Genomic DNA, 230,686 nt, shown 5'->3' with positions numbered 1-230,686 from the left:
TTAACTGTCCTGTTTCGCAGTCTGGTTTGCAGCCACTGATACAAACAATGCACGTGAAAAAGGTGTTTACATGGCGTTTTCATTATACTTGCCGTGTGTGACCCATAACAGACTGAACAATTCTCGTCAGTAACTTGCGCTTGTTCCAGTTTGAATGCACTGTCGCTGAAAGCACTAATGTTGATTAAAGCATTCAATGCTGTTTTTTCAGTGACATCGGAGGTTCTACCCTCACTAACAGAAGATGATACACTTCCCCGGCGAGCTCGCTTTGGTGGTGGCGAGTATGAACCTGAAATGCTGGAGTTATTATTAATTCCGTCCATGTCTGGCTCCTCCAAAGTTAGCGTTTATTTCCGGTTAGCAAAGACAGTAAACATTGATTCTGTAAATCAGAATGGGTTTTAGCATGAAAGTTCATAACATCTTGTTTAGCGCAACGGATAAAGTTTCTTTCAGCACCTACAGGGTGATGTTATCCAGTGACAGCAGACAAAAAATGATGTCTCCGCAGTTCAGTGATTTTTACCATGCCATACTCGCTGGAGGTGATCACCTGGCTGCCATCAGCGCTAAAGGTGGCCGATGAGAGCCAGTCATCATGAACAATGGTGGCTTTTTCTGACCAGGACCCATCATCTTGCTGACCAATGATTTTTGCCGTTTTATCAAGGCTGGCAGTCACCAGATGGCGGCCATCAGGGCTGAAGTTGGCTGATATGACGTGACTCTTATGGGAAAAGGTGGTTTTTACTTTCCACGAGCCATTGGCTTTTCTGCGGTAAATTTTTACTCTGTGATCGTAGCCGACAGTCACCAGATGGTGGTTATCGGTGCTGAATCTGGCGGATTTGACCCAGTGTTGAATGGTGGTATTTTTTTTCCATGATCCATCGGCCTCCTTGCCATAGATTTTCGCCTTCCGATCAGGAGTGTTGGCGATCACATTGCCAGTGTCGGCTCTGAAGATGGCTGACAAGACGTTACTAACATGGGTAATGGTATCTTTTTCTTCCCATGATCCATCGTACTTCTGGCTATGGATTGTCACCGTGTTATCAGAGGCGGTTAATACATGGCAGCCATCGATGCTGAAAATGGCATCATAGAAAAAAGTCTCATTGGGAAGGGTGGCCGTTAGCTCCCATGATCCATCGTTCTTTCGACTATGGATTTTCGCTGTATAATCCCAACTGGCGGTCAGGATATTTCGACCATTGCTGCTAAAGCTGGCTGATTTGACGATACCATTATGGTGAATGAGGGTGTTTGGCTCCCATGATTCATCACAACTCAGATCATATATCTTCGCCGTACCATCCGAACTGGCGGTGACTGCATGATGACCATCGGGGCTGAAAATCGCTGATCTGACCCGTCCTTCATGGGCAATGGTGGTATTTTTTTCCCATGTTCCATCAGGCTTATGGCCGTAGATTTTTGCCGTATTGTCTCCATTGGCGGTCACCAGATAGCGGCCATCGGCACTGAGTGCGGCCGAGTAGACTACATTGATGCTTCCCATTCGGATGAGATCGTCAATGTTGGCTTTAGTAACCAATTCAAAGGTATCACATTCAGACATCAGCTTAGCCTTGGTGAAAAATAACAGACCAGGTAAATAAACACTCGTCGGTCGGCGATCTGCGAGTGAATCGGCTAACGCTTTATTATTCGAAAATGACTCAAACCATGCACGGAGTTGATCCTTGTTTTTTGTACTGAGGGTCATCCTTAGTTGCTGCTGATGTGCTGAAGTAAACTGGCGATACCAGGCTTTTGCCAGAGCGTTATCTTGCTTGATAACGTCGCGAAGACGGGTAGATACCTTTTGTAAACTGCGAATATCCCGAAGTTTCAAATGGCAAAAAATCATGGAAAGTGTATCTGAGGCCAAATCCTGTAATGAAAGTTTTTGCTTTTCTTTCTTGTCAGCTACTGTGATGGACCTACCCTGATGGTCAGCCGTTAGTGCCAGCGCTCTGGCTCTGGCTCGCGTCAGTGGAGGTTCAAAACCGGAATTATTGATTCCATGCATGTCTGGATCCTACAAAGTGGGTGTTTAATCTCGATCATCAGGGAGGTTTAAAAATTATTTAGTTAGTCAGAGACATTTCCAGAATGAAAGTTCATAACAGGTTGGTTAGTGAAACTGACAAAATGACTTTCGGCCCATGCAGAATAGTGTCACCCACTGACTGCAGACAATAAATGATTCCTGCGTAGTTCAGTGATTTTTACTATGCCATCCTCACTGGAGCTGATCACCTGACTGCCATCGGCATTAAAGGAGGCCGATGAGAGCCAGTCATGATGAACAATGGTGGCTTTTTCTGACCATGAGCCATCGTCCTGCTGACCAATGATTTTCGCCGTTTTGTCCCGGCTGGCAGTCACCAGATGGCGGCCATCAGGGCTGAAGGTGGCTGAAATGACGGTACTCGTATGGGAAAAGGTGGCTTTTTCTTGCCACAAGCCATTGGCTTTTCTGCCGTAAATTTTTACTTTGTAATCGTTGCCGGCAGTCACCAGATGTCGGCTGTCGGGGCTGAAGGTGATCGAGCTGACAGCTTCCCCTTGATTGAAGGCACTTTCTTCCCATGACCCATCGGCCCTCTTGCCATAGATTTTCGCCTTGCCATCCAAACCGGCAGTGGCCGCAAAGCCATTATCGGCACTGAAGGTGGCTGACATGACAAAACCATTATGGGGAATGATATCTTTTTCTTCCCATGATCCATCGTACTTCTGGCTATGGATTTTCACCGTTTTATCAGAGGTGGTTAATACATGGCAGCCATCGATGCTGAAAATGGCTGAATGCACAAAAGACCGATTGGGAAGGGTGGCCGCTAACTCCCATGATCCATCGTTCTTGCGGCTATGGATTTTCGCTGTGCCATCCCAGCTGGCGGTCAAGACATGTCGACCATTGGTGCTGAAGCTAGCTGAGTTCACGATACCATGATGGTGAATGAGGGTGTTTGGCTCCCATGATTCATCACAACTCAGACCATATATCTTCGCCACATGATCCGAACTGGCGGTGACTAAATGATGACCATTGGGACTGAAAATCGCTGATTTGACCCGTCCGTCATGGGGAATGGAGGTTTTTTTTTCCCATGTTCCATCAGGCTTGTGGTCATATATTTTTGCCGTTCGGTCGCCATTGGCGGTGACCAAATAGCGGCCATCGGCACTGAGTGCGGCCGAGTGGACTGTATTGATGCGTCTAATTCGGGTGAGATCGTCAATACTAGTGGCTGAGTTGTCTTTATAATTTTTGTCAATGATGGCTTTAGTGACTAATTCAAAGGTGTCACATTCAGACATCAGCTTTGCTCTGGTGAAAAATACCAGACCAGGTAAATAAAGACTCATCGACCGGCGATCTGCAAGTGAATCGGTTAACGCTTTATTATTCGAAAATGACTCAAACCATGCACGGAGTTGATTCTTGTTTTTTGTACTGATGGTCATTCTTAATTGATGCTGATGTGCTGAAGTAAACTGGCGATACCAGGCTTTAGCCAAAGCGTTATCCTGTTTGATAACGTCACGAAGGCGGGTAGATACCTTTTGTAAACTGCGAATATCCCGAAGTTTCAAATGGCAAAAAATCATGGAGAGTGTACCTGAGGCTAAATCTTGCAATGAAAGCTTTTGCTTTTCTTGCTTCTCAGCAACAGAGACGGACCTGCCCGCATTGTTACCCGTTAGTGCCAGTGCTCTGGTCTGGGCTCGCTTCAGTGGTGGTTCAAAACCGGAATTATTGATTCCATGCATGTCAGGATCCTGCAAAGCGGGTGTTTGTTCTTGATCACCGGCGAGGGTTAAAAATTGTTTAGTTAGTCAGAGGCATTTCCAGAATGAAAGTTCATAACAGGCTGGTTAGTAAAACTAACAAAATGACGTTCAGTGCCTGCAAGATGGTGTCACTCAGTGACAGCAGACCATGAATGATTCCTTTGCAGTTCAGTGATTTTTACTATGCCATCCGAACAAGAGGTGATCACCTGACTGCCATCAGCGCTAAAGGTGGCCGATGTGACGAAGTCATCATGGGCAATGGTGGCTTTTTCTAACCATGTCCCATCATCCTGCTGACCAATAATTTTCACAGTTTTCTCATAGTAGGCAGTAGTCAGCAGATGGCGACCTTCAGGACTGAAGGTGACTGATGAGACCGCCCTGCCATGGGAAAAGGTGGCTTTTATTTCCCAAAAGCCATCAGCTTTTCGGCCGTAGATTTTCGTGCCATCGCTGCTGCCAGTGGCTAGATGTCGGCCATCAGGACTGAAGTTAGCCGATTTGACCAGATTCCTGTGTTGAATGATTTTATTTTCTTCCCATGATCCATTGGCCTTCTTGCTGAAGATTCTCGCCTTGCAATCCTTACTGGTGGTGACCACATAGCCACCATCGGCGCTGAAGGCGGCTGACATGACAGAACTATCATGGGGAATGGCATCCTTTTCTTCCCATGATTCATCAGCCCTCTGACTATAGATTTTTGCGGTATTATCCCAACAGGTGGTTATCAGATGGCAGCCATCGTTGCTGAGGGCTGCTGATTCGAGACGAAATCCTAGGGAAAGTATGGCTGTTAATTTCCATGATCCATCGCGCTTGTGGCTATGGATCTTCACCTCTCCGTCGAGACTGCCGGTCAATACATGTCGGCCATCGGTGCTGAAGGCGGCTGAATGGATCTGATAATAATGGAGAATGATGATTTTTCGTTTCCATGATTCATCGCACCCCAGATCATATATCTCTGCCGTGCAGCCCGCACTGGTGGTGACTAAATGATGACCATTGGGACTGAAAATCGCTGATTCGACCAGTCCGCTATGGGGCAGGGAGGTTTTTTTTTCCCATGTTCCATCAGCCTTTTGGCCGTAGATTTTTGCCGTTTTGTCGCCATTGGCGGTGACCAGATAGCGGCCATCGGCACTGAGGGCCGCCGTGCTAACTCGATTGCGGTTTAATATACGAAGGTATTCAGCAATGCAGTTCGCTGAGTTGGTATCATAAGTTTTGTCAATGGTGGCTTTAGTGACTGATTCAAATGTTTCACATTGAGACATCAGTTTAGCCCTGGTGAAAAATAATACCGGTGAATAAACACTCGTCGGCTGGCGATCAGTGAGTGACTCGAGTAACGCCTGATCATTGGAAAACGGCTCAAACCATGCACGGAGTTGATTCTCGGTTTTTGTAGTGAGGGTCATCGTGAGTTGATTCTGGTGTGCTGAAGAAAACTGGCAATACCAGGCTTTTGCCAGAGTGTTATCTTCCTTGATAACGTCGCGAAGGCGGGTACATACCTTTTGTAAACTGCGAATATCCCGAAGTTTCAAATGACAAAAAATCATGGAAAGTGTATCTGAGGCTAAATCTTGCAATGAAAGTTTTTGCTTTTCTTTCTTGTCAGCTTCAGTGATGGACCTACCCTCGAGGTTACCTGTTGGTGTTAGTGATAGAGCTTGAGCTTGTTTTAGTGGTGGTTCAATAACGGAATTATTATTTATTCCATGCATGTCTGAATCCTGCAAAGTTGGTGTTTATTTTCGATCACCAGGGAGCTTTAAAAATTATTCAGTCAGATAAAGTTCCAGAATGAAAGTTCATAACAAGTTGGTAAGTACAACTAACAAAATTTCTTTCGGCACACTCAAGATGGTGTTACTCACTGACAGCAGACCATGAATGATTCCTTCGCAGTTCAGTGATTTTCACTATACCGTCCCGACTGGAGGTGACTACCTGACTGCCATCAGCGTTAAAGGTGGCCGATGAGATCCAGGCATCATGGGCGATGGTGGCTTTTTCTGACCATGAGCCATCATGCTGCTGACCAATGATTTTCACCGTTTTTTTGTGGCTGGCAGTAGTCACTATATGAAGACCATCAGGACTGAAGGTGGCTGATGTGTCCCAACCAGTATGGGGAAAGGTGGTTTTTTCTGCCCATGAGCCATTGGCTTTCAGGCCGTAGATTTTTAATGTGCCATCATTGCTGGCAGTGACTACGTGGCGGCCATCGAGGCTGAAGGTGGCAGAGTTGACTCTTATCCTGTGTTCAATGATGGTATTTTCTTCCCAGGATCCATCGGCGCTCTTGCCATAGATTTTCGCCTTGCCATCCAGACTGGCAGTGACCACATAGCTACCATCGGCGTTGAAGGTGGCTGAAATGACACCTCTATCATGGGGAATGACACCTTTTTCTTGCCATGATCCATCGCCCCTCTGGCTATGGATTTTCGCCGTCTTATCCCAACAGACGGTCACCACATGGCAGCCATCGGTGCTGAAAGTGGCTGACTCGACAAGATCATTATGGGGAAGGGTGGCCGTTAATTCCCATGATCCATTATCTTTCTGGCTATGGATTTTCGCTGTTTGATCCCAACTGGCAGTCACCAGATGTCGACCATCGGTGCTGAAGTTGGCTGATCTGATGAATCCATCATGAATAATGGTGGTTTTTGGTTCCCATGGTTCATCACACTCCAGATCATATACCTTCGCTCTGTTATGACTGGCGGTGACCAGGTAGTGACTATCGAGGCTGAAAATCGCTGATTTGACCCATCCTTCATGAGGAATGGTTGTTTTTATTTCCCATGATCCATCAGGCTTGTGGCCATATATTTTTGCCGTCTTGTCCGCATTGGCGGTAACCAGATAGCGGCCATCAGCACTGAGGGCCGCTGAGTCGACTTCATTTTCATGCACCATACGGATGCGATCATTTAATGAGGTGGCTGAGTTGGCTTTGTAAGTTTTGTCAATGGTGGCTTTGGTGACTAATTCAAAGGTTTCACATTTAGACATCAGCTCAGCCCTGGTGAAAAATAACAAAGCAGGTGAATAAACACTCATCGGCTGGCGCTCTGTGAGTGACTCGACTAACGCTCTATTATTCGTAAATGACTCAAACCAGGCACGGAGTTGATCCTTGTTTTTTGTACTGAGGGCCATCCTGAGTTGCTGCTGGTGTGCTGAAGTAAACTGGCGATACCAGGCTTTTGCCAGAGTGTTATCTTGCTTGATAACGTCGCGAAGGCGGGTAGATACCTTTTGTAAACTGCGAATATCCCGAAGTTTCAAATGGCAAAAAATCATGGAAAGTGTATCTGAGGCTAAATCCTGCAATGAAAGTTTTTGCTTTTCTTTCGTGTCAGCCAGAGTGATGGACCTGCCCGCATGGTTACCCGCCTGTGCCAGCGCTCTGGCTCGGGCTCGCGTCAGTGGTGGTTCAAAACCGGAATTATTGATTCCATGCATGTCTGGATCCTGCAAAGCGGGTGTTTATTCTCGATCACCGGGGAGGGTTAAAAATTGTTTAGTTAGTCAGAGATATTTCCGGAATGAAAGTTCATAACAGGTTGGTTAGTAAAACTAACAAAATGACTTTCAGTACCTGCAAGATAGTGTCACTCAGTGACAGCAGACCATGAATGCTTCCTTCGCAGTTCAGTGATTTTTACGATGCCGTCCCGACTGGAGGTGACCACCTGACTGCCATCAGCGCTAAAGGTGGCCGATGAGATCCAGTCATCATGGGCGATGGTGGCTTTTTCTGACCATGTCCCATCATGCTGCTGACCAATGATTTTCACCGTTTTCCTGTAGCTGGCAGTAGTCACTATGTGGAGACCATCAGGACTGAAGGTGGCCGATGTGACCAAACCAGTGTGGAGAAAGGTGGTTTTTTCTGCCCATGAGCCATTGGCTTTCAGGCCGTAGATTTTTAATGTGCCATCATCGCTGGCAGTGACTACGTGGCGGCCATCGAGGCTGAAGCTGGCCGAGTTGACTATTAGCCTGTGTTCAATGATGGTATTTTCTTCCCAGGATCCATCGGCGCTCTTGCCATAGATTTTCGCCTTGCCATCCAGACTGGCGGTGACCACATAGCTACCATCGGCGTTGAAGGTGGCTGACATGACAGCTCTATCATGGGGAATGACACCTTTTTTTTCCCATGATCCATCGCCCTTCTGGCTAAGGATTTTCGCCTTCTTATGCTGACAGACGGTCACCACATGGCAGACATCGGTGCTGAAAGTGACTGAATGGACAGAATCGTTATAGGGAAGGGTAAGGGTGGCCGTTAATTCCCATGATTCATCCTCTTTCTGGCTATGGATTTTCGTTGTGCCATCACGACTGGCGGTCACCACATGTCGACTATCGGAACTGAAAGCGGCTGATATGACGAAATTACCATGGGAAATGGTGGTGTTTGGTTCCCATGATTCATTGCACCCCCGATCATAGATTTTCGCAGTGTGATCTCCACTGGCGGTGACTACGTGGTGACTATCGGGGCTGAAAATCGCTGATTTGACACATCCTTCATGAGGAATGGTTGTTTTTATTTCCCATGATCCATCAGGCTTGTGGCCATAGATTTTTGCCGTCTTGTCTGCATTGGCGGTAACCAGATAGCGGCCATCAGCACTGAGGGCCGCTGAGTTGACTTCATTTTCATACATCATACGGATGCGATCATTTAATGAGGTGGCTGAGTTGGCTTTATAAGTTTTGTCAATGATGGCTTTGGTGACTAATTCAAAGGTTTCACATTTAGACATCAGCTCAGCCCTGGTGAAAAATAACAAAGCAGGTGAATAAACACTCATCGGCTGGCGATCTGTGAGTGACTCGACTAACGCTCTATTATTCGAAAATGACTCAAACCAGGCACGGAGTTGATCCTTGTTTTTTGTACTGAGAGCCATCCTGAGTTGCTGCTGATGTGCTGAAGTAAACTGGCGATACCAGGCTTTTGCCAGAGCGTTATCTTGCTTGATAACGTCGCGAAGGCGGGTAGATAGCTTTTGTAAACTGCGAATATCCCGAAGTTTCAAATGGCAAAAAATCATGGAAAGTGTATCTGAGGCTAAATCTTGTAATGAAAGTTTTTGCTTTTCTTTCTTGTCAGCAAGAGTGATGGTCCTGCCAGCATGGTTACCCGCCACTGCCAGCACTCTGGCTCGGGCTCGCGTCAGTGGTGGTTCATAACCGGAACTATTGATTCCATGCATGTCTGGATCCTGCAAAGCTGGTGTTTATTCTCGATCATCAGGGAGGGTTAAAAATTGTTTAGTTAGTCAGAGACATTTCCGGAATGAAAGTTCATAACAGGTTGGTTAGTAAAACTAACAAAATGACTTTCAGTACCTGCAAGATAGTGTCACTCAGTGACAGCAGACCATGAATGCTTCCTTCGCAGTTCAGTGATTTTTACGATGCCGTCCCGACTGGAGGTGACCACCTGACTGCCATCAGCGTTAAAGGTGGCCGATGAGATCCAGTCATCATGGGTGATGGTGGCTTTTTCTATCCATGTCCCATCATCTTGCTGACCAATAATTTTCACAGTGTTGTCATAGCAGGCAGTAGTCAGCATATGGCGGCCCTCAGGGCTAAAGGTGGCTGATAAGGTCCAATCCCCATAGGACTCATAGAAAAAGGTGGCTTTTTTTTTCCACAAGCCGTTGGCTTTTCTGCCGTAAATTTTCACTTTGTTATCGTTGTCGGTAATCAACAGGTGGCGGCCATCGTTGCTGAACCTGGCTGATCTGACAATTCCCCAGTGTTGAATGGTGGTATTTTTTTTCCATGATCCATCGGCCTTCTGACCATAGATTTTCGCCTTCCATTCCAGACCAGTGGCAACCAAATAGTGGCCCTCGGCGCTAAAGGTGGCTGACAGGACATCACCAACATGAGGAATGGCATCTTTTTCTTCCCATGATCCATCGTCCTTCTGGCTATGGATTTTCACCGTATTATCAGAGGTGGTTAACACATGGCAGCCATCGATGCTGAAAATGGCTGAAGCGCCAGCAGTTTTATGGGGCAGGGTGGCCGTTAGCTCCCATGATCCATCGTCCTTCCGGCTATGGATTTTCGCTGTGCCATTCCAACTGGTGGTCACGACATGTCGACTATTGGCGCTGAAGTTGGCTGATTTGATGTCACCATTATGGGAAATGATGGTGTTTGGCTCCCATGTTTCGTCGCACCTCAGATTGTATATCGTCACCGTGCCACCCGAACTGGCAGTTACCAGATGGTGACCATCAGAGCTGAAAATCGCTGATTTGATCTCTCTGACATGGGGAATGATGGTTTTTTTTTCCCATGTTCCATCAGGCTTATGGCTGTAGATTTTTACCGTATTGTCGCCATTGGTGGTCACCAGAAAGCGGCCATCGACACTGAGTGCGGCCGAGTGGACTCTATTGTTTCGTCTAATTCGGATGGGATCGATAATGCTGTTGGATGAGTGGGTTTTATAAGTTTTGTCAAGGGTGGCTTTAGTGACTAATTCAAAGGTATCACATACGGACATCAGCTTAGCCTTGGTGAAAAATAACAGACCAGGTGAATAAAGTCTCATCGACCGACGGTCTGTGAGAGATTCGACTAACGCTCTATTATTCGTAAATGACTCAAACCAGGCACGGAGTTGATCCTTGTTTTTTGTACTGAGGGCCATCCTGAGTTGCTGCTGGTGTGCTGAAGTAAACTGGCGATACCAGGCTTTTGCCAGAGCGTTATCTTGCTCAATAACGTCGCGAAGGCGGGTAGATACCTTTTGTAAACTGCGAATATCCCGAAGTTTCAAATGGCAAAAAATCATGGAAAGTGTATCTGAGGCTAAATCCTGCAATGAAAGTTTTTGCTTTTCTTTCGTGTCAGCCAGAGTGATGGACCTGCCCGCATGGTTACCCGCCTGTGCCAGCGCTCTGGCTCGGGCTCGCGTCAGTGGTGGTTCAAAACCGGAATTATTGATTCCATGCATGTCTGGATCCTGCAAAGCGGGTGTTTATTATCGATCACCTGGAAGATTTGAAAATTATTTAGTTAGTCAGAGACAGTTCCGGAATGAAAGTTCATACCAGGTTGGTAAGTACAGCTAACAAAATGACTTTCGTCGCGTGCCGGATGGTGTCACTCAGTGACAGCAGACCATGAATGATTCCTCCGTAGTTCAGTGATTTTTACTATGCCATCCTCGCTGGATGTGATCACCTGGCTACCGTCGGCGCTAAAGGTGGCCGATGTGAGCCAGCCTTCATGGACAATGGTGGCCTTTTCTAACCATGAGCCATCATCCTGCTGACCAATGATTTTCGCCGTATTGTCCATGCTGGCAGTCACCAGATGACGGCCATCAGGGCTGAAGGTGGCCGAGAAGACCCGACCCTTATGGAAAAAGGTGCCTTTTTCTTTCCAAAAGCCATTGGCTGTTTTACCGTAAATTTTCACTTTACAATCATTGCTGGCAGTGACTAAATGGCGGCCATCGGGGCTGAAGCTGGTCGAGTTGATAAAATCACCGTGTTGAATGATGCCGCTTTTTGCCCATGATCCGTCGGCCTTTTTCTCATAGATTACCGCTTTGCGATCCGGACTGACGATGACCACAGAGCCGCCATTGGCACTAAAGGTGGCTGAAATGATACTACCGTCATGAGGAATGGCATCTTTTTCTTCCCATGATTCAGCGTCCTTCTGGCCAATGATTTTCAACGTCTTATCCTTACCGGCGGCTACCACATAACAACCATCGGTGCTGAAATTGGCTGAATAGATAGCATTCTTATAAAAAAAGCTGGCTGATAACTTCCATGATCCCTCACCTTTCTTACTAAGGATTTTCACTTTACCATCCAGACTGGAGGTGACCAGATGTTGGCTATCGGTGCTGAAGGTGGCTGACCTGATGTACCCATTATGAACAATGGTGGTTTTTGGTTCCCATGATTGATCACATCCCAGATTATATATCTTCGCTGCACAATGACGATTGACGGTGACTAAATGGTGACTATTGGGGCTGAAAATGGCTGGTTGGAAATTGCTTTCATGAGGAAAAGAGGTTTCTAGTTCCCATGTTTTATCAGGATTTTGGCGGTAGATTTTTGCCCTATGGTCGCCATTGGTGGTTGCCAGATAGCAGCCATCGGCACTGAGGGCCGCTGATTTGACCTTGTTGAGACTTGCGTTAGCGTTGGGGTTTTGTAGGCTGATGGCTGGGTTGATTTCATGAGTTTTGTCAATGGTGGCTTTAGTAACTAATTCAAAGGTTTTACATTTAGACATCAGCTCAGTCCGGGCGAAAAATAATAGTGCAGGTAAATAAATATTCGTCGGCTGGAGATCCAGGAGTGACTCGACTAACGCCTTATTATTTGAAAACGACTCAAGCCACTCACGGCGTTGATTCTTATCTTTTGCGCTGATGGTCATCCTCAGTTGATTCTGTTGTGCTGAAGAAAACTGGCGATACCAGGCTTTTTCCAGAGCGTTATTTTCCTTGATTGTGTCGCGAAGACGAGTACATACCTTTTGTAAACTGCGAATATCCCGAAGTTTCAAATGGCAAAAAATCATGGAAAGTGTATCTGAGTCTAAATCTTGCAATGAAAGTTTTTGCTTTTCTTGCTCGTCAGCTTCAGTGATGGACCTGCCCTCGTGGTTACCCGTTGGTGTTAGCGATAGAGCTTGCACTGATGGTGGTTCAATAACGGAATTATTATTTATTTCATGCATATCTTGATCCTGTAAAGCGGGTGTTTATTCTCGATCGCCAGGGCGGTTAAAAAGTTATTTAGTTAGAGACAGTTCCAGAATGAAAGTTCAAGACGGGCTGGTCAGTGAAACTAACAAAATGACTTTTGGTGGATGCAGGATGGTGTTACTGAGATAGCGTCACTCAGTGACAGCAGACAATAAATGATTCCTTTGCAGTTCAGTGATTCTCACCGTGCCGTCCTCACTGGATGTGATTACCTGGCTGCCGTCGGCGCTAAAGTTGGCCGATGAGAGCCAGTCATCATGGACAATGGCGGCTTTTTCTGACCATGACCCATCATCCTGCTGACCAATGATTTTCGCCGTTTTGTCATAGCTGGCAGTCACCAGATGGCGGCCATCAGGGCTGAAGGTGGCTGATATGACCAGACTCCTATGGGAAAAGGTAGCTTTTTCTTCCCATAAGCCATTGGCTTTTCTGTCGTAAATTTTTACTGTGTGATCATAGCTGGCAGTCACCAGATGTCGGCCATCGGGGCTGAAGTTGGCCGACTTGACAGGTCCCCTGTGTCGAATGACGGCATTTTCTGCCCATGATCCATCAGTCTTCTTGCTGTAAATGATCGCCTTGCAATCGACAATACTGGCAGTGGCTACACAGTCACCATCGGCGCTGAAGGTGGCTGAGATGACACTGCCACCATGTTGAATGACATCTTTTACTTCCCATGATGGATTGTCCTTCTGGCGATGGATTTTCACTGTCCTATCCTGACAGGCGATTAACGCGTAGCAGCCATCGGTGCTGAAAGTGGCTGAATAGATATCACAATGATGGGAAAAGATGACTGATAACACCCATGATCCATCATCTTTTTGGCTACTGATTTTAACTGTGTTATCCAAACTGGTGGTCACGATATGTCGACCATCGTTGCTGAAGGTGGCTGATCTGATGAGATCATAATGAGTAATGGTGGCTTTTGGTTCCCATGATTCATTGCATCCCAGAGCATAAATCTTCGCTGTGCCATCACCACTGAAGCTCACTGCATGGTGACTATCGGGGCTGAAATTCGCTGATTTGACCCATCCTTCATGAGGAATGGTTGTTTTTATTTCCCATGATCCATCAGGCTTGTGGCCGTAGATTTTTGCCGTATTGTCGCCATTGGCCGTGACCAGGTAGCGGCCATCACTACTGAGGGCGGCTGAATTGACTCTATTGAGGTGTTCCAGGTGGATACGATCGACTAATTGAAGGTCTGGGTTGGGTTTATATATTTTGTCAATGGTGGCATTAGTGACTAATTCAAATCTTTCACATTTGGACATCAGCTCAGCCCTGCTGAAAAATAACAGAGCTGCTAGATAAACGCTCGTCGGCTGCCGATCTGAGAGTGACTCGAGTAACGCCTGATCATTCGAAAACGACTTAAACCAGGCTCGGAGTTGATTCTTATCTTTTCCAGCGATGGTCATCCTTAGTTGAGACTGGTGTTCTGAAGAAAACTGGCAAAACCAGGCTTTTGCCAGAGCGTTATCTTCTTTGATAGTGTCGCGAAGGCGGGTAGATACCTTTTGTAAACTGCGAATATCCCGAAGTTTCAAATGGCAAAAAATTAAGGACAGTGTCTCTGAGGGTAAATCCTGTAATGAAAGTTTTTGCTTTTCTTTCGTGTCAGCTATAGAGGTGGACCTGCCCGCGTAGTTACCCGTTAGTGCCGGGGCTTTGGTTGGAGCTGGCGTCGGTGGTGGTTCAAAACCGGAATTATTGATTCCATTCATGTCTGGATCCTGCAAAGCTGTTGTTTATTCTCGATCGTCAGGGCGGTTTAAAAATTATTTAGTGAGCAGAGACATTTCCAGAATGAAAGTTCAAAACAGGCTGGTCAGTGAAACTAACAAAATGACTTTCGGTGCATGCGCAATGGTGTTGATGAGATAGCGTCACTCAGTGACAGCAGACAATAGATGATTCCTTCGCAGTTCAGTGATTCTCACTATGCCGTCCTCACTGGATGTGATCACCTGACTGCCATCGGCGTTAAAGGTGGCCGATAAGATAGGGCCATCATGAACAATCCTGGCCTTTTCTAACCATGTGCCATCATCCTGCTGACCAATGATTTTCGCCGTCTTGTCCCTGCTCGCAGTCACCAGATGACGGCCATCTGGGCTGAAGGTGGCTGATAAGGCACAATGCTTATGGGAAAAGGTGGCTTTTTCTTCCCATAAACCATTGGCTTTTCTGCTGCAAATTTTCACTGTGCCATCCTGGCAGGCAATCACCAAGTGATGGCCATCGGGGCTGAAGGTGGCTGATCTGAGAGGTTTCTCGTGTCGAATGATGGTGTTTTTTTCCCATGATACATCGGACTTCTTCTCATAGATTTTCGCAGTGTGATCCACACTGGCAGTCACCAAATAGTGGCCATTGGGACTGAAGGTGGCTGAGCAGACAAGCTCATTATGGGGAATGACATCTATTTCTTCCCACAGTTCATCGACCACCTGTTTATGGATTTTCGCAGTATTATCATAACTGGCGGTTACCACATAGCGGCCATCGGTGCTGAAACTGGCTGACCAGACAGCTCTTTTATGGCGAAGGGTAGCGGTTAATTTCCATGAACCATCGCGTTTTTGGCTATGGATTTTCGCTGTTCGGTCGCCACTGGCGGTCACTACATGTTGGCAATCGGTGCTGAAGGCAGCTGACAGGATGGGACTACCATGGGCAATGGTGGTGTTTGGTTCCCATGATTCATTGCGCACCAGATCATATATCTTGGCCCTGCCATCCAGACTGGCTGTCACTAGATGTTGGCTGTCGTTGCTGAAGGTCGCTAATTGGACCCAGAAGTCATAGGGAATGCTGGTTTCTTTGTCCCATGTTTCATCAGCCTTTTGGCCGTAGATTTTTGCCGTATGGTCTTCATTGGCGGTGACCAGGTATCGGCCATCAGCACTGAGTTTTGCTGAGTACACATCACACTTTATGTCAATGGAGGCCTTAGTGACTAATTCAAAGGTTTCACATTGAGACATCAGCTTAGCCCTGGTGAAAAATAATAAAGCAGGTGAATAAACACTCGTCAGCTGGCGATCTGTGAGTGACTTGATTAACGCCTGATCATTGGAAAACGACTCAAACCAGGCTCGGAGTTGATTTTTATCTTTGCTGGTGATGGTCATCCCCAGTTGATTCTGGTGTGGTGATGAAAACTGGCGATACCAGGCTTTTGCCAGTGTGTTATCTTCTTTGATAACTTCCCGAAGGCGGGTACATACCTTTTGTAAACTGCGAATATCCCGAAGTTTCAAATGGCAAAAAATCATGGAAAGTGTATCTGAGTCTAAATCTTGCAATGAAAGATTTTGCTTTTCTTGCTTGTCAGCTTCAGTGATGGACCTGGCCGCGTGGTGACCCGCTGATCTTAGCGATAGAGCTTGAACTTGCGTCAGTGGTTGCTCAAAACCGGAATTATTGATTCCATCCATGTCTGTATCCTGCAAAGCTGGTGTTTATTCTCGATTATTAGGGGATTTTGAAAATTATTTAGTTAGTCAGAGACAGTTCCGGGATGAAAGTTCATAACAGGTTGGTAAGTAAAACTGACAAAATGACTTTTTGTGCATGCTGAATGGTGTCACTCAGTGACAGCAGGCGATAAATAATTCCTCCGTAGTTCAGTAATTTTCACTATGCCATCTTCACTGGATGTGATCACCTGACTGGCATCGGCGCTAAAGGTGGCCGATGAGATCCAGTCATTATGGGCAATGTTGGCTTTTTCTAACCATGAGCCATCATCCTGTTGACCAATGATTTTCGCCGTTTTACAAAACACGACAGTAGTCACTAGATGGCGGCTATCAGGACTGAAGTTGGCTGACAAGAGCCAAAGCTTATGGGGAAAGGAGGCTTTTTCTTCCCATAAGCCATCGACTTTTCGGCCGTAAATTTTCACTGTGCGATCTCTGCTGGTAGTCGCCAGATGGCGGCTATCGGGGCTGAAAGTGCCCGAGTTGACAGTATCTTTGTGTTGTATAGTGGTATTTTTTATCCATGATCCATCGGACTTCTTCTCATAGATTTTCGCTTTGTAATCCATACTGGCGGTGACCAGATAGCGACCATCGGCGCTGAAGGCGGCTGACAGGACAGTCGCCTCATGGGGAAAAACCTTTTTTTCTGTCCATGATCCATCGGTCTGCTGACTATGGATTTTCGCAGTGTTATCGTAACTGGCGGTAACCACATGGCAGCCATCGGTGCTGAAACTGGCCGAATAGAGCGATTTCTCATGAGGAAGGATGGCTGTTAACTGCCAGGAACCATCGCGCTTTTGGCTATGGATCTTCGCCGTTCCGTCCATACTGGCGGTCAACACATGTTGGCTATCGGTGCTGAAGGAAGCTGATCTGATGTGATTTTCATGGGAAATGGTGGTGTTTGGTTCCCATGATTCATTGCATCCCAGGTCACATATCTTTGCCATGTCATTACTAATGACGGTGACTAAATGATGACTATCGGGGCTGAAAATTGCTGATTTGACATGGCCTTCATGAGGAATGGTGGTTTTAATTTCCCATGTTCCATCAGGGTTTTGACTGTAGATTTTTGCCGTATTGTCTCCATTGGCGGTGACCAGATAACGGCCATCGCTGCTGAGGGCGGCTGAATTGACTTTACTGAGCTGTCCCAGGCGGATGCGATTAATAATGCCGGTGGCTGAGTTGGTTTTGTAAGTTTTATCAATGGTAGCTTTAGTGACTAATTCAAAGGTTTTACAGTTCGACATCAGCTCTGCCTTGGTGAAAAATAACAGAGCAGGTAAATAAACACTCGTTGGTCGGCGATTCGTAAGCGACTCGATGAACGCCTGATCATTGGAAAACGATTCAAACCAGGCACGCAGTTGATTCTTATTTTTTACAGTGATGGTCATCCTTAGTTGAGACTGATGTTGAGGAGAAAACTGGCGATACCAGGCTTTTGCCAGTGTCTTATCTTCTCTGATAACGTCGCGAAGACGGGTACAGACCTTCTGTAAACTGCGAATATCCCGAAGTTTCAAATGGCAAAAGATCAGGGACAGTGTATCTGAGGCCAAATCCTGCAATGAATGTTTTTGCTTTTCTTTCTTGTCAGCTACAGCGATGGATCTGCCTGCATGGATACCCGTTGGTGTTAGCGATAGAGCCTGCGTCAGTGGTGGTTCAATACCGGGCTTATTATTTATTCCATGCATGCCTGGTTCCTGAAAAGTTGTTATTTATCTACGATCAGCAAGGACGTTTAAAAATTATTTAGTCAGTCAGAGACAGTTTCAGAGTGAAAGTTCATAACAGGCTGGTCAGTGAAATTAACAAAATGACTTTCGGTACATTCAAAAGGGTGTCACTCAGTGACAGCAGACAATAAATGATTTCTCCGTAATTCAGTGATTTTCACTATGCCATCTTTACTGGATGTGATCACCTGACTGCCATCGGCGCTGAAGCTGGCCGATGTGATAAAGTCATCATGGACAATGTTGGCTTTTTCTAACCATGAGCCATTATCCTGCTGACCAATGATTTTTGCCGTTTTACAACGCTTGTAAATTGACACCAGGTGGCGGCCATCAGGGCTGAAGCTGGCTGACAATACTTCATCATCATGGAAAAAAATGGCTTTTACTTTCCATACACCATTGGCGTTTCGACCGTAGATATTTACTGTGCCAAAGTTGCTGCCGGTCACTAAATGGCGGCTATCGGGGCTGAAGGTGGCCGATTTGTTAACGTTGTTGTATAGAGTGAGGGTATTTTCTTTCCATGATCCATCGGGCTTCTTCTCAAAGAGTTTCGTCCTGCAATCCATACTGGCGGTGACCAAATAGCAACCATTGGGGCTGAAATTGGCTGAAATGACTTTACCACTATGGGGAATGGAATCTGTTTCTTCCCATGATCCATCCGCCTTCTGGCTATGAATTTCCACCGTTTTATTAAAAGAGGTGGTGACCACATGGCAGCCATCATCGCTGAAGTTGGCTGAGTTGTAGGCTTTCCTGAGGGTGGCCGTTAATTGCCACGATCCATCATCCTTCCGGCTAAGGATTTTCCCTGTCTCATCACAACCGGTGATCACCGCATGACGACTATCAGTGCTGAAGGTGGCTGAATTGATGAGAGCACCATGGCGAAAGGTGGTGTTTGGTTCCCATGATTCATCCCATGCCAGATCATATATCTTCGCCGCATTAAAACTTACGATTAATAGATGGTGACTATCGGGGCTGAAAATGGCTGATACAACCGGTTTGTCATGGGGAATAGTGGTTTTTATTTCCCATATTCCATCAGCCTTGAGGCCGTAGATTTTTGCCGTACGGTCTCCATTAGCTGTGACCAGATAGCGGCTATCAGCACTGAGAGCGGCTGAGTTAACCCTATTGAGCTCTGGCCTATTCAAGGGACCGGCAATGGGGGGGGATGAGTTCGCTTTATAAGTTTTGTCAATGGTGGCTCTGGTGACTAATTCATAGGTTTTACATTGAGACATCAGCTCAGCCCTGGTGAAAAATAATAGAGCGGGTGAATAAACACTCGTCGGCTCGCGCTCTGTGAGTGACTGGAGTAACGCCTGATCATCGGAAAAGGACTCAAACCAGGCTCGGAGTTGATTCTTATCTTTAATGGTGAGGGGCATTCTCAGTTGATTCTGGTGTGATGAAGAAAACTGGCGAAACCAGGCTTTTGCCAGAGCCTTGTCTTCTTTGATCAGGTCGCGAAGGCGGGTACATACCTTTTGTAAACTGCGAATATCCCGAAGTTTCAAATGGCGAAAAATCAGGGACAGTGTATCTGAGGTTAAATCCTGAAATGAATATTTTATTTCCTTGTCAGATACAGTAACGGACCTGCCCGCACTGTTATCCGTTGTTGTTAGCGATAGAGCTTGTGTTAGTGGTGATTCAGTAACGCGATTTTTATTTATTCCATTCATGACTGGCTCTTGCAAAGTTGCTTTTTATCGTTGATCAACAAGGGCAGTTAAAAAATATTCAGTCAGTTAGAGAAAATTTCAGAATGAACGTTCATAACAGGCTGATCAGTGGAACTAACAAAATGCCTTTCGGTGCATGCAGAAAGATGTCACTCAGTGACAGCAGACAATGAATGATTTCTCCGTAATTCAGTGATTTTCACTATGCCATCCATACTGGATGTGATCACCTGGCTGCCATCGGCGCTGAAGCTGGCCGATGAAACAGAGTCATCATGGAAAATGTTGGCTTTTTCTAACCATGAGCCATCATCCTGCTGACCAATGATTTTCGCCGTTCCGTCCTTGCTTGCAGTCACCACATGACGGCCGTCAGGGCTGAAGGTGGCTGAAAAGACCCAATCATCATGGAAAAAAGAGGCTTTTTCTTCCCATAAGCCATCGGCTTTTCGGCCGTAAATTTTCACGGTTTGATCTCTTCTGGCCGTCACTAAATGACGGCCATCGGGGCTGAAGGTGGCGGATTTGACATATTTAGTGTGTTGAATGAAGGTATTTTCTTCCCATGATCCATCGGATTTCTTCTCATAGATTCTTGCCTTGCAATCATTCATACCGACGGTAACCACATAGCGATCATCGGCGCTGAAGGCGGCTGACAGGATAGCCTCCTCATGGGGAAAAACTTCTTTTTCTTCCCATAATCTGCCGTTCTGGCTGTAGATTTTCGCGGTTTTATCCCTGCAGGCAATTAGCAAATGGCGGCCATCGGTGCTGAAAATGGCTGAATGGATAGCATCGTAATGGGCAAGGATGGCAGTTGAATTCCATGATCCATCATCCTTCTGACTGTAGATTTTTGCTGTGTGATCCAAACTGGCGGTTACTACATGTCGACTATCGGTGCTGAAAGTGGCAGAAGAGATTGGATTATCATGGCGAATGGTGGCCTTTGGTTGCCATGTTTCATTAGATCCCAGGTCAAATACCTTCACCATGCCATAGCCATACGAACTGACGATCACCAGATGGTGACCATCGGGACTGAAAATTGCTGATACGACCTGTCTATCAAGAGGAATGGTGGTTTTAATTTCCCATGTTCCATCCGTCTTGTGGCCGTAGATTTTTGCTGTATTGTCGCCATTGGCGGTTACCAGATAGCGGCCATCAGCACTGAGGTCGGCTGAGTGGACTCTATTGTCAGCTTCCATAATCATGAGCTCGTCAGAGCTGGTGTCTGAGTTGGCTTTATAAATTTTGTCAATGGTGGCTTTTCTGACTAATTCAAAGGTTTTACATTGAGACATCAGCTTAGCCCTGGTGAAAAATAATAGAGCAGGTGAATAAACACTCGTCGGCTCGCGCTCTGTAAGTGACCGGAGTAACGCCTTATCATTGGAAAACAACTCAAACCAGGCTCGGAGTTGATTCTTGTCTTTTATGGAGAGGGTCATCTTCAGTTGATTCTGGTGTGCCGAAGAAAACTGGCGATACCAGGCTTTTGCCAGAGCGCTATCTTCTTTGATCACGTCGCGAAGGCGGGTACAAACCTTTTGTAAACTGCGAATATCCCGAAGTTTCAAATGGCGAAAAATCAGGGACAGCGTATCTGAGGTTAAATCCTGAAATGAAGATTTTTTTTCCTCGTCAGATACAGTAATGGACCAGCCTGCACTGTTACCCGTTGGTGTTAGCGATAGAACTTGAGTTTGCGTTATTGGCGGTTCAATAACGGGTTTATTATCTATTCCATGCATGAAGGGCTCCTGCAAAGTTGTTATTTGTCTTTGATCAACAAGGACGTTTAGAAATTTTTAGTCAGTCAGAGACAGTTTTAGAATGAAAGTTCAAAACAGGTTGGTAAGTACAACTAACAAAATGATTTTTGGTGCATGCAGGATAGTGCTACTGAGATAGTGTCACTCAGTGACAACAGACAATAAATGATTCCTCCGTAATTCAGTGATTTTCACTTTTATTGCTCACTGTTGAAGGCTGCCCGATGGTTGGGCTCCATAGTCTTCAAGAAGTTTCTTGCAGTCTGTGCAGATAAGCTGCATAGCATAGTCGAGAGCCGTCCTGCCATATTTATCCTTCTCTTTGGCTACTAAGCGGTCAAAGTCCAGCAATTTCTGGATGACCTCTGGATGGCCACAATTAGCAGCTGTGTGGAGAGCCGTTTTGCCATTGTTGTCCTTCTCTTTGGTCAGTGAGCGGTCAAATTCCAGCAATGTCTGGATGGCCACTGTGTTGCCACGAAAAGCAGCATTGTGGAGAGCCGTTTTGCCATCGTTGTCCCTCTCTTTGGCCAGTGAGGGGGCAATTTTCAGCAATTTGTGGATGGTCTCTGAGGGGCCTTCATAAGCAGCTTTGTGGAGAGCCGTTTCGCCAAAGATATTCTTCTCTTTGACCAGGGAGGGGTCAAAGTTCAGCAATGTCTGGATGACCTCTGTCTGGCCTTCCGAAGCAGCCAGGTGAAGAGCCGTTTCGCGATCAATCTTCTCTTTGGCCAGGGAGGGGTAAAAGTCCAGCATTCTCTTGATGAATTTTGTGTTGCCATTGCGAACAGCAGTATGCAAATCCCGAAGGTGCTTGATTCGGTCACTGTCCGACAATACCTTGGCCTTGACGGCCTCTGTGTGGCCTTGACCGGTAGCAAAGTGGGGTGATTTTGCTCCATCAGACGACGAGCTTTTTTCTTCTGGCTTCAATTCAGGTCGAACATCAAACACTTTCGTCACAACAATCTCAGGCAATCGGATGGTTGTTAACTGATTGGCTGAAATACTCTTGCGACAGAGAGAACACTCTTTTTTGTCTTCTACCCAACGGGTAATGCAATCTTTATGGAAGAGTTGGCCGCAACAGGGAGTGGCCGCAACATGTTCGACCATTGCCTCCATGCAAATTGGACACTCCATGTGAGCCACTGCGTCTGAAAGCTCCTGAGTTGATGGCGATGAAGCAATTTCAGATGACGTGGGTTTTTGATTGAATATCGGCTCAAGCAGCCCCAGAACCTGTTTGAGTTTCAGGTCTTTTTCAAGGTAAGGAGATACACGAGCATAATCGTATAAAGGCCGCCAGCTAAGTTCGCCTACGAGATTTTTATCAAGCAGCTCATTGGCCACAGCATCTGATAAACCATGCAAAAGCCAGGAAAAAATAGTACCGGCGCCGATACCTCGATCAACCAATATATGAAAAGGCGTACAACCAGCAATATTGGCTTCTGATAGCATGGCTGGCGTAATGGTTTCAGCATTGCGTTCAAAGAATGCTGCAATCTCTTCAGGTGAGCTGTTTCTTGCTATTTCGTGTAACTGGTTTTTACCACTGGCGACAGTGACTATGGATTTTTCTGTGATGCTTTTTTCTCGCTCTTCCTTCAACCAGTCAAGTCGATGTGACCTGACTTGAAACAGCCTGGCCTGTTGAAACAGCTCGTCCCAGCTGAGTTCAGGGTTAGTCTCCAAAAGTGTTTTTAGAAGCTGGTCATGCTTATGCTCAAGGTCAGCCCGCAACCAAGACGATGCAGCTGCAGGAGAAGTATGCTGTAAAAACATCTGAGATACAGAGACACCGGCATGGTTGGTTGTTAATCCTATGAGATAATCAAAGTAAACCCTGCCCAGAAATGCTTTGGTCAGTGAGATATTACCTCTGGCAAAGAGAAGATGCAGCGGGGTATAGCCATCAATGGCTCGTTTTTTGCGTAACACCTTAGAGTCAAGGTAAATGCGACAGCCTTCAATAAGCCGTTGAATGGTAGATGGATAAGCCTGACCAAACAGTATGTGCAGTGGCGTTTCGCCATTATGGGCTTCAGCCTCCAGCATAGCACCGGTCATCAGGGAATAATTCTGGTCAATAAAATTATAAATCAGCGTGTTACTGCAACTGGCAAAAAGAATATGCAGCAGGTTTGCGCCACTGAAATTCTGCATTGCCAGATCCTGGCGAACAGGTCTGCCTGTCTGATTTTGTAATCTTTGAAACACTCCCTCCACTGCCCGGAAGAAATTCCGGTGATAAAGAATATGAAGCGGAGTTGAACCTCGGCGGTTCTGCCGGGCCTGCAATTCCCAGGTAATCATCTTGCCATTAGATTGAATGGTTTCCATGATGTCCTGTTCCGACTGATATTGAAACAGGTAGTGTGCTGATGTCCAGCCGTCATTGTCTGGAAGCTGTATCAGTTCAGCGGTTACCCAATGCTTGAAACGCTGCAGAAACGACCGGATGACTGCCGGTGAAGTATATTGAGCCAGATCGTGAAGCACGGTTCTGTGGTTACGATCTGTCTGATTTATATCCTCAGCGACTATCGGTAAATCGAATTGTTGTAACAGGTCGAGCAGGGTTTCTTCGGTTCCGAAACGAATCATGAAACGGAACAGAGTCAGAGTATTGTCCATTGAAGGTGTTCCCGGTACTTGCCCTCTGTACCGAGTGCACTGACTTTGGGTATGGCTTTTTAGCATTACTTGGCGTGCGTCAAGGGTACCTGCAATGGGTCTGAATTGTTGACACTGATCGCATGTTATCCGGTGCCTTTCTGCGTGAGGCAGTACTTCCTGAAGCAGAAACCCGCTTTGTTCGCAATCCACACAAGATAGCCTTAAACCGGCTTCTGACGCAGGCCTGTCCAGATTCGCTAACACCTGTCGTTTGCTGACGTGATATTCGGTTTGATGCAGTATGACGGTGTAATACTCATCATCCCCGGACAATGCATTATGAGTGTAATCGGTACGTTTGTTATCAGGTTCTGGATAATTCTGCTCTGGCTGGTTTTGTTGTTTTTCATTGTTGTGTGTCTGGCGGCCTGAATAGCGCTGTTTGTTGCCTTTATTCACTGCGGGATTTTGTGAACTTGTGCTTTCGGAGTTTCCCAGCTGTATGGTTCCGGGGGGTGTCTGAGTCTTGGTCTGTCTTCTAAAGGTGCGTTCCAGTTCCGAGTATTCAAACTCAAGACTGAACTCAGTATCTGGAAGTTCCAACACGATAGCCAGTTGCTTTCGGAGGGATTTAAGGATTTCTTCAGATAATGGGTTGGGTAGTTCATCTGAGTCTGCTGTCAGCTCCAGAAGCTGTTGTATCAGATGCTCCCTGCCACTGAGTTTGGGTGCGAGCCAGTGTAAAAGCGCCCGTGTATTAAGCAGCTTATCCGCCAGTTCCCGGGATTCAGCCAGGCTGATTTGGAAGGTAAGCGGCGGCGAATCGCCGAACCGCACAACCATCGTTACTCCTTCGGGCTGAGTATTGGTAAGCCAGTGGTACACCCCGACAAAGGGCAGATAATCACGCCAGTTAGCAGGCAGGCTCAGAGTGGGCAGGAGAATCAGGTCGACCATCATTTTGTCAGGTACGGGCATAAAGGGCGGTCGTTTGAAATCGTTGTCATCGTCAGTGTCGTAGCCACCACCTGAAGGGCTTTGAAACAACACAGGCTTGATTGGCATATCGGCGGGAGGAATTGCCCCGGCATTTTGAGTATTGAGCGTTTTTTCTACTCGTCCATCTACCACTAAAAAAGGCCTTTTTGAACGCAGATATTGCCCTGATGTGAATGGATACGGGTGATTAAAAGACTCCGGGCAAGGCTGGCTTTCTTTAATCGTCATTCTGCCCGTTCGCTCACTCAACGTAAGCACATAAAGGTGGGTTGATTTATCATTATCAGAAAAGGGGAAAGGTACAACAGCACTGGCTTGATAAGTAAAGCCCTGAGCGTTTAAGCCTTGTGCACAGACAATGAATGGCTGGTCGATCTGCCCGAAAATAGTAACTTCGCCAGTAAAAGACTGTGTTCGTGTGCTCTGAGTTTTTGTAGCAACACTTACCGACCTGGCTCGAACGGATATAGAGGCATCACTTTGTTGGTTTACAGGCAACTGCCATTCCAAATATTCACCAGTGGCCACTTCAGGATTTGTGAAAAAGGAAATTACTGTTGCTACAAATGATACAGTCGACAGCTGTAGAAAGGTGTAAAAGATGTACATTGCCAAAGAGTTTAGGTTGCTGAGTTTATACAGGGTAGTCTGTTTTGTTGATACTGAGAATTGGAATAAGCCTTGTGAGGCTGTCGCAAAACTCCAACAACTCGTTCCCATGCTCCGAGGTTGTCGAAAAACCCTGGTTCCCCTCCCGTCATTCCCGGCTAGACTCCCGTCATTCCCGGCTAGACTCCCGTCATTCCCGGCTAGACTCCCGTCATTCCCGGCTAGACTCACGTCATTCCCGGCTAGACTCCCGTCATTCCCGGCTAGACTCACGTCATTCCCGCGAAGGCGGGAATCCACACTGAATCACCACCAGAACCATACTGCCCGGTGCCCCTGGCCTTTTCATCCGCGAGAAGGCAGAGGCCCACTGTTGGCGCTGGATTCCCGCCTTCGCGGGAATGACGACCTCAGAGCTTGGGAACGAGGGCTGTATGGATATCAAGGCTTAGCTGCACTAGTCTCTTCCAAAATTGATGCAGTTATTTTTCGGCGTGCTACCTGAAGACTAAAGTCGAGAAACGTTGGTGAAAAGGCGTTTATTAAGGATGGGGAGGTCAAAGGTACTGCGACGGGTTTGGCGCAGTATGAGGGCGAGGTTTGAAATAATCAAGAATCGGTTCTCCGCGCAATTTTATTGCTCACTGTTGAAGGCTGCCCGATGGTTGGGCTCCATAGTCTTCAAGAAGTTTCTTGCACTTTCTGTGGCCACACTTGATAGCAAAGTCGAGAGCCGTTTTGCCATCGTTGTCCTTTTCTTTGGCCAGGGAGCGGTCAAAGTTCAGCAATGTCCGAATGTCCGCTGTGCATCCCTCACGAGCAGCTTTGTGGAGAGCGGTTTCGCCGTAGTTATCCTTCTCTTTAGCCAGCGAGCGGTCAAACTTCAGCAATGTCTGGATAACCACTGTATGGCCCCAAAAATTAGAAACAGCTTTGTGAAGAGCCGTATTGCCATAATAATCCTTCTCTTTGGCCAGAGAACGGTCAAACTTCAGCAATGTCCGGGTGGCCTTTAAGTGGCCACATTCAGAAGCGAAGTGGAGAGCCGTACAGCCATAGTTATCCTTCTCTTTGGCCAGTGAGGGGTCAAAGTTCAGCAATGTCTGGATGGCCTCTGTGTGGCCGTTATAAGCAGCTAAGTGGAGAGCCGTACAGCCATAGTTATCCTTCTTTTTGGCCAGTGAGGGGTCAAAGTTCAGCAATGTCTGGATGGTTTCTAGTTGGCCATTACGAGCAGCTGAGTGGAGAGCCGTCGAGCCATCGTTAGCCTTCTCTTTGGCCAGGGAGGGATCAACCTTCAGCGATTCCCTGATCAACCATGTGTTGCCATTGCGGGCAGCAACGTTAAAATCCCAAAAGCGGATGAATCGGTCAATGTCCGACAATACCTTGGCTTCGACGGTGTCTGTTTGGCCTTGACCAGTAGCCAAGTGGGGTAATGGTGTATCGCCCATCTTATCTGTCGTTTCTAATTGCATACCGGCTTTAAAGTCAGGTTCAACACCAAAGGCAAAACCTTTTGCTCCATCAGGCGACGAGCTTTTTTCTTCTGGCTTCACTTTAGGCTGAGCATCAAACCCTTTCGGAACAACAATATTAGGCAGTCGGATGGTTGTTAATTGATTGGCTGAAATACTCTCGCGACAGAGAGAACACTCTTTTTTGTCTTCTACCCAACGGGTAATGCAATCTTTATGGAAGAGTTGACCGCAACAGGGAGTGGCCGCAACATTTTCGACCATTGCCTCCATACAAATTGGACACTCCATATGAGCCTCTGCGTCTGAAAACTCCTGAGTTGATGGCGATGAAGCAATTTCAGATGATGTGGGTTTTTGATTGAATATCGGCTTAAGCAGGCCCAGAACCTGTTTGAGTTTCAGGTCTTTTTCAAGATAAGGAGATACACGAGCGTAATCGTATAAGTGCCGCCAGCTAAGTTCGGCAAAGAGATTTTTATCAAGCAGCTCAACGGTCACAGCATCTGATAAACCATGCGAAAGCCAAGACAAAATAGTACCGGCGCTGATACCTCGAACAACCAATATATGAAAAGGCGTAATACCAGCAGTATTGGCTTTTGATAGCATGGCTGGCGTGATGGTTTCAGCATTGCGTTCGAAGATTGCTGCAATCTCTTCAGGTGAGCTGTTTCTTGCTATTACGTGTAACTGGTTTTCACCACTGGCGACAGTGACTATGGATTTTTCTGTGATGCTTAAAACCTCTGAAGATTTTTCAGCACTTGCAATGGAGACTTCCGAAGTCGTTGCTTTCTCCGGTACAAGCAGCGGCGGAGCGGATGGCCCATGAGCAAGCCTTGTCGAACCCAAAGGTTCTGAAAGCGGTGCCGAAAATCCAACAAATGATGGTTCAAGTTTTTCTCGCTCTACCTTCAACCAGTCAAGTCGATGTGACCTGACCTGAAGCTGCCCGGCCCGTTGAAACAGCTCGTCCCAGCTGAGTTCAGGGTTAGTCTCCAAAAGTGTTTTTAGAAGCTGCTTATGCACATGCACAAGGGTAGCCCGCAACCAGGTCGATGCAGCTGCAGGAGAAGCATGCTGCAACAACATCTGAAGTACAGAGACACCGGCATGGTTGGTTGTTAGTCCTGTGAGATAATTAAAGTCAAAGCTGTCCAGAAATGCTTTAGTCAGTGAGATATCACCTCTGGCAAAGAGAAGATGCAGCAGGGTATAGCCATCAATGGCTCGTTTTCTGCTTAACACCTGAGAGTCAAGGTAATTTTTATAGAGGTCAATAAGCCGTTGAATGGCAGATGAAGAACCCTGCTCAAACAGTATGTGCAGAGGCGTTTCGCCATTATGGGCTACATCCCCCAGCATAAAACCGGTCTTCAGGTAATTCCGGTCAATAAAATGATAAATCAGCGGGGTACTGCCACTGGCAAAAAGAATATGCAGCAGGTTCACGCCACTGAAATCCTTCACTGCCAGATCCTGGCTAACAGGTCTGCCTGTCTGATTTTGTAATCTTTGAAACACTTCCGCCACTGCCCGGAAGAAATGCCGGTGATAAAGAATATGAAGCAGGGTTGAACCTTGGTGGTTTCGCCGGGACTGCAATTCCCAGGTAATCATCTTGCCATTAGATTGAATGGTTTCAGTGATGGCTTGTTCTGACTGATATTGAAACAGGTAGTGTGCTGAAGTCCAGCCGTAATTGTCTGGAAGCTGTATTAGTTCTGCTGTTACCCAATGTTTGAAACGCTGAAGAAACGATCGGATGACTGCCGGTGAAGTATATTGAGCCAGATCGTGAAGCACGGTTCTGTGGTTACGATCGGTCTGATTTAAATCCTCAGCGACTATCGGTAAATCGAATTGTTGTAACAGGTCGAGCAGGGTTTTTTCCGTTCCGAAACGAATCATGAAACGGAACAGAGTCAGAGTATTGTCCATTAAAGGTGCTCCCAGTACCTGCCCTCTGTAGCGAGTACACTGACTTTGGGTATGGTTTTGTAGCATTATTTGGCGCGCATCAAGGGTACCTGCAATGGGTCTGAATTGTTGACACCGATCGCATGTTATCCGGTGCCTTTCTGCGTGAGGCAGTACTTCCTGAAGCAGAAACCCGCTTTGTTCGCAATCCACACAAGATAGCCTTAAACCGGCTTCTGACGCAGGCCTGTCCAGATTCGCTAACACCTGTCGTTTGCTGACGTGATATTCGGTTTGATGCAGTATGACGGTGTAATAGTCAACAGCCCCGGACAATGCATTATGAGTGTAATCGGTACCTTTGTTATCAGGTTCTGGATAATTCTGCTCTGGCTGGTTTTGTTGTTTTTCATTGTTGTGTGTCTGGCGGCCTGAATAACGCTGTTTGTTGCCTTTATTCACTGCGGGATTTTGTGAACTTGTGCTTTCGGAGTTTCCCAGCTGTATGGTTCCGGGGGGTGTCTGAGTCTTGGTCTGTCTTCTAAAGGTGCGTTCCAGTTCCGAGTATTCAAACTCAAGACTGAACTCAGTATCGGGTAGTTCCAACACGATAGCCAGTTGCTTTCGGAGGGATTTAAGAATTGCTTCAGATAATGGGTTGGGTAGTTCATCTGAGTCTGCTGTCAGCTCCAGAAGTTGTTGTATCAGATGCTCCCTGCCACTGAGTTTGGGTGCGAGCCAGTGTAAAAGTGCCCGTGTATTAAGCAGCTTATCCGCCAGTTCCCGGGATTCAGCCAGGCTGATTTGGAAGGTAAGCGGCGGCGAATCGCCGAACCGCACAACCATCGTTACTCCTTCGGGCTGTGTATTGGTAAGCCAGTGGTACACCCCGACAAAGGGCAGATAATCACGCCAGTTAGCAGGCAGGCTGAGAGTGGGCAGGAGAAGCAGGTCGACCATCATTTTGTCAGGCACGGGCATAAAGGGCGGACGTTTGAAATCGTTGAAATCGTCAGTGTCGTAGCCACCACCTGAAGGGCTTAGAAACAACACAGGCTTGATTGGCATATCGGCGGGAGGAATTGCCCCGGCATTTTGAGTATTGAGCGTTTTTTCTACTCGTCCACCTACCACTAAAAAAGGCCTTTTTGAACGCAGATATTTCCCTGATGTGAATGGATACGGGTGATTAAAAGACTCCGGGCAAGGCTGGCTTTCTTTAATCGTCATTCTGCCCGTTTGCTCACTCAACCTGAGCACATAAAGATGGGTTGATTTATCACTATCAGAAAAGGGGAAAGGTACAACAGCACTGGCTTCATAAGTAAAGCCCTGAGCGTTTAAGCCTTGTGCACAGACGATAAATGGCTGGTCGATCTGCCCGAAAACAGTGACTTCGCCAGTAAAAGGCTGCGTTCGTGTGCCCTGAGTTTTTTTAGCAACACTTACCGACCTGGCTCGAACGGATATAGAGGCATCACTTTGTTGGTTTACAGGCAACTGCCATTCCAAATATTCACCAGTGGCCACTTCAGGATTTGTGAAAAAGGAAATTACTGTTGCTACAAATGCTACATTGGACAACTGTAGAAAGGTGTAAAAGCTGTACATTGCCTGATCGGTTAGGTTGCTGAATTTATTCAAGGTAGTCTGTTTTGCTGAGACTGAGAATTGGAATAAGCCTTGTGAGGCTGTCGCAAAACTCTAACAACTCGTCCCCTCGCTTCGTGGGTGTCGCAAAACTCCAACAGCTCTTTCCCATGCTCTGAGGTCGTCATTCCCGCGAAGGCGGGAATCCAGCGCCAACGGTGGATCTCTGACTTCTCGGGGATGACAAGGCCAGGGGGGCACCGGGCAGTATGGTTCTGGTGGTGAGTCAGTGTGGATTCCCGCCTTCGCGGGAATGACGGGAATGACGGGAATGACGGGAATGACGGGAATGACGGGAATGAAGTCGGGAATGACGGGAGTCAACTCGTTCCCTCACTCTGTGGGTGTCGCAAAACTCCAACAGCTCGTTCCCATGCTCTGAGGTCGTCATTCCCGCGAAGGCGGGAATCCAGCGCCAACGGTGGATCTCTGACTTCTCGGGGATGACAAGGCCAGGGGGGCTCCGGGCAGTATGGTTCTGGTGGTGAGTCAGTGTGGATTCCCGCCTTCGCGGGAATGACGGGAATGAGGCCGGGAATGACGGGAATGAGGCCGGGAATGACGGGAATGAAGCCGGGAATGACGGGAGTCAACTCGTTCCCTCACTCTGTGGGTGTCGCAAAACTCCATCGCAAAACTCCAACATGGGTCTCGCAAAACTCCAACATCAACTCTTTCCCATGCTCTGAGGTCGTCATTCCCGCGAAGGCGGGAATCCAGCGCCAACGGTGGATCTCTGACTTCTCGGGGATGACAAGGCCAGGGGGGCTCCGGGCAGTATGGTTCTGGTGGTGAGTCAGTGTGGATTCCCGCCTTCGCGGGAATGACGGGAATGAGGCCGGGAATGACGGGAATGAAGCCGGGAATGACGGGAGTCAACTCGTTCCCTCACTCTGTGGGTGTCGCAAAACTCCATCGCAAAACTCCAACATGGGTGTCGCAAAACTCCAACATCAACTCTTTCCCATGCTCTGAGGTCGTCATTCCCACGAAGGCGGGAATCCAGCGCCAACGGTGGATCTCTGACTTCTCGGGGATGACAAGGCCAGGGGGGCACCGGGCAGTATGGTTCTGGTGGTGGGTCAGTGTGGATTCCCGCCTTCGCGGGAATGACGGGAATGAAGGCGGGAATGACGGGAATGAAATCGGGAATGACGGGAATGACGGGAATGACGGGAATGACGGGAATGACGGGAATGACGGGAATGACGGGAATGAAGCCGGGAATGACGGGAGTCAACTCGTTCCCTTGCTCCGTGGGTGTCGTAAAACTCTAAAACTCAATGCAGGATGGTGTCACTCAGTGACAGCAGACAATAAATGATGCCTCCGTAATTCAGTGATTTTCACTATGCCATCCTCACTGGATGTGATCACCTGACTGCCATCGGCGCTAAAGGCGGCCGATGAGATAGTGTCACTATGGACAATGTTGGCTTTTTCTAACCATGTCCCATCATTCTGCTGACCAATGATTTTCGCCGTTTTGTCATAGCTGGCAGTCACCAAATGGCGGCCATCAGGGCTGAAGGTGGCTGAGAAGACCGAACTCTTATGAGAAAAGGTGGCTTTTTCTTCCCACAAGCCATCGGCTTTTCGGACGTAAATTTTCACTGTGTTATCTGCTCTGGTCGTCACTAGATGACGGCCATCGGGGCTGAAGGAGGCCGATTTGACAGCGTTAATGGGTTGAATGAAGACATTCTCTTCCCATGATCCATCGGACTTTTTCTCATAGATTTTCGCCTTGCCATCATACATAGTGACGGTGACCACACAACGATCATCGGCGCTGAAGGCAGCTGACAGGACTGTCTCCTCATGGGGAAAAACCTCTTTTTCTTCCCATAATTCATCGGCGCTCTGGCTATAGATTTTCGCCGTTTTATCGCCGCAGCCGATTAGCAAATGGCGGCCATCGGTGCTGAAAATGGCTGAAAGGACAGAACCGTGATGGGGAAGGGTGGTTGTTAACTTCCATGTTCCATCATCCTTCTGACTGTATATTTTTGCTGTTTTATCAAAACTGGCGGTCACGACATGTCGACTATCGGTGCTGAAGGTGACTGAACAGAGTGGACTTTCATTGCAAATGGTGGCGCTTAGTTTCCATGATTCATCAGATCCCAGGTCACATAGCCACACGGTGCCATGCATACTGCCGAGGACCAGATGGTGACTATCGGGACTGAAAGTGGCTGATTTGACCGGTCTGTGTAGAGGAATGGTGGTTTTAATTTCCCATGTTCCATCTGACTTGTAGTCGTAGATTTTTACTGTGTTGTCGCCATTGGCGGTGGCCAGATAGCGGCCATCAGCACTGAGATCAGCAGAGTGGACTTTATTGTGAACTTCCATAGACATGAGCTCGTCAAAGCTGGTGGCTGAGTTGGTTTTATAAATTTTGTCAATGGTGGCTTTTGTGACTAATTCAAAGGTTTTACATTGAGACATCAGCTCAGCCTTTGAGAAAAATAATAGAGCAGGTGAATAAACACTCGTTGGCTCGCGCTCTCTGAGGGACTGGAGTAACGCCTTATCATTGGAAAACGACTCAAACCAGGCTCGGAGTTGATTCTTGTCTTTTCTGTTGATCGTCATCCTCAGTTGATTCTGGTGTGCTGGAGAAAACTGGCGATACCAGGCTTTTGCCAGTGCGTTATCTTCTTTGATCTCGTCGCGAAGGCGGGTACATACCTTTTGTAAACTGCGAATATCCCGAAGTTTCAAATGGCGAAAAATCACGGACAGTGTATTTGAGGTTAAATCCAGAAATGAAGATTTTTTTTCCTTGTCAGATACGGTAATGGACCAGCCCGCACTGTTACCCGTTGGTGTTAGCGATAGAGCTTGAGTTATTGGTGCTTCAATAGCGGATTTATTATTTATTCCATGCATGACGGGTTCCTGCTTATCTTTGATCAACAAGGACGGTTAAAACTATTTAGTCAGTCAGAGACAATTTCAGAATGAAAGTTCAAAACAGGTTGGTCAGTGAAACTAACAAAATGAATTTCGGCACATGCAGGATAGTGCTGTTGAGACAGTGTTATTGAGACAGTGTCACTCAGTGACAGCAGACAATAAATGATTCCCCCGTAGTTCACTGATTTTCACTATGCCATCGAAACCGGATGTGATCACCTGGCTGCCATCGTCGCTAAAGGTGGCCGATGTGACCTCGTCATCATGGACAATGGTGGCTTTTTCTAACCATGTACCATCATCCTGCTGACCAATGACTTTCGCCGTTTTGTCCTCGCTGGCAGTCACCACATGGCGGCTATCAGGGCTGAAGGTGGCAGATATGACGAAATCCTTATGGGAAAAGATGGCTCTTTTTTCCCATAAGCCATCGGCTTTTCGGCTGTATATTCTCACTGTGCCATCGTTGCTGGCAGTGACAAGATGGCGGCCATCGGGGCTGAAGTTAGCTGAGTTGACAATTTTCCTATGTTCAATGATGGTATTTATTTTCCATGATCCATCGGCCTTCTTGCTAAAGATTTTCGCCATGCAATAATCCACACCGGCGGTGGCCACATAGCGACCATCAGGGCTGATGGTGGCGGTGGGTGACATGTCACCATCATTAATGGGAATAACATCTTTTTTTTCCCATGACCCATCGTCCTTCCGGCTGAAGATTTTCACCGTTCCATCGCAACAGGCGGTTACCAGATAGCAGCCATCATTGCTGAAAGAGGCTGATGAGACAGTATTTTCATGGGAAAGGGTGGTGGTTAACTGCCATGATCCATCGCGTTTTTTGCTATGGATTTTCGCCGCCTGGCGGCTACCGGCGGTCACCACGTGCTGGCTATCGGGGCTGAAGGTGGCTGAGTTGACGTAAAGATCATCGAGAGTGGTGATCTTTGGTTCCCATGATTCATCGCCCAGATCATATATTTCCGCCGTGTTCATCGAACTGGAGGTCAGTACATGGTGACTATCGGGGCTGAAAACCACTGATTCGACCCTTTCATCATAATGGGGAATGGTGATTTTTATTTCCCATGTTCCATCAGCCTTGTGTTCGTAGATTTTTGCTGTGTTGTCGCCATTGGCGGTGGCCAGGTAGCGGCCGTCAGCACTGAGTGCGGCTGAAATGACTCGATTGTGAAATGCCATATCTGAAATATTGGCAGAGAGATCATAGGAGTCGGCTTTATAAGTTTTGTCAATGGTGGCGATAGTGACCAATTCAAAGGTTTCACATTGAGACATCAGCTCAGCCCTGATGAAAAATAGTAGAGCAGACGAATAAAGGCCTGTGGGCTGGCGTTCTGTAAGTGAATTGAGTAACGCCTGATCATTGGTAAACGACTCAAACCAGGCTCGGAGTTGATTCTTGTCTTTTCGGGTGAGGATCACCCTCAGCTGATTCAGGTGTGCTGGAGATAGCTGTCGATACCAGGCTTTTGCCAGAGCGTTGTCTTCTTTGATAACGTCGCGAAGGCGGGTACATACCTGTTGTAAACTGCGAATATCCCGAACTTTCAAATGGCGAAAAATCAGGGACAGTGTATCTGAGGTTAAACCCTGAAATGAAGATTTTTGTTCCTTGTCAGATACAGTAATGGACCAGACCGCACTTTTTCCCATTGGTGTTAGCGATAGAGCTTGAGTTTGCGCTATTGGCGGTTCAATAAAGGAATTATTTATTTCATACATGACTGCTTCCTGTAAAGTTGTTATTTATCTTTGATCAACAAAGGCGTTTAAAAATCATCAACAATAATCAGAGAGAATTTCTGAACGAAAGTTCAAAACAGCTTGGTCAGTGAAATTAACAAAAGTTCTTTCGGCACGTGCAGGATAGTTCTATTAAGATAGCGTCACGCAGTGACAGCAGACAATGAATGATTCCTCCGTAGTTCAGTGATTTTCACCACGCCATCCAGGCTGGATGTGATCACCTGGCTGCCATCGGCGCTAAAGGTGGCCGATGTGATAATGTCACTGTGGACAATGTTGGCTTTTTCTGACCATGACCCGTCGTCCTGCTGACCCATGATTTTCGCCGTTTTGTCATAGCTTTTAGTCACCACATGGCGGCCATCAGGGCTGAACTTGGCTGATGTGACCCAACCCTCATGGGAAAAGGTGGCTTTTTCTTCCCAAAAGCCATCGGCTTTTCTGTCGTAAATTTTCACTGTGCAATCTTTGCTGGCGGTCACTACATGACGGCTATCGGGGCTGAAAACGGCGGATTGGACAGTTTTCCTGTGTTCAATTATGGTATTTTCTTTCCATGATCCATCGGCTTTCTTCTCACAGATTTTCGCATTGCAATCATCACTGGCGGTAACCAAATAGCAACCATCGGCGCTGAAGGTGGCTGACATGACAGAAGAATTATGAGTAATGACACCTTTTCCTTCCCATAATCTATCGTCTCTCTGGCTAAGGATTATTGCCACTTTATCGTGACAGCCCAATACCAGATGGCGGGCATCGGTGCTGAAAAAGGCTGAATAGACAGGTCTGTAATGGGGAAGGGTGGCTCTTAACTGCCATGATCTGTCATCGTCGTTTCGGCTGTGGATTTTCGTTACGCCATCATAACTGGCGGTCAAGATATGTCGACTGTCGGTGCTGAAGCTGGCTGAAGTGATGCCACCACCATGGGAAATGGTAGTGTTTGGTTGCCATGATTCATCGCACTCCCGAACATATATCTGTACCGTGCCATTATCACTGGCAGTAAGTAGATGGTGACTATCGGGGCTGAAAATCGCTGACTTGACCCATTCGTTATGGGGAGTGGAGGTTTTTTTTTCCCAGGTTCCATCAGACTTTTGGCAGTAGATTATTGCCGTATAGTCTCCATTGACGGTAACCAGATAGTGTTCATCAGCACTGAGGGCGGTAGAGTAGACTTTACTGAGTTGTCTCATATAGAGGCGGTCGCCCCTGTCGGCAGCCGGGTTGGGTTTATTCGTTTTGTCAATGGTGGCTTTTGTGACTAATTCAAAGGTTTTACATTGAGACATCAGCTCAGCCCTGATGAAAAATAATAGAGCAGGTGAATAAACACTCGTGGTCTGGCGATCTGAGAGTGACTCGAGAAACGCCCTATCATTCGTAAACGACTCAAACCAGGCTCGGAGTTGATTCTTGTCTTTTCTGGTGATGGCCATCTTCAGTTGATTCTGGTGTGCTGAAGAAAACTGTCGAAACCAGGCTTTTGCCAGTGTGTTATCTTCTTTGATCAGGTCTCGAAGTCGGGTACATACCTTTTGTAAACTGCGAATATCCCGAAGTTTCAAATGACGAAAAATCAGGGACAGCGTATTTGAGTTTAAATTCTGAAATGAAGATTGTTTTTCCTTGTCAGATTCAGTAATGGACCAGCCCGCATGGTTACCCATTGGTGTGAGAGATGGAGCTTGAACTTGCTTTAGTGGTGGTTCAGTAACAGCATTATTATCTATTCCATGCATGACGGGTTCCTCCGTAGTTCAGTGATTTTCACCACGCCATCCACACTGGATGTGATTACCTGGCTGCCATCGGCGCTAAAGGTGGCCGATGAGATAGCGGCATCATGGACAATGTTGGCTTTTTCTAACCAGGTACCATCATCCTGCTGACCAATGATTGTCGCCGCTTTACAATGCAAGGTAGTTGTCACCAGGTGGCGGCCATCAGGGCTGAAGGTGGCTGACATGGCCAAAAAATTATTGTCAAAGGAGGCTTTTTCTTCCCATAAGCCTTTGGCTTTTCTGCCGTAGATTCTCACTGTGCCATCGAAGATGGTAGTCACGACATGACGGCCATCGGGGCTGAAGGTAGCTGAGTTGACACCATTTCTGTGTTGACTGATGGTGTTTATTTTCCATGATCCATCGGACTTCTTCCTATAGATGTTCACTGTGCCATCGAGGCTGGCTGTGACCACAGAGTTACCAGCGGGGCTGAAGTCGGCTGACATGACAGCACCTTCATGGGGAAAAACCTTTTTTTTTTCCCATAATCTATCGTCTCTCTGGCTATAGATTCTTGCCGTTTTACTCCCGCAGGCGGTTACCACATGGCGGCCATCGCTGCTGAAAGTGGCTGAATAGACAGAATAATTATGGGAAAAGGTAACTGTTAACTCCCATGATCCATCATCTTTCCGGCTATGAATTTTCACTGTTTTATCATAACTGGCAGTCACGACATGACGACTATCGGTGCTGAAGGTGGCTGAACTGATCTGATGATCATGGAGAATGTTGATGTTTGGTTTCCATAACTCATTGCATCCCAGGCCACATATCTTCGCCCTGTGATTCGAGACGGTTACCAGATGGTGACTATCGGGGCTGAAAATCGCTGATCTGACTGAACTGCCATGGGGGATGGAGGTTGTTCTTTCCCATATTCCATCAGCCTTTTGGCGGTAGATATGTGCCGCATTGTCGCCATTGGTGGTGATCAGGTAGCGGCCATCGGCACTGAGAGCGGCAGATTCGACTTTATTGAGTTTTCTTAAATAGTCGGTGTCGTCAATGCCGGTGGCTGAGTCGACTTTACAAATTTTGTCAATCGTGGCTTTTGTGACTAATTCAAAGGTTTCACATTGAGACATCAGCTCAGCCCTGGTGAAAAATAATAGGGCAGGTGAATAAACGCTCGTGGGCTGGCGATCTGAGAGTGACTCGAGAAACGCCTGATCATTGGAAAACGACTCAAACCAGGCTCGGAGTTGATTATTATCTTTTCCGGTGATGGCCATCTTCAGTTGATTCTGGTGTGCTGAAGAAAACTGTCGAAACCAGGCTTTTGCCAGAGCGTTATCTTCCTTGATTAGGTCACGAAGGCGGGTACATACCTTTTGTAAACTGCGAATATCCCGAAGTTTCAAATGACGAAAAATCCGGGACAGCGTATCTGAGGTTAAATCCTGAAATGAAGATTTCTTTTCCTCATCAGTTACAGTGATGGACCTGCCAGCATGGTTACCCGTTAGCGATAGAGTTTGAGTTTGCGTTATTGGTGGTTTAATAACGGAATCGTTATTTATTTGATGCATGACTGGTTCCTGCAAAGTTGTTATTTATCCTTGATCAACAGGGGCGTTAAAAATTGTTTAGTCAGTCAGAGACAATTACAGAATGAAAGTTCAGAACAGGTTGGTAAGTGCAACTAACAAAATGCCTTTCGGCACATGCATGAAGGTGTTACTCAGCGACAGCAGGCAATAAATGATTCTTGCGTAGTTCAGTGATTTTCACTATGCCATCGAAACCGGATGTGATCACCTGGCTGCCATCGGCGCTAAAGGTGGCCGATGTGACGAAGTCATCATGGACGATGTTGGCTTTTTCTAACCATGAGCCATCATCCTGCTGACCAATGATTTTCGCCGTTTTACCGAAGAAGGTATTAGTCACCACATGGCAGCCATCGGGGCTGAAGGTGGCTGATTCGACAAGCCCGCTATAGGAAAAAGTGGCTTTTTCTTCCCAGAAGTCATTGGCTTTTCTGCCATAAATTTTAACTGTGCGATCGTTGCTGGCAGTCACTACGTGGCGGCCATCAGGGCTGAAGGTGGCCGAGCTGAGATGACCACCGTGTTGAATGACGGTATTTTCTACCCATGATCCATCGCACTTCTTGCCATAGATTTTCGCCTTGCAATCGGTACTGGCGATGATCACATAGCAACCATCGGCGCTGAAGGTCGCTAACTCGACAACACTATCATGGGAAATGATATCTTTTTGTTCCCAGGATCCATCGGCCTTCTGGCTATGGATTTTCACCGTCTTATCCTGACAGGCAGTTATCAGACAGCCATCAACGCTGAAAGTGGCTGAAAGGACGGCGTTCTGACGGGGAAGTTTAGTTGTTAACTCCCATGATCCATGATCCTTCAGGCTATGAATTTGTGCTGTGTAATCAAAACTGACAGTCGCGACATGTCGACTATCGGTACTGAAGGTGGCTGATTTGATCTTATGACCATGGAGAATGGTGGTGTTTTGTTCCCATGATTCATTGCATCCCAGATCATATATCATTGCCTTGGCATCACTGGTGATGACAACATGGCGACTATCGGGGCTGAAAATCGCTGATCTGGTGTCTCCGTAGTGGTGAATGATGGTTTTTATTTCCCATGTTCCATCAGCCTTGCAGCCGTAGATTTTTGCCGAACAGTCTCTATTGGCGGTGAGCAGATAGCGGCCATCAGCACTGAGGGCGGCTGAGTCGACTCTGCTGAGGTGTGCCATATGAAGGCGCTCAATTTCGCTGCTGGCTGAGTTGGGTTTATAAGTTTTGTCAATGGTGGATTGAGTGACCAATTCAAATGTTTTACATTGACACATCATCTCAACCCTGTTGAAAAATAACAGGCTAGCTGAATAAACACTCGTCGTCTGGCGATCTGTGAGTGACTCGAGTAATACCTGATCATTGGAAAACGACTCAAACCAGGCTCGGAGTTGATTCTTGTCTTTTCTGTTGATGGACATCCTCAGTTGATTCTGGTGTGCTGAAGAAAACTGGCGAAACCAGGCTTTTGCCAGAGCGTTATCTTCTTTGATCAGGTCGCGAAAGCGGGTACATACCTTTTGTAAACTGCGAATATCCCGAAGTTTCAAATGGCGAAAAATCAGGGACAGTGTCTCTGAGGCTAAATGCTGCAATGAAGGTTTCTTTTCCTCATCAGTTACAGTAATGGACCTGCCCGCATGGTTACCCGTTGGTGTTAGCGATAGAGCTTCGATTTGCGGTAGTGGTGGTTCATTAACGGAATCATTATTTATTCCATGCATGACGGGTTCCAGCAAAGTTGTTATTTATCTTTGATCAACAAGGACGGTTCAAAATTATTTAGTCAGTCAGAGACAATTTCAGAATGAAAGTTCATAACAGGTTGGTCAGTGAAACTAACAAAATTTCTTTCGGCGCATGTAGGAAGTTGTTACTCAGCAACAGCAGACAATAAATGATTCCTCCGAAGTTCAGTGATTTTCACTGTGCCATCGAAACCGGATGTGATCACCTGGCTGCCATCGGCGCTAAAGGTGGCCGATGTGACCCAGTCATCATGGACAATGTTGGCTTTTTCTGACCATGTGCCATCATCCTGTTGACCAATGATTTTCGCCGTTTTACTGGAGAAGATAGTAGTCACCACATGGCAGCCATCGGGGCTGAAGGTGGCTGATAAGACAAACCCGCTATAGGAAAAGGTGGCTTTTTCTTCCCAGACGTCATTGGCTTTTCTGCCATAAATTTTAACTGTGCGATCGTCGCTGGCAGTCACTACGTGGCGGCCATCGGGGCTGAAGGTGGCCGAGTTGAGATAATCACCGTGTTGAATGACGGTATTTTCTACCCATGATCCATCGTACTTCTTGCCATAGATTTTCGCCTTGCAATCGGTACTGGCAATGATCACATAGCAACCATCGGCGCTGAAGGTCGCTAACTCGACAACACTATCATGGGAAATGATATCTTTTTGTTCCCAGGATCCATCGCCCTTCTGGCTATAGATTATCACCGTCTTATCCTGACAGGCAGTTACCAAATGACAGCCATCAATGCTGAAAATGGCTGAAAGGAAGGCATTGTGACGGGGAAGGGTGGCTGTTAACTGCCATGATCCATCATCTTTCTGGCTATGGATTTTCGCTGTGTTAGCCAAACTGGTGATCAAGACATGTCGACTATCGGTGCTGAAGGTGGCTGATTTGATCTTACGATCATGGAAAATGGTGGTGTTTTGTTCCCATGATTCATTGCATCCCAGATCATATATCATTGCCTTGGCATCACTGGTGATAACAGCATGGCGACTATCGGGGCTGAAAATCGCTGATCTGGTGTGTCCGTAGTGGCGAATGATGGTTTTTATTTCCCATGTTCCATCAGCCTTGCAGCCGTAGATTTTTGCCGAACAGTCTTTATTGGCGGTGAGCAGATAGCGGCCATCAGCACTGAGAGCGGCTGAGTCGACTCCGCTGAGGTGTACCATACGGAGGCGATCAACTTCGCTGGTGGCTGAGTTGGGTTTATAAGTTTTGTCAATGGTGGATTGAGTGACCAATTCAAATGTTTTACATTGACACATCATCTCAACCCTGTTGAAAAATAACAGGCTAGCTGAATAAACACTCGTCGTCTGGCGATCTGTGAGTGACTCGAGTAATACCTGATCATTGGAAAACGACTCAAACCAGGCTCGGAGTTGATTCTTGTCTTTTCTGTTGATGGACATCCTCAGTTGATTCTGGTGTGCTGAAGAAAACTGGCGAAACCAGGCTTTTGCCAGAGCGTTATCTTCTTTGATCAGGTCGCGAAAGCGGGTACATACCTTTTGTAAACTGCGAATATCCCGAAGTTTCAAATGGCGAAAAATCAGGGGCAGTGTCTCTGAGGCTAAATGCTGCAATGAAGGTTTCTTTTCCTCATCAGTTACAGTAATGGACCTGCCCGCATGGTTACCCGTTGGTGTTAGCGATAGAGCTTCGACTTGCGGTAGTGGTGGTTCATTAACGGAATCATTATTTATTCCATGCATGACGGGTTCCAGCAAAGTTGTTATTTATCTTTGATCAACAAGGACGGTTCAAAATTATTTAGTCAGTCAGAGACAATTTCAGAATGAAAGTTCATAACAGGTTGGTCAGTGAAACTAACAAAATTTCTTTCGGCGCATGTAGGAAGTTGTTACTCAGCAACAGCAGACAATAAATGATTCCTCCGTAATTCAGTGATTTTTACTACGCCATCCAGGCTGGTTGTGATCACCTGGCTGCCATCGGCGCTAAAGGTGGCCGATGAGATAGTGTCGTCATGGACAATGTTGGCTTTTTCTGACCATGAACCATCATCCTGCTGACCAATGATTTTTGCCGTTTTACAATACGAGGGCGTTGTCACAAGGTGGCGGCCATCAGGGCTGAAGTAGGCTGATTCGACCGAATGCTTATGGGAAAAGGTGGCTTTTTCTTCCCAAAAGCCATCGGCTTTTCTGTCGTAAATTTTCACTGTACGATCTTTACTGGCGGTCACTACATGACGGCTATCGGGGCTGAAAACGGCCGAGTTGACAGTTTTCCTGTGTTGAATGATGCTATTTTCTTCCCATGATCCATCGGCTTTCTTCTCACAGATTTTCGCATTGCCATCAGCACTGGCTGTAACCAAATAGCAACCATCGACACTGAAGGTGGCTGACATGACAGGAGCATTATGAGTAATGACACCTTCTACTTCCCATAATCTATCGTCTCTCTGGCTAAGGATTTTTGCCATTTTATCGTCGCAGGCGGTCACAACATGGCGGGCATCGGTGCTGAAAAAGGCTGAATAGACAGGTATGTAATCGGGAAGGGGAAGAGTGGCTGTTAACTGCCATGATCTATCATCGTCGTTCCGGCTATGGATTTGCGTTGTGCCATCATAACAGGCGGTCAAGACATGTCGACTGTCGGTGCTGAAGCTGGCTGACTGGATGCCTGCATCATGGGAAATGGTAGTGTTTGGTTGCCATGATTCATCGTACTCCCGATTAACTATCTTTACTGTGTAATCAGCACCGGCAGTCAGTAGATGGTGACTATCGGGGCTAAAAATCGCTGATTTGACCCATCTGTTATGGGTAATGGAGGTTATTTTTCCCCAGGTTCCATCAGCCTTTTGGCGGTAGATTTTTGCCGTATGGTCGCCATTGGCGGTGACCAGATAGCGGCCATCGGCACTGAGGTCTGCTGAGTAGACTTTACACTTTAGACTAATGGTGGCTTTAGAGACTAATTCAAAGGTTTTACATTGAGACATCAGCTCAGCCCTGGTGAAAAATAATAGAGCAGGTGAATAGACGCTCGTCGGCTGACGATCTGTGAGAGACTTGAGTAACGCCTGATCATTCGTAAACGACTCAAACCAGGCTCGGAGTTGATTATTATCTTTTCCGGTGATGGCCATCCTCAGTTGATTCTGGTGTGCTGAAGAAAACTGGCGAAACCAGGCTTTTGCCAGTGTGTTATCTTCTTTGATCAGGTCACGAAGGCGAGTGCATACCTTTTGTAAACTGCGAATATCCCGAAGTTTCAGATGGCGAAAAATCAGGGACAGCGTATCTGAGCTTAAATCCTGAAATGAAGATTTTTTTTCCTTGTCAGGGACAGTAATAGACCTGCCCGCACTATTACCGGTTGGTGTTAGCGATAGAGCTTCGATTTGCGGTAGTGGTGGTTCATTAACGGAATCATTATTTATTCCATGCATGACGGGTTCCTGCAAAGTTGTTATTTATCTTTGATCAACAAGGAGGTTTCAAAATTATTTAGTAGTCAGAGACAATTTCAGAATGAAAGTTCATAACAGGTTGGTCAGTGAAACTAACAAAATTTCTTTCGGTACATTCAGGATGGTGCCACTCAGTGACATCAAACAATATATGATTCCTCCGAAGTTCAGTGATTTTCACTATGCCATCCAGACTGGCTGTGATCACCAGGCTACCATCGGCGCTGAAGGTGGCCGATATGATCCTTTCATCATGGGTAATGGAGGCTTTTTCTGACCATGACCCATCATCCCGCTGACCAACGATGATCGCCGTTTTGTGATAAAACACCATATGTCGGCCATCAGGGCTGAAGGTGGCTGATAAGCCCAGGAACTGACAGAGTGTCGCAAAACCTTTGGTTCCCACGCTCTGGCGTGGAAACCCATACCTTATCTTACCAGGGCGAAAGGTGGTTTCTCTTTCCCAGGTGCCACTGGCTGTTCTGTCGTAAATTCTCACTGTGCCATCGTCGCTGGCAGTCACTAAATGGCGGCTATCGGGGCTGAAGGTGGCCGAGTGGACAGTTTCCCTGTGTTCAATGATGAAATTTTCTTCCCATGATCCATCTTCCTTCTTGGTATAGATTTTCGCCTTGCCATCCTGACTGGCGGTGACCACATAGTTACCATCGGCGCTGAAGGTGGCTGACAGGACAGCCTCTCTATGGGGAATGGCTTTTTTTACTTTCCATGATCCGTTCTTCTGGCTGTAGATTCTCGCCGAGTGATCCCAGCAGGCAGTGACCAGATGACTGCCATCGGTGCTGAAACTGGCTGAAAAGACTGCATCGTTATGGGGAAGGGTGGCCGTTAACTGCCATGATCCATCATCTTTCTGGCTATGGATTTTCACTGTTTTATCGCAACTGGCGGTCACCAGCTGTCGGCTATCGGTGCTGAAGGTGGCTGATCTGACGGAAGCATAATGGCGAATGGTGGTGTTTGGTTCCCATGATTCATCGCACCTCAGATCATATATCTTCGCCTTGCCACTCCCGCCGGCAGTAACCAGATGTTGAGTATTGGGGCTGAAAGTTACTGATCCGACCCCTCCACCATGAGGAATGATGGTTTTTATTTCCCATGTTCCATCAGGCTTGTGGCCGTAGATTTTTGCTGTACAGTCTCCATTGCCGGTGACCAGATAGCGGCCATCAGCACTGAGGCAGGCTGAGTAGATTTTATTCTTGTGTGGTATATCGTCGCGTTCTTCATCGCTGGTGGCTGAGTTTGCTTTATACGTTTTGTCAATGGTGGCTTTAGTGACTGGTTCAAAGGTTTCACATTGAGACATCAGCTCTGCTCTGGTGAAAAATAATAGAGCAGGTGAATAAACACTTGTGGGCTGGCGATCTGTGAGAGACTTGAGTAACGCCTGATCATTAGAAAATAATTCAAACCAGGCCCGGAGTTGATTCTTGTCTTTTGTGTTGATGGACATCCTCAGTTGATTCTGGTGTGCTGAAGAAAACTGTCGAAACCAGGCTTTTGCCAGTGTGTTATCTTCTTTGATAACGTCGCGAAGGCGGGTACATACCTTTTGTAAACTGCGAATATCCCGAAGTTTCAAATGGCGAAAAATCAGGGACAGCGTATCTGAGGCTAAATCCTGAAATGAAGATTTTTTTTCCTTGTCAGTTACAGCAACAGACCTGCCCGCACTATTACCGGTTGGTGTTAGCGATAGAGTTTGGGTTTGCGTTATTGGTGGTTTAATAACGGAATCATTATTTATTACATGCATGACTGTTCCTGCAAAGTTGTTATTTATCCTTAATTAACAGGGGTGTTTAAAAATTATCTAGTCAGTCAGACACAGTTTCAGAATGAAAGTTCAGAACAGGTTGGTAAGTGCAACTAACAAAATGACTTTCGGTGCATGCAGGATAGTGTGATTGAGATAGTGTGATTGAGATAGTGTCACTCAGTGACAGCAGACAATAAATTATTCCTGCGCAGTTCAGTGATTTTCACTATGCCATTCCAACTGGCGGTGACCACATGGCTGCCATCGGCGCTAAAGGTGGCCGATAAGACCCAGTCGTCATGGGCAATGGTGGCTTTTTCTGACCAGGAACCATCATCCTGCTGACCAATGATTTTCGCCGTTTTGTCATGACTGGCAGTCACCAGATGGCGGCCATCAGGGCTGAAGGTGGCTGATAAGACCGAATTCTTATGGGAAAAGGTGGCTTTTTCTTCCCAAAAACCATCGGTTTTTCGGCCATATATTTTCACTGTGCCGTCGTTGCTGGCAGTCACCAGATGGCGGCCATCGGGACTGAAGCTGGCCGAGTTGACAGTTTGCGTGTGTTGAATAATGGTATTTTCCTGCCATGATTCATCGGTTTTCTTCTCATAGATTTTCGCCTTGTAATCCATACTGGCGCTGACCACATAGCAACCATCGCTACTGAAGCTGGCTGACAGGACGGCACGATCATGGGGAATGGCATCTTTTTCCTCCCAGGGTCGATCAGCCCTCTGGCTATAGATCTTCGTCGTCTTATCGTTACAGGCGGTTACCAAATGGCTGCCATCGGTGCTGAAAGTGGCTGAACGGACTGAAGAGTTATGGGGAAGGGTGGCTGTTAACTGCCATGATCCATCGTCCTTCCGGCTATGGATTTTCGTTGTGTTATCCGAACCGGCGGTCACCAGATGACGGCAATCGCTGCTGAAGCTGGCTGAATTGATGAGACCATCATGGCGAATGATGGTGTTTGGTTGCCATGATTGATCGCACCCCAGATCATATATCCTCGCCTTTCCATTCAAACTGACGGTGACTAAATGCTGACTATCGGGGCTGAAAAGGGCTAACTCGACCCATGCGTCATGGGCAAGGGTGGTTGTTTTTTCCCAGGTTCCATCAGGCTTTTGGCCGTATATTTTCGCCGTTTTGTCGCCATTGGCGGTGACCAGATACTGGCCATCGGCACTGAGGTCGATTGAGTTGACTTGATTGAGGCCTGCTAAACGGTTGCATTCCTCAGTGCTGCTGGCTGAGTTGGCTTTATACGTTTTATCAATGGTGGCTTTAGTCAATAATTTAAACGTTTCACATTCAGACATCAGCTTAGCCCTGGTGAAAAATAACAGACCGGCTGAATAAACACTCTTCGGCCGGCAATTTGTGAGTGACTTGACTAATGCCCTGTCATTCGAAAACGACCTGAGCCACGCACGGAGTTGATGCTTGTTTTTTGTCCTGATGCTCATCCTTAGTTGTTGCTGGTGTGGTAAAGAAAACTGGCGATACCAGGCTTTTACCAGAGCCTTATCTTCTTTAATGACGTCGCGAAGGCGGGTACATACCTTTTGTAAACTGCGAATATCCCGAAGTTTTAAATGGCGAAAAATCAGGGAAAGTGTATCTGAGGCTAAATCCTGCAATGAAACTGTTTTTTTTTTCTTATCAGTTACAGTGATGGGCCTGTACCCATGGTTACCCGTTAGTGCGAGCGATTGATCTTGCGTTAGTGGTGGTTTAATACCGGGATTGTTATTTATTCTTTGCATCTCTGGTTCCTGCAAGTGCTATTTATCTCCGATCAACAAGAACGTTTAAAAAATTAATAAGTACCTGGTTAGGTACTTACGTCAGTTGGAGACATTTTCAGAATGAAAGTTCATAACAGGTTGTTAAGTGCAACTAACAAAATTTCTTTCGACACATGCAAGAGGCTGTCACTCAGTGACAGCAGGCAATGAACGATTCTTTCGTAGTTCAGTGATAATCACTGTGCCATCCTCACTGGCTGTGATCACCTGGCTGCAATCGGTGCTAAAGGCGGCCGATGAGATCTTGCCATCATGGGTAATGGTGGCTTTTTCTAACCATGACCCGTCATCCTGCTGAGCGATGATTTTCACTGTTTTGTCTCTGCTGGCAGTCACCAGATGGCGACCGTCAGGACTGAAGGTCGCTGATAAGGCCCAATTCTTATGGGAAAAGGTGGCTTTCTCTTCCCAAAGGCCATTGGCTTTTCGACCGTAGATTTTCACCGTGCCATCGTTGCTGGCAGTGGCTAGATGGCGGCCATCGGGGCTAAAAGTGGCTGTGTTGACGACTCTGGTGTGTTCAATGGTGGTAATTTTTTTCCATGATCCGTCGGCCTTCTTGATAAAGATTCTTGCCTTGCAATCCCTACTGGCGGTGACCAGATAGCGGCCATTGGGGCTGAACCTGGCTGATATGACAATACCTTTATGGGGAATGGAGTCTTTTTCTTGCCATGATAATCCATCAGCACTCAGGCTATGAATTTTCACCGTTTTATTGTGACAGCCTGTTACCAGATGGCAGTCATCAGTGCTGAAAGTGGCTGAATAGACACTGGACCAATGGGGAAGGATGGCTTTATATTTCCATGATCCATCATCCTTCAGGCTATAGATTTTCGCAGTGCAATCCCAACTGGCGGTCACCACATGTCGACTATTGGTACTGAAGGCGGCTGATTTGATGACTCCACTATGGAGAATGGTGGTTTTTGGTTCCCATGACCCATCGCACCCCAGAGCACATATCTTCGCCGTGTAATTCAAACAGATCGTTAATAAATGTTGACTATCGGGGCTGAAAATGACTGAAACGACCCGGTTTTCATGGGGAATAGTGGTGTTTATTTCCCATATTCCATCCGCATTGCGGGCGTAGATTTTTACCCTATAGTCTCCATTGGTGGTAACCAGATAGCGGCCATCAGCACTGAGGGCGGCTGAATACACTTTAGTGAGGATTTCTATCGGCAGGTGATCAGGGGTGTCGATGGCTGAGTTGGCATGATAAGTTTTATCAAAGGTGGCTTTAGTGACCAGTTCATAGCTTTCACATTTAGACATCAGCTCAGCCCTGGTGAAAAATAACAGAGCAGATAAATAAACACTTTCTGGTCGGCAATCTGCGAGCGAATTGAGTAACGCCTGATCATTAGAAAACGACTCAAGCCAGGCACGGAGTTGATCCTTGTCTTTTGCATTAATGATCATCCTCAGTTGATTCTGGTGTGGTGATGAAAACTCGCTAAACCAGGCTTTTGCCAGAGTGTTATCTGCTTTAATAAGGTCGCGAAGGCGGACGCATACCTTTTGTAAACTGCGAATATCCCGAAGTTCCAAATGGCAAAAAATCATGGATAGTGTATCTGAGGATAAAGCCAGCAATGAAGATTGTTGTCTTATTTTCTTATCGGCTACAGAGACGGACCTACCCGCATTCCTGCCCACTGGTGCTAACAATCGATCTCGGGCTCGCTTTAGTCGAGGTTTAATACCGGGATTATTATTTATTCCATGCATGACTGTTTCCCACAAGGTTGATATTTATCCTTGATTAACAAGAACGGTTAAAAATCATTTATTTAGTTGGAGACAGTTTCGGAACGAAAGTTCATAACAGGTTGTTAAGTGCAACTGACAAAGTTTCTTTCGGTGCATGCAGGAGGGTGTCTTTTGGTGACAGCAGACAACGAATGATACCAAAGCAGTTCGGTGATTCTCACGCTGGCATCCCAACCTGCGGTGATCACACGATGGCCATCGTCGTTAAAAGTCGCTGATGATATCCAGTTAAAATGGGCAATGCTGGCTATTTCTGACCATGAGCCATCGGCCTTCTGAGCAATGATTTTGGCCGTTGAGTCACTGCTGGCAGTCACAATATGGCGGCCATCAGGGCTGAAGATGGCTGATATGACCCAGGCCCTATGATAAAAGATGGCTTTTATTTCCCATGAGCCATCGGACTTTCTGCCGTAAATTTTCACTGTGTCATCTTTGCTGGCAGTGACTACATGACGGCTGTCCGGGCTGAAGTTGGCTATCTTGACATGATCCTTGTGGTCAATGATGGCCTTTAGTTCCCATAAACCTTTGTCGTTCTTACCGCAGATTTTCGCGGTGTGATCCCTGCTGGCAGTGACCACATAGCGGTTATCGAGACTGAAGCTGGCTGAATTGACTATGTCATTATGGTGAATGATGGCTTCTAATTTCCATGGTCCATTGTCCTTCCGGGAATGGATTTTCGCTGTTTTATCCCAACTGGCGGTGACCACATGGCGGCCATCGCTGCTGAAGGTAGCTGATTGGACAAAATCATCATGGCAAAAGGTGGCTGTTAATTGCCATGATCCATCGTCCTTCTGGCTATGGATTTTCGCTGTCTTGTCCCAACTGGCGGTCAACACGTGGCGGCTATCGGCACTGAAGGTGGCTGATTGCACCGAATACTCATGGGTAATGATGGCTTTTTGTGTCCATGATTTATCGCACCCCAGACCATATATTTTTGTCGTACCATCATAACAGGCAGTCACCAGATGCTGACTATCGGGACTGAAACTGACTGAGTTGAGCTCACGGTTGTGTGAAATGAGGCCTTTTTGTGTCCATGATCCATTGGCCTCCTTGCCGTAGATTCTCACTATATTACTGGCGCTGGCCAGATGGCGGCCATCGGCACTGAGGGCGGCTGAGTTGATAGTTCTCTCTTCCTCGATGATGGAATTTGTTACCAGTTTAAACCTTTCATCATGAGACATCAGCTTAGCCCTGGTGAAATACAAGAGAGCAGGAAAATAAACACTTTCCCGTCGCCCCACCAGTGAATTGACTAACTCTTTGTCATTCGAAAACGACTGCAACCAATCACGGAGCTGATAGTCATTTTTTCTGCTGATGGTCATGCTCAGTTGATGCTGATGGGGTGAAGGAAACCGGCGATACCAGGCTTTTGCCAGAGCGTTATCCTGTTCGACAAGATCGCGAAGGTAGATACATACCTGTTGTAAACTGCGAATATCCCTAAGCTTCAAATAACGAAAAACCCTGGAAAGAGATAATAAGGATAAATGCTGCAGTGAAGGTTTTTCATTTTTTTCTGTGTCAGTCAGACTGATGGTTCTGCCCGCACGGGTAGCCGCATCTGTTCTTGATTGAGCTTGCACAGGTGGTGAATAAAAGCCTTCAATGCTGGAGTTATTACCTATCCCATTCATGGTTTGTTCCCAGAGACTGAGTATTTATCCTTGATTAACAATTACCATTGAGCTGGTTAATTGCCGAATGGCGTCTCTCAGTGAACAGCATTCAATTATTTCTCTGAAGTTCATTGATTTGCACTGTTCCATCCCAACTGGCGGTTACCACATAGCGATTATCGGCGCTAAAGTTGGCTGTCGTAATCCTGTCATAATCGCTGATGCTGGCTCTTTCTGACCATGACCCATCGATCGCCTGAGCAATAATTTTTACTATACCGTTATCGCAAGCCGTCGCTATAAGTTGGCCATCAAGGCTGAAGGTGGCAGAACACACAGCGTCAGAATGTTCAATCACGGCTTTTATTTGCCATGATTCATTAGCGTCCAGGTAGTAAATTTTCACTGTACCATCATGACTGGCAGTCACTATATGGCGGCTATCGGGGCTGAAGGCAGCTGAGTTGACAGAATCCTCGTGGTCAATGGTGGCTATTTGTACCCATAATCCATTGCTATCCCTGGTAAAGATTTTCGCCTCTTTGTCTCTGCTGGCAGTCACTACATAGCGGTCATCGGGGCTGAAGCTGACTGAATTGATCGTTTTTTTATGGGAAATGATACCTTCTAAGTCCCAGGATCCATCGGTCTTCCGGCTATGGATGTTCGCTGTGTGATTCCCCCAGGTGATTACCAAATGGTTGCCATCGGTGCTGAAGGTGGCAGATATCTCATTGGCGTCATCGGCCCTCATGAATTTACATGATTCGATAGGATCCCGGGAAAGGCTGGCTGTTACTGCCCATGATCCATCGTCCATCCGGCTATGGATTTTCGCTGTGTGATCCCGAAAGACGGTTATCACATGGCAGCCATCGCTGCTGAAAGCGGCTGATTGGACAATACCATCATTGCGCAGGGTGAGGGTGGTTGATAATGCCCATGATTCATCGGACCCCAGGCTATATATTTTCGCCGTGCAATCGCTGCTGATTGTTAGCAAATGCAGACCATCAGGGCTGAACATGGGTGGTTTGACCCTGCAGTTATGGGGAATGCTGGTTTTTTTTACCCATGATCCAACACTCTTATGGTCATAGATAGTTGCCTCATGGTTATCATTGGCAGTCACAAGATGACGGCCATCGACGCTGAGGGCGGCTGAGTTGATCAAACTATTTTCGTGAATAGTGGCTTCTGTATTCAGATTAAATGTTTCACATTGAGACATTAGCCGGGTTCTGGTGAAATATAACAGCGCAGGCGAATAATCGCTCTCCAGCGAGAGATTTGCCATTGACTCGGCTAACGCCTTATCTTCCATAAAGGGCTTCAACCAATCACGAATTTGATTCCTGTCTTTTGCATTGATGGCCGTATTCAGTTGCTGCTGGTGTGCTGAAGAAAACTGGCTATACCAGGCTTTTGCCAGAGCATTCTGTTCTTTGAAAGCCGTTCCAAGGCGCTCGCGTGTCAGTGTTGTATTGTCAATATCTCTAAGCTGCAAACAGCGAAAAATCATGGAAGGTGAGAATAAAGACAGTAGTGATGGTCTTTGCTTTTTTTCCTCACCAGCAACAGTGACGCTCCTGCCCGCGCTGTCATTCGCTGGTGTTGCCAGTCGAGCTAGCTTTGGTGGTGAGACCGGACCTTCAACGAAGGGATTATTATCTATTCCGTGCATGTCTGACTCCTGAAAAATTTGGAATTATCTTCGTCCAATAGAGACGTTCGAAAGTTAATCATTCAGGTTAGAAACTGTTTCGGAATGATAAGTTCAAAACATTGTGTTAAGTGCAACTAACAAAGTTTCTGTCTTTTCGCCTGCGCAGAAAGATGTCAGACAATGACAGCAGGTAATGAATCATTCATCCGTAGTTCAGTGATTTGCACCTCACAGTCCCTGCCGGCAGTAATCACTTGGCTGCCATCGGCGCTGAAGGTAGCATATAAGACGTTGCCTTTGTGGTAAATTCTGGCTTTTTCTGACCATGATCCATCGTCGTTCTGGCCGATGATTTTCGCCGTTCCGTCCCAGCTGGCAGTGACCAGGTGGCGGCTATCAGGGCTGAAGCTGGCTGAATTGACCCCATCGTCATGGTTAAAGGTGGCTTTTTTTATCCATTTTTCATCAGCGTTCAGGTAATAGATTTTCACCGTGCAGTCGTTACTGGCAGTGAGCACGTAATGGCCATCGGGACTGAAGTTGGCTGACTTGACAGCACAATCGTGTTCAATGGTGATTTCTGGCAGCCATGACCCATCGGCCTGCCTGCCATAGATTTTCGCTGTGAAATCACGGCTGGCGGTCACGATATAGTGACTGTCCGGGCTGAAGTTGCCCGTGTAGACGAGACTTTTATGGGGAATGATACCTTTCACTTCCCATGATCCATCGGTCTTCTGACTGTGTATTTTTGCTGTGTAATCAAAACCCGCTGTGACCAGATGGCAGCCATCGGCGCTGAGGGCGGCTGATTCGATACGTGCATTATGGGAAAGGGTGGTTGGTAATTCCCATGATCCATCGTCTTTCAGGCCATGGATCATCGTCGTTCCGTCCCTGCTGGTAGTCAAGACATGGCGCTCATCGGCAATGAAGCTTAATGAATGACGATTATTTGCAAGGGTCGCTTTATGTTTCCATGACCCATCAGCCTCCTTGTCATAGATTTTCACTGTGCCATCGCTACAGGCGGTCAACACACGGTCACCATCGAGGCTAAAAATAACTGAGTTGACCCAGTCCTCATGGGGAATGGTGGTTATATTTTCCCATGATCCGTCAGTCTTATAAACGTAGATTTGCGGCGTTCTTTCTCTTGGGTCTTCAGCGACGGTTACCATATGGCGGCCGTCAACACTGAGGAGAGCTGTTCTGATAGCCCTGTCTTCCTTGATGGTGGCTTTATTAACCAATTTAAAGGTTTTACACTCGGACATCAGCCTGGTCTTGGTGAAATATAACCGTGCAGGTAAATAAACACTCTCAGGTTTGCAATCTTTGAACGACGTCAGTACCGCCTCATCATTAGTAAATGACTGCAACCAGGCACGGAGTTGATTCCCATTTTTTGTATTGATGGTTTTCCTGAGTTGATACTGGTGTGGTGAAGAAAACTGTCGATACCAGGCTTTTGCCAGAGCGTTATCTTCGTTGATAAGGTCGCGAAAGCGGGTACATACTTTTGTTAAGCTGCTAACATCCCGAAACTTCAAATGAGAAAAAATCATGGAAAGTGATAATGAAGATAAAACCTGCAATGAAGGTTTATTCTCGATTTCCTTGTCGGGTTCAGTGACGATCCTGCCCGCGCAGATAACCTTTGGTGTTTCCAAACGAACTTGCCCGGGTGGTGGTGAGTGTGAACCTTCAGGGCTCGATTTATTATCTATTCCATGCATATTTTGTTTCCCTGAAAGTGAATACTTATCCCTGATTGGCAAAGACGTCCAATATTGATTCAGGTAGTTAGAATCGGATTTAGAGGGAAAGTTCATGACATGTTGTTTAGTTCAACTAACAAAAACAGGACTCTGATTCCGGACAATGGTTAATAATTTCTATCTTTCAACACAGGCAGAATGGCGTCACTCAGTGACGCTAAACAATGAATGATTCTTCCGCAGTTCAGTGATTTTGACCGAGCGGTTGCTGGCGACGCTTACCACATATTGGCCATCGGTGCTGAAGCTGGCTGAGTTGATCCAGCAGCCATCCTTGTGGGAAATGCAGGCTTTTTCTAACCATGTCCCATCGTCCTTTTTGCCAATGATTTTCGCTGTTCCGTCATTGCCTGCGGTCACTACATTCCGGCCATCAGGGCTGAAAATGCCTGAGAAGACTCCCTGTTCATGGACAATGTTGGCTTCTGGCTGCCATGATCCATCGGCTCTCTGGCTATGGATTTTTACCGTGCCTTCCAAACTGGCAGTTACCACATAGCGGCTATCGGGGCTGAAGTTGGCTGTGAGCACACGGCTAATATGGTGAATGGTGTCTTCTGGTTCCCATGACCCATCGGCCTTTTGGCCATTGATTTTTGCCGTTTTATCCATACTGGCGGTCACCACATGGCGGCCATCGGGACTGAAGGCGGCTGAGATGACCATATCAAAATGGGGAATGGTAGTTTTTTCTCGCCATGATCCATCGGTCTGCTGAGTATGGATTTTCGCCGTGTCAACTAAACACGCGGTTATTAGGTGGTAGCCATCGGGGCTGAAAGTAGCAAATATGATCGGACTGTTCGTGAGTATAGTGGCTTCACTTTCCCAGGACCCATCGTCCTTGAGGCCATAGATTTTCGCCGACATATCGGAACTGGCGGTCACCACACGGCGGCCATCGGTGCTGAAGGTGGCTGATTGGACTTTTTTGGTATGGGAAATGCGGCCCACTGGTTCCCAGGACCTGTCGGCCTTAAGGCCGTAAATTATAGCCGTGCCATCTTTACTGGCAGTCACCACATGGTCACCAGAGGGGCTGAAGCTGGCAGAAGTGACCGCTTTGGCATGAGGAAAGATGGCCTCTGGTTGCCATGATCCGTCAGGCTTATTGACGAAGATTTTTGCTGAGTCATTAATACAGGTGGTGATCATATGGCGGCCATCAACACTGAGGCTGGCTGAAGTTACCTGTTCATTTTTCTTAATCTTTGATGCTGTAACTAATTTAAACGTTTTACATTCAGACATCAGTTTACTCTTGGTGAAAAAAAACAGAGCCGGTACATAAACTTCCTCCGGGTTGCGGTCTGCCAGTGATTTCACCAGTGCCTGATCACTGGTAAACGACTCAAACCAATCATAAAGTTGATTCTTGTTTTTTGCAGTCATAGACATCTTCAGTTGGTACTGGTGTGACGAAGAAAACCGACGATACCAGGCTTTTGCCAGAGCATTATCTTCTTTGACAACCTTGTGAAGGAAGTTACATACCTGTTCTAAACTGCGGATATCCCGGAGCTGCAGATAACGAAAAATCCTGGAAAATGCTAATGAGGGTAATTTCCGCAATGAAGGTTGATCCTCCATTTTCTCGTCAGGTACCCTGATACTCCTGCCCGCATAGGTACCCCTTGGTGTTTCCATACGAACTTGCTCAGGTGGTAAGAGCGAAACTTGAGTTCTGGCGTTATTATCTGTTCCATTCATATTTTTTTCTCTGAAAGCAGGTAGCTATCCTCGATGAGCAACGATGTTCAATATTCATCCAGCTGCTTAGAGTTGGTTTTAGAATGAAAGTTCATGACATCTGGTGAAGTTTCTCGTCATTCCCGCGAAAGCGGGAATCCACACTGACTCACCACCAGAACCATACTGCCCGGTGCCCCCCGGCCTTGTCATCCCCGAGAAGGCAGAGACCCACTGTTGGCGCTGGATTCCCGCCTTCGCGGGAATGACGACTTCAGAGCGTGAGAACGAGCTGTTGAAGTTTTGCGACACCCTCTTGAGTAAGAAAAATCACAAGATGGTACAGATACGCTGAAGAAGGGGTGGGGCAGCAGGCAATAAATCACTCCACTGTAGTTCAGTGATTATCACCTTGTTGCCACCAGCGGTCACCACATGACTGCCACCGTCGCTAAAACTGGCTGACATAACCCGGTATCCATGGGAAATGCGGGCTTTTTCTAACCATGACCCATCGCGCTGCAGACCAATGATTTTCGCTGTGCCATCATTACTGGCGGTCACCAAATGGCGGCCATCAGGGCTGAAGGCCGCTGAGCTGACAGGATCATTATGTTTAAAGGTGGCTTTTATTACCCATGATCCATTGTTTTTCTGGCGATGGATTTTCACTGTATTATCCCAACTGGTGGTGACCACATGGTGGTTATCGGGGCTGAAGGTGGCTGATAGAACCGTGTGATCATGGGAAATACAGGCTATTTCTAACCATGAGCCATCGGGCTGCTGACTAATGATTTTCGCCGTGCCATCTTCGCTGGCAGTCACCAGGTGGCGGCCATCAGGGCTGAAGGTGGCTGAACTGACACGATTCTGATGGTTAAAAGTGAAGGCTGCTTCTTCCCATGATCCATCGGTTTTCTGGCGATGTATTTTCACTGTCTTGTCCCAACTGGCGGTGGCTACATGGTGGCCATCGGGGCTCAAGTTGCCTGAGTAAACAGCTTCATTATGGAAAAATGTGGCTGTCAATTGCCATGATCCATCGTCCTTCCGGCTATGGATTTGCGCCGTTCTGTCCGAACTGTTGGTTATCACATGGCGGCCATTGCTGCTAAAGCTGGCTGCCAGAACCGAGTCATTATGGAAAATGCAGGCTTTTTCTGACCATGATCCATCGCACCCCAGACGGTATATTTTCGCTGTGCCATCCCAACTGGCGGTTAACACTTGCTCCCCATCGGGGCTGAAAATAGCTGAGACGACCCTTCTTCCATGGGGAATGGTGGTGTTTGTTTCCCATGATCCATCAGCCATGCGGCGGTAGATTTTTGCTGTATAATCGAAACTGGCGATTAACAGATGGCGGCCATCGACACTGAGGGCGGCTGAGTCGACACATTCATTTGCGTGAATGGTATCTTTTCTCACCAAATTAAATATTTTATATTCGGACATCAGCCTGGCTCTGGTGAAATATAACTGAGCAGGCACAGAAGCCCCCACCGGGTTGAGGTCTGTGAGTGACTTCAACAACGCCTGATTATTTGTGAACGACTCTAACCAATCACGGAGTTGAGTACCATCTTTTGTTTTGATGGCTGCCCTTAGTTGATACTGCTGTGCTGAAGGAAACCGACGGTACCAGGCTTTTGCCAGAGCCTTATCCTCTTTGACAGCCTCGTGAAGAAAGGTACAGGTACGTTCTATGCTGCGGATATCCCTAAGCTCCAAATAGGAAAAAATCATGGAAAGTGATAATGGGGATAAAAACTGCAATGAAGGTTTATCCTTTCTTTTCTGGTCAGGTACCCTGACCCTCCTGTCTGCATGGTTACCCTCTGGTGTTTGCAATTGAGCTCGCTTGGGAGGCGAGTGTGAAACTTCAATTCTGGGGTTATTGTCTATTCCATTCATATTTTTTTCTCTGAAAGCAGGTACGTATCCTCAATGAGCAGCGACGTTTAATATTGATCCAGCGGTTTAGAATCGGTTTTAGAATGAAAGTTCATGACATGTTGTTAAGTGCAGCTAACAAAATTTATTTTTTTCAACACAGGCCGTATGGTGTCACTCATTGACCACCCGTGTTGAGTAAGAAAAATCACAAGATTGTACAGATACGCTGAAGAAGGGGTGGGGCAGCAGGCAATAAATCACTCCACTGTAGTTCAGTGATTATCGCCGTGTTGTCACCAGCGGTCACCACATGACTGCCATCGTCGCTAAAACAGGCTGATATAACCCAGTATCCATGGGAAATGCAGGCTTTTTCTAACCATGAGCCATCGAGCTGCAGACCAATGATTTTCGCTGTGCCATCATCACTGGCGGTCACCAAATGGCGGCCATCAGGGCTGAAGGTCGCTGAGGTGACAGGATCCTCATGTTTAAAGATGGCTTTTTCTACCCATTTTCCATTATTTTTCTGGCCGTAGATTTTCACTTTGCAATCACTGCAGGTCACCAAATGACGGCAGTCGGGGCTGAAGCTGGCTGATAGAACCTTCTTATCATGGGAAAAGCAGGCTATTTCTAACCATGAGCCATCGGGCTGCTGGCTGATGATTTTTGCTGTGCCATCGTCGCTGGCGGTCACCAGATGGTGGCCATCAGGGCTGAAGGCGGCTGAACTGACTCGATCCTGATGGTAAAAAGTGAAGACTGCTTCTTCCCATGATCCATCGGTCTTCTGGCGATGGATTTTCGCTGTCTTGTCCCAACTGGCGGTGACCAGATGGTGGCCATCGGGGCTCAGGTTACCTGAGTAAACAGCATTATCATGGAAAAATGTGGCTGTCAATTGCCATGATCCATCGTCCTTCCGGCTATGGATTTGCGCCGTTTTATCCGAGCTGTTGGTTATCACATGGCGGCCATTGGCGCTAAAGCTGGCTTTTATAACCGAGCCATTATGGAAAATGCAGGCTTTTTCTGACCATGACCCATCGCACCCCAGACGGTATATTTTTGCTGTGTCATCCCAACTGGCGGTTAAAACTTGCTCCCCATCGGGGCTGAAAATAGCTGTGCGGATCCTTCTTCCATGGGGAATGATGGTGTTTGTTTCCCATGATCCATCAGCCATGCGGCGGTAGATTTTTGCTGCATAATCGCAGTTGGCGATTAACAGATGGCGGCCATCGACACTGAGGACGGCTGAGTCGACTGATTCATTTTCGTAAATGGTGTCTTTTCTCACCAAATTAAATATTTTATATTCGGACATCAGCCTGGCTCTGGTGAAATATAACTGAGCAGGCACAGAAACCCCCACCGGGTTGAGGCCTGTGAGTGACTTCAACAACGCCTGATTATTCGTGAACGACTTTAACCAATCACGGAGTTGAGTAGCATCTTTTGTTTTGATGGCTGTTCTTAGTTGATACTGCTGTGGTGAAGGAAACCGACGATACCAGGCTTTTGCCAGAGCGTTATCCTTTTTGACAGCCGTGCGAAGGATGGTACAGGTAAGTTCCAGGCTGCGGATATCTCTAAACTCCAAATAGGAAAAAATCATGGAAAGTGGTAATGGGGTTAAAGCCTGCAATGAAGGTTTATCTTCTATTTTCTGGTCAGGTACCCTGACGCTCCTGTCTGCATGGTTACCCTCTGGTGTTTGCAAATGAGCTCGTTTAGGAGGCGAGTGTGAAACTTCAATTCTGGGGTTATTGTCTATTCCATTCATATTTTTTTCTCTGAAAGCAGGTACGTATCCTCAATGAGCAGCGACGTTTAATATTGATCCAGCTAGAATCCAACCATTGACCACCCTGTTGAGTAAGAAAAATCACAAGATTGTACAGGTACGCTGTAAAAGGGGTGGGGCAGGCAATAAATCACTCCGCTTTAGTTCAGTGATTTTCACCATGTGGCCACCAGCGGTCAGCACATGACTGCCATCGTCGCTAAAGCTGGCTGATAGAACCCAGCCATCATGGGAAATGCAGGCTTTTTCTACCCATGACCCATCGGGCAGCTGACCAATGATTTTCGCCGTGCCGTCGTCACTGGCGGTCACGAAATGGAGGCCATCAAGGCTGAAGGCGGCTGACCTGACGCGACCCTTATGGTGAATGATGGCTTTTACTAGCCATGATCCATTGTCTTTCCGGGCGTAGATTTTCACTGTGCCATCATAGCCGACAGTCACCAAATGACGGCAGTCGGGACTGAAGGTGGCTGATTCGACAATAGCATTATGGAGAAATATGGCGGTTAATTCCCATGAACCATTGTCTCTGCGGCTATGGATTTTTACAGTGCAATCACTACTGGTGGTCACGAGATGGCGGTTATCAGGGCTGAAGGTGGCTGATAAGACACTACTCTCATGGTCAATGATGGCTTCTTCTTCCCATGATCCATCGGTCTTCCGGGCAAGGATTTTCGCCGTACTATCCCAACTGGCGGTGACTGCATAGCGGCTATCAGGGCTGAAGCTGGCCGATTCGACACCATCATTATGGGAAAATGTGGCTGTCAATTGCCATGATCCATCGTCTATCTGGCTATGGATTTGCACCTTTCCATCCGAACTGTGGGTTATCACATGTTGGCTATCGGCGCTAAAGTTGGCTGATAGAACCATGGTATCATGGGAAATGATGGCTTTTGGTTGCCATGATTCATCCAGTTTCCATGCTTCTTCGTACCCCAAACTATATATTTTTGCTGTGCCATCGCGGCTGGCGGTCAACACATGCTTCCCGTCGAGGCTGAAAATAGCTGAGTAGACAAAGCTTTTATGGGAAATGGTGGTTACTTTTTCCCATGATCCATCAGTCATGTGGCGATAGATTTTTGCCTTGTTTTGGTAATTGACGGCTACCAGATAGCGGCCGTCGGAACTGAGTGCGGCTGAGGCGATACGTTTTTTTCCGTGAATGGTGGCTTTTGTCAGCAAATTAAATGTTTTACATTCGGACATCAGCCTGATTTTGGTGGAATATAACCGGGCAGGGAAACAACTATCCTCGCGATCGAGATTTATGAGTGACTCCACCAACGCCCGGTCATTCGAGAACGACTCTAACCAATCACGAAGTTGATTATCATCTTTTGTTTTGATGGCAGTGCCTAGTCGACACTGCTGTGCTGAAGAAAACCGACGATACCAGTCTTTTGCCAGAGCCTTATCAGCTATGACAGTCTCGCGAAGGGGGGGACAAACCCGTTCTGAACTGCGGATATCCCGAGGCTCCAAATCGTGAAGAATCATGGCAGATGATGACGGGGATATAACTGATAATGAAGGTTTTTCTTTTTCTTCCCAGTCAGATACCGTGATGCTCCTTCCTGCCCTTGTAATCGCTGATGTTTCCAATCGAGCTCGTTTGGGTGGTGGCGAGTGAGGGCCTTGAACGATGGAGCTATTGTCTATTTTATTCATGTTTTGTTCCTTGAAAGTGAGTATTTCATCCTTGATAAGCAAGGGGCGCTATAGTTGATACTTGAATTTAGATTCGATTTTTGCAGGGAAGTTCATAACAGGTTGATAAGTAAAACCAACAAAATTTTATTATCTGACACTGGCAGAATGGCTGATTTCCAGGATGGTGCGTAACTTGAGTTATTTAAATCAGCTCATTTTTTGTATTTTCGGAGGTGTGGCTCCGTCAGTCGAGGTGTTAGTGAACGGACGCTTAGATGATTTCATTGTATTCCCACTATTTGTTGGGAAAGCACCGGCTGTTGAAACAACATCGGACAGAAATTCGACAATTGTATGAGCACCTTTTTTTCTTGCATAATCTAATGGACTATCACCTTCAGTTGTTAACTGGTCAAGAGTGAAGTCAGATCGTTTTAATAGTAATTGGATGAAACTTAGTGAATCAGACTCAATAGCTGCCATCAGTACAGTTTTTTTGCAGCCTTTTTTCTGAAGAAGTGTTTTTCTATTGCTGATCGCCTCTTCAACTTTTTCACGTGCTTTATCATTATTGTGAGAAGTTTTATTGTACTCGCCAATTAATGCCACAATGTCATCTCCGTGAAATTCAACTCCCACTCTTGTATCTTTCAGATTATCTGCCAATGTCTCTATGTCACAAAATTGCTTCTCGTTTAGCCTCCTCTTTATAAAGCTACGTACTGTTATATCGCGTTTAATGGGCTGATCAATATTGGCACCCAGATTGATTAGTTTGTTAATAATCTCATAGCTTGTTGAATCAATTCTTCTCTGACGGGCAATATGGCATAATGCGGTCTTGCCCCGAAAGTCTTTAGCATCAACGCAGAGTTTATGACAATCTAATAGGGACTTAATTATCTCAGTAAAATCACTATTGGTATTCTTGTCTTTGCTTTTCTTGAAACAGTCAATAGCTACTTGGAGCGCTGTTTTTCCTTTGAGGCCGGGAGCATTGATATCTTGTTTTTCTATTAATATCCTGACAACCTTCACGGCAGTATTCTGGATAGCATAAATAAGTGGTGTTTCATTGTTGGCTTTTAAATTATTAATACCTAGGCGATTTATCATTATTTTCATCAGATCTGGTGTGTCGGTTTGGATAATCGACGTTAATAATCTTTCTTTGTAGTTATCTTTCAGATCACTAGCCTTGAGTGACAGCATCTCTTTTCTTATTATTTCATAAGCTTCGAACCGATCCATGTTGGGAAGTCTGTTTAGTTTGGCAATCGATGGTATTAATGGAAATCGGCCATTTCTAAAGTCTTCCAGATTATCTGCCAATGCCTCTATATCATAAAATTGCTCCTTATTTAGCCTCCCCTTTATAAAGTTACGTACTGTTATATCGCGTATAATGGGCTGATCAATATTGGCACCCAGATTGATTAGTTTGTTAATAATCTCAAGGCTTGTTGAATCAATTATTTTCTGAAGGGCAGTATGACATAATGCGGTCATACCCTCAGAGTCCTTAGCATCAACGCAGAGTTTATGACAATCTAATATGAACTGAATTATCCTAGTAAAATCACTAATAGAATTACGATCGGTAATCATATCTTTCCTTTTCTTGTAACAGTAAATAGCTACTTGGAGTGGTGTTTTTCCTTCGAGGCCGGGAGCATTGATATCTTGTATTTCTATTAATATCCTGACAACGTCCACGGCAGCATTCTGGATAGCATAAATAAGCGGTGTTTCATTGTTGACTTTTAAATTATTAATACCCAGGCGATTTATCATTATTTTCAGCATATCTGATGAGTCGGTTTGGATAATCGACATTAATAATCTTTCTTTGTGGTTATCTTTCAGGTCACTAGCCTTGAGTGCCAGCATCTCTTTACTTATTTTTTCACGAGCTTTGAGTTCATACCAGTTGGGAATTTTGTTTATGTTGGCGATCGATTCTATTAAAGAGTCAATAGTTAATTCATGGCTAATACCCTTTTGACTTCTGGAGTTCTCTGTTTTCTCGACATCCCATAAGTTTTTTATGTGATCGATAATACGGAGTCCATTGCTTAAAATGCAGGAATATAAATCGCTATTCTTACCAGAACATCTATCAGGATGAAAATATTTTGTTAACGTTTTAATAATGTACTCTACATTTAAATTGTCTGCATTTTGATCAATCTTCAATATGTTGGCTAACAGAAACTTGAATATTTTTTTTTCGTTATAAGTTATTGTAACTTCGTTCTCAATTTTATTTAAAATTGATTCTATGAAGTTTTCGACACCTTTAAGTTCTCTTAAAGATTCTTTTAAATTGATCCTCTTTGATCTATGTTCCTTGTTGAGTTCTTCTAAAGCGTCTTGTATTTCTATTGAATCAGCAATATTACTCTCTATCGTTCTGCAGAAATTTTCGGCATGCTTGTTTAATCCATCAAAAAAATCAGAGGTTTGAGCAAGGGTGGGTAATATATGAATGAATTCGATAGTTCTTTTATTGATAGGTGGGTCATTCGGAAGTTTATTGGAAAATTTAAGGCTCTGCTGACTATAAACTTCCATAAGTCTAATTTTTAAAAAGCGTCCCACAGATCTGCTGTTGCCTGAATGAATCAGGCAGCCACCTGTGTTATGTTCGTCAAACAGAACCTTTGAAATCAAACCAAGCGCTTCCATGTTCATAGTTATGTACTTCCTTTCATTAATTTTTTGTAAATGGTTTTTAGACTTTATTATTGATTAGGTCATCCGTTAGACTTTTACTTCTACTAAAAGTTCAATTAAGAGAATTTTGACTCGTGCCCACGGACCAGAGAGGCTGTCGCAAAACACTGGTTCCCATGCTTTTAGACCCTGTGGGTCCCAGCGTGGGAACCCATACCCAGCTCGCGCTGCAGAGTCCGCTTTTCATGGCAGGTATGCATTCCCACGCAGGGCGAGGGTGTTGCAAAACTTCAACAGCTCGTTCTCGCGCTCTGAAGTCGTCATTCCCGCGAAGGCGGGAATCCAGCGCCAACGGTGGATCTCTGCCTTCTCCGGGATCAAGGCCAGGGGTACACCGGGCAGTATGGTTCTGGTGGTGAGTCAGTGTGGATTCCCGCCTTCGCGGGAATGACGAGAATGAAGCCGGGAATGACGAGAATGAAGCCGGGAATGACGGGAGTCAACTCGTTCCCAGGCTGGAGAGAGTTTTGCGACACCCTCTCCAGCGTGGGAACGAGCCATGTCACCTATAGTGACTGATTTTCAGGATGTGGCGTAACTTGAGTTATTTAAATCAGCTCATTTTTTGTATTTTCGGAGTTGTGGCTCCGTCAGTCGAGGTGTTATTGAACGGACTATTTGATGATTGCATTGTATTCCCACCATTTGTTGGGAAAGCACCGGTTGTTAAAACAACATCGGACAGAAATTCGACAATTGTGTGAGCACCTTTTTTTCTTGCATAATCTAATGGACTATCACCTTCAGTTGTTAACTGGTCAAGAGTGAAATCAGATCGTTTTAATAGTAATTGGATGAAACTTAGTGCGTCAGACTCAATAGCTGCCATCAGTACAGTCTTTTTGCAGCCTTTTTTCTGTAGAAGTGTTTTTCTATTGCTGATCGCCTCTTCAACTTTTTCACGTGCTTTATCATTATTGTGATAAGTTTTATTGTACTCGCCAATTAATGCCACAATGTCATCTCCGTGAAATTCAACTCCCACTCTTATATCTTTCAGATTATCTGCCAATGTCTCTATATCATAAAATTTCGTCTTATTTATCTTCCCTTTTAAAAAACTACGTACTGTTATATCGTGTTTAATGGGCTGATCAATATTGGCACCCAGATTGATTAGTTTGTTAATAATCTCAAGGCTTGTTAAATCAATCTTTATCTGCAAGGCAATATGGCCTAATGCGGTCTTACCCTCAGAGTCCTGAGCATCAACGCAGAGTTTATGAGAATCTAATATGGACTTAATTATCTCAGTAAAATCACTATTGGCATTCCTATCTTTGCTTTTCTTGTAACAGCCAATAGCTACTTGGAGTGGTGTTTTTCCTTCGAGGCCGAGAGCATTGACATCTTCTTTTTCTATTAATATCTTGATAACCTTCACGGCTGCATTCTGGATAGCATAAATAAGCGGTGTTTCATTGTTGACTTTTAAATTATTAATACCTAGGCGATTTATCATTATTTTCATCAGATCTGATGAGTCGGCTTGGATAATCGACATTAATAATCTTTCTTTGTAGTTATCTTTCAGATCACTAGCCTTGAGTGCCAGCATCTCTTTTCTTATTATTTCAGAAGCTTCGAATCGATCTATACTGGAAAGTTTTTTTAGGTTGGCAATCGATGGTATCAATGGAAACCGGCCATTTCTGAAGTCTTCCAGATTATCTACCAATGTTTCTATGTCACAAAATTGCTTCTCGTTTAGCCTCCTCTTTATAAAGCTACGTACTGTTATATCGCGTATAATGCACTGATCTATATTGGCACCCAGATTGATTAGTTTGTTAATAATCTCAAGGCTTGTTGAATCAATTTCTTTCTGAAGGGCAATATGGCATAATGCGGTCTTGCCCTCAAAGTCTTTAGCATCAACGCAGAGTTTATGACAATCTAATAGGGACTGAATTATCTCAGTAAAATCACTATTGGCATTCTTATCTTTGCTTTTCTTGTAACAGTGAATAGCTACTTGGAGTGGTGTTATTCTTTCGAGGCCGGGAGCATTGATATCTTCTTTTTCTATTAATATCTTGATAGCCTCCACGGCAGTATTCTGGATAGCATAAATAAGCGGTGTTTCATTGTTGACTTTTAAATTATTAATACTCAAGCGATTTATCATTATTTCCATCAAATCTGATGAGTCGGCTTGGATAATCGACATAAATAATCTTTCTTTGTCGTTATCTTTCAGATCACTAGCCTTGATTTCCAGTATCTCTTTTCTTATTTTTTCATAAGCTTCGAATCGATGCATACTGGAAAGTTTTTTTAGGTTGGCAATCGATTCTATCAAAGAGTCAATAGTTAATTCATGGCTAATACCCTTCTGACTTCTGGAATTCTCTGTTTTTTCGACATCCCATAAAATTTTTATGTGATCGATAATACGGAGTCCATTGCTTAAAATGCAGGAATATAAATCACTATTCTTACCAGAACATCTATCAGGATGAAAATATTTTGTTAACGTTTTAATAATGTAATTTACATTTGAATTGTCTGTATTTTGATCAATCTTCAGTATATTGGCTAACAAAAACTTGAATATTTCTTTTTCGTTATCAGTTATTGTAAATCCGTTCTCAACTTTATTTAGAATTGATTTCATAAAGTTTCCAACACCTTTAAGTTCCCTTAAAGATTCTTTTAAATTGATCCTCTTCGATCTATGTTCCTTGTTGAGCTCTTCTAGAGCGTCTTGTATTTCTATTGAATCAGCAATATTACTCTCTATCGTTCTGCAGAAATTTTCGGCATGCCTGTTTAATCCATCAAAAAAATCAGAGGTTTGAGCAAGGGTGGGTAATATATGAATGAATTCGATAGTTCTTTCATTGATAGGTGTGTCATTCGGAAGTTTATTGGAAAATTTAAGGCTCTGCTGACTATAAACTTCCATAAGTCTAATTTTTAAAAAGCGTCCCACAGATCTGCTGTTGCCTGAATGAATCAGGCAGCCACCTGTGTTATGTTCGTCAAACAGAACCTTTGAAATCAAACCAAGCGCTTCCATGTTCATAGTTATGTACTTCCTTTCATTAATTTTTTGTAAATGGTTTTTAGACTTTATTATTGATTAGGTCATCCGTTAGACTTTTACTTCTACTAAAAGTTCAATTAAGAGAATTTTGACTCGTGCCCACGGACCAGAGAGGCTGTCGCAAAACACTGGTTCCCACGCTTTTAGACCCTGTGGGTCCCAGCGTGGGAACCCATACCCAGCTCGCGCTGCAGAGTCCGTTTCTCATGGCAGGTATGCATTCCCACGTAGGGCGAGTGTGTTGCAAAACTTCAACAGCTCGTTCTCACGCTCTGAAGTCGTCATTCCCGCGAAGGCGGGAATCCAGCGCCAACGGTGGATCTCTGCCTTCTCCGGGATGACAAGGCCAGGGGTACACCGGGCAGTACGGTTCTGGTGGTGAGTCAGTGTGGATTCCCGCCTTCGCGGGAATGACGAGAATGAAGCCGGGAATGACGAGAATGAAGCCGGGAATGACGGGAGTCAACTCGTTCCCAGGCTGGAGAGAGTTTTGCGACACCCTCTCCAGCGTGGGAACGAGCCATGTCACCTATAGTGACTGATTTTCAGGATGATGCGTACTTGAGTTAGTTAAATCAGCTCATTTTTTGTATTTTCGGAGGTGTGGCTCCGTCAGTGGAGGTGTTAGTGAATGGACTATTTGATGACTGCTTTGTATTCCCACTATTTGTTGGGAAAGCACCGGTTGTTGAAACAACATCGGACAGAAATTCGACAATTGTATGAGCACCTTTTTTTCTTGCATAATCTAATGGACTATCACCTTCAGTTGTTAGCTGGTCAAGACTGAAATCAGATCGTTTTAATAGTAATTGAATGAAACTTAGTGCGTTAGACTCAATAGCTGCCATCAGTACAGTTTTTTTGCAGTCTTTTTTCTGAAGAAGTGTTTTTCTATTGCTGATCGCCTCTTCAACTTTTTTACGTGCTTTATCATTATTGTGAGAAGTTTTATTGTACTCGTCAATTAATGCCACAATCTCATCTCCGTGAAATTCAACTCCCACTCTTAAATCTTACAGATTATCTGCCAATGTCTCAATATCATAAAATTTATTCTTATTTATCTTCCCTTTTAAAAAGCTACGTACTGTTATATCGGGCATAATGGGCTGATCAATATTGGCACCCAGACTGATTAGTTTTTTTATAATCAGAAGGCTATTTGGATCAATTTTTTCCTGAAAAGCAATATGGCATAATGCGGTTTTACCATCAGAGTCCTTAGCATCAACAGAGAGTTTATGATAATCTGATATGAACAGAATTATCGCAGGTAAACAACTAGTGAAAATCTGATCTTTCTTTTTCTTGTAACAGTCAATGGCTATTTGGAGCGGTGTTTTTCCTTCGAGGCTGAGAGCATTGATATCTTCTTTTTCTATTAATATCTTGACAATCTCCACGGCAGAATTCTGGATGGCATAAATAAGCGGTGTTTCATTGTTTATTTTTAAATTATTAATACCTAGGAGATTTATCATTATTTTCAGCAGCGACGATGAATCGGTTTGGATGATCGTCATTAATAATTCTTCTTTGTGGTTATCTTTCAGATCACTAGCTTTGAGTGCCAGCATCTCTTTTTTTATTTTTTCATAAGTTTTGAGTCGATAGCAGTTGTCAATTTTGTTTAGGTTGGCAATCGATTCTATCAAAGAGTCAATAGTTAATTCATGGCTAATACCCTTCTGACTTCTGGAATTCTCTGTTTTGTCGACATTCCATAAATTATTTATCTGTTTGATAATATCGAATCCATTGCTTAAAATGCAGGAATATAAATCACTATTCTTACCAAGACATTTGTCAGGATGTAAATATCTTATCAACGTTCTAATAATGTACTCTACATCTGAATTATCTGTATTTTGGTCAATCTTTAATATGTTGGATAACAGAAACTTGTATATTTTTTTTTCATTATCAGTTATTGTAACTCTGTCATAAATTTTATTTATAATTGATTTTATGAAATTTCCGACACCTTTAAGTTCCTTTAAAGATTCTTTTAAATTGATCCTCTTCGATCTATGTTGCTTGTTGAGTTCTTCTAGAGCGTCTTGTATTTCTATTGAATCAGCAATATTACTCTCTATCGTTCTGCAGAAATTTTCGGCATGCCTGTTTAATCTATCAAAAAAATCGGAGGTTTGAGCAAGGGTGGGCAATATATGAATGAATTCAACAGTTCTTTCATTGATAGGTGTGTCATTCGGAAATTTATTGGAAGATTTAAGGCTCTGCTGATTATAAACTTCCATAAGTTTGATTTTTAAATCGGGTCCCACAGATGTGCCATTGCCTGAATGCATCAAGTAGCCACCTCTGTCATGTACGTCAAACAGGACCTTTGAAATGTAACCAATCGCTTCCATGTTCATAGTTATGTACTCCCTTGTATTAATTTTTTGCAAATAGCTTTTAGACTTTATTATTGATTAGGTTATTAAGTTAGACTTTTGCTTGTACTAAAAGTTCAATTAAGAGCATTTTGATTCCTTCCCACGCTCCAGAGGCTGTCGCAATGACCTGCATATGCTCTCCACATATGCTCTGGTAGGATTTAGCTCAGTAGAACTCTTAATATGAGCTAAAATATTGGATGTCCCACACATGTTATATGCACATACGCTAAGTACTCAGCCATACGGAATCGAATATTTCTGGCTTATTGGGTAGGTGCTCTGCAAGGCGCAACGACGGGAACATAGCAAGTATGTGACCAGAGTTGCAACGCATCACGACTGCATGGATGCAGGAGCTAGAGCAACGCAGGAGCAGTTGCCGCGAGTGCCTGAACAGTAAGTCAGAAAATATGATTTCGTATGGTTGAGTACTTATGCTTCGGGCGAGGTCGCGTTTGACTTAGACAGAGCCGTATCGTCATATGGCAGTGTGGTAAGTAATAGCGAGGGTGAAATCATGAAATTAATTATCTCCTTTTTAACTTCTCTGCTGCTATTTTTTCCGTTTTCTTTGTTTGCTGATTCTTTTGCATTGCACAATCCAGATGAATACACCATAGAAGTATTTGATGGGGATTCAGTCGTATACGACAGGCATGACAGAAGCGTCTATTTTGGGGTAAACCCTAAAACCAATTACTACACAGTAAAAGTAGATAAGTTCCCAACTCCTATAAATGTAAAATTAAACAGTTCTTTAAATCAAAAGTACTATGAAGGAGGTTGTAATTATACCTTTACACTTAGCAAAGAACTTGGTTGGGAATTTACAGGCTCTGCTTTCCCTTGCACAGAAGGTCAGCATCATTTTTACCCTGTATTTACCGTCCGAAACGATTCGAATGTCCCAGGTGATCCAACTAAAAAAGGAATCAATGTCTACCCAGCGATTGCTGCAACTAAAGACGATTTTGCCACTGATCACCTACGGGGGGTTCTCGAACCAGGAGACTCCAGACTGATTACTGAAGACAATATTATATTAGTGAACTTAGGTATAAAAATTGGTTCAAATATACAAATAGGATTTTTTGATCCTGAAATTCCTGGCTATATAGCTTGTGGGGATGATGTAATGACTTATAAGGGTCGATATACATTCACACTGACGAAAGCTAAAAAGTGTGTTATTACAAAAAGTATTGACCAGGCAAAAGCTGACTGATTATTGGAATGCGTTTGACTCCTTCCCACGCAGAGCGTGGGAAGGAGTTGTTGGGCTTTTGCGACAACCTCTCCAGCATGGGAAGGAGCCATAGCTAAATAACCAGAAGCACCCTGTTTTATTGCATCGAACTCAGTTTTGAGCAGTCAGGAACTTCTGCCTCCAAGCCAACAATCATTTCAAGTCAGAGCAGTAAGTTGCCTCGTTCCATCCTCACTGGTGGTCTCCAGGATGCGGCCATCGTAGTAGAAGATTAATGATTCGATCGGCCCATCGTGGTCAATGGTGATTTGTTTTGACCATGATCCGTTGGCCACCTCGCAATAGACTTTGGCCGTGTGATCGTCACTGGCGGTCACCACATGTTTGTCATCAGCGCTGAAGGTGGCTATTCCGATTTTGGCACTGTGGTAAATAGTGGCTTTTACTGCCCATGATCCGTCGACAGTCAACCCAAAAATATTTGCTGTGTGATCGTCACTGGTGGTCAGCAGATGCCTGTCATCAGAGCTAAAGGTGACTGATCTGATGTTGTCATCATGGTAAATGCAGGCTTTTTCTATCCATGATCCATCTGCCTGCAGGTCAAAAATTTTTGCCGTGTAATCGTCACTGATGGTCACCAGATGCTTGTTATCATTGCTAAAGGTGGCTGATCTGATCTTGTCACCATGGCAAATACCGGTTTTTTCTGTCCATGATCCGTCTGCCTGCAGGTCAAAAATTTTTGCCGTGTAATCGTTACTGATGGTTACCAGATGGAGACCATTGAGGCTTAAGGTGGCTGAGCTGACAGGACCTGTAGTGGGAACGGTGGACTCTGCTAGTGATCCATCGGCCTGCCGATTATAGATCTTCGCGCAGCCATCGGCACTGACGGCCACCGAACGGTGGAGACCAATGCTTCCTTCGCCTTGAGTATGGTAGCTTTGCTGTTGCAAACTCTCATAACGCTCCATACAAAATTGTCTCAGTTCAACTGCAGTAACAACCTTTCCGAAACCAACACCTGTTGATGCGCTCTGCGGCTGAGCAGGTTTTGTTGAGTGTAAGTCCGGAAGTCCGTTAGCACCGGGAGCGCTATTTAAGTTATTCATATCATGTTCCTTTTTATTAAGTTGGATTTATCCTTCATTGCATAGATATTGTATTGAAGGTCATCCAATATTGATTTTCTCCATTTATTGGGAGTTCCTTTCAGGATAAAAGTTCATAACATTGTCGTAAGTGCAGTTAACAAGAAAACAGGACTCTGATTCGAAAAATGATCAATAAGTACTCAGTCATACGAAATCGAATATTTCTGGCTTATTGGGCAGGTGCTCTGCAAGGCGCAACGACGGGAACATAGCAAGCTATGTGACCAGAGTTGCAACGCAGCACGACTGCATGGATGCTGGAGCTAGAGCAACGCAGGAGCAGTTGCCGCGAGTGCCTGAACAATAAGTCAGAAAATATGATTTCGTATGGTTGAGTACTTAAGACTGAGTTTTTAAATGTCTTTTTAAAGTGAAGAGTTTAAGGCCCTGGCATGAAAAGCGATATGATCGCTGATAAAACTGGCTATATAGAAATAGCTATGGTCATAGCCTTCATCCATCGATAGCTGGATGGGGTAATTCACCTTATCACACGCCGACTTGAAATGATTTGTCAGTAATTGCTGCTGCAAGAAATTGTCCGACAGACCCTGATTAATCATAATAGGCAAAACACGATCGTATGCCTGATTCGCAATTAATACAGTGGCGTCGTAGGCAAGCCATGCGTCCTGGTTGTGCCCTAAATAATAAGTAAATGCCTTTTGTCCCCATGGGCACTGACTGGGGTTTACGATCGGCGCAAAAGCCGAAATTGACTCATAATGATTGGCATTGTTCAGACCAATCACCAAGGCGCCGTGGCCACCCATAGAATGCCCTGAGATTGATTTTTTACCAGTAACGGGAAAGTTAGCCTCGATCAGGGCTGGAAGTTCGTGCACCACATAATCGTACATCTGATAGTGCTCAGCCCATGGCTGCTCTGTTGCATTGACATAGAAACCGGCCCCTGAACCCAAATCCCAGGCGCCTTCGGAATCGTCTGCCACAGCCTCTCCACGAGGGCTGGTATCTGGACAAACAATAGCAACACCATGTTCTTGCGCAAACTGTTGGGCGCCCGCTTTTGTCACAAAGTTCTGATCCGTACAGGTAAGACCTGACAGCCAATACAGAACCGGAACCTTTTCGGATTCGGCTTTACTGGGTAAATAAATCGAGAACTGCATAGTGCAGCGGGTAGTGTCAGCTTCATGCTCATACTGCAGTTGAACGCCACCAAAGCATTTAACACGAGATAATTCTTTCATAGCTGGTTTTGTCTGTTGATTCACTTAAAAAGTTACCTGGCGAGTGAGTAGAATTCACGAGCCTCATTCACTCATTTGTCAATATTCGATGACAGTGCGAATCGATTTACCTTCATGCATCAGCTCAAAGGCTATATTAATGTCTTCTAACGGCATTGTATGGGTGACCATTTCGTCGACTTTAATTTCACCTGCCATATATTTTTCAACATACTCTGGCAGTTGCGTCCGCCCTTTAACCCCGCCAAAGGCGCTGCCGCGCCAGACACGGCCTGTGACTAATTGAAAGGGACGGGTACTGATTTCCTGACCAGCGCCAGCGACACCAATAATCGTCGACTCACCCCAACCTTTATGACAGCACTCCAGGGCGCTTCTCATGGTTTCAGTTCGACCGATGCACTCGAATGAGTAATCTACTCCGCCCCCGGTGAGTTCCACAATCACATCCTGAATCGGTTTATCGTAATCTTTTGGATTGATGCAATCGGTGGCACCAAGGTCTTTGGCCATTTGAAATTTATCGGGATTAATATCCACCACTAAAATGCGTGCGGCTTTGGCCATCACAGCGCCCTGAACTGCCGACAGGCCAACACCGCCCAAACCAAATATAGCCACCGTAGCTCCCTCTTCCACCTTAGCTGTATTCAGAACAGCACCAATACCGGTAGACACTCCACAAGCTAACAAACAGACTTTATCCAATGGTGCGGCCTGATTGATTTTTGCCACGGCAATTTCAGGTAATACCGTATGCTCTGCAAAGGTTGATGTACCCATAAAGTGATAAATGGGCTGCCCATCTTTTGAAAAACGCGAGGTTCCATCCGGCATCAGGCCTTTGCCCTGAGTTTCACGAATGGCCTGACAGAGATTGGTTTTACCAGAGGTACAAAATTTACATTCGCCGCATTCCGGAGTGTATAGCGGGATAACGTGATCACCCACCGCGACGGATGTAACTCCTTCTCCTACGGCTTCTACAACACCTGCACCCTCATGACCCAATATACAGGGAAAGATACCCTCAGGGTCCTCGCCACTCAGGGTAAAGGCATCGGTGTGACATACGCCGGATGCTGTTAATTTTACCAGGACTTCGCCAGCCTGGGGTTCTTGAAGGTCAACTTCCTCAATAGTGAGAGGCTTGCCTGGCCCCCAGGCGACAGCTGCACGTGTTTTCATGGTTATACCTTTTTAAGTTGGACAATAAGTACTCAACCATACGAAATCATATTTTCTGACTTATTGTTCAGGTACTCTGACTGCGTTGCAACTCTGGTCACATAGCTTGCTATGTTCCCGTCGTTGCGCCTTGCAGAGCACCTGCCCAATAAGCCAGAAATATTCGATTCCGTATGGCTGAGTACTTAACTGAAACTACCTGGCTTTTCTCAAACTGCTGCCGAGCTCAGCAAAATTGTAATGAGAATGAATCCTGAAATGAAGGTTTTTCCTTTTTTTCTTGTAGAGTGATGGGTCCACTCTCACTGGTTTGCTGTATTCAGTCAGAATTACTTCGGGAACACGACTTATATTTGGAAATCGTATACTTCGAAAAACATCTCATATTTTGGATCAATGCCTAAGTATCTTCTTGAAGCTGAGAATATTCTAAAGTAAGGACGATCATCCGAATTGCCTAAGGTTGAAAACAATGTAGGCAAAATCTTCTGGTTAAAAATAGCTTTAGAGCAGGATTTGTTTTTTCTTGTTTTTATTATTTTATTAAATGATGGTTCGATTTTATTTAAATCTTCTGTCATTTTTTTTATTTCATCTTCCCTTTCTTTAGAAAAAAGTGATGGCAAATTATTCTCCTGATAAAACAAAATCATATCATTGGTTTTTTTTAAGCTTTTTTTATTTTTGACTATTGTTGAAGAGTCACCATTCAGCCATTGATCAAGACTAAACGCGTCTACCATCGACTGTAAGATATGGAATCTGTTGTTTTTCCTCAGAATAACAAATTCATGAGAATATACTTTCACATTATCGTTTATGTAACTGATTCTGTGTGAAAAAGCATAATTATTTTCTGGATTGCCATTGATGTATTCCTTGTATAATTGTTGTTCGCCAAACATGAAGGTATGAGTTACTGAATACTTTTCTTTAGAGAGATGTTTTTCAAGAACTGATACCGTTGTGTGGCATATATTTTTATCTTTTAGTTCATTAATACTCAACTCTAATGGAGATAAGGTGGCAGCTCTTGCTTCTGCCTGAGGTTTTTCAGATAAACATTGTGTGTCTGCAGTCGATGTTTCAGAAGTAGCATGAGATAACAATCTACTGTCTTCCTTTACCTCATTATGAAGTGAGACACATCTTGAAAAGACAGAGGTGGCTTCATTTAAAGCTTCCTTAACAAGCTGTGATTTTTTCTCCGGAGCAATTGATTGGGCTGCACCTTCTGAGGGAGGAATATTGACTGACAAAAGTTCACTCTTGTTATGTACACTGATGTCTCTACCCATACTGACAACAGTTGGTGTTTCTGATGGCGGTTGATTAGATGTTAATGGGGTGGAGCTGTCAATACTGGATTTGTTATTTATTCCGTTCATGCTTTCATCTCTTTAAGTAAGTATTTGTCCTCAATTAGGGGCTAAATCCTTTCCACCTGTCACAGCTAAATCGGCATAGAGAGGCAACCAAAAGGATCAGTAATTTACTCTAAACGGTATTTGTTTTGAATAATATTCAGGCGCTAATCTAACGATCCTTATTGATTCTGAAGGGTATGTCTCCAGAGCAGCAGGTAAAGATTGGAAAAATATATCAATCGGACCATGCTTACTTATACATCTTCCACCTCCGATATAAAACAGACTATGAATCAATTTTTCATTTGAAAATAATTGCAGAATATCTCCGATGCATAGTTTTGTTTTGTCATCTGTATGAATGGAAGCAAAAGGAAGTTTTTCATACCACCCATTGAATTTTATATCCTTTTGTTTATCCATACCAAATGCCAAATAATTTACAAGCTGGTGACAGAAACCGTGAGAATCAATTTCTTTATTTTCAAGAGGAAAAACCGTTTTGCAAACATTCTCAAAGCCCTTTGTAAAGAGACAGGACAGCCTGCTTTTTATTTGATTCAAATAACATGAATCAATATTTGCTTCCTCAGTTAAAGGCAAAGAAACCAAACATTCTTCCTTTAAAATAGGGGTATTAGCTGGCACTTTATAATGTTTGACTCCATTCAAAGTAAAAGGTAAAAGTTTAAGCTTCCAATACACAAGAGTTTCTTCAGCGTAGAGTTCTGGATTGTCAATTTGTTCAAAAAAGATTGTTCCATCGCATTTTTGGTTAGCATATAATATTTCCGTGTGGTGCTCTTCATCAAGGAACAAAAGTTTATTGGTGGAGTCAATCTTTCTTTCTGATAATGATTTCCCTTCAACCTGCGATGGCTGGCTTTGATCAGCTTTTAAGTGATGAGTTGCTAATTCTTTTGGTGCTGACTCTCTAGTGTCTGAAATGCCTATTTGCGCTAAAGCAGGGGCAAGTTGTAAGTTTGTTTCTGTCACTGGGTTCATTGTCATACAGTCCGTGATATTTTTGTAAGTTCCCGATCAGCTGGCTTCGCCTTCCTGGAAGGCGGCTTTTTCATCCTACTGCATTTCAGGCTTGGTTGTATTGACAGATAAAACGAACAGTAATTCATTATTTTGTTAATTAATACTAACCATAAAGTAAGCCAGAATAACAAAGAGTGGCATAGAAAGGATGACAGTTGCGCCGTTACTGATGACCCAGAGCATAAGCAACCTGTTTGCCATATAATGGGCACAAGTACGATCGCAATGGATTACTCACGGTATGTTTGAAACCATAGATGCTCTCAAAGCCCAATTGGATGCCCTCAGGCCCCTGCCAAAAAACAGTGTCCAGTCGCTCCATGAAGCAATGATGCTTGAGTGGACTTATCATTCCAATGCGATAGAGGGTAATACCTTGACTCTCAAGGAAACCAAGGTGGTTCTTGAGGGTATTACTGTTGGCGGCAAGTCAATCAGGGAGCATTTTGAAGCCATTAATCACCGGGAGGCCATTGAGTGGGTAGAGTCTGTAATCGCAAGAGATGAGCCATTCAGTGAACGACTGATTAAGTCTATTCATCAGTTGCTATTAAAAAATATTGATAACACTAATGCGGGTTGCTATCGACAGGAAAATGTAATGATTGCAGGTGCTCAACACATACCTCCTGAACACCTGCACTTGCAGTCGTTAATGACGGAACTGGTGGATGGCTATGAAAATCACTATGAAAATCAGGATTACCATCCTGTTGAGAGGGCAGCGAGGCTGCATGTTGATTTTGTAGGAATTCATCCTTTTGTCGATGGCAATGGCCGTACAGCCCGCTTGCTGATGAACTTTGACTTAATGAGCAGTGGTTACCCCGTCATTATCAGAGCGGAAAATCGTCTTGCTTATTATGAAGCTTTGGATAAAGCTCATACCAGCCTGTGCTATCAAGACTTCATAGCAATGGTCGTTGAAGCAGAGGAGGACGCTTTTAAACGTTATCTGAGCATTGTTAGTTGAATTTGCCACAGCCAAAGCTCCCGGACATAAATGATGGAGCATAACCATAAAACCAGGCTCCATCATTCTTCTGAAACACCCGGAAATCTGAATCCCTTCAGTCTTCGTAGTTCTGGAATACCAGACAAGCGTTGGTGCCACCAAAACCGAAGCTGTTAGACATGATGCGGTTCAGTTTCTGCTCGCGAGCTTTACCGACCAGAATGGGCAGATCTCTGGCTTCCTCGTCCAGGGTCTCTATGTTGGCTGAAGCCGCGATGAAGTTGTGTTTCATCATCAGCAGACAGTAGATCGCTTCCTGGACACCAGCCGCTCCCAGAGAGTGACCGGAGAGGGACTTGGTGGAGCTGATGGCAGGCATTGTGTCACCAAAGACTTCTTTCAGTGCTTTCAGTTCTGCTACATCACCAACGGGAGTAGATGTACCGTGGGTATTGATGTAATCGACAGGACCGGCAACCGTTTCCAGAGCCAGACGCATGCAACGGGAAGCCCCTTCACCGGAAGGAGCAACCATGTCATAACCGTCAGAAGTAGCACCGTAACCCACGACTTCTGCATAAATTTTGGCACCACGGGCTTTGGCGTGCTCCAGTTCTTCCAGAACCACCATGCCACCACCGCCGGCAATGACAAATCCGTCCCGGTCAGCATCGTAAGCTCGGGAAGCTTTGTCCGGGCTGTCGTTGTACTTGCAACTCAGTGCGCCCATAGCGTCGAACAGGCCGGTCTGTGACCAGTGCTCTTCTTCACCACCGCCAGCAAAGACAACATTCTGTTTGCCCAGCTGGATCTGTTCAACCGCACTACCGATGCAGTGAGCACTGGTAGCACAGGCAGAAGTAATGGAGTAATTGACGCCTTTGATCTTGAATGGGGTCGCCAGACAGGCAGATACTGTGCTGCCCATCGTTCGGGTGACACGGTATGGGCCTACACGCTTGACACCTTTTTCACGCATGATGTCAGCGGCCTCGACAATGTTTTCGGATGAGGCGCCACCGGATGCAGCAATCAGGCCAGTTCTTGGGTTGGAAACCTGTTCTTCTGACAGGCCAGAATCTTCAATTGCCTGCTTCATGGCGATGTAGGCGTAAGAAGCCGCCATACCCATAAAACGCTGGGTTTTACGATCAATATGCTCGCTAAGGTCAATGTCGACAGTGCCGGAAACCTGGCTGCGAAAGCCTTTTTCAGCGTAGCTTTCGTTAAAGCTGATACCGGATTTTCCCTGTTTGAGACTGTCGGCCACGTCACTCTGGGTGTTTCCCAGGCAGGAGGTAATGCCGATCCCTGTAACTACAACACGTTTCATTAATCTAAACCTGAATTATCCGAATGAATCAGAATGCGTCGGTGCTCTGGAAAAGGCCTACCCGGAGCCCATCGGCAGTATAAATCTCACGTCCATCGACACTGACAGTTCCATCAGCAATACCCAGCGCCAGTTTGCGACTGATAATACGCTTGATATTGATCTGGTAGGTCACTTTCTTATTAGTTGGCAGAATCTGGCCGGTGAATTTGACTTCACCGCTGCCCAGCGCCCTGCCACGACCGGGATTACCCATCCAGCCCAGATAGAAACCGACCAGCTGCCACATAGCGTCCAGACCCAGGCAACCAGGCATAACCGGGTCGCCCGGAAAGTGACAGTCGAAGAACCAAAGGTCTGGAGTGATATCCAGCTCGGCAACGATTTCGCCCTTACCGTATTTACCGCCTTCCTCAGAGATCCGAACGATACGGTCCAGCATCAGCATGTTGGGTGCTGGCAGTTGGGCATTGCCTGGCCCGAAAAGCTCACCCTGTGAACAGCGGAGCAGGTCGTCTTTATCGAAGGATTGTTGCTTCATTCGTTCATTATTCCTGGAAAATGACATGGTCGCCCGATAAGGCAGGGGTGACACGGGTACATCGACTCCCTTTCTGGCTGATCACTGATCACGGGAATTCATTACTATCGTTCCGGCGTGCACTATACCACCGGTCTCAGACTGTCATCATCGAATTCTGTTGAAATTAACAAAAAAACAACAGATGTGGCAGCTCTCGTGACATTTAATCAAGATCTGACCTTAATGGTCAGGGTTTTTTGTGCCTTGAAAAACGCAATACCGACTTATGCACTAACTTATGTACTTAGCCCATGCTATAAACGTTTCAGGTATTGTATTATTTGTTCGAATCATTTTTCCCCGGCTTGAGGCTGAAAAGATGATTCTTGACTCATGGCCTGCCCAATAGGCTGATTTGCACCAGATCAAGAGAAATAAAGCCGAAATTATAATGATGACGCCGAATAACGATAGCAAGCAGTATACCATAGCCATCCTGGGTGGAGGCAGCTTTGGTACGGCACTGTCTGATATATCAGCTCACAACGGCCATCAGGTTAAACTCTGGATGCGCAGTGATGAGCAGGTAAAGGGGATTAACCGGGATCATATTAATCATCGCTATCTGCCGGATTTTACTATTCATCCTTCGGTTCAGGCTTGTACTGATATCAAGGCTGCAGTCTCATCTGCAGATCTTGTCCTGATTGCCATTCCCAGCAAATCCTTCCGTTCAGTGGTTCAGATGGCGGGCGATGCACTGGAAGGCAAAATGGTAATAAGTACCACCAAGGGGATCGAACCGGTCACCTTTGACCTGATGAGTGAAATTCTGAATGAGGAACTTGACTCAGCCAGAGTGGGTGTTCTCAGTGGCCCCAACCTGGCCAGGGAAATTATCGCCAAAGCAGTGACGGCGACCGTGATTGCCAGTGAAGATAACGAGTTGTGTGAGATAGTACAAAAGGTGCTGCATTCGGATTACTTCAGAGTCTATTCCAATCGGGATGTCTATGGCGTTGAACTGGCCGGTGCCCTGAAAAATATTTATGCCATTGTCTCGGGTATCGGGGCGGCCATGGGTATGGGTGAAAATACCAAGAGTATGCTTATAACCCGCAGTTTGGCAGAAATGAGTCGTTTTGCTGTCAAGCTTGGTGCGGACCCTATGACTTTTCTCGGACTGTCCGGGGTAGGGGATCTGGTCGCCACCTGTACTTCCAGTCTCAGCCGTAATTTCAGGGTTGGTTATGCTCTGGGTCAGGGGAAAACCCTGGAAGAAGCTGAAGCTGAACTGGGTCAGGTCGCAGAGGGGGTTAATACCTTACAGCAGGTCAGGCAAAAAGCGGTTGAGCTGGAAGTCTATATGCCGATTGTTGAAGCATTGCATATGGTCATCTTCAAAGAGTTTGATGTCAATCAGCTGGTGCGCGGTATGATGCTTCGAGAACAGAAAACTGATGTCGAATTTATGGTCAGATGAAGGGCTGGAGGGCTTTCCTTCCTTAATATTGTCAATTAATGACGCATATCCATTAACAAAAACGGCGAGGGTTTTTTTATGGATGAGAAAGTGTTAGATAATCTGAAATCAGAGTCCCGATGGCTCAGGCTGTTGTTCATGGTGTTGTTTTACATGCTGGCCCATATTGTCGGGTTGCTGATTCTATTGATTGCCATTATTCAGGTGATTCACGGGTTTATTAAATCTGAACCGAATTCACGGTTGCTGGATTTCTCAGCCGGGCTGAATCAATATTTTTATCAGATTATCCAGTTTGTTACTTATAACGCCGACACCAAGCCTTACCCATTCAGTGACTGGCCCGGAGAGAAAGAGCCTGTCAGTGATGAGAAAGATGCCTGAATTCGTGTTGAGATGTTGTCGAAGGAGCCAGAAATCCGGACTTTCACAGGGTGTCAGGATGTAGCTGTTTTTGTATCCAAAATTGTATATATTCAGTCGTATATCAGCTCATTTAAACAAACAGGTATCTAATCATGAAACTGATCATAATGCGTCATGGGCAAGCCAGTTGGTCAGCGCCAAATGATCAGGAAAGACCTTTAACGGGCATGGGTCAGCAAGAAGTGCTCAGCACAGCTTCGAAGCTGACCCATCTTGGCATTAACAGGATACTGGCCAGTCCTTATCTCAGGGCTCAGCAGTCCGGCAGGATTCTGGCAGAAACGCTGGGCTGCTCCCTGGAAACAATGGATTGCATTACTCCAGACGACGATCCGATGGCTGTTATCTCAGAACTGCCTGCTCAGGGAAATATCGTTCTTGCCAGTCATATGCCTCTTGTCGGCGCTTTAACCGGACTGCTCTGCGAAGGATCAATTCATCAGGGACCCGGCTTTATGACTGGCAATGCAGCTGTACTGGAAATGGAGCTTCCCGGTCCGGGATTGGCAACATTGGTTGAGATGGTCGTGCCCTGAAAACATTCCATTCTTCGCCACTTTGGCTAATCTTTCTCCAGGCCGCTTTGGTTAAACCGCTTTGTTCGAAACAATGGCAAAGAACAGCCGACCGCAAAACAAATATAGCCTTATCGTGAACTGTGGATTTTTGCCTGGATTTTTTGGCTCGAAACACTTAAGCAGGTATGCTTGGTGGCACTTTTAATCCTGTGTTATCGCAGTTGCAGGACGTTGAAAAGGACAGGTTAACTCGAGAATGCCATTACTAAGATTTGACAATATAAACCTTGCCTATGGCGATCATCCCCTGATGGATGGCGCTGAGTTTCAGATACGTAAAGGTGAACGGGTCTGTTTGCTGGGACGTAATGGTGCTGGCAAGTCCACCATGATGAAATTGGTATCCGGCAAAATCGATGCAGATGATGGCAGCATCTGGCGAAAGCCGGGTATGCGTATTGGCGTTCTGAACCAGGATCTTCCTGAGCAGGATGAGAAAAAAGTTTACGATGTCGTGGCTTCCGGCCTTGAACAAGTGGGCGATTGGATCAGTCAGTTTCACGAATTGTCCCAGAATATTCAGTCGGATGAAGATATAAAAGCTCTGGAAAAAGTTCAGCAAAAGCTGGAAACTGCCGATGGCTGGAGTCTACAGCAGAAGGTAGACACAGTGATTCAGAAACTGGGTCTGCCGGAAGAGAAGAAAATGAAGGAACTCTCCGGTGGCTGGCGCAGAAGGGTAGAGTTGGCAAGGGCACTGGTGTGTGAACCTGATCTGTTATTGCTGGACGAACCCACTAACCATCTTGATGTTGTTGCCATTGACTGGCTTGAGAAGCAGCTGCTTGATTTTCAGGGCGCTCTTCTGTTTATCACCCACGATCGTTCATTCCTGCAGTCTCTCGCTACCCGGATTGTCGAGCTCGATCGGGGTATCCTGACCAGTTGGGACTGTGATTATAAAACTTACCTGGACAGAAAAGCCCATGCACTGGAAGTGGAAGCGGAACAGAATGCGCTTTTCGATAAAAAGCTGGCTCAGGAAGAAGCCTGGATTCGCCAGGGTATCAAAGCACGAAGAACCCGTAATGAAGGCCGTGTCAGAGCGTTGAAAGTGCTTCGAAATGAAAGAATGGAGCGCCGGGTAGTTCAAGGTAAGGCAAGCTTCTCTCTGGAGCAGGGCGGTAGTTCCGGTAAGCTGGTGATGGAAGCCAGGGGTATTTCAAAGTCCTGGGAAGGTCGGCACATTATTAAAGATTTTGATCTCAGGGTGATCCGGGGCGACAAGATCGGATTGATTGGCGCCAACGGTGCTGGCAAATCAACATTATTAAGTATTTTGCTGGGGCAACTTCAACCTGAATCCGGTTCTATCAAGGAAGGCACCAAGCTGGAAGTAGCCTACTTTGACCAGTTGAGAAATCAACTGGATCTTGAAAAAACGGTCATAGATAACGTGGCTGAAGGCCGTGAGAGCATCATGATTAACGGAGCCAGCCGGCACGTGATCAGCTATCTCGGAGATTTCCTGTTCCCCGCTAACCGTTGTCGTGTTCCTGTAAAGGCTTTGTCTGGCGGAGAGCGAAATCGTTTGCTGCTGGCAAGGTTGTTCAGTAAGCCCGCTAACCTGCTGGTCATGGATGAGCCAACCAACGATCTGGACGTCGAAACGCTTGAGCTCCTTGAGTCATTACTGGTGGACTTTGAGGGTACGGTGCTGCTGGTCAGCCATGATCGTGAATTTCTCGATAATGTGGTTTCCAGTACCCTCGTATTCCAGCCTGACGGCAGGATTAAAGAGTATGTGGGTGGTTTTGAAGATTGGCTCAGACAGGGAGGCGAGGTCAGTCAACTGGTTGCGCAAGCGCAAACCAGCAAGCCAGAAAAGAAGGCTGAACCTGAACCCGGCATTCAATCCCGGTCGGAACCGAAAAAGAAAAAACTCAGTTACAAGCTTCAGCGTGAACTGGATGCTTTGCCGGGAGAGCTTGAAACGTTAGAAGAAGAGTTGATTCAGCTGGAAGAAACTGTCGCCGATCCTGTCTTTTATCAGAGTGATCAGGAAATTGTTCAAACCACTCTCGCACGTTTGGAAGCCGTCAATCAGGATATTGAAGAGAAGATGCAGCGTTGGGAAGAACTCGAAAATATGAGTTGAAAACCTTCGGTATTAAGTGGGGAGTTAGCAGTCGTTAATGTGCAGTCCTATATCTGCCAGCATTTCACTCACAGCTTCTGTTCTTATTTATGTGGCCGGTGCAGAACATCGGCTATGGTTCTGCCCAGGCTGGTTTTTTCTGCAATGATCAAACGCATCAGGTTAACAAAAGTTACTTTAGATCAATGGCTGACTATGATTACTTGCGAAGCGTTTGAAAATATTGCTGCCCTTTCTTAAGGATTTGAACCAGCTCATTCACACTGTAAGCATCGAATTTATTAATATCATCAATTATGGTGGGTGAAAAACCTTCTCGCAGAAGGAGTCCGTTCAGCAGAATACAGCCGATGGTTCTGGCATTCCCATCTCTGAAAGGGTGGGTATGCTGAAGATTCCGACATAGTTCAACAATGGCATGAATAATTGCATCCTGTCGCCGTTGGCTGTCAGTTTCAGTTATTTCTTGCAACTTTTTCTCAAAGGTTTGGCAATAATTTTTTGATAACTCCATACCTTTGTGATCTTTATAATCAAAATCAACAAGATATGTATCAGAATTCAGCCTTTCTATTTTTGGAAAATTGTTCACACTAGCCAGTCTCGTTATTTCTTCTAAACCATCCTCTGTCAAGTTTATGCCTCTTTTATAGAAAACGCTGCCTTCGTTCCAGGAGATGTCTTTAATGGCCACATCTTCATTGCTTGACAAAACCCCGGATGTTGTCAAAGTATGAATGGCTTCAATTTTACTGTAATCCAGGGGTTTATTAGCCAATATATTACCAACTTCTTTAAAGGCTCTTAGCATAGCGGCTGCGTACCCGGGCTCATCCTCATAACAAAACAGCCCTAAACCGTACTCTTTCGAGTGATCCTCATCAATAAAAAGCCGGTACAGCTCTTCCACAGGAAAGCCTTTGCACTGTTCTGTGTGATCCAGCATGGTCTGCACTTCTTCAGTCTCCTCAGAAGCACGGCAAATACCCTTTAAAAGGTGATATAACCGCAAAGAGAAGCGCTTTTCACCTTTTTCGTGTTCAATAAGAGATTGTCGAATTTCTTCAATACTCATTTCTGAAAGAAGAAGGGCGCAAGCCTTACGTGTAAAAGCCCCAACCTTCTTATAATAATTAAAATAATTAGGCAGTTGGTCTATAGCGCTGACCAAGTCTTCACATTTACTCAGAGTGCTGTTTTCATTCCACTGAAACATGGGTACTGATTCAAAATGGCTGAGCCAGCCGTCCAGTCTCGCAAGAAAGTATGCATAATAAGTATGCCTCCGCCCTTGAACAACCGTTGCTACTCTTCCCAGATTAAATGCAGCTTTACAGTCGTTCACTATTTTTTCAAAACTGCGATCATTCTGTTTAAAATTATCGTGAGATAATCTGGTTATTTTTCTGGCATGTAACAGGGTATCAGGAGTTTGTGATGGATCCGGGTACAAGTGTCTCTTTTCGGTAGAAGGACATCTGCCAAAAACAAATCGTGACTGTTCTTTCGAGCCAAACAGATAGCGGTCTTTATCGCTCAAATCGTCTAATGGATGAATCATATTCCTGAGTGCAGTAGCAAAATAAGAAGGTATCATTGGGTAGTTCGTTGTTATTTTCTGAAGTACTTGTCTATCAATTTATTGATTTTTCTGTGATTCTGTCAAGAAAACTTAAGAAGTTACAGCCCGTCAACCAGACAGCTCAAGGTCTCCGGTCAGGGCAGATACTTATGATTCAATATACGTTCAGCAATGATAGCAGGTACTCCATAAGCCTCGAGCTATCAATTAACTTGAACAATTCACCAAACCGTTATTTAAGAAAGCACGATGGGTAAGAGCTGAGGTTACAGACGACAATATACCGGTGAGTGTCAGTTCAGATATTGGTGACTAAAGCTTAAAATTGAGCATTGCTGTGATCCTTGGACTACTTTATGAGGGGCGTTTAAAGACTAAGGGAAGCAGAATGATCAGTAACTCGCTGTCTCAGTTAACGAAAACAACAAGGTCCTCGAAATATCCCCATCGAAGTAAGACTAATCAGCTATTCGCAGCCTCCCTTGGTCTCGTTATCATGGCTTGCCCTTACTCAAAACTGCTGGCAGCAAACCCTTTGTTTACGCCGTTCGATGAAAGATTTGTTGAAGAAAAGGGGGCCAAGGCGTCTGACTACTTATCCGCTTTAATTAACCATAATGCCCTTACGGGTAGGTTTCCTTTCATCACCCCTAATGATACTGATTTTATCTTTGCCATGAACTCCGGGAATGAGCATGGCATAAATAAGAGAAAGGGCCGGAAAAAACCGCAGGGAGCTGGAGCACCGCAGATGCAGCCATTAATGAACTTTCCACTCCGGCCAATGTCCCGTGCACAGATCGCTGAAATTATCCGGAAATTGAATTCAGGCCTCTCAGAAGACACCATAACCACTCTGTTGAACAATATTCCGGAAATGCCTCCCGGTGATAACCTGACCATTGCAGGCTTGATTGAGCAAGTGAAGATGAGTCTTCAAATTAACATTGACCAAAATCATAATGCAATCCTGGAAACTCTATCTTATATTCAGGGGACCCAGTCCCCTGTTAATCCGAGCAATTCAGAACATCAACAGCGCCTTGCCTGTTTTTTGCTGGCTTACTATGCAGCCATAAATTCAAGCAGTGCTTCCCCTCAAAGTGCCCATGCTTTTTTTACTTCATTTCTGCTTCATGCCGCTGATATGGCTGGAATGTCTGGATTCCTCCACCATCTGCACATAGCTCAACTGTTAGGTAGAAATAAACCGATAAAAGATAAAGCTTCTTTAAAAGAAAATGTTGCAATATCATCTTTGGTATTCTCTGGTCTGAAAGTCTTGGAAACAGAACGCATCAAGTTTTTTCAACAAGTGCTGGATCCCTCAGAGTCTGAGCAATCCAGTATATCAGTCGATGCATTACTAAGAGACTCAGCCAAACTGCTGAACGATGGCATCGACAGGAACGGAATGTCGAGTCATAAGCGACAGCTAAAATCATCCGAACGAATGTTGGAACTAATAGAAGAATATGGTGAAGATAGACCTGAATTAATAGCCTGGAACTATCATTTCCTGAATTTGGTTGATGTCGTATGTCTGGTTCTTAACCCTTTCGCGCCACAATGTGAATATCCGAATGTAAATATTGAAGATATAGAGGATTATTTTAGAAAATCAGGTAAGGATACGACCTTTTATTCCGGTAGAGACAAAAGAAGGGATTTGTTTGAAGAATTCAAAAAAGTATCAATGGAAGTGATGCATGATCAAAACAATCAAGATGTTAAAGCATTTAAGAAATTGTTTTTATACATAAAAATATATGTAGCGCAACAATTGCACTTAACTTTTACTGATGAAAATGATTGCGACACCATAGAGGAAACCCTTGCTATTGGATTCAGGGCTCTATTGGAACAATCATATGATTTATTGGCACTGCTTCCTGATAAAGCTATTGGTTCCAATGATACTGTGCAGGTTGATGAAGTCATGCATGATGAGGCAGCTAAGGAACATGAAGGAACAGAGCTTAGTGAAGAAGAGAAGAGAAAAAGAAACCAGAAAAAACGAATAAAGTACTTAAAAGAACTCGTCGAATGGCTTGAATATTACTTTGGTACTAGTCAAATGGTTCCTGATCCTGCTGACAGTAGTGAATCTGAAAAAAATGATACTGACAGTAGTGATCTTGACAGTAGTGATTTTGACAGTAACCCTGACTGGACTGATTCAGACGGGAGCGATATTGATACACCGAAGCTGTAACTCAGTAAGTCAAATGTTCGCAAGTACGAAAAAAAGATAACAGGCTGTCAGCGGTCTGCGCAATGCAGGAGCTGTTACCGTGAAGGACTGGCTTAAAACAAGCTCCTGAAACATAAATCTGAGTGTAGTTGTGATCCCTGGTCTACTTTTCTAGGAGGCTGACCGAGAATAGACTGCCCTACTGCGGCGGCAGCAAATTGGTCTGAAAATCCGCTTTTGTTCGTCAAATAGCTCGCTATTCTCCTCACAAAACCGAATTTTCATCCTCAATTTTCTGCCGTCCTCGCTACGGGCGCTATTCTCGGTCAGCCTCCTAGCAGCCTGTCGGACTTAAGCGTCCGTAGCGAGGATTGCAAGAAATTGAGGATAAAAATCTCTGTTTCTGAGGAGAATAGCGAGCTATTTGACGAAGAAACAGAGATTTTTAGACCAATTAGTAGTGATTCGAGGAGTTGCTCTGACGGGAGCGATTCTGAACTTGCTACGGGGTCGCCTAGATGGGGTCGCCTAGATGGGGTCGCCGAGACGGGGTCGCCGAGACGGGGTCGCCGAGACGGGGTCGCCGAGACGGACGCTTAAGCCCGACAGTCTCCCAGAGACGACAATGAACCGATGAGTGTCAGATCTGATATTCGTGATCAGAATTGAGCATTATTACCATCCCTGGTCTACTTTATATGGGGTCCTTAAACCTTTAAGTAACTAGAATGATCAGCTACTCCATTTTTGAATTCTCAAAAACAACAAGGCTATCAATCACCCATCGTACCAGGGCTAATCAGCTAGTCGCAGGCTCCTTTGGTATTATTATGGCTTGCCACTGCTCAATATTGCTGGCAACAAACCCTATATTAACGCCGGTTGATGAAAGATTTTTTTTAGAAAAGGGAACAAAAGAGTCTGACTTTCTATCTGATTTGATTAACCATAATTCACTTACAGGGAGGTTTCCTTTAGTCACCCCAAATGATACCAATCTTATCTTTGCCATCAACATCGGGAATGAGCCAGACGTCAATGAAAGTGAGGTTCAGGAACAACCGCAGGGAGCTGTAGCACTGTATATGCAGCCTTTGATGAACTTTTCGCTCCCGCCAATGTCCCGTGAACAAATTGCTGAAATTATCCGAAAATTGAATGTAGGACTTTCAGAAGACACAGTAACTACACTGTTGAACAATATTCCGGAAATGCCCCCCGGTGATAACCCGACCATTGCCAGCATGATTGAGCAAGTGAAGGCTAGTCTTAACGTTGACGTTAACCAAAATCAGAATGCAATCATAATAGCCCTGTCTTATACCCAGGGTGCCGGGTCTCCTGTCAATCCTTTTAATCCGCATGACATGGAGAACCTCGCCTATTTGCTGATGGCTTACTATGCAGCCATAAATTCAAGTAGTGTTTCCCCTCAAAGGGCTCGTACTTTTTTTACTTCATTCCTGCTTCACGCTGCTGAAATGGCTGGAATATCAAGACTCCACTGGCATAAAGATCTACTGTTAGGTAATGGTAAACCGATAAAAGATAAAAATGTTTTAAAAGAAAATGTTGCAAAATCATCTTCAGTCTTTTCTGGTATCAGATCTTTAGAAGCAGAGCGCATTAAGCTATTGGAACAATTGAAGGATCCCTTAGAATCTGAGCAACCCAATGTACCAGTCGAGGCATTACTGAGAGACACTGCTAAATTACTCAACCATAATATTGATAGTTACAGAATACCGATGTATAAGCGACAGCAAACATCAGCTGAGCACATGCTGGAGCTAATACAAGAATATGGTGGCGAAGAACCTGAATTAGTGGTTTGGGGAAATCAGTACCTGAATCTGATTGATGTCATTAGCCCAATGCTTGACCCTTTCGATCCAGAAGAGAGAGGCGTGATTACAAATATTTTTAACATGGAGGAATATTTCAAAAAAACAGGTAAAAAGACAACCTTTTATAATTATAAGAGTAAAAAAAGGAAATTACTTAAAGAAATCAAACAAGCAATGGCAGTTGAATTTTTTGGCCAGGAAAATCCAGGCTCTAAATCATTTCTAAAAGTGTTGGTACAGATGAAGTTTTATATATGCCAACAATTACAAGTGGCTTTTCCAGATGAAAATGAATTTCAAGTCATACAGGAAACCATCACTAAAGGATTTAAGGCCCTGCAGTTGCAATCATATGATTTAGTGGAAGCGCTTGACAGGTCTATCAGGTCTGATGTCGCTGAGCCAGCTGACGATACCATGCAAGACCAGGCAGTAAGCGGACAAGAAGACAAAGAGCTTAGCAAAGAAGAGACTAAGAGGAAAAGGAAACGCCTGAAAAAACGGTTAAATCACTTGGATGAATTCGTGCAATGGCTCGATTATTTCTATGGTAGAAGTCTCTCTGTTCCTTATCATTGTTGGAGTAGTGATTCTGATAGTGAGGATTCCAGAAATTATCCTGACAGCAGTGGTTCTGACAAGGATGATGTTGACAAGCCACAAGGTGTAATTCGGTAAGTAAAATGTTCTCAAGTAAGAAAAAATTTCCTTTTTCCAGTAAACATTTGTCGTGTTCCTGTTAAGGCATTGACCGCTGGAGAACTCAGCCGCTTGCTGGCTGGCAAGACTGTTCGGGAGGTCAGTCAATCTGTTGGCCATAAACGAGGCTGCAACGAACTGGATGTTGAAATGCTTGAGCTGCCCGGGCCACTGCTGAAATTCTGGAATCAGGTAAAGTACGCTCTATGGAGAGCAGGTCGTTAGAATCAGACCACGACAATGAACCGGTGAGTGTCAGGTCTGATATTCGTGACCAGAATCGGGCATTATTGCGATCGTTGGTCTACTTTACGAGGGTTCTTCAAACCTTTAGGAAGTAGAATGATCAGCCAGTCCATTTCTCAATTATCAAAAACAACAAGGCTATCAATATTTACCCATCGTACCAGGGCGAGTCAGCTAGTCGCAGGTTCACTCGGTATTATTATGGCTTGCCACTGCTCAACATTGCTGGCAGCAAACCCTTTATTAACGCCGGTGGATGAAAGATTTTTTGCAGGAAAGGGAACAAAAGAGTCTGACTTTCTATCCGATTTGATTAATCATAATGCTCTTACAGGGAGGTTTCCCTTAGCCACCCCGAATGATACCAATCTTATCTTTGCCATGAATACCGGGTATGAACAAGACGTCAATGAGAGTGAGGTTCAAGAGCAACCGCAGGGAGCTGAAGCACCGCAGATGCAGCCTTTGATGAACCTTTCGCTGCCGCCAATGTCCCGCGAACAAATTGCAGAAATTATCCGTAAATTGAATTCAGGCCTCTCAGAAGACACTCTAACCACGCTGTTGAACAACATTCCGGAAATGCCTCCGGGTAATAATCTAACCATTGCAACTATGATTGAGCAAGTAAAGGCCAGTCTTCACGTTGACCTTGATGAAAATCAGAATGCAATTATGAAAACTCTATCTTATATCCTGGGTACCCTGTCTCCTGTCGATCTTAACAATTCACAACAACAAGAGAGCTTTGCGTATTTGCTGGTGGCTTACTATGCAGCCATAAATTCAAGTGGAGCTTCCTCTCAAAGAGCCCATGTTTTTTTTACTTCATTCCTGCTTCACGCTGCTGAAATAGCTGGACTATCCAGACTCCACTGGCATAAAGAGGTACTGTTAGGTAAACGTAAACCGATAGAAGATAAAAATGTTTTAAAAGAAAATGTTGCGAAATCATTTTCAGTCTTTTCTGGTCTGAAATTTTTTGAAACAGAACGCATTAAGCTTTTGCAACAATTGGAGAATCCCTTAGAGTCTGGACAACCCGATAATGTATCAGTCGTTGGATTATTAAGCGGCGCTTTTAAACTGCTTAACCATGACATTGACAAGCACGGAATGCCGAAATATGTACGACAGCGAAGATCAGCTGAGCATATGCTGGATCTAATACGAGCATATGGTGGCGTAAGACCTGAATTAGTGGCTTGGGGCAATCAGTACTTGAATCTGATTGATATCATAAGCCTGATGGTTGACCCTTTCGATCATCCGGAGTGTTGGGACGTGATTGCAGACATTGCTAACATAGAGAAATATTTCAAAGCATCAGGTAAAAAGACAACCTTTTATAACAGTGAGCGCAAAAAAAAGAAATTGTTTAAAGAAATAAAAAAAGGAATAGCAGAGAAAATCATTGACTTGGGAAGTCTGGAACCTAGAACATTTTTAAAGCTGTTGGTACATATCAAATATTATATATGCCAACAATTACATGTAGATTTTCCTGATGAAAATGATTCTTTCGTCATACTGGCAACCCTCACTACAGGATTTAAGGCTCTGGTGGTGCAATCACTGAATTTATCGGAACTGCCTCCTGATACAACTATTGGTGCTGATGACGCTGAACAGGCTAACGAAGCCATGGATGACGAGGCAGCAAAGTTAGAGAAAAAAGACCTGATGAAACGTCTGGAGTTATTGAATGAATTCTCGAAATGGCTCGACTATTTAATTGGTTGGAGTACGGAGGTTTCTGAATTCAATTACGAGAGTGAATCTGAAAGAAGTGATACTGATAGTAGTGATTACAAAAGTTATTCTGACGGGAGTGATTCTGAACAGGATTATTGACACAGCAGAAGGTGTAAATCCCACGCAGCAACTGCTCCTGCGTTGCTCTGGCTCCTGCATTCATGCATCGGTTCGGTTGCGATAATTGGTCTGAAAATTTCTCGTAATCCTCGCTGCGGGGGGCCCAGACGGGGTCGCCCAGACGGGGTCGCCCAGACGGGGTCGCCCAGACGGGGTCGCCCAGACGGGGTCGCCCAGACGGATGCTGAAGTCCGACAGGCTCCCAAAGACGACAATGAACCGGTGAGTGTCAGATCTGATATTCGTGACCAGAATCGGGCATTATTGCGATCTCTGGTCTACTTTACGAGGGTTCCTCAAACCTTTAGGAAGTAGAATGGTCAGCCAGTCCATTTCTCAATTATCAAAAACAACAAGGCTATCAATATTGACCCATTGTACCAGGGCGAGTCAGCTAGTCGCCGGTTCCCTTGGTATTATCATGGCTTGCCCCTGTATGGCATTGCTGGCGGCAAATCCTTTATTAACACCGGTGGATGAAATATTTTTTGAAGGAAAGGGAACAAAAGAGTCCGACTTTCTACCCGACTTGATTAACCATAATGCTCTTACGGGGAGGTTTACCTTAATCAACCCAAATGATACCCATCTTATCTTTGCCATGAACACCGGGAATGAACAAGACGTCAATGAGATTGAGGTTCAGGGAGAACCGCAGGGAGCTGAAGCACCGCAGATGCAACCTTTGATGAACCTTTCGCTGCCGCCAATGTCCCGTGAACAAATTGCAGAAATTATCCGCAAATTAAATTCAGGCCTCTCAGAAGACACTTTAACCACGCTGTTGAACAAGATTCCGGAAATGCCCCCGGGTAATAATCTCACCATTGCAAGCATGATTGAGCAAGTCAAGGCTAGTCTTCACGTCGACCTTGATCAAAATCAGAATGCAATCATGGAGGCTCTATCTTATCTCCAAGTTACCCTGTCGCCTGTCGATCTTAACAATTCGCAACAACAAGAGAGCCTCGCGTATTTGCTGTTGGCTTACTATGCAGCCATAAATTCAAGCGGAGCTTCCTCTCAAAGGGCCCATGTTTTTTTACTTCATTCCTGCTTCACGCTGCTGAAATAGCTGGAATATCCAGACTTCACTGGCATAAAGATGAGCTGTTAGGTAAAAGTAAACCGATAAAAGATAAAAATGTTTTAAAAGAAAATGTTACAAAATCGTCTTCAGTCTTTTCTGGTCTGAAATCTTTTGATACAGAACGCATGAAACTTTTGCAGCAATTGGAGGTTCCCTTAGAGTCTGGGCAATCCAATATTGTATCAGTCGATTTATTATTAATAGACGCTGCCAAACTGCTCAACAATAACATTAATAGTCATAGAATAGCGATCTATAAGCGACAGCAAAGATCAGCTGATCATATGCTGGAGCTAATACAAGAGCATGGTAATGAAGAACCTGAATTAGTGGCTTGGGGTAATCAGTTCTTGAAACTGATTGATGTCATAAGTCTGATGCTCGACCCTTTCGATCAATCAAGGTATTCACACGTAGAAACAGATATTGTTAATATAAAGAAATATTTCAGAGCATCAGGAAAAACGACAACCTTTTATAACTATGAGCGCAAAGAAAAGGCATTATTTAAAAAAATCGAGATTTGGATAACTCTAACATTCACTTCTTTGGGAAATCTGGAACCTGAATTATTTCGAAAACTATTGGTACACATCAAATATTATATAAACCAACAATTACACAGAGCTTTTCCTGATCAAAATGATTATTGCGTCATACTGGAAATCCTCATCGTCGGATTTAAGGATCTGGTGTTTCAATCATTTGAATTATGGGAACTGCTTCCTGGCACAACTATTGGCTTGCTTCCAACTTTTGTCTCTCATGACTCTGAACAAGTTAATGAAACCATGGACGAGGCAGCAAAGTTACAGAGAAAAGAACTGAGAAAACGTCTACGTGACAAGACAGCAAAGTTACAGAAAAGAGATCTGATAAAACGTGTATATTATTTGATGAAATTCACGGAGTGGCTCGATTATTTAAAGAAGATGCGAACAAGTCCTCAACCATGAGATAGTATTTTTATTAAGTCGGGAGTCAACAGTCAGCAGCGTGCAGTCTTAAGAACAGATATCTGCTAAATGTTAACTCACCACTTCTGTTCTTACTTATGGTTGTTATTTTTACCCACTCTCACCGCCAGAACGTCACAGCCCGCACCATGCAGAATGCTGGTTGATGTTGAGCCGAGGATCAGGGCCAGACCGTGTCTGCCGTGGCTTCCAACAACGATCAGGTCAACGTCTGATTCGTCAGCGATGCGATGTACTTCTCTTTCCGGGCGGCCATAAACGACATGCTGTTCGCCCTTGTCCAGATTAATACTCTCTGCCAAACGCGAAATACGCTCTCTGGCCTGCTGGGTGATTTCATCCTGAAGGGTTGTGAGGTCCAGTGGGATATCACTGCCATAAGCCACACTCAGTGGTTCAACCACATGCACCAGTGTCAGTCTTGCCTGGTAGGTTTCTGCAAGAGACTTTGCTTTATCCAGAACATCGTCTGCCTCGTCAGACAGGTCAATAGCAACGAGTATATGGTTATATTGACTCATAGACCGTCTCTCTCTTCCCGGTGTTTTTCAGAGAAATGCAGCTCAATCCAGTTTCGTAGCCATTTTTATCATCTGAGCCGGTGAGCTGCATTTCCGGATCATGGCTATGCACTATAACCACTACAGCTACAATACCGCTGCATAAAGTTGCGATATGAGGTTGTGACATAAAGTGGCGATTTACTGCAGGCATCATAGACCAAACGCCTATATTGTATGGCTGTAAATGGAGTTGTCCAAGTAAATTTGCAATGGGTATTTGTTATGAATCAGTATTTTTGCGGATATATTGGTGTTCATTTCCTTGACATTGATAAAAAATTCAAAGAAGGTAGGCTCAAAAATTCAAACGGTTGTATGAATTTCTGGCGAACACAGTCTGAGATGTATTCATCAGGAGTCTTACTGAGAATAATCTGCCATTTTCGTTAAAGGCACTATTTTCAGTCAGACTTCTGGCGCCATTTGTTCAGACGTCAGTTATCAGGACAACCTTTTTCAATCCGTCCGGAGAGAGATAAATGATATATCAGGGGAAAGCGTTCAAGGTTCTGGCACTTGAAAGCGGCATCGCTGAGTTGAGATTTGACCTGGATGGGGAGTCGGTGAACAAGTTCAACCGGCTTGCCATTGAAGATCTTAATGCTGCAGTCCAGGCCATCAAGTCGGACGGCACCATTAAGGGTGTCGTTCTTACCAGTGGCAAGGAAGGCGTTTTCATTGTTGGTGCTGATATCAAGGAGTTCACTTCCAACTTCCGTCAGGAAGAGAGTGAACTGATGGAGATGGTCATGGGCGTAAACCAGACCTTCAGCAGTTTTGAAGATCTGGATATGCCGACCGTTGCCGCCATCAATGGCAGCGCTCTGGGTGGTGGTTTTGAGATCTGCCTGTGTGCTGACTATCGTGTTCTGTCCAACAAAGGCGGTGTCGGCCTGCCTGAAGTTAAACTCGGTATCTACCCGGGATGGGGTGGGACTGTCCGTTTGCCACGTTTGATCGGTGTTGATAACGCGATCGAGTGGATTGCTGCCGGTCGTGAACAGAAGCCTGATGCAGCTCTGAAAGTGGGTGCTGTAGACGCAGTCGTTGAAACCGAAAAGCTGGTGGACTCAGCGGTAGCTATCATCAAACGCTGCCTGGCAGGTGAGCTGGATTACAATGCCCGTAAGGATGAAAAGCGTTCACCTCTCAAGCTGCCTTTGCTGGAATCGCTGATGGCTTTTGAAACAGCTACGGCGGTTGTCAAGCAGCAAGCGGGCCCTCACATGCCAGCACCTGTGGCTTCTGTCAAAGCGATCAAAAAGCATGCCGAGCTGCCAAGAGACGAAGCCCTGAAAGTGGAAGCTGAAGGTTTCGTCAAGTTGGCCAAGACGCCTGTGTCTGACGTCCTGGTGGGTCTGTTTCTGAACGACCAGATGCTCAAGAAGAAGACCAAGGAGCTGACCAAAAAGGCAGGTAAAGTTGAGAAAGCCGCTGTTCTGGGCGCCGGCATCATGGGTGGTGGTATTGCATACCAATCTGCTTATAAAGGCACTCCCATCCTGATGAAAGACATCGCTCAGGAAGGTCTGAATCTGGGGTTGAGCGAGGCCAGCAAGCTGCTGTCCAAGCGAGTGGCCCGTGGTCGTATGGACCCTCTGAAAATGGGAGAGGTTCTTAATCACATTGTTCCAACTCTGTCGTACAGTGAGTTTGGTGATGTTGATGTCGTTGTCGAAGCCGTTGTCGAAAACGTCAATGTTAAGAGGGCAGTCCTGGGCGAAGTAGAAAATCACGTCAGTGAGGACGCTGTTCTGGCCTCCAATACTTCAACCATTTCAATAACAGAGCTGGCTAAGGATCTGAAAAGACCCGAAAAATTCTGTGGCATGCACTTCTTCAACCCGGTTCACGCAATGCCTCTGGTGGAAGTGATTCGTGGTGAGAAGACCAGCGAAGAAACGGTGGCAACGGTTGTTGCTTATGCCAAGAAGATGGGTAAGGTTCCTATCGTTGTTAATGACTGCCCCGGGTTCCTGGTTAACCGGGTGCTGTTCCCGTACTTTGGTGGTTTCGCCGCGCTGGTGAAAGACGGTGCCGACTTCCAGCAAGTCGATAAAGTCATGGAGAAGTTTGGCTGGCCAATGGGTCCGGCTTACCTGCTTGACGTAGTGGGTATCGATACTGGCTCTCATGCGGAAAAAGTGATGGCTGAAGGTTTCCCCGACCGTATGTCCCGTGACTGGAAGAGTGCCATTGACGTGATGTTCGAGAATGGGCGTTACGGACAAAAAAACAATGTCGGCTTCTACAAGTACGAGCAGGACAAGAAAGGTAAGCCCAAAAAGGTGGTCGACGAAGCGGCTTATGAGCTTCTCTCTGAAGTGGCTGGTGAAAGTCGTGAGTTTGAGACTCAGGAAATTATTGATCGCATGATGATTCCACTGTGTATGGAAACCGTTCGTACACTGGAAGACGGCATTGTTGATACAGCTGCTGAGGCTGACCTGGCTCTGCTCAACGGCATCGGCTTTCCGGTTTTCCGAGGCGGCGCCCTGAAGTACATCGATAGCATGGGTGTCGACAAATTCGTTGAACTGGCTGATCAGTACGCTCACATCAGTCCTCTGTATCAGCCTACTGAAAAGCTGCGGGAAATGGCCCGTGAAGGCAAGACGTTTTACGGCGCGTAAACAGCCTTGAGCGACAAAAAAATGGTTAATCACGAGCAACAGATTTAAGAGAGAATTGACTATGAGCCTTAATCCGAGAGACGCCGTAATTGTTGACTTTGGGCGGACCCCTATGGGTCGCTCAAAGGGTGGCATGTACCGAAATGTCCGTGCCGATGACCTGTCTGCCAACCTTATCACCGGAGTATTGAACCGTAATCCCGGTGTTAACCCTGAAGAAGTTGAAGACGTGATCTGGGGCTGTGTCAACCAGACTCTGGAGCAGGGTTGGAACGTCGCCCGTATGGCGTCTTTGATGACTCCCATTCCTCATACTTCATCAGCCCAGACTGTCAGCCGTCTTTGTGGTTCTTCCATGAGCGCACTGCACACCGCTGCTCAGGCTATTCAAACCGGTAACGGTGATGTCTTTGTTGTAGGTGGTGTTGAGCACATGGGCCATGTGGGTATGATGCACGGAGTGGATCCTAACCCGCGCTTGTCCAAGTACGCTGCCAAAGCTGCTGGTATGATGGGTCTGACTGCAGAAATGCTGGGGTTGATGCACGGCATTACTCGTGAAGCCCAGGATGAATTTGGTGTGAGGTCTCACATGAGAGCCTGGGAAGCGACCAAAGCCGGTCAGTTTAAAGATGAGATCATCCCTATGCAGGGACATGATGATGATGGCAATCTGGCCGTTTTCACCGAAGATCAGACGATTCGTCCTGAAACCACACTCGAAGGACTGGCGCAGTTGAAGCCTGCCTTTAACCCGAAAGGGACAGTGACAGCCGGAACGTCTTCCCAGATTACCGATGGTGCTTCCTGCATGATTGTTATGTCTGCACAGCGTGCACAGGACCTGGGTCTTCAGCCAATGGCTGTGATTCGTTCCATGGCAGTTGCCGGTGTTGATCCGTCCATCATGGGCTATGGTCCTGTGCCCAGCACCAAGAAAGCTCTCGAGCGTGCAGGACTGACTATCGATGACATTGATCATGTTGAGTTGAATGAAGCCTTTGCTGCTCAGGCTCTGCCTGTCCTGAAAGACCTGAATCTGCTCGACAAGATGGATGAGAAGGTGAATCTGCACGGTGGCGCTATTGCCCTGGGTCACCCCTTCGGATGCTCTGGTGCCCGCATCTCCGGTACTCTGCTGAATGTAATGAAGCAGAACAATGGTACGCTCGGTGTAGCAACCATGTGTGTAGGTCTGGGTCAGGGTATTACTACGGTATTTGAACGTCTGTAAGGCGTCGGCCTTTGCCAGACGGGTTCCTGTCTGGCTTATCCTGCCTGAAAGTACTCGCCCCGGAATTCTATTCCGGGGTATTCCTTTTTGATGCATTTTTATGCAGAGATTCTGCTTCGAAAATGAGTATATTTTTCAGTGTCTGCATAAGTTATTTTGTCGGTAAAACCCGACATTTTTTCCCGTCAATGATCATCATGAAATCTGTCAGGCTTCACAGTAATTAAATAATCTTTTGATATTCAAGGATATTATTGCTTATAACTGGCTGGATTAATCATTGAGGCTGTGAAACGATAAATAAGAGGGTCGTTCGAGAAAAATTCAGGATCATTGCAGGGTTTTCCTTGACCGATGTTTTTCTTGACCTTATATATTGAAACAATTTTCAATTCCCGACCTTTCTTGTTTTGGTCGCAGACAGCACTGAGTGTTTTATGATCTTTTTTCCAGGCTGGTCAGCATAACCGGAACAATGGAGCTGATTACAGGACGTGTAAGGTAGCATGGGTAAATCTTTAGTTATCGTCGAGTCGCCGGCCAAGGCGAAGACAATAAACAAATATCTGGGCAAGGACTTTGTTGTTAAGTCCAGTGTTGGTCACATTCGTGATTTGCCCACCGCAGGTGGCTCCAGGAAGCCTGTGGACCCCAAAGCTCGGGCAAAGGCTGCTGCTGAGACACGTAAGCTATCTCCTGAGCAGAAAATCATCCATAAGAAGCGCAAAGCCAAAGAACAGCTGATTGAAAGAATGGGCATCGACCCTGAAAAAGGCTGGCAGGCACGTTACGAGATACTGCCCGGCAAAGAGAAGGTGGTTGACGAGCTGCGTCGACTTGCAGCATCGGCTGACACAATTTACCTCGCAACCGATTTGGATCGTGAGGGAGAGGCCATCGCATGGCATCTTCAGGAAGCCATTGGGGGGGAGCCTGGTCGTTATAGGCGGGTAGTCTTCAACGAAATTACCAGGAATGCCATCCAGGAAGCCTTCAAAGAGCCCGGCTCTCTCAATATTGACCGGGTCAATGCCCAGCAGGCAAGGCGATTCCTCGATCGTGTAGTAGGTTATATGGTTTCTCCTCTGCTCTGGGCTAAAATTGCCCGTGGCCTGTCAGCAGGGCGGGTGCAGTCAGTAGCGGTTAAGTTGATTGTTGAGCGCGAGCGTGAAGTCAGAAGCTTTATCCCGGAAGAGTACTGGGAAGTTTACGCTGACCTGGCTACGGAAAATGGAGAAGTTATCCGTTTTCAGGTGGCCAAAGAAGCTGGCGATGCCTTCAGACCTGTCAGTGAGGCTGCCACCGGAGTTGTTCTTGAAAAGCTGAGACAGGCTGATTACAAGCTGACCGTGCGTGAAGACAAACCGACCCGAAGTCGTCCTTCTGCACCCTTCATTACCTCAACCCTGCAGCAGGCGGCCAGTACGCGTCTGGGATTCAGTGTCAAGAAGACCATGATGATGGCCCAACGTCTTTATGAAGCGGGTCACATCACCTACATGCGTACTGACTCGACCAATCTGAGTCAGGAAGCGGTGGAGAGTGCCCGGGAATTTATCGATGGTACGTTCGGCTCAAGGTATCTGCCTGAAAATCCGAACCGGTATTCCAGTAAAGAAGGCGCTCAGGAGGCTCACGAAGCAATACGTCCTTCCTCTGTGACTGCTGAGCCAGGCTCTATTTCCGGTCTTGAGAAGGATGCAGAGCGGCTCTATGAACTGATCTGGAGACAGTTTGTTGCCTGTCAGATGACGCCTGCGGAGTACCTGAGTACGTCCCTGACAGTTCGGGTGGACGACTTTGATCTCAAGGCGAGGGGCAGAACCCTCAAGTTTGATGGTTACACCCGGGTTATGGCAGCCATAGCCAAAAAGGGTGAAGACATCATTCTGCCGGCTCTGGAAAAAGGTGATCCGCTGGATCTGAAAAAACTGGACCCGAAACAGCTGTTTACAAAACCGCCGGCCCGTTTCAGTGAAGCGGCTCTGGTAAAAGAGCTTGAGAAGCGTGGCATTGGCAGGCCCTCGACTTACGCTTCCATCATTTCGACGATTCAGGATCGCGGTTATGTTTCCCTGAAAAATCGTCGTTTCTATGCCGAGAAAATGGGCGATATTGTCACAGACCGGCTGGTTGAGAACTTCCATGATCTCATGGATTACAACTTTACCGCCAAGATGGAGTCCAATCTCGATGTAGTGGCTGAAGGTGGTGAGAACTGGAAAGATCTGCTGGACAGTTTCTACAGTGATTTCAGCAGCAAGCTGGAGCAGGCTGAAGACGACAGCGACGGTATGCGATCCAATGACCCTTCTCCTACCGATATCAAATGTCCTGATTGTGGCAGGGATATGATGATTCGCACGGCCAGTACGGGAGTATTTCTGGGGTGCTCCGGCTACTCGCTCCCGCCCAGGGAGCGTTGTAAATGTACCATTAATCTGGTGCCCGGCGAAGAAGTTGAAGATGCTGACGACGAGAATGCAGAAGTCAACGCCTTGCGGGCTATGCATCGTTGTCCCAAGTGTTCTACGGCAATGGAAAGCTACCTGATTGATGAGCAGCGTAAGCTTCATGTCTGTGGTAATAACCCGGACTGCTCTGGCTATGAAGTGGAAAAAGGTCAGTTCAAACTCAAGGGTTATGATGGTCCCGTGCTTGAATGTGACAAGTGCGGTTCTGAGATGCAGCTCAAATCCGGACGCTTTGGTAAATACTTTGGTTGTACCAACAGCGAGTGTAAAAACACCCGTAAGCTCTTGAAAAGCGGGGAAGCGGCTCCCCCCAAAATGGATCCGGTACCCATGCCTGAGCTCAAATGTCTGAAAGTGGATGATCATTATATTCTCAGAGATGGTGCCTCAGGTCTTTTTCTGGCGGCCAGTCAGTTCCCAAAGAACCGTGAGACCCGTGCTCCTCTGGTCAGTGAACTGATCCCGCATCAGGCGGCTATTGATCCAAAGTATCATTATCTTCTGGATGCACCGAGACAGGATGCTGATGGTAATCCCGCAATCATTCGCTACAGTCGCAAAACCAGGACTCAGTATGTTATGACTGAGTCTGAAGGTAAGGCGACAGGGTGGAGTGCTACCTTCCAGGACGGCAGGTGGGAAGAAAAAGTCACCAGGAAGCGTAAAAAATCCTGACCTGGCCTCGTCACAAACAAGACCTTCACAGAGATCCGTGGAGGTCTTTTTATTTTTGAGAAAGATTATGTCTGAGCAGTGGCGTTCCCATACCAACAAAAAATTACACTATGCCCGTTTACAGCTGGATGCCTGGGAAAGAGCAGAAGCTTTTGAGCAGGAGGCTTTTCGAGAGGCATTTCTGATGCATGCCAGTCAAGCCTATTCCTCGATGCTGGCGGAGATATTGTCTCCCTACGGTGAGCAGCTGACCCGGTTGCTGTCTCTGGAAGATGCTTGCAGATTGATGGATGAGCAACCTGCAGAAGTGTCTGAACTCGAGCAGTTAAAGCAGCTGGAGTCATCGGACAGTTGGCTGGCAGATTTACTTAAAGCTTATGACGATATTTTTAATGCTAATGGTAATATACAATCATATTCAAGTAATAGCAGTATGATTATGATTGCTTCGGATACCAGTGAAGTCACCAAAGGTATTAAGACGCCAGAAAGTGCCAAGAGTATTCTTGCCTCCCTCAAGGAGTTGGTAGGGCACTTTAGAAATTTCAATCTTGAATGGTGATTAGATTTTTTAGATCTGATTCATGACTCATAATAGTGTGCCTGGATTGATTCAAACCGTGCATGATTGTGGGAATGTTTAGAACTCTGTTGTTTATGGCTGTTGTTCAATTTGATCAGAGGTATCTTATGACTAAGATCATGCTGTGCTGTTCGGCAGGTATGTCTACCAGCATGTTGGTGGAGAAAATGCGCGAAGCAGCTGAAAGTCGGAGTGAAGAAGTCGAGGTTGAAGCCTTCGGCGCTAGTCATTTCGATGAACAGGTAGCCTGTTTCGATGTTGTTCTGCTGGGTCCTCAGGTTAAATATATGTTGAATGATCTCAAGCTGCGTGCTGCCGAATATGCTGTTCCGGTTGAGGCGATCAGCCCTGTTGATTATGGCACGATGAATGGTGCGAAAGTATTGGGCTTTGCTCTGTCGCTAACAGCCTGATTAATTCCAGTTTATCGTGTGTATGCTGCAATACGGGGGCAAAAGCTGCAGCTCTTTTAAGGGTTTTTACTTTCCAGTCTGCAATAACACTTTGCATTACTCTCTACTGACCTATTGCATCATAAGTCACAATGCTGCATGATTTCTCCCTCTTATACGCTATTTATGGAACGAAATATGGCTGCATCGTTTTTGGAAATTGTGGAACTTCCAACAGGAGAGATTGTTCTGCGAAGCAGTGACGACGAGGGTGAGCCCCTGCTGACTATGAAATTTTCAGAGGAAGCCAAACAGTATCTTGAAGGGGACCATTTGCAAGTGGCAAAGGTCATGTTTGATGCTGGCATGCGTGAAGTTGCTGAACTCACTCGTCCGCAATCCTCTGAAGAAGAGATTCCTGAGAACAGAGTACTGCACTGACTCTATTTTCATGGAAATGACAGGCATCATGCAACCTGTCTACTGCGAATAGCCAGCCCCTGACACTGTCCATTCCTGGCTGCGCTTTCAAGCCTACTTAGCCACCCTTTATCCAAATGCCCCAGCCAGCTGATGACAGTGTGGCTGGTTCCGGATGCCAGCGCTTTCCTGGTGAGTTCCAATGTCTGATTAATATTGTTGGAGCTAAAGATTTGCACCTTGTCATGATTTAAGTCGCAATTCTTTAACCAGTGCAGGGTTCTGGTGTCATCTGCCAGAATCAGGGTCAACCAACGTTCACTGTCAGTGGACAGCTGACTGAGCATGGGCGTCAGGAGTTGTTCTGCCTGCCAGGGTTGACCTGAAAGAATGAGTTCATTAATACTGGGCTTCAGAGACTTTTCAGTTTTTCCTGATAAAGTCTTTTCTAGGCACGAGGGGTTAATGCAGACTGTATTGGTCTGGTAGCTTGGGGCTGAAAAATTGTGCCTTTCACTGCTGGTTCGGTACAGCATAAATTCTTCCTTCTGGCATAGCCCGGACGCTGTTTGTTATTCGCACTTCAGCGTAGTGGGCCTTTAACAACAGCTGCCTGTTGTGAGTACTGTCTCTGGTAATGGTCAGGCTCATCTTATTCCGTCTCAGGACTGATTTCTGATGACTCCGACGCTTAAACCTTCGATGGCAAAGGCATCCTGAGTGAGATCAACGACTATGGTTTCGAACTCGTCGTTTTCCGGATGCAGCAATACTTTGTTTTTCTGTTTCTCGAATCTTTTTACGGTGACATCATCTTCAATCCGGGCGACGACAACCTGACCGTTTCGAACATCTGTTGTCTTGTGAACGGCCAGCAGGTCACCATCAAGAATCCCGATGTCCTTCATGCTCATTCCTTTTACCCTTAACAGGAAGTCTGCCGATGGGGTGAAGAAAGCGGGATTGAGCATCAGGTGGTCTTCGATATGTTCCTGGGCGAGGATCGGGTTCCCGGCAGCAACTTGTCCGATAATCGGAAGGCCTTCAGGCTGGCTGTCCGGAATACGGATACCGCGGGAGGCGCCGGGGGTAATCTCGATAGCGCCTTTACGGGCCAGTGCCCTGAGATGTTCTTCGGCAGCATTGGGTGAGCGAAAGCCGAAGGTCTTGGCGATTTCGGCTCTGGTGGGTGGGAAACCTGTCTCGTCAATATGAGATTTGATCAGGTCCAGTATCTCGGATTGCCGTTTAGTCAGTTTGATCATGGTCTCTCAATCTGTTTTTTTATACAGTATCTGTGATTATATACAGTATTCTTGTGGTGGCAAGTTATTATCCAGGCTGCGACGATAAGCAAAAAATGACAAGAGGGTCGTCAATGGTGCAGGTGAGGCATGCTTTGCCACCATAGTGATGAGTTGTTGGCTGAAATTCGCAAGCTGAGTCCCTGAAGCTTTTTTTAATAAAAAATCCGGAGGTGGTTAATCTCCGGATTTGGCATTTTATTTATGATTGTGTAGAAGTTAATTTCTTCCGCAGTGCATCCCAGGCATCATTTGAAACTTCTACTTCAAAGCCATCAAAACCATGCCAAACTTTAACAAAATCTACATGTTTGTAATCAAGCCATTCTAATATTCTTTCTCTGATATCAAGGGCATTATCCTTACTACCAGTATGGATAGCTAATCTGGATTTAACTGCTTTGGCACTTTTGATATTAAAATCCTCTTTCGGATCAAACTTATGGTATATTAGTTTACTCACATCAATAGATTCATCATCTGGTAACATATATTTTATAGAGTTAATAGTTTCTTCAATAATTTTTTCGTCTTTTTTGGGTTCATCTATTTTTCTGTAATTTTTATAATTTTCGATAGGAGTCATTTTGCTATCAGCTGTCAAGTCATTTGGTTTCAAACTTTTATCAGATTTCAAATCATTAGATTTCAAGCTTTCAGCTGAGTCATTCCCGGCCGCATAAAATTCTAAAAAGCTGCCATCCTTAATCAGCATCTCCACCAACCGATTGCCTTGTCCATCTACAATGGCAATGTAACCAGGGGAGACAAAATGAAAGTGTGGTGGTTTTTTTGTACCGAAGCCTCTGAGTGTTCTTGTTGCGGCAGTGGCAACTTGACCATAAGCTCCCTCTTCATTAATGGATACTCTGGTCTTCTGAAGAATTTCCAGATCACAATTTGAGGGATGGCCTAATCTTGTTAAATCTTCAGACCTTATGACATCGGCTCCAAATGTCTGAGAAATTTTGTCGAGTAAATTAGTGTCACAACTGCCGTCTATTTTTATCCTGGGTAGCATTAGATCCATCTCTTTTTTACGGCCATTTAATCCGTCAATCAGGTGATTGATTGTATCAGAATCAAGGTTGTTAATCCCTGTCGGACTGTCACCAGGGGTTATTATTGCGACTAATTTAAGATCTTCACCATTCACTGATCGGAAATTTTTGCCAATGGCGCCAAATTTTCCATTATCAAAAAATTGCACGTTTTCAGTTGACTTCATCATCTTGACGTTTTCAATCATACTTCCGTCTGCGCAGATAAATTTGCCCGAGGCCGTTTTTTCTTTAGAAAATGGCCTCTCCCAGATACCCTCGAATTCCATCACATTGCCAATTACCGTTGTAATCAGTTCTCGTCGAGTTTTACAATGACCATGAAACAACTTATTGATTTTTCCATGAGTCTTCTCTTTCACGAAGTCTTCTGCGATGTCGGCCAGGCACCTGTCCTGGTCAGGACGGTCCAGCTTTTCGGTTCGATAACATACAGACAGTATCTGATCAAGATGCTCGTTTATGACGGCAGAGTCAGAACCTATAAAGTTAGCGCAAGAGAGTGCCTTCTGTATCTGATACGGATCCTTGGCGTAAGCATGGTTAATGCTGAATTCGCCTAGTTTTTTATGGATCTCAATCTCCATCTCATCAGTTAACTCTTCTTTAGAGATACCCAGGATCGATGCCTTTCTGGCTTTATCATCCATACTCGCCAGAAGCATACCCAGAACCGGAGCCAGGCTGGTAGAAGACACTACCTTGCTTTTATTGTCCCTGTCGTCTAAGGCGTTCAGAATTCCTAATGACACTTTATCAATCAATTTTTTTACAAGATATGAAGCCTGTGAGGTGGCTTTGAAGGATGTGTTTCGCAGATTTAGCGGTTGCGATGACAATGAAAATTGTCTGAATGAATGTCCAATAGGGTGCATAATATTTTCTCCTAACTCTGATAATAATTAATTTTTTATTCAGGACAAACATACTGCTTCCATGTTTGCGGACAGCGCATGCTTTTCAAATAGCCGTAAATTCTGTGTTATGTAGTATTACTATGAGTTAAGTATTTGCTTTCGCATTAATCACTAACTGGTTAGTTAGTTACGATAACATCTTGTTTCCTGCCATAAAGGCTCGTTACCATGGTGGATTTATCTCTGTCCAAAGTACCGCCATAAAACTTAACTTGTCTATCTGTCCATATTATGGGGGCTACGATACTTTTAGGCTTTTGTTAAAAAAATCCGGAGGTGATTAAACTCCGGATTTGGCCTTTTGTTTATGATTGTCCAGAAGTTATTTTAGCAATCATTTTATGCCAGGTATTATTATTAACTATTATTTCAACAGGATTATCTCTTTCATAAATCTTAACAGCAGATCTATATTCTTCTCCTATGGATTCTAATATTCTTTCTTTAAGATCTTTAGCGTCATCCGAAGAAAAGAATTCGAGTGTTAAAATTTTATCATCTGCCATAGCGCTTTTAATTTCAAGTTTCCCATCCGGATCATAATAGTCTTTTATAAAATTACTCACATTTACAGTTTCAAAAAAGTCAAAAGATAACCGTTTTATTGCAGATAAGTCTTCTTGTACCAGCCTTATTTTTGTGGGCAAATCGATTTTAGGCTCTGTATTATAGTCACTATCAGGCATATCATCTTCACTATCAGACATGTCAAAATCGTAATAACCTGACTGGTTGTCAGAGCTCTGTTTTCCAGCGGGTGTGATTTCAGGTGTACCGCCAAGCTCAAAAAAGCTGCCATCCTTAATCACCATCTCAAGCAACCGATTACCTTGTCCATCGACAATGGCAATGTATCCAGGGTAATTAAACTCAAAGCTGGGACGAGAGGATGGGTCCCTGAGAGTAGTTGTTGCGGCAGTGGCCACTGTACCATAAGCTCCCTTTTCACCAATGGATACTTTGGTCTTCTGTAGTATCTCCAGATCACCGTCTGATGAATCGCCTAATCTTGTTAAATCAGCGGCCTTTATTATGTTGGTTCCAAATACCTCAGAAATTTTGTCGAGTAACCTGGTATCACAACTATTCTCTATTTTTATTTTCGGAAGTCTTAGATCCATCTTCACTTTACGATCATTTAATCTTTCAATCAGATGATTAATGGTTTCAGAGTCAAGTTTATTAATCACTTCAGGATCTTCAAAGTGTGGTTGTATTGCAACTAATTTAAGGTCTTCTCCATTCAAGGATTGGAATTCTTTACCAATGGCATCAAATTCACTGGTCTCAACAAATTGAAGCTCTTCAGTTGAAGACATCATCTTGACGTTTCTAATAAAACTTCCATTTGCGCAATTAAATGGGCGGTGGACCGTTTTGTCTTCAGAGAATTCATCTTTCCAAATACCGTCGAATTCCATCACATGACCTATCACCGCTTTAATTAGTTCTCGTCGAGCTTTAGAATGACCATGAAACAACTTTTCGATTTTTCCATTGGTCTTCTCTTTCACGTAATTTTCTGCGACATCGGCCAGGCACCTGTCATGGTCATGACATTCCAGTTTTTCGGTGTGATAACATTCAGACAGTGTCTGATTAAGCTTCTCATTCCCGAGGGCAGAGGTAGAACCTATGAAGTTACTGCAAGAGAGTGCCTGTTTCTGATCCGGATCCTTGGCGTAAGGATGGTTAACGCTGAATTCACCTAGTTTTTTATGGATCTCAGTTTCCATTTTATCAGTTAAGTCTTCTTTAGAGATACCCAAAACCGATGCCTTTCTGGCTTTATCATCCATACTCGCCAGAAGCATACCCAGAACCGGAGCCAGGCTGGTAGAAGACACTACCTTGCTTTTATCGTCCCTGGCGTCTGCAGCGTTCAGAATTCCTAATGACACTTTATCAATCAGTTTTTTAACAAGATATGAAGCCTGTGAGGTGGTTTTGAAGGATGTGTTTCGAACATTTAGTAGTTGCGATGACAATGATAATTGTCTTAATGAATGTCTAATAGGTCCCATTATATTTTCTCCTAACTCTGATAAAAATTTATTTTTATTCAGGACAAACATACTGCTTCCATGTTTGCGGACAGCGCATGCTTTTCAAATAGCCGTAAATTCTGTGTTATGTAGCATTACTATGAGTTAAGTATTTGCTTTCGCATTAATCACTAACTGGTTAGTTAGTTACGATAACATCTTGTTTCCTGCCATAGAGGCCGTTACCACGGTGGATTTATCTCTGTCCAAAGTACTGCTATAAAACTTAACTTGTCTATCTGTCCATATTATGGGGGCTACGATACTTTTAGGCTTTTTTTAATAAAAAAGTCCGGAGGTGATTATACTCCGGATTTGCCTTTTTGTTTATGATTGCCCAGAAGTTATTCTATGAATCATTTTTTCCCAAGCATCAGTTGAAATATGTACTTGAAGAGGATAAGCGTTGATAGAAGATTCATATTCTTTTCCAATGGATTCTAATATTCTTTCTTTAAGATCTTTAGCGTCACGCAGAGAAGAGATTTTGATAGTTAAACGTTCATTATCTGCCTTAGCGCTTTGAATATCAAGCTTCCCATTCGGATTATAATAGTTATTTATAAAAGTACTCACATCTACACTTTCAGTAAGATCAAAAGATAACTGTGTTATCACAGATAAGTCTTTTTGTACCATCTTTGTTTTTGTGGGTAAATCGATTTGACTGCTTTGATCATCGTCACTATCAGACATATCATCATCACTATCAGATATACCAAAGCTCTGTTTTTCAGCGGGTATGATTACAGGTGTACCGTCAAGTTCTAAAAAGCTGCCATCCTTAATCACCATCTCAAGCAACCGATTACCTTGACTATCTACAATGGCAATGTAGCCAGGGCAATCAAAATCAAAGCTGGGATGCTCAGAGGATTTGTCCCTAAGAGTAGTTGTTGCGACAGTGGCGACTGTACCATAAGCTCCCTCTTCACCAATAGATACTTTGGTCTTCTGAAGTATTTCCAGATCACAGTATGATGAATCGCCTAATCTTGTTAAATCACCAGCCGTTATTATGTTGGTTCCAAATACCTCAGAAATTTTTTCGAGTAACCTGGTATCACAACAATTATCTAATTTTATTTTCGGAAGTCTTAGATCCATCTTTACTTTATGATCATTTAATCTTTCAATCAGATGATTAATGGTTTCAGAGTCAAGTTTGTTAATCGCTTTAGGATCTTTAAAGCGTGGTTTAATTGCAACTAATTTAAGGTCTTCTCCATTCACGGATTGGAATTCTTTGCCTATGGCATCAAAGGCACGGGTATTAGCAAATTGAAGCTCTTCAGTCGACCTCATCGTCTTGACGTTTGTAATAAAACTTCCATCTGCGCAATAAAATGGCCGGTTGACCGTTTTGTCTTTAGAAAATTTGTCTTTCCAGATACCCTCGAATTCCATCACATTACCTATTACCGCTGTAATTAGTTCTCGTCGATCTTTAGAGTGACCATGAAACAACTTTTCGATTTTTCCATTGGTCTTCCATTTCACGAAGGCTTCTGCGACGTCAGCCAGGAACTTGTTATGGCCATCACATTTCAGCTTTTCGGTTTGATAACATGCAGACAGTATCTGATTAAGCTTCTCATTAATGACGGCAGAGGCAGAACCTATAAAGTTAGTGCTAGAGAGTGCTTGTTTCTCATTACTATAAGGGTGGTTTACACTGAATTCACCGAGTTTTTTATGGATCTGAGACTCTAGCTCATCAGTTAATTCTTCTTCAGGGATACCCAGAACTGCTGCTTTCCTGGCTTTATCATCTATACACGCCAGAAGCATTCCCAAAACCGGAGCCAGGCTGGTAGAAGACACTACCTTGCTTTCGTCGTCCCTGACACCTTTGGCGCTGAGGATGCCTAATGACACTTTGTCCAGCAGTTTTTTAACAATATCAGAAGCTTGTGAGGTAGTCTGTAAGGATGTGTCTGGCAGATTAAATGGCTGCCACTGCGCCGTATTCATAGAAGTTCTCATTGATTCCATAGCCTTCTCTCCTTTACTTTATACAAATTAATTAGCGAGAATAAACTCACTGCTTCCATGCTGAGGTAATAGCCATAAATGCCAAGCTTCAGCCTTGCCCTTAATACTTGATATTTAAGTATTTTCTTTCTCAGAAATCACTGACCGGTTAGTTAGTTACGATAACACCTTGTTCCCTGCAATAGAGCCTGGTTGCCATAGTGGAGGTATCTCTGCCCGAAAAACTTTAATTGTCCGTCTGTCCATCCTATGGGGCCACTATAGTTTAAGCTTTTGTTAATAAAAAATCCGGAGGTGGTTAATCTCCGGATTTGGCATTGTATTGATTCATGATTGATTAGAAGTTAACTTATTGCGCAGTGCTTCCCAAGCTTCAAAAGAAACCTCTAATTCAAAAGGAGAATTTTGACCGAGTATCCTAACAAATTTGCTATGTTCATCTCCAATTGATTTTAATATTCTTTCTCTAAGCTCTATAACTTCATCCTTAGAAGACATATTGAGTGTTAGCTGCATATGATCTGCCACATCGATCCGAACATCAAACTCGCTATTCGGATTATAGTGGTGTTGTATTAAAGTACTAATCCTATCCATCGAAGTTAGATCGGTTACATCTTTCTCAATTGTGAATTGATTATCAGATGTATAAACTTTGCTATCAGGCATATCATAATCGTTAAGAGTTTCCAGATTATCAGAGCTCTGTTTTTCAGCAGTTGTAATTATAGGATTATCTTTGCTATCAGAAATATAAGAATCGGTAGGTCCTGAAGTTATTTTATCAATCATTTTTTTCCAGGGATTAGTTAGAACATCTACTTGAATAGGTTTAGCTCTTTCATAAATCTTAACAGAATCAATATATTCTTTTCCAATGGATTCTAATATTCTTTCCCTGATATCTTTAGCGTTATCAAAAGAAGATGTTGTTATTTTTAACCTGCGATTATCTGCCTTAGCGCTTTTAATATCAAGCTTTCCATCCGGATTATAATAGTCTTTTATGAAAGTGCTCACATCTACAGTTTCAAGAGGGTCAAAAGATAAGCGTGTTATTGCAGATAAGTCTTTTTTCACCAGTTTTGTTTTTTTGGATAAATCTATTTCACTGCGATCCACTGGTTCTGGATCATCTTTGCTATAAGAACTATCATCTTCGCTATCAGAAATATAAGAACTGATAAATCCAGAAGTTATTTGATCAATCATTTTTTTCCAAGGATTAATTAAAACACTTACTTCAATAGGAGTAGCTCTTTCGTGAATATTAACATAGCAACTATAGCCTTCTCCAATGCATTTTAATATTCTTTTCTTGATATCTTTAGCGTCATCGAAAGAAGATGTTGTCATATTTAGCCTGTGATTATCTGCCTTAGCGCTTTTAATATCAAGCTTTCCATCCGGATTATAACAGTCTTTTATAAAAGCACTCACATCTATAGTTTCAAGAGGGTCAAAAGATAAGCGTGTTATTGCAGATAAGTCTTTTTCTACCAGCTTTATTTTTGTGGGTAAATCTATTTTACTGCGATGCACTGGTTCTTGATCATCTTCGCTATAAAAACTATCATCTTCGCTATAAAAACTATCATCTTCGCTATCAGATATATAAAAACTGTTAAAACTTGCCAGATTATTAGAGCCTGATTCTCCATCGGTGGAGATTATAGGGTCACCAACACACTCCAAAAAGCTGCCATCCTTAATGACCAGCTCAATCAACCGATTACCTTTTTTGTCTAAAATGGCAATGTAGCCAGGGCAGTCAAAATCAAAGCGAGGTTTTTCGCACCTTGTTTGAATTTGTGCAACAGTCGCCATCGCACAGCTGGCACCTTTTTCATCAACAGAAAATATGATTTTCTGAAGCATCTCCAGATTATCATCTGCCGAAATGCCTAATTTTGTTAGATCTCCCGCTACTATGTCAGTTCCAAATACCTTACATATTTTCTTGAGTAACTGAGTGTCACAACTGTCCATGTTTATTTTGGGTAGCGTTAGCGTATATTCCGCTTGTCTATGATTTAATTGTTCAGTTAACTCGTTAATCGTGTCAGAATCAAGTTTATCAATCGCTGTGGCACTTTTATTATGCGGCTTTATTGCGACCAGTTTAAGATCTTCTCCATTCACAGATTGGAATTCCTTTGCGATGGCACGAAATCTCCTGTTAGAAGCACATTGAACCGTTTCAGTTTTAGACATCATCTTGACGTTATCAATACAAGTTCCATTTGCACATAGAAAACGTCCAGCAGCCGTTTCATCTGGAGAAAAACTATCCTCCCAGACAGCCCGGCAATCTATTACATTACCAATTACTGCTTTAACTTCGTTCAACCCATCAAACAACTTTTCTATTTTTCCTTTGGTTTTATCCTTAACAAAAGCTTCTGTGACATCAGCTACGTCCCAGAAAGCACCTTCCAGCTTTTGGGTTAGATAACATTCAGAGAGTATTTTTTCAAACTGCTCAAATCTGACGCAAAAGGCAGAAGCAATAAAGTTAGCGCAAGAGATCAACTGATCAGGATGGCTTCCGTAAGGGTGGTCTTTGCTGAATTCACCGAGTTTTTTATGGATTTCAGTCTCCAGCTCATCAGTTAAGGATTCTTCGGGGATTTCCAGAATCAATGCCTTTTTGGCTTTATCATCCATACACAACAGAAGCATACCCAGTACTGGAGCCAGGCTGACAGAAGAGATCACCTTGCTTTTGTGGTCCTTGGCATCCTGAGTACATAAGATCCCGATTGACACTTTATTTATCAGTTTTTTAACAATATCTGAAGCCTGTGAGGTGATCTCAAAGGATGTTGCTGGCATATCAGATGGCTGCCATTGCATTGCCTGGCTTGAAGTTCTAATTGTTCCGGTTGGGGTAAATGAGTGCATAGTATTCTCTCCTTTGGTTGATACAAAGTAGTGAGAATAAACTCACTGCTTCCATGCTATTGCAAATAGTCATAAATGATGAATTACAGCATTGCCATTAGTACTTGATATTTAAGTATTTCCTTTCTCAGAAAACACTGACGGGTTAGTTATTTACGATAACACCTTATTCCCTGCAATAGAGCCCGGTTGTCATAGTGGAGGTATCTCTGCCCGAAAACTTTAATTGTCCGTTTGTCTAACCTGTGGGGGCAACTACAGGTTAAGCTTTTGTTAAAAAAAACCGGAGATGGTTAATCTCCGGATTTGGCATTTTATTTATGAATGTGTAGATTTTAACTTCTTAAACAGTGCATCCCATGCGTCAAATGAAACTTCTACATGAGAGCCATCAGAGATCTCGAAAACTTTAACAAAACATTCATGTTTGTAATCCAGCCATTCTGATATTTTATCTTTGATTTTAATAGCGTCTTCCTTGGTACGAGTTTTGATAGATAAATCAGATCTACCTGAATAGGCACTTTCGATATTAAACTCCCCATTCGGATCAAAGCTATGACGTATTAGAGGACTCGCATCAATACTTTTGATTTTTGTTTTATCAGATAAGTGCTCTATTATAGAGTCAATAGTAGCTTTACCGCTTTTTCCGCGTTTTTTGGAAGCAAGCTTTTTCTTACCATTTGTATTGGTTTCGATTTTAGCTCTTTTGCTTTCAGCTTTACAGTCATCAGTGTTCAAACTTTCAGAAGAAATGGTCTCGGCCGGAGCAAATTCAAAAAAGCGACCATCTTTAATGATCAACTCAACCAACCGATTTTCATTTTCGTCTACAATGGCAATGTAACCAGGACAGACAAAGTCAAAGCTACCTACTTTGGGTAAGCACCTTACAGAAATTTTTTCATCACTCAAAAGCTTGTTCTGAGCACCTTCTTCATCAATGGATAGTACAGTCTTCTGAAGAATACTCAGATTACTATTTTCCGGTTTGCCTAATTTTGATAAGTCTTGTGCGACTATTACGTCGGTTCCAAATGCCTCGCAAATTATCTTGAGTAATTGAATATCACAACTTTCTACTACGTTTATTTTAGGTAGCGTTATATTAAATATCGCTTTATTATGTCTTGTATCGCTAATCAGATCAGTGATTATTTTGGAACTAAGGTAGTTAATTGCTGTTGCACTTTCTTCGCGGGGTGATATCGCAACAAATCTAAGGTTTTCTCCATTCACAGATCGGAAATTTTTGGCTATGGCGCCAAATGTTCTGTTATAGGAATAGTGGCAATTTTCCCACATCTGCATCATCTTTACGTCATTAATATGAGTTCCATCTGCGCAAAGAAAATTGCCCGGGACTGTATCATTTGGAGAAAATGCTTTCTCCCAGTTACAATCGAATTGTATCACGCTACCAATGGCCGCTTTAATGTTATCCCGCTCAGTTTCAGGATAACAATCAAACAAGTTTTTAATTTTTCCATTGGTTTTCTCATTAATGTAACTTCCTGCGACGCGTGCTACGGAGCTGTCATGACAGTCGAGCTTTTCAGTTTGATAACATTCAGACAGCCTCTGATCAAGCTGCTCATCCCTGGTGGCATCTTCAGTAGCCATAAAGCCAGCGCAAGAGACTGCCTGTTTCTGATCAGGATCCTTACTATAAGCGTGTTTTACGCTGAATTCACCGAGTTTATTATGGATTGCATTCTCCAGGTCATCAGTTAAGGTATCTACGGGAATGTCCAGAATCAATGCCTTCCTTTTTTTATCATCCATACTCGCCAGAAGCATGCCCAGAACCGGTGCCAGGCTGGTAGCAGACACTACCTTGCTTTTGTCGTCATTGACGGCCTTAGGCAGGATTTTGAGTGACAGCTTTCTGATCAGTTTTGTAACAATATTAGAAGCCTTTTCGGAGACCTCCAGGGAGTTAACTGGCGGTTGTGATGTCTGCCATTGCATTGGTTCGGTTGATTGTCTGATAGGTTGCATAGTCTACTCTCCCTTTCTTGATAAAAATTAATTAGTGAGAATAAACTCACTGCTTCCATGCTGAGCAAATAGCCATAAATCCCGGGTTACAGTATTACCCTTGGTACTTGATATTTAATTATTTCTTTTCTCAGAAATCACTGACCGGTTAGTTACGATAACACTTTGTTTCCTGCAATAGAGGCTCGTTATCGTGGCAGATGTTTCTCTTTCCGAAGTTCTGCCATAAAATTTAACTTATCTATTTTCCAAATTATGGAGTCTGGTTTGCTTTCAGGCTTATGTTAATAAAAATATCCGGAGGTGATTAAAAACCGGATTTGGCTCTTTGTTTATGATTGTCCAGAGGTTATTTTAGCCACTTAATTAGCATTATATTTATTCACGATTTGCTAGCAGTTAACTTTTTCAGCAGAGCATCCCATGCATTAGATTGAACTTCAACTCTAAAATATTCGATAAAATCTTCAAGCCTAAGTAAATCCTCATATTCTTCTCCAATTAATTCTAATATTCTTTTTTTAAGCTTTTTGGCGTCATCCAAAGAAACGACATCGATATCTATTTCGGGTAAGCACTTTACCCGAGCGTTAATAATTTCAAGCTCTTCATCCTGGTTAAATCTATGTTGTATTAAAATAGTCATATCACCATAGCGAAGAGGGTTGGAAAGAAACTCATTGATTCTGGTTTCAATAGCGTCTTCAATATTTTTTATATTATTTGCGCTTTTTTGAACTGCGTACCATCTGGCATCAAATGTATAGTTTCTTTTGGGAGTTAGATCATCATCGCTATCAGAGTCATCAAAGCTATCAAACATCAGGTCGTCAGAGTCCGGGTTTTCCACTGTTTCCAAAAATCTGTCATCCTTAATGACCAAATCAAGCAACCGATTACCTTCTGAGTCTACAATGCCAATGTAGCCAGGGCAGAGAAATTCAAAGTCAGGGGTTTCAGGATCGTCTTTTACGGTGGTTTTTTCGGTATTGGTAACTGGGTTGCAAGCATCTTGTTCATCAACGGTTACTGTAATCTTCTGAATCATATTTAAATTTTGGTCTGCCTGTTCGCCTAATTTTGATAAATCTCCTGCTACTAATGTGTTGATTTCACATGCCTGATGAATTCTTTTGAATAATTGGTTTTCACAAGTTTCCATGTTTATTTTTGGTAGCTTTACGTTTAATGTCATTTTATTATCATTTAATCTTTTAATCAGGTGATCAATTGTTTCAGAATCAAGGAATGTAATTGCGGACGTAGATTCAACACGCGGTTTTATTGCGACCAATCTAAGGTTTTCTCCATTTATAGATTTTAACTCTTTGGCAATGGCAATGAATTGTCCGTTGTCAGCAATTGGAAAATTATCAGTTGTACTCATCATCTTAACTTTCTTTAAATCAATTTCAGTTGTACATATAAAATTGCCCGTGGTGATTTTATCTGAAGATGCACTTGTCTCCCAGATGCCCTGGAAATCGAAACTCATCGCATTGACTATGGCTGCTGTAATTTCATGCCGTTGAGCTTCAGAATAACCATCAAACAAGCTGTTAATTTTGCCATTGGATTTCTCATTAATGTAAGTTTCTGTAACGTCCGCTACGCAACTGACAGGACTGACATGACACTCCAGTTTTTCGGTTTGATAACATTCAGACAGCCTCTTTTCAAACTGCTTATCCCTGGTGGCATCTTTAGTCGCTATAAAGTTAGTGCAAGAGATTGCCTGTTTTTGATCAGGATGCTTAACGTAAGCGTGGTTTACACTGAGCTGGCCGAGTTTTTTGTGGATTTCAGTCTCCAGCTCATCCGTTAAGGCTTCTACGGGGATTCCCAGAATCATTGCCTTCTTGTCTTTATCATCCATGCTCGCCAGAAGCATGCCAAGACTGGCAGCCAGGCCAACAGAAGACAGCGCTATACTTGATTTGCCGGTAAAGTCCAGAATCGAGATTTTTACTCTATCCAGCAGATTTTTAACGACGTCGGAAGCCACTACGGTGATCTTGGAGGATGTGTCTGGCAGGTTTAATGGCTGCGCTGGCAGTGAGGTTTGTTCTATTGAATATCCGAGAGGTTGCATAGGCTAAACTCCTTTCCTGATGACTAAATAGTGAGTGAACTCAATGCGTCCACGCTTTGATATAGCTGTAAATCGTGAGTCAGGATGCAGCCATTCACATCTAATAGTTAACAATTTGTTTTCACAAATCACTAACCGGTTAGTCAGTTACGATAACGCCTTGCTCCCTGCAATAAAGTGGTGCGTTTGAATGCAGAAGACCTTCTATATCTTTTTAAAAATAATTTTTATATGTTTTTTTTCTCTATCCATTCCTGCGGCTTTTGTGGTATCTCCTGCTTTTAACCACAGTCCAGTAAGCAGCAGCTCATTCGTATACAGTCGCAATATAATTAGTGCCCGTCCGAAAACCCTCAAATACTTGAAAATAGCGGCTTATAGCCTAATTTAAGGAACGAAGGTTTTCCACAACAGGACGTTCCCGAACTTATGCGCCAGACCATTAATCCACAAATGCAGCTTGACGAGGTTGATATCTCTGCCATTACATTCAATCTCAGGTCAAGGGATGACACTCCCCGCTTGCTCCTGGCATTGCAATATATCTGGACAAATATCGAGTTGAGGAATCAGGTTTTTCACGTGCTTCAGGGTATGATAGCTGCCGACCAAGGTAACGGGCGTCCCGGAATGGATCCCTGGAGGGTGTTGGTTTTTGGCGCCTTGCGGCTGGTCATTAACTGCGACTACGACCGGCTTCTTGAGCTGGCTAACGAGCATGGAACTCACCGAAAGATTCCAGGCCATGGGTCTTAGTGAACACCAGTACAAACTGCAAACCCTGCAAGACAACATCTCATTGTTCACACCGGAAATTCTGGACCAGAACAATCAGGTCGTCGTCAATGCTGGCCGTGAATTGGTAAAAAAAAGAAGAGAGGCCACGCGCCCGCGCTGACTCGATCGTCGTAAAAACCAATGTTCACTTTCCGACGGATATCAACCTGCTCAGAGATGCTATTTGCAAGTTGATAGAGTGGGCAACCACTTTGTTTTCGGAGCAGCATGAAAGCCTGTGGCGACAGAGCCGCTGAACAGAAATAAACCAAAAAGTAGCACCCACAGATGAGTAGGCTGAATTTTAAACAAAAATTTTTGCTGCTGCCTACTGAATCGAATCATTTGTGGGTTTTCGGGCAGGCACTACATGGAGTCTGAAAAGGTAATTGTTATGAACAACCTCTTTTTAAAAAATATTTTTATATGTATTTTTTCTCTATCTGTTTCAGCGGTTTTTGCAGATCTTCCTGTTTTTAACCGCATTCCAGTAAGCAGCAGCAATATGGGTGACCTTCCCGGTAGGCGACTTTATTTGAAAATTTATGGACCAGAAATGGCTAAAGGAAAGACATTACTACACAACTTCGGTAATACGCAGTATTACGGCGAGATAAAAATTGGATCTGACGATCAGGTATTTAAAGTTCTTTTAGATACCGGATCAAGTTATATCTGGGTTCCTGGTACAACATGTGGTTCTAACAGCTGCTCTGACAAAAAACGTTTTGATCCACAAAGCAGCAGCTCGTTTGTACGCACTAGCCACAGACTGAACCTAAGTTACGCCAGAGGTAAAATATCTGGTATCTTCGGTTATGATGATATTACTCTCGGTGGCATAAAGGTAGTATCTCAGGGATTTGCTGTAGCCGACGTTATTTCAGATGATATCGAGGACCATCCGTTCGATGGCGTTTTAGGCTTGGGCTTTAAGAGCAATAGTATCATCCCATCATGGTTAGACAATGCCCTAAAACAGGGTTTGATCGATAAAGCTGTCTTTTCGTTCTACCTGTCCCAAAAAACCAACAAGGGCGGTAGTGTTATGATTATCGGTGAGCCCGACCCTTTCTATTATCAGGGGCCTATATACTGGCACTCCCTGATAGCTATCGATGGTGAACATCCTTATTACGATATTTCTTTTGACGGCATCTCAGTCGGAGCAAAAAATATTCTCCTAAGCTGTCAAGAAAGACAATGCAAAGCCCATATTGATACAGGGGCACTTTATATTTATGGGCCAGAAAAAGACGTCGAATCCATTCTTGAATCTCTTGATGTGAAATCAGATTGCTCAAACGTCAGCCAACTTCCACCTCTGAAGGTCTCCATTGGTGGCCATATCTATGAGGTTCCCCCACAAATTTATGTAGTCAAAGAGCAAAACTGCTTTGGAATGGTTGAATGTCATGCTGGAATTGACGAAATGCCCGGAATTAATAATGAATCTTGGATCCTTGGAAATCCATTCATGAGAGCGTTTTACACCGTTTTCGATAAAACAGATGATCGGATTGGTTTTGCCAAGTTACATGACAGGCTCAATGAACCAAAAACACTCAGGGCATTATACTGATTAATCAGATAGTTTTCGTACAAAAACATTACCCAATGAAAATCATGGTCATGAATCCATTAATTTATTATCTGGTTCGAGCTGAACCTCAAATGACCGTCTAAAATCAAGGAGGTTTTTTTTATCTACATAGAGTCTGAAAAGGTAATCGCTATGAGAATCATCTTTTTAAATAACATTCGTATATGCGTTTTTTTTCTATCTATTTCAGCGGCTTTTGCAGAACTTCCTGTTTTCAACCATTATCCAGTGACCAACAACAGTATGGATGATCTTGCGGGCAAGCGATTCTACTGTAACCGCTCATTTGAGGACGTCTTCAAAAATCACAACCTGACTGCCAGCCTTTCCCCTGCAAACAACGCAGGAGATACCTAACGTGAAGCAACTGACAAAACCCTTTACCCGTCTCAACCCTGAGCAGTGGCAACAGATCATTGATCAGCAAATAGCCAGTGGCTTGAGCCAGAAAGCTTTTTGCCAAACTCAAAACATAAGCCTGGCAACATTCACAAACTGGAAGCGCAAACTCAGGGATAACGACAACACTGACTCCTTTGATATCGCTCAGGCTTCTGCCCCGGAATGGGTTGAAGTCCCAAACGGGCTGACTGAACCTCCAGCCAGCTTAAACTGGCAGTTGGAACTTGAGCTGCCCGGTGGTGTTATTCTTCGTATGCGTCGCTGATCATGTTTTTTCCAGAATCTCAGGTTCGGATCTGGCTCTACAACCGGCCCACCGACATGCGTAAATCCTACGACGGCCTGTCTGCCCTGGTGAGAAACAAACTTGAAGAAGACCCACTCAGCGGCCAGCTGTTTGTCTTCATCAACCGCAAACAAACCCAGTGCAAGGTGCTGTATTTTGATCGCAGTGGATACTGTATCTGGAGCAAACGACTGGAACAGGGTCAGTTTCATACTCATGCAGGCAAATCCATCAAGCAAACAATGGCGTGGACAGATCTGAAGCTCATCCTTGAAGGCATTGATACCCGCTGCGTTCAGCAATATAAACGCTACAAACATCAACCGTCCCGTTACACAAAAGGAGAGTCAAAGGTCTATCTTTAACCGCCATGAAATTACCTGTTTCGACCCCCGGCACCACTGACCAGGACCTGCTCCAGCAGATCCTGGTCTTGCTGTCGGAGCGTGATCAGGAAATAGCTTCTCTTAAACATCAGCTGGCCTGGTTTAAACATCAGCTATTTGGTGAAAAATCCGAAAAGCGCCTGATTGAGAATCCGGACCAGCTGGCGCTGGGAGAAATCCTTCAGGACAAGCCTGAAGAGCAGGAAACTCCCACAGAAACCATCACTTACGAACGGCGGAAAAAGAATCGCCCTGAAGACTGTGTGACCGATCAGGGGCTGCGCTTTACTGAAGATGTACCGGTTGAACTCATCCCGATGCCTGCTGCAGAAATGAAGGGTGAAGACGCAGACCAGTACGAAATCATTGACTACAAGTACACCTATCGGCTGGCGCAGCGCCCTGCCAGCTATGTCATCCTGAAATATCAGCGCGAAGTCGTTCGCCATAAGCCCAGCCAGACGCTAACAACGGTAGCCGCACCATCAGGATTATTTGATCGCAGCTTTGCCGATGTCAGCTTTATCGCAGGTCTGCTGGTAGAGAAGTACCGCTTTCACGCACCGCTTTACCGCCAGCATCAGAAACTTGAGTCCAGTGGTATTACTATCAGCCGTGGAACCCTGACACATCTTGAGCAGCGTGCCGGGCACTTACTCAAACCCATCGCTGACGAAGTGCTCAACAGCTGTCTGGAAAGTCGTGTCCTCACTCTGGATGAAACGCCCGGAAAAGCGGGCCGTAAAAGCAAGGGCAAGATGCAAAGAGGCTACTTCTGGTGTTTTTACGGAGACCAGAATGAGATAGCTTTTACTTTCTCCACCACTCGTTCTGGCAGGGTCGTAGAACCTTATCTGAAAGAGTATAAGGGGGTCTTGCTGACCGATGGTTATTCGGAATACGACCGCCTGTGCATGAAATACCCCAAAATCATCCATGCCCAGTGCTGGACACATAGCAGGAGATACTTCGTTAAGTCACAAGAGGTCGAGCCAGAAGCCGCAAAAGAGGCGCTGGACTGCATAGGTGCGATCTATCAAGTCGAAGACGAAATCCGCAAAGCTGAGCTGCAAGGCGAAGCAAAGCGGGAATACCGCCAACAGAATGGCAAGCCACTGGTTGATCAGTTCTTTAACTGGCATGAAGAACAACTTCGTCGCCTGAATCTGGTGAAAAGCAACCCATTGAGCAAGGCTCTTGGCTACGTGAACAAACGGGAAAAAGAGCTACGGCTTTATCTGGATAATCCGGATGTCGCCATTGATACGAATCACCTGGAGCGAAGTCTCAGGTGTATCCCGATGGGGAGAAAAAACTGGCTTTTTTGCTGGACAGAAGAAGGAGCAGACAATGTTGCCGTGTTCCAGACGTTAATCGTCAGTTGTCTTCTTGCAGGCATTGATCCATACAAGTACTTCGTCGATGTGCTTCAGCGCATCAGTTACCATCCGGCTCGAGATATCCGGGAGCTAATCCCACGAATCTGGAAAGAGAAATTCGGGGCCAATCCGTTAAAATCCGATCTCGATAAGTAGGGGGAGTCTATACCCTGCTTGAACGCTTACATTCTACTTAGGGTAGACATTAAGCCCCACCCACGGCACAAAGACCTAATCTTGTAGCCCTGAACAACCATCTCGTGCAGGGTGTTCACGTTTCGCATTATCTGTCCAGAAGTTGAGCAGCTTCCTTGTATGTGAAAGCAGAGACTTTCCTGCCGCCTTTCACCACCCCTATCAGGAATACATGGACTCGTAAAAAATGCCCAAAATTTGAATCCGACATTCACCACCCCCATTAGGAATAAATCGATTGGTAAATAGACCCTAAAATAAAAATGATTGTCGACTGGCTTTCCGTGATGCCTACCACATATTTCTCCGTCCCGTTGATAGCCCAAACATGAATGCCCTCAAAGCAAGAGCTTTCCCGTATTCCTTGCTATGCAGGACTTGACTTAAATTATTGATTTATTTTCTTGACATTAGCTCCACCATAGGGTCGTGTTGTAGAGGGTAAGCTAAAGGGTATGCAAGGTCGTCCAGAGCATTGGCTTGAAGTGTTGACTTGAAGTCGACTCAAGCTGCAGCAGCCTTGACAGTTCGGGGCCAGATACGTAGGTTCTACACAGTCGTTTAATAAACTTATAAAATTCTTTGTACCATGGCACAACTTTCAACTGTCGAAAGAATTCTGGATTCAGCCGAACTGCTCTTCGCTGAACATGGCTTCTCAGAGACTTCCTTAAGAACCATTACAAAACAGGCAGGGGTTAATCTGGCTGCAGTGAACTATCACTTTGGTTCCAAAAAAGCGCTGATACAGGCGGTTTTTGCCCGTTTTCTGGACCCCTTTATGAAAGGGCTGGATACCACTCTGGATGAGTGGTCCGATCAGAGTGAGCCACCTGATCTTGAGGCTGTGCTTGAGATACTTGTTGACCATATTCTTGCTGTAAAACCCAGAAGGCCCGATGACATCTCTATTTTTATGAAACTCATGGGGCTGGCTTTCACACAGAACCAGGGGCATTTGAAGCGTTATCTGACGGAAACTTATGGAACCGTCTTCAGCCGATACTTTGAGTTGTTGTTCAGGGCCTGTCCTGACCTTCCGATAGCCGATAAATTCTGGCGTACCTATTTCAGTCTTGGCTCTGCTGTCTTTTCCGTATCTGGCGCCGATGCACTTCTCTCCATTGCCCAGAGAGATTATGACATTGATGACAATCTTGAGAACATTATGAGAAGAATGGTGCCATTTATGGCAGCTGGTCTGCGTGCTCATGCCACCTATAAGAATGGTCGATAATGTTTATTCGAGTTGCTGGCTCTCGAGCCTGAGCCAAAGCGAAACCAGTCAATACGAGATTCATCTGTGCACATTAATGTTAGAATTGCCTCGCAGACTCTGGAGCTGCTGCAAAAGGGTGCAGAAACGATTTGTTACTCTGTATCCACCGCCAGTAAAGGAACAGGGCAGCAGGAAGGTAGCTGGCAGACTCCACTGGGGCGTCATATTATTCGTGCGAAAATCGGTAAGGGCCTCCCTCTCCATGCGGTTTTTGTGGGAAGGCGATACACGGGTGAGATCTATTCACCCGAACTATTACAACAATACTCTGAACGTCGGGACTGGATTTTAAGCAGAATTCTCTGGTTAAGCGGTCTTGAACCCGGCTACAACCGTCTGGGAAAGGTCGATACCATGCGACGCTACATCTATATCCACGGATCACCCGATACCGCTGTGATGGGCGAGCCGGGTTCAAGAGGCTGTATCAGGATGCATGGTCGTGACATGATTGATTTATTTGACCGGGTTCTTCCGGGAACTACTATTGATATTCTGCCAAAGTAGTTTTATCGCATTCAGACGGGTCAGGAGAGCAAGAAAAGTATGTACAGGCATGATCATAACAATGCGAAAAATAATGGCGTTCTGATAATCGACCTTGAAGGTCAGACCCTCCAGCCTGAAGAGCGGGAATTACTCCTGCATCCCGGTGTTGTCGGCGTGTTGTTTTTTGCCCGGAATTTTCACGATCGTAAACAGTTGTGTGATCTGGTCAGAGACATAAGAAGCATCAGACAAAACCTGATTCTGATGGTGGATCAGGAAGGTGGCAGGGTTCAGCGTTTCAGAAACGATTTTACCCGTTTGCCGCCTGCAGAGCGTTATGCCAGCTATTTCAAATGTGATCCCCAGAAAGCCCTGGAGTTGGTTGAGGATTGTGGCTGGCTTATGGCTGAAGAAATACTCTCCTGCGACCTTGACATGAGTCTGGCTCCGGTCCTGGATCTTAATCTGGGTCTTACAGATATAGTGGGCGACCGTGCCTTCGGCTGTGAGCCAGAAACCGTCATTAAACTGGCCGGTGCATGGTTCAGTGGTGTCCGTGAATCAGGAATGCCCTGTATAGGTAAACATTTTCCCGGTCATGGCAGTGTTAACGAAGATTCTCACCTGACCCTGCCCAGGGATAGTCGTGCGCTGGATGCCATCCAGCAGCAAGATATGGTGCCATTCAAAGCTCTGATAGAGCAGGGCATAGAAGCGATTATGCCCGCTCACATTGTTTTTCCTGAAGTAGATGATCAGCCTTGTGGTTTTTCATCAATCTGGTTGAAAGACATCCTTAGAGAACAGATCGGCTTTAATGGCTTAGTGATCAGTGACTGTCTGACCATGGAGGGTGCAGCTTCAGCCGGAAGTTACACTGTCCGGGTCGAAAAAGCCTTGAATGCGGGTTGTGATTTATTGTTATTAAGCAGCAGGGAGGGTGTCCGGGAAGTTCTGCCCTGGCTTGAACGGTCTTCTTTCTCTACGCCTGATCTTTCATCTCTTCAGGCCCGTGGCGGTCGAGCTCTGGAAGAGCTGGTGACCATGGATCGCTATCTTAGTTGCAAGGACAGACTGGATTATCTTTCTGAACGATTTAACTGATCTGCCATAAAACGTCCATAGAATGATTTCAACCTTGTGGGAATGAAATCATTCTCAGTGTTAAGTGTCCCGTTTTCTATCCGGAAGTCTGATAATGTCTCTTTCTCACCCTTTTTTTCATGAACTGGATATTCCTCAATGGGTTATTCAGGCCGTTATTGTCCTGTTGATTTCAGGCGTTATCCATCTGATCTTGTCCAGAGTGTTTGCTCATCTTTCCAGAGATGGTCGTGCAGCCCTTACCCCTTGGAATGATGCCGTTATCAGGGGACTGAGAACCCCTGTGATCCTGCTGATCTGGGTTATTGGTTTCTGCTGGGTTGTTGGTGTAGCTGCCAAGGCTACGGATTCTGAGTTAATTGATGGTCTGAATAATCTCAGGGATGTCATTATCCTGACTCTGGCGGGTTGGAGCATTATCCGTTTCATTCGTCAGCTGGAGCGAAACTTTCTGAATCCTGAACTGGCAGGCGATCGGTCTAATGATCCAACGACTGTAGTAGCGATTGGCAGATTAAGCAGAATTGTGGTCATCATCATCTGTTTTCTGACTGTATTACAGTCACTTGGCTACAGTATCTCAGGTCTTTTGGCATTTGGTGGTGTGGGAGGTTTGGCAGTCGGTTTTGCCGCTAAGGATATGCTGGCCAATTTCTTTGGTGGTCTGATGATTTACCTGAATAAACCCTTCCGGGTTGGTGACTGGATTCGTTCGCCGGATAGAAACATTGAAGGCACTGTGGAATACATTGGCTGGAGAGAAACCCGCATCAAGACATTTGATAAGCGACCACTCTACGTTCCCAACGCCACTTTCAACAGCATTTCTGTTGAGAATCCATCGCGAATGGAAAATAGAAGGATCAAGGAAACTGTTGGCCTGAGGTATCAGGATGGCCAGAAGGTGGAGGTGATCGTCGAGGAAATACGGCAGTATCTGAACGACAACGATGAAATCGCCAGCGATAAGACTCTTCTCGTATCGCTCAATGCCTTTGGACCCTCCAGCCTCGATATTTTAGTCTATTGCTTTACATGTACCAGAGACTGGGCAGAGTACCTCAGGGTTAAACAGGATGTCCTGGTCAGGATAATGGCTATTATCCATTCTCATGGTGCTGATATTGCCTTCCCGACCCGGACGCTTGATGTCCCGCAAGAGTGGCTCGGCAAGTTGAAACAGACACCGGCAAAAACGGCTGAACGAGCTATGATAGATTGATTTCAACCCTTCAGTGTTGAAATCAAAGTATGTTCGTCCAGCTTTTATCCCTTGAGGATAATTTCAATGGTCTGAATATAACCGGGAAGGCGATGGCCGATATCTCCTTTACCGTGGGGTTTTCTTGTGCGAGGAGCAGGCAATGTTTTGGGAGGGTCTTCTTAAAGGGGAGAATGTCGATTTAGTGACAGCGCTTGTGGCTGCTGTTATCGTTTCCTGGTTCAGCCACTTCCTTCTCAGTCGGTGGGCTCAATCTGAGAATCAATCGGTGAGAGCCTGTCTGGCCTCAGCTTTTCGTCCTCCGTTGTTGCTTCTTCCGTGGTTGTTATGTTTTTTTTACCTCGCTCACTGGTTTGTTGATCATAGTGAAGAAGAAGGCCATGACTGGCTGGCCACATCAGAAGCTGTCTGCTCAGTATTACTTCCACTCTGGCTTCTGCTGAGACTCATCAGGCAGTTACCGAACATTGCCGAGATCTCGGGCGTTCAAGATAAAGATCTCGACCTGGCCAGAACCCTGTCACGGTTTTTTCATATCGTTCTGATTGTTCTGGCGGTGATGATTCTGGCGCAAAAGTTGGGCTATTCGCTCTCCGCGCTGCTGACTTTTGGTGGCGTAGGCGGCTTGATTGTGGGTATGGCTGCCAGGGAATGGTTGGCCAACTTCTTTGGTGGTTTGATGTTAATGCTGGATAAACCCTTTAAAGAAGGCGATTGGGTTCGTTCTCCGGACCGACAGATAGAAGGCCATGTAGAACATATTGGCTGGCGCTTGACCCAGATAAGAAATTTTGATCGCAGACCCGTGTTTGTCCCGAACTCGGTCTTCACCAGTATCGTTTTGGAAAATCCATCCAGAATGCGTAACCGCCGGGTTGTTGAAAACTTTGGTATTCGCTACGAGGATCTGGACAAGATCCCCGCCGTCATGAATCAGATCACGACAGAATTTCTTCAGCATCCCGAGCTGGATTGTTCGGAGCCCCACTATGCAAGGTTTCTTAAATATGGGGATTCATCACTGGAGTGTCAGGTCCGGGTGCATGTCATTCCCAAGGGCAGAGTGGACTTTGTCAGGGTCCAGGAAAGCATCATGTTGATCATTGCTTCTGCAGTGCAAAAAGCAGGAGCGGAGTTCGCCTATCCGGTGATGAAAGTGATTCATAAAGCGAATGCTGAACCAGAGTCAGGTAACTCACCCGATAATGATAGCCACTGATTAAGATGAAATAAGGCCCGGCCGATAAAGGCTGAATGAATATTCTTATCGTTGAAGATGCTCGTGACCAGCGTTTGATGCTCTCCGTGGTATTGAAAAAGCAGGGGCACCAGGTACTCGAGGCCGAGAATGGTAGACAGGCTCTGGAGATTCTGCGGGAACATCAGGATGTCAGAATTATCATCAGCGATTGGATGATGCCTGAGATGGATGGTCTGGAACTGCTCAGGCAGACCCGAAAAACAGATCTTGGACGTTATATTTATTTTATCCTGCTCACCGGTAATGCAGATCATAAGGCAGTTGTTGAAGGCATGAATGACGGGGCGGATGATTTTCTTGCCAAGCCGGTTAATTTTGATGAATTGGCTGCCCGCCTGAAAGCAGGGATTCGTATCATCGAACTTGAGAGGCAGCTCGAGCTGCAAAATACACGCCTGGTTGAAGCGATTCAGACCGTTGAAAAAGATCTTGAATCGGCGGCCAAAGCCCAGGAAGTTTTGCTGGCTCAACCGGCGACCATACAACATGTTTCTTTTGACTGGTTTTTCCAGCCCAGCAAAATACTGGGCGGGGACATGTTTGGTTATCAGGCTATTGATGGTGAAACCTTAGGGTTCTATCAACTGGACGTGGCCGGGCATGGTATTCCCTCAGCGCTCTTTTCATTTACTCTGAATAATATTCTCTCAGAAACATCGGGCAGAGGCTCCATCGTCAGGGAAACATTGGATTATGAGCCATTCAATAAGGTGCGTGCGCCCGAACAAGTTCTGGCCTCACTGAACAGGCGGTTTCAGCTGACACCGGAATCGATGCTTTATTTCACCATTGCCTATGGACTTATCAATAGTCGCACAGGTCAAGTCACATTATCCCAGGCGGGTCATCCGCAACCCTTATGGATTCATCGTGATAAAGCCATTGTAGAGCCCGTTGCGGGTGGAGGCGTGCCCATCGGTATGATGCCGGATATGGAATACACCTCCTGCACTTTGCAGTTTCAGCCGGGTGACCGTCTGTTTCTCTATTCTGACGGCGTCACAGAATGCGAAAACACTGAAGGTCAACAGTTTGGTGAGGCCCGTTTGCTGCAATGCCTGCAAGATACTTTAGATGACGATTTAAAATCAGTTGTTGACCAGGTAGAGAAAAATGTCAGAGACTGGAGTGAGCTGGACCGTTTCGATGACGATGTGACCTACCTGTTACTGGAATGGAAACCCTGAAAGCCAGGAGGATGGCATGGCGTTTGAACACTACGAGGAAGGCCAGATTACAGTGGTCCGGATTGATGAGTCCCGTCTCGATGCTTCCGTTGCCGAAGCGTTTAAAACCTATGTGTTTGATCTGATTGAAGAGGGCAAATCCGAGCTGATTGTCGATCTTGCCGAAGTGCGTTTTATGGACAGCACAGGCTTGAGCGTGCTGGTAGCGGGTCTTAAGAAATTGTCGGGTAACGGGTCACTCGGTCTGGCTTCTGCACAGCCTGCGGTACAAGATCTGTTTGATCTAACGTCCATGGATAAATTGTTCAAACTCCATGGTTCAGTGGCTGAGGCTGTTAAAGGGAGCTGACATGTCACAGGTGCTGAAGCTGGAAATCGACAGCCAGTTATCCAATACAACGCTGGTGGCTATGGCGGTCAGAGGTGTCTGTGCCATGACCACTCTCTCTCCTGTTGAAATTAATCGGCTAGAGCTTTGTCTGGTAGAGATTGTCAACAATGCCATTGAGCATGCTTACGAAAATGAAGCGGGCCATCCGGTGGAAGTGTGTATCAATCTGGACAAGACCATGATGAATATTTCTGTTAGCGACTGGGGACACAGTATTCCGGACGATGTCATGCAGAATAAGACTGAAATGGTCGTTGATCCTGAGCATCCTGAAGCCTGGTTGTGCAGTGGCCGTGGTCTACACATTGTGAACAAGCTGATGGATCAGGTGACCTATGAGTCAAACCAGGACAAGAACAGCTTTATCATGAAAAAAGAGCTGCGCCACTGACAGCTCTTTTTATACCAATCGAACTTTCCACGCCGCCTTGTCTCGGGTTAGAAAGCACGATGGGTATTACTCCGAATCAGCTGCCTTCCTGATCGACAATTCCGGGTAGTATCCCTGGCTCCGGGCTTTTTTCCTGGTCAGCTTCCATTTCAGGTAGCAAAGGTTTATCCGGCTTTTTATAGGGCGTCAGTTTGAACAGAACACCGATGACCGGGCTGTCCAGGTACTGAACCTCATCACTGTTTTTGATTCTGCGACTTTCCTGCAAATGAAAATTACGGGAAATCTTCATGGGCTGACCGTCAGGTGCCCTGACCAGTTGCAGATTTTTATCCAGGGTTGGTTTCTTTTGAGACTCCGGGTGCGGCTGAACATTCTCCATGTTTTTTGCCAGTGCTTCCCATGCCAGTTCGCTGTACCAGAGATTAACTTTTACATGCAGATAACGACTGGAGCTGATCGTAACGGTACCTTCCAACATACTGGGTTTTTTACTTTGTGTGTTGTAGTTGCCTATCCTGATTGGCCTCGAACTTTTGCCTTCCCTGAGCGGCATCAGCCAGGCTTTTTGATCGAGAATCCGGTAGCCACCATTTTTGGACAGGGCACTGCTTTCACTTTGCAACAAGTGTGATGGGTAGGGCAGGGACACAAAGGCATCCCGCTCCAGATCTGTTGCAGGCTTTTTGTCAGGACGATCCAGAAAGTCAGTGAGATCAGAAGAGGTTCCTTTTGCGTCTGTCCCGGAGTTGTAGGATTTTAGCTTAATGGCGTCAGCGGGAAGAGGGTGAGCGGTAATACCAGGCCATTTCTCATTGTCACTCGTACTCTGCTCGTTCAAAAATACAATCATGTCAGCCTGGTACCACTGAGTATCCTCACTGGCAATGGCCGTTATGGAGACTGTGCCCAGAAGTAGGGTACCGATCGCTTTTTGAATCATGCCGAAGGTGACATTGTGATTAACAGTCGTTTTTTTCAGCTCAAGGCGTTTCATAAAATCCCTGCTTAATCCTGAAACTCTTTGACCTTCAGTCTGGTGTGCAGCGGTGCGCCAGTGCTGAGGTATCTGAACAGTGGGCTTCAAAAGTGTGGTCATGCCGTTTCGTAAACAGTTTTAGAGGACTCAGAGCCATATGAAGCAGACATTGATCGAAAAGACGCATGACTGCTTCTCACTCTTATGGGGCCAGTCGATCCAGTAGTTGCTCAAGCAGCTTGAATCGTGCTTCGCCTTTTTCCATGGAGCCACTGTACTTCAACACGCTGCTACCTTCCAGTTTGTATAGGTGCGGCTCAGATTGAATCAGCTGAATGATCGCAATGGGGTCAATGTCCGGTTGACTGTTAAATTCGATTCGGGCACTGCTGGCACCGGCATCAATTTTAATGATACCCATTTTCTCGGCTCTTAACCTGAGACGGGTCTGCCGAAAGAGGTTCTTGGTCTGTTCCGGCAACAGGCCGAATCGGTCAATCAGTTCAACCTGAAGGTTTTTCAGATCTTCGTCGTTTTTCGCTGCAGCAATTCGTTTATAGAGAATCAGTCGGTTATGAACATCATGAATATAGTCCTCCGGAAGCAGTGCGGGTAACCGCAGGTTCACATCGCTGCCTTGCTGTAAAGGTTTGTCCAGGTCCGGTGTTTCACCTTTTCGGATCGCTTCCACTGCTTTCTCAAGCATTTCGGTATAGAGTGTAAAGCCAACATTCTGAATCTGCCCACTCTGATCTTCACCCAGCAACTCACCCGCTCCCCGTATTTCCAGGTCATTGGATGCCAGCATAAAGCCAGCTCCCAGGTCCTGGGCTTCGGCAATGGCTTCCAGTCTTTTCAGAGCATCCCTGGTCATGGATTTTGGTGAAGGTGTCAAGAGATAAGCATAGGCTTGATGATGAGATCGACCGACCCGACCTCTCAACTGGTGCAATTGTGCCAAGCCAAACTTGTCCGATCGGTGGATGATAATGGTATTGGCATTCGGTATATCAATACCTGTCTCAATGATGGTAGTACAGACCAGGATATTATGTCGTTTGTGATAGAAGTCGGACATGACCTGCTCCAGCTCTCTTTCACGCATCTGACCGTGACCGACGGCAATACGTGCCTCAGGAATAAGCTCCCGCAAATCAGCAGCCGCTTTCTCGATACTGGAAACTTCGTTGTGCAGGTAATAGACCTGACCGCCGCGCAATAGCTCACGCAGAATGGCTTCTTTGACCAGTAATTGATCGTTTTGTCGAACAAAGGTTTTAACTGACAGCCGTCGTGCAGGTGGCGTGGCTATGATTGACAGGTCGCGAATACCCGACATTGCCATATTAAGTGTCCGTGGGATCGGGGTAGCCGTCAGAGTCAGAATATCAACTTCGGAACGCAGGGATTTCAGCATTTCCTTGTGCCTGACTCCGAAGCGGTGCTCCTCATCAATAATCAACAGGCCCAGATTTTTGAACTTGAAATCACCCTGAATCAGTTTGTGGGTACCAATAATGATATCCAGTTTGCCTTCTGCGACTTTCTCCCTGAGTCCTTGAATTTGCTTTGCCGATTTGAAACGTGAGGCTACGTCGATTTCAACGGGCCAGTCGGCAAAACGGTCACGAAAGCTTTCGTAATGCTGCTGAGCCAGCAGGGTGGTCGGGACCAGGATCGCTATTTGCTTGCCACTTTGGACTGCCAGAAAGGCTGCTCTCATAGCCACTTCTGTCTTGCCAAAACCGACATCACCACAGACCAGTCGGTCCATGGGTTTACCCTCAGACATGTCTTTTATGACATTGATAATTGCCTGCTGTTGGTCCGGTGTTTCCTCAAACGGAAAGCCGGCCGTGAATGCATGATACTGTTGATCCGGTGCCGAAAAGGCAAAGCCCATTCTGGCTTCTCGTCGGGCGTAGATATCCAGTAGCTCCGCTGCAGCATCTCTGGCCTTCTCAGCCGCTTTGCGACGAGCCCTGGACCATTGTTCGCTGCCAAGACGGTGCAGAGGAGCAAGCTCATCATCCGTGCCGGTGTAACGGGCAATAAGATGCAGAGAAGCGACAGGAATGTAGAGTTTAGCTTCGCTGGCGTATTCCAGGGTCAGGAATTCGGTTTCCTGATCATCAACGGACAGGGTTTGAAGACCACGATAGCGTCCTACGCCATGATCAATATGGACCACTGGAGCACCTTCTCTCAGCTCGGTCAGGTTACGGATGGTTTGATCGGTATCGGTCTGGGTATCGCCTTTTCGCCTGCGGCGCTGCATAACTCTCTGGCCCAGAAGCAGGGATTCCGGAATTAGGGCAATATTCAGATCTTTGAGAAAGAATCCTGATGCTAAAGTACCCAGGGTAATCCCCAGCGTCTCTTTTCTGCTCAGGAAGGTATCCCAGCTGTTGAATGTATCGGGGCGAATATCGGACTGGGCCAGCATTTCCAGCAGGACTTCCCTGCGACCCGCGCTCTCGGTCACCAGAAGAACCCTTGGTCCTGACTCGATCAGGTCTTCAAGAGGCTTTAAAGGGTGGTCGGCTCGGGCATTCAGGGTCAGCTCAGGTAATGACTGGTGATCAAGGTTGAAGCTGTCCGGGGCATCAACATGCTCAGCTGACAGGATAATACGCGGGTATTGTTTCAGAGCCCGGTTGATTTCTTCTGAAGGCATTAAAACCTTTGCGGGAGGCAGAAGCGGGTGGTGTTTATCGACTTTCCGGTTTTCGTAGCGATCCGTCAGATCCTGCCAGAAGTGTTCAATCGCTTCCTGCACGCCCTGATATTGAATGATCGTTGTGTCAGTGGACAAATGATCAAACAGCGTGGCTGTCTTTTCGAAAAACAGGGGCAGGTAGTATTCAATACCCGGGCTTGCCATTCCCTGTCCTATGTCCTGATACACGGGACACTCACGGTGATCCACATCAAACGCTTCTCTGAACAGACTGCGGAAGCGATCTCTGGAGGTCTTGTCCATTGGGAATTCATGACCTGGAAGCAGTTCTATATGATCAACCTGTTCTATGGAGCGCTGGCTTTCCGGATCAAAAATTCGCAGGGTATCGATTTCATCATCAAACAGGTCAATCCGGTAGGGGGTATCGGAACCCATGGGGAAGATATCCATGAGCGACCCCCGAATTGCGAACTCACCATGCTCGTAGACTGTTTCAACACAACGATAACCCGCCTGTTCCAGTTGTTGCCTTTTCTCGGCAAGTACAAAGGTTTCACCCCGCTTCAAAACCAGACAGTTGGATTCCAGATAATCCCGGGGACAGAGTCGGTGCAGCAGGGTGGAAACCGAGATGATCAGCAGGGTCTTTTCGCTGCGAGGCAGTCGATACAGGGTTTTCAGCCGCTGGGAAATGATGTCCTGATGGGGAGAAAAAGCATCGTAGGGCAGTATCTCCCAGTCGGGAAAGTGCAGAATCCGGGTGGACCGATCACCTTTTAGGAAGAAACTCAGTTCTTCTTCAAGGGCATTGGCCTGAGCGGAATCCGGGGTAATAACCAGAAGCGGCCTGCGGGTTGACCGGGCGGCACTGGCTATGGCGTATGAGCTTGTTGACTGGCTTAAATGACCCCAGAAGGTTTTATGCCCCGGAGTCTCTGGAAGCTGGAAAGAAGATGATTTCAAGTTGGCCTGCGACATGAAAGGTGGTTTGTTCTTTATACGCTAGACCCGCAATTGTAGCTGCTCGGGGCGCCAGATACCATGCACTGGCGCAGCAACAGTCTTTTATGTATCGAAAGAATGATTAAACGCAGTGTTAAAGTTTGTTGTACTTTGTTGCCAAGTGGAGGTGAACTCTGGATAATAGCCCCAGAGCCGAAAGGCCAAAAAACGCAGACCAATGTTGTTTGAAGTAATCTGTCGGTTGCTTTCGGGTAACAGTCTGCCAGAAGTAAACAGCCTTGAGCTGATTGACAGCCTTGAGTGCATAAAAATTACAGGATTGGAACCGTGGGAAAAGACCATTTTCAGGACTGGAGAGAACGTGAAGCCTTAGCCGAATCCATGATTCCATTGATCGGCCGCTTGTATCGCGAAAACAACGTTGTGACCTCAATCTATGGCCGCTCAATCATCAACCGTTCTGTGATTGACATCCTTAAATCTCACAAATACGTCCGCCAGGTAGAAGGTTCTGCCCTCTGTGTCCGTCAGACATTCCCTGTCATTGAATTGCTGAGCAAGCTGAACCTGGCTCCGGGCAGAATTGATATTGGTAAGCTGGCATCCGGCTACGAAAAAAGTGAAGGCAAGCAAACCCTGGAAGCGTACGTTCGCAGTCAGGTCTCCGGGCTCGTGGATGGCAAGAATGGCAATGGCCATGACGATAAAGATGTCGTTCTCTACGGCTTTGGTCGTATTGGTCGACTCATGGCTCGAATTCTTGTTGAACGAGCAGGTGGTTCCGGCCTGAATTTGAGAGCGGTTGTCGTTCGCAAGGGCAAAGCGGAAAACGATCTGCAAAAGCGTGCCAGTCTGCTGAGACGTGACTCGGTCCACGGTTCATTCAATGGCACCATCAGTGTGGATGAAGAGAACAATATCATCTACGCCAACGGTGTGGCGATCCGGTTTATCTATGCCAACTCTCCGGATTCCATCGACTACACAAGCTACGGTATTAACAACGCCATCATCGTAGACAATACCGGTGTATGGCGTGATCAGGAAGGTCTGAGTCAACACCTTCAGTCTAACGGAGCTTCCAGGGTTCTGCTGACTGCCCCGGGCAAGGGCGATCTGAAAAATGTTGTGTTTGGTGTCAACCACAACATCATCAATGATGAAGATCAGATTATTTCTGCTGCGTCCTGTACCACCAATGCGATCACACCCGTACTGAAAGCGATCTGCGACAAATTTGGTGTTGAGAATGGCCATGTGGAAACCGTTCACTCCTACACCAATGACCAGAACCTGATTGATAACTACCATAAAGGTTCCCGCCGTGGTCGCAGTGCTGCCCTGAACATGGTGATCACTGAAACCGGAGCTGCAAAGGCCGTCTCAAAGGCGCTGCCTCAGTTGCAGGGTAAGTTGACCGGTAATGCCATTCGGGTTCCGACTCCCAACGTATCCATGGCTATCCTGAACCTGAATCTGTCCAAAGACACTACCGTTGAAGAGCTTAACAGCTATCTCCGCGAGATGGCGCTGTTCTCTGATCTCAAGAAGCAGATCGATTACGTGACCTCTTTTGAAGCGGTATCCAGTGACTTTGTCGGTAACCGTAATGCGGGTATTGTTGACAGTCAGGCCACCATTGTTGATGGCAACCGCTGCGTACTCTACGTTTGGTATGACAACGAATTTGGTTACAGCTGCCAGGTCAATCGTATTCTGCAACACATGACCGGTAATCACCACAAGACCCTGCCTCTTCAATAACAGGCATTAGTCTATCGTCCTGAAAAAGCTCATCTGATGAGTTTTTTCAGGGGGTGCAGTGTATTTCCGAGGTACAGTAACTGTGCTGTACCACACCTTTAGCGTCCACGGAATTCAACCGTACGTCAAACCCCCATAGCAGGTGCAGGTGTTTGAGAATTTCCATAGCAGTTCCTGCGTGAAGGTTCTGACCTAGGTGCATGGAATGAATCAGGGTCAGCGAGCGGTCTCCTCTTACATCAACATCATAAACCTGGATATTAGGCTCCTGATTACCCAGATTGTATTGATTGGACAATGCCTCCCTGAGTGCTTTGTAACCTGACTCATCGTGTATGGCGCTGACTTCCAGGAAGGCTTTTTTGTGGTCGTCATCAATGCAAAATAACTTCATATCCCGCATCACTTTGGGTGAAAGGAACTGGAGTATAAAACTCTCGTCCTTGTATTGAACCATGGCGTGATGGATAGCTTTCAGCCAGTCACTGCCCGCCAGGTCAGGAAACCAGAGCCGGTCCTCTTCAGTAGGGTGCTCGCATATCCGGCGAATGTCCCGGTAGATATTAAAGCCCAGGGTATAAGGATTAATGCCGGAATAGCGTGGATCATCAAAATCCGGCTGAAACACGACATTACTGTGGGAATGCAGAAACTCGAGTATGTAGCCTTCGTTTATCAGACCTTCCCGGAAGAGCTGATGCATCAGTGTGTAATGCCAGAAGCTGGCCCAGCCTTCATTCATGACCTGGGTCTGTCGCTGAGGATAAAAATACTGGGCTATCTTACGGACAATTCGAATCAGTTCCCGCTGCCAGGTTTTTAACAGTGGGGCGTTTTTTTCAATAAAGTAGAGAATGTTTTCTTCCGGCTCCGGAGGGAAACGTCTTCTCAATTTGGCAGGGTCTTCCTTTTTGGTCGGGACCGTACGCCAGAGGTCATTGATATTTCTCTGGATATATTCTTCTCTTTCCCGTGCCTGATTTTTTTCCATTTCTGCAGAAATAGCAGAAGGGCGCATATATCGATTGACCCCCTGGTTCATCAGCGCATGACAGGCATCAAGCATCTCTTCAACGGCATCCACACTGTATTTCTCTTCGCACTGATAAATGTAGTTCCTGGCAAACAATAAATAATCGACAATCGAGTCTGCATTGGTCCACTGGCGAAAGAGGTAGTTGCCTTTGAAAAAAGAGTTGTGACCATAACAGGCATGGGCAATCACCAGCGCCTGCATGGCCATGGAATTTTCTTCCATCAGGTAGGCAATGCAGGGGTTAGAGTTTATGACGATTTCATAGGCCAGGCCCATGTGGCCGCGCTGATAGTTTTGAAGGTTGGTGAGAAATTTTTTGCCAAAACTCCAGTGATGGTACATCAGGGGCATGCCTACTGAAGCGTAGGCATCAATCATCTGTTCCGAATTAATGACTTCGATCTGGTTCGGGTAAGTATCAAGCTTAAATTTTTCTGCCAGCTGACCAATGGCCCTGTCATAAGCATGAAGCAATTCGAAGGTCCATTCGGAACCGGTTGAAAGGTACTGGCGAGTCATGGCTATTCCACTTTCTTTTCGAAAAGACGTCGGAAGACCGGATAGATATTGCTCTGGTCACGAATCTGCTGCTGGGCAAACTGTTCACTGAAGTTTTTTTCGATGTCTTTGTAGGTATGCCAGAGGTTCTGATGCCGGTTGGCGATTTCTACGTAGGCGAAATACTGGACCAGAGGCAGAAGCTTCCGGGTAATGGCGTCATGACAGAGTGGGTTATCGCTGTCCCAGTTATCGCCATCTGAGGCCTGAGCAACATAAATATTCCATTTTGCCGATGGATAACGATCATCAATGATCTGCCTGGCTAGCACCAGTGCTGAAGAGACAATGGTACCTCCCGTTTCTCTGGCGTAAAAAAAATCCTGTTCGTTACATTCTCGTGCTTGGGAATGATGTCTTATAAAAACCACTTCAGTGGCTTCATAATTTCTTTCCAGAAACAGGTAAAGCAAAAGAAAAAACCGCTTGGCGATATCCTTGATCTCCCGGGTCATGGAACCCGAGACATCCATGATACAGATCATAACGGCTTTGCTGGAAGGTTGTGGCACCCTCACCAGATTGTTAAAGCGCAGATCAAAGTCGTCAATAAACGGCAACCGACGCAGCTTTTTGTTCAATTCAGTGATTTGATGGCGAAGCGCCTCTTCCTTCTCCCTGTCACGACCACCTGGTTGTACCTCAAGCTCCCTGAGTTGACGCTTCAACTCCCTGATCAATTTGCGTTCCTTGCCAAAAAGGGCAATTCTGCGGGCATTAGCGGCCCTGAGTGAACGCACGACATTCAACCGGTCAGGAGAGCCAAACAAGGTGAATCCGGCACGCCTGAGAGAGTATTCGGTGGTGTCCATCAGGTTTTTCCTGATCAGGTTGGGCAGCTTCAGATCTTCAAAGAGATACTGAAGAAATTCATCCCGGTTGATCTGGAAGACAAAGTCATCAATGCCCGAACCCTGATGACTGGCTTCGCCTTCACCTGCCCCCTGACCCTGACTACCCTCTGGGCGCTTGAACCTGTCACCTGAGTGGAACTCTTTGTTGCCGGGATGAACATGTTGTCTGCGACCATTATCGCCATGATGAAAGACCGGTTCTGATACATCCTTCCTGGGAATAGTGACATCCGTACCACGCTCCATATCGGTAATCGAGCGTTGGTTGATTTGCTTCTTTACAGACTCTTTGATGGTGTTTTTGTACCGTCGCAGAAAGCGTTGACGGTTAACGGTACTTTTTTTGCCGCTGTTCAGGCGTCGATCAATGATGATACTCATGACGGTCACTTGCCGGGCTACTGGGACTTTCTGACCCTGATGTACCATTCAGACAGCAGCCTGACCTGCTTTTCGGTGTAGCCATGTTGGACCATGCGGTCTACAAAGTCGGCATGTTTCTTCTGGTCGTCATGAGAAGCCTTGGCGTTGAAAGAGATGACCGGCAGCAGATCTTCTGTGTTGGAGAACATCTTTTTCTCAATCACGGCTCTCATCTTCTCATAACTGAGCCAGATAGGATTCTTGCCCTGCATGTCAGCTCTGGCCCTGAGCACAAAATTCACCACCTCGTTGCGAAAGTCTTTCGGGTTGGCTATGCCCGCTGGCTTCTCAATTTTTTCCAGCTCATCATTCAGTGCCTTACGGTCAAGAATCTGCCCGGTATCCGGGTCCCTGAACTCCTGATCCTGAATCCAGAAATCCGCGTAGGTAATGTAGCGATCAAATATGTTCTGGCCATACTCAGAATAGGACTCCAGATAAGCCGTCTGTATTTCCTTACCCAGAAACTCAACGTATCTTGGCGTCAGATACTCCTTGAGAAAGCCGATGTAACGCTCTTCCAACGCTTCAGGGAACTGTTGTTGTTCAATCTGCTGTTCAAGAACGTACAACAGGTGAACCGGGTTAGCTGCTATTTCGGTAGGGTCAAAATTAAAGACCTTTGAGAGAATCTTGAAAGCAAAACGAGTTGATAATCCTTCCATGCCCTCGTCAACGCCAGCGGCATCCTTGTATTCCTGGAGCGATTTGGCGTTGGGATCCGTGTCTTTGAGATTCTCGCCGTCATAAACCCGCATCTTCGAGTAAATGGAAGAATTCTCCGGATCAACAATTCGCGACAAAACGCTGAATTGAGCAAGCATCCGCAATGTGTCCGGGGCACAGGGGGCCTTGTTCAGAGAGCTGTGCTCAAGTAACTTCTGATAAATTTTTATCTCTTCACTCATACGGGTGCAGTAGGGCACTTTGATTATATTGACGCGATCAATAAAAGCTTCATTGGTTTTGTTGTTTCTGAATGCCTGCCACTCCGATTCGTTCGAGTGAGCAAGAATAATGCCTTCGTAAGGAATGGAGCCAAGACCTTCTGTGCTGTTGTAATTCCCTTCCTGGGTGGCTGTCAGTAAAGGGTGGAGTACCTTGATGGGCGCCTTGAACATTTCGACAAATTCCATAACGCCCTGGTTGGCTCTGCAGAGCGCCCCCGAGAAGCTATAGGCATCCGGATCATCCTGGGAATACTCTTCCAGTTGTCGTATATCTACCTTGCCTACCAGACTGGAAATATCCTGATTGTTTTCATCGCCGGGTTCGGTTTTGGCAACGGCAATCTGCTTCAGTCGGTCAGGGTAGAGTTTGACGACTCTGAATCGGGTAATATCACCCTTGTATTCCTCAAGGCGCTTAACAGCCCATGGGGACATAATGTAGCGCAGACAGCGACCGGGTATACCGAATTCTTTCGCCAGCAGCTCTCCGTCCTGCTCCGGGTTGAAAAGACCCAGCGGTGATTCGAACACCGGTGACCCCTTGATGGCATAGAAGGGCACTTTTTCTATCAGTTCTTTCAGTTTTTCTGCCAGAGACGACTTACCACCGCCCACCGGGCCAAGCAGGTAGAGAATCTGCTTTTTCTCTTCCAGTCCCTGGGCGGCGTACTGGAAGTAAGAAACAATCTGTTCAATGGCTTCTTCCATACCAAAGAAGCCATCAAACGCCGGATATCGTTTGATCAGCTTATTGGAGAAAATTCTGCTGAGCCTCGGGTTTCTGGAAGTATCGATAAGCTCCGGCTCACCAATGGCCTCAAGAATACGCTCGGCGGCGCTGGCGTAGGTTCCGGGTTCATTCTTGCACAGTTCCAGGAAAGCCTGAAGGCTCATCTCTTCTTCCTGGGTCAGGTCATATCTTTGCTGGTAATGTTCAAACAGGGACATGCTGCTTACTCCGACGGGATTCGTCTGCAGGTGAAGTGAAGATAGTTGAAAAGCCAGTGATGACAATGAATCAGGGAGTGAAGTATTTCATCTTCTTCATAAAAGAACGATGAAATACTCTCAGAATGCAGACTGTTTTTCCTGTCAGGAATCAGCGCCGCTGATGACTTTCGAAGGCGGCTTCAAGCAGCTCGCGGGTGTATCCTGTTTGCGGATGGTGAAAGATCTGTTCAGTTGATCCCTGTTCAATAATCTCACCGTCTTTCATCACCAGAATCCTGTGGCTCATAGCTTTCACTACAGCAAGGTCATGGCTGATAAAAATATAGCTCAGGTTGTATTTTTTCTGCAGGTCTCTCAACAGCTCAATCACCTGAGACTGGACAGTCCTGTCCAGCGCCGAAGTGGGCTCATCAAGAATAATCAGCCCGGGTTTCAGAACCAGGGCCCTGGCTATGGCAATACGCTGTCTCTGTCCGCCAGAAAACTCATGGGGATAACGGTGCCGCCATTGAGGGTTAAGACCGACTTCTGTCATGGCTTTTATGATCAGATGGTCCCGTTCACTGTTGCTGGCCAGCTGGTGGATATCGAGTCCTTCGCCAATGATATCGGCTATGGTCATTCTCGGACTCAGACTGCCATAGGGGTCCTGAAAAACAACCTGCATCTGTCGTCGGTATGGACGACACTGTTTCTGGTTCAGGAGGTGGAGGGCTTCACCTTCAAAGTAGATCTGACCCTGACTTTCCTGCAACTTCAGCAGGGCCATGCCCAATGTGGTTTTTCCAGAACCGGATTCACCGACAATACCCAGTGTTTCACCTTTTGCAACTGAGATGGAAAGATCGGTGACGGCTTTGATATGGTCAACCGTTCTTCGAAAGAATCCGGCTTTGACTGGAAACCAGACCCTGATGTCCTGTCCTTCGATAACCTTATGTTGCTCATCAGAGACAGGAGCAGGAGCCCCTGAAGGCTCAGCATTGAGCAGCTCTCTCGTATAAGGATGTTTTGGCTGATTAAAAACCGCTTCTGTGGCACCGGTTTCCACCAGTTCTCCATCTTTCATGACGCAAATTCGATGGGAAACATGATGGATCAGGTTGAGGTCATGGCTGATAAATAAAATAGCCATACCCATTTTCTGCTGCAACTCTGCCAACAGTGTCAGGATTTGCCTCTGGACGGTGACATCCAGTGCCGTGGTGGGCTCATCAGCGATAAGGACCTTTGGCTCGCAGGCCAGTGCCATGGCAATCATGGCTCTTTGGCGCTGGCCACCGGACAATTCGTGAGGATAGGCTGAAAGCTTTTTGGCGGGCTCCTGAATGCCCACCAGTTCAAGCAGCTCCAAAGCCCGCTGACTGGCAGATTGAGGGCGCATTCCCAGATGCAGACTGAGAACTTCGCAGATCTGCTTCTCTATGGTATGCAGTGGATTGAGAGCGGTCATGGGCTCCTGGAAAATCATACCAATCTGATGACCCCGAACGCCTCGCATTTCTCTTTCTGACAGAGCCAACAGGTTTTTGCCAGCAAACACTATCTCGCCCTGGTGACTGGCATTTTCAGGAAGCAGTTGCAGTATGCTCAGAGCTGTAATGGATTTACCTGAGCCGGACTCACCCACCAGACCCAGCGTCTCTCCGGGAAACAGTTCAAAACTGACGTTTTTTACCGCATCGCTGCTGCCACCGCTCTGGTTGAAGCGGACTTTCAGGTCTTTGATTTGGAGCAGGGAACTTGTCATCGCTTAGTGACCTGTAACGTATTTGCGTGGATCCAGAGCGTCGCGGGTGGCTTCCCCGATAAACACCAGCAGGGTCAGCATCACTGACATTACCATGAAGGCTGTAATGCCCAGCCATGGCGCTTGAAGATTGTTCTTACCCTGGGCGATCAGCTCACCCAGTGAAGGTGATCCGGCTGGCAGACCAAAACCCAGGAAGTCCAGAGAAGTCAGGGTGGTAATGGCTCCGGTCAGAATAAAGGGCATAAAGGTGACTGTTGCAATCATGGCGTTGGGCAGAATGTGACGAAACATTAACCGGCTATCGGTCATCCCCAGGGCTCTGGCTGCACGGACATATTCAAGGTTTCGACCACGCAGAAATTCGGCACGGACCACATCCACCAGTGCCATCCATGAAAACAGCAGCATAATACCCAGCAGCCACCAGAAGCCGGGCTCGACAAAGCTGGAAAGAATGATCAGCAGATACAGGCTGGGCATACCTGACCAGACTTCAATAAATCGTTGTCCTATAAGATCAGTTCGTCCGCCGTAAAATCCCTGTATGGCGCCTACGGCAACCCCTATGACGGAGCTGAAAAGCGTCAGAATCAGACCAAAAAGTACGGATATTCTGAAACCATAAATAACCCTTGCCAATACATCTCTGCCCTGGTCATCGGTGCCCAGAATATTGTCAAACGTGGGAGGTGCCGGAGCAACTCGGGCATAGTTGATAGTATCGTAGCTGTAATGAATCGGTGGCCACAACATCCATCCATGGGGTTCAATCAACTCTTTTGCGTAGTCCTGGCGGTAATCCATTTCCAGTTCAAACTCGCCACCAAAGGTTGTCTCAGGGTAGATATGTAAAATGGGGGTATAGATTTCACCCTTGAAATAAACCAGAAGGGGCTTGTCGTTGGCGATAAATTCGGCAAATAACGTAGTGAAAAACAGGAAACCGAAAATCCAGAGTGAGTAATAGCCCCGCCGATTACTTTTGAAACTTTGCCAGCGTCGCCGGTTGAGCGGGCTTATACGGGAAGGCTTTATGCTTTGAGACGATGCCATATTAGTCCCTCGCCTCGAAGTCAATTCTTGGGTCGACCAGCATGTAGGTCAGATCTCCCAGCAGTTTTACCACCATGCCTATGAGAGTGAAGATAAAGAGAGATCCGAAGACCACAGGGTAATCGCGATTAATGGCGGCTTCGTAGCCGAGCAGGCCCAGTCCATCCAGTGAAAAAATAATTTCAATCAGCAATGAGCTGGTGAACAGTATGCCAATCAGGGCCGCAGGAAATCCGGATATCACCAGCAGCATGGCGTTTCTGAAAACATGTCCGTACAGCACCTGGTTATCATCCAGACCCTTGGCGCGGGCTGTCTGCACATACTGGCGATGAATTTCATCGAGAAAAGAGTTTTTGGTCAGCATCGTTAATGTTGCAAAACCACCAATAACAATGCAAAAAACCGGGAGAACCATATGCCAGGCGTAGTCTGCCAGTTTGCCGATCAGACTGAGCTGATCAAAGTTTTCCGAAGTTAACCCACGCAGTGGGAAGAAGTTCCAGTAACTGCCACCGGCAAACAGAACAATAAGCAGGATGGCCAGCAGAAAGCTGGGAATGGCATAGCCTGTGGTAATAACAGCGCTGGTCCAGACATCGAAGTGGCTACCGTGCTTTATTGCTTTTCGAATGCCCATGGGAATGGAGATCAGATAGATCAGCAGTGTGCTCCATAAACCCAGAGAGATTGAGACAGGTAACTTTTCCTTGATGAGGTCAATGACTTTCGCATCCCTGAAAAAGGAGTCGCCAAACTCAAATTGAGCGTAGTTGACAACCATTTGTAAAAAGCGCTCGTAGGCGGGTTTGTCAAAACCGTAAAGCTTTTCGATGTCTTTGATGAGTTCCGGGTCCAGTCCCCGCCGTCCCCGATACTCACCGGATTCGTCCACACTCAATTGTTGAATCTCGGCACTGCTGGAGCCTCCGATACGACTGGTGGCATTGATTTCAAAACCTTCCAGTTTGGCAATCATTTGCTCAACAGGGCCACCCGGTGCAGCCTGAATGATGACAAAGTTCAGAAGCAGGATGCCAAACAGTGTCGGAATCATTAACGCCAGACGGCGTAGAATATAGCTTTTCATAATTCAGTTGCGACGTTTTGAACGACGGATGACCCATCCCAGAAACAGGATGACCAGTAGAATGCCGACAGGCCAAAGTGGTATGCCTTTATTTTCTTCATTTTTTTCTTCGCCATCGGCGGTCGCGTCTGAAGAAGCCCTGATGGTTGTCGGTTCTATCCACCAGGAGTCCAGGTCCAACTGATAAAGAGGTTCCTGATCAGGACGGCTGAGAGGGTGTTTAAGGGGCTTCCAGTAGGCAACCCGGTTACTGGCCAGATACCATTGGGGGATCATGTATTGATTCCAGAGCAGCACCCGATCCAGAGCCTTAACGGCGGCGACCAGATCCTCTCTGGAGTCGGCATTGATTAATTCCCTGATCAGGCCATCAACCACCGGGTTTTTAATCCCTATCAGGTTTCGACTGCCTGGCAGATCCGCTGATTCGCTGCCCCAGAAGTCCCGTTGCTCGTTTCCGGGCGAACTGGATTGGGGAATGCGACTGACCAGCATATCGAAGTCGAAGCTTCTGAGGCGGTTTATGTATTGTGAAATATCCACGATTCGCAGGTTGGCATCGATGCCCATGGCTTCAAGGTTTTTCTTCATTGGCAGGGCCACTTTCTCCATGCTTGAATCATACAGAAGAATTTCGAATTCAAAGGGCTTGCCGTTTTTCCGGAGCGAGCCATTTTCCAGATTCCAGCCCGCCTGTTCCATCAGGGACAGAGCTTCGCTCAGCTGATTGCGGATTCTGCCACTGCCATCGGTGACGGGCAGTTTGAAGGGTTGGGTAAATAACTCGGCGGGGAGTTGATCTCGCCAGGGCTCAAGGTAGGCCAATTCTTTACCTTCAGGAATGCCGGTTGCTTCCATATCAGAGTTGGCAAAATAACTCTGTGTCCGGGTGTAACTGTTATAGAACAGATTCTTGTTAAGCCATTGGAAGTCCATGGCGTAATTCAACGCTTTTCGAACTCTGACGTCCTTGAAAATATCTCTGCGCAGGTTAAAGACAAACCCCTGCATACCCTGAGGGGCTTTGGTTGGGATGGATTCCTGAATCAGGTCACCTTTTTTAACTGCCGAAGTGTCATAGGCGGTGGCCCAGTTTCTGGCAATATTTTCAAAGCGGAGATCGTACTCCCCGGCTTTCAATGCTTGCAGTGATACGTTGGCATCCCGGTAATAGTCATAACGACGCTCATCAACGTTATAGCGACCTTTGTTGACCGGCAAATCCTTACCCCAGTAATCAACAACTCTCTCGTAAACAATACTGCGACCCGGCTCGGCAGAATGGATTTTGTATGGGCCGCTGCCCAGAGGGTGAGTCAGGTTGCCCTCTTCGAAGTTATTCGACTCTTTTTCCCAGAAGTGTTTTGGAAGAACCGGGAGTTGGGAAATGATCAGGGGAAGTTCAGGATTACGGTTGTGTTTGAAAACGAAGCGCACACTGCGTTTGGACAGGGCTTCAGCCTTGGCAATATCGCCGTAATATGCCCGGTAAAACGGTGAGCCTTTGTCCCTGAGCAGTTCAAAACTGTAAACCACATCTTCGGCAGTTACAGGCTGTCCGTCGTGAAACCGGGCTTTTGCATTCAAGTGGAAAGTGATGCCGCTGTTATCAACGGCGGGCTCTGCATATTCAGCTACCAGGGCGTACATGGAGAAAGGTTCATCGGCACTGCTGGTCATCAGAGTATCGTAAATCAAGCCTAATCCCGCAGCCGGAGTTCCTTTTTCTATATAGGGGTTCAGGCTGTCAAAAGTCCCCATGCTGGCCATTCGCAAGGTTCCACCCTTGGGTGCATCGGGGTTCACGTAGTCAAAATGTTTGAAATCTTTTGAGTATTTGCTGTCACCGTAAAGGGAGAGGGAAGGGAGTTTATTAACTGCGTCCTCTGCTTTTACCGTTACAGGCATCACAGACAGGGAAAGCAAGAGGGTCGCAATGGGGAGGGACTGGAAAATCGTTGTCTTCAACGATCTTTTTATCATCACTGTATGATTCATGGTTAGCCTGGATCGCATTGTTATAACTTTTGCCTCAAAACTATAGTCGGCTCCCTGACTACAGGTATTGCTTCTTGCGGAGTTGTTCCGATTTCTGACAATATTGTAAACACCTATCAAACCTGACAGGCAAGGTCTAATTCATCATAAAAAGGTCATTAATACTTTTAGATGACGGTAAAAGTTGATCTGAAGCAATTAAAATACCTGTGTTGCTTCAGAATCAACACCTACAAACATGTAACCAGAGAGTTCCTGATTGTTAGTATCGCAATGTACCCTGTCTCCCAAGCGGTTAATCTACTTTCTTCAGTATTGAACCAGCATTAGCTCTGGCTGATGGTGGTTTATTCGTTTGATACCACCATGTACTCAGGTCAAGAGCATAAAGCGGCGTCGTCTCAGGATGCTTCAGAGTATCCCGGTACAGAACGTTCCAGGAAGGTGAGTACCAGAGAGGCAGTGAGTAGTGTCCCCACAGCAGAACTCTGTCCAGGGCATGAACCATTGAAAGCAGTTCTTTACGGCTGGTGGCTGATGGAATCAATTGAGCTATGTGATCGACCACCGGTGAATGAACACCCGACAGGTTTCTGGTTCCTGGTTGATCAACGGTTTCCGATCCCCAGAAGGATACCTGTTCGGTGCCTGGTGATGCAGTATGTCGATAGACATGCAGTACCAGTTCAAAATCCAGTTCACGGAGTCTGGCTACCATCTGGAGTGGGTCTATACGATGAACATTTAAGGTAATACCAAGACGACTCAGACCGTCCTTGATGGAAAGCAGAACTTTTTCATGTTCTTCAGTGGCTACCAGTGCGTTCAGGACCAGTGGTTCCCCCATGGCATTAACTTGTTGATTATCTTTTATTTCCCAGCCTGCCTGTTTTAATAACCTGAGTGCGCTTGCCATACTCAATCGGTCGCCCGATGCCAGTCGGCTATCAGGTACTTTGAAGGGTTCATGGAAGAGGGCTTCAGGCAGTTGTTGCTGAAAGGGGTTCAGCCATTTCAGTTCTTCAGGTGAGGGAATTCCACTGGCTGCTAGTTCAGAGCCTGCAAAAAAGCTTTCAGCAGGTCGATACATTCCAAAGAAAAGGTGGTCGTTGATCTGCCTGAAATCAAAAGCATATCCCAGACTTTCCCTGACTCTGGCATCTTTTAGAAAAGGTCGCCGGGTATTGTAGGCTAACGTCAGGGTTTGGGGGTTATGGTTCTTTATGACTTCTTGTACCAGACGATATTTTTTAATTCGGTTCTCGCTCAGCTGGGTATTCCAGATGGTTGGGTCTGTAATCAGTCTGAAGTCATATTGATTGCTGAACATCGCTTCTAACAGCACAGATTCGTTTCCGTAATATTCGAACAGCATGCGGTCAAAATTATACCGACCCCGGTTTACAGCCAGGTCTTGTGCCCAGTAATCTTCGTCTCTTTTATAACTGATGGATCGTCCGGGATTGATTTTATCGACTTGGTAAGGACCGCTGGTGACGGGGACTTCAAATCCGGAGGGCGGAAAATGTCTGTCTTTCCAGTAGTGTTCTGGAAGTATAGGCATTTGCCCCAGGATTAGAGGCAGCTCCCGGTTTTTGTTGTTTTTAAAGGTAAATAGTACCCTCATAGGCGCTGTGACTTCAGCTTTCTCGATATCATCATAGAAGTGGCGGTAGAAGGTTGAGCCTTTCTCCCTCAGAAGATCAAACGAGAATTTCACATCACTGGCTGACACCTTATGGCCATCATTAAAGCGAGCTTTGGGATTAATATGATAGGCAACCCAGCGGTTATCAGGGTCCAATTCTATGAACTGGGCAATCAAACCGTATTTACTTAAAGGCTCGTCCCAGGATCTTTGCAGCAGGCTGTCGTAGAGCAAGTCGCTGCCAGCCGCAGCCGAACCGCGATCTACAAAAGGTGTAAGACTGTCAAACTGGCCGGTCACGGCCTGTCTGAATTCACCGCCTTTTGGTGCGTCCGGGTTGGCATAGTCAAAGTGTTCAAAACCCTTATGGTACTTTGGTTCACCATAGAGACTTATGGCATGCTTCAGAGGAATGTTTTCTGCTCCCCATACCAAAGAGGACGTTACTATCAAAAATATTCCCGCAACAAGGCGTTTCATTTTGGTTCTTTCTCCCACCAGATGCTGAGGTCCACAGAGCCGTAAAGACCTCCGTTGTCAGGATAGTTGTAGTGGCTTCTGTATGCTACCCGCCAGTAACGATGGTAGAGCTGGGGAATGGTGTAATTTTCCCAGAGCAGGATGCGATCCATAGCTCTGGTGGCGGCCTGCAACTGGTTGATGGATTCAGCCTTGATAATAGACTCAATCATGGCGTCAACCGCAGGGTGATTGACACCTGCGAGGTTCTGCGTGCCCTGTTGATTGGCAGTACTGCTGCTCCAGTATTCTCTTTGTTCGTTGCCAGGCACATCAGGCTGGTGGAAGGTTCTGAGCAGCATATCATAATCCTGATTGCGCACTCTTCGAATGTACTGAGAGACATCCAGCGAGGTGATCTGCATTTCAATGCCGAGCATTTCCAGATTACTTTTGAACGGTATAGCAACACGTTCCTGTTCTGGCACCGCCAGCATCAATTCGAACCTGAGTGGCTCACCGGTTTCCTTGTTGACCCTTTTGCCGTTTTTGAGTTCCCAGCCAGCCTGTTTCAGAAGTCTATTAGCATAACTGAGCTGTTTTCGGATATTGCCAGTGCCATCTGTTTGTACACCAGTCCAGGGTTGTTTAAACAGCTTCTCAGGAAGTATGTCCCGATAAGGTTCAAGCAGTTGGGCTTCAGCTCTATCGGGTATGCCTGAGTGGGCAAAATCCGAGTTGGCAAACAGGCTTTCGGGTGCTGAATAAATGCCATAAAGAAGATTGGCGTTGGTCCAGGCTACATCGTAACCCTGACTGATGGCTTCTCTGACCCGTTGATCGTTAAAAGGGTATTTTCGACTGTTAAAGATAAAGGACTGAACCTGAAAGCTCTTGCGAGGGTAATTTTTCTTGATGATTTTCCCGCTCTCCAGGTCCTTACCCTTATAGGCATAAGTCCAGTTTTTGGCCAGATTCTCTATCCGGATATCGTAGTGTCCACTGAGAAAAGCCTCGAGAGAGAGCGTGGAGTTCCTGAAATACTCCAGTCTGATCTGCTTAAAGTTATTCCGGCCAATATTCACAGGCAGCTTCTGAGCCCAGTAATCCTCATTTCGCTCAAGAAAAACGGTCTGGCCAAGCTCATAGTGTTTGATGCTGTAAGCCCCTGAGCTGACAGGAATGTGGATCTTAGTGTCAACATCTTCAGACTTTGTCCAGTAATTACTGTGAATTATGGGTAGCTGGGCCAGTCGAAAAGGCAGCTTTTTGTCTTCGGGGACATTCAGGGTCAGTTTTACCCGGTTTCCGGGTTCAACTTCTATTTGATTAACATCCTTCAACAGGAGCTTGAAGTTGGAGAAGTCGCCATTTTTATATTGAAAAAATGTATCCCTCACAGTTTCGGCAGTAATCGGGTTGCCGTCGGAAAAACGGGCTTTCGGGTTAATAACGAAACGTACCCAGCGATTATCATCCGGGTATTCGATACGTTCGGCAATCATTGGATAAAGACTGCCGGGCTCATCCCGGCTGGCAAACATCAGGCTGTCGTAAATGTAGCCACCAACGGCAGCAGGCACACCTTTGGAACTTAAGAGATCAAAGGTATCGTAAGTGCCTAGAACCGCCAGTCTGACCTTACCCTGACGGGGAGCATCAGGATTGACATAGGAAAAGTGTTGAAAGTCGGCAGGATATTTGGGAGTGCCGATCAGGCTGATGGCATGACCTGTGCGATAGGATTCCTGAACACTGGCCAGTACAGAAGGATAAAACCAGGAAATGTTCAGCGCCATAAGAGTTCTTGCCCATCGTTTGATCGTCATTTTTTTCCTTGTTGTTGAAGGGCTTTAGAGGCTGGTTTCATCCACCATGAAGTGAGACGAATACCAAAGGGTGGAAAAGTGTCAGGAGGTTGCACATGCTGCCAATGAGCGATTCTTATAAAACGCCCCTGCCAATTGGGAATGAAGTAATATTCCCAGAGCAAGAGACGATTCAGAGCCTGCATAGCAGTATAAAGAGCCTCTGCGTTGTTGGCTGACAGCGCATGATCAATTAAGCCATCGACGGCCGGGTTATGAATCCCGGCCAGATTGCGGCTGCCTTCAGTGTCCGCAGACTCCGAGTGAAATAACCCTTTAAGGTCTTCGCCGGGAAGAAAAGGCACCGTCAGGGTTGTTTGAACCATATCAAAATCCCTTTGACGCAGTCTTCGCTGATATTGGCTCAGGTCTATGGCTCGAAAATCCATTTTGATTCCCACGCTGGCGAGGTTGACCGCAAAAGGAAGTATGTAACGATCAGCCAGTTTTGAGTAGTGAAGAAATGTAAAGTGAAAGGGTTCATTCCGGGCGCTTAATAATCGCCCCTGATGATAATGCCAGCCAGCCTCTTTCAGGAGTTTCAGGGCCTGTCTTCGCTGGCTTGTGATATTCCCATCGCCGTTTGTTTTTGGGAGTTCAAAAGGGTGGGAATAGAGCCCCGGTGGCACTATCGACTGAAAAGCTTCAAACAGTTCCAGCTCTTTCTCTGACGGGACCGCAGATGTATTATTCTCATGAGCGCCAAAGAAACCGGTGGTGCGGACATAGGCGTTATGGAAGAGGTTTGTTGAAGACCATTCCCAGTCGAATAACAGGCTGATAGCCTGCCTGACTCTTCGATCCTGAAACAGTGGGGATCTGAGATTAAAGACAAAGAACCTTCTGCCATAATGCATCTTGTCAGGAATGTTCAGTCTGGTCGCTTTACCTTGTTGCATGGCTGGAAAGACATAAGCTGTTTCCCAGTTTTTCGCCTCGCCTTCATAGTGGACATCGGTCTCCCCGTTCTTAAAAGCCTGAAAGCTGACATGACGGTCACGGTAGAAATTCAGAGTAACTTTATCAAAATTATAAAGCCCCTTATTAACGGGAAGATCTTCCCCCCAGTAGTCTGGCACTCGTTCAAAGACGATCGTTGACCCCGGATTGACCCTGGAAATCTTATAAGGACCACTGAGTAAGGGTGGGACCAGTGTGGTTTTTTCAAAATCACGATTCTGCCAGTAATGCTTTGGTAAGACAGGCAGCTCGCTGAGTTTAATTGGGAGCGCTTTAGAAGATGAGGGTTTCAGATAGAAGTGGATAATGTAGTGATCTTCGATTTGGATGCGTTCAACTTGCTCTAGTGTCAGTTTGAAGTTTGGGTGCCCGTGTTCCAGCAGTATTTGATAGGAAAACTCTACATCTTCCGTGGTAATGGGATGCTGGTCATGAAAACGGGCATTTGTTCTCAGCTTGAATGAGAGCTTATGTTTTTCCGTATCATAAGCTACCGCTTCGGCGATTAAACCATAGGCTGTATTTTTATGTTCCATGGAGGGGGCGTAAGGACCAGTGCCCACCATCAGGGGTTCGTTCAGCTCCAGAAAGCCAAACCTGAAAGTATTATTCGCCTGCGAGGGGGCTATTCCTCTGGCACTGTATGGATTCAGAGTATTAAAGGTTCCAAGGGCTGCTAATCGCAGATGACCACCTTTGGGCGCTGCGGGATTGACGTACCGGAAGTGTTTGAAATCTTTCTTATACAGAGGCTTGTCCATGATGGACAGATAATGTTGCCATTGCTCACCCGCAGCTATTGCGTGCATACCCTGCCAATAGAGCAGAAGAGAGAGCGTCAGTCGTTTCAATGATGCTTCCTGGTATTGTTAATCCGAATGAATATAGCATCGACAGGATAGGGGAGTGGTTTATAGAGAAAAATATCAGACCCGTTCAAAACCGGGTCTGAGCATTATGAATTTATCATTCGTAAGCGCGGGTCACATCAACATAGAGAGTCAATTGTTGACCAGGCTGCAGGTATTTGCTGTCAAAGGTATTCCAGGTTCTGATCTGGGCTACGGCGACATTGAACTTGTCAGCGATTCTGGACAGGGAGTCACCATTGCGAACCTTGTAATTGACCCTGCGAACAACACCGTCCTGGGGCGCATTGGTTTTGGTCCACACCACCAGTGTCTGTCCGATCCTGAGATTGTCTCTGGGTGACATACTGTTCCAGCGAGCCAGTTCCTGGACACCGGTATTGTACTTTTTGGCTATGCTCCAGAAGCTGTCTCCGGATTTAACAGAGTGATTCAGTTTGTGTCGTCCGGCACGCTGAGTGTTTTGCTTGGCAATACGGCGCTGCGGCGCTGTCAGGGCATACTCTTCCTTCTCTTTGACAGCGACGGGAATTAAAAGACTTTGACCAACCCGGATCAAGTCTGTTTCCATTTTGTTCGCTTCCTTGATGAGCCCGGGCTTGGTATTAAAAGTATTGGCAATCCTGATCAGGCTATCACCAGACTTCACTGAGTAGCGCTGCCATTGCATACGTTTTTCCGCCGGCAATTGAGCCAGTTCAGTCCGGAAGGATTCGGCTTTGGCAACAGGCACCAGAAGGTGGTGTGGACCAGAAGGAGGGGTGGACCAGCGATTAATCCCGGGATTCAGGCGATATAACTCATTCAGAGTAACGCCAGCCAAATTGGCCGCTTTGGCCATATCCAGCTGGCCACCGGTTTCAACCTTGGCAAAATGAGGTTTGTTAGGAATTGACTTTAGCTTGATACCGTATTTGGCCGGATCACGAACGATCTTGCCCAGGGCGATCAGCTTTGGAACATAGGCAGTGGTTTCTCTTGGCAGGTCAAGATGCCAGAAGCGGGTGGATTTACCCCGCCTTTCGTTCTTGTTGACCGCATTCATGACTCGCCCTGGCCCAGAGTTGAAAGCAGCCAGTGCTAATTCCCAGTCGTCAAACATTTCGTGCAGACTGACCATATAGTCCAGAGCTGCACGGGTGGCCTCAACCACATCACGACGACCGTCATACCACCAGTTCTGCTCCAGTCCGTAATGTTCTCCGGTAGCTGGCATGAATTGCCATAAGCCGGATGCCCCTGCATGGGAATAAGCAAATGGATCGAAGGCACTCTCTACTATGGGCATTAATGCCAGCTCCAGGGGGACGCCACGTTTCTCAGCTTCTATCAGGATGAAATAGAAATAGGGACTGGCGCGATCAGAAACGCGGTCAAAGTAGCCCTGGTTTTTCTTGTACCAGCGTAATTCTGCCAATACCCGGGGATGATTATTATCCAGGTCCATAGCGAGACCCCGACGAGTTCTATCCCACAGGTCGGTCAATGGTTTTTTGGCCAGTTGATCCTTAAGTGTTTTTTTGGCCGTTTTCCCTTTGGCAACTTTTTGCTCAACTTTGACTGGTGGAGTACCTGCCTGCTCTGGAGAATGACTCTGACAGCTTGTTAGAGTCATTATGAGTGTGGCGGCACTCAAGACTCGAATCAGGGGTTTAACTTCAGGTCCGGTATAGCGACCAGACGTTTGCTCTGTAATCAAAGGTTCAGACATAAAAACTATATTTATCTTGAAGGAACACAGGGGTTATCGTCATCAAAAGTGATCCTTCCAATGACGCAATGCTCCAAATACCTCTGAATCGTTTGACAGAGGGGCATTTGGGGCGTGCTCCTTAACAGCAGTAATGACACTATTCTGGTCAGTACGCATGAATGGATTAATGGTAAATTCCAGCTTGAGGCTAGAGGGCAGGCTTGGCCTGTTCTGCTCGCGAAGCCGGATGACTTTGTTGCGATACTCCTTAATAGAGTGGTTGTCGGGTTCAACGGTCTGGGCAAAGGCAAGATTTGCCAGAGTGTATTCGTGTGCACAATATACCCGGGTGTTTTCGGGTAGAGCGCGGAGTTTATTGAATGAGCTCTGCATTTGTTCAGCAGTCCCTTCAAACAGTCGGCCACAGCCGGCTGAAAAGAGGGTGTCGCCACAGAATAGAATGGGATCATCCTGATCAGGATTAGCGAAATAGGCAATATGATCGAGCGTGTGTCCCGGTGTTTTCAAAATACTGAATTCAGTACCGAGCACTGCCAGTGTCTCTGTGCCATCCAGGGTGTGGGTAATGCCGGAAATTGCCGAATTATCAGGGCCATAGACTGGAACGCTACGGTTTTTTGTTAACGTTTCTATGCCGTTTGTATGATCCCAGTGATGATGGGTAATCAAAATGCCCGACAATTCCAGATCAAGTCTATCCAGTGCTTTCTCGACCACGCTAGCGTCACCCGGATCAACGACCAGACTTTGTTGACTGCAATCTTCAGAGAGCAGCCAGATGTAGTTATCTTGAAAAGCCGGGATAGCTTGAATGTGGATCATAGGACATTCTGTCGGATAATGGTCAATAACATTCTAATGCCTGTAATGGACAAAAAACCATTTTTACAAATTTTGCGTGTAAAGTCTGTACTATTTTCTTTACGATTGTCATAGGGGATGACACCGATGCTGGTTGAATCCTGCCGTGCCCGATAAGATGTGTATTTGAGCAGGACAACAATCTGGCTCGAGGTTTTTGCTGATTTCACTGCAGCATACACGGAAAAAGCCTGATGCAATGGTTTAAAAAAACGACCAGACCTGAAATGCCTCAAAAGTTGCAGGCCCTGCAGGGTTGGATGCAATCCGGTGCAGGAGAGTTTGTCCTTGAGACAGAACGCTGTCACATAGAACATGAGTTAAAGTATATCTTTGGTTATCATGCTGTTGAATTATCGGTATCTCCGACTGCGGCTCTGTTGTCAGAGTCCCAGGTAAGTCGAAACTTTCAGTTTCACCCCTTAAACTCTGAGCCGACGTCTTCGTTGTTGCTTGATCCTTATCACTGGCCGATAGCTCCGGGCAGCCTTGACCTGGTCCTGCTGCATCATATGGTAGAAGTGTCTGATCGCCCGCACCGACTTCTCAGCGAAGCGGGGCATACCATCATCCCCGGAGGGAAGATGATGGTAGTAGGTTTTAACCCTCTGAGTCTCTGCAACATCAAGCGTATGATACTTCCGGGTTATCGAAGGTTGTTCAGTGGTGTCCAGTTCATTAGTCCAAGTCGGATGAAGGACTGGTTAACCTTGCTGGGGTTCAGTGTTGAGAAAGTGATTCATGGTGCTTACCTGTTCCCTTCTACCCACTCAGCCATGGGCTTGAAGTCGGAATTGATTGAACAACGCTGTCGTAGTTGGATGCTGCCTTTTGGCAGTTTTTACATCATAGTTGCCACCCGGGAAGTGGCAGGCATGACACCCATCAAGCCTGTCTGGTCCTCCGTGGGGCAATCCCTGGTCGGAAAACCGATTACAGGGTCCAGTCGATTGGGAGATAATCGTTGAGCAAGCTCGTTGAGCTTTTTACAGATGGTGCCTGTAAAGGAAACCCCGGCCCCGGTGGTTGGGGTGTCATTCTGCGTTACGGTACTGCTGAAAAAGGATTGTATGGTGGCGAGAAAGAAACCACCAATAACCGCATGGAATTGATGGCCGCCATTGTCGGATTGGAAACATTAACCCGGGCCTGCGAGGTGCGTGTCACAACCGATTCCCAATATGTACGCAAGGGTATAACAGAGTGGTTGTCCGGCTGGAAACGCAAAGGCTGGAAAACAGCGGCGGGTAAACCTGTAAAAAACCAAGATTTATGGGAACGGCTTGATGCCCAGAATACTCATCATAAGATTGAGTGGTGCTGGGTAAAAGGGCATGCCGGACACCGGGAAAATGAAATGGCGGATGAACTCGCCTGTCGTGGTGCTCAAGAGATTATTGAAGGTAAGAAGCAATGAACCGCCAGATCATAATGGATACGGAAACCACCGGGATAGACCCTTCGCAGGGCCACAGGATTGTCGAAATCGGTTGTGTGGAGATGATTGACCGTAAGCTGACGGGTAATACTTATCATGTCTACATCAATCCTGAGCGGCATATGGATGATGAGGTTATCCAGGTGCATGGTATTACCAACGAATTTGTTCAGGACAAACCACTCTTTGCTGCAGTGGCCAAAGATTTTCTGGATTTTATCAAAGATGCTGAGCTGATTGCGCATAATGCCCCCTTTGATATTAACTTTCTCAACCATGAGCTAAAGTGGCTGGATCCCGCCTTTGGGCAGGTTGAGGACTACAGTAAAATTACCGACTCTCTGGCTATAGCCAGAAAGAAGCACCCTGGTCAGAAAAATAACCTGGATGCACTTTGCAAACGTTATTTTATCGATAACTCGGCTCGTACCTTCCATGGTGCGCTCCTTGACTCTGAGATATTGGCTGAAGTCTACCTTGCCATGACGGGTGGTCAGACTTCTCTGCTTCTGGGAGGAACCGGAGAGGGGACTGATGATGTAACGGTTATCAGACGTCTATCTTTGGACAGACCCGCCTTGAAAATCATCAAACCGACCGATGCTGAATTACAGTTGCATCAGGAAAAACTGGAAAAGATAGGCCAGCAGAATTGGTAATTGCTACCAGTTTGCAATGACCGACTGACCATTAACTCATCATCGAAAGCAGTGACATACATGCACCAATACCAACCTGCAAACGGCTGGACCCCGGAAGGGGGTAATGCTGATCGTTATCTAATTCTGTCTGGTCATGACATCCTGATGAATTCCGAGGGGGAGTTCCTCTGGGAGAAACACCCCTGGATGGATAACCACGAATCAATCAGAACTGGAAATCTGGACGAATATTCGGTGTCGGTTATAAAAACAGACCGAATTCCTGAAGAGGGGAGTGCTGTTAATGCCCGACAATATATGGCGATGCAACCTGAATCAATGGTGGCGTTATACAGTCACGCCGCTCAAATCCTGAGATCCAGAAAAGACCACCAATTCTGTGGCCGCTGTGGTAGTCCATGCATGTCAAGCGAAGGGGATTGGTCAATGGTTTGTTCAGCCTGCGAAATGACTTACTATCCAAGGATATCTCCGTGCATCATAGTTCTTGTTCATAAAGGGGATGAAGTACTGCTTGTTCAACATCAGCGACATTTGCGTGATACAACAATGCATACGGTCATCGCGGGCTTTGTCGAGCCGGGCGAGAGTGCTGAGGAAGCTGTAATAAGAGAGATCAGGGAGGAAGTGGGTCTGGAGGTCGGTGAAATAAAGTACCAACTCAGTCAGAGCTGGCCCTTTCCCCATGCCTTGATGCTGGGCTATCACGCTGAATATAAATCAGGTGAGATTAAGCTTGAAGAGGCAGAGCTGGTGAGTGCCGAATGGTTCCTTAGAGATGATCTGCCGGACATTCCACCGAAATTCACAATATCCAGGATGTTGATAGATATTTAATATTATACAATCATATGTTTTGTTGTGTTTAAAAATTTGGCTCCGTGCAAATTCTACCACTCAAAAAATACGGAACACATGGTCATCAAAACGACTGTCTCTGCCTTTGTGTGACCAGTCAAATGACCTACGGCAGAGCCGGAGGCCATCAGCTGATGTTCTCAAAAACTGGTCGCTGGAGATCACTCAAGCCGCAGGTAAGCAGATGGCCAACCAAGCATTAGTTGGACTTTTCACATTCTCTTTTTCAGGTATCCTTAAGCACTCATATTGAAATGAATTATTGGAGGCTCTCTTGGAGTATCTGGCGGAATACGGCTTATTCCTTGCCAAAGTGGTCACATTTGTTGTGGCACTGCTGATCATCATTGTTGCGGCAGCTGCAATGGGACAAAAATCCAAAAAGATCAGTAAAGGGCATCTTGAAATCAAGAAACTGAATGAACACTATCAGCATCTGAAGGATGATCTTCAGCATGCGACGCTCGACAAGGAAGGGCTGAAGCAGCTGGCAAAGGAAAAAAAGAAAGCCGACAAGGAAAAGAAAAAGGATAAAGAAAAGCAAGTAAAACCACGTCTGTATGTCCTTGATTTTCACGGCGATATGAAAGCTTCTGCAGTCAAGTCTCTTCGTGAAGAGATCACTGCAGTACTGTCTGTTATCACAGACAAGGATGAAGTACTTCTGAAGCTGGAAAGTGCGGGAGGTATGGTACATGCCTATGGTCTTGCAGCTTCCCAGCTACAACGTATTAGGGATCGTGGTATTAATTTCACTATTGCAGTCGATAAAGTGGCTGCCAGTGGCGGTTATATGATGGCCTGTACGGCTAATCAGATTGTTGCTGCGCCTTTTGCCGTGATTGGTTCCATAGGTGTGATGGCTCAGCTGCCCAATATCAATAAATTGCTTAAAAAGCATGATGTTGATATTGAACTGCACACTGCCGGTGAATTTAAACGCACTCTGACGGTTCTTGGCGAAAACACTGAAAAGGGGCGTGATAAGTTCAAGCAGGATATCCAGGACACTCATGAGCTGTTCAAAGAGTTTATCAAGGAGGAACGTGAGCAGGTCAACGTAGAAGAGGTCGCTACCGGTGAAATCTGGTATGGCCGTCAGGCGATTGAGAAAAACCTGATTGATCTGGTCATGACCAGTGATGAGTATATCTATAGCAGGGTAGACTCCTCAGACATTATTCAGGTCACTTATGAAGTGAAGAAAGGAATGGCCAGTAAACTGGGCTTGGCTGCTGAAACGACTCTGGACAATGCCTTCGGAAAAATCTGGGAAAGATTGTCTCAGGGTCGATACTTTTCTTAACTGCTCAAAGTGATATCTGGATAGTTCCCATGCTCTAGCGTGGGAACGAGTTGACTCCCGTCATTCCCGACTTCATTCTCGTCATTCCCGCGAAGGCGGGAATCCACACAGACTCACCACCAGAACCATACTGCCCGATGCCCCCTTGGCCTTGTCATCCCCGAGAAGGCAGAGATCCACCGTTGGCGCTGGATTCCCGCCTTCGCGGGAATGACGACCTCAGAGCATGGGAACGAGTTGTAGTGTTATCTGGATGGGAGAACCCCGTATTGTGCGGTTTTTTTTGTTTTAGTCTCTTCTCAGCTTTTCCGATACCGCTATGGGTGATTCATAGTTAAACACCACCACGTAGGAAGAGATGATCAACGTTAATATGGCAGTTGCCTGGACGACGTGAGCTGCGATCTCTCCCATCAACATCTGCCCCGCTGCCAGTACTGCAATCAGAATAGAAAACTCACTGGTCTGGCCCAATCTGAAACCGACTTCCCATGCCGTTGATTTGTTCTCATTGGCACTCAGTAAGATACCAAATGTGGCAGGTTTCAGAAGCAGACAAATAACGGTCATGATAACCGCAGGCAGCCACACATCTCCGAACAGATTGAGGTTAAAGCTGGCACCGATTGAGAAGAAGAACAGAACCAGAAAAAAATCCCGCAAAGGCTTGAGATTAATGGCTATGTACTGAGAAATCGGGCTGGTAGCAATGCTGACCCCGGCAATAAAGGCACCAATTTCATAGGAAAGATTCAAGGCATGGGCCAGTTCAGCGAAGCCAAGACACCAGCCAATGGCTAAGAGGAACATGTATTCATGAAACCGGTCGAAGCGTGCCATCAATGGCAGCAGAGCATAACGAACAGCCAAAAAAGCCGCAGCTATGATCATAGGAAGTGCGGCGAGAGCCATCAGAACATCCATTTTACTGTTGGCAAATCCACCATCAAAGTTGTACAGCAGCAGGAGAACCAGAATCGCCAGCAGATCCTGCAAAAGCAGCAGACTGACAAGAATTTCGCCTGTATGTTTGTGATGCAGTACCGTGGTTGGCAATAATTTGATACCAATAATGGTACTGGAGAACATCATTGTCGCACCGGTTATGACGGCTTCTTTTTGGCTGAAACCAAATGCCAGTCCCAGTCCATAACCGGTTAGTGCAAATATGATCGAACTGATTAATCCTACCGTAGCTGTTTTCTTGAGCAGATGACCAAGGTGAGCGGGCTGCATATCCAGTCCGAGCAAAAACAGCAGGAATATAATTCCGACGTGGGCAATATCATTTAAAAGCCCGGTATCCGTAACCATTTCCATGCCATAGGGGCCCAGAAAGGCACCCAGTACGATGTAGGCGACCAGGAGAGGTTGACGTGTAAACAGCGCAGCAGTAGCAAGTATTGCAGCACCACTGAAGATAAGGAAGAAAGAGAAGAGCAGGGAACCACTTTCCATTAGACTCGCCAGATAAATGATTGTTTATAAAAGGGCTATTCCAGCCCGCATTTTGCTTGAAGCTAAAAGGCCAAGTATATACCCAAGGCTGTGAGTCCGGTAAACAAGAGAAGGGTAGGGCCGCTGACAGCAGCCCTTAACAAGTTGGATCTGGCTCTTCTAAGATGCCTGTCTTTTTCTGTAGAGAGGTTCAGGATCATCAGTGCTTCCCTGATACCTTAGGGTAAAAGTGTCCAATGCCTTGATAGCATCTTCTGCTTTCTGGTCTTCTCTGAGGTAATAACTTGAAAAGCCACACCGCTGCAACATGAAAATCTGATCGATAAGCACGTCACCCACGGCTCTGATATCTCCTTTGTAATGATAACGGTCCCTGAGGATGCGGCACAGGGAGTAGCCTCTACCATCAATAAACTTGGGAAAATTAATGGTAATCAGGTCGAAGCTGGACAGTATGTCAGCATAATTTTCAACTTCGTCATCACTATCAAGGAACAAGCCGGTTGGTTGCTGCTTTTGTTCAAGCAGTTTCTTATATTGATCGAGTTCCTTAGCTGGAATCAGCAGTGTCCCTGCAAATACCTGATCTGCAGATTCTGAATCCAGAATCCGGTAATCATCCTCAAAAACTTCGCTATTTTTAAGCAGCCTGGGCATACACACGCTCCTTGAAAGGGGTTATGCCAATGCGCTGGCAGGTATCGATAAACAGTTCATCTTCATGACGCTGCTCTATGTAAACACTGAGGATCTTCTCCAGCACGTCAGGAATTTCTTCACGCTTGAATGAAGGTCCAATAATCTTGCCCAGGGCAGCTTCTTTTGAAGCAGAGCCACCGACCTGAACCTGATAATATTCAATGCCTTTTCTGTCGACACCCAGAATACCTATATGACCCACATGGTGATGGGCACAGGCATTCATGCAACCTGAAATGTTCAGGTCCAGCTCACCGACGTCATGCAGATAGTCAATATCGTCGAACTTGCGCTGAATTTCCTCTGCCAGAGGAATAGATCGAGCATTGGCCAGTGCACAGAAATCACCACCCGGGCAGCAGATCACATCGGTTAACAGGCCACGATTGGCCGTCCCCAAGCCAACAGCTGACAATTTTTCCCAAAGTTCAATCAGTGCCGTTTGTTCCACGTCAGCGAATATCAGATTCTGCTCGTGGCTAACTCTGAGCTCTCCCAGGCTGTAATGATCGGCAAGATCAGCAATAACATCCAGCTGTTCTGCAGATACATCACCAGGAGCATCCCCGGTAGCTTTCAAAGTCAGGGTGACGGCACAGTAACCTGGTTTCTTATGGGGAAACACATTCTGTTTCAGCCAGGAATGGAAACCTGTCGGCGCTTTCAAAGCCAGATCATTAAAGTCCTGATCCACCAGTCCCTTGTATTCTGGATCAACAAAGTGCTGGCTGACACGCTTTATCTCAGCTTCAGGCAGAAGGGATGCGGAATCTTTGATCTGCTCCCATTCTGATTCCACTTTCTCTGTGAACACTTCAGGTGTCATGGCTTTTACAAGAATCTTGATGCGCGCCTTGTATTTGTTGTCACGACGGCCATAGCGGTTGTAAACCCTCAGAATGGCATCCAGATAGGTCAATAAATGTTCAGCCTCTATGGACTCTCTGATGACACTGGCGACCATGGGAGTTCGTCCCAGTCCACCACCGGCCAGTATCTTGAATCGCACATTGCCGCTCTCATTTCGAAAGGCATGGACGCCAATGTCATGAACCATGGTAGCTGCACGATCTTCTTCAGAACCACAAACGGCGATTTTGAATTTACGGGGCAAAAAGGCAAATTCCGGGTGGAATGTTGACCATTGACGGATGATTTCAGACCAGGGTCTTGGGTCTACAATTTCATCTCGTGCAATACCGGCAAACTGATCAGTCGTCGTGTTACGAATGCAGGCACCACTGGTCTGCACAGCATGCATCTCAACTTCCGCAAGATCAGCCAGGATATCAGGAACCTGCTCAAGCAGAGGCCAGTTCAACTGTACGTTCTGGCGGGTAGTGAAGTGCACATAGCCCTTATCATATTTGCGCGAAATTTCAGAAAGTCTTCTAACCTGGCGGGTATTCAACATGCCGTACGGGATTGCGATCCGCAGCATGGGAGCAAAACGCTGAATATAGAGGCCATTCTGCAGACGCAGGGGTAAAAACTCGTCCTCTGCGATCTCACCGGCGAGGTAACGTCGAGTCTGCTCTCTGAACTGACTCACTCTTTCGTCGACGATGCGTTGATCGTACTCATCGTATTTATACATGGGAATAATTTTTCTAAATGGGTTGGCGAGCTATCCAGAGGCCTGACTATATCAGGCTTCTGGAAATCTGTTTCAGGCTCGATGCAGATTCCAGCTACGACCGAGAGTAGACAAGATAACAGTATTTTTGTATTTAGTAATAAAAAATTTTTTTATATAACTAGATGAAAACTGCATATCCGAAGAAATCCATGTATTCGGGAGACTGAATAGGTCGCTTTGCTTAAGTGCCACAAACACATTATTCCAGATAAACTTTTCAATCAAGACTTATGGCGCGGAAAAGGATCATTGAGCAGTTGCCCGAAAAGCGATAATCAGCTAGCTTGGAGGAGCACCATCGAATAACTGATTGAGGGAATGAGAAATGTCTCAGGGAAAGCCCATGAAAGACAGTACTGTTGATGCCATTGCAGCTGTTTCGATAGTAATGCTGATTGTTGTTACTGCTGTATACTGGGTCAGCCATCAATAAGCTACCCAGACTGACTGAGCACCAGTTTCACCAACATTACCAGGATCAGAATAAAAACAAGCGTTCCCACAATACCGGCGATGATGAAGTGCGCCGGACGTCCCTGCGAAAAATCACGCGCCCTGTTTTTTTCACTCTGCACACCAAACGCAGACGCTAAGGCGCTCTGCAGCGTTGACAGGAAGCCAGTGCCCTTTGCCATGATAATTCCCCGTTTCGTGAGTTCGTCTCATTTATTACATGCCAGTGATGAAGTCGCAAGTGATATGACAGGAGAAAAATTAACAAAGCGTGATAATCTTAAAAATCACCTCAAGGTAGACGTGTGAAAGTAGAGTTCAGACAATGTCATAAAAGTTGTAGTCGCCCAAATCATGAGATATTTTGCATAGCGATTGGTGAATCCGCTCGCAAATGTCTTACTGAATGAGTAGTTGCTGTAACTCATAAAAAGAGAGCCAGCCATTAACGCTGAATAGCGGGTAAAGTCACTGGCCCCCTGAGCCACCAGATATTTATCGGCACCATCAACCAATGCATACCCGGCTCCTTTTATGTAATGTCCACCGCATACAGTCATTCCAAGGCTATTAAACGCTTTTCCTATGGCAGCCTGTGTTATGGCTGACGGGATATAGGAAAGGCCAGATGTCACTTTTTTGGCCGGTTCCAGACTGGTGGCAGGAACAATGGTTATATCAGCTTCACCCAGAATACGATGGAAGAACAGTTGAATGCAGGCACCATTGACACTGATCGAGCAGGAGAGGAAGTGATCTGCCGGTACCGCCTTCAATATATTATTGGCATAGGTATTACCCGTAAAGGCAGTGACCATTAACTTTGTTCCATAGGGAAGGGCTGTAACTAAACTGGTGAACAGCGAGGATTTCATTTTATTAATCTCGCTATCGGTCTCTTTGGCAAATATTTTCTTCTCAGCAACCTCATTAATCGCTTTGGTCGCAATATTCGCAAACAGCTTCCACGTATAGAATATCCGCACATCAGACTCAGACATCTCTTTCTTGTTTAGAACCAGGCCCAGATTATCCCGATAATGTAAATAGGTGCAAAAAATAGCAAGAGACAAAGTGTAACCGCTGGCATCTATCTGAGGTGTGATGTAAGACCAATTATGATCTCTGATCAAAAGCGGTATTATATCCCCCAATGCCAGAGCTTCTGCCAGTATTTGAGCGTTGGCGAAATGTCCATAATATCCGTCACTGGTATCAACAGGTCCCGAGCTGAAGAGCAGGGAATTGAAAAGTTTGAGAAGAACAGTCAGTGATTTACCGGTGTAATAAACAATGTTATTCCTTATGACCAGACTGTCTCCATTCTCCTTATTTTGATAAACATGGACTTTTTCCAGCCAGTCCGTACCAAGTTCAGGCAGATCTGACTCCTGAAATAAAGCCGTTTTTGTTTCCGAATCAGTAGCGGTAGGACAATCCATTTTCGCAGTACAATGTAACTGGGCATCTTTTTCTAATGATGAATGTTCAGAGCCTGAGGATACTTCGGCTGGCTTTATCTGCGTAAGTACCGTAAAGCGCACAATCTCTGTCAGCTGCTTTGAAGTTCCCTGTTGATTGAAAAGGTAAATCTCAACATCACACTTGAGTCTCTGCTGATTACAGGGTGCCCGAATTTCGTGATCCAGACTTCTTGCCTTTAACAAGCCAGGTAATGTCACCTCGAGATATTCTCTTGCCTCTTCCGAATACATATCCGGTAACTCAGTTATGATAAATTCTACGGACTCCTGCTCTTGTATAGCATCAACACCAAAGTGCTGCTGAAACCAGGCAGCGTGTACATCGATTCCCGTTTCAAAACCCGGAGCCGGAGCAGTATGAGGATCACGCAACTTCGAGTTTGTTTGGCCAACACAGAGAGAAGTGAAGCAAGCAGATAAAACCAAAAAAATTAACTGTTTGAGCATTAATTGCATAGAGCATCCTTTAATAATAAAAACACCTGAAAGCTTGAGGGGTTTGATAACTGAGACCTTAAGGTCTTGGCTTACAGGCATAGTCATAATTTCCCATCACGGTATGACCAAGTGCCAGTACCTTTCCTGCAGTCGGATAAGAATGACTTACCAGTGCAGAGCCCGTTTCGTAGATCATGATTAACCCGGAGCCCTGGAGTATGTACATCATCATCGATCCGGGGAAGTATCGGAGGTTGAGGTAAAGCGAACCTGCCGTAATAGCGCCTCCCATGGCGAGCCCTGCCGTATCTTTAGCAATCGGATGGTCGAACAGGTTTCGACCCAGAGTGATCGCCATTTCAGTGTTGACCAGACCCGCTGCTTCTAGAGCATTCACAAGATAGACCCAGGGCAAACCACTGGATAATTTCAATAAGGCCAGACCGCTCATGCTGGCCATAGAAACAGAAGCTAACCCTTTACATAAAACCAGTTTTTCTGACTCCCCATAGTGGGCATGAGGTAAAACATGATCAAAGTTTGCCATACAGTAATTCTCAAGAGAGCCAATGGTTTCATAAGCGGCACTGATCATCAGGCCGCCCGATAGGGATACGTGGTAGTATTTTCGACCGACATAACGAGCCATCGCCAATGAATACTGCTCAATATCTTTGGCGTTTATACCTTCCATGGCTGCTGAGTTGAGCAGACCCGTGTTTACCACCCCAGCCAGAAGGACAACGTAGATGGTTGTTACATCTCTTGATGCTGCCGCAGTCGCTTCGTAACTTGTAAAGCCTTTACTCAGGTAGATATTTTTTAATTGAGTTCTCAGGGCTGATGCCATATTGCTGGTGACACCAATGGATTTAGCTCCGATGGCGAAATTTTCCAGCATATTCACTCCGGGTCCCGGAGATGGATTGTTGGCATTATAAAATTCAGCGAATAAATTAAGGCCAACAAATGACAGGCCCGTCAGGACGTAACCGGCTGAAGGTTCTTCCTTATAACGCTGAGTCTCGTTGCTTTCTGTCGTTTTTATTTGGTCTAACACCTTTTCGACTTCGCGGTATTCTGCAACAGGTAGAGCGTATTCGTTGGTGAAGCTGGTCTGAGGGATGGACCAGGAAAGAATGGTGACCAGATTCAACAGAAAAACAGGCTTGTGCCAGTAATTATGAGGATCAACTCCGCCTGCTATTGAATTGGTAAAAGCTGATCCCAACAATGCGAAACCACCAAACTTGATTAATGAGGCGGATGGAAGACTGTTAAAATAATTAAAATTAGTCTCGTAGTCATTGCAGAAAAAAGGTTCTTGCTGCTGGATCAGGGTAGTATTCTGAGGAACTTCTTCTCTGGAAACAATCGGATGTCCTTCCATGCCGGAGAAGTAGGGTGGCAAGTAAAATTCAAGAAAGATGGCGTGACTGTTTAAGGGCTTTATGGTCAGAATCAACATCAGCAAAAAACACGAACTGAGGGACAGCCGAATCGATCGAATGACCATAGTATTCACCTATTTTAATATTATAAAAGTTTTTGTTAACGCCCTGTTTTACACAGAAGTCCTTTCGAAAATTCATTATAGTGTCTGTTTGAATAATTATTAGGTTATTCTTGTATCATATTGAAATTAATGGAGTTCTTTTTATTATATAAATGGTGACTGTTATCTCAGGCAGTTATCTCACACTGAAAAAAGCTAAATGTTTCGGAAGGGTTTTGAGAATGTGGCAGCCCGTATTTCAGGACTGCCAAAATATCAGATAAGGTTCTTTTCAGATTGCTGCATAGGTGCAAGAGGCCCGGTCAGAATAACAATATCGTCTTGTTCGAGGGCATCCACTTCTTCCGGATCCAGACTTTGGCCGTCCCGTTTTACTTCAACAACAGAAACATCGTCTTCAAGCGGTAAATCACGGGGATTCAATCCTTCACAGGTATTACCCCGGCAAACGTTAACAGCATGCCGTAAAGAAGTTTCCTCGCTGTCTCCCATAACATCTTCATAGCCGGGATAGTAACCATTGAGAATATCGTATTGTTGTTCTCTGGCTTTATGGATCTTGTCTCTGACCTGATTACGATCTATGCCCAGCATTAACAGAACATGCTTGACGATCAACAAACTGGATTCGAGCACTTCAGGAATAACGGCTGTGGCACCGGCCTTTTTGAGTGAGTCTGTCAGACTGTCATCCTGGGTTCTGACCAGAATGGGAATATCCTGATAATGGGAACGAATTGTTTTGACAATCTCCAGGGCATTTTCACTGCGATCGATACAGACAATGACTTGCCTGGCGCGTTTCAAACCAACTGACTCCAGAAGCTCCAAACGACGCGAGTCTCCATAAAAGACAGGTTCGCCTGCAAGTCCGGCTTCATGAACATGTAAGGGGTCATTATCTACTGCTACAAAGGCCAGCTTTTCCTGCCCCAGGAATCGGCTTATTGTCTGTCCCACACGGCCGTAGCCGCAAATGAGGGTATGCTGTCTGATGTGGGAGACCTGCTGCTCAATATCGCCCTGATCAATTTGGGACTGTATAGCCTCCTGTTTCTTATATAAAAGATTGACAATTTTGCTGCTGTTTCTGATGAGCAATGGCGCCAGAATCATGGATAGAATAGTGATGGCCAGCACCACGGAAGCTCTTTCTCCCTCCGTTTGGCCATATTGAGTAGCCAGAGCAATGAGGGCAAAACAGAATTCCCCCCCCTGAGCCAGAGCCAGACCGGTTTTGAGTGAAGTGCTTTTTTTCTCTCTGAGCACCCTTGCCAGTAGCGTAATGATACCCAGTTTGAAGATGACCAGACCCACTGTACCCAGGATAATCGCTGGCCAGAAATTCAGCAGGATATTCAGATCCAGCATCAGCCCGACGGAGACAAAGAACAGTCCCAGTAAAATATCCCGGAAAGGTCGGATATCCGCTTCCACCTGATGCTTATAGTTACTCTCACCCATCATCATGCCAGCAATAAAACCACCCAGAGCCATGGACAAACCCAGAACATGGGTTAACCAGGCCGCCATCAGAGCAACCATGAGAGCGGTTAATACAAATAACTCTTCAGAGCGGGCCCTCGCGACTTCGTTGAAGACTCTGGGCAAAATCCATTTACCAACGGCCATCATGAGAAGGACAAAAAGCAGGCCCTTGGCCAGAGCCATGCTAATGGTGGTGAAGACTGATTTGTCTCCCGCCCCCGCCAGGGCTGGAACCAGAATCAGGAACAGAACTGCGGCAATGTCCTGGAACAGCAGCACACCAATCGCCATCTGGCCCTGACGACTGCGAATTTCATTGCTCTGGGTCAACTCTTTGGAAACAATCGCAGTAGAAGATAAAGCAAGAGCTGCTGCGACGATCAAAGCTTCTTTTACTGATGTTCCAACCACCAGCAAAACCGCAAAGATTCCTGCCCCACACAAGAGGACCTGCCCGCCCCCAAGCCCAAACACTTCCCGCTTCATGGACTTAATTCGTTTAAGCGAAAACTCCAGACCAAGAGTAAACAGCAGGAAGACCACGCCAATTTCTGCCAGCAAGCTGATATCAAAGCTATGATCGATCAAGCCGGTAGCGGTGGGGCCAAGCACGATACCCACCGCCAGATAGCCAAGGCTTTCGGGCAGATTCAGGCGATGAAACAGAGCAATGGCTCCCACGGAGAGAGCCAGAATTAACATCAATTGATTGAAAAAAGTAAAGTCCATCGTTTATAGGGCCTGGTTATTCTTTTTACAGTGAAAATACAGCTCTCTAGCAAAATTTTGGGGTGAGCTAAATGAACGGTTACAATTGTATCCGACTTAGCCTCCCGCTGTTCAGGAAAACTTGTGCTGCACTTATCTTTCTATACCACATCTGGTTGCCATCTGTGTGATCATGTTGAAGAGTTCCTTATAATTCTCGGCCAACATCCCCAACTTCATAGTCAATTCTGTTGGTCGGCGGTTGAAATCAGCGTATCTGACGATTTGATTGAACGATATGGTGTCCGAATCCCGGTGATCGCTACCGAAGAGGGTGACGAGATAGGCTGGCCGTTTGAAATGGAAGAGCTCGGAGAATGGATCTATAACCACCTGACTGAGCATTCATCCCGGAGTTGATGGCTTCTTAGTCAGGCTCCTAGGATTTTTATTACAGATTCAGTATTCTGAAACTAGGGAAACAGTTTACACAACATTGATGGATCGTATGTCTACAGCCTTTAAAAAAATCTCTGACAGCCATGAAAAGTTAATGAAGCTCGCTTCAATGGCCTCAGTCACAACTGCCGCCATCCTCTTATTCGTTAAAATTGCCGCCTGGTTTATGACCGGTTCTCTGAGTGTTCTGGCAACACTGCTGGATTCTGTCATGGATGTGGTTGCCTCGGTGATCACACTCGTGGCAGTCAAAATTTCCCTCGAACCTGCCGATAAAGAGCATCGATTTGGCCATGGCAAAGCTGAGTATCTGGCTGTTCTGGCTCAATCTGCTTTTATTTCTGGCTCGGCCATTATTTTGTTTCTCAGCGCAACTGACCAGCTGTTAGGAGAGGAAGGCAGCGTTGACAATGAAACAGTGGGCATGACCGTCATGCTTTTCTCGATCGTGGTGACTCTCATACTTCTGTCTATACAAAACTATGTTGTGAAGAAAACCGGATCTGCTGCCATTGCTGCAGACTCCGCACATTACCGGGTCGACCTGCTCACCAATGCCTCTGTTATTATTGCGCTCTATGGTGCCAGTCAGGGTTACTTCTATCTTGATCCGGGATTTGCTCTCCTGATATCGATTTATATGCTGGTCAGTGTTGGCAAAATGGCATGGCATGCGGTTCAACAGCTTATGGACCATTCATTGCCAGAGCAGCAGGTTCAGGACATTGAACGCATTGTGCTGGCTATTGAAGGGGTTCTTGGCATCCATGAGATGAGAACCCGTATTTCTGGTCGGGTTCCCTTTATCCAGATGCACATCGACCTTGATGGTGATCAGAGCTTGCACGAAGCTCATGATATTGGTCAGGCAGCGGAAGATGCCATTATGGCGTTCCTTCCCAATGCCGACGTCATTGTTCATCTGGATCCAAATTGAAAAAGCTAGTGCACCCAAGCCTTGATATTCATAGAGCCCACTCGTTCCTGGAGGTAACCCATCAATTATATTGAAACCGGCTACGGGAATGACTGACTTGCTAAAATAAGTCACTGTGAGAACCAATGCGAGCCAATTGCAGTTTTCTATCGTGGATGCGGTAGATCAATACCAAATCGGGTTTGATATGGCAGTCCCGGAAGCCGAGCCAGTCGCCAACCAATGCATGATCCATATGGCGGGCATCCAGCGTTTGGCCTCGCTGTAAAGTACCAATAACATCACCTACGGCAATAATATCTGCAATGGCCAGTTTGGTGATCTTTTTAAAGTCCTTCTTAAACTGATTGGAATATTCCAGGCTATACATCATTTACCTTGCCATCAGTCAGCTCATTCATTAAAACACTGACGGATTCGGCGCTTTGACCTTTGCCTTCATACAGTTCTTTCATTGCAGCCACCGAGGTTTTGTTGGGCTTCTGAACTCGCAGTTCAAAGGGGATTCCACCGTGATTGATTACCGCTTTGGCAAAGAGATTAATAGCCTGAGAAGTACTTAAACCAACAGCTTCGCAGATATTAGTAAAGGCGGCCTTGGTATCGTGATCGATACGGGCACTGAGCATTTCCTGCTTCATGTTTTACTCTCTATAAGTCAAATATGTATTACATTGCTATACATTGTACAACGAATTGTAGAAAGATATCGGCGATATTCAAGTGCAGTTGATGTCGCTTCCCTGGCTAAAAAAAGGAAATCCGGTCAAGGAAACCCGCCCTGAAGAGGTTGTCGCAAAACTCCAACCACTCTGCGCGGGAAGGCAAATGTAGAGTTACCGCTTCACCAGTCCGAAAAAGCTACTGGCCGTTTCTGATGTCTCTCTGGCCACTTGTTCATAGGTTTTTCCCGTTTGCTCGGCAATGGTTTTCACTACCCAGGACAAAAAGGCAGGCTCATTCCTCCTGCTCTTTGGTTTTTTGTCCATGCTTCTGGGCAGAAGCCAGGGGGCATCAGTTTCTATCATCAGGCGATTTGCCGGAATCTCTTTCAGTAATGAATGCAGGTGCGTACCACGCCTTTCATCACAAACCCAGCCGGTTATGCCAATGTGCAGATCCAGATCAAGGTATTGATAGAGCGCTTTTTTGTCGGCTGTAAAACAATGCACAACCAGCCCATCAAGATGATCTCTGAACTCTCTGGCAATGGCTGTAAAACGCTCAGCTGCATCGCGTTCATGGCAGAAAGCAGGAAGACCTGCTTCAACGGCCAGCTGTAACTGTTGCTGAAAAACGGTTTCCTGAATCGGTCTGGGTGAAAAATCCCGATTAAAGTCCAGACCCATTTCACCCGCAGCAACTACTGGCGGTGCCTGAAACAGCTCTTTCAGGACTTTGTAACAGGACTCTGTGGCATTTTTTGCATCGTGCGGATGAATACCAGCCGTTGAGTAGCAGTAATCGGAATACTTTTCGGCCAGTTCCAATGCCTGCTGAGACTCAACAACAGAGGTTCCTGTAAGAACCATCGTATTCACGCCTGCTTTAACGGCACGCGCCACGACTTCATCCCGATCCTCTGAAAATTGCTTATCGGTGAGGTTCACACCGATGTCCACCAGATTAGGGTTCATAAAACCTCGAAGTTACAGGTAAAAATCTGGTACATTCTCTCCAAAATAAGGTGGGCATGGCAATCGGGCTATGCGCTCAATCTTTAAATTCATAGTGAGACTTTAATGACTCATTCTTCCCTGACTGTGTCCCATCTTGCCATTCACCCGGTGAAGTCACTCAAGAAGATTTCAGTCGATCAGGCTGTTATTGATCCTATGGGATTTATTAATGATCGACGCTGGCTGGTCGTCGAGCCCGATGGCAAATTTATGACCCAGCGCCATTATCCAAAAATGGCATTGATTGCTGCCATTCCAGACGAAGGTGGATTGAACCTGTCTGCACCGGGCATGTCTGATCTCATCATTAAAGACCCGGAGCAAGCGTCTGCAGCCTCGCAAAAGCCTGTTGTGGTTTGGAAAGATGAAATGCAGGCGCTTGATGCGGGCGATGCCGCATCCCGATGGCTCACGGAATGTCTTGGCTTGCCATGCAGAATGGTTAAGTTCTCAAATCAGGTGCATCGTCAGGTGGATCTTCGTTTTGCCAATGAGGGCGACTGCACGGCTTTTGCTGATGGTTTCCCTTTTCTTCTGACCACAGAAGCTTCATTGCAGGAGCTTAACAGCCGCCTTGATACTCCGGTCACCATGGACCGTTTCAGACCCAATATTGTCGTTCAGGGCAACGAGGCTTATGCAGAAGATCGTTGGAAAAGAATCAAAATAGGTGAGGTGGTTTTCCGTGTCGCCAAGCCTTGCAGTCGATGTGTCATGACAACGGTTGATCCGGCAACAGGCGCCAAGACAGGAAAAGATCCGCTATTGACATTGTCAGGTTACAGAAGAACGGAGATGGGCGTCATTTTTGGACAAAACCTGATCCATGAATCAGAAGGCATTATCCGATTGGGCGACACCGTTGAGATTATCGAATAGTCTCAAAGAGCATTATAAAAATACTCTAGCCTCTTGATATAAGAGGCTATTTTGCATCAGATAACAATCAAACGTCGAATTCTACCCAGAGAGGAGCATGATCTGAAGGCTTCTCAAGACCACGAATATCGTAATCAATGCCCGTTGCTTTGCAGTGCGTCATCAAAGAGTCCGTTGCGATAACACCATCTATTCGAAGACCTCGTTTGGGCTCACGATCAAATCCACGACTGCGGTAGTCAAACCAGCTGTAAAGTTCTTCGCTGTTCTTTTCAGGGCACACACGAAAGCAATCATTGAAGCCCCAGGCCAGAAGACGATCAAACCACTCTCTTTCTTCCGGCAGGAAACTGCATTTTCCAGTCCTTAGCCAGCGCTTTGCATTATCGGGACCGATACCAATGTCAGTATCCGTGTGGGAGATATTAAAGTCGCCCATAACCAGCAGAGGTTGACCCGGTGAATACTCTTTTTCCAGAGTGCTCATCAGATCCTGATAAAAAGCCTGCTTGGCTGGAAACTTGGTAGGGTGATCACGGCTCTCGCCCTGAGGGAAATAACCATTAATGACGGTAAAGGATTGGCCACTGTCGGTCTGGTATTCTCCGGTGATAAGACGCCTTTGGGCGTCAGGGCCATCGTTTTTGAAACCTTTCTCAACCCGGACAGGCTTTTTACGGCTCATTAAGGCAACACCATAGTGTGTTTTCTGTCCAAAATACTCAACATGATAACCCAGGGCTTCAATGGCCTCGACCGGGAAATCTTCATCAGTGACTTTGATCTCCTGCAGTCCAATGACCTCCGGCTGATGCTTTTCGATCAGTGCCTTGAGTTGATGCAGACGAACACGGATTCCATTGACATTGAATGTAATGACTTTCATAACCTTGAAACGGCTTCCTTAGGTGGTATCAGCTGCATCATAGCCGAAAAGCTCCAGGGTTATAAGCTGAAGAATCAGGGCCAAAGGTCAGAGAAGTGCAAATATATCAGCCTTTGCTTGCTGCTCAATGGTCAGCTTTTATATAGTTTCCTTTAAAGAATCGTACAAGGTCGTACGACATCTCAGGAACCATCACGACACATTGCGAACACTCTATGCCTGACATTAATCGATCCTGGATCCTTGCTGGAGGAATGGCTGGGCTTTTAGGAATCTATCTGCTGACCGCAGATGTGACTTCCATGTCCGATACCGGTAGATCCTCATCTGTGGCGAAAAACAGGCCTGTTGCTGAATTACCACTGACCAGAGTCTCAGCCAAAGTTTTTCCTGTTGAATCCATTCATCGTACGCTTAGCTTATTTGGCGAAACCCAGCCCGACAGGATCGTGACGATCAGTGCAGAAATCTCTGCCAGAGTGCTAGTCGCAACCGGCCAGAAAGGGCAGCTCATGAAAAGTGGAGAAGCTATCGTCACTTTGAAAGAGGGGGCATTACCGGCCCAGATTGCCACTGCCAAAGCCAGAGTCCGAAAAGCTGAGCTGGACTATGAATCAGCACTGTCACTGAAAAGTAAAAACCTGATTGCTGAGAATGATTTGCCACGACTGGAAGTGGACCTGAGCGAAGCGCGATCAGCGCTTGCAACGCTTGAAATTGATTTCGATAACACCCGAATCCGTGCTCCGGTAACCGGCATTCTGAATGACCGGTTTGTTGAGCAGGGTGATTATATTGAAACAGGGAAACCCGTCGCCGAGATACTCGATCTTGATCCTCTGGTGGTTGCCGTTGATGTTCCCCAGTCACATATTGCTGCAGTTACCCTGGGTGATAGCGCGGATATTCGTTTTGCTTCCGGTGAAACAGTCTCTGCAAAAGTTCGCAACATTGCCCGTCTGGCGGAATCGGGCACCCGAACCTTTAAGGTAGAACTCAGTCTGCCCAATGCAGCTATGGAGACACCGGCCGGTTTGAGTGTTGAGGCTGAACTTCAACTGGAACAAGTTGAAGCCATCAAGGCTTCACCGGCCTTATTAAGTCTGGATGAGACCGGTAACCCCGGCATCAAATGGGTGGATGAACAGGATCAGGTGCACTTCACTGCCGTTGATATTGTCAAATCTGAAGCCAGCGGTATCTGGCTTGGCGGTATTCCTGCCAGTGCCAGACTCATCACCAGAGGACAGGGTTTTGTCAGGGAAGGGGACCGGGTGATGGTTGAACTGGAGCAGGCTCTTGCGGCTAAAGGAGACAAGCTTGCAGGGGATACACCATGAGCAGCCTGATTGGCCTGTCGCTGGATCGCAGTCGTACAGTTCTGATGATGTTTATTCTGATTCTTATTTCGGGGATGGTCTCCTACCTGACGATTCCCAGAGAATCTTCGCCTGATATTCCTATTCCCTTCGTATATGTTTCCGTCAGCTACGAAGGCATTTCACCGGAAGATTCAGAAAGATTACTGATTCTGCCTCTGGAAAAAGAGCTCCAGGGACTTGAAGGCGTCAAGGAACTCTCTGCAACGGCTTCACAATCTCATGCCTCTGTCACACTTGAGTTTGAGGCTGGTATGGAGCTTGATAAAGCGCTTGCCGATGTCCGCGACAAGGTGAACCTGGCAAAAAGCAAGCTGCCAGATGGAACCGATGAGCCCGTCATTGAACAAATTACCATGGCCAGCGTAAACCCTGTGATGACTGCTATTCTCTCGGGCCATCTTCCTGAAAGAACCATGGTAAAGATTGCCCGAGCCCTGAAGGATGAGTTGGAAGCCCGCAAGGCGATTCTGGAAGTAGATATCGCTGGTGACAGGGAAGAAGTCGTAGACGTTATTATCGACCCTATGAAGCTGGAAAGTTATGGTCTGGTGCCTGCCGATGTCATTAACCTGGTTTCTCAGAATAATCAGCTGGTCGCTGCTGGCAGCATGGATACCGGCCAGGGTAGTTACTCTGTTAAAGTCCCTGCCGTTTACAAAACCCCGGCAGATATTCTTTCCCAACCAGTAAAAGTAGAAGAGAACCGGGTAGTGACCTTTGCAGATGTCGCTACCGTCCTGAGTACGTTTAAAGAGGGCGGAGGCTATGCCCGCCTGAACGGCGAAAACAGTATTGCCCTGGAAATAAAAAAGCGCCCCGGTGAGAACATTATCGAAGCCATTGAAGTGGCAAAAACTATCATCAATCATGGTATTGCAGCCGGACCCGAGACGTTGAAAGTGGATTACGTGGGTGATCAGTCCGAAGAAATAAAAAGGATGCTGACTGACTTGCAGAACAACGTCCTGTCTGCAGTGATTCTCGTTGTTATCATTATTATTGGTGCCCTGGGGGCTCGCAGTGCCTTTCTGGTGGGCATCGCAATACCCGGTTCATTCCTGTCGGGCATTCTGATTCTGGAGATTATGGGTCTGACCATTAATATGGTCGTGCTTTTCTCGCTGATTATGGCGGTAGGTATGCTGGTTGATGGCGCTATTGTTGTCACAGAATATGCAGACAGGAGAATGGGGGAGGGGATTCATCGCCAACAGGCCTATCTCGAAGCCTCTCGCAAAATGGCCTGGCCCATCACCGCCTCCACAGCCACAACACTGGCAGCATTCTTTCCACTGATGTTCTGGCCGGGAATGATGGGGGAGTTTATGAAGTACTTGCCCCTGACTCTGATTGCAACACTGGCTTCTTCACTGATCATGGCCCTGATTTTCATCCCGACGCTGGGTGCCATGATTGGCAAACCCCGCTCACTGGGGGCTGGAGAAAAAGCATCCATGCAGGCTGTTGAGTCAGGCGAATTTGATCAGACCACCGGATTCACCGGACGATATGTTTCAGTTTTAGCCCGCGCGATAGACAACCCTGGCAAGATGTTACTTTTTACCTGCATCACGGTAGCGCTGATTTTTACTCTTTTTATCAAGACTTCCCGTGGTGTTGAATTCTTCCCTGATGTAGATACTGATGCCATTATCATTACCGTAAAAGTGAACTCAGGGAACCTTTCCGTTGACGAAAAAGATGCCCTGATGGCAAACATAGAAGCCCGCCTGCTGGATCTGCCTGGCATGGAGACACTCTATGCCAGAACCGGAGATAACCAGGTTGTAGGGACCTTAAGAATCAATCTTGAAGACTGGCAGTACCGTGACACAACCTTGACCATAGCCCGGGATGCTGAACAAAGATTGTCAGCATTCTCAGGGCTGGACATAGCCGTTGAACGTGTCAAGGATGGTCCTCCCGGCAGCAAGCCGCTGGAGCTGATTGTCAGGGCCGACAATCTCGACACTCTATACAATGCAGTAGCTAAAGCAAGAAACCTGCTCGAGAATCTGGGTTCTTTTACCAATATTGAAGATTCAGGGCCAGCACCCGGTTACGAGTGGCGTCTGAGTATTGATCGTGCTGAAGCTGCCCGATATGGAGCCGACGTTACAACAACCGGTAGTATGGTAAGAATGGTGACATCCGGATTAACAGTGGGGTCCTATCGCCCTGACGATTCCGACGATGAGGTGGATATACGCATCCGTTACCCTGAAAGTGAACGACATCTGGAAAGTATTGACCAGCTTCGTCTAATGACTTCTTCCGGGCTGGTGCCCATCAGTAACTTTACAGAGCGAGAAGTCACCAGCAAGCTCGATAATATCAAGCGCATAGACGGTAAACGAAGCATCACTCTTTCAGCTGATCTGGTTGCTGGAGAGCTGCTTTCACAACAAATTCCGTTATTGACCCAAGCGTTAGCAGCGGCCAATTTTGGCGATGGTGTCAGCTTTGACTTTAAGGGCGAGGAAGAGGACCAGAAAGAGAGCGGACAATTCCTGATGCAAGCATTCAGCGTCGCACTGTTTGTCATGGCCATGATCCTGGTCACCCAGTTCAACAGTTTCTATCAGGCTGCATTAATTATGTCAGCCGTGATATTGGCCACCGGTGGCGTCTTCCTGGGACTGATGATCACCGGTCAGAGCTTTGGCATCGTTATGTGTGGCATCGGCATTATTGCCCTGGCGGGGATTGTCGTGAATAACAATATTGTTTTGATCGATACTTTCAATAGTCTTAAAAGAGAAGGGCACAGTGTACGAGAAGCGATTCTCAGAACTGGCGCTCAGCGTCTCAGGCCCGTTATGCTGACAACCATCACGACCGTATTGGGCCTGATGCCCATGGTATTGTCGATGAACATCAATATGTTTGATCATTCCATCGAGATTGGAGCACCCTCCACCCAGATGTGGAATCAGCTGGCGACCTCAATAGCAGGGGGGCTGACCTTTGCCACTCTGTTAACACTGCTGGTGACCCCCTGCCTGCTGATGATCTCCGGGAAATGGCGAACTCGTTCATTTCGCTGATCTCTCAAAAGGGCATAATGCTTACTGTTGAACATTATGCCCTTCTGGCATCTAAGCCTGCAATTTGGATAAATCGCATCTCTATATCTATACACTTTCATGCTCGAAAACAGCCGCAATTGCTTCAGATCGTTGATCGAAAGGCATTTGCTCAATGGTTTGAAGCTCCCTGTTTTTAACAGAGTCAATCACCGCAGTGGAAGTCGGCTCTTCTGTCGCCTCATGTCCCATGGCTCGAATACGTTCAAAGGTTTTCTCCATGCTTGCCTGATGCGTCTCTTTTAAATGGGCTTGCAGCTCGCGCTTCTGACCAAAATTAGTCCGACAGGCAAGGCAGAATGTCTTATGGAGGTATAACCCCTTCATTTTCCTTTTATCCAGGGGAATGAAGTTGTTATCCTTTCCAGCTGCCAGGTCATGAAGGTGTTTATTAAATGATTCAATATTGTGATAGACCTCCTGACATGGAATTGCCTTAAATGACTTAGGCGTTGCAGACTGCAGAGTGTCCGGTTTAAACAGTGATCTTGTCTCTTGTGGCTTTTTCTGCAAATAGCTAACAGCAGCAGCTGCCTGTTCCGGGTTTTTATCAAACCAGTCAAGGATTTTAGTAGTGCTTATTCGGGAGGCCGGATTGTCAGCATGGTGTTTATAAAGTTGTTGGAGCACTTTATTATATTTCAGTTGCCCGGCAGGTAGTGCTGAATGTCGGTGACGTCGTTGTTTTTTTGCGGGAGAGTTTACTTTTTTACGAAATACTTCGGTTATAAACTTGCGCTGGTCCTTATCAATCACGAATTCTGAGCGGTGTTTTTTCTCACACTGGCTTCCATCCGTGAGCATGTGCTCAAAAACAGTGATTTTAGCTGGATGGGGGAGGGTGCTTTTATCAGGATCAACAGGGGACTTTGTGCGTTTTCTGTAATTTGGGTTGTGCCTCTGTGCTGCGGGAATGGCTATTTGCTTACCTTCGACCAACACAGGAGTGCCTTCTGTACAGAAATTTTTAGCATAAAAATCCTTAACGCTTTTAGCAATTCTTTGTTTCAGGACGTGATCTCTGTGTTTGTTCTCTCTTATGGCAAGTCTCCGGTTCAAGCCATCTCGACATTCACAAAGATAACGGGTTGCTTCGCAAACAGTACACGTTGAACAGCGGCAAGTAATAAATTTACTTTGTTGTTCCCTCAGTTTTTCGTGCTCATCGGCCAGATCTGAAGGCTCCGAATCCTGTGTCAGTGTCAAGTCTTCCAATAGTTTTGGAATGGCAGTGCTCTCAGCATAAGCGCGGCTCATTTTCCAGTACCGTTGCTCAGCAATGGGTAATTCATCAAATACCTTAAGCAACTGGCTCAACTGCAAAGCCGTTACTTTAAAGGGAATAGGGATGCCAATATGTTGTTCAATGGCCAGTTTTTGTTCCTTAAGGTGACTAATGTATTGTTTGCGCTCTCGATAATATTCTTCTCCGTAGCTGATATTGCCCTGATTATCCTTTGTTACTGCAAATCCCTGCTCTTTGAACTGCTTTTTAATGAGTTTAGATTTCTCTTTTTTAATCTGCTTTGTCGTAGTTTTAATGGCCTCAATGAACCCTTGTCTGGCTTTCAGTCGTCTTTGTTCTTTTTGGAATGCTTTGAATTCTTCTGTTCCTAAAAACAGTTTCTGATTGTTGGGATTAGTATAAAACTGAGACAGTATTTCTTTTACTTGCGGAATAGGAGGTAACGTTTTCCATTCAGCCAGTTGTATTGGACGCGCCAACTGTTTAGTGGTGCTGTCGAAATAGTCTCCATTAGCAATCTCTTCACTGAGTGCATTACTTCTCCAGCTGACCACTGATCTATAGTTCATCAGGTAGTTATAAATGCCATCAAGGTAATGTAAGGTAAGGGCAATATTAGGGATGATCTCGGCCTCGACCGCTTTGCAAACCTTATCTTGCTGGGTTGGATCCTGCCACTGAGAATACAGGGGAGTCAGTTTATCGGTCTCGTCAATAAAGGCCCTGCCAATCATCAACTGAAAGGTTTCAAGTTTATGATCAGTCCATAACGATGGGTTTGCTACCAGCATAAAAGCAAAAGCGCCGATATCATAAGTCGATGAGATGCCTTTTTTCAGCTCCCGTTGAATGACTTTTTCGAATTGTTCTTTTCGACTGGCTCCTTCGTCTTCGTATGCGAAGGTATTGTCAGATATTTCCTTGGTAAAGAAAATCAGCAGATGGCAGACTCTGTTCATAGTGCATGCATTGTTCTTATCCACAGCACCGAACCAGATGTCTTTGACCAGACGGAAAAATGCCAGATATCCTAACGGTGATGGTGCACCCCTATAGCTTCGATAGTGGTCGGAGCAAACCTCCGACGTAGAATCGAAGTTAAACTTCACGTCACCTTTTAACACCAGTTCTGGCCAGTTTCTTTTAATATATCGAGCTTGCTCTTTGAGTTCAGGAGGCCAACCGTCGACAATGGTTGCAATTTCCTCACTATTGGGCCACAAGGTGGCATAGTGTTTGTCAAGTTTCTCGGCTACATCATTATTGACTGACTCTGCAAATTTTGTCAGTGCCTCGGCCAGCCGGGCTTTACCCTGAACGCCTGGTGTCCGTTTAATAGCTTCACTGAGCTGGTCAAAAAGAGGAAAACGACCAGTGCGCGAGCCCGAATCCAAAAAGTGGGATATAGCTTCATAGGTGGGGGTAATGTTTCTCTCTTGAAGTGTTTTCTCTGCTGCACTGATTTCTCGTTGTGAAAATCCCCGAATCTTCAAACTCTGTATTTCAAGTGGCTCTGTTGTAGAGGTATTTCGTGAGTGAAAAGTACTGGTTATTGATGCAGAATCCTCCTCCGAGTCACTCAGACCCACTAACCAGAACCTTTCATTCTGATCGGTTGTACTTCGATTTAGCGTCGATGAAATATCCATTTAAATTTTCTCCAATCTTTAACTGCCTCTGTTAATGACCAAAGTGGGCAACACTCAAAGAATTGCTGGTAACCCTCTGTGAAAAAAGCCATAAAACTGCAGAGTGGCCATAATAGCGAAGTTGAATTACCCTCTATGGGTACTTGTAAATATTGACCAGTGAATTAAACAAAAGTTCCATAAAATGAATAAAATAAAAGTTCCATTTTCTCCAATCTTTATTCAGGCCGGATCGTTATCAGTGGGCTGGCTCGGGCTACTCTCACTGTCACCCGGAGGCTTGCCACTCAAGTTAAGCTGCAGTTTTTCGGCCAATTCATGTTTACGCATCAACTCCCACACTTTTACCTGAGCCTGGTCAAAGTCAAAATTGCCAGATGGCTCACATTGTGCTGCCTCGTCGGCATCTTGCCCTTTATTTCTCAGAGCCAGCAGCCGTGCTTCAGCCACACAGTACCGTCCAGCTGCCTGTTCACAAAGACTCAGGGTCAGGTCAAGGTTGGGAATAGTCGAAGCTCCAAATTCATTAAGCGGGTTTCTCGACCTTAGCGCTTCCAGCATAGAGCATGCTTGCGTCTTTTTTTCATAGGTCTGTTCTTTCAGCGAGCTTGCAAGCCCTATGATAATATTTTGGCATTCACTAACACTCAGCGTGAACGGGCCTTCGTTCAAAATGTCTCGGAATAATCCTTCCGCATGTCTGAAATTTTGTTTTTCTAGTTCTATGAAAGCTTCACGCATTCTATCTTTAGCGGTAGTCTTGTTTTTACTTGTTACGGGATCTGTTGTGAAATCTGCTCGATTGACTCCTTTCCTGACGTAGATTTGCACCTGCGTACAGCTTAACAAAGTCCCTCGCATAAGAGTTTTATCACGCAATTCATAGTTTTCTCTGAGAAACTCTATTGTCTCTTTTGACACAGACAAAAAATGATCCTGTTGGTCGTCATCTTCGACAATAATGAGAACAACCACTTTATTTAATGCTTCCGATTCAGTGTATTTTTTTACTAGAGGAAAGCTAATACGATGCCCCGGCAAGTCAGGGAAACTCATAAATAATACTGAGTTCTTATCAAAAAATAAGGGAGTAATATCATCGCCCGTCAAATCCTTATCATTTACCTTCAGAAAAGGAGAAAGAGCTTTCTCTGCTAAGCCATGATCTTCTTTATCGTAGAGACTTCTGGCAGGTGAATAGTCGTAAGGTCTCACAGTAAAGCCTGCCATGGCAAATAGCGCACTGTGATAACAAAAAGGCCCTGAGCCCGCATCAATGATAACATTGTCTTTTGGATCCAGATTTAAGTTGTCCTCCAGAAAACAGCGAATCTCATCAAACTCGGACGGCAATAATGGAGCATATGTTACTATGTCCCCAGCTAAAAGAGCTTTACGTTCAGCCATAAACTTATGATATTGGATTAATCCAACTATTGAGTCTTCTGAAATATCACAAATATCACGGCATTCGCCCGGTCTATTGCTAACCTCAAACTTCTTGCCGGGATGAGCTTCCGCCTTAGAGATTTCTTGCCAGTAAATAAGACCAATACTACTGACATCAGTAAAATCCAGTTTTGGTTTGCGTTCAGCCGCTTTACAAGCATTTACATCGAAAGCAACTGCTCTGGAGGAAATTTCGATCTCTTTCTGTCTTGTTACAGGGTCAGGTGTGAAATCTGCTTGATTCATTCCAGATGGCTCACCGCTGACAGGCCTTACGGTTTTGCATGAAGCATTGCCATAATTCTCATTACCATCGTTTTTAGCACTATAACCAGACTGGCTTGGTCCCGGATTACATGAGGTGTTAGTTAATCTGTCCATCGTTTTATTCTCTTGGCTTTATCCATGATGAAGGAAAGTTACCCTCTACAGGTACTTACGCTTGTTGACCAGTGAATAAAAAAAAAGTTCCGTAAAACAAAGGAAAAGGGTCTTGAATCTTGAATAGTTCCAAGGAAAAAGTATCTTACGTGCAGGTAAATTTGCTTTAGGTGCACATTGCGGCTACATGACTCGAAATTTATAGAATATGAACCTTGATGCGGAGGAAGGAGGAAAGCTCCATAAGCCAGCGTAAGTTGAAAGCCTCATTATATATTTAACATAATATATATTATGCGCAATTGAAGGATATCAAGAAGTCATCAATAGATGACTGCCCGGAGGTGTTTCTCTGAGGATGTCGAAGATATCCGGCGTTAAAATATAGCGACCAATAGCTTGATCATTTCACCGCTGATAACCCCATATTTGCAGGCCTCTTCGGCAGGCACTTCCGCGATGGCGACAATACTGCAACGGAACTGTTTGTACAGGTTAACCATCTGGGACAGAACACCTTTTCCATCAAGGTTGATACAGAGGTCGTCGGCTAAGACGACAGCGAACGGCTCATCTCCAATCAAAGTTTCTCCGGTCAGAATGGCATGACCCAGTCCTTTCATTTCACGCTGACGTGTATAGGAGAATGTACATTCGTCCATCAAACCCCGAATACCCGAAAGGGTTTGTTCCCTGGATCTGATGTTCCAGTTCATAATTTATATTAAAGTGGTCGTCCAAAGCCCGTTTACCACGTCCTGTAACGATGCAAATCTCATGCAAATCACCTTGCAGGGCTTCATCAACGCCGTACTCAATAAGGGGTTTGTTTACGATAGGCATCATTTCCTTGGGCATGGATTTGGTCGCAGGCAGAAAGCGTGTCCCGTAACCAGCAGCAGGAAAAAGGCATTTTTTGATCATGGATTAATAGTAGCCTTACTTGTTTCAAAGCGTAACAGCTATGCTACCTTTGCATTAAAATAGACGACCTGACTCTTAAAATTTGCCAGATCAGTATAAAACTGTCTAATATTTGTTCTGGTACCTCTGTTGTTGCACCCGTTGTGCAGTATGCTTTAGAGGCCGAAAAATAAGAAGTATACGACGCCTTAAGTTCACAGCGCGCCCATAACCTAACCTAAAGGTAGATTAATAATGACATTAAAAGGTCTGATTAAACTTACCCACCTGCTTCAGGAATACCCACTTACCATTATCCAATGGCAGATCCTGCTGGTAGTGGCTGAGAATCCTGGCGAAACCATAACTGACCTGGTGAATGCTGAAAAACTGACCTGTGGCACACCCAGCGATATTGCTGTCAGTGTGAAGCGTCTGGGCGAAGGCCGCCATGACCGCCCTGGTCTGGGTCTGATCAAAAAGGCTCAACATGAGGACGACGGTCGTTATTTCAAACTAACCTTAACTCCCAAAGGTAAAAAGCTGGTCGAAAAAGTAAAATCCAAAGCTCGCTATATTAAGTGACCCTCCCTTTGGGCTCAGGAATGCTGCTAGCGGGTATATTAGCAAGTACGACTTTCCAGCTTGAGCCCTTACTGCGGTTTATATTGCGCCCGACTCTGATGGTTGTACCGGACGCATCGTTCTACCTGCTATAAAGTCACTCTTCAGATAGCCCCGAACAACGAATCGTTGAAAGGGTAAATTATTTCGGTTTTGCTACCCAGGCTGTGCACCAACCACCCTCCTCTACTCTGCGACCAGCAAAAAGTGTACAGCCATTATTCTTACTAGCCTCAAAGAACATACAGTTTTTGCAGATATCCCCTTCCTTATATTTTGGATTGCCCTTGGCCTCAGAAGCCTCCTTCACGTAGTTGAGAGCTTTTGCCTGTGGATCGTCTTCCTGAACTTCACCAGCGGCTGCTGGTTCCGCAACAGTATCCATGGCAACCAGTGGGATTAAGGTGCAAGCCAACCCAAGCTGCATAAACTTTCTTCTATCCATTTTCAGTCCTCATCGTATGTCATTCATCAAAATAGTTTTGTACGCATTCAGATTTAAAGCAGATCTTTAGAATTTTCGCAAAAACTATTACTTACTACCGGTAAGTTCAGTTACCGGTAGTAGATAAAGAACTTTAATACTATTAATACCAGTATTATAATACTGGTATTAATAGTATGTTCCCGGGTAAAAAATCATGGATAACAAAGCCAATAGCGAGAACCAGAAGGAAATTCAGCGCAGAGAGCTGGTTTTCAGAGTCCTCGACGATCTCAAGACCAGAGGAGAACGAATTAATGCCGATAAACTGGCCCGCATTGCCAAAATGGGGAAACAAACGGTTTTGCCCTATTACAATGAGTGGCGCTTTCTGGATGACGCCCAGAAAGAGACAAACGAAGAGCTACCTGCTGATCTTGTGCGTGTTCTGAAACGCTCTCTAATCCAATGGAAACATGATGCAACCGCCTTGCAGCGTGACTTTGAAGATCAAGCCAATCAGGAAATTGACGAGCTACAACAGGTAGTACAGCAGTTCTCTGAAGAACGACTGGCCCTGAAACACCAACTGGAGCAACTAACGGCTGAAAATGAGGTGCTACAAGAAAATGGAAAGAAGCTGATTCAGCAACAATCAGAGCATGAGAAAAGCATCATTCAATTGAAGGAACAGCTAAACGCAGAGATCGAAAAAAATAACAAGCATGAAGAAACTCTGGCTTGCAATAAAAAAGAACATACCAATGCCCTCTCCTCTCTAGAGACTAAGCTCGACAGTCAGTACCAGGCACAAATCAACCACTGGATCAAAACCGTAGACAGTGAACGTCGGCTAAGAACAGATATTGAATCCAAGCTGGAGAAACAGAAAGAATACGGATTGGCTGCCGAGAGGGCGCACAATGAAATTCAATATCGATTGGAAGCCAAGTCTAAAGCCCATTTGGAAGCTTGCGAAGAGAGGAATCATTACAAAGCCATTGTTAAAGAATCAGATCCGCAACTTCAGGCTATTAAAGAGCTGGCACTACTTATGAACCTGCCTGTTGAAGCCATTACCAGCGCAGTGCGACAGCTTATGGATACAGAACAAAAGGCCCGACATAACGAGGATGTCATCAAAGAGTCCAGAAGGCATCAAGCTGACCTTGAGCAAAAGAACCGGGAGCTACAGGAAGAACTTGATTCAACAAAAGCACTGGAGCGCGAAGTTGAACGACTTAAAGGCTATAACGATGCTCTAAAGCTGTCTATTGAACAAAGCAAAGAGAGCAGGCCATGAGTTTACCAGCGCTCTCAAAACTTCTGCTACTTCCCGGGGGCAACCATCCAAACCATCAGTCCGACTTATCGTCGTTCAATACTGATATGACCGGCGCTGTCAATGACAGTGAGATTCTTACTTTGTTTCTGAACAAATCTGCAGCCCGCTCCAGCGAGACGCTCAGACGCTATGAAAGAGAAATCCTGCGTTTCAGCGCCTGGTTGTATCAGGATATGGGGGCAACTTATAAAGAGGTTCGGCTGAAGCATCTTCAGATGTATCTTCATCATGTACAAAATCTGCCAGATCGCTGGCTAAAGAAAGGTATTATCCCAGGACAACCAGAAAGAATACTGTTTAAGGCATCCATCAAGCCCGGAAAAAGCACTGATCAGGTCATAGACGTACTCTCATCTTTCTTTTCTTTTCTGGAGAAAAATCGATACACACCGGGCAACCCGGCTGTTTCATTGATTCGTTCCGGCGAAAAGCTCGCCAGGGGCACTTCTATTGTCCGCTTTTTTCATGAAGAAGAATGGCAGCATTTACTGAACTGCCTTGAGCTGCAAAGGCATAGTGAGCGCATCTCTGAATCAGAGTTAGCAAGAACACGCTACATCATTATGCTGGGCTACAGTCTCGGACTTCGAGAGTCTGAACTGACCGGACATAGCTGTAATGATATTCACCCGGATATTGAAGGCGGCTATTTTCTCAGTATTCTGGGGAAGGGTCGAAAACGTCGTCAGCTGCCACTGAATAACAAGCTTATTGAAGAGATCAAGGCGTTCAGGCAAAGGTTTCACTATGAAGGCCTGTTGGGGGACGACTTCCCATTAGCTCCCAGAACACGCAAAATTCAGGGCAAAATGGGCGGACTTTCCTCCAGAGGATTACGTTTCTGGTGGCAGAGCTTTATGGACTTCTGCGCTTATCAAGCAAACGGGATGGCTATCAGGGCAAGTCGTTTCAAGGCTATGCCTTTCCACGCTCTGCGACATACTGCATTGACACACCTTGCCCGTCAGATGGACATAGAAGATTTGGCCATTTTTGCAGGTCATGACTCGATCAATACCACCAGCCAGTACTACCACACTGAAGCCAAGAGATTGAAGCAAATGACTGCAACCCATTTTCTCTGAATCATCAACAGCTTTAACCTGCTCCTGCTAAAGTTATTGAGTAAGCATCACATGGCCAGGGAAGGACATGAATTTCTGCAAGAGCTGTCGAAAGCCAATCCACGGAAATGGTCTGGAAGCCCTTGGTAGTCATTGGCACACACATTGTTTTAACTGTCGAACCTGCAAAAAACCGCTTTTGAACAAACCGTTTGTTGGCTTTAATGGCCGTCCTTTTCATCCAAGATGCCTGAAATGCCCCGGATGCCGGAAGACCATCAAAGATAAATACATAGAAAACGATGGTATGCCCTGGCATCTGGACTGCTACCTGAAGCAGCATCATCCCCCCTGTGCTGTCTGCCGCAAACCCCTCGGTGAACAATATTTGATGGATTTTTGGGGCAATACCTTCTGCGAGACCCATCAGGACTACACCAATTGTTCAAGTTGCGGCCGCATAGTCTGCAAAAACATCACCGATGGCGGCATGTCTTTCCCGGACGGTCTGGTGATCTGCAACCTCTGCAATCTTCACGGTGTAGTTTCTCAGGAAGAAGGGGACAGAATCATGGAGCAGATGCGCTCTGCCCTCTCCTCTGTAGGATTGAATTTGCATCAATCCAAAACCCCACTGACACTGTGCGGTCGTGATGAACTCAGGGAAGCCAGCCGACATAACTTTCATAATGAAAGGCCAATACTGGGTCTGGCACGATGGAGTATCTCTACGAAAGCCAATGGTCAGGTCATTGCCCGAGAGTTCAACGATATTCTGATCCAGAGACATCTGCCAGAAGAACATTTCCGGACCGTAGCCATCCATGAATTAACCCATGCCTGGTTCTTCTACAACAACTATCGCGACCTACCACTGGAAGTTGAAGAAGGTATCTGTGTCATGATGGAGTACATATGGTTGAAAAGTCAGGATACAAAGGACGCAGAATTCCGGAGAATGGCGATAGAAAACAGCGATGATCCTGTCTACGGCCTTGGTTTTCAGAAGGCCAAAGCTTCACTGAAATTAATGCCTTTGAAAACACTGCTGCAATTCATCAAAGAACGGAAAACGTTCCCTACCCGTTGGAGCGCATTCTTTTATCATTAAGTCAGGACAAAAAAAAACAGATGTCGTTCTATACACCATTGTCGGGAGTCCGTGCACAGTCTGATTGGATAAGTATAAATACAACACCTAGACTTCCTACCGACTTCACCAGTCCCAAGCTCTAAGGATAGTGGTTAAAACAGTGTATTGAGGGTTAATTACAGTGCTGCTATCAAGAAACCGTCCATTAACATTGTCTAGGCGGTGAACTCTACTGCCGCAAGGCTAGGACGGTGTGTAAGCACCAAAAATAGAGTGATGGCTTGCTCTAACGGTCTGGGCGACCCCAGCAAGTCAACATTCCTCTTCGCACTAGAAGTACGGGGTATCCAGTTGAGGAAAATCGATGATCAAGCAGCAACATTATCTGGCTCAGTTAATCGCTTCTGTATTCCTTTTACAACCCTTGAGCCTTCAGGCTCAATCCACAACTTCTCTTGCTTCAACAGTCCCTACAACGGTAATGTGTGAATCCCTCAGAGGGCAAACAGCGGGGGTTGATAAACGACTGGACGAATACAGTAATCTTGTTCGCGGGCGAAACTGTACCTTGCTCAATGCCGATCAGACAAGAGATATGGCTGAGTTGATCAACCGGATTCCTGAGAACACCGTGATACTGCTTTCCTCCAACACTGCTACTCCTACAATGACACCTTCCCCATCAACAGCTTCCCCTCTGCCTGATAAAATCTCAGTTAAGTACGGCATTGAAAATTATATAGTTTTGAAGGATGGCCAGGACATTATTGGTGCTGCCGATGAAGGTTTTGAAATCGTCATTACGCTTCGGCCAAATTATCGTCATTTTGGTATGATCTGGGTTGGAGCTACTGATAACTTCAATTTTGGAGAAACAAAAGACAGTCATATAAGCCATATTACTTTCCTGCCAAGTAGACCTAAGTTCGCCCGGTCGGATATCTTCATTGTTTTAGCTGCGTGCTCTAACCGGAGGCTGATTGTCGAAAACAACGTATTCCATCTCCCTAAATGGGCTGCAGTTGATCTTGATTGCAGAGAATCTCTGGATGCATCGATTGACCCCACTCAATCTGGCCCGGGTCTGAGGTTTGCCAATAACACGGTCATAGGTGATACCCTCAACGTGCCGATTACCGACGCTATTCCCGGGGAAGCGGTGTTTATTCATCTTCCTGCCATCAAGAACCAGTCGCAAAGACTGGAGATTATCGGGAACACATTGCAGGGCAAAATGGCCGACGCAGCTGAGTTTATTCTTGGATCCGGAACCCGTGTGAATATCTTCAGAAACAAAGTCAACATCTCTAATAGTGGCTTCGCACCCCGAGATGGCCACGGGTTACGAACACCAGGGAGAGGAGGCTTCGTTCTTACAGGTCATACAGAGAACAATGCCGAACGTCCCCTTTTTAACCTGGCAGGCAATCAGATTCAGGTGACAGCGACCGCTTTAATCGTCAAAGCACCACTTGAACTGGCCTTTGCCTGTAATCACCTGCAAGGAGACAGTCCGTGGCGACAAATCGAGGAACAATTCAGCCTGAAAGCGGCTGATCCGTTCCTGTTGAGAAATGAGTGCGAAAGGTTGACACCCAGCTCATCCGTTGTCACGGCATCACCTGCCCCCTACGCCATCAACCAGACCATCAACACCTGGACAGCCATCAAAGGTTCCACAGCGACTGCCTGCAGCGGACTGATCAATCTCGAAGATCATTTATACTTCGACTCGGAAGTCTGCCCGGTAAACATGACAAACTACGCTTTTGTTAACAACGCAGTATCCAGTACCTTTTCAAATTCAAGCTCCATTATTAATTCAAGCTACGTTATCAATTCAAGTTCCATTATTAATTCAAGCTCCATTATTAATTCAAGTTCCATTATTAATTCAAGCTCCATTATTAATTCAAGTTCCATTATTAATTCAAGTTCCATTATTAATTCAAGTTACAGTATGGATTCGAGTATCAGCAAGGTACCCACTTCATCTGTGGGTAAAGCCATAGTCGATACTGGTTTCGGTATTATAATCACACTGGCTCTATTACTGATTCTATAATCTGCATCGAGACAAGACTTAGTCTCATCCTTCTGGTCGTTCTGTCAGACTTACAGTCTAAATCGTTAAGCCAGCCGAAGTAACTTTCATAATGAAAGGCCGATACTGGGTCTGACCCGATGGAGCACCTCTACAACAGCCAATGGTCAGGTGATAGCCAGAGAGTTCAACGATATTCTGATCCAGAGGCATCTTCCAGAAGAACATTTCCGAACCGTAGCCATCCATGAATTAACCCATGCCTGGTTCTTCTACAACAACTATCGCGACCTGCTAGGAGCCTGACCGAGAATAGACTGCCCTACGCGGCAACTGCTCCTGCGTTGCTCTAGCTCCTGCATCCATGCAGTCGTGCGGCAGCAGCAAATTGGTCTGAAAATCCGCTTTTGTTCGTCAAATAGCTCGCTATTCTCCTCACAAACCCGAATTTTCATCCTCAATTTTCTGCCGTCCTCGCTACGGGGTCGCCTAGACGGGCGCTATTCTCGGTCTAATGGGATGGTCCGCCCCTCCTAAACGGCTTCAAATGAGCCAAAATGGAGTTAACCATTTAAACAGGATTAACCGGAGCGAACCACCCATGACTATTTCAGTACTTGGTATCGATATTGGCAAGAACAACTTTCACCTGTTTGGTGTTGATGACCAGGGTAGCAAAGTCATCAGAAAGAAGTTGTCCAGGAAGAACCTTTTGGAGTACGTGGCAAATCTGGAGCCATGCATTATCGCTATGGAAGCTTGTGGTGGTGCTCACTATTTGGCTCGGTTATTCAAGAACTATGGGCATACTGTCAAGCTGATTTCACCTCAATTTGTCAAGCCTTATGTCAAGACCAACAAAAATGACTACAACGATGCTGAAGCGATTGCAGAAGCAGCTTCACGGCCCAGCATGCGTTTTGTACCTGTTAAAACGTCAGATCAGCAGGCCTGGCAACTTCTGCACCGCTATCGTCAACAAGCGGTTGATCAGAGAACTGCCCTGGTTAACCAGATCCGGGGGTCACTATTGGAAGAAGGTATTGTGGTTGCCCAGGGTATTGGTAAAGTTCGTGCACAGCTTCCACGAATTCTGGAAGATGCTGAAAATGGACTCCATTCGCTGACTCGTGAGCTGCTACATGGTTTATCAGAAGAGTTGGCCAGTCTTGACAAGCGTATTCAACAGTATGACCAGAAAATTCAGGAGCTGGCTGAAAACGACGACGAATGTCGTCGAATGATGACTATGCCGGGTATCGGAGCCATCACTGCCACAGCATTGAAGGCAGCCGTTGGTGATGCGACGTATTTTAAATCTGGTCGACACCTTGCCGCATGGTTGGGATTAGTTCCAAGACAGCATTCCACAGGCGGTAAGTCAGTCCTGCTGGGCATCAGTAAACGGGGTGATAAATACCTGCGCACATTATTGATACACGGCGCACGTTCGGTACTCCACTGCCTCAAAAATAAGGATGACCGCTGTAAAAAATGGGTTAGCCAACTTAATGAGCGCAGCAATCACAACGTTGCCGCCGTTGGTCTGGCTAATAAAATGGCTCGGATTGTCTGGGTCATCATGACCCGAAATGAAGTTTACAAGGCTGCATAATGAGGTAAAGGCGGCAGCGGCAAAGTAAAGCATAAGCTTAATCAAAGGGGAACCCCCCCGCAGATTGCGATGAGCATGTACAGTTGATGGCAAACAGGTAAAAACCGGCAACCTGAAACCTGATAGGAGTCTTGGCCCTTGAGGCCGTCGGACTGATAAGGCCAGGTTGCGCGGATACCCATCAGGGCCAGAGGGTTAGACCTCATGAATAGGCCGTATATATGATTGCAGTTATCTTTGTTTGCTAATTAACAAAACAGGCTCTTGCAAAACGGGGCGGACCATATATGACTCGTGAGCTGCTACATGGTTTATCAGAAGAGTTGGCCAGTCTTGACAAGCGTATTCAACAGTATGACCAGAAAATTCAGGAGCTGGCTGAAAACGACGACGAATGTCGTCGAATGATGACTATGCCGGGTATCGGAGCCATCACTGCCACAGCATTGAAGGCAGCCATTGGTGATGCGACGTATTTGAAATCTGGTCGACACCTTGCCGCATGGATGGGATTAGTTCCAAGACAGCATTCCACAGGCGGTAAGTCAGTCCTGCTGGGCATCAGTAAACGGGGTGATAAATACCTGCGCACATTATTGATACACGGCGCACGTTCGGTACTCCACTGCCTCAAAAATAAGGATGACCGCTGCAAAAAATGGGTTAGCCAACTTAATGAGCGCAGCAATCACAACGTTGCCGCCGTTGGTCTGGCTAATAAAATGGCTCGGATTGTCTGGGTCATCATGACCCGAAATGAAGTTTACAAGGCTGCATAATGAAGTAAAGGAGGCAGCGGCAAAGTAAAGCATAAGCTTAATCAAAGGGGCCCCCCCCCCGCAGATTGCGATGAGCATGTACAGTTGATGGCAAACAGGTAAAAACCGGCAACCTGAAACCTGATAGGAGTCTTGGCCCTTGAGGCCGTCGGACTGATAAGGCCAGGTTGCGCGGATACCCATCAGGGCCAGAGGGTTAGACCTCATGAATAGGCCGTATATATGATTGCAGTTATCTTTGTTTGCTAATTAACAAAACAGGCTCTTGCAAAACGGGGCGGACCATATAGGCTCCTAGGGGTTGAAGAAGGCATGTGTGTCATGATGGAGTAAGTACCTGGCCAGTTGGTTTCGCATATTCTGGCGAGTGGATTTTTTCGTCCTTCAAGGCGCAACGACGGGCGCGTAGCCATAGCTACGCAACCAGAGCTGGAACGCAGAAGGATGGAAAAAGCCGCCGTCCAGAATATGCGAAACCAGAGCTGGAACGCAGAAGGATGGAAAAAGCCGCCGTCCAGAATATGCGAAACCAACTGGTTAGGTACTTATATCTGGTTGAAAAATCAGGATACAAAAGACGCAGAATTCCGCAGAGCAGCAATAGAAAACAGTGACGATCCTGTTTACGGCCTCGGCTACAAGAAGGCCAGGGCTTCCCTGAAATTAATGCCCTTGAAAACCCTGCTGCAATTTATCAAGGAACGGAAAGAGTTCCCAAGCCGCTGGGCTGCTTTCTTTTACCACTAAGTTAGTGGCCAACGCCTCTTGAACTCATCATAAGCCTGGAAAATAGATAATCAACTGACATGCTCCGGCATCGAAGCCCCATATATTTTGCCATGGGTGAAAGATTAGATTCTTAAAAAAGAGAATGGAGGCGAGTACCGGAGTCGAACCGGTCTAAATGGAGTTGCAGTCCACTGCATAACCGCTTTGCTAACTCGCCGTAATGGATCGATTTTCAGATAAAAGTCTTTAAAACCAACAACTTCCAAAATGTTGAAGTATTTTATGAGAGAACACGCCAAATGACAATGCTTTTTTAAGGCAATATTTGAACCCGACATATCGGGCGCAGAAGCAGGCTGTCAGGCAGAGGTGGGATCTGCCTGGTCCAGATCCCCTGCATCGAGCGAAATGGTATGGCGGCTATCAAGGCAATCACTGCTGCTCGTCTGGCTATGCCTGTTGACGGTACTCACACGGTATCACTCGATAGCTGCATCGAAACCATATATCGCACCGGTCTTGATCTGCGGGCCAAATATCTTGAAACCCCAATGAGAGGTTCGGCTATATACGCCAGGAAAGTGAAAGAATATAACGCGATTGTCGCTTGACTCTTTAGGCTGCAGCCTTCTGCGACTTACATCATTCTGAAGTTCAGATCAAACAATATCCAGATGGTCCCACCCACCATAATGAAAATCAGAACTCCGGCAAAAAACAGCGCTGTCAGATAGTCTCTGCCCGTACGCCTGAGGGTGATGTTTAAAAAAAAACGCAAGTGAACCAGCACCTGAATCAAGGCACACAGTGCAATAATGGCAAACAGTATTTTGGCCGGGAAAGCTGAGGACCAGACGACCCAGAAAGGGATGACCGTCAGAACGATCGCCAGAACGAACCCTGCTAGATAGTCCTTCAGGCTATGTTCATATGCTTGCACGGCTACCTCCTATATGAACACCGGTAGGTAAACGACAGAAAAGATCCCTATCCAGACAATATCCAGAAAATGCCAGAATAAACCGAGGCGATACAACCTGGAGCAGACCTGGGGCGTCAACCCTTTCATAAAAACCTGCGACACCATCATCAGGATGCCAAGCATGGCAATGCTCACATGGATGCCATGGGTAGCAACCAGTGTAAAAAAAGACGACAAGTAACCACTGATTTGAGGCCCACCCCCCTCTCCGATCATTTCTGCAAATTCGGCGATTTCCAGAGAAACAAAAGTGACACCAAAAACGAGGGTAATGATTAACCAAAGCATTACAGTCGGTCGTTTTTTATGCATAGCTGCCAACCAGGCAAAACCAAATGTGACACTGGAGATCAACAGGCAGGCGGTTTCAAGAAAGACATGTTTGAGATCGAAAAGTTCAATGGGCTCAGGTCCGTTGGCAGTATTTCTGAACATACTGACATAGGTTGCAAAAAGCAGCGCGAAGATAACCGCATCCGTCATCAGATAGAGCCAGAAACCGAATTCCCGGTTATCAAGGTACTCTTCAAGATGTTCAGCCATGGCTTGTTGGAGCGCATTCTGATTCATACAGGCCCTCCTCTGGGTGAGAGACTTTCAGCAGACATTAACTGAGCCTTTCGTTTGCTCTCAATGGCCATGACAGCTTCTGATGTAAAGATCTCCTCTTCATGATCATTAGAACTTCTAACGATCAATACTGTTACCGCACCGACCATGGCGAGGATGGCCAACCACCATAAATACCAGACGAAAGCAAACCCTACTAAAAATCCAAACAAACCAATATAAACGCCAGCTCCGGTATTAGCGGGCATTATGATGGCGCTGTATTGATCAGGAAAATAATAGGCTTCCCCTTTTTTTTTCATTTCCCAGAAGGCATCGACAGAGTTGACTTTGGGTATCACAGCAAAGTTATAGGGTGCTGCCGGTGAGGAGGTGGCCCACTCAAGAGTTCTGCCATTCCATGGATCACCGGTTAGATCCCGATGTTGATTACGGTCTCTGACACTAACGTAAAACTGCATAAAGACACTGTAAATGCCAACCAGTACAAAACATGCGCCTGCAAAAGCCACCAGCAGAAAAGGTTGCCAATCAGGCTGGGTGTATTGTTCAAGCCTCCTTGTCATACCCAGAAGCCCAAGGGCGTAGAGTGGCATAAAGGCGAGATAGAAACCGATCAACCAGCAGGAAAACACCATCTTGCCCCAGAACTCATTAAGTCTGAAGCCAAAGACCTTGGGGAACCAGAACTGAGTGCCTGCAAAGTAACCAAACAAGGCGCCGGGTATCAGCATGTTATGAAAGTGCGCTACTAAAAAGGTGGTGTTATGCATCTGGTAGTCTACCGGAGGAATTGCCAGCAAGACTCCGGTAATACCCCCTATTACAAAGGTAATAATAAAACCGATGGTAAACAGCATAGCGGGATGAAAAACAATCCGCCCCCTGATCATAGTAAAGAGCCAGTCAAATATTTTAACGCCTGTGGGAACAGCAATAATCATTGTGGCAATACCGAATATGGCGTTGACGTTTGGACTGGAGCCCATAGTAAAGAAATGATGCAACCATACTGTAAACGACAAAAGTCCTATAGCCATGGTGGCGTAGACTAACGAATGATAACCAAACAGCCTTTTCCCGGAAAACACAGCGGTTACTTCAGAGAATACACCGAAAGCAGGCAGAATCAGAATGTAGACTTCAGGGTGTCCCCAGATCCAGATCAGGTTGGCAAAGTTCATCATATTGCCACCCAGCTCATTGGTAAAAAAGTGCATCCCCACAGTCCGGTCCAGCCCCAGTAGAGCCGCCACTACGGTCAGGGCAGGAAAAGCAAACGCCATCAGAATACTGGTGCAGAGTGTGGTCCAGACAAACAATGGCATCTGCATCAATTTCATGCCAGGAGCCCGGCATCTTAAAATGGTCGTTATAAAGTTAATTCCGGTCATCGTACTGCCCACACCACTGACAAGCAGTGCCCAAATCCAGTAATCGACACCAACTCCCGGACTGAAACCAATACCTGAATAAGGTGGATACCCGGTCCAGCCCGCTGTCGAGAACTTGCCCAGAACCAGGGAAATTCCCACCAACCCGGCACCTGCAGCAGTCAGCCATAAACTGACCGAATTCATGAAGGGAAAAGCCACATCTCTGGCGCCAATCTGCTGGGGAACAACGATATTGATCAGGCCAGTAAGAAACGGCATGGCCATAAAAAAGATCATGATAGTGCCATGGGTAGTAAAAATTTGCTCAAAATGCTCTGGCGGCAAATACCCATCATTGTTGAGAGCAATCGCTTGCTGGGTTCGCATCATGACGGCTTCAATAACCCCACGGACAAGCATGACCAGTGCCAGCAAGATATACATGACCCCGATTCGCTTATGATCGACACTGGTCAGCCATTCTTCCCACAAATATCGCCACTTGCCTGCCCAGGTCACGGCCAGAGCCGTCAAAAGCACAGCCATCACGGTAACAAGAGCGCCTCCCATAGCAACCGAGCTATAGAACGGCAGTGCATCAATGGTCAATCTGCCTAACATGGCTTACTCCAGACTTCCGGTTTTTTGCAGGGGTAAGGCACCGCTTGCTCCGGTGTATTTAGCAATGATTCGACTGAACAGCTCCGGTTCAACCCAGGAGTAGTACTCTACCGGGTACTTTGTTTCCGGCCTGAGGAGCTTCTGATAACTCATTGAGTCCAGTCGTTTGTTTGCTTTTTTGACGTTATCAAGCCATTGTGTAAAGTCACTTTCAGAGAGTGATTGAACGTCAAACACCATATGAGGAAAGCCCCGGCCACTGAACTGGGTATTTCTTCCAGTAAAACGACCTGGCTCGAAGGCTTTGAGGTTCAGATGAGTGGTCATCCCGGCCATGGCATAAATTTGGCCACCCAGCGCAGGGATAATGAAGGATGTCATGACCGTGTCTGAAGTAATTTCAATATTAACGGGTCTGTCACTGGGAAAAGCCAGTTCATTGACTACCGCTACCTGCTGGTCCGGGTAGATAAATAGCCACTTCCAGTTCTGAGCCACTGCCTGAACCCTGAACGTTTTCTCATCACTGACCAGAGGTTTGTAGGGGTCGAGTTGGTAGGTGTAAATCACAACAAGAACACCGATCACAACGATAATGACCAGTGGACCGGCCCAGATAAACAGTTCAACGAAAATGGATTTGTGCCAGTCTGGCCGATAGGCCCCTTTGCCATTGGCTCGATAACGCCAGCATGACCAGAAAGTGATCAGGTAAACGGGCAGCAAAGTAAAAAGCATGATGGCTGTCGCGAGGAATAACAGATTCCGCTCGGTTTCAGCAACCGGACCTTTTGGATAAAGAATGGGAGATGACTGCATGCTGCAGCCAGAAATGAGAAGAATCGCTAACAGGACAGTCAGCCATTTTGACAAAAATACGGTACGGACGGACTTCATGAAAGAATGCCACTGTCACAGGGAACTGGTGAGAAAAACCCGTTTCAGCCTTAATACAGCGTAGATCAAAACTGGAAACAATGAACTGAACTGGCAGTAATTTTGTCAAGTTAGCCCTAAGTCTAATCGATCAAGGTCGTATACTGCTCAAGGAGTCCTCTCCACTATTCTGAGTGCGAACATTGTAATGACTAAACGAATGGAGGGACCAAAGGTACGAGGGAGGTGTCGCTTATGAATCAACCGACCGAATGATAACGAACCGGTTATCTAACTTACGAAACAGGACCAAAACAGCATTAAAAAACTCTACAATCAAACAGGGATTAAAACGAACAGGGAGGTATCGTTTATGAAAGTAGAAGGACAACAACTATCTGGAAGACCGTATCAGTCTGAGACTGACAACCTTCCGCAAACCGCCAGTGGTCGTACCTATAATCGGGACGTTCACTCCAGATCCAGTCTGGACAGCCTGCTTTATATACTGGCGGAGTTTCTTGAAGACATGGCTCTGGAGTTTAAGCCTATCAGCAACTATCTGTGTCAGGTGTTAACACTTGAGAACTTTATAAAAGCCGCCAATAAACTCAGACATGAGGCAGAACAGGCCAGTATTGATGTCAAAATGAACAATACGGACTCAAAATTCAAGCGCCTTGAATTGAAAGCTAGAAAAGAGATGAACGAGTTCAGGCACGATGTCAAAAACCGATGGTCAGAATTGAGGCATGACTTTAAGGCAGGGTGGAAAAAACTGGACAAGTGACAGTTGAGAGCTGGAACTTAGATTAAGCTCCAGCTCCAATATTTGTTAGCCTGCCATTTCTAACAGGAGTTTGTTCAAACGCTGAACGTAGCTGGCAGGATCATCCAGCTGGCCACCTGCAGCCAGCTTGGCCTGATCAAAGACCACACGACACAGATCAGCAAAACGATCTTCATCTGCTTCCTGGTCCAAACGGTTAATCAGAGGGTGCTCAGGATTGATCTCAAAGATAGGCTTGGATTCAGGCATGGCCTGACCCGCAGCTTCCATGATCTTACGCATTTGGGCGCCCATATCCTGTTCACCTACGACCAAACAGGCGGGTGAATCCGTCAGACGGTGCGTTACACGGACTTCTTCAACCTGGTCCAACAGGGCATCCTTGATGCGCTTGAGCAGATCTTCTTTCTCCTTGGCACTTTCTTCCAGGGCTTTCTTGTCGCCTTCATCGTCCAGTTGACCCAGATCCAGGTCACCACGTGCGATGTCTGCAAACTGTTTGCCATCGAATTCGTTCAGATGCGACATCAGCCACTCATCGACACGGTCGCTCAGCAGAAGAACTTCGATTCCCTTCTTCCTGAACACTTCCAGGTGAGGACTGTTGGCCGCCGCATTGTGGGTTTCTGCAGTGATGTAGTAGATCTTGTCCTGACCTTCCTTGATTCTGGAAACATAGCCTTCCAGAGATTGGTCCTGGTCACTACCCTTGCTCTCGGTAGAAGCAAAACGCAGGAGTTTGGCAACTTTCTCACGGTTTGCGAAGTCCTCAGCAGGGCCTTCTTTTAATACCTGACCAAACTCTTTCCAGAACTCTGCATACTGCTCTTCTTCCTTCTTGGCCATTTTTTCCAGCATGTCCAAAACACGCTTGGTCAATGCGGCTTTCATGCTGTCGACAGCAGGGTCTTTCTGAAGGATTTCACGCGATACGTTCAAGGAGAGATCGTTAGAATCCACCACACCCTTAATGAAACGCAGGTACATGGGCAGGAATTCATCGGCCTGATCCATGATGAATACGCGCTGAACGTAGAGCTTCAGGCCTTTCTGCATATCACGATTATAAAGATCGAAGGGAGCTTTGGCAGGAATGAACAACAGGCTGTTGTATTCCAGCTTGCCTTCAACACGGTTATGACTCCACTTTATAGGGTCAGCAAAGTCATGACTGATGTGTTTGTAGAACTCTTTGTACTCTTCATCAGTAATATCAGAACGGGAGCGAGTCCACAGGGCCTTTGCGGTATTAACCGTTTCCCACTCAGGCGCCTTGTCTTCCTCCTTTTCCTCTTCTTCTGAAGGCATCTCTTGCTTGACCATCAGAATTGGCATGGAGATATGGTCAGAATACTTGCGAACAATGTTGCGCAGACGCCAGCCGTCAGCAAACTCTTCGGCATCGTCCTTCAGGTGCAGGATGATGGAGGTGCCACGTTTTTCTTTGCTGATCCCTTCAACGGTGAATTCACCGGAGCCGTCGGATACCCAACGGACGGCTTGCTCAGCCGGTGCATCCGCCTTGCGGGTTTCAACGGTGACCTTATCAGCGACAATAAAGGCAGAGTAAAAACCGACGCCGAACTGACCAATCAGCTGAGAGTCTTTCTTCTGGTCACCGGTCAGCTGTTGCAGGAAGTCAGCGGTGCCGGACTTAGCAATGGTACCCAGGTGAGCAATAACATCCTCACGGTTCATACCAATGCCGTTATCAGCGACGGTAACGGTTTTTGCTTCCTTGTCAAAATCAACACGAATATCCAGATTGGGATCACTTTCCAGCAAACCATCATTATGCAACGCTTCAAAGCGCAGTTTGTCAGCAGCATCTGAAGCGTTAGAGATCAACTCCCGCAGAAAGATTTCGCGATTGGAGTACAGGGAGTGGATCATGAGGTGAAGAAGTTGCTTGACCTCGGTTTGGAAACCCAGTGTTTCTTTTTTGGCTTCTGCAGTCATTTGGCCCTCTACATTGTTTTCTGCCAGTGGCCGTCGTTCAGAACCTTCTCATGAGCGATCAGCCTGATCATAAATTGCTTTGAAACTAATGTGGGGACAGGCTTTTTGATTTCAAGGCAGAATTCGAGAATTTTATGAATATTCTTTTGCCTGCTACTCCTTAGCAGTATCAGAGAGCGTATCAAGCACTTTGGAATGAAACTCCCGACGGTACAGAATAACCACCACCATGACCGTGCTGATGATAAAAAGAGAAGGATGAATAAACCAGGACAATGTGGCCAGAGAAAAATAATAGGCCCGCAGGCCGTAGTTAAAGTGGTTGGCGGCCAGCGTCATGATAAAGCCCACCTTGTCCGCAAATACTTTCTGTTCCGTTTTATTACCACTGATATCCTGCATCAGAGGGGCACTCCCCATAAGAACACAGGTAAAGTTATAGAGTCTGAGACTCCAGGTAAACTCAAAAAAGGTATACACAAATATAACCAGCATGACCAAAACCTTCAGTTCCCAGAGTTCACGGGTATTGGTCGTCACAAAAGGCATAGCCGACAGAACGCCGACCGCTTCTTCTGATGCTGCAATTCCGGTGATCAGGCCCGCCATAACCAGAATACTGGTGGAAGCAAAGAAACTGACAGATGCCCGAAGGCTGGCGAGCAGACTGGCATCGGCTATCCGGTTATCCCTGCCAAGCAGCCGATACATCCAGTCTCGTCTGTAGAGTGCCAGAACGCTGGCCAGACATGCCGTTGCCTGCCCCCTTCGATAGGCAAAAATGGTATAGCCTACCCACAGTAAAATCAGTGACAGGAGTGCCAGCCAGTCAAACCAGGAGGCAACCCCAGATAGATTGACCATAGTCCGTCCTCTTGGGTTATTGTTGTCATTCGATAAAGCAGTATCTTCTATCTACCCCGATAGCCATGACTGCGAAGGCAATACCTGCCTCATGCCGGGAAAAGATCAAATTGCCGGAAACATATGCTAAAGTGGCCTCAAGTTAAGACTCTGGATTGCTTCAGGCGTAATATTCACGGGTTAACACCTGCATCAATATAGACTATTGTTTCAGTTTTTATCGGCCGACATCCCGGGATCAACCACCTGATTTTTTCTTATCGGCTATTTTCCTCCAGCTCTGGCTTAGCCCGGTGCCATCGTCAACAGGAGAAAGGATGACAAGTTCGCAATTTATTCTAGGCTGGACAATCTACCTGGCAGGTGCAATGGGTTGTCTGGTGTCGCTTATTATGATTACCGGAAGACTGCCTGCGCGCTTGAAGTGGGTACTGCGTTTTACAGCTGCTGCCCTGCTTTGCACACCCTGGTGGATAACCAGAGGCTCTGATCTGTTGTCTCCCGCGCTGTTTACAATGATATACGATGGCATGACCCACGGTTTTGAAGCCATGTCCAGAACAGGAATGATCATTGTGTTCGCCGCTGGATTAGCGGCCCTGATTGCCTTTGTCCTGCCCGTAAAGAAGTCAAACACAGACAAGAAAAAAACTGAGCGAGCTCCGAAACCCTCTGGTAGCGAGATACGATCCAAAAGGCAGGAACCCACCTGCTGACAGTTTTGTGAACCAACGGAACAAACAATGCCAAGAAACAATACTAACGGACAGTTGAGATGTGTGAACTGCTGGGCATGAGCGCCAACACACCGACCGACATTTGCTTCAGCTTCAGTGGTTTGATGCAGAGAGGCGGACGCACCGGTCCCCACAGTGATGGCTGGGGTATCGTCTTTTATGAAGGGGCGGGAGTACGTGAGTTTCGCGACCCCCATCCGAGCTGTGAGTCAGAAATCGCCAAACTGGTCAGGAATTATCCGATCAAGAGCGATATTGTGATCAGCCATATCCGTCAGGCGAATGCCGGACGGGTTTCTCTGGAAAACACCCACCCTTTTACCCGGGAGTTCTGGGGACGAAACTGGACCTTTGCCCATAATGGCCAGCTTAAAGGGATCAAGAAAAAACCGCTTTGCTATTACCGTCCGGTGGGCACCACTGACAGCGAATATGCTTTCTGCTGGTTAATGAGCCAGCTCAGGGAACGCTTTCCTAAACCCCCTGCACGGGCTGCAACCCTGCACCGCTACATTCATAAGCTGGCGTTGGAATTAAGAAAGCTGGGGGTGTTCAATATGTTATTAACGGATTCAAAACATCTTTATTGCTTCTGCTCGACCAAATTAAGCTGGATTACCCGAAAAGCACCTTTTGAAAAAGCGACTCTGAAGGATGATTCATTGAGTGTTGATTTTAAGCAGGTGACAACTAAAAACGATATTGTCACTGTAGTCGCCACCGAACCTCTGACCACCAATGAGAGCTGGAACATTATGAAGTCCGGAGAATTTATTGCATTCCGGGAAGGCCAGGTTCACTACCGTCATGAGTGAATAATGAATCGGGATGCCTTATTACTCCTTAATATCGCTCCAGCGAATTTCTCCGGAGCGAATTCTCTGTGCCGACATGTAGTAAACCAGTTGACCTGCTTTTACTCGCTGATCACCATTGGGGTTGAGAACCAGATCATCACCGGTGGCCGTCTCAGCGACTCCCAGAACAATAGCTTCATGCTGTTTTTTCATAAATTCCAGCAATCGATTGAACCTTACTCCCTCAAAATCTTCAGGGACTTTAACGCTGTATTGTGTGGGGCCAATCAACGTTGACAGAAGCTGCCCCTGGATTCGAGAAGAACCAGGGTCCTGAGCCGATCGCACCAGCATCTCCATGGAAATACTGGTATGACACTCCACTTGCGGACAATGGGACTTGAGCAGTTTGACCATATGTTCATGCTCAAACCAGGCCACAATATGAGCGGTTTTCGTCATTGCTGTTACGGTCAGGCAACTGGTCAGTGTTTTGTCATCGTTGGAGCGGTAAATGATGACCCGGTCGGCAGAAGTCACTCCGGCCCTGCTAAGCAGTTCATAATCACTCAGACTCTTGCCCTGAATAAACAAAACCTGATCAGGAAAAGGGTTGTCCATCTCTTCTGTGGCACAGAGCACTACCTTACGATCTTCTCTGCGGATATCACCGAAAATCAGTTCGATCATTCTGGCTGTCCTTTCAGGATGCCAGCCCAAAATCACTATATGCCCGGCCAATGCTGAATAATCGCCTTTCCCCTTCATGCCTTTTCTCCATAACTCGACAAAAAATGAAGACAGTTTGCCGAGAAAGCCGGCAAAAATCACCAAACCGCCCGGCATTACCAAAAGTGAAGCAGTCATTTTTCCGCCCGCTGTTTCTGGGGTGAAATCGCCATAACCCACCGTGGTTGCCGTGGCCACAAAATAATAAAACCAGATCTCCGGAGAAGTCAGTTCCTGTTCTCCGGACAGCCACATTAACAACCAGCTGCCAAAAAACAACAGCAGCAAAACAACAAGCAGTGCCAGCCAACTCAACTTCATCAGATTCTGAGTGATAAAGTGCAGGCTTGTTTTTATCGGCCCCACAGTTTGTTCTCCATGGTCAGTTATGTCTGTCAATCAGAAGTACCATCCCATCTGCACCAGTGACGATGACTGAGCAGCCTTTCTCAAGGTCTCCGGGCGCTTTGACGGACCAGAGGGTATCACCAACCCTGATCTTTCCCTGCCCACCGGGCAGGTCATTTTCCAGAACCAGCACCCGGCCGATCAATTGAGCAGAACGCTGATTTAACTGAGGGTAATCACTTTTTTCATTCACCCGACGGAAAAATTTCCAGTAAGCCACCGTAAAGATCAGGCTGCTCAATGCAAACCACACCAGTTGCCAGGCCCAACTGGTTTCAGGCAGCAGCCACACCAACGCTGCCAGTAGGAGAGCCGCTGCAGCACTGCCAAGAAGGAAGCCTCCTGCCCCAAGAGCTTCCAGACCCAGGCACAGGAACGCAACAATCAACCAATGCCAGGGTTGCAAAGTATTGAGAAAGTCCATTGATATACCAGATCCTGTCAGGGTGTTTTCTTCAAGCCATCGAAGAGTTCTTTAATACCCGCCAGCGAGCCAATCACATTGCCTGCTTCCAGTGGCATCATGATGGTCTTGCTGTTTTCCGCCGCCGCAACAGATTGCAAGGCATCCACGTATTTTTGCGCAACAAAATAATTGATAGCCCGGGCATCTCCATTAGCAATAGCCTGGGAAACGACTTCAGTCGCCCGCGCTTCTGCTTCTGCCAGCCTTTCCCTGGCCTCAGCTTCTCTCTTGGCTGCTTCCAGCTCACCCTCTGCCTGTAGAATTTGAGCCTGTTTTTCACCTTCTGCTACTTTGATAGCCGCTTCCCGGCTACCCTCTGCTTCAAGTATCTGAGCCCTTTTCTCCCGCTCCGCTTTCATTTGACGGGCCATGGACTCCACCAGATCATTAGGAGGAGCTATGTCCCGAATCTCGATGCGAGTCACTTTCACTCCCCATGGACTGGTAGCTTCATCCACTTTGAGGAGCAGCATGTTGTTAATACGGTCACGGTTGGACAACATCTCATCCAGCTCCATGGAACCGAGAACCGCACGAATGTTTGTCATCACCAGATTCTGCATAGCCCGATAGAGTTCATTGACTTCATAGGACGCACGAACAGCATCCTGAACCTGGTAAAAACAAACGGCATCTGTCGTTACTTGGGCATTATCGGAGGAGATAATTTCTTGTGAAGGTATATCAAGAACCTGCTCCATCATATTGATTTTTTTACCAATCCTGTCAACAACAGGCACTATGACATGCAGGCCGGGAGACAGTGTTCGGGTGTACTTACCAAAACGTTCTACGGTGAAATGAAAGCCCTGTGGAACCATTCTGACACCAGTACCTATCAGCACAGCGATCAGGACTACCAATGCAATGGCTGTAATCTCAAAACCCATTTAGTCACTCCTTAGCCTGAAAAGTAGAATCAATTCAGCGGACAGTCTGACAGAAAAAATCAACAATGTCCTAAATCTGTCGTAGCCTCTGTAAAAGTCACAGAGATCATGGAAAGATAGTCATCGTTGATCGGACAAAATATCAAATAAGTATTCACAGCAGCTACAAACCTCGTTAGAGTGCTGACAGAACTCTAACGCCAACAAATCCGATTGTGATCATGAAATTCGATTCTACCGACAATTATATTGCAACCAGCGAACTGAAAACTGCTGTGAACGCGGCCATTGCCTTGCAACGCCCTCTTCTGATCAAGGGCGAACCCGGAACCGGAAAAACCATGCTTGCAGAAGAAGTAGCAGAATCCCTGGGCAAACGACTTTTGCAGTGGAACATCAAATCCACCACCAAGGCCCAACAGGGATTGTATGAGTACGATGCTGTTTCAAGATTGCGCGACTCTCAGCTGGGCGATGAAAAAGTACACGATATCGGCAATTACATCGTCAAAGGTAAATTGTGGGAAGCCTTTGAAGCCGATGAACAGGTGGTTCTGCTGATTGATGAAATCGACAAGGCTGATATCGAGTTCCCCAACGATTTGCTTCAGGAACTGGATAAGATGGAGTTCTTTGTTTACGAGACCCGGAAAATGGTTAAGGCTCGACAGCGGCCCATCGTGATCATCACCAGTAACAATGAAAAAGAACTGCCCGATGCCTTTCTCAGACGCTGTTTCTTCCACTACATCCGTTTCCCTGATCCGGCGACCATGAAGCAGATTGTCGATGTTCACTTTCCCACCCTGAAGCAGGGGCTGGTTTCCGAAGCTTTGCAGATGTTCTTTGAATTAAGGGATATCCCCGGCCTGAAGAAAAAGCCTTCTACCTCTGAGCTGATAGACTGGCTCAAGCTATTGAACTCTGACGACATACCAGTCGATGTGCTAAGAAACAGCGATGCTCGCAGTGCTATACCGCCACTCTACGGAGCCCTGGTTAAAAACGAACAGGATATTCATTTACTGGAACGGCTCGCCTTCATGACTCGTCGATAAGGTGAACCGATGCTGACTAACTTTTTCGATACGGTTCGCGCCTTTGGTGTCCCGGCCAGTACCCGGGAGTACCTTGACTTGCTCAGGGCTATGCAGGCTCATGTAGTCTTCGCGGATAACGAAGCATTTTACCAACTATCCAGAGCCATACTGGTCAAGGATGAACGTCACTACGACCGCTTCGATAAAGCCTGCAAAGCTTTTTTTGACGGCATTGAGAGCGTTGAAGATCTGCTTGAAGCCACTATACCGGAAGATTGGCTCAGAAAAGAATTCATCAATCAGCTCAGCGAAGAAGAGCGGGAAAAGCTCAAGGCACTCGGCAGCCTTGAAGAATTGATGGAGACACTGAAGCAGCGTCTGCAGGAGCAAAAAGAACGTCATGCCGGGGGGAATAAATGGCTTGGCACTGGCGGCACATCCCCTTTTGGTGCCTATGGTAACAATCCAATGGGGGTTCGTATTGGCCAACACGAGAGCAGAAACCGGAGCGCCACCAAAGTCTGGGATAAACGGGAATTCCAGAACCTGGATGACAATGAAAGACTGGGCAGTCGCAATATGAAAATGGCCCTGCGCAGACTCAGAAAATTCGCACGACAGGGGGTTCCGGATCAGCTGGATCTCGATGACACCATTCGATCCACAGCCAATAAAGGGTTGCTGGACATAAAAATGGTTCCGCAAAGGCGTAATTCAGCGAAAGTACTGCTTTTTATGGATATCGGTGGCTCCATGGATGCTCACGTCAAAGACTGTGAAGCACTCTTTTCCTGTGCACGCTCTGAATTCAAGCATATGGAGTTTTTCTACTTCCATAACTATCTCTATGAATGGGTCTGGAAAAACAACGTCCGACGACAAAGTGAAAAAACCGAAACCTGGGACATCGTTCATCGCTTTGGTAAAGACTACAAAGTGATTTTTGTTGGAGATGCCCAGATGTCACCTTATGAAATCACCTCACCGGGCGGAAGCGTTGAACACTGGAATGAAGAACCGGGGCACACCTGGATGCAGCGTGTTCTGGATCATTTTGATAATGCTATCTGGTTGAACCCCATCAATAAAGACAGCTGGTTTTTCACCCATTCTACAAAGATCATCCATGAACAGCTGGAGGGCAGAATGTTCCCTCTGACGGTGAAGGGTCTGGAAGAGGGTATGAAAGAGTTGTCTACTAAAAGCTGAGTTATGAAAACAGTCAAGGTTATAGAAGATTATCAGGCCTGCTACCCGGACCCAGTGACTTTCAGTGAAGGTGACAGTCTGATATTAGGTAAAAGTGATGATGAGTTTCCCGGATGGATCTGGGTCACAACTGGATCGGGCAAAGAAGGCTGGACTCCCCTGCCTCTGATAAGACGTTTGAACCAGAAACACGGGATTGCATTAGAGGACTTTAGCGCCAGGAAACTCAGTGTGAAAGCGGGTGAAAATTTGAGAATCATGCGTGAGATTAACGCTTGGGCCTGGGTAGAAAACCAACAGAAACAGACGGGCTGGGTGCCTATATCCAAATTCGCTGAATACCGTCATGAAAGTGATTAATAATGTCACTTTCAACCACTGAAAACAGTCAATGTCCCCTGTGCAGTGCCTTATCCAGAGACTTTGCCAGCGATAAAAGAAGAGATTATTTCAGATGTTCTGATTGCTCACTGGTTTTTGCTGATAAAAAAAGCTGGCCAACGCCTGAGCTGGAACGCTCAGAATATGAGCTTCATACAAACAATGCCTTTGAGCCGGGATATCGAAAATTTCTTTCAAGGGTGACAGAGCCGTTGAAAGGCAGGATATCTTTGGATGCACAGGGACTGGACTTTGGCTGCGGGCCTGGCCCCACACTTTCTTTGATGATGGCTGAAGCTGGTTGGCCTATGGCTCTGTATGACCCCTTTTTCCATTCGGATCAAAGCGCTCTGGAAAAAACGTACGATTTTATCACAGTCACTGAAGTCATAGAACACATCCATCAACCGGATGTATGGTTGCCGAAACTCTGGAGTATGATCAGACCCGGCGGGACACTGGCATTCATGACCAAAATGGTGATAGATCAGGAAGCCTTTTGCAGATGGCATTACAAGAATGATCCTACCCATGTCTGTTTTTACTCAATAGAAACCTTTCAGCACCTTGCTGAACAATGGCAGGCAGTGCTCAGTTTTGAAGCCCGGGATGTTATATTTTTCTATAAATTAATGCATTAAACAGTGGGATTACTATAAAGCAATCAAAAAAAATCTCGGAACTGCGTAAGAAGTATTTGGGATTATCTTGCAAGTTGGTAAGTACGAAAGGCTCATTATTTCAGTATGCCAGGCACGGGTGAGCGAGGATGGAAAGAGTGTCTAAAAAAACGATCCCTTGACTGCAGGCGAACACAAAAATAGTAAAATCGTCTATCGCAGCCCGCCAAAGTTCTACTTGTTCTTATGAGCCTTATCAGCGTGACTCCGTTGAGCAACGACCTTGGCAAAGCGCAGAGAAATCCTTTTGCATTTACAACACCGACCGACCTCTTCCTGTTGAAGTTCATTTAGATAGGTATTAATGAAATCCTCATTCATTGTTTTTTAGAATACCCTCAAGGACTTTCATGGCTGATAGTCATCAAATAACTACTCTGTAGCCCTACATTAACCCTGAGGGTGTTTCATGACAACTGACGGCTTCGTTGTTGTTTGATTGCATTGAAGCAGACCAACATTCTGTTGCAAATTCGATCACCACCCTGGCAAGTTTTTATTCTTGCTTGATCGCTACCAGGTATGCCTTAGATAAAAATTTTCTCTGACGGTTATAAAACACACCCATGTTCTGGTTCAATCAGCCAACGCAGAGATAATCATAGCTGGATATCGTCCGACACCTGTTTGACCTGTAATAGCTCGAACAATCGATCCGTTTCCTGAGTGAGATGACGATCTCTGGCCATGACTCCTGACCCTTGTTCAGACTCATGAGTCCCCCAGGCAACCGTTACCTTGCCCCATTCAATAATCATTCTTGGGTGATGTACGTAGGACTCCGCCAGTCCCGCCACCGCATTAAGAAAACAGAGAGACTTCGAATACTTTTTGAAGGTATAGGACTTCTCAAGGTGATCAACGCCTTCATACTGACACAACGACCAGTTACTCATATATTATCCTCCTGGTGGCTTATTACCCTACCTGACAGGCACGGCAAGAAAGCACTCTGATGGTACAGACAGAGTTTATACAGACCCCACGAAAGGATAAATGAATTTTGGGCTTTGATCGAACCTCCTTTACCAGGAAATGGCAACTGGATGAATAAACGTGCTAATCAGCAAGGGCTATACAGTATATATCTTTTCAAGACATAACTGCCTGATGGCTTGAGCCTCATATCCATACGCTGCACAGCCTGCTGCACACTACAAGAGCCTTTTACAAGCTCTCTTCGCTTTCTTCCTGATCAACCTTTTCAGCCTGAAGTTGCTCCAGCTCCTGCTTACTGGCATTGAGCTGCTGAGTGAGCTGCTTCTGCTTGGTTTTCAGTGTCCCGTTCTCTGTCGTCAGAGTCCGGTTCTGCTCCTGCAGACGTTTGATCTGTTTCTTCATACGATCAGGATTGCTGGCTCGCAGCGTTTTCAGCTCGTTATCAGCGCTCTTGACCTGCTTGTTCAGCTTTTCAGCCTTCTGCTCAGCCGCATCAAGCCGTGACTTCAGCTGAGTCACTTCTTTATCGTGCTGATCAGTGATATCAAGGAGAGCTTGCAGGCGCTGTTGCTCAATAACGTCCAGTTCTTCATTTTTAAAGAAACGGCCTCCCGCGCTCAGGGTACCCATATTAATTACCTACCTCCGAAAAGAGTTTGAAGTGATGACAACAGGAAGCTGCCCTTGCCAGCGCAGGGCATCCACACATGTATGGGGGATATTTGATAATGAGATCAATTGTTCTTCATTCAATGGCTGGCAAAAGCAGACTGACTTTAGACGGAGGCAAGTTTATTACACTTACTTCCCCTAGGAAAGCGCAATTTACACAATTTTTTGCAATGCTGCCAGTTTATTTGCTCATTCTGACAGCATTATTGGTCAATCAGGCTTCTGGTATGGCCTCCAGTGTTTTAATCAGGTAGTTCCAGAAATTTCCAACCGCCGGAATATGGACCTTTTCATCCGGTGAATGGGGGAACCGAATGGTTGGGCCAAAAGAAATCATGTCCCAGTTTGGGTAAACACCACCCAGTAACCCACACTCCAGGCCAGCATGAATGACTTTGATCTCAGGCTCGTAACCGAACACCTGTTCATGAATATCCTTCATGGTTTTCAAAATAGTAGACTCAGCATTGGGCCTCCATCCGGGGTAACCCCCCTGCTTTTTGACTTCTGCTCCGATTAACCGATAAAGACCGGCAATACTCTCGGCATGTTCTTCCCTGGCACTGTTAATAAGGCTTCGTACCATGTTTTCTATGGTAATCCGACCCTCCTTTATCTTGATGACGGCCAGGTTATTTGATGTTTCCACCACCCCTTCAACACTCAGACTCATCCGGTGGACGCCATTTGGAGATACATGCAGGGTGTTCATCAGCTGACTTTGTGCTTCCGGGGTCATAGCCTTCCGAACAGATTCTGAGACCTGCATAACAAGACTCAGATCTGGCTCTGCTTCTGACAGCTCTGTACGAAATACATTCAGATACTCATCAACTATTCGGGCAGCTTCTTCGCGACTACTTAGAGGGATAGCTACCTGAGCAAAGGCTTCTCTCGGGATTGCATTTCTGAGTGAACCGCCGGAATATTCTGTCAGTCTGGCACCTATTCCAGACAAGGCTTTCAGTAGCCTCACCATCAGCTTGTTGGCATTACCCCGCTGCAGTTTGATATCAATACCGGAATGACCGCCTTTCAAGCCTTTCAAAGCAAGAGTGAAACTGCTATATCCTTCCTCCAAAGACTCTTCCTGGTAACTGTGAGAAACACAAACATCGACACCACCAGCACAGCCAACATAGAGCTCTCCTTCATCTTCAGAGTCCATGTTCAGCATGATCTCACCCTTCAGCAAACCAGGCTTAAGACCGTGAGCTCCGGTCATCCCACTCTCTTCATCAATGGTAAACAGAGCTTCAACAGGACCATGGGGAATATCCGTCGACTCAAGCACCGCCATAGCCGCTGCAACACCAATACCATTATCGGCTCCCAGAGTGGTTCCTTCCGCAGTAACCCAATCGCCATCAACGTACGCCCTGATAGGATCTTTAGTAAAATCATGTTCTGTATCTGCGTTTTTTTGAGGCACCATGTCCAGGTGACTCTGGAGAACAACGCCACGGCGGTTTTCCATACCCGGAGTAGCTGGCTTGCGAATGATCACGTTGCCGACTTCGTCTATCAGGGTATCCAGACCAAGATTCTCGCCAAACTCCTTTACGTAGGCACGCACAGCATCTTCATGCCTGGAGGGGCGGGGAATCTTGCAAAGTGCCTGAAAGTGTCGCCAAATAGGTTGAGGGGATAATTCAACAAGCTGGGTCACAGCTATCTCCTGTTGATGGGGGGGGGAAAGAGTCTATGAAAATAGCCCCTGCGAGAACGAACGCCCATTAGTGAATACACTAATCAAAAACCGAGATTGCCGTATTCACTAACAGTAAAACCGAAAACCTGATCTATTTTTTAACCCGGCTGCCCAGATAATGCGCAAAACCATTCCTTTACTAGATCCCGATAGACCTCAATTTCCTGCTGCTCATGAGGCTCTGGATTACCCTGATGGCCTATTGGCTATGGGTGGCAACCTTGCCCCTGAAACACTGACTGACGCATACAAGAGGGGCATCTTCCCCTGGTTCAACGAAGGCGAACCCATTCTCTGGTGGTCTCCTAACCCAAGAATGGTGCTTTATCCAGAGTATCTGCACATAAGCCGCTCCATGAAGCGTTTTCTAAAAAAGCACTCTTATAGAGTGAGTTTTGATGAAGCCTTCAGTGAAGTCATGACTGCCTGCTCGTCGCCCCGGAAAAATCAGGATGGCACATGGATCATCAAAGAAATGAAAGAAGCCTATACTGCCCTTTTTAAAGAGGGTCTGGCTCATTCGGTGGAAGTCTGGTCAGGCGATAAGCTGGTGGGCGGGCTTTATGGCGTCACGATTGACAAAGTATTCTTTGGAGAATCCATGTTCAGTTTCGAAACCAATACTTCAAAACTTGCAATGATTATGTTGTGCAAAGAGTTGCTGAATAGAAACTTCCATCTGATCGATTGCCAGATACACAGCCCCCACCTGGAGTCACTGGGCGCGAGAATGATAAGCCGGGATGCATTTCTCAAGGCATTGAAAGACGGTTGCCGAACGCCTGCAACCAGTGCACACTGGAATTAGACAGGGCAATGGACGGCCAAAGCTGATGAGCGCACTTAAAGATCTTAAATTTTACGCAACCCAGCCACACAACTGCAGCTACCTGGAGGATAAGCAGGCTATAACATTATTTATGGATCCCGACAAAGACTTGGATCCAGCTCTTTATCGGCATTTGGCCGACATTGGATTTCGAAGAAGCGGTCGACACGTATACAGACCTCACTGTCAGGGCTGCAACGCTTGCATTCCGGCCAGAGTGGTTGCCAAGAGTTTCGAACCCAGACGCAAGCACAGAAAGCTATTAAAAAAAAATCGGGATATCCTGGTCACCCGATCCGAAGCTGAATACGATGAAGAAACCTATCAGCTTTACAAAAAATACATCTCCATACAGCATCGCGATGGCGATATGTACCCTCCCTCAATGGAGCAATTCCAATCCTTTTTGGTAGGTTGCCCTGAATTCTGTTGCTACTACAAATTCTGGCTGGACGAAAAACTCGTGGCTGTTGCAGTCACCGACGAGCTGTCAAATGGACTCTCTGCAATTTATACCTTTTATGACCCTGAAGTCAGCAAAACCAGAAGTCTGGGCAGTTACTGCATTCTCTGGCAGATAGAGGAAGCCAAAAAACTGGGGCTCAAGCACCTTCACCTGGGCTATTGGATCAAGGACTGCAAAAAAATGAGTTACAAAATTCAATACCGTCCTCTGGAAGTCTATGTTAACAACCGCTGGGTTACTTTGAGGTAGTCGTCCTGATATATACTGTAACTGATTATTCAGACAGGGTTAATCAGCTACAGCGACATTAACTCCCAGTTAATTCACCGTATTATCTGGTCAATCAGGATTTGATGGGGATCGAAAGTGATGACAGAGAATGTTTTTATATGGATAAAGGCCGGTTCACTTTGCTTTAAAGCTGGTTTTCAGGCAGAATGCCTGCCAGATTTATTCAGCTAACGCTCTATTCCTGAGGTCAAACTTTATATGGCGAAAGAAGAAAGTCTTGAAATGGAAGGCACTGTCATTGACACCCTGCCTAATACTATGTTCCGTGTAGAACTGGAGAACGGTCACGTTGTGACCGCACATATTTCAGGCAAAATGCGTAAAAACTACATCCGCATTCTGACAGGTGATAAAGTCAAAGTTGAACTGACTCCTTATGACCTGACCAAAGGCCGTATCACATACCGTTCCCGCTGACAGGGGCCTCTTGCCCCTGTCCCTCTCCTGGCTTTTTTTCAGCCCTGCTCACCATCCACAACTTCAAGATCCGAAGTCAGGCTTTTGGCAGGTTCGAATTTCAGGAACAGCCCTCCTTTCTTGACCGTCACGCGGACAAAGCCACCACTCTCAGACAGCTTGCCAAAAAGGATCTGTTCCGCCAGGGGCTTCTTGAGATGCTCCTGAATAACACGCCCCATAGGACGAGCCCCCATCATCCGATCATAACCTTTCTCTGCCAGCCACTCTCGTGCCTTATCATCAACGTCAATCTGAACCATTCTCTCATCCAGCTGCGCCTGAAGCTCTGTAAGGAACTTATCGACAACATGCTTGATAGTATCCTCGGTCAATGAGTCAAAGGGAATGATGGAGTCAAGACGGTTCCTGAATTCCGGTGTAAAGGTTTTCTTAATGGCTTCCATACCGTCTGTCGTATGATCCTGCTCAGTGAAACCAATAGAAGTACGCGTCATGCTTTCAGCACCAGCATTGGTCGTCATGATCAGAATAACATTTCTAAAGTCAGCTTTACGACCATTGTTGTCTGTCAGAGTGCCGTGATCCATCACCTGCAAAAGCAGGTTAAATACATCCGGATGCCCTTTCTCAATTTCGTCCAGCAACAAGACACAATGGGGTGTCTTGTTGATCGCTTCTGTCAAAAGTCCTCCCTGGTCATAACCGACATAGCCAGGAGGTGCACCTATCAGCCTGGAAACTGTATGAGCTTCCATGTACTCGGACATGTCAAAACGGACCAGCTCAACCCCCATGGACTTGGCTAACTGACGACAAACTTCCGTTTTGCCGACACCTGTTGGCCCAGAGAACAGGAAAGCACCCACCGGCTTGTCAGGCGCCTTCAAACCAGCACGCGACAATTTAATCGCAGTTGAAAGAGAAACAATGGCTTCGTCCTGGCCGAAGACCACCATTTTGAGATTCCTCTCAAGCTTGGAAAGTAACTCTTTATCAGAAGAAGAAACAGACTTAGGTGGAATCCGGGCAATCTTGGCGACAATACTTTCAACGTCGCCCACCTCAATGATCTTCTTGCGCTCATTCTCTGGTAAAAGACGCTGATAAGCACCAGCCTCATCAATAACGTCAATCGCTTTGTCAGGCATATGACGATCGTTGATATAGCGATTAGCTAACTCTGCTGCAGCTTTCAGGGCATCATCCTTATATTCAATGGTGTGATGCTCTTCAAAGCGACTCTTGAGACCACGAAGAATATCAATGGTATCGTCAACACTCGGTTCACTGATATCCACTTTCTGGAAACGACGAGCCAGGGCACGATCTTTTTCGAAAATACCACGAAACTCTTGAAAGGTCGTTGAACCTATGCAACGAAGATCGCCAGAAGTCAGCAGTGGCTTTAAAAGATTAGAAGCATCCATAACACCACCGGATGCAGCACCGGCACCAATAATAGTGTGAATCTCATCAATGAAGAGAATGGCGTTATCGAGCTTTTTAAGTTCGCTGAGCAACTTTTTGAATCGCTTCTCAAAATCACCACGGTATTTGGTTCCAGCCAGCAACGAACCAAGATCCAGAGAATACACAACCGCTTTGGAGAGTACTTCAGGTACTTCTCCGTCCACTATTCTTTTTGCCAGACCTTCAGCAACGGCTGTTTTCCCAACACCGGCTTCACCCACCAGCAGAGGATTATTCTTACGACGTCGCGTCAATATCTGGGATACCCGCTCAACCTCTTCTGCCCGACCTACCAGTGGATCAATCTTACCTATACGGGCCTGTTCGTTCAGGTTAGTGGCATAATTTTTAAGGGGGTCTTGACCGGCTGCCTCAGAGTCAGTGCTTTCCTCCATAAGCTCTCCACCCAACTCTTCCAACTCATTGCCCGGCATTTTGGAAATTCCGTGAGCGATATAGTTGACGACATCTATGCGGGCAACGTCCTGCTGCTTCAGAAAATAAACGGCCTGACTTTCTTGCTCACTGAAGATTGCAACCAGAACATTAGCACCGGTGACTTCTTTTTTTCCTGAGCTTTGCACATGAAATACAGCGCGTTGCAGAACTCTCTGAAACCCGAGAGTGGGTTGGGTCTCTCGCTCGGTATCGTTGGCAGGTATTAAAGGGGTTGTTGAATCAACAAAATCAATCAGTTCCCTGCGCAGCTTTTCGGTTTCTACACCACAAGCTAGAAGTACTCGGGAAGCGGATTCATTATCAAGCAGTGCCAGAAGCAGATGTTCCACGGTCATGAATTCATGTCGCTTGCTTCTTACATCACGGAAAGCACTGTTAAGAGTCAGTTCGAGGTCTTTATTGAGCATATGATATTACCCTGAGAACACTAATCGGCCTTAATTGTTTTGCACAACAGGGGATGCTGGAATTCTCTGGAGTACTCGTTGACTTGCTGGGCTTTAGTTTCAGCAACATCTTTGCTGAACAATCCACATACAGCCTTGCCTTGCGTATGAACCATCAGCATGATTTGTGTTGCCTGTTCACTACTCATGCTGAAAAACTTCTCCAGGACCTCAACCACAAAATCCATCGGTGTAAAATCATCATTCAAGAGCAGAACCTGATACATAGCGGGCGGTTTGACTCTGGCTTTAGCTGGTGCCAGAGCGATATCATGATCGCCTTCCTGCTCTATCCCTTCATTCTCTAAGCTTAGACGAAGCCACTCAAAGTTACTCATGTATTGATGAACTGCTATCTGCTGCATTGCACTCGCTTCCAGGTGAATTTACAGCTGAATTAACCAGGCTCTGGACTGCCTGTAACCAGGTGTCGATGACGAAAAACGTCAAAAGCACTACACCCTGAATACCATTCTAAACACGCTGAGAGCAAAGAAAAACAATTTACATCACTCGTCACTTCAAAAGCTATTGATTTCATGGATACCATCGACTGACAACCGAAATAAAATAGCAAAAGAATCAGAAAAATAATCATTTGATCTGACAAGCAAGAAAATGACCACAGAACAAGCCTGCAGCCATTCTTGATGGGTAAAAATGCCCGGAAATTAAATCATGCCATCAATTGCCGCATTAAAGGTAGTGCTTGGACGCATAGCTTCAGTGGCTTTAGCTGGAGTGGGCTCATAATAGCCACCCAGATCAACAGCCCCCCCCTGACAATCTGCCAGTTCCGAGACAATCTGACCTTCTTTCTCGACCAGCTCCTTTGCCAGACCGGAAAACTTGCTGCTGAGTTCCTGGTCTACTTGCTGAGCCGCCAGAGCTTCTGCCCAGAACTGAGCCAGATAGAAATGACTACCACGGTTGTCCAGCTCTTTCACCCTTCGGGAAGGAGACTTGTTAGCATCCAGATATTGGCCAATAGCAGCGTTCAATGTGTCAGCCAGAATCTGGGCCCTGGCATTCCCAGTCTTAACGGCAATATCTTCAAGCGATACAGCGATAGCCAGAAATTCACCCAGAGAATCCCAACGTAAATGATTCTCTTTAACAAACTGTTGAACGTGCTTGGGAGCTGAACCACCAGCACCAGTTTCGAACAGACCTCCGCCAGCCAGCAGAGGGACAATAGAGAGCATTTTAGCACTGGTACCCAGCTCCAGAATCGGGAACAGGTCAGTCAGGTAATCACGCAGAACGTTTCCGGTCACGGAAATGGCATCTTTACCTGCCCGAATCGTTTCCATACTCAGACGGCAAGCGTCCACCGGAGAAAGAATACGGATATCCAGACCCTCGGTATTGTGGAACTTCAGGTATTCGTTGACCTTGGCAATCAGGTTGGCATCGTGGGCACGATTTTCGTCCAGCCAGAAAAGAGTCAGAGCCCCTGTTGCCCGGGCACGGTTAACGGCCAGCTTGACCCAATCGCGAATTGGCGCGTCCTTGGTCTGACACATTCTCCAGATGTCACCCTCTTCAACATTGTGCTCAAACACAGTACTGCCAGACTCTTCTACAACACGGATAATGCCGTTTGCAGGAGCCTTGAAGGTTTTGTCATGAGAACCATACTCTTCAGCTTTCTGAGCCATCAGGCCTACGTTGGAAACATTACCCATAGTAGTGACATCGAATGCACCGTTCTCCTTACAAAAATCGATGACTTCCTGATAAACAGCTGCATAGCAACGATCAGGAATCATGGCTTTGGTGTCATGCAGCTTTCCGTCAGGCCCCCACATTTGGCCCGAGGAACGCAAAGCGGCAGGCATAGATGCATCGATAATGACATCGTTCGGTACATGCAGGTTGGTAATACCCTTATCGGAGTCCACCATCGCCAGCTCAGGACGAGTCTTGTATACGGCCTGAATATCCGCCTTTACTTCATCCTTCTGCTCAGCAGGCAGTTTGGCAATCTTAGCATAAACGTCACCCAGACCATTGTCCGGATCGACGCCCAGATCTGAAAATAGAGAAGCGTGTTTCTCAAACACGTCTTCAAAGAAGACTGTGACAGCATGACCAAACATGATCGGGTCAGAAACCTTCATCATTGTTGCTTTCAGGTGCAGGGAGAGCAGAACATTCTGCTCTTTAGCTTCCTGAGCAGAAGCTTCGTAGAATGCCCTCAAAGCTTTCACATTCATGACAGCGCTATCAATAACTTCACCGGCCAACAAGCTCGTACTCGGTTTTAGCACCGAAACAGATCCATCGCTGCCAACAAACTCGATTCTTACATCCGTAGCCTCGGGCATGACTGCTGACTGCTCACTGGAGTAGAAGTCACCGCTGTACATATGAGCAACGTGAGATTTGGAATCTGCAGTCCAGACACCCATAGAGTGAGGATGCTTCTTCGCAAACTCTTTTACGGGAGCCGCAACACGGCGATCAGAGTTACCCTCTCGAAGAACCGGGTTTACCGCACTACCAAGCACTTTGGCATAACGAGCCTTGATGACTTCTTCTTCAGGATTCCCGGGTTCTACAGGAAAATCAGGAATGTCATAACCGTGTTCTTGTAGCTCTTTGATCGCATCTGTCAGTTGCGGGATAGAAGCACTGATGTTAGGCAACTTGATGATGTTTGCCTGAGGCGTCTTAGCCAGCATACCCAACTCAGACAGAGCATCACTTTGCTTTTGTGCTGCACTCAACTTCTCAGGGAAATTAGCTATGATTCGACCAGCCAGTGAAATATCCTTGGTTTCAACGGCTACGTCTGCGGCTCGGGTAAAAGCCTTGAGAATAGGGAGCAGTGAATAGGTGGCTAAGGCGGGAGCTTCGTCAGTAATAGTGTAAATAATTCTGGTTGTATCTGTTGTCATGTTATCTCCAAAAAACAACTGGCTGTGGTGCCTCTGCGGAGGGGTTTAAGTGGAGTTTGACGACCACTATTTATCACTTTATTTGCACAGCCCCGTAACGCTTTTGACGTTATCGCCTATAAGATATACCAATGTGCGTAAGGAATAAATGTAGTTTTGCTACACAATCTTCTGTTTGCATATCGAAATACTCTATAGAACTGAATTAGCCAGACAGGTACAATGCCCTGCTTCCCGATTCAGCCATACAGTAACTATGATAGACTCTTGTGCCACTTTTTCTGACGAAAACCCTCAAGACACCCGTGTAATCGTGGGTATGTCCGGAGGTGTTGATTCCTCGGTATCTGCACTTCTGCTCAAACAGCAGGGTTACCAGGTAGAAGGTTTGTTCATGAAAAACTGGGAGGAAGATGATGGCACTGAATACTGCACTGCCATGACCGATCTGGAAGATGCTCAGGCCGTTTGCGACAAAATTGGTATTAAACTCCATAAAGCCAATTTTGCTGCTGAATACTGGGATAATGTCTTTGAGCATTTCTTGCAGGAATACAAGGCCGGACGCACCCCCAACCCCGACATTCTCTGCAATAAGGAAATCAAGTTCAAGGCTTTTCTGGATTATGCCCTGACACTGGAAGCTGACTGTATCGCCATGGGCCACTACGCCCGCAGAGACAACATTAATGACCGGGCTTGCCTCAAAAAGGGTCTTGACCCCAATAAAGACCAGAGCTACTTCCTGCATCAGGTCGGAACCGAACAACTGGCCAGAACTTTGTTCCCAGTGGGTGAAATAGCAAAGCCCGAAGTTCGGCGCATAGCAGAAGAACACGATTTGATCACCCACAACAAGAAAGACAGCACAGGTATCTGCTTTATTGGTGAGCGCCGTTTTCGTGATTTCCTGAAGCAGTATCTTCCGGCCCAGCCTGGCGACATTGCGACCGATCAGGGCACAGTTATTGGCGAGCATTCAGGCTTGATGTACCATACCATCGGCCAAAGGCAGGGTCTTGGTATTGGTGGACTGAAAGGCGCTTCAGAATCGCCCTGGTATGTTGTTGAGAAAGATCTTGAGAACAATCAACTGATCGTTGCTCAGGGCAATAGTCACCCCTTGCTGTTCTCTGAAGCCCTGACCGCTTCTGAAATATTCTGGATCTCCGGCTCAGCGCCGGAAATGCCAGCCAGCCTGACCGCCAAGATCCGCTATCGACAACAGGATCAGGCCTGCCGCCTTGAGCGAACACCAGACGGGAGATATCTTGTGGTCTTTGACGAACCTCAGAGGGCGGTCACTCCGGGGCAGTCTGTTGTTTTCTACCAGAATGATATTTGTCTGGGCGGTGGAGTTATTGAAACCAGACATCACTCTCTGAGTGAGGCTCAGATTCAATAAGACATCAATCAGTTCGCTCAACTCTCCACAACCGGGAGCAGACAACCTTCCGAAAAGAGAAAGCATAAGTAAGGTAGAGAAACTCAGGTGCAATACACAGCAAAGGAACAGGCAGCTGCCCTCTCAGCGATTTTTCAGGCTGCTGGCCTTGTAGAACGTCTGGCCAAGAGCGGGCAAATCAGTGAAGGGCCACTCGAACCACTGATTGGCAGCCTGTTTGTCATCTCTCCTGATCGCGTTGAGGATGTCTTCAATGGTTACGACAGCCTGCTCACTGGCAGAAAAATACTGAAAGATGTCCTGCAACGTCAGGCCGACGCGATCCAGGCCGACACCGTTCGTTATGCCCTGACCCTGATACATCTGGAACGCAAACTTTCCCGAAATCGTGACATGCTGAATGAGATCTCCCAGCGCCTGCAACGCTGCAGGGAACAGGCCGACCACTTTGGCATCCTCCATGAAAATGTTATTGCCAGCCTTGCCGGTATTTACCTCGACACCATCAGCACCTTTAAGACAAGAGTGCAAGTTTCAGGCGACCTCCAACATCTTCAGAATCAGGGCAATGCTGACAAGATACGCGCCATTTTGTTTGCCGGGATACGGGCTGCCATTCTCTGGCGCCAGACAGGTGGCAGCCGCTGGCAGTTATTACTTAGCCGAAAAAAGTTATTGAACGGCTTGAATCAGCTTTAAACCAAATCATCCACCCTGCATCCAAAGCCTTTTTCCGGTATGATGCGCCCTTTCTATGAGCATAAGGCATGTTAAACATGGAGCTGTCTGCACTGACTGCTGTTTCCCCCGTCGACGGTCGCTATGGGGACAAGACCCAAAGCCTGAGAAGCATTTTCAGTGAGTATGGTCTGATCCGCTTTCGAGTGACCGTTGAAGTTAAATGGTTACAGGCACTGGCCAGCCACCCCGAAATCATCGAAGTTCCTGAACTATCCAAGGGTGCTAACGTCCTCTTAGACCGGCTGGTCGACAACTTTTCCCTTGAGGATGCCCAGCGCGTCAAGGAAATTGAGCGCACCACGAACCATGATGTCAAGGCCGTTGAGTACTTGATCAAGGAAAAAATACAGGATAACGGTGAGCTGGCTACTATCAGTGAGTTTGTTCACTTTGCCTGTACTTCCGAGGACATTAACAACCTGTCTCACGGGCTGATGTTGAAGACTGGCATTGAACAGGCGGTACTTCCGCCCATGCATCAGATCATCAAGGAAATCGAAAGTCTTGCTCATCAGCACAGCGATCAGTCAATGCTGTCCCGTACTCACGGACAAACAGCCTCCCCTACCACGCTGGGCAAAGAGATGGCAAACGTTGCTTACCGTCTGCGCCGTCAGGTTCAGCAAATCAACCGAATTACTCCACTAGGCAAAATCAACGGTGCCGTTGGTAACTACAATGCTCACCTGTCCGCTTACCCTGAAATTGACTGGCAGCAACATGCTGAAAAGTTTGTCACCAGTCTGGGTCTGGAATGGAACCCCTACACCACCCAGATTGAACCTCACGACTACATCGCTGAACTATTTGATGCCATTTGCCGTTTCAACACTGTCTTGATCGATTTTGATCGTGATATTTGGGGCTATATCTCCCAGGGATACTTTAAACAGAAAACTGTGGCCGGCGAAGTAGGCTCTTCCACCATGCCTCACAAAGTTAATCCGATTGACTTTGAAAACTCCGAAGGCAACCTCGGTATTGCTAATGCCGTTATGCAGCATCTGGCTATGAAATTGCCTGTTTCCCGATGGCAGCGCGACCTGACAGACTCAACCGTTCTGCGCAACCTGGGAGCGGGTCTGGGTTACAGCCTGATTGCTTATGCATCGACTCTGAAAGGTATCAGCAAGCTACAGATCAATGCCGAACGCCTGAATGAAGACCTGGATAATGCCTGGGAAGTTCTGGCGGAGCCCATCCAGACAGTTATGCGCCGATACGGTATTGAGCAGCCTTACGAAAAGCTCAAGGCTCTGACTCGTGGTCAGGAAGGCATCACCCAGGCGACTCTGGAGGCCTTTATTGACAACCTGAACATGCCTGCCGGGGTAAAAGCTGAACTTAAGAAGCTGACACCCGCGAATTATGTGGGCAACGCCGCTTCTCAAGCTAGAGCGATCTAACCTGACGATAGCGAAGCGAGCAAATCGCTTCAAGACAACAAAGCCCTCAATTGAGGGCTTTATTCATTACCATTCAGTTATTTCATTTTGCAGTGGCTTTAAATTCACGCCTTCTTGCATGCAGTACCGGTTCGGTATATCCATTAGGCTGCTGACAACCTTTCAGGACCAGCTCGCACGCTGCTTTAAAAGCAACACTGGCATCATAATCGGGAGCCATAGGTCGGTATTCAGGATCCCCGGCATTCTGCTCATCAACCACCTTTGCCATACGCTTCATGGCATCCATCACCTGCTCCTCAGAACAGACACCATGCCTCATCCAGTTGGCCATATGCTGACTGGAGATACGCAGCGTTGCGCGATCCTCCATCAAGCCAACATTGTGGATGTCAGGAACTTTTGAACAACCCACACCTTGATCCACCCATCGAACAACATAACCGAGAATACCTTGAGCATTGTTGTCCAGCTCTTGCTGAATCACATCTTCAGTCAGAGAAGCCCTGTCGTGCAGCAAAGGAATAGTCAGAAGATCATCCAGACTCGCTCTTTGACGCTCAGCTATAGATTCCTGAACTTCAAGAACATTTACGGAATGATAATGAGTAGAGTGCAGTGTCGCGGCATTAGGTGAAGGCACCCAGGCGGTATTCGCTCCTGACTGGGGATGCCCGATTTTAGTCGCCAGCATCTTGGCCATCTCATCCGGCATAGCCCACATACCTTTACCAATCTGAGCACGACCGGCCAAACCACAGTCAAGTCCTACCTCAACATTCTGGTCCTCGTAAGCATTGATCCAGGCGGACTGTTTCATTTCGCCTTTTGGAATCATCGGACCAGCTTCCATGCTGGTGTGTATTTCATCTCCAGTACGATCAAGGAAACCTGTATTAATGAAGACAACGCGATCTCTGGCCGCCCGGATACAGGCTTTGAGATTGACAGAAGTACGACGCTCTTCGTCCATTATGCCAACCTTCAGGGTATTTTTCTCAAGACCCAGAACATCTTCAATCTTGCCAAACAGCTTATTAGTAAAGTCTACCTCTTCTGGCCCGTGCATTTTTGGCTTAACAATATAAACACTGCCGGTACGGGAGTTTCTCATGCCGTCCTGTTTTTTCAGGTCATGCATGGCAATCAGCGAAGTAAACATTCCATCCATAATGCCTTCTGGAATTTCATTTCCCTGACGATCCAGAATGGCATCAGTAGTCATCAGATGCCCGACATTTCGAACAAACATCAGACTCCGGCCATGCAGAGAAAACGCTTCACCTGCGGGGGATGTATAGTTACGATCAGCAACCAGCTGACGGGTTAAGGTTTTATCACCTTTAATGAATGTGTCCTGCAGGTCTGCCTTCATTAATCCGAGCCAGTTTCGATAAACCAACGCTTTATCTTCAGCGTCGACGGCAGCCACAGAATCTTCACAGTCCATAATAGTTGTCAGAGCTGCCTCTACCACCAGATCCTTCACTCCGGCCGCATCAGCCTTTCCTATAGGAGATTGACGGTCAATTTGAATCTCAATATGAAGGCCATTATTTTTGATCAGAACACTGTCAGGCGCTTTTTCACTGCCTGTATACCCAACAAACTTTTCAGGTTGGGCCAGCGCCGTGACGCTGCCGTCTTCCAAAGAGAGAGCCAATTCTCCTTCCTTGATAGCATAACCAGCCACCCTGGAATGACTTCCTTTAGCCAGAGGCGCCGCCTGATTAAGCAATGCCTTACCAAAAGCGATGACTTTCTGTCCACGCACAGGGTTATAGCCCTTACCACGCTCAGCACCATCACTTTCAGGAATAGCGTCAGTACCATACAAAGCATCATAAAGACTTCCCCAACGAGCGTTCGCTGCGTTAAGGGCAAAACGGGCATTCATCACTGGTACAACCAGCTGAGGTCCCGCCTGGGAGGAAATTTCTGTATCAACATTTTCCGTCGTAATCTTAAAGCCTTCGCCCTCAGATTGCAGGTAACCGATTTCCAACAGAAACTGTTTATAGGCAGAAGGATCATGAGGCTGCTGTTTATGCTCTTTATGCCACTGATCAATTTGATTTTGCAGAGCCTCCCGCCTCTGCAACAGAGACCTGTTCTCAAGGACGCACTCATCCAGAACACCCTCAAAACCTGACCAGAAGACCTCTGGAGTCACTCCAGTGCCCTCAATAGCTTCAACCAAGAGATTGTGGATAGGGGCTGCTATCTGCAAACCTCCGATCTGAATACGATCAGCCATATGCCTTCCTTCTACACGCTTTTATCTTCAATTCGCGTAAGACCACCACCGAACCAGGTGGAGATGTAAGCGGGGCTTGCGAAGAGCAAGCCTGTGAACTATTTTTTCTGCTTCTGTCAGACCTGCCGTGGGGCTCACGGGATGTTAAGTCTGCAGAGTTGGTTTGAGACCCTGGAAGCAAACTTGATTAGCCCAATAAAAGCTCCCTCTGGGAGAGTTTTACGCAGTAACCAAGATTACACCCTGAGCAGCGAACCATGTAACAGAAACCTGTCAGGTGACCAACAGGGAACCCTCACCGAAATAAGGTGGGGGACAATGCCAATGTTGAGATGGACCGCCTGATTTTCACCAAAAAATCCGACAGCTCAAGTCTGGCACTATTCTGTTTGAACCGACAGGTGATGACCAATTCAACTCAGTTATATATGATATTTTTTCAATAAATAGCAATTATTAACAAAGCTTATGCACAGAAAAGCCGCACAACGGCGGCTTTTCTGGATTCTGAAACTCAATCGTCCGGATGTGATTCCTGCTTTTGCTCAGCGATGATCAGGTAGTAACTTTCTGATATATTTTCAATACATTCATCAGCCACAGGGTAAAGCGTGTGCTCTGTGCTCAGTTGTGTTAACCAGTTCATTTTATCTTACCTTCCGGTGGGTCTCGTTTGGGTATTATCAGGACTTCGACAGGCAAAGCACTTAGCTACCCGCCATCGCTCAAAGGCAATCAGAGATTAACACTAGTTAACACAACTTTCTAGATAGATAGACCACTTATTTCACATAAATTATCATTTGTTATCAAACAGGGTCGTCACCCGGCTTGGTTTGTTGTGTAGTAGCTTTGATGACCTGCCGTAGCCAGTTATGCCCGGCGTCGTGATGCAACAACGGACTCCATGCCATACGAAGCTGGATTGGGGGGATCTCAAACGGCGGCGGCAAAACCACCAGCTCATCTTCATGGCGGTGCAATTCAGCCAACTTACTGGGCAGAGTCGCAATAAGGTCATTTTGGGATGAGAGCAGCATGGCTACCTGGTAATGTCTCGTCAGGACCCTGATGTCACGTTTGTGACCAATAGCCGACAACGCCTCATCAACCCATCCGAGTTGCTGAACATCTTTTGGGTCAATACCCACCCCGACACCCATACCTGTCTTACTTGCCCATATATGCTGCGCGGAAAGATAACTATCAAGGGTGAAATTACCAATAACCGGATTGTCGCGACTCAGGACACAGGAAAAAGAGTCCTCCCAGATCAATGACTGGTGAAAAGATTGCGGCATATGACTGAAACGGTTAATGGCCATATCAACACGACCATGCTCCACATCATGAAAGGTCACATCGCTGGGCGTGAGAATATCGAGAGTAATCCCCGGAGCCTCAGCTCTGAGCTTTTTCAGCACCATGGGAATGACAGTGGATTCTGAATAATCACTGGCCATAACACGAAACACCCTGGAACTCTCTCCAGGATTAAAGGCATCCCTGGGCAGAAGAGCCTGCTCCAAAAGTTTCAAAGCGTCTGCAATCTGGGGTTTCAGGGCAAGAGCCCTCTCTGTTGGAGACATGCCTTCACTGGTTCTTACCAGCAGAGGGTCATTAAACAAACTCCTGAGTCTTTTCAACCCGTTACTCATCGCTGGCTGGGTTATGCCCAGTTGCTCAGCCGCTTTAGTGACACTTCTTTCACGCAGAAGCACATCCAGATACACTAGCAGGTTCAGATCAACACGAGCCAAGTTCATATTTTTTGTTTACATCCTGAAGCGGTTCGCCAGATGGCCAAGAATAGTTATCCCCCTGCTGCAAAGTCAAACAATCCTCTGATCCTGAAAAACGCCCCATTTATTGCTATAAGCAGCAGCAAGCTCTTTGAATGACACTTCAGGACACCTGAATCCAGAGAATACTGCTTTAAAGCTTCCGGAAGTCTTGTGACATTAACTTTCCGGTTATAAAGAAGAGTTTTTCAGTAAAAGAGCCAACTATGTAGTGGCAAGGGAAGGATATTGTGACATTTTTGATGAGAATATTCACTATAACCATAATAAATTATCAAGTTTGTTATCTTTTGTTATAGATTGAAATTGCCTTGACAAACAACCGTTTGATTTTCAGGAGAGGCGATACAATGTCAACTTATAATCGCGCTGAAGAGATTGCCCGTATCGAACAGGACTGGTCAGAAAATCCTCGTTGGGCCAATGTAAAACGCACCTACAAAGCTGAGGATGTCGTCCGTCTGCGCGGTTCCATTAAGGTAGAAAATACCTTTGCACAAATGGGAGCAGAGAAACTCTGGACTCTACTCTATGAAAACAAGTCACGCAAGGGTTACGTAAACAGTCTGGGGTCTCTGACAGGGGGTCAGGCACTGCAGCAAGTTAAAGCGGGACTGGAAGCCGTTTACCTGTCTGGCTGGCAGGTGGCTGCCGACAATAATTCGGCCAGCTCCATGTACCCCGATCAATCTCTCTATCCGGTAGATTCGGTACCGGCGTTAATCGAAAGAATGAACAACAGCTTCATGAGAGCAGATCAGATCCAATGGAAAAATGGTATCGAACCAGGCGATACAGGATACAGAGATATGTTCGCTCCCATCATTGCCGATGGTGAAGATGGCTTTGGTGGAGTCCGTAACACTTACGAGCTGATGAAAAGCATGATCGAAGCTGGCGCTGCGGGTGTTCACTTTGAAGACCAGCTGGCTTCTGTCAAAAAGTGCGGACACATGGGAGGAAAAGTTCTTGTTCCTACCCAGGAAGCTGTTGACAAACTGATTTCTGCTCGACTGGCCGCAGATGTCGCTGGAGTTCCGACTTTGCTTATGGCAAGAACCGATGCCAGCACAGCTGATCTGATCACCTCTGATATCGATGACTATGATCAGCCTTTCCTGACCGGCGAGAGAACCAAAGAAGGCTTCTATCGCACCCGCAAGGGTATTGAACAGGCGATTGCCCGGGGACTGGCTTACGCACCTTTTGCCGACCTGCTCTGGTATGAATCAGAGACACCGGATCTGGACGAAGCAAGAACCTTTGCCCAGGCTATTCGTTCCGAATACCCGAATCAACTACTGGCTTATAACTGCTCTTCATCCTTTAACTGGAAAAAGAACATGGACGATAAAACCATTGCCCGCTTCCAGGATGAACTAAGTGAGATGGGTTACAAATTCCAGTTCATCACACTGGCAGGTATCCACAGTATGTGGCACAACATGTTTGATCTGGCTTATCACTACGGTAAGGGAGAGGGCATGAAACATTACGCAGAAATGGTTCAGCAACCCGAGCAGGCTGCATTTGAACGAGGCTACACCTTTTCATGCCCTCAGAAAGAAGTTGGGACAGGATACTTTGACCACATCACACACGTGATCCAGAAGAACCGATAGTGCCTTAATTGATTGTGGGAAATTTTGGAGCTTTCTGACAAATTTTAGTACCTGTAACAGCTCTTCATCTTCAACAGATGAAGAGCTGTTTCTTATTGCACGCCATTTTCCATACCGATAGGAACTCCCGCCCCCTTCATTGTGTCTATTCTGTACTGAGTTGTACAAAATGGAACCTCTATGCCTATCCCTGACTTAAAAACCCTGAAGGAAATCTATCAAAGCCTGCAGAGCTACACTCGAAAGACACCTATGATTCCCAGTGAAGAACTGGGAGCCAGGGTCCAAGGCAAAGTATTTGTGAAAGCTGAGTCTCTGCAAAAAACCGGCGCGTTTAAATTCAGGGGAGCCCTCTACAGACTACTAAAACTCACTAAACACGAGAAATCACGAGGCGTTATTGCTTATTCTTCCGGCAACTTTGCCAGAGGACTGGCTGCAGCAGGCGAGATATTGGGCATTGATGTTCACCTTGTTATGCCCGCTGATGCCCCGAAGAACAAGATAGAAAGTGCCCGCGCCCATGGTGCAGACGTTAAACTCTGTTACCAATCCGAACCATCCAGAGAGGAGGCAGCCGCCGCAGAGGCCGTTAGACTTTCCCGGCAGCATGACTACTCTCTGCTTCACCCTTTTGATGATGCTACTCTGATTCAGGGTCAGTCAGCTGTCGCCATGGAAGCTTCCGAACAACTTGAACAGATGGGAGAGACCTGCCATTTCCTGTTATGCCCGACCGGTGGCGGTAGCCTGGCCGCCGGTTCGAGCATGGTTTTTAATACTGTGAACTACCCTGATACCCAAGTGCTGGCTATTGAACCCTCCGGGTACGAAGGAATGACTTTGTCGATTGAAGAGGGGCAGCGCGCCAGAGCAGATGG

General features: G+C 46.1%; 174 protein-coding genes, 1 tRNA gene and 1 pseudogene (2 of these 176 cut by a window edge). 69 read left to right on the top strand and 107 right to left on the bottom strand.

The window, feature by feature from the left end; genetic code table 11:
* From ACO6VG_RS19460 to ACO6VG_RS19305, 32 genes are all read right to left on the bottom strand, one after another.
* Nucleotides 1-326, bottom strand: the 5' end (the start) of a protein-coding gene (locus ACO6VG_RS19460; RefSeq protein WP_422475222.1) for an RING finger domain-containing protein. The gene continues 1,510 nt to the left of window position 1, outside the view; only the first 326 of its 1,836 coding nucleotides appear in the window; the start codon lies at nucleotides 324-326; its stop codon lies beyond the left edge, outside the window.
* A gap of 149 nt (nucleotides 327-475) precedes the next feature.
* On the bottom strand, nucleotides 476-2,038 hold the full coding sequence (locus tag ACO6VG_RS19455; RefSeq protein WP_422412953.1) for an F-box/WD repeat-containing protein: 1,563 nt from the start codon (nucleotides 2,036-2,038) through the stop codon (nucleotides 476-478).
* 149 nt (nucleotides 2,039-2,187) lie between these two features.
* Nucleotides 2,188-3,789: an F-box/WD repeat-containing protein gene (locus tag ACO6VG_RS19450; protein WP_422138029.1), complete on the bottom strand. Its 1,602-nt coding sequence runs from the start codon at nucleotides 3,787-3,789 to the stop codon at nucleotides 2,188-2,190.
* 149 nt (nucleotides 3,790-3,938) lie between these two features.
* Complete coding sequence (locus ACO6VG_RS19445) at nucleotides 3,939-5,546, bottom strand: F-box/WD repeat-containing protein (RefSeq protein WP_422138028.1); 1,608 nt, start codon at nucleotides 5,544-5,546, stop codon at nucleotides 3,939-3,941.
* Nucleotides 5,547-5,691: 145 nt separating this feature from the next.
* Nucleotides 5,692-7,299 (bottom strand): F-box/WD repeat-containing protein, encoded by a 1,608-nt coding sequence (locus ACO6VG_RS19440; RefSeq protein ID WP_422133842.1) that lies wholly within the window; start codon nucleotides 7,297-7,299, stop codon nucleotides 5,692-5,694.
* Nucleotides 7,300-7,448: 149 nt separating this feature from the next.
* Nucleotides 7,449-9,065 carry an F-box/WD repeat-containing protein gene (locus tag ACO6VG_RS19435; protein ID WP_422133841.1) on the bottom strand — a complete coding sequence of 539 codons (1,617 nt, stop codon included), beginning with the start codon at nucleotides 9,063-9,065 and terminating at the stop codon, nucleotides 7,449-7,451.
* Nucleotides 9,066-9,214: 149 nt separating this feature from the next.
* Nucleotides 9,215-10,831, bottom strand: coding sequence for an F-box/WD repeat-containing protein (locus ACO6VG_RS19430; RefSeq protein WP_422441818.1), 1,617 nt, complete (start codon nucleotides 10,829-10,831; stop codon nucleotides 9,215-9,217).
* Nucleotides 10,832-10,980: 149 nt separating this feature from the next.
* Nucleotides 10,981-12,585 carry an F-box/WD repeat-containing protein gene (locus tag ACO6VG_RS19425; protein ID WP_422138024.1) on the bottom strand — a complete coding sequence of 535 codons (1,605 nt, stop codon included), beginning with the start codon at nucleotides 12,583-12,585 and terminating at the stop codon, nucleotides 10,981-10,983.
* A 159-nt stretch (nucleotides 12,586-12,744) separates the two neighbouring features.
* Complete coding sequence (locus ACO6VG_RS19420; RefSeq protein ID WP_422133838.1) at nucleotides 12,745-14,355, bottom strand: F-box/WD repeat-containing protein; 1,611 nt, start codon at nucleotides 14,353-14,355, stop codon at nucleotides 12,745-12,747.
* 162 nt (nucleotides 14,356-14,517) lie between these two features.
* The gene (locus ACO6VG_RS19415) at nucleotides 14,518-16,071 is read right to left on the bottom strand and encodes an F-box/WD repeat-containing protein (RefSeq protein ID WP_422133837.1); all 1,554 of its coding nucleotides are present in this window, start codon (nucleotides 16,069-16,071) and stop codon (nucleotides 14,518-14,520) included.
* A 149-nt stretch (nucleotides 16,072-16,220) separates the two neighbouring features.
* On the bottom strand, nucleotides 16,221-17,828 hold the full coding sequence (locus ACO6VG_RS19410; protein ID WP_422138022.1) for an F-box/WD repeat-containing protein: 1,608 nt from the start codon (nucleotides 17,826-17,828) through the stop codon (nucleotides 16,221-16,223).
* Nucleotides 17,829-17,977: 149 nt separating this feature from the next.
* The gene (locus tag ACO6VG_RS19405) at nucleotides 17,978-19,570 is read right to left on the bottom strand and encodes an F-box/WD repeat-containing protein (RefSeq protein WP_422475218.1); all 1,593 of its coding nucleotides are present in this window, start codon (nucleotides 19,568-19,570) and stop codon (nucleotides 17,978-17,980) included.
* 149 nt (nucleotides 19,571-19,719) lie between these two features.
* Nucleotides 19,720-21,330, bottom strand: coding sequence for an F-box/WD repeat-containing protein (locus ACO6VG_RS19400; RefSeq protein WP_422133834.1), 1,611 nt, complete (start codon nucleotides 21,328-21,330; stop codon nucleotides 19,720-19,722).
* Nucleotides 21,331-21,555: 225 nt separating this feature from the next.
* Nucleotides 21,556-25,470: an ankyrin repeat domain-containing protein gene (locus ACO6VG_RS19395; protein ID WP_422475216.1), complete on the bottom strand. Its 3,915-nt coding sequence runs from the start codon at nucleotides 25,468-25,470 to the stop codon at nucleotides 21,556-21,558.
* Between the two features lie 752 nt (nucleotides 25,471-26,222).
* Nucleotides 26,223-30,482 (bottom strand): ankyrin repeat domain-containing protein, encoded by a 4,260-nt coding sequence (locus tag ACO6VG_RS19390; RefSeq protein WP_422475214.1) that lies wholly within the window; start codon nucleotides 30,480-30,482, stop codon nucleotides 26,223-26,225.
* 204 nt (nucleotides 30,483-30,686) lie between these two features.
* Complete coding sequence (locus ACO6VG_RS19385; protein ID WP_422475212.1) at nucleotides 30,687-30,956, bottom strand: hypothetical protein; 270 nt, start codon at nucleotides 30,954-30,956, stop codon at nucleotides 30,687-30,689.
* The gene (locus ACO6VG_RS19380) at nucleotides 30,953-31,225 is read right to left on the bottom strand and encodes a hypothetical protein (RefSeq protein ID WP_422133830.1); all 273 of its coding nucleotides are present in this window, start codon (nucleotides 31,223-31,225) and stop codon (nucleotides 30,953-30,955) included. The genes ACO6VG_RS19385 and ACO6VG_RS19380 overlap by 4 nt, the downstream gene beginning before the upstream one ends.
* Nucleotides 31,226-31,428: 203 nt before the next feature.
* Nucleotides 31,429-31,872 carry a hypothetical protein gene (locus ACO6VG_RS19375; protein ID WP_422475210.1) on the bottom strand — a complete coding sequence of 148 codons (444 nt, stop codon included), beginning with the start codon at nucleotides 31,870-31,872 and terminating at the stop codon, nucleotides 31,429-31,431.
* A gap of 56 nt (nucleotides 31,873-31,928) precedes the next feature.
* The gene (locus ACO6VG_RS19370) at nucleotides 31,929-33,530 is read right to left on the bottom strand and encodes an F-box/WD repeat-containing protein (protein WP_422475208.1); all 1,602 of its coding nucleotides are present in this window, start codon (nucleotides 33,528-33,530) and stop codon (nucleotides 31,929-31,931) included.
* A 165-nt stretch (nucleotides 33,531-33,695) separates the two neighbouring features.
* A complete protein-coding gene (locus ACO6VG_RS19365; protein WP_422475206.1) occupies nucleotides 33,696-35,306 on the bottom strand; it encodes an F-box/WD repeat-containing protein in 1,611 nt (536 codons plus the stop codon).
* A 164-nt stretch (nucleotides 35,307-35,470) separates the two neighbouring features.
* On the bottom strand, nucleotides 35,471-37,078 hold the full coding sequence (locus ACO6VG_RS19360) for an F-box/WD repeat-containing protein (protein ID WP_422133826.1): 1,608 nt from the start codon (nucleotides 37,076-37,078) through the stop codon (nucleotides 35,471-35,473).
* Nucleotides 37,066-38,655, bottom strand: a complete 1,590-nt coding sequence (locus ACO6VG_RS19355; protein WP_422475204.1) for an F-box/WD repeat-containing protein — start codon at nucleotides 38,653-38,655, stop codon at nucleotides 37,066-37,068. Before ACO6VG_RS19355 ends, ACO6VG_RS19360 begins: the two co-directional genes overlap by 13 nt.
* 148 nt (nucleotides 38,656-38,803) lie before the next feature.
* Nucleotides 38,804-40,405 carry an F-box/WD repeat-containing protein gene (locus ACO6VG_RS19350; RefSeq protein ID WP_422475202.1) on the bottom strand — a complete coding sequence of 534 codons (1,602 nt, stop codon included), beginning with the start codon at nucleotides 40,403-40,405 and terminating at the stop codon, nucleotides 38,804-38,806.
* A gap of 149 nt (nucleotides 40,406-40,554) precedes the next feature.
* A complete protein-coding gene (locus ACO6VG_RS19345; protein WP_422133823.1) occupies nucleotides 40,555-42,159 on the bottom strand; it encodes an F-box/WD repeat-containing protein in 1,605 nt (534 codons plus the stop codon).
* Between the two features lie 149 nt (nucleotides 42,160-42,308).
* Nucleotides 42,309-43,871 carry an F-box/WD repeat-containing protein gene (locus ACO6VG_RS19340; protein ID WP_422475200.1) on the bottom strand — a complete coding sequence of 521 codons (1,563 nt, stop codon included), beginning with the start codon at nucleotides 43,869-43,871 and terminating at the stop codon, nucleotides 42,309-42,311.
* Between the two features lie 58 nt (nucleotides 43,872-43,929).
* Entirely contained in the window at nucleotides 43,930-45,678 is a 1,749-nt protein-coding gene (locus ACO6VG_RS19335; protein ID WP_422133821.1) for an F-box/WD repeat-containing protein, read from the bottom strand.
* Nucleotides 45,679-45,854: 176 nt separating this feature from the next.
* Nucleotides 45,855-47,456: an F-box/WD repeat-containing protein gene (locus tag ACO6VG_RS19330; RefSeq protein ID WP_422475197.1), complete on the bottom strand. Its 1,602-nt coding sequence runs from the start codon at nucleotides 47,454-47,456 to the stop codon at nucleotides 45,855-45,857.
* A 168-nt stretch (nucleotides 47,457-47,624) separates the two neighbouring features.
* Nucleotides 47,625-49,238: an F-box/WD repeat-containing protein gene (locus ACO6VG_RS19325; RefSeq protein ID WP_422475195.1), complete on the bottom strand. Its 1,614-nt coding sequence runs from the start codon at nucleotides 49,236-49,238 to the stop codon at nucleotides 47,625-47,627.
* 104 nt (nucleotides 49,239-49,342) lie between these two features.
* Nucleotides 49,343-50,938, bottom strand: coding sequence for a WD40 repeat domain-containing protein (locus ACO6VG_RS19320; protein ID WP_422475193.1), 1,596 nt, complete (start codon nucleotides 50,936-50,938; stop codon nucleotides 49,343-49,345).
* A 91-nt stretch (nucleotides 50,939-51,029) separates the two neighbouring features.
* Nucleotides 51,030-52,604, bottom strand: coding sequence for a WD40 repeat domain-containing protein (locus ACO6VG_RS19315; RefSeq protein WP_422475191.1), 1,575 nt, complete (start codon nucleotides 52,602-52,604; stop codon nucleotides 51,030-51,032).
* A 155-nt stretch (nucleotides 52,605-52,759) separates the two neighbouring features.
* A complete protein-coding gene (locus ACO6VG_RS19310) occupies nucleotides 52,760-54,325 on the bottom strand; it encodes an F-box/WD repeat-containing protein (RefSeq protein ID WP_422475189.1) in 1,566 nt (521 codons plus the stop codon).
* A gap of 186 nt (nucleotides 54,326-54,511) precedes the next feature.
* Nucleotides 54,512-56,077 (bottom strand): F-box/WD repeat-containing protein, encoded by a 1,566-nt coding sequence (locus ACO6VG_RS19305; RefSeq protein WP_422475187.1) that lies wholly within the window; start codon nucleotides 56,075-56,077, stop codon nucleotides 54,512-54,514.
* Nucleotides 56,078-56,180: 103 nt separating this feature from the next.
* Between ACO6VG_RS19305 and ACO6VG_RS19300 the strand changes: the two genes are divergently transcribed.
* Nucleotides 56,181-56,411 carry a hypothetical protein gene (locus ACO6VG_RS19300; RefSeq protein WP_422133812.1) on the top strand — a complete coding sequence of 77 codons (231 nt, stop codon included), beginning with the start codon at nucleotides 56,181-56,183 and terminating at the stop codon, nucleotides 56,409-56,411.
* Here ACO6VG_RS19300 and ACO6VG_RS19295 read toward each other — a convergent pair.
* The 9 genes from ACO6VG_RS19295 to ACO6VG_RS19255 form a co-directional block, all read right to left on the bottom strand.
* A complete protein-coding gene (locus ACO6VG_RS19295) occupies nucleotides 56,387-57,973 on the bottom strand; it encodes an F-box/WD repeat-containing protein (RefSeq protein ID WP_422475184.1) in 1,587 nt (528 codons plus the stop codon). The two genes, ACO6VG_RS19300 and ACO6VG_RS19295, sit on opposite strands and share 25 nt — an antisense overlap.
* 187 nt (nucleotides 57,974-58,160) lie before the next feature.
* Entirely contained in the window at nucleotides 58,161-59,744 is a 1,584-nt protein-coding gene (locus ACO6VG_RS19290; protein ID WP_422137997.1) for an F-box/WD repeat-containing protein, read from the bottom strand.
* Nucleotides 59,745-59,846: 102 nt separating this feature from the next.
* Complete coding sequence (locus ACO6VG_RS19285) at nucleotides 59,847-61,448, bottom strand: WD40 repeat domain-containing protein (RefSeq protein ID WP_422475181.1); 1,602 nt, start codon at nucleotides 61,446-61,448, stop codon at nucleotides 59,847-59,849.
* 189 nt (nucleotides 61,449-61,637) lie between these two features.
* The gene (locus tag ACO6VG_RS19280) at nucleotides 61,638-64,124 is read right to left on the bottom strand and encodes an ankyrin repeat domain-containing protein (protein ID WP_422475179.1); all 2,487 of its coding nucleotides are present in this window, start codon (nucleotides 64,122-64,124) and stop codon (nucleotides 61,638-61,640) included.
* A gap of 359 nt (nucleotides 64,125-64,483) precedes the next feature.
* Entirely contained in the window at nucleotides 64,484-64,609 is a 126-nt protein-coding gene (locus ACO6VG_RS19275; RefSeq protein WP_422475177.1) for a hypothetical protein, read from the bottom strand.
* 110 nt (nucleotides 64,610-64,719) lie between these two features.
* Nucleotides 64,720-67,194, bottom strand: coding sequence for an ankyrin repeat domain-containing protein (locus tag ACO6VG_RS19270; protein WP_422475175.1), 2,475 nt, complete (start codon nucleotides 67,192-67,194; stop codon nucleotides 64,720-64,722).
* Nucleotides 67,195-67,480: 286 nt separating this feature from the next.
* The gene (locus ACO6VG_RS19265; RefSeq protein WP_422475173.1) at nucleotides 67,481-67,681 is read right to left on the bottom strand and encodes a hypothetical protein; all 201 of its coding nucleotides are present in this window, start codon (nucleotides 67,679-67,681) and stop codon (nucleotides 67,481-67,483) included.
* Between the two features lie 109 nt (nucleotides 67,682-67,790).
* A complete protein-coding gene (locus tag ACO6VG_RS19260) occupies nucleotides 67,791-68,192 on the bottom strand; it encodes an ankyrin repeat domain-containing protein (RefSeq protein ID WP_422133802.1) in 402 nt (133 codons plus the stop codon).
* A gap of 39 nt (nucleotides 68,193-68,231) precedes the next feature.
* On the bottom strand, nucleotides 68,232-69,599 hold the full coding sequence (locus ACO6VG_RS19255; protein WP_422133801.1) for an ankyrin repeat domain-containing protein: 1,368 nt from the start codon (nucleotides 69,597-69,599) through the stop codon (nucleotides 68,232-68,234).
* Nucleotides 69,600-70,140: 541 nt separating this feature from the next.
* Here ACO6VG_RS19255 and ACO6VG_RS19250 point away from each other — a divergent pair.
* Complete coding sequence (locus ACO6VG_RS19250) at nucleotides 70,141-70,848, top strand: hypothetical protein (protein ID WP_422133800.1); 708 nt, start codon at nucleotides 70,141-70,143, stop codon at nucleotides 70,846-70,848.
* A 179-nt stretch (nucleotides 70,849-71,027) separates the two neighbouring features.
* Here ACO6VG_RS19250 and ACO6VG_RS19245 read toward each other — a convergent pair whose 3' ends face one another.
* The 5 genes from ACO6VG_RS19245 to ACO6VG_RS19225 form a co-directional block, all read right to left on the bottom strand.
* The gene (locus ACO6VG_RS19245; RefSeq protein WP_422137989.1) at nucleotides 71,028-71,945 is read right to left on the bottom strand and encodes a WD40 repeat domain-containing protein; all 918 of its coding nucleotides are present in this window, start codon (nucleotides 71,943-71,945) and stop codon (nucleotides 71,028-71,030) included.
* A gap of 407 nt (nucleotides 71,946-72,352) precedes the next feature.
* Nucleotides 72,353-73,201 (bottom strand): S-formylglutathione hydrolase, encoded by an 849-nt coding sequence (fghA, locus tag ACO6VG_RS19240; protein WP_422137109.1) that lies wholly within the window; start codon nucleotides 73,199-73,201, stop codon nucleotides 72,353-72,355.
* A 78-nt stretch (nucleotides 73,202-73,279) separates the two neighbouring features.
* Nucleotides 73,280-74,389 carry an S-(hydroxymethyl)glutathione dehydrogenase/class III alcohol dehydrogenase gene (locus ACO6VG_RS19235; RefSeq protein ID WP_422137988.1) on the bottom strand — a complete coding sequence of 370 codons (1,110 nt, stop codon included), beginning with the start codon at nucleotides 74,387-74,389 and terminating at the stop codon, nucleotides 73,280-73,282.
* A 347-nt stretch (nucleotides 74,390-74,736) separates the two neighbouring features.
* Nucleotides 74,737-75,777: a hypothetical protein gene (locus ACO6VG_RS19230; RefSeq protein ID WP_422410568.1), complete on the bottom strand. Its 1,041-nt coding sequence runs from the start codon at nucleotides 75,775-75,777 to the stop codon at nucleotides 74,737-74,739.
* Between the two features lie 96 nt (nucleotides 75,778-75,873).
* Nucleotides 75,874-76,761, bottom strand: coding sequence for a hypothetical protein (locus tag ACO6VG_RS19225; RefSeq protein WP_422475170.1), 888 nt, complete (start codon nucleotides 76,759-76,761; stop codon nucleotides 75,874-75,876).
* A 283-nt stretch (nucleotides 76,762-77,044) separates the two neighbouring features.
* On the opposite strand from ACO6VG_RS19225, the gene ACO6VG_RS19220 reads away from it, so the two are divergent.
* On the top strand, nucleotides 77,045-77,776 hold the full coding sequence (locus tag ACO6VG_RS19220; protein ID WP_422475168.1) for a Fic family protein: 732 nt from the start codon (nucleotides 77,045-77,047) through the stop codon (nucleotides 77,774-77,776).
* A gap of 97 nt (nucleotides 77,777-77,873) precedes the next feature.
* Here the strand turns inward: ACO6VG_RS19220 and fabB are convergent, their stop codons facing one another.
* Nucleotides 77,874-79,091, bottom strand: a complete 1,218-nt coding sequence (gene fabB / locus ACO6VG_RS19215) for a beta-ketoacyl-ACP synthase I (protein WP_422133793.1) — start codon at nucleotides 79,089-79,091, stop codon at nucleotides 77,874-77,876.
* A 28-nt stretch (nucleotides 79,092-79,119) separates the two neighbouring features.
* Nucleotides 79,120-79,632: a 3-hydroxyacyl-[acyl-carrier-protein] dehydratase FabA gene (gene fabA, locus ACO6VG_RS19210; RefSeq protein ID WP_317146541.1), complete on the bottom strand. Its 513-nt coding sequence runs from the start codon at nucleotides 79,630-79,632 to the stop codon at nucleotides 79,120-79,122.
* 433 nt (nucleotides 79,633-80,065) lie between these two features.
* Here fabA and ACO6VG_RS19205 point away from each other — a divergent pair, with 433 nt between their 5' ends.
* The 4 genes from ACO6VG_RS19205 (at nucleotide 80,066) to ACO6VG_RS19190 (ending at nucleotide 84,199) form a co-directional block, all read left to right on the top strand.
* Nucleotides 80,066-81,097: an NAD(P)H-dependent glycerol-3-phosphate dehydrogenase gene (locus ACO6VG_RS19205; protein ID WP_422133792.1), complete on the top strand. Its 1,032-nt coding sequence runs from the start codon at nucleotides 80,066-80,068 to the stop codon at nucleotides 81,095-81,097.
* A gap of 78 nt (nucleotides 81,098-81,175) precedes the next feature.
* Nucleotides 81,176-81,481, top strand: coding sequence for a DUF4389 domain-containing protein (locus ACO6VG_RS19200; RefSeq protein ID WP_422133791.1), 306 nt, complete (start codon nucleotides 81,176-81,178; stop codon nucleotides 81,479-81,481).
* A gap of 134 nt (nucleotides 81,482-81,615) precedes the next feature.
* Nucleotides 81,616-82,059 carry a phosphohistidine phosphatase SixA gene (gene sixA, locus ACO6VG_RS19195; protein WP_422133790.1) on the top strand — a complete coding sequence of 148 codons (444 nt, stop codon included), beginning with the start codon at nucleotides 81,616-81,618 and terminating at the stop codon, nucleotides 82,057-82,059.
* A gap of 238 nt (nucleotides 82,060-82,297) precedes the next feature.
* Nucleotides 82,298-84,199: an ATP-binding cassette ATPase Uup gene (locus ACO6VG_RS19190; RefSeq protein WP_422133789.1), complete on the top strand. Its 1,902-nt coding sequence runs from the start codon at nucleotides 82,298-82,300 to the stop codon at nucleotides 84,197-84,199.
* Between the two features lie 199 nt (nucleotides 84,200-84,398).
* Here ACO6VG_RS19190 and ACO6VG_RS19185 read toward each other — a convergent pair whose 3' ends face one another.
* On the bottom strand, nucleotides 84,399-85,796 hold the full coding sequence (locus ACO6VG_RS19185) for a hypothetical protein (RefSeq protein ID WP_422133788.1): 1,398 nt from the start codon (nucleotides 85,794-85,796) through the stop codon (nucleotides 84,399-84,401).
* Nucleotides 85,797-86,277: 481 nt separating this feature from the next.
* Between ACO6VG_RS19185 and ACO6VG_RS19180 the strand changes: the two genes are divergently transcribed.
* From ACO6VG_RS19180 to ACO6VG_RS19160, 5 genes are all read left to right on the top strand, one after another.
* A complete protein-coding gene (locus tag ACO6VG_RS19180) occupies nucleotides 86,278-87,996 on the top strand; it encodes a hypothetical protein (protein WP_422133787.1) in 1,719 nt (572 codons plus the stop codon).
* Nucleotides 87,997-88,703: 707 nt separating this feature from the next.
* Entirely contained in the window at nucleotides 88,704-90,500 is a 1,797-nt protein-coding gene (locus tag ACO6VG_RS19175) for a hypothetical protein (RefSeq protein WP_422133785.1), read from the top strand.
* A gap of 363 nt (nucleotides 90,501-90,863) precedes the next feature.
* On the top strand, nucleotides 90,864-92,621 hold the full coding sequence (locus ACO6VG_RS19170) for a hypothetical protein (RefSeq protein ID WP_422475166.1): 1,758 nt from the start codon (nucleotides 90,864-90,866) through the stop codon (nucleotides 92,619-92,621).
* A 457-nt stretch (nucleotides 92,622-93,078) separates the two neighbouring features.
* Nucleotides 93,079-93,717 (top strand): hypothetical protein, encoded by a 639-nt coding sequence (locus ACO6VG_RS19165; protein WP_422475164.1) that lies wholly within the window; start codon nucleotides 93,079-93,081, stop codon nucleotides 93,715-93,717.
* A 140-nt stretch (nucleotides 93,718-93,857) separates the two neighbouring features.
* Nucleotides 93,858-94,688 carry a hypothetical protein gene (locus ACO6VG_RS19160; protein WP_422475162.1) on the top strand — a complete coding sequence of 277 codons (831 nt, stop codon included), beginning with the start codon at nucleotides 93,858-93,860 and terminating at the stop codon, nucleotides 94,686-94,688.
* Nucleotides 94,689-94,780: 92 nt separating this feature from the next.
* Here the strand turns inward: ACO6VG_RS19160 and ACO6VG_RS19155 are convergent, their stop codons facing one another.
* Entirely contained in the window at nucleotides 94,781-95,230 is a 450-nt protein-coding gene (locus ACO6VG_RS19155; protein ID WP_317146481.1) for a universal stress protein, read from the bottom strand.
* A 521-nt stretch (nucleotides 95,231-95,751) separates the two neighbouring features.
* Between ACO6VG_RS19155 and fadB the strand changes: the two genes are divergently transcribed.
* The 6 genes from fadB (at nucleotide 95,752) to ACO6VG_RS19125 (ending at nucleotide 103,704) form a co-directional block, all read left to right on the top strand.
* Nucleotides 95,752-97,905: a fatty acid oxidation complex subunit alpha FadB gene (gene fadB / locus ACO6VG_RS19150; RefSeq protein WP_422133781.1), complete on the top strand. Its 2,154-nt coding sequence runs from the start codon at nucleotides 95,752-95,754 to the stop codon at nucleotides 97,903-97,905.
* Nucleotides 97,906-97,966: 61 nt separating this feature from the next.
* A complete protein-coding gene (gene fadA, locus ACO6VG_RS19145; RefSeq protein ID WP_422133780.1) occupies nucleotides 97,967-99,139 on the top strand; it encodes an acetyl-CoA C-acyltransferase FadA in 1,173 nt (390 codons plus the stop codon).
* 506 nt (nucleotides 99,140-99,645) lie between these two features.
* The gene (gene topA, locus ACO6VG_RS19140; protein ID WP_422133779.1) at nucleotides 99,646-102,288 is read left to right on the top strand and encodes a type I DNA topoisomerase; all 2,643 of its coding nucleotides are present in this window, start codon (nucleotides 99,646-99,648) and stop codon (nucleotides 102,286-102,288) included.
* Nucleotides 102,289-102,355: 67 nt separating this feature from the next.
* Entirely contained in the window at nucleotides 102,356-102,850 is a 495-nt protein-coding gene (locus ACO6VG_RS19135; RefSeq protein ID WP_422133778.1) for a DUF6586 family protein, read from the top strand.
* Between the two features lie 128 nt (nucleotides 102,851-102,978).
* The gene (locus ACO6VG_RS19130) at nucleotides 102,979-103,284 is read left to right on the top strand and encodes a PTS sugar transporter subunit IIB (RefSeq protein ID WP_422475160.1); all 306 of its coding nucleotides are present in this window, start codon (nucleotides 102,979-102,981) and stop codon (nucleotides 103,282-103,284) included.
* Nucleotides 103,285-103,461: 177 nt separating this feature from the next.
* A complete protein-coding gene (locus ACO6VG_RS19125; protein WP_422133776.1) occupies nucleotides 103,462-103,704 on the top strand; it encodes a hypothetical protein in 243 nt (80 codons plus the stop codon).
* Between the two features lie 26 nt (nucleotides 103,705-103,730).
* Here the strand turns inward: ACO6VG_RS19125 and ACO6VG_RS19120 are convergent, their stop codons facing one another.
* The 8 genes from ACO6VG_RS19120 to ACO6VG_RS19085 all read right to left on the bottom strand — a co-directional run bounded on the left by ACO6VG_RS19120 (nucleotide 103,731) and on the right by ACO6VG_RS19085 (nucleotide 118,005).
* On the bottom strand, nucleotides 103,731-104,219 hold the full coding sequence (locus ACO6VG_RS19120) for a SulA-like leucine-rich domain-containing protein (protein ID WP_422475158.1): 489 nt from the start codon (nucleotides 104,217-104,219) through the stop codon (nucleotides 103,731-103,733).
* A gap of 126 nt (nucleotides 104,220-104,345) precedes the next feature.
* Entirely contained in the window at nucleotides 104,346-104,948 is a 603-nt protein-coding gene (gene lexA / locus ACO6VG_RS19115) for a transcriptional repressor LexA (RefSeq protein ID WP_422137976.1), read from the bottom strand.
* A gap of 241 nt (nucleotides 104,949-105,189) precedes the next feature.
* Nucleotides 105,190-106,923 carry a serpin family protein gene (locus tag ACO6VG_RS19110; protein WP_422475156.1) on the bottom strand — a complete coding sequence of 578 codons (1,734 nt, stop codon included), beginning with the start codon at nucleotides 106,921-106,923 and terminating at the stop codon, nucleotides 105,190-105,192.
* A 347-nt stretch (nucleotides 106,924-107,270) separates the two neighbouring features.
* Nucleotides 107,271-109,040 (bottom strand): serpin family protein, encoded by a 1,770-nt coding sequence (locus ACO6VG_RS19105; protein ID WP_422475154.1) that lies wholly within the window; start codon nucleotides 109,038-109,040, stop codon nucleotides 107,271-107,273.
* A gap of 297 nt (nucleotides 109,041-109,337) precedes the next feature.
* Nucleotides 109,338-111,005 (bottom strand): serpin family protein, encoded by a 1,668-nt coding sequence (locus tag ACO6VG_RS19100; protein WP_422410542.1) that lies wholly within the window; start codon nucleotides 111,003-111,005, stop codon nucleotides 109,338-109,340.
* A 327-nt stretch (nucleotides 111,006-111,332) separates the two neighbouring features.
* Complete coding sequence (locus tag ACO6VG_RS19095; protein ID WP_422410540.1) at nucleotides 111,333-113,909, bottom strand: serpin family protein; 2,577 nt, start codon at nucleotides 113,907-113,909, stop codon at nucleotides 111,333-111,335.
* 318 nt (nucleotides 113,910-114,227) lie between these two features.
* Entirely contained in the window at nucleotides 114,228-115,913 is a 1,686-nt protein-coding gene (locus ACO6VG_RS19090; RefSeq protein WP_422475152.1) for a serpin family protein, read from the bottom strand.
* A 382-nt stretch (nucleotides 115,914-116,295) separates the two neighbouring features.
* Nucleotides 116,296-118,005 carry a serpin family protein gene (locus tag ACO6VG_RS19085; protein WP_422475150.1) on the bottom strand — a complete coding sequence of 570 codons (1,710 nt, stop codon included), beginning with the start codon at nucleotides 118,003-118,005 and terminating at the stop codon, nucleotides 116,296-116,298.
* Between the two features lie 429 nt (nucleotides 118,006-118,434).
* Between ACO6VG_RS19085 and ACO6VG_RS19080 the strand changes: the two genes are divergently transcribed.
* The 15 genes from ACO6VG_RS19080 (at nucleotide 118,435) to ACO6VG_RS19010 (ending at nucleotide 130,357) form a co-directional block, all read left to right on the top strand.
* A complete protein-coding gene (locus ACO6VG_RS19080) occupies nucleotides 118,435-118,761 on the top strand; it encodes a hypothetical protein (RefSeq protein ID WP_422475148.1) in 327 nt (108 codons plus the stop codon).
* Complete coding sequence (locus ACO6VG_RS19075; RefSeq protein ID WP_422475146.1) at nucleotides 118,751-118,903, top strand: hypothetical protein; 153 nt, start codon at nucleotides 118,751-118,753, stop codon at nucleotides 118,901-118,903. The genes ACO6VG_RS19080 and ACO6VG_RS19075 overlap by 11 nt, the downstream gene beginning before the upstream one ends.
* Nucleotides 118,904-119,152: 249 nt before the next feature.
* A complete protein-coding gene (locus ACO6VG_RS19070; protein WP_422475144.1) occupies nucleotides 119,153-120,364 on the top strand; it encodes a pepsin-like aspartyl protease in 1,212 nt (403 codons plus the stop codon).
* 153 nt (nucleotides 120,365-120,517) lie between these two features.
* Nucleotides 120,518-120,742: a hypothetical protein gene (locus tag ACO6VG_RS19065; RefSeq protein ID WP_422475142.1), complete on the top strand. Its 225-nt coding sequence runs from the start codon at nucleotides 120,518-120,520 to the stop codon at nucleotides 120,740-120,742.
* 1 nt (nucleotide 120,743) lies between these two features.
* Nucleotides 120,744-121,052, top strand: coding sequence for an IS66 family insertion sequence element accessory protein TnpA (gene tnpA, locus ACO6VG_RS19060; protein ID WP_422452199.1), 309 nt, complete (start codon nucleotides 120,744-120,746; stop codon nucleotides 121,050-121,052).
* 2 nt (nucleotides 121,053-121,054) lie between these two features.
* Nucleotides 121,055-121,438: an IS66 family insertion sequence element accessory protein TnpB gene (gene tnpB / locus ACO6VG_RS19055; RefSeq protein WP_422452200.1), complete on the top strand. Its 384-nt coding sequence runs from the start codon at nucleotides 121,055-121,057 to the stop codon at nucleotides 121,436-121,438.
* 5 nt (nucleotides 121,439-121,443) lie between these two features.
* On the top strand, nucleotides 121,444-122,994 hold the full coding sequence (gene tnpC / locus ACO6VG_RS19050) for an IS66 family transposase (protein WP_422472703.1): 1,551 nt from the start codon (nucleotides 121,444-121,446) through the stop codon (nucleotides 122,992-122,994).
* 628 nt (nucleotides 122,995-123,622) lie between these two features.
* A complete protein-coding gene (locus tag ACO6VG_RS19045) occupies nucleotides 123,623-124,270 on the top strand; it encodes a TetR/AcrR family transcriptional regulator (protein ID WP_422133765.1) in 648 nt (215 codons plus the stop codon).
* A 66-nt stretch (nucleotides 124,271-124,336) separates the two neighbouring features.
* Nucleotides 124,337-124,819: a L,D-transpeptidase family protein gene (locus ACO6VG_RS19040; RefSeq protein ID WP_422475140.1), complete on the top strand. Its 483-nt coding sequence runs from the start codon at nucleotides 124,337-124,339 to the stop codon at nucleotides 124,817-124,819.
* A 39-nt stretch (nucleotides 124,820-124,858) separates the two neighbouring features.
* A complete protein-coding gene (gene nagZ, locus ACO6VG_RS19035; protein WP_422412185.1) occupies nucleotides 124,859-125,905 on the top strand; it encodes a beta-N-acetylhexosaminidase in 1,047 nt (348 codons plus the stop codon).
* Nucleotides 125,906-125,999: 94 nt separating this feature from the next.
* Nucleotides 126,000-127,127 carry a mechanosensitive ion channel family protein gene (locus ACO6VG_RS19030; protein ID WP_422133762.1) on the top strand — a complete coding sequence of 376 codons (1,128 nt, stop codon included), beginning with the start codon at nucleotides 126,000-126,002 and terminating at the stop codon, nucleotides 127,125-127,127.
* A 142-nt stretch (nucleotides 127,128-127,269) separates the two neighbouring features.
* Nucleotides 127,270-128,346 carry a mechanosensitive ion channel family protein gene (locus ACO6VG_RS19025; RefSeq protein WP_422133761.1) on the top strand — a complete coding sequence of 359 codons (1,077 nt, stop codon included), beginning with the start codon at nucleotides 127,270-127,272 and terminating at the stop codon, nucleotides 128,344-128,346.
* A 35-nt stretch (nucleotides 128,347-128,381) separates the two neighbouring features.
* Nucleotides 128,382-129,575, top strand: coding sequence for a PP2C family protein-serine/threonine phosphatase (locus ACO6VG_RS19020; protein WP_422475138.1), 1,194 nt, complete (start codon nucleotides 128,382-128,384; stop codon nucleotides 129,573-129,575).
* 16 nt (nucleotides 129,576-129,591) lie between these two features.
* Complete coding sequence (locus tag ACO6VG_RS19015; RefSeq protein WP_422137961.1) at nucleotides 129,592-129,924, top strand: STAS domain-containing protein; 333 nt, start codon at nucleotides 129,592-129,594, stop codon at nucleotides 129,922-129,924.
* Nucleotide 129,925: 1 nt separating this feature from the next.
* Entirely contained in the window at nucleotides 129,926-130,357 is a 432-nt protein-coding gene (locus tag ACO6VG_RS19010; protein ID WP_422133758.1) for an ATP-binding protein, read from the top strand.
* 76 nt (nucleotides 130,358-130,433) lie between these two features.
* Here the strand turns inward: ACO6VG_RS19010 and ACO6VG_RS19005 are convergent, their stop codons facing one another.
* Complete coding sequence (locus ACO6VG_RS19005) at nucleotides 130,434-131,456, bottom strand: CsiV family protein (protein WP_422475136.1); 1,023 nt, start codon at nucleotides 131,454-131,456, stop codon at nucleotides 130,434-130,436.
* A gap of 82 nt (nucleotides 131,457-131,538) precedes the next feature.
* Entirely contained in the window at nucleotides 131,539-134,982 is a 3,444-nt protein-coding gene (gene mfd, locus ACO6VG_RS19000; protein WP_422475134.1) for a transcription-repair coupling factor, read from the bottom strand.
* A gap of 327 nt (nucleotides 134,983-135,309) precedes the next feature.
* Between mfd and ACO6VG_RS18995 the strand changes: the two genes are divergently transcribed.
* Complete coding sequence (locus ACO6VG_RS18995) at nucleotides 135,310-136,746, top strand: glyceraldehyde-3-phosphate dehydrogenase (RefSeq protein WP_422133755.1); 1,437 nt, start codon at nucleotides 135,310-135,312, stop codon at nucleotides 136,744-136,746.
* A gap of 46 nt (nucleotides 136,747-136,792) precedes the next feature.
* Here ACO6VG_RS18995 and ACO6VG_RS18990 read toward each other — a convergent pair whose 3' ends face one another.
* The 12 genes from ACO6VG_RS18990 to gloB form a co-directional block, all read right to left on the bottom strand.
* Nucleotides 136,793-138,301, bottom strand: coding sequence for a SpoVR family protein (locus ACO6VG_RS18990; protein WP_422133754.1), 1,509 nt, complete (start codon nucleotides 138,299-138,301; stop codon nucleotides 136,793-136,795).
* 2 nt (nucleotides 138,302-138,303) lie between these two features.
* Nucleotides 138,304-139,575 (bottom strand): YeaH/YhbH family protein, encoded by a 1,272-nt coding sequence (locus ACO6VG_RS18985; protein WP_422133753.1) that lies wholly within the window; start codon nucleotides 139,573-139,575, stop codon nucleotides 138,304-138,306.
* 17 nt (nucleotides 139,576-139,592) lie between these two features.
* Nucleotides 139,593-141,515, bottom strand: a complete 1,923-nt coding sequence (locus tag ACO6VG_RS18980; RefSeq protein WP_422133752.1) for a PrkA family serine protein kinase — start codon at nucleotides 141,513-141,515, stop codon at nucleotides 139,593-139,595.
* Between the two features lie 151 nt (nucleotides 141,516-141,666).
* Nucleotides 141,667-143,268 carry an ABC transporter ATP-binding protein gene (locus ACO6VG_RS18975; RefSeq protein WP_422137956.1) on the bottom strand — a complete coding sequence of 534 codons (1,602 nt, stop codon included), beginning with the start codon at nucleotides 143,266-143,268 and terminating at the stop codon, nucleotides 141,667-141,669.
* 3 nt (nucleotides 143,269-143,271) lie between these two features.
* Complete coding sequence (locus tag ACO6VG_RS18970) at nucleotides 143,272-144,324, bottom strand: ABC transporter permease (RefSeq protein ID WP_422408888.1); 1,053 nt, start codon at nucleotides 144,322-144,324, stop codon at nucleotides 143,272-143,274.
* 1 nt (nucleotide 144,325) lies between these two features.
* Nucleotides 144,326-145,414: a microcin C ABC transporter permease YejB gene (locus tag ACO6VG_RS18965; protein WP_422133749.1), complete on the bottom strand. Its 1,089-nt coding sequence runs from the start codon at nucleotides 145,412-145,414 to the stop codon at nucleotides 144,326-144,328.
* 3 nt (nucleotides 145,415-145,417) lie between these two features.
* A complete protein-coding gene (locus ACO6VG_RS18960) occupies nucleotides 145,418-147,382 on the bottom strand; it encodes an extracellular solute-binding protein (RefSeq protein ID WP_422475132.1) in 1,965 nt (654 codons plus the stop codon).
* A gap of 325 nt (nucleotides 147,383-147,707) precedes the next feature.
* Nucleotides 147,708-149,540 carry an extracellular solute-binding protein gene (locus ACO6VG_RS18955; protein WP_422408892.1) on the bottom strand — a complete coding sequence of 611 codons (1,833 nt, stop codon included), beginning with the start codon at nucleotides 149,538-149,540 and terminating at the stop codon, nucleotides 147,708-147,710.
* The gene (locus tag ACO6VG_RS18950) at nucleotides 149,537-151,318 is read right to left on the bottom strand and encodes an extracellular solute-binding protein (protein WP_422475130.1); all 1,782 of its coding nucleotides are present in this window, start codon (nucleotides 151,316-151,318) and stop codon (nucleotides 149,537-149,539) included. The genes ACO6VG_RS18955 and ACO6VG_RS18950 overlap by 4 nt, the downstream gene beginning before the upstream one ends.
* A gap of 26 nt (nucleotides 151,319-151,344) precedes the next feature.
* Nucleotides 151,345-153,198: an extracellular solute-binding protein gene (locus ACO6VG_RS18945; RefSeq protein ID WP_422408896.1), complete on the bottom strand. Its 1,854-nt coding sequence runs from the start codon at nucleotides 153,196-153,198 to the stop codon at nucleotides 151,345-151,347.
* A gap of 115 nt (nucleotides 153,199-153,313) precedes the next feature.
* Complete coding sequence (locus ACO6VG_RS18940) at nucleotides 153,314-154,927, bottom strand: LysM peptidoglycan-binding domain-containing protein (protein WP_422133745.1); 1,614 nt, start codon at nucleotides 154,925-154,927, stop codon at nucleotides 153,314-153,316.
* A gap of 42 nt (nucleotides 154,928-154,969) precedes the next feature.
* The gene (gloB, locus tag ACO6VG_RS18935) at nucleotides 154,970-155,752 is read right to left on the bottom strand and encodes a hydroxyacylglutathione hydrolase (protein ID WP_422475128.1); all 783 of its coding nucleotides are present in this window, start codon (nucleotides 155,750-155,752) and stop codon (nucleotides 154,970-154,972) included.
* Nucleotides 155,753-155,985: 233 nt separating this feature from the next.
* On the opposite strand from gloB, the gene ACO6VG_RS18930 reads away from it, so the two are divergent.
* From ACO6VG_RS18930 to ACO6VG_RS18905, 6 genes are all read left to right on the top strand, one after another.
* Nucleotides 155,986-156,759: a hypothetical protein gene (locus ACO6VG_RS18930; protein ID WP_422133743.1), complete on the top strand. Its 774-nt coding sequence runs from the start codon at nucleotides 155,986-155,988 to the stop codon at nucleotides 156,757-156,759.
* Entirely contained in the window at nucleotides 156,756-157,208 is a 453-nt protein-coding gene (rnhA, locus tag ACO6VG_RS18925; protein ID WP_422133742.1) for a ribonuclease HI, read from the top strand. Before ACO6VG_RS18930 ends, rnhA begins: the two co-directional genes overlap by 4 nt.
* Nucleotides 157,205-157,888: a DNA polymerase III subunit epsilon gene (gene dnaQ / locus ACO6VG_RS18920; RefSeq protein WP_422137947.1), complete on the top strand. Its 684-nt coding sequence runs from the start codon at nucleotides 157,205-157,207 to the stop codon at nucleotides 157,886-157,888. The genes rnhA and dnaQ overlap by 4 nt, the downstream gene beginning before the upstream one ends.
* 60 nt (nucleotides 157,889-157,948) lie before the next feature.
* Nucleotides 157,949-158,728 carry an NAD(+) diphosphatase gene (gene nudC / locus ACO6VG_RS18915; protein ID WP_422475126.1) on the top strand — a complete coding sequence of 260 codons (780 nt, stop codon included), beginning with the start codon at nucleotides 157,949-157,951 and terminating at the stop codon, nucleotides 158,726-158,728.
* Nucleotides 158,729-159,023: 295 nt separating this feature from the next.
* On the top strand, nucleotides 159,024-160,055 hold the full coding sequence (gene sohB, locus ACO6VG_RS18910) for a protease SohB (RefSeq protein WP_422475124.1): 1,032 nt from the start codon (nucleotides 159,024-159,026) through the stop codon (nucleotides 160,053-160,055).
* A 50-nt stretch (nucleotides 160,056-160,105) separates the two neighbouring features.
* Nucleotides 160,106-160,393 carry a hypothetical protein gene (locus tag ACO6VG_RS18905; RefSeq protein ID WP_422137944.1) on the top strand — a complete coding sequence of 96 codons (288 nt, stop codon included), beginning with the start codon at nucleotides 160,106-160,108 and terminating at the stop codon, nucleotides 160,391-160,393.
* Here ACO6VG_RS18905 and ACO6VG_RS18900 read toward each other — a convergent pair.
* The 7 genes from ACO6VG_RS18900 to ACO6VG_RS18870 form a co-directional block, all read right to left on the bottom strand.
* Nucleotides 160,344-161,513: a cation:proton antiporter gene (locus ACO6VG_RS18900; protein ID WP_317141580.1), complete on the bottom strand. Its 1,170-nt coding sequence runs from the start codon at nucleotides 161,511-161,513 to the stop codon at nucleotides 160,344-160,346. The genes ACO6VG_RS18905 and ACO6VG_RS18900 overlap by 50 nt on opposite strands.
* A 159-nt stretch (nucleotides 161,514-161,672) precedes the next feature.
* On the bottom strand, nucleotides 161,673-162,170 hold the full coding sequence (locus ACO6VG_RS18895; RefSeq protein ID WP_422133736.1) for a DUF934 domain-containing protein: 498 nt from the start codon (nucleotides 162,168-162,170) through the stop codon (nucleotides 161,673-161,675).
* Nucleotides 162,154-163,809 carry a nitrite/sulfite reductase gene (locus ACO6VG_RS18890; protein WP_422475121.1) on the bottom strand — a complete coding sequence of 552 codons (1,656 nt, stop codon included), beginning with the start codon at nucleotides 163,807-163,809 and terminating at the stop codon, nucleotides 162,154-162,156. Before ACO6VG_RS18890 ends, ACO6VG_RS18895 begins: the two co-directional genes overlap by 17 nt.
* Nucleotides 163,810-164,285: 476 nt before the next feature.
* Nucleotides 164,286-164,486, bottom strand: coding sequence for a DUF2970 domain-containing protein (locus ACO6VG_RS18885; protein WP_422133734.1), 201 nt, complete (start codon nucleotides 164,484-164,486; stop codon nucleotides 164,286-164,288).
* A 105-nt stretch (nucleotides 164,487-164,591) separates the two neighbouring features.
* Nucleotides 164,592-166,160, bottom strand: a complete 1,569-nt coding sequence (locus ACO6VG_RS18880; protein WP_422475119.1) for a hypothetical protein — start codon at nucleotides 166,158-166,160, stop codon at nucleotides 164,592-164,594.
* A gap of 142 nt (nucleotides 166,161-166,302) precedes the next feature.
* Entirely contained in the window at nucleotides 166,303-167,742 is a 1,440-nt protein-coding gene (locus ACO6VG_RS18875; RefSeq protein WP_422475117.1) for a hypothetical protein, read from the bottom strand.
* A 255-nt stretch (nucleotides 167,743-167,997) separates the two neighbouring features.
* Nucleotides 167,998-169,959, bottom strand: a complete 1,962-nt coding sequence (locus ACO6VG_RS18870; protein ID WP_422137940.1) for a cation:proton antiporter — start codon at nucleotides 169,957-169,959, stop codon at nucleotides 167,998-168,000.
* Nucleotides 169,960-170,082: 123 nt separating this feature from the next.
* On the opposite strand from ACO6VG_RS18870, the gene ACO6VG_RS18865 reads away from it, so the two are divergent.
* On the top strand, nucleotides 170,083-170,358 hold the full coding sequence (locus ACO6VG_RS18865) for a glutaredoxin family protein (RefSeq protein ID WP_422133730.1): 276 nt from the start codon (nucleotides 170,083-170,085) through the stop codon (nucleotides 170,356-170,358).
* A gap of 133 nt (nucleotides 170,359-170,491) precedes the next feature.
* Nucleotides 170,492-171,334, top strand: a complete 843-nt coding sequence (locus tag ACO6VG_RS18860) for a cation diffusion facilitator family transporter (protein WP_422475115.1) — start codon at nucleotides 170,492-170,494, stop codon at nucleotides 171,332-171,334.
* A gap of 100 nt (nucleotides 171,335-171,434) precedes the next feature.
* On the opposite strand, the gene ACO6VG_RS18855 is transcribed toward ACO6VG_RS18860, so the two are convergent.
* The 3 genes from ACO6VG_RS18855 to ACO6VG_RS18845 form a co-directional block, all read right to left on the bottom strand.
* Nucleotides 171,435-171,704 (bottom strand): type II toxin-antitoxin system YafQ family toxin, encoded by a 270-nt coding sequence (locus ACO6VG_RS18855; RefSeq protein WP_422140084.1) that lies wholly within the window; start codon nucleotides 171,702-171,704, stop codon nucleotides 171,435-171,437.
* Complete coding sequence (locus tag ACO6VG_RS18850) at nucleotides 171,697-171,975, bottom strand: type II toxin-antitoxin system RelB/DinJ family antitoxin (RefSeq protein WP_422133727.1); 279 nt, start codon at nucleotides 171,973-171,975, stop codon at nucleotides 171,697-171,699. Before ACO6VG_RS18850 ends, ACO6VG_RS18855 begins: the two co-directional genes overlap by 8 nt.
* Before the next feature lie 195 nt (nucleotides 171,976-172,170).
* Nucleotides 172,171-172,971, bottom strand: coding sequence for a TatD family hydrolase (locus ACO6VG_RS18845; RefSeq protein WP_422137938.1), 801 nt, complete (start codon nucleotides 172,969-172,971; stop codon nucleotides 172,171-172,173).
* A gap of 105 nt (nucleotides 172,972-173,076) precedes the next feature.
* Here ACO6VG_RS18845 and ACO6VG_RS18840 point away from each other — a divergent pair, with 105 nt between their 5' ends.
* Nucleotides 173,077-173,892 carry an MOSC domain-containing protein gene (locus ACO6VG_RS18840; protein ID WP_422133725.1) on the top strand — a complete coding sequence of 272 codons (816 nt, stop codon included), beginning with the start codon at nucleotides 173,077-173,079 and terminating at the stop codon, nucleotides 173,890-173,892.
* Between the two features lie 67 nt (nucleotides 173,893-173,959).
* On the opposite strand, the gene xthA is transcribed toward ACO6VG_RS18840, so the two are convergent.
* Complete coding sequence (xthA, locus tag ACO6VG_RS18835) at nucleotides 173,960-174,778, bottom strand: exodeoxyribonuclease III (RefSeq protein ID WP_422475113.1); 819 nt, start codon at nucleotides 174,776-174,778, stop codon at nucleotides 173,960-173,962.
* A 254-nt stretch (nucleotides 174,779-175,032) separates the two neighbouring features.
* On the opposite strand from xthA, the gene ACO6VG_RS18830 reads away from it, so the two are divergent.
* Nucleotides 175,033-176,118 (top strand): efflux RND transporter periplasmic adaptor subunit, encoded by a 1,086-nt coding sequence (locus ACO6VG_RS18830; protein ID WP_422408913.1) that lies wholly within the window; start codon nucleotides 175,033-175,035, stop codon nucleotides 176,116-176,118.
* Nucleotides 176,115-179,207, top strand: coding sequence for an efflux RND transporter permease subunit (locus ACO6VG_RS18825; RefSeq protein WP_422133722.1), 3,093 nt, complete (start codon nucleotides 176,115-176,117; stop codon nucleotides 179,205-179,207). Before ACO6VG_RS18830 ends, ACO6VG_RS18825 begins: the two co-directional genes overlap by 4 nt.
* Nucleotides 179,208-179,294: 87 nt before the next feature.
* Here ACO6VG_RS18825 and ACO6VG_RS18820 read toward each other — a convergent pair whose 3' ends face one another.
* From ACO6VG_RS18820 to ACO6VG_RS18810, 3 genes and pseudogenes are all read right to left on the bottom strand, one after another.
* Nucleotides 179,295-182,141: a hypothetical protein gene (locus ACO6VG_RS18820; RefSeq protein WP_422475111.1), complete on the bottom strand. Its 2,847-nt coding sequence runs from the start codon at nucleotides 182,139-182,141 to the stop codon at nucleotides 179,295-179,297.
* 222 nt (nucleotides 182,142-182,363) lie between these two features.
* Nucleotides 182,364-183,971 (bottom strand): hypothetical protein, encoded by a 1,608-nt coding sequence (locus ACO6VG_RS18815; protein WP_422475109.1) that lies wholly within the window; start codon nucleotides 183,969-183,971, stop codon nucleotides 182,364-182,366.
* A gap of 336 nt (nucleotides 183,972-184,307) precedes the next feature.
* Nucleotides 184,308-184,895 (bottom strand): annotated as a pseudogene (locus ACO6VG_RS18810) (sugar phosphate nucleotidyltransferase); the annotation flags it as partial.
* 234 nt (nucleotides 184,896-185,129) lie between these two features.
* On the opposite strand from ACO6VG_RS18810, the gene ACO6VG_RS18805 reads away from it, so the two are divergent.
* A complete protein-coding gene (locus ACO6VG_RS18805; protein ID WP_317141597.1) occupies nucleotides 185,130-185,459 on the top strand; it encodes a MarR family winged helix-turn-helix transcriptional regulator in 330 nt (109 codons plus the stop codon).
* Between the two features lie 181 nt (nucleotides 185,460-185,640).
* Here the strand turns inward: ACO6VG_RS18805 and ACO6VG_RS18800 are convergent, their stop codons facing one another.
* Nucleotides 185,641-185,943, bottom strand: coding sequence for a high-potential iron-sulfur protein (locus ACO6VG_RS18800; protein ID WP_422133719.1), 303 nt, complete (start codon nucleotides 185,941-185,943; stop codon nucleotides 185,641-185,643).
* Between the two features lie 196 nt (nucleotides 185,944-186,139).
* Here ACO6VG_RS18800 and ACO6VG_RS18795 point away from each other — a divergent pair, with 196 nt between their 5' ends.
* The 4 genes from ACO6VG_RS18795 (at nucleotide 186,140) to ACO6VG_RS18780 (ending at nucleotide 191,489) form a co-directional block, all read left to right on the top strand.
* Nucleotides 186,140-187,225 (top strand): hypothetical protein, encoded by a 1,086-nt coding sequence (locus tag ACO6VG_RS18795; RefSeq protein WP_422408923.1) that lies wholly within the window; start codon nucleotides 186,140-186,142, stop codon nucleotides 187,223-187,225.
* Nucleotides 187,222-188,352, top strand: a complete 1,131-nt coding sequence (locus tag ACO6VG_RS18790) for a tyrosine-type recombinase/integrase (protein ID WP_422133717.1) — start codon at nucleotides 187,222-187,224, stop codon at nucleotides 188,350-188,352. Before ACO6VG_RS18795 ends, ACO6VG_RS18790 begins: the two co-directional genes overlap by 4 nt.
* 67 nt (nucleotides 188,353-188,419) lie before the next feature.
* Nucleotides 188,420-189,442, top strand: coding sequence for a protein DA1 (locus tag ACO6VG_RS18785; protein ID WP_422137932.1), 1,023 nt, complete (start codon nucleotides 188,420-188,422; stop codon nucleotides 189,440-189,442).
* A 346-nt stretch (nucleotides 189,443-189,788) separates the two neighbouring features.
* Nucleotides 189,789-191,489, top strand: a complete 1,701-nt coding sequence (locus ACO6VG_RS18780; protein ID WP_422475106.1) for a hypothetical protein — start codon at nucleotides 189,789-189,791, stop codon at nucleotides 191,487-191,489.
* A gap of 57 nt (nucleotides 191,490-191,546) precedes the next feature.
* On the opposite strand, the gene ACO6VG_RS18775 is transcribed toward ACO6VG_RS18780, so the two are convergent.
* Nucleotides 191,547-191,717 carry a hypothetical protein gene (locus tag ACO6VG_RS18775; protein WP_422475104.1) on the bottom strand — a complete coding sequence of 57 codons (171 nt, stop codon included), beginning with the start codon at nucleotides 191,715-191,717 and terminating at the stop codon, nucleotides 191,547-191,549.
* Nucleotides 191,718-192,069: 352 nt separating this feature from the next.
* Here ACO6VG_RS18775 and ACO6VG_RS18770 point away from each other — a divergent pair, with 352 nt between their 5' ends.
* The 3 genes from ACO6VG_RS18770 to ACO6VG_RS18760 all read left to right on the top strand — a co-directional run bounded on the left by ACO6VG_RS18770 (nucleotide 192,070) and on the right by ACO6VG_RS18760 (nucleotide 194,609).
* Nucleotides 192,070-193,083, top strand: a complete 1,014-nt coding sequence (locus ACO6VG_RS18770) for an IS110 family transposase (protein WP_422475102.1) — start codon at nucleotides 192,070-192,072, stop codon at nucleotides 193,081-193,083.
* 287 nt (nucleotides 193,084-193,370) lie between these two features.
* Nucleotides 193,371-193,862 (top strand): IS110 family transposase, encoded by a 492-nt coding sequence (locus tag ACO6VG_RS18765; RefSeq protein ID WP_422475100.1) that lies wholly within the window; start codon nucleotides 193,371-193,373, stop codon nucleotides 193,860-193,862.
* 444 nt (nucleotides 193,863-194,306) lie between these two features.
* Entirely contained in the window at nucleotides 194,307-194,609 is a 303-nt protein-coding gene (locus ACO6VG_RS18760; RefSeq protein ID WP_422475098.1) for a hypothetical protein, read from the top strand.
* A gap of 125 nt (nucleotides 194,610-194,734) precedes the next feature.
* Here ACO6VG_RS18760 and ACO6VG_RS18755 read toward each other — a convergent pair.
* A tRNA-Cys gene (locus ACO6VG_RS18755) sits at nucleotides 194,735-194,808 on the bottom strand.
* Nucleotides 194,809-194,929: 121 nt separating this feature from the next.
* Here ACO6VG_RS18755 and ACO6VG_RS18750 point away from each other — a divergent pair.
* Entirely contained in the window at nucleotides 194,930-195,202 is a 273-nt protein-coding gene (locus ACO6VG_RS18750; protein WP_422476307.1) for an L-serine ammonia-lyase, iron-sulfur-dependent, subunit alpha, read from the top strand.
* 26 nt (nucleotides 195,203-195,228) lie between these two features.
* Here the strand turns inward: ACO6VG_RS18750 and cyoD are convergent, their stop codons facing one another.
* From cyoD to ACO6VG_RS18730, 4 genes are read right to left on the bottom strand one after another with little or no spacing between them, the layout of a single operon-like run.
* On the bottom strand, nucleotides 195,229-195,531 hold the full coding sequence (gene cyoD / locus ACO6VG_RS18745; protein WP_422133711.1) for a cytochrome o ubiquinol oxidase subunit IV: 303 nt from the start codon (nucleotides 195,529-195,531) through the stop codon (nucleotides 195,229-195,231).
* A 9-nt stretch (nucleotides 195,532-195,540) separates the two neighbouring features.
* The gene (locus ACO6VG_RS18740; RefSeq protein ID WP_422475096.1) at nucleotides 195,541-196,143 is read right to left on the bottom strand and encodes a cytochrome (ubi)quinol oxidase subunit III; all 603 of its coding nucleotides are present in this window, start codon (nucleotides 196,141-196,143) and stop codon (nucleotides 195,541-195,543) included.
* Nucleotides 196,140-198,140, bottom strand: a complete 2,001-nt coding sequence (locus tag ACO6VG_RS18735) for a cbb3-type cytochrome c oxidase subunit I (RefSeq protein WP_422133709.1) — start codon at nucleotides 198,138-198,140, stop codon at nucleotides 196,140-196,142. The genes ACO6VG_RS18740 and ACO6VG_RS18735 overlap by 4 nt, the downstream gene beginning before the upstream one ends.
* A 3-nt stretch (nucleotides 198,141-198,143) precedes the next feature.
* Nucleotides 198,144-199,037: a COX aromatic rich motif-containing protein gene (locus ACO6VG_RS18730; protein WP_422137929.1), complete on the bottom strand. Its 894-nt coding sequence runs from the start codon at nucleotides 199,035-199,037 to the stop codon at nucleotides 198,144-198,146.
* Between the two features lie 352 nt (nucleotides 199,038-199,389).
* Between ACO6VG_RS18730 and ACO6VG_RS18725 the strand changes: the two genes are divergently transcribed.
* Nucleotides 199,390-199,806 (top strand): hypothetical protein, encoded by a 417-nt coding sequence (locus tag ACO6VG_RS18725; RefSeq protein WP_422475094.1) that lies wholly within the window; start codon nucleotides 199,390-199,392, stop codon nucleotides 199,804-199,806.
* Nucleotides 199,807-199,851: 45 nt separating this feature from the next.
* Here the strand turns inward: ACO6VG_RS18725 and htpG are convergent, their stop codons facing one another.
* Both htpG and ACO6VG_RS18715 read right to left on the bottom strand, forming a co-directional pair.
* On the bottom strand, nucleotides 199,852-201,765 hold the full coding sequence (gene htpG, locus ACO6VG_RS18720; RefSeq protein WP_422133706.1) for a molecular chaperone HtpG: 1,914 nt from the start codon (nucleotides 201,763-201,765) through the stop codon (nucleotides 199,852-199,854).
* Between the two features lie 153 nt (nucleotides 201,766-201,918).
* Nucleotides 201,919-202,629, bottom strand: a complete 711-nt coding sequence (locus ACO6VG_RS18715) for a DUF599 domain-containing protein (protein WP_422133705.1) — start codon at nucleotides 202,627-202,629, stop codon at nucleotides 201,919-201,921.
* 317 nt (nucleotides 202,630-202,946) lie between these two features.
* Between ACO6VG_RS18715 and ACO6VG_RS18710 the strand changes: the two genes are divergently transcribed.
* Together ACO6VG_RS18710 and ACO6VG_RS18705 are read left to right on the top strand one after the other, a co-directional pair.
* Nucleotides 202,947-203,345 carry a hypothetical protein gene (locus ACO6VG_RS18710; RefSeq protein WP_422133704.1) on the top strand — a complete coding sequence of 133 codons (399 nt, stop codon included), beginning with the start codon at nucleotides 202,947-202,949 and terminating at the stop codon, nucleotides 203,343-203,345.
* Between the two features lie 59 nt (nucleotides 203,346-203,404).
* Complete coding sequence (locus ACO6VG_RS18705; protein WP_422133703.1) at nucleotides 203,405-204,181, top strand: class II glutamine amidotransferase; 777 nt, start codon at nucleotides 203,405-203,407, stop codon at nucleotides 204,179-204,181.
* Nucleotides 204,182-204,202: 21 nt separating this feature from the next.
* On the opposite strand, the gene ACO6VG_RS18700 is transcribed toward ACO6VG_RS18705, so the two are convergent.
* The 3 genes from ACO6VG_RS18700 to ACO6VG_RS18690 all read right to left on the bottom strand — a co-directional run bounded on the left by ACO6VG_RS18700 (nucleotide 204,203) and on the right by ACO6VG_RS18690 (nucleotide 206,656).
* A complete protein-coding gene (locus ACO6VG_RS18700; RefSeq protein ID WP_422441798.1) occupies nucleotides 204,203-205,213 on the bottom strand; it encodes a potassium channel family protein in 1,011 nt (336 codons plus the stop codon).
* Nucleotides 205,214-205,274: 61 nt separating this feature from the next.
* Nucleotides 205,275-205,724, bottom strand: coding sequence for an NfeD family protein (locus ACO6VG_RS18695; protein ID WP_422408936.1), 450 nt, complete (start codon nucleotides 205,722-205,724; stop codon nucleotides 205,275-205,277).
* A 17-nt stretch (nucleotides 205,725-205,741) separates the two neighbouring features.
* Nucleotides 205,742-206,656 (bottom strand): SPFH domain-containing protein, encoded by a 915-nt coding sequence (locus tag ACO6VG_RS18690; protein WP_422137925.1) that lies wholly within the window; start codon nucleotides 206,654-206,656, stop codon nucleotides 205,742-205,744.
* Between the two features lie 221 nt (nucleotides 206,657-206,877).
* Between ACO6VG_RS18690 and ACO6VG_RS18685 the strand changes: the two genes are divergently transcribed.
* The 4 genes from ACO6VG_RS18685 to ACO6VG_RS18670 are packed head-to-tail and all read left to right on the top strand — an operon-like array spanning nucleotide 206,878 to nucleotide 209,927.
* Nucleotides 206,878-207,714, top strand: coding sequence for an AAA family ATPase (locus tag ACO6VG_RS18685; RefSeq protein ID WP_422133699.1), 837 nt, complete (start codon nucleotides 206,878-206,880; stop codon nucleotides 207,712-207,714).
* Nucleotides 207,715-207,723: 9 nt separating this feature from the next.
* A complete protein-coding gene (locus ACO6VG_RS18680; RefSeq protein WP_422133698.1) occupies nucleotides 207,724-208,905 on the top strand; it encodes a vWA domain-containing protein in 1,182 nt (393 codons plus the stop codon).
* 3 nt (nucleotides 208,906-208,908) lie between these two features.
* Nucleotides 208,909-209,265 carry an SH3 domain-containing protein gene (locus ACO6VG_RS18675; protein WP_422133697.1) on the top strand — a complete coding sequence of 119 codons (357 nt, stop codon included), beginning with the start codon at nucleotides 208,909-208,911 and terminating at the stop codon, nucleotides 209,263-209,265.
* Between the two features lie 2 nt (nucleotides 209,266-209,267).
* Entirely contained in the window at nucleotides 209,268-209,927 is a 660-nt protein-coding gene (locus ACO6VG_RS18670) for a class I SAM-dependent methyltransferase (RefSeq protein ID WP_422133696.1), read from the top strand.
* A gap of 638 nt (nucleotides 209,928-210,565) precedes the next feature.
* Here ACO6VG_RS18670 and ACO6VG_RS18665 read toward each other — a convergent pair.
* From ACO6VG_RS18665 to ACO6VG_RS18655, 3 genes are all read right to left on the bottom strand, one after another.
* Nucleotides 210,566-210,862, bottom strand: a complete 297-nt coding sequence (locus ACO6VG_RS18665) for a 4a-hydroxytetrahydrobiopterin dehydratase (protein WP_422133695.1) — start codon at nucleotides 210,860-210,862, stop codon at nucleotides 210,566-210,568.
* A 271-nt stretch (nucleotides 210,863-211,133) separates the two neighbouring features.
* Nucleotides 211,134-211,535 (bottom strand): hypothetical protein, encoded by a 402-nt coding sequence (locus tag ACO6VG_RS18660; protein ID WP_422133694.1) that lies wholly within the window; start codon nucleotides 211,533-211,535, stop codon nucleotides 211,134-211,136.
* 256 nt (nucleotides 211,536-211,791) lie between these two features.
* Nucleotides 211,792-213,246, bottom strand: coding sequence for an aminoacyl-histidine dipeptidase (locus tag ACO6VG_RS18655; RefSeq protein WP_422133693.1), 1,455 nt, complete (start codon nucleotides 213,244-213,246; stop codon nucleotides 211,792-211,794).
* 160 nt (nucleotides 213,247-213,406) lie between these two features.
* Between ACO6VG_RS18655 and aat the strand changes: the two genes are divergently transcribed.
* From aat to infA, 3 genes are all read left to right on the top strand, one after another.
* Nucleotides 213,407-214,096, top strand: a complete 690-nt coding sequence (gene aat / locus ACO6VG_RS18650; protein WP_422133692.1) for a leucyl/phenylalanyl-tRNA--protein transferase — start codon at nucleotides 213,407-213,409, stop codon at nucleotides 214,094-214,096.
* Nucleotides 214,097-214,121: 25 nt separating this feature from the next.
* Nucleotides 214,122-214,832, top strand: a complete 711-nt coding sequence (locus ACO6VG_RS18645) for an arginyltransferase (RefSeq protein ID WP_422133691.1) — start codon at nucleotides 214,122-214,124, stop codon at nucleotides 214,830-214,832.
* Between the two features lie 240 nt (nucleotides 214,833-215,072).
* Nucleotides 215,073-215,291, top strand: coding sequence for a translation initiation factor IF-1 (gene infA, locus ACO6VG_RS18640; protein WP_252180026.1), 219 nt, complete (start codon nucleotides 215,073-215,075; stop codon nucleotides 215,289-215,291).
* 38 nt (nucleotides 215,292-215,329) lie between these two features.
* On the opposite strand, the gene clpA is transcribed toward infA, so the two are convergent.
* From clpA to ACO6VG_RS18625, 3 genes are all read right to left on the bottom strand, one after another.
* Complete coding sequence (clpA, locus tag ACO6VG_RS18635; RefSeq protein ID WP_422133690.1) at nucleotides 215,330-217,630, bottom strand: ATP-dependent Clp protease ATP-binding subunit ClpA; 2,301 nt, start codon at nucleotides 217,628-217,630, stop codon at nucleotides 215,330-215,332.
* Between the two features lie 20 nt (nucleotides 217,631-217,650).
* Complete coding sequence (gene clpS / locus ACO6VG_RS18630; protein WP_422133689.1) at nucleotides 217,651-218,034, bottom strand: ATP-dependent Clp protease adapter ClpS; 384 nt, start codon at nucleotides 218,032-218,034, stop codon at nucleotides 217,651-217,653.
* Nucleotides 218,035-218,340: 306 nt separating this feature from the next.
* Nucleotides 218,341-220,572, bottom strand: coding sequence for an NADP-dependent isocitrate dehydrogenase (locus ACO6VG_RS18625; RefSeq protein ID WP_422475091.1), 2,232 nt, complete (start codon nucleotides 220,570-220,572; stop codon nucleotides 218,341-218,343).
* Nucleotides 220,573-220,828: 256 nt separating this feature from the next.
* On the opposite strand from ACO6VG_RS18625, the gene mnmA reads away from it, so the two are divergent.
* The 3 genes from mnmA (at nucleotide 220,829) to purB (ending at nucleotide 224,124) form a co-directional block, all read left to right on the top strand.
* A complete protein-coding gene (gene mnmA, locus ACO6VG_RS18620; protein ID WP_422475089.1) occupies nucleotides 220,829-221,977 on the top strand; it encodes a tRNA 2-thiouridine(34) synthase MnmA in 1,149 nt (382 codons plus the stop codon).
* 87 nt (nucleotides 221,978-222,064) lie between these two features.
* The gene (gene hflD / locus ACO6VG_RS18615; RefSeq protein WP_422133686.1) at nucleotides 222,065-222,676 is read left to right on the top strand and encodes a high frequency lysogenization protein HflD; all 612 of its coding nucleotides are present in this window, start codon (nucleotides 222,065-222,067) and stop codon (nucleotides 222,674-222,676) included.
* Between the two features lie 77 nt (nucleotides 222,677-222,753).
* Nucleotides 222,754-224,124 (top strand): adenylosuccinate lyase, encoded by a 1,371-nt coding sequence (gene purB / locus ACO6VG_RS18610; protein WP_422137106.1) that lies wholly within the window; start codon nucleotides 222,754-222,756, stop codon nucleotides 224,122-224,124.
* 82 nt (nucleotides 224,125-224,206) lie between these two features.
* On the opposite strand, the gene ACO6VG_RS18605 is transcribed toward purB, so the two are convergent.
* The 3 genes from ACO6VG_RS18605 to ACO6VG_RS18595 all read right to left on the bottom strand — a co-directional run bounded on the left by ACO6VG_RS18605 (nucleotide 224,207) and on the right by ACO6VG_RS18595 (nucleotide 228,147).
* Nucleotides 224,207-226,381 (bottom strand): malate synthase G, encoded by a 2,175-nt coding sequence (locus tag ACO6VG_RS18605; protein WP_422133685.1) that lies wholly within the window; start codon nucleotides 226,379-226,381, stop codon nucleotides 224,207-224,209.
* A 514-nt stretch (nucleotides 226,382-226,895) separates the two neighbouring features.
* The gene (locus tag ACO6VG_RS18600) at nucleotides 226,896-227,027 is read right to left on the bottom strand and encodes a hypothetical protein (protein WP_422137921.1); all 132 of its coding nucleotides are present in this window, start codon (nucleotides 227,025-227,027) and stop codon (nucleotides 226,896-226,898) included.
* 163 nt (nucleotides 227,028-227,190) lie between these two features.
* Complete coding sequence (locus ACO6VG_RS18595) at nucleotides 227,191-228,147, bottom strand: LysR family transcriptional regulator (RefSeq protein WP_422133683.1); 957 nt, start codon at nucleotides 228,145-228,147, stop codon at nucleotides 227,191-227,193.
* A gap of 386 nt (nucleotides 228,148-228,533) precedes the next feature.
* On the opposite strand from ACO6VG_RS18595, the gene aceA reads away from it, so the two are divergent.
* Together aceA and ACO6VG_RS18585 are read left to right on the top strand one after the other, a co-directional pair.
* Entirely contained in the window at nucleotides 228,534-229,805 is a 1,272-nt protein-coding gene (gene aceA, locus ACO6VG_RS18590; protein WP_422133682.1) for an isocitrate lyase, read from the top strand.
* A gap of 180 nt (nucleotides 229,806-229,985) precedes the next feature.
* Nucleotides 229,986-230,686 carry the 5' portion of a threonine ammonia-lyase gene (locus ACO6VG_RS18585; RefSeq protein ID WP_422475087.1) on the top strand. The gene runs 289 nt beyond the window's last position, so only the first 701 of its 990 coding nucleotides appear in the window; it begins with the start codon at nucleotides 229,986-229,988; its stop codon lies off the right edge, out of view.

Source organism: Endozoicomonas sp. ALB032, assembly GCF_049310125.1.
In the GTDB taxonomy this organism is placed as follows: Bacteria; Pseudomonadota; Gammaproteobacteria; order Pseudomonadales; family Endozoicomonadaceae; genus Endozoicomonas_A.
Note: the sequence above shows the minus strand (reverse complement) of the source record. Positions and strands in the feature narration are given on the sequence as shown.

What these genes read in the sequence shown, in the direction of transcription:
- ACO6VG_RS19455 (WP_422412953.1), bottom strand. Translation starts at nt 2,038, where the DNA reads ATGCATGGAATCAATAATTCCGGTTTTGAACCTCCACTGACGCGAGCC.
- ACO6VG_RS19450 (WP_422138029.1), bottom strand. Translation starts at nt 3,789, where the DNA reads ATGCATGGAATCAATAATTCCGGTTTTGAACCACCACTGAAGCGAGCC.
- ACO6VG_RS19445 (WP_422138028.1), bottom strand. Translation starts at nt 5,546, where the DNA reads ATGCATGGAATAAATAATAATTCCGTTATTGAACCACCACTAAAACAA.
- ACO6VG_RS19440 (WP_422133842.1), bottom strand. Translation starts at nt 7,299, where the DNA reads ATGCATGGAATCAATAATTCCGGTTTTGAACCACCACTGACGCGAGCC.
- ACO6VG_RS19435 (WP_422133841.1), bottom strand. Translation starts at nt 9,065, where the DNA reads ATGCATGGAATCAATAGTTCCGGTTATGAACCACCACTGACGCGAGCC.
- ACO6VG_RS19430 (WP_422441818.1), bottom strand. Translation starts at nt 10,831, where the DNA reads ATGCATGGAATCAATAATTCCGGTTTTGAACCACCACTGACGCGAGCC.
- ACO6VG_RS19425 (WP_422138024.1), bottom strand. Translation starts at nt 12,585, where the DNA reads ATGCATGAAATAAATAATAATTCCGTTATTGAACCACCATCAGTGCAA.
- ACO6VG_RS19420 (WP_422133838.1), bottom strand. Translation starts at nt 14,355, where the DNA reads ATGAATGGAATCAATAATTCCGGTTTTGAACCACCACCGACGCCAGCT.
- ACO6VG_RS19415 (WP_422133837.1), bottom strand. Translation starts at nt 16,071, where the DNA reads ATGGATGGAATCAATAATTCCGGTTTTGAGCAACCACTGACGCAAGTT.
- ACO6VG_RS19410 (WP_422138022.1), bottom strand. Translation starts at nt 17,828, where the DNA reads ATGCATGGAATAAATAATAAGCCCGGTATTGAACCACCACTGACGCAG.
- ACO6VG_RS19405 (WP_422475218.1), bottom strand. Translation starts at nt 19,570, where the DNA reads ATGAATGGAATAAATAAAAATCGCGTTACTGAATCACCACTAACACAA.
- ACO6VG_RS19400 (WP_422133834.1), bottom strand. Translation starts at nt 21,330, where the DNA reads ATGCATGGAATAGATAATAAACCCGTTATTGAACCGCCAATAACGCAA.
- ACO6VG_RS19370 (WP_422475208.1), bottom strand. Translation starts at nt 33,530, where the DNA reads ATGCATGGAATAAATAATAAATCCGCTATTGAAGCACCAATAACTCAA.
- ACO6VG_RS19365 (WP_422475206.1), bottom strand. Translation starts at nt 35,306, where the DNA reads ATGTATGAAATAAATAATTCCTTTATTGAACCGCCAATAGCGCAAACT.
- ACO6VG_RS19360 (WP_422133826.1), bottom strand. Translation starts at nt 37,078, where the DNA reads ATGCATGGAATAGATAATAATGCTGTTACTGAACCACCACTAAAGCAA.
- ACO6VG_RS19355 (WP_422475204.1), bottom strand. Translation starts at nt 38,655, where the DNA reads ATGCATCAAATAAATAACGATTCCGTTATTAAACCACCAATAACGCAA.
- ACO6VG_RS19350 (WP_422475202.1), bottom strand. Translation starts at nt 40,405, where the DNA reads ATGCATGGAATAAATAATGATTCCGTTAATGAACCACCACTACCGCAA.
- ACO6VG_RS19345 (WP_422133823.1), bottom strand. Translation starts at nt 42,159, where the DNA reads ATGCATGGAATAAATAATGATTCCGTTAATGAACCACCACTACCGCAA.
- ACO6VG_RS19340 (WP_422475200.1), bottom strand. Translation starts at nt 43,871, where the DNA reads ATGCATGGAATAAATAATGATTCCGTTAATGAACCACCACTACCGCAA.
- ACO6VG_RS19335 (WP_422133821.1), bottom strand. Translation starts at nt 45,678, where the DNA reads ATGCATGTAATAAATAATGATTCCGTTATTAAACCACCAATAACGCAA.
- ACO6VG_RS19330 (WP_422475197.1), bottom strand. Translation starts at nt 47,456, where the DNA reads ATGCAAAGAATAAATAACAATCCCGGTATTAAACCACCACTAACGCAA.
- ACO6VG_RS19325 (WP_422475195.1), bottom strand. Translation starts at nt 49,238, where the DNA reads ATGCATGGAATAAATAATAATCCCGGTATTAAACCTCGACTAAAGCGA.
- ACO6VG_RS19320 (WP_422475193.1), bottom strand. Translation starts at nt 50,938, where the DNA reads ATGAATGGGATAGGTAATAACTCCAGCATTGAAGGCTTTTATTCACCA.
- ACO6VG_RS19315 (WP_422475191.1), bottom strand. Translation starts at nt 52,604, where the DNA reads ATGCACGGAATAGATAATAATCCCTTCGTTGAAGGTCCGGTCTCACCA.
- ACO6VG_RS19310 (WP_422475189.1), bottom strand. Translation starts at nt 54,325, where the DNA reads ATGCATGGAATAGATAATAAATCGAGCCCTGAAGGTTCACACTCACCA.
- ACO6VG_RS19305 (WP_422475187.1), bottom strand. Translation starts at nt 56,077, where the DNA reads ATGAATGGAACAGATAATAACGCCAGAACTCAAGTTTCGCTCTTACCA.
- ACO6VG_RS19295 (WP_422475184.1), bottom strand. Translation starts at nt 57,973, where the DNA reads ATGAATGGAATAGACAATAACCCCAGAATTGAAGTTTCACACTCGCCT.
- ACO6VG_RS19290 (WP_422137997.1), bottom strand. Translation starts at nt 59,744, where the DNA reads ATGAATGGAATAGACAATAACCCCAGAATTGAAGTTTCACACTCGCCT.
- ACO6VG_RS19285 (WP_422475181.1), bottom strand. Translation starts at nt 61,448, where the DNA reads ATGAATAAAATAGACAATAGCTCCATCGTTCAAGGCCCTCACTCGCCA.
- ACO6VG_RS19280 (WP_422475179.1), bottom strand. Translation starts at nt 64,124, where the DNA reads ATGAACATGGAAGCGCTTGGTTTGATTTCAAAGGTTCTGTTTGACGAA.
- ACO6VG_RS19270 (WP_422475175.1), bottom strand. Translation starts at nt 67,194, where the DNA reads ATGAACATGGAAGCGCTTGGTTTGATTTCAAAGGTTCTGTTTGACGAA.
- ACO6VG_RS19255 (WP_422133801.1), bottom strand. Translation starts at nt 69,599, where the DNA reads ATGAACATGGAAGCGATTGGTTACATTTCAAAGGTCCTGTTTGACGTA.
- ACO6VG_RS19250 (WP_422133800.1), top strand. Translation starts at nt 70,141, where the DNA reads ATGAAATTAATTATCTCCTTTTTAACTTCTCTGCTGCTATTTTTTCCG.
- ACO6VG_RS19245 (WP_422137989.1), bottom strand. Translation starts at nt 71,945, where the DNA reads ATGAATAACTTAAATAGCGCTCCCGGTGCTAACGGACTTCCGGACTTA.
- fghA (WP_422137109.1), bottom strand. Translation starts at nt 73,201, where the DNA reads ATGAAAGAATTATCTCGTGTTAAATGCTTTGGTGGCGTTCAACTGCAG.
- ACO6VG_RS19235 (WP_422137988.1), bottom strand. Translation starts at nt 74,389, where the DNA reads ATGAAAACACGTGCAGCTGTCGCCTGGGGGCCAGGCAAGCCTCTCACT.
- ACO6VG_RS19230 (WP_422410568.1), bottom strand. Translation starts at nt 75,777, where the DNA reads ATGAACGGAATAAATAACAAATCCAGTATTGACAGCTCCACCCCATTA.
- ACO6VG_RS19225 (WP_422475170.1), bottom strand. Translation starts at nt 76,761, where the DNA reads ATGAACCCAGTGACAGAAACAAACTTACAACTTGCCCCTGCTTTAGCG.
- ACO6VG_RS19220 (WP_422475168.1), top strand. Translation starts at nt 77,045, where the DNA reads ATGTTTGAAACCATAGATGCTCTCAAAGCCCAATTGGATGCCCTCAGG.
- fabB (WP_422133793.1), bottom strand. Translation starts at nt 79,091, where the DNA reads ATGAAACGTGTTGTAGTTACAGGGATCGGCATTACCTCCTGCCTGGGA.
- fabA (WP_317146541.1), bottom strand. Translation starts at nt 79,632, where the DNA reads ATGAAGCAACAATCCTTCGATAAAGACGACCTGCTCCGCTGTTCACAG.
- ACO6VG_RS19205 (WP_422133792.1), top strand. Translation starts at nt 80,066, where the DNA reads ATGATGACGCCGAATAACGATAGCAAGCAGTATACCATAGCCATCCTG.
- ACO6VG_RS19200 (WP_422133791.1), top strand. Translation starts at nt 81,176, where the DNA reads ATGGATGAGAAAGTGTTAGATAATCTGAAATCAGAGTCCCGATGGCTC.
- sixA (WP_422133790.1), top strand. Translation starts at nt 81,616, where the DNA reads ATGAAACTGATCATAATGCGTCATGGGCAAGCCAGTTGGTCAGCGCCA.
- ACO6VG_RS19190 (WP_422133789.1), top strand. Translation starts at nt 82,298, where the DNA reads ATGCCATTACTAAGATTTGACAATATAAACCTTGCCTATGGCGATCAT.
- ACO6VG_RS19185 (WP_422133788.1), bottom strand. Translation starts at nt 85,796, where the DNA reads ATGATACCTTCTTATTTTGCTACTGCACTCAGGAATATGATTCATCCA.
- ACO6VG_RS19180 (WP_422133787.1), top strand. Translation starts at nt 86,278, where the DNA reads ATGGCTTGCCCTTACTCAAAACTGCTGGCAGCAAACCCTTTGTTTACG.
- ACO6VG_RS19175 (WP_422133785.1), top strand. Translation starts at nt 88,704, where the DNA reads ATGATCAGCTACTCCATTTTTGAATTCTCAAAAACAACAAGGCTATCA.
- ACO6VG_RS19170 (WP_422475166.1), top strand. Translation starts at nt 90,864, where the DNA reads ATGATCAGCCAGTCCATTTCTCAATTATCAAAAACAACAAGGCTATCA.
- ACO6VG_RS19165 (WP_422475164.1), top strand. Translation starts at nt 93,079, where the DNA reads ATGGCATTGCTGGCGGCAAATCCTTTATTAACACCGGTGGATGAAATA.
- ACO6VG_RS19160 (WP_422475162.1), top strand. Translation starts at nt 93,858, where the DNA reads ATGAAACTTTTGCAGCAATTGGAGGTTCCCTTAGAGTCTGGGCAATCC.
- ACO6VG_RS19155 (WP_317146481.1), bottom strand. Translation starts at nt 95,230, where the DNA reads ATGAGTCAATATAACCATATACTCGTTGCTATTGACCTGTCTGACGAG.
- fadB (WP_422133781.1), top strand. Translation starts at nt 95,752, where the DNA reads ATGATATATCAGGGGAAAGCGTTCAAGGTTCTGGCACTTGAAAGCGGC.
- fadA (WP_422133780.1), top strand. Translation starts at nt 97,967, where the DNA reads ATGAGCCTTAATCCGAGAGACGCCGTAATTGTTGACTTTGGGCGGACC.
- topA (WP_422133779.1), top strand. Translation starts at nt 99,646, where the DNA reads ATGGGTAAATCTTTAGTTATCGTCGAGTCGCCGGCCAAGGCGAAGACA.
- ACO6VG_RS19135 (WP_422133778.1), top strand. Translation starts at nt 102,356, where the DNA reads ATGTCTGAGCAGTGGCGTTCCCATACCAACAAAAAATTACACTATGCC.
- ACO6VG_RS19130 (WP_422475160.1), top strand. Translation starts at nt 102,979, where the DNA reads ATGACTAAGATCATGCTGTGCTGTTCGGCAGGTATGTCTACCAGCATG.
- ACO6VG_RS19125 (WP_422133776.1), top strand. Translation starts at nt 103,462, where the DNA reads ATGGCTGCATCGTTTTTGGAAATTGTGGAACTTCCAACAGGAGAGATT.
- ACO6VG_RS19120 (WP_422475158.1), bottom strand. Translation starts at nt 104,219, where the DNA reads ATGCTGTACCGAACCAGCAGTGAAAGGCACAATTTTTCAGCCCCAAGC.
- lexA (WP_422137976.1), bottom strand. Translation starts at nt 104,948, where the DNA reads ATGATCAAACTGACTAAACGGCAATCCGAGATACTGGACCTGATCAAA.
- ACO6VG_RS19110 (WP_422475156.1), bottom strand. Translation starts at nt 106,923, where the DNA reads ATGCACCCTATTGGACATTCATTCAGACAATTTTCATTGTCATCGCAA.
- ACO6VG_RS19105 (WP_422475154.1), bottom strand. Translation starts at nt 109,040, where the DNA reads ATGTTTGTCCTGAATAAAAATAAATTTTTATCAGAGTTAGGAGAAAAT.
- ACO6VG_RS19100 (WP_422410542.1), bottom strand. Translation starts at nt 111,005, where the DNA reads ATGGAATCAATGAGAACTTCTATGAATACGGCGCAGTGGCAGCCATTT.
- ACO6VG_RS19095 (WP_422410540.1), bottom strand. Translation starts at nt 113,909, where the DNA reads ATGCACTCATTTACCCCAACCGGAACAATTAGAACTTCAAGCCAGGCA.
- ACO6VG_RS19090 (WP_422475152.1), bottom strand. Translation starts at nt 115,913, where the DNA reads ATGCAACCTATCAGACAATCAACCGAACCAATGCAATGGCAGACATCA.
- ACO6VG_RS19085 (WP_422475150.1), bottom strand. Translation starts at nt 118,005, where the DNA reads ATGCAACCTCTCGGATATTCAATAGAACAAACCTCACTGCCAGCGCAG.
- ACO6VG_RS19080 (WP_422475148.1), top strand. Translation starts at nt 118,435, where the DNA reads ATGCGCCAGACCATTAATCCACAAATGCAGCTTGACGAGGTTGATATC.
- ACO6VG_RS19075 (WP_422475146.1), top strand. Translation starts at nt 118,751, where the DNA reads ATGGGTCTTAGTGAACACCAGTACAAACTGCAAACCCTGCAAGACAAC.
- ACO6VG_RS19070 (WP_422475144.1), top strand. Translation starts at nt 119,153, where the DNA reads ATGGAGTCTGAAAAGGTAATTGTTATGAACAACCTCTTTTTAAAAAAT.
- ACO6VG_RS19065 (WP_422475142.1), top strand. Translation starts at nt 120,518, where the DNA reads ATGAGAATCATCTTTTTAAATAACATTCGTATATGCGTTTTTTTTCTA.
- tnpB (WP_422452200.1), top strand. Translation starts at nt 121,055, where the DNA reads ATGTTTTTTCCAGAATCTCAGGTTCGGATCTGGCTCTACAACCGGCCC.
- tnpC (WP_422472703.1), top strand. Translation starts at nt 121,444, where the DNA reads ATGAAATTACCTGTTTCGACCCCCGGCACCACTGACCAGGACCTGCTC.
- ACO6VG_RS19045 (WP_422133765.1), top strand. Translation starts at nt 123,623, where the DNA reads ATGGCACAACTTTCAACTGTCGAAAGAATTCTGGATTCAGCCGAACTG.
- nagZ (WP_422412185.1), top strand. Translation starts at nt 124,859, where the DNA reads ATGTACAGGCATGATCATAACAATGCGAAAAATAATGGCGTTCTGATA.
- ACO6VG_RS19030 (WP_422133762.1), top strand. Translation starts at nt 126,000, where the DNA reads ATGTCTCTTTCTCACCCTTTTTTTCATGAACTGGATATTCCTCAATGG.
- ACO6VG_RS19025 (WP_422133761.1), top strand. Translation starts at nt 127,270, where the DNA reads ATGTTTTGGGAGGGTCTTCTTAAAGGGGAGAATGTCGATTTAGTGACA.
- ACO6VG_RS19020 (WP_422475138.1), top strand. Translation starts at nt 128,382, where the DNA reads ATGAATATTCTTATCGTTGAAGATGCTCGTGACCAGCGTTTGATGCTC.
- ACO6VG_RS19015 (WP_422137961.1), top strand. Translation starts at nt 129,592, where the DNA reads ATGGCGTTTGAACACTACGAGGAAGGCCAGATTACAGTGGTCCGGATT.
- ACO6VG_RS19010 (WP_422133758.1), top strand. Translation starts at nt 129,926, where the DNA reads ATGTCACAGGTGCTGAAGCTGGAAATCGACAGCCAGTTATCCAATACA.
- ACO6VG_RS19005 (WP_422475136.1), bottom strand. Translation starts at nt 131,456, where the DNA reads ATGACCACACTTTTGAAGCCCACTGTTCAGATACCTCAGCACTGGCGC.
- ACO6VG_RS18990 (WP_422133754.1), bottom strand. Translation starts at nt 138,301, where the DNA reads ATGACTCGCCAGTACCTTTCAACCGGTTCCGAATGGACCTTCGAATTG.
- ACO6VG_RS18985 (WP_422133753.1), bottom strand. Translation starts at nt 139,575, where the DNA reads ATGAGTATCATCATTGATCGACGCCTGAACAGCGGCAAAAAAAGTACC.
- ACO6VG_RS18980 (WP_422133752.1), bottom strand. Translation starts at nt 141,515, where the DNA reads ATGTCCCTGTTTGAACATTACCAGCAAAGATATGACCTGACCCAGGAA.
- ACO6VG_RS18975 (WP_422137956.1), bottom strand. Translation starts at nt 143,268, where the DNA reads ATGACAAGTTCCCTGCTCCAAATCAAAGACCTGAAAGTCCGCTTCAAC.
- ACO6VG_RS18970 (WP_422408888.1), bottom strand. Translation starts at nt 144,324, where the DNA reads ATGGCATCGTCTCAAAGCATAAAGCCTTCCCGTATAAGCCCGCTCAAC.
- ACO6VG_RS18965 (WP_422133749.1), bottom strand. Translation starts at nt 145,414, where the DNA reads ATGAAAAGCTATATTCTACGCCGTCTGGCGTTAATGATTCCGACACTG.
- ACO6VG_RS18955 (WP_422408892.1), bottom strand. Translation starts at nt 149,540, where the DNA reads ATGAAACGCCTTGTTGCGGGAATATTTTTGATAGTAACGTCCTCTTTG.
- ACO6VG_RS18950 (WP_422475130.1), bottom strand. Translation starts at nt 151,318, where the DNA reads ATGGCGCTGAACATTTCCTGGTTTTATCCTTCTGTACTGGCCAGTGTT.
- ACO6VG_RS18940 (WP_422133745.1), bottom strand. Translation starts at nt 154,927, where the DNA reads ATGTCTGAACCTTTGATTACAGAGCAAACGTCTGGTCGCTATACCGGA.
- gloB (WP_422475128.1), bottom strand. Translation starts at nt 155,752, where the DNA reads ATGATCCACATTCAAGCTATCCCGGCTTTTCAAGATAACTACATCTGG.
- ACO6VG_RS18930 (WP_422133743.1), top strand. Translation starts at nt 155,986, where the DNA reads ATGCAATGGTTTAAAAAAACGACCAGACCTGAAATGCCTCAAAAGTTG.
- dnaQ (WP_422137947.1), top strand. Translation starts at nt 157,205, where the DNA reads ATGAACCGCCAGATCATAATGGATACGGAAACCACCGGGATAGACCCT.
- nudC (WP_422475126.1), top strand. Translation starts at nt 157,949, where the DNA reads ATGCACCAATACCAACCTGCAAACGGCTGGACCCCGGAAGGGGGTAAT.
- ACO6VG_RS18900 (WP_317141580.1), bottom strand. Translation starts at nt 161,513, where the DNA reads ATGGAAAGTGGTTCCCTGCTCTTCTCTTTCTTCCTTATCTTCAGTGGT.
- ACO6VG_RS18895 (WP_422133736.1), bottom strand. Translation starts at nt 162,170, where the DNA reads ATGCCCAGGCTGCTTAAAAATAGCGAAGTTTTTGAGGATGATTACCGG.
- ACO6VG_RS18890 (WP_422475121.1), bottom strand. Translation starts at nt 163,809, where the DNA reads ATGTATAAATACGATGAGTACGATCAACGCATCGTCGACGAAAGAGTG.
- ACO6VG_RS18885 (WP_422133734.1), bottom strand. Translation starts at nt 164,486, where the DNA reads ATGGCAAAGGGCACTGGCTTCCTGTCAACGCTGCAGAGCGCCTTAGCG.
- ACO6VG_RS18875 (WP_422475117.1), bottom strand. Translation starts at nt 167,742, where the DNA reads ATGGTCATTCGATCGATTCGGCTGTCCCTCAGTTCGTGTTTTTTGCTG.
- ACO6VG_RS18870 (WP_422137940.1), bottom strand. Translation starts at nt 169,959, where the DNA reads ATGGACTTTACTTTTTTCAATCAATTGATGTTAATTCTGGCTCTCTCC.
- ACO6VG_RS18860 (WP_422475115.1), top strand. Translation starts at nt 170,492, where the DNA reads ATGAAGCTCGCTTCAATGGCCTCAGTCACAACTGCCGCCATCCTCTTA.
- ACO6VG_RS18855 (WP_422140084.1), bottom strand. Translation starts at nt 171,704, where the DNA reads ATGTATAGCCTGGAATATTCCAATCAGTTTAAGAAGGACTTTAAAAAG.
- ACO6VG_RS18850 (WP_422133727.1), bottom strand. Translation starts at nt 171,975, where the DNA reads ATGAAGCAGGAAATGCTCAGTGCCCGTATCGATCACGATACCAAGGCC.
- ACO6VG_RS18845 (WP_422137938.1), bottom strand. Translation starts at nt 172,971, where the DNA reads ATGAACCCTAATCTGGTGGACATCGGTGTGAACCTCACCGATAAGCAA.
- ACO6VG_RS18840 (WP_422133725.1), top strand. Translation starts at nt 173,077, where the DNA reads ATGACTCATTCTTCCCTGACTGTGTCCCATCTTGCCATTCACCCGGTG.
- xthA (WP_422475113.1), bottom strand. Translation starts at nt 174,778, where the DNA reads ATGAAAGTCATTACATTCAATGTCAATGGAATCCGTGTTCGTCTGCAT.
- ACO6VG_RS18830 (WP_422408913.1), top strand. Translation starts at nt 175,033, where the DNA reads ATGGCTGGGCTTTTAGGAATCTATCTGCTGACCGCAGATGTGACTTCC.
- ACO6VG_RS18825 (WP_422133722.1), top strand. Translation starts at nt 176,115, where the DNA reads ATGAGCAGCCTGATTGGCCTGTCGCTGGATCGCAGTCGTACAGTTCTG.
- ACO6VG_RS18820 (WP_422475111.1), bottom strand. Translation starts at nt 182,141, where the DNA reads ATGGATATTTCATCGACGCTAAATCGAAGTACAACCGATCAGAATGAA.
- ACO6VG_RS18815 (WP_422475109.1), bottom strand. Translation starts at nt 183,971, where the DNA reads ATGGACAGATTAACTAACACCTCATGTAATCCGGGACCAAGCCAGTCT.
- ACO6VG_RS18805 (WP_317141597.1), top strand. Translation starts at nt 185,130, where the DNA reads ATGACATTAAAAGGTCTGATTAAACTTACCCACCTGCTTCAGGAATAC.
- ACO6VG_RS18800 (WP_422133719.1), bottom strand. Translation starts at nt 185,943, where the DNA reads ATGGATAGAAGAAAGTTTATGCAGCTTGGGTTGGCTTGCACCTTAATC.
- ACO6VG_RS18795 (WP_422408923.1), top strand. Translation starts at nt 186,140, where the DNA reads ATGGATAACAAAGCCAATAGCGAGAACCAGAAGGAAATTCAGCGCAGA.
- ACO6VG_RS18790 (WP_422133717.1), top strand. Translation starts at nt 187,222, where the DNA reads ATGAGTTTACCAGCGCTCTCAAAACTTCTGCTACTTCCCGGGGGCAAC.
- ACO6VG_RS18785 (WP_422137932.1), top strand. Translation starts at nt 188,420, where the DNA reads ATGAATTTCTGCAAGAGCTGTCGAAAGCCAATCCACGGAAATGGTCTG.
- ACO6VG_RS18780 (WP_422475106.1), top strand. Translation starts at nt 189,789, where the DNA reads ATGATCAAGCAGCAACATTATCTGGCTCAGTTAATCGCTTCTGTATTC.
- ACO6VG_RS18775 (WP_422475104.1), bottom strand. Translation starts at nt 191,717, where the DNA reads ATGGATGGCTACGGTTCGGAAATGTTCTTCTGGAAGATGCCTCTGGAT.
- ACO6VG_RS18770 (WP_422475102.1), top strand. Translation starts at nt 192,070, where the DNA reads ATGACTATTTCAGTACTTGGTATCGATATTGGCAAGAACAACTTTCAC.
- ACO6VG_RS18765 (WP_422475100.1), top strand. Translation starts at nt 193,371, where the DNA reads ATGACTCGTGAGCTGCTACATGGTTTATCAGAAGAGTTGGCCAGTCTT.
- ACO6VG_RS18760 (WP_422475098.1), top strand. Translation starts at nt 194,307, where the DNA reads ATGGAAAAAGCCGCCGTCCAGAATATGCGAAACCAGAGCTGGAACGCA.
- ACO6VG_RS18740 (WP_422475096.1), bottom strand. Translation starts at nt 196,143, where the DNA reads ATGAATCAGAATGCGCTCCAACAAGCCATGGCTGAACATCTTGAAGAG.
- ACO6VG_RS18735 (WP_422133709.1), bottom strand. Translation starts at nt 198,140, where the DNA reads ATGTTAGGCAGATTGACCATTGATGCACTGCCGTTCTATAGCTCGGTT.
- ACO6VG_RS18730 (WP_422137929.1), bottom strand. Translation starts at nt 199,037, where the DNA reads ATGAAGTCCGTCCGTACCGTATTTTTGTCAAAATGGCTGACTGTCCTG.
- ACO6VG_RS18725 (WP_422475094.1), top strand. Translation starts at nt 199,390, where the DNA reads ATGAAAGTAGAAGGACAACAACTATCTGGAAGACCGTATCAGTCTGAG.
- htpG (WP_422133706.1), bottom strand. Translation starts at nt 201,765, where the DNA reads ATGACTGCAGAAGCCAAAAAAGAAACACTGGGTTTCCAAACCGAGGTC.
- ACO6VG_RS18715 (WP_422133705.1), bottom strand. Translation starts at nt 202,629, where the DNA reads ATGGTCAATCTATCTGGGGTTGCCTCCTGGTTTGACTGGCTGGCACTC.
- ACO6VG_RS18710 (WP_422133704.1), top strand. Translation starts at nt 202,947, where the DNA reads ATGACAAGTTCGCAATTTATTCTAGGCTGGACAATCTACCTGGCAGGT.
- ACO6VG_RS18705 (WP_422133703.1), top strand. Translation starts at nt 203,405, where the DNA reads ATGTGTGAACTGCTGGGCATGAGCGCCAACACACCGACCGACATTTGC.
- ACO6VG_RS18700 (WP_422441798.1), bottom strand. Translation starts at nt 205,213, where the DNA reads ATGAAGTTGAGTTGGCTGGCACTGCTTGTTGTTTTGCTGCTGTTGTTT.
- ACO6VG_RS18695 (WP_422408936.1), bottom strand. Translation starts at nt 205,724, where the DNA reads ATGGACTTTCTCAATACTTTGCAACCCTGGCATTGGTTGATTGTTGCG.
- ACO6VG_RS18690 (WP_422137925.1), bottom strand. Translation starts at nt 206,656, where the DNA reads ATGGGTTTTGAGATTACAGCCATTGCATTGGTAGTCCTGATCGCTGTG.
- ACO6VG_RS18685 (WP_422133699.1), top strand. Translation starts at nt 206,878, where the DNA reads ATGAAATTCGATTCTACCGACAATTATATTGCAACCAGCGAACTGAAA.
- ACO6VG_RS18680 (WP_422133698.1), top strand. Translation starts at nt 207,724, where the DNA reads ATGCTGACTAACTTTTTCGATACGGTTCGCGCCTTTGGTGTCCCGGCC.
- ACO6VG_RS18675 (WP_422133697.1), top strand. Translation starts at nt 208,909, where the DNA reads ATGAAAACAGTCAAGGTTATAGAAGATTATCAGGCCTGCTACCCGGAC.
- ACO6VG_RS18670 (WP_422133696.1), top strand. Translation starts at nt 209,268, where the DNA reads ATGTCACTTTCAACCACTGAAAACAGTCAATGTCCCCTGTGCAGTGCC.
- ACO6VG_RS18665 (WP_422133695.1), bottom strand. Translation starts at nt 210,862, where the DNA reads ATGAGTAACTGGTCGTTGTGTCAGTATGAAGGCGTTGATCACCTTGAG.
- ACO6VG_RS18660 (WP_422133694.1), bottom strand. Translation starts at nt 211,535, where the DNA reads ATGGGTACCCTGAGCGCGGGAGGCCGTTTCTTTAAAAATGAAGAACTG.
- aat (WP_422133692.1), top strand. Translation starts at nt 213,407, where the DNA reads ATGCGCAAAACCATTCCTTTACTAGATCCCGATAGACCTCAATTTCCT.
- ACO6VG_RS18645 (WP_422133691.1), top strand. Translation starts at nt 214,122, where the DNA reads ATGAGCGCACTTAAAGATCTTAAATTTTACGCAACCCAGCCACACAAC.
- infA (WP_252180026.1), top strand. Translation starts at nt 215,073, where the DNA reads ATGGCGAAAGAAGAAAGTCTTGAAATGGAAGGCACTGTCATTGACACC.
- clpA (WP_422133690.1), bottom strand. Translation starts at nt 217,630, where the DNA reads ATGCTCAATAAAGACCTCGAACTGACTCTTAACAGTGCTTTCCGTGAT.
- clpS (WP_422133689.1), bottom strand. Translation starts at nt 218,034, where the DNA reads ATGCAGCAGATAGCAGTTCATCAATACATGAGTAACTTTGAGTGGCTT.
- ACO6VG_RS18625 (WP_422475091.1), bottom strand. Translation starts at nt 220,572, where the DNA reads ATGACAACAGATACAACCAGAATTATTTACACTATTACTGACGAAGCT.
- mnmA (WP_422475089.1), top strand. Translation starts at nt 220,829, where the DNA reads ATGATAGACTCTTGTGCCACTTTTTCTGACGAAAACCCTCAAGACACC.
- purB (WP_422137106.1), top strand. Translation starts at nt 222,754, where the DNA reads ATGGAGCTGTCTGCACTGACTGCTGTTTCCCCCGTCGACGGTCGCTAT.
- ACO6VG_RS18605 (WP_422133685.1), bottom strand. Translation starts at nt 226,381, where the DNA reads ATGGCTGATCGTATTCAGATCGGAGGTTTGCAGATAGCAGCCCCTATC.
- ACO6VG_RS18600 (WP_422137921.1), bottom strand. Translation starts at nt 227,027, where the DNA reads ATGAACTGGTTAACACAACTGAGCACAGAGCACACGCTTTACCCTGTG.
- ACO6VG_RS18595 (WP_422133683.1), bottom strand. Translation starts at nt 228,147, where the DNA reads ATGAACTTGGCTCGTGTTGATCTGAACCTGCTAGTGTATCTGGATGTG.
- aceA (WP_422133682.1), top strand. Translation starts at nt 228,534, where the DNA reads ATGTCAACTTATAATCGCGCTGAAGAGATTGCCCGTATCGAACAGGAC.